The sequence below is a fragment of the Bartonella sp. W8151 genome (assembly GCF_016100385.1).
Lineage (GTDB): Bacteria > Pseudomonadota > Alphaproteobacteria > Rhizobiales > Rhizobiaceae > Bartonella > Bartonella apis.
The window spans coordinates 57,672-288,357 of record NZ_JACFSO010000002.1; the positions used below are offsets into that span (position 1 = coordinate 57,672).

155 protein-coding genes, 4 tRNA genes, 2 pseudogenes and 6 CRISPR repeat arrays (1 of these 167 running past the window's edge) are annotated in these 230,686 nt (G+C 45.6%); of the genes and pseudogenes, 82 read left to right on the forward strand and 79 right to left on the reverse strand.

Annotated elements, in window-relative coordinates:
* Positions 1-176 carry the 3' portion of a hypothetical protein gene (locus H3V14_RS10800; RefSeq protein ID WP_246784976.1) on the forward strand. The gene continues 22 nt to the left of window position 1, outside the view, so 176 of the gene's 198 nt are visible here — the last part of the coding sequence; its start codon lies off the left edge, out of view; its stop codon occupies positions 174-176.
* 391 nt (positions 177-567) lie between these two features.
* On the opposite strand, the gene H3V14_RS03390 is transcribed toward H3V14_RS10800, so the two are convergent.
* From H3V14_RS03390 to H3V14_RS03430, 9 genes are all read right to left on the reverse strand, one after another.
* Complete coding sequence (locus tag H3V14_RS03390; RefSeq protein WP_198226619.1) at positions 568-4,419, reverse strand: SIR2 family protein; 3,852 nt, start codon at positions 4,417-4,419, stop codon at positions 568-570.
* Positions 4,420-4,978: 559 nt separating this feature from the next.
* Entirely contained in the window at positions 4,979-5,929 is a 951-nt protein-coding gene (locus H3V14_RS03395; protein ID WP_198226621.1) for a PLP-dependent cysteine synthase family protein, read from the reverse strand.
* A gap of 15 nt (positions 5,930-5,944) precedes the next feature.
* Entirely contained in the window at positions 5,945-6,886 is a 942-nt protein-coding gene (locus H3V14_RS03400) for an ABC transporter substrate-binding protein (protein WP_198226623.1), read from the reverse strand.
* Between the two features lie 97 nt (positions 6,887-6,983).
* A complete protein-coding gene (locus H3V14_RS03405) occupies positions 6,984-7,934 on the reverse strand; it encodes an ABC transporter substrate-binding protein (RefSeq protein ID WP_198226625.1) in 951 nt (316 codons plus the stop codon).
* A 49-nt stretch (positions 7,935-7,983) separates the two neighbouring features.
* Positions 7,984-9,837, reverse strand: coding sequence for an amino acid ABC transporter permease/ATP-binding protein (locus tag H3V14_RS10950; RefSeq protein WP_075869099.1), 1,854 nt, complete (start codon positions 9,835-9,837; stop codon positions 7,984-7,986).
* A gap of 12 nt (positions 9,838-9,849) precedes the next feature.
* Positions 9,850-10,422: a GNAT family N-acetyltransferase gene (locus H3V14_RS03415; RefSeq protein WP_075869098.1), complete on the reverse strand. Its 573-nt coding sequence runs from the start codon at positions 10,420-10,422 to the stop codon at positions 9,850-9,852.
* A gap of 14 nt (positions 10,423-10,436) precedes the next feature.
* Complete coding sequence (msuE, locus tag H3V14_RS03420; protein ID WP_075869097.1) at positions 10,437-11,051, reverse strand: FMN reductase; 615 nt, start codon at positions 11,049-11,051, stop codon at positions 10,437-10,439.
* Positions 11,052-11,069: 18 nt separating this feature from the next.
* The gene (locus H3V14_RS03425) at positions 11,070-12,401 is read right to left on the reverse strand and encodes an LLM class flavin-dependent oxidoreductase (protein WP_198226627.1); all 1,332 of its coding nucleotides are present in this window, start codon (positions 12,399-12,401) and stop codon (positions 11,070-11,072) included.
* A gap of 21 nt (positions 12,402-12,422) precedes the next feature.
* On the reverse strand, positions 12,423-13,427 hold the full coding sequence (locus H3V14_RS03430; RefSeq protein ID WP_198226629.1) for an MsnO8 family LLM class oxidoreductase: 1,005 nt from the start codon (positions 13,425-13,427) through the stop codon (positions 12,423-12,425).
* A gap of 231 nt (positions 13,428-13,658) precedes the next feature.
* Between H3V14_RS03430 and H3V14_RS03435 the strand changes: the two genes are divergently transcribed.
* From H3V14_RS03435 to H3V14_RS03535, 21 genes are all read left to right on the forward strand, one after another.
* Positions 13,659-14,003, forward strand: a complete 345-nt coding sequence (locus tag H3V14_RS03435; protein ID WP_198226631.1) for a DUF3088 domain-containing protein — start codon at positions 13,659-13,661, stop codon at positions 14,001-14,003.
* Between the two features lie 1,083 nt (positions 14,004-15,086).
* The gene (locus H3V14_RS03440) at positions 15,087-15,860 is read left to right on the forward strand and encodes an acetoin reductase (RefSeq protein WP_246784978.1); all 774 of its coding nucleotides are present in this window, start codon (positions 15,087-15,089) and stop codon (positions 15,858-15,860) included.
* 668 nt (positions 15,861-16,528) lie between these two features.
* A complete protein-coding gene (locus tag H3V14_RS03445; protein WP_198226633.1) occupies positions 16,529-34,747 on the forward strand; it encodes an Ig-like domain-containing protein in 18,219 nt (6,072 codons plus the stop codon).
* Positions 34,748-34,845: 98 nt separating this feature from the next.
* Positions 34,846-36,528, forward strand: coding sequence for a tryptophan 7-halogenase (locus H3V14_RS03450; RefSeq protein ID WP_198226635.1), 1,683 nt, complete (start codon positions 34,846-34,848; stop codon positions 36,526-36,528).
* Positions 36,512-38,077, forward strand: coding sequence for a TolC family protein (locus H3V14_RS03455; protein WP_369522671.1), 1,566 nt, complete (start codon positions 36,512-36,514; stop codon positions 38,075-38,077). Before H3V14_RS03450 ends, H3V14_RS03455 begins: the two co-directional genes overlap by 17 nt.
* A gap of 10 nt (positions 38,078-38,087) precedes the next feature.
* Positions 38,088-40,508, forward strand: a complete 2,421-nt coding sequence (locus H3V14_RS03460; RefSeq protein ID WP_198226639.1) for a type I secretion system permease/ATPase — start codon at positions 38,088-38,090, stop codon at positions 40,506-40,508.
* Positions 40,509-40,510: 2 nt separating this feature from the next.
* The gene (locus tag H3V14_RS03465) at positions 40,511-41,680 is read left to right on the forward strand and encodes an HlyD family efflux transporter periplasmic adaptor subunit (RefSeq protein WP_075869089.1); all 1,170 of its coding nucleotides are present in this window, start codon (positions 40,511-40,513) and stop codon (positions 41,678-41,680) included.
* A 278-nt stretch (positions 41,681-41,958) separates the two neighbouring features.
* Positions 41,959-45,168, forward strand: a complete 3,210-nt coding sequence (locus H3V14_RS03470) for a hypothetical protein (RefSeq protein WP_198226641.1) — start codon at positions 41,959-41,961, stop codon at positions 45,166-45,168.
* Between the two features lie 1,031 nt (positions 45,169-46,199).
* On the forward strand, positions 46,200-47,717 hold the full coding sequence (locus H3V14_RS03475) for a hypothetical protein (RefSeq protein ID WP_075916368.1): 1,518 nt from the start codon (positions 46,200-46,202) through the stop codon (positions 47,715-47,717).
* Positions 47,718-47,720: 3 nt separating this feature from the next.
* Positions 47,721-49,193 (forward strand): TolC family protein, encoded by a 1,473-nt coding sequence (locus H3V14_RS03480; RefSeq protein WP_198211826.1) that lies wholly within the window; start codon positions 47,721-47,723, stop codon positions 49,191-49,193.
* A 2-nt stretch (positions 49,194-49,195) separates the two neighbouring features.
* Positions 49,196-49,867: a hypothetical protein gene (locus H3V14_RS03485; protein WP_198226643.1), complete on the forward strand. Its 672-nt coding sequence runs from the start codon at positions 49,196-49,198 to the stop codon at positions 49,865-49,867.
* The gene (locus H3V14_RS03490; protein WP_198226645.1) at positions 49,842-51,131 is read left to right on the forward strand and encodes an HlyD family type I secretion periplasmic adaptor subunit; all 1,290 of its coding nucleotides are present in this window, start codon (positions 49,842-49,844) and stop codon (positions 51,129-51,131) included. Before H3V14_RS03485 ends, H3V14_RS03490 begins: the two co-directional genes overlap by 26 nt.
* A gap of 115 nt (positions 51,132-51,246) precedes the next feature.
* On the forward strand, positions 51,247-58,329 hold the full coding sequence (locus tag H3V14_RS03495; RefSeq protein ID WP_198226647.1) for a hypothetical protein: 7,083 nt from the start codon (positions 51,247-51,249) through the stop codon (positions 58,327-58,329).
* Between the two features lie 63 nt (positions 58,330-58,392).
* On the forward strand, positions 58,393-60,663 hold the full coding sequence (locus tag H3V14_RS03500) for an ATP-binding cassette domain-containing protein (RefSeq protein WP_198226649.1): 2,271 nt from the start codon (positions 58,393-58,395) through the stop codon (positions 60,661-60,663).
* A 614-nt stretch (positions 60,664-61,277) separates the two neighbouring features.
* Positions 61,278-64,049 (forward strand): DEAD/DEAH box helicase, encoded by a 2,772-nt coding sequence (locus tag H3V14_RS03505; RefSeq protein WP_198226651.1) that lies wholly within the window; start codon positions 61,278-61,280, stop codon positions 64,047-64,049.
* Between the two features lies 1 nt (position 64,050).
* A complete protein-coding gene (locus H3V14_RS03510) occupies positions 64,051-64,539 on the forward strand; it encodes a hypothetical protein (RefSeq protein WP_198226653.1) in 489 nt (162 codons plus the stop codon).
* Positions 64,540-65,357: 818 nt separating this feature from the next.
* On the forward strand, positions 65,358-65,576 hold the full coding sequence (locus H3V14_RS03515) for a hypothetical protein (protein WP_198226655.1): 219 nt from the start codon (positions 65,358-65,360) through the stop codon (positions 65,574-65,576).
* Between the two features lies 1 nt (position 65,577).
* Positions 65,578-65,925, forward strand: a complete 348-nt coding sequence (locus H3V14_RS03520; RefSeq protein ID WP_198226657.1) for a type II toxin-antitoxin system RelE/ParE family toxin — start codon at positions 65,578-65,580, stop codon at positions 65,923-65,925.
* Between the two features lie 204 nt (positions 65,926-66,129).
* Entirely contained in the window at positions 66,130-66,408 is a 279-nt protein-coding gene (locus H3V14_RS03525; protein WP_246784980.1) for a hypothetical protein, read from the forward strand.
* 645 nt (positions 66,409-67,053) lie between these two features.
* Entirely contained in the window at positions 67,054-71,931 is a 4,878-nt protein-coding gene (locus tag H3V14_RS03530; protein WP_198226659.1) for a type ISP restriction/modification enzyme, read from the forward strand.
* A 2-nt stretch (positions 71,932-71,933) separates the two neighbouring features.
* On the forward strand, positions 71,934-72,839 hold the full coding sequence (locus H3V14_RS03535; RefSeq protein WP_198226661.1) for a hypothetical protein: 906 nt from the start codon (positions 71,934-71,936) through the stop codon (positions 72,837-72,839).
* Positions 72,840-73,172: 333 nt separating this feature from the next.
* On the opposite strand, the gene H3V14_RS03540 is transcribed toward H3V14_RS03535, so the two are convergent.
* The 3 genes from H3V14_RS03540 to dapB form a co-directional block, all read right to left on the reverse strand.
* Positions 73,173-73,257, reverse strand: a tRNA-Leu gene (locus tag H3V14_RS03540).
* Between the two features lie 382 nt (positions 73,258-73,639).
* Positions 73,640-74,257 carry a 2,3-bisphosphoglycerate-dependent phosphoglycerate mutase gene (locus tag H3V14_RS03545; protein WP_198226663.1) on the reverse strand — a complete coding sequence of 206 codons (618 nt, stop codon included), beginning with the start codon at positions 74,255-74,257 and terminating at the stop codon, positions 73,640-73,642.
* A gap of 34 nt (positions 74,258-74,291) precedes the next feature.
* Positions 74,292-75,098, reverse strand: coding sequence for a 4-hydroxy-tetrahydrodipicolinate reductase (gene dapB / locus H3V14_RS03550; RefSeq protein ID WP_198226665.1), 807 nt, complete (start codon positions 75,096-75,098; stop codon positions 74,292-74,294).
* Between the two features lie 706 nt (positions 75,099-75,804).
* Here dapB and H3V14_RS03555 point away from each other — a divergent pair.
* Positions 75,805-76,437: a hypothetical protein gene (locus H3V14_RS03555; protein ID WP_198226667.1), complete on the forward strand. Its 633-nt coding sequence runs from the start codon at positions 75,805-75,807 to the stop codon at positions 76,435-76,437.
* 544 nt (positions 76,438-76,981) lie between these two features.
* Here H3V14_RS03555 and H3V14_RS03560 read toward each other — a convergent pair.
* A complete protein-coding gene (locus H3V14_RS03560) occupies positions 76,982-81,298 on the reverse strand; it encodes an autotransporter outer membrane beta-barrel domain-containing protein (protein ID WP_198226669.1) in 4,317 nt (1,438 codons plus the stop codon).
* A 616-nt stretch (positions 81,299-81,914) separates the two neighbouring features.
* On the opposite strand from H3V14_RS03560, the gene H3V14_RS03565 reads away from it, so the two are divergent.
* On the forward strand, positions 81,915-82,187 hold the full coding sequence (locus H3V14_RS03565; protein WP_198226671.1) for a hypothetical protein: 273 nt from the start codon (positions 81,915-81,917) through the stop codon (positions 82,185-82,187).
* Between the two features lie 5 nt (positions 82,188-82,192).
* On the opposite strand, the gene H3V14_RS03570 is transcribed toward H3V14_RS03565, so the two are convergent.
* The 10 genes from H3V14_RS03570 to H3V14_RS03615 all read right to left on the reverse strand — a co-directional run bounded on the left by H3V14_RS03570 (position 82,193) and on the right by H3V14_RS03615 (position 92,228).
* The gene (locus tag H3V14_RS03570) at positions 82,193-83,227 is read right to left on the reverse strand and encodes an ROK family protein (protein ID WP_198226673.1); all 1,035 of its coding nucleotides are present in this window, start codon (positions 83,225-83,227) and stop codon (positions 82,193-82,195) included.
* Positions 83,228-83,331: 104 nt separating this feature from the next.
* Complete coding sequence (gene mepA / locus H3V14_RS03575) at positions 83,332-84,240, reverse strand: penicillin-insensitive murein endopeptidase (RefSeq protein ID WP_198226675.1); 909 nt, start codon at positions 84,238-84,240, stop codon at positions 83,332-83,334.
* 106 nt (positions 84,241-84,346) lie between these two features.
* Positions 84,347-85,285: an NAD-dependent epimerase/dehydratase family protein gene (locus H3V14_RS03580; RefSeq protein WP_369522670.1), complete on the reverse strand. Its 939-nt coding sequence runs from the start codon at positions 85,283-85,285 to the stop codon at positions 84,347-84,349.
* Entirely contained in the window at positions 85,282-86,430 is a 1,149-nt protein-coding gene (queG, locus tag H3V14_RS03585) for a tRNA epoxyqueuosine(34) reductase QueG (RefSeq protein ID WP_198226679.1), read from the reverse strand. Before queG ends, H3V14_RS03580 begins: the two co-directional genes overlap by 4 nt.
* Positions 86,411-87,103, reverse strand: coding sequence for a glutathione S-transferase family protein (locus H3V14_RS03590; protein WP_075869061.1), 693 nt, complete (start codon positions 87,101-87,103; stop codon positions 86,411-86,413). The genes queG and H3V14_RS03590 overlap by 20 nt, the downstream gene beginning before the upstream one ends.
* A 700-nt stretch (positions 87,104-87,803) precedes the next feature.
* Positions 87,804-88,460: a ribosome biogenesis GTP-binding protein YihA/YsxC gene (gene yihA / locus H3V14_RS03595; RefSeq protein ID WP_198226681.1), complete on the reverse strand. Its 657-nt coding sequence runs from the start codon at positions 88,458-88,460 to the stop codon at positions 87,804-87,806.
* Complete coding sequence (yidC, locus tag H3V14_RS03600) at positions 88,461-90,308, reverse strand: membrane protein insertase YidC (protein WP_198226683.1); 1,848 nt, start codon at positions 90,306-90,308, stop codon at positions 88,461-88,463.
* Between the two features lie 14 nt (positions 90,309-90,322).
* Positions 90,323-90,691 carry a ribonuclease P protein component gene (rnpA, locus tag H3V14_RS03605; RefSeq protein WP_198226685.1) on the reverse strand — a complete coding sequence of 123 codons (369 nt, stop codon included), beginning with the start codon at positions 90,689-90,691 and terminating at the stop codon, positions 90,323-90,325.
* Positions 90,692-90,878: 187 nt separating this feature from the next.
* Positions 90,879-91,013 (reverse strand): 50S ribosomal protein L34, encoded by a 135-nt coding sequence (rpmH, locus tag H3V14_RS03610; protein WP_075869057.1) that lies wholly within the window; start codon positions 91,011-91,013, stop codon positions 90,879-90,881.
* Between the two features lie 165 nt (positions 91,014-91,178).
* Complete coding sequence (locus H3V14_RS03615; RefSeq protein WP_198226687.1) at positions 91,179-92,228, reverse strand: DUF4105 domain-containing protein; 1,050 nt, start codon at positions 92,226-92,228, stop codon at positions 91,179-91,181.
* Positions 92,229-92,478: 250 nt separating this feature from the next.
* Here H3V14_RS03615 and H3V14_RS03620 point away from each other — a divergent pair, with 250 nt between their 5' ends.
* The 12 genes from H3V14_RS03620 (at position 92,479) to H3V14_RS03675 (ending at position 108,047) form a co-directional block, all read left to right on the forward strand.
* Positions 92,479-92,736, forward strand: a complete 258-nt coding sequence (locus tag H3V14_RS03620; protein WP_143238813.1) for a hypothetical protein — start codon at positions 92,479-92,481, stop codon at positions 92,734-92,736.
* A 1,504-nt stretch (positions 92,737-94,240) separates the two neighbouring features.
* Positions 94,241-94,519: a hypothetical protein gene (locus H3V14_RS03625; protein WP_198226689.1), complete on the forward strand. Its 279-nt coding sequence runs from the start codon at positions 94,241-94,243 to the stop codon at positions 94,517-94,519.
* A gap of 18 nt (positions 94,520-94,537) precedes the next feature.
* Complete coding sequence (locus H3V14_RS03630; RefSeq protein WP_198226691.1) at positions 94,538-95,785, forward strand: alpha/beta hydrolase; 1,248 nt, start codon at positions 94,538-94,540, stop codon at positions 95,783-95,785.
* An 81-nt stretch (positions 95,786-95,866) separates the two neighbouring features.
* Positions 95,867-97,018, forward strand: coding sequence for an Mrp/NBP35 family ATP-binding protein (locus H3V14_RS03635; protein WP_075869052.1), 1,152 nt, complete (start codon positions 95,867-95,869; stop codon positions 97,016-97,018).
* Between the two features lie 335 nt (positions 97,019-97,353).
* Positions 97,354-98,151 carry a lytic transglycosylase domain-containing protein gene (locus H3V14_RS10980; protein ID WP_083639727.1) on the forward strand — a complete coding sequence of 266 codons (798 nt, stop codon included), beginning with the start codon at positions 97,354-97,356 and terminating at the stop codon, positions 98,149-98,151.
* Positions 98,152-98,787: 636 nt separating this feature from the next.
* Entirely contained in the window at positions 98,788-99,483 is a 696-nt protein-coding gene (gene pyrF / locus H3V14_RS03645) for an orotidine-5'-phosphate decarboxylase (RefSeq protein WP_198226693.1), read from the forward strand.
* 87 nt (positions 99,484-99,570) lie between these two features.
* The gene (locus tag H3V14_RS03650; RefSeq protein ID WP_198226695.1) at positions 99,571-101,064 is read left to right on the forward strand and encodes an acetyl-CoA hydrolase/transferase family protein; all 1,494 of its coding nucleotides are present in this window, start codon (positions 99,571-99,573) and stop codon (positions 101,062-101,064) included.
* A gap of 4 nt (positions 101,065-101,068) precedes the next feature.
* On the forward strand, positions 101,069-101,953 hold the full coding sequence (gene rsmI, locus H3V14_RS03655; protein WP_198226697.1) for a 16S rRNA (cytidine(1402)-2'-O)-methyltransferase: 885 nt from the start codon (positions 101,069-101,071) through the stop codon (positions 101,951-101,953).
* 467 nt (positions 101,954-102,420) lie between these two features.
* Positions 102,421-102,789, forward strand: a complete 369-nt coding sequence (locus tag H3V14_RS03660; protein ID WP_198226699.1) for a YraN family protein — start codon at positions 102,421-102,423, stop codon at positions 102,787-102,789.
* Positions 102,790-103,091: 302 nt separating this feature from the next.
* Positions 103,092-103,337, forward strand: a complete 246-nt coding sequence (locus H3V14_RS03665) for a hypothetical protein (RefSeq protein WP_075869046.1) — start codon at positions 103,092-103,094, stop codon at positions 103,335-103,337.
* A 130-nt stretch (positions 103,338-103,467) separates the two neighbouring features.
* Positions 103,468-107,286 (forward strand): methionine synthase, encoded by a 3,819-nt coding sequence (gene metH, locus H3V14_RS03670; protein ID WP_198226701.1) that lies wholly within the window; start codon positions 103,468-103,470, stop codon positions 107,284-107,286.
* Entirely contained in the window at positions 107,283-108,047 is a 765-nt protein-coding gene (locus tag H3V14_RS03675; RefSeq protein ID WP_198226703.1) for a pyrroline-5-carboxylate reductase, read from the forward strand. The genes metH and H3V14_RS03675 overlap by 4 nt, the downstream gene beginning before the upstream one ends.
* Positions 108,048-108,221: 174 nt before the next feature.
* Here the strand turns inward: H3V14_RS03675 and H3V14_RS03680 are convergent, their stop codons facing one another.
* On the reverse strand, positions 108,222-108,557 hold the full coding sequence (locus H3V14_RS03680) for a hypothetical protein (RefSeq protein WP_198226705.1): 336 nt from the start codon (positions 108,555-108,557) through the stop codon (positions 108,222-108,224).
* 693 nt (positions 108,558-109,250) lie between these two features.
* On the opposite strand from H3V14_RS03680, the gene H3V14_RS03685 reads away from it, so the two are divergent.
* Entirely contained in the window at positions 109,251-109,538 is a 288-nt protein-coding gene (locus tag H3V14_RS03685) for a hypothetical protein (RefSeq protein ID WP_198226707.1), read from the forward strand.
* Between the two features lie 240 nt (positions 109,539-109,778).
* On the opposite strand, the gene H3V14_RS03690 is transcribed toward H3V14_RS03685, so the two are convergent.
* A complete protein-coding gene (locus H3V14_RS03690) occupies positions 109,779-112,040 on the reverse strand; it encodes an AGE family epimerase/isomerase (RefSeq protein ID WP_198226709.1) in 2,262 nt (753 codons plus the stop codon).
* A gap of 587 nt (positions 112,041-112,627) precedes the next feature.
* On the opposite strand from H3V14_RS03690, the gene H3V14_RS03695 reads away from it, so the two are divergent.
* Positions 112,628-112,704, forward strand: a tRNA-Pro gene (locus H3V14_RS03695).
* 1,153 nt (positions 112,705-113,857) lie between these two features.
* Here the strand turns inward: H3V14_RS03695 and H3V14_RS03700 are convergent.
* Positions 113,858-114,004: a hypothetical protein gene (locus tag H3V14_RS03700; protein WP_198226711.1), complete on the reverse strand. Its 147-nt coding sequence runs from the start codon at positions 114,002-114,004 to the stop codon at positions 113,858-113,860.
* Positions 114,005-114,567: 563 nt separating this feature from the next.
* Between H3V14_RS03700 and H3V14_RS03705 the strand changes: the two genes are divergently transcribed.
* On the forward strand, positions 114,568-114,780 hold the full coding sequence (locus tag H3V14_RS03705) for a hypothetical protein (RefSeq protein WP_198226713.1): 213 nt from the start codon (positions 114,568-114,570) through the stop codon (positions 114,778-114,780).
* 108 nt (positions 114,781-114,888) lie between these two features.
* Here the strand turns inward: H3V14_RS03705 and H3V14_RS03710 are convergent, their stop codons facing one another.
* The 3 genes from H3V14_RS03710 to H3V14_RS03720 form a co-directional block, all read right to left on the reverse strand.
* Positions 114,889-115,233 (reverse strand): hypothetical protein, encoded by a 345-nt coding sequence (locus tag H3V14_RS03710; protein WP_198226715.1) that lies wholly within the window; start codon positions 115,231-115,233, stop codon positions 114,889-114,891.
* A gap of 504 nt (positions 115,234-115,737) precedes the next feature.
* Positions 115,738-115,992 carry a hypothetical protein gene (locus H3V14_RS03715; protein ID WP_198226717.1) on the reverse strand — a complete coding sequence of 85 codons (255 nt, stop codon included), beginning with the start codon at positions 115,990-115,992 and terminating at the stop codon, positions 115,738-115,740.
* Positions 115,989-116,654 carry a lysozyme gene (locus tag H3V14_RS03720; protein ID WP_198226719.1) on the reverse strand — a complete coding sequence of 222 codons (666 nt, stop codon included), beginning with the start codon at positions 116,652-116,654 and terminating at the stop codon, positions 115,989-115,991. Before H3V14_RS03720 ends, H3V14_RS03715 begins: the two co-directional genes overlap by 4 nt.
* A gap of 284 nt (positions 116,655-116,938) precedes the next feature.
* On the opposite strand from H3V14_RS03720, the gene H3V14_RS03725 reads away from it, so the two are divergent.
* Positions 116,939-117,232 carry a hypothetical protein gene (locus tag H3V14_RS03725; RefSeq protein ID WP_075869035.1) on the forward strand — a complete coding sequence of 98 codons (294 nt, stop codon included), beginning with the start codon at positions 116,939-116,941 and terminating at the stop codon, positions 117,230-117,232.
* A gap of 77 nt (positions 117,233-117,309) precedes the next feature.
* On the opposite strand, the gene H3V14_RS03730 is transcribed toward H3V14_RS03725, so the two are convergent.
* From H3V14_RS03730 to H3V14_RS03800, 15 genes are all read right to left on the reverse strand, one after another.
* Positions 117,310-117,927 carry a hypothetical protein gene (locus H3V14_RS03730; protein WP_198226721.1) on the reverse strand — a complete coding sequence of 206 codons (618 nt, stop codon included), beginning with the start codon at positions 117,925-117,927 and terminating at the stop codon, positions 117,310-117,312.
* A gap of 4 nt (positions 117,928-117,931) precedes the next feature.
* The gene (locus H3V14_RS03735; protein ID WP_198226723.1) at positions 117,932-118,918 is read right to left on the reverse strand and encodes a hypothetical protein; all 987 of its coding nucleotides are present in this window, start codon (positions 118,916-118,918) and stop codon (positions 117,932-117,934) included.
* Complete coding sequence (locus tag H3V14_RS03740; RefSeq protein ID WP_178391754.1) at positions 118,919-119,086, reverse strand: hypothetical protein; 168 nt, start codon at positions 119,084-119,086, stop codon at positions 118,919-118,921.
* A 3-nt stretch (positions 119,087-119,089) separates the two neighbouring features.
* On the reverse strand, positions 119,090-120,031 hold the full coding sequence (locus tag H3V14_RS03745; protein ID WP_198226726.1) for a tail fiber protein: 942 nt from the start codon (positions 120,029-120,031) through the stop codon (positions 119,090-119,092).
* Positions 120,028-120,423 (reverse strand): hypothetical protein, encoded by a 396-nt coding sequence (locus H3V14_RS03750; RefSeq protein WP_198226727.1) that lies wholly within the window; start codon positions 120,421-120,423, stop codon positions 120,028-120,030. The genes H3V14_RS03745 and H3V14_RS03750 overlap by 4 nt, the downstream gene beginning before the upstream one ends.
* A gap of 185 nt (positions 120,424-120,608) precedes the next feature.
* A complete protein-coding gene (locus H3V14_RS03755) occupies positions 120,609-121,658 on the reverse strand; it encodes a tail fiber domain-containing protein (protein ID WP_198226729.1) in 1,050 nt (349 codons plus the stop codon).
* Positions 121,645-122,088, reverse strand: a complete 444-nt coding sequence (locus H3V14_RS03760; RefSeq protein WP_198226731.1) for a hypothetical protein — start codon at positions 122,086-122,088, stop codon at positions 121,645-121,647. Before H3V14_RS03760 ends, H3V14_RS03755 begins: the two co-directional genes overlap by 14 nt.
* Positions 122,085-123,551, reverse strand: coding sequence for a hypothetical protein (locus tag H3V14_RS03765; RefSeq protein ID WP_198226733.1), 1,467 nt, complete (start codon positions 123,549-123,551; stop codon positions 122,085-122,087). The genes H3V14_RS03760 and H3V14_RS03765 overlap by 4 nt, the downstream gene beginning before the upstream one ends.
* Positions 123,552-124,247 (reverse strand): hypothetical protein, encoded by a 696-nt coding sequence (locus tag H3V14_RS03770; RefSeq protein WP_246784982.1) that lies wholly within the window; start codon positions 124,245-124,247, stop codon positions 123,552-123,554.
* A gap of 4 nt (positions 124,248-124,251) precedes the next feature.
* Positions 124,252-124,599 carry a hypothetical protein gene (locus H3V14_RS03775; RefSeq protein WP_198226735.1) on the reverse strand — a complete coding sequence of 116 codons (348 nt, stop codon included), beginning with the start codon at positions 124,597-124,599 and terminating at the stop codon, positions 124,252-124,254.
* A gap of 132 nt (positions 124,600-124,731) precedes the next feature.
* The gene (locus tag H3V14_RS03780) at positions 124,732-125,850 is read right to left on the reverse strand and encodes a N4-gp56 family major capsid protein (protein WP_075914047.1); all 1,119 of its coding nucleotides are present in this window, start codon (positions 125,848-125,850) and stop codon (positions 124,732-124,734) included.
* A 294-nt stretch (positions 125,851-126,144) separates the two neighbouring features.
* The gene (locus H3V14_RS03785) at positions 126,145-127,137 is read right to left on the reverse strand and encodes a hypothetical protein (RefSeq protein ID WP_198226737.1); all 993 of its coding nucleotides are present in this window, start codon (positions 127,135-127,137) and stop codon (positions 126,145-126,147) included.
* Between the two features lie 196 nt (positions 127,138-127,333).
* Positions 127,334-129,457 (reverse strand): portal protein, encoded by a 2,124-nt coding sequence (locus tag H3V14_RS03790; RefSeq protein ID WP_371809441.1) that lies wholly within the window; start codon positions 129,455-129,457, stop codon positions 127,334-127,336.
* Between the two features lie 228 nt (positions 129,458-129,685).
* Positions 129,686-131,011: a phage terminase large subunit gene (locus tag H3V14_RS03795; protein ID WP_198226755.1), complete on the reverse strand. Its 1,326-nt coding sequence runs from the start codon at positions 131,009-131,011 to the stop codon at positions 129,686-129,688.
* 421 nt (positions 131,012-131,432) lie between these two features.
* The gene (locus H3V14_RS03800) at positions 131,433-132,299 is read right to left on the reverse strand and encodes a hypothetical protein (RefSeq protein ID WP_198226757.1); all 867 of its coding nucleotides are present in this window, start codon (positions 132,297-132,299) and stop codon (positions 131,433-131,435) included.
* A 699-nt stretch (positions 132,300-132,998) separates the two neighbouring features.
* On the opposite strand from H3V14_RS03800, the gene H3V14_RS03805 reads away from it, so the two are divergent.
* Positions 132,999-133,169: a DUF1508 domain-containing protein gene (locus tag H3V14_RS03805; RefSeq protein ID WP_198226758.1), complete on the forward strand. Its 171-nt coding sequence runs from the start codon at positions 132,999-133,001 to the stop codon at positions 133,167-133,169.
* A gap of 326 nt (positions 133,170-133,495) precedes the next feature.
* Here the strand turns inward: H3V14_RS03805 and H3V14_RS03810 are convergent, their stop codons facing one another.
* Complete coding sequence (locus H3V14_RS03810; RefSeq protein WP_198226760.1) at positions 133,496-134,641, reverse strand: AbiJ-NTD4 domain-containing protein; 1,146 nt, start codon at positions 134,639-134,641, stop codon at positions 133,496-133,498.
* A 172-nt stretch (positions 134,642-134,813) separates the two neighbouring features.
* Here H3V14_RS03810 and H3V14_RS03815 point away from each other — a divergent pair, with 172 nt between their 5' ends.
* Complete coding sequence (locus H3V14_RS03815; RefSeq protein ID WP_198226762.1) at positions 134,814-136,523, forward strand: hypothetical protein; 1,710 nt, start codon at positions 134,814-134,816, stop codon at positions 136,521-136,523.
* Positions 136,524-136,937: 414 nt separating this feature from the next.
* Here H3V14_RS03815 and H3V14_RS03820 read toward each other — a convergent pair whose 3' ends face one another.
* The 3 genes from H3V14_RS03820 to H3V14_RS03830 form a co-directional block, all read right to left on the reverse strand.
* Positions 136,938-137,543, reverse strand: a complete 606-nt coding sequence (locus H3V14_RS03820; RefSeq protein ID WP_077972416.1) for a hypothetical protein — start codon at positions 137,541-137,543, stop codon at positions 136,938-136,940.
* Between the two features lie 266 nt (positions 137,544-137,809).
* Positions 137,810-138,340, reverse strand: coding sequence for a hypothetical protein (locus H3V14_RS03825; protein WP_210326540.1), 531 nt, complete (start codon positions 138,338-138,340; stop codon positions 137,810-137,812).
* Positions 138,303-139,421, reverse strand: coding sequence for a hypothetical protein (locus tag H3V14_RS03830; protein ID WP_198226764.1), 1,119 nt, complete (start codon positions 139,419-139,421; stop codon positions 138,303-138,305). The genes H3V14_RS03825 and H3V14_RS03830 overlap by 38 nt, the downstream gene beginning before the upstream one ends.
* 280 nt (positions 139,422-139,701) lie before the next feature.
* Here H3V14_RS03830 and H3V14_RS03835 point away from each other — a divergent pair, with 280 nt between their 5' ends.
* The 6 genes from H3V14_RS03835 (at position 139,702) to H3V14_RS03860 (ending at position 144,821) form a co-directional block, all read left to right on the forward strand.
* A complete protein-coding gene (locus H3V14_RS03835) occupies positions 139,702-139,992 on the forward strand; it encodes a hypothetical protein (RefSeq protein ID WP_198226766.1) in 291 nt (96 codons plus the stop codon).
* Positions 139,993-140,582: 590 nt separating this feature from the next.
* Complete coding sequence (locus H3V14_RS03840; protein WP_246784984.1) at positions 140,583-141,317, forward strand: S24 family peptidase; 735 nt, start codon at positions 140,583-140,585, stop codon at positions 141,315-141,317.
* Positions 141,318-141,944: 627 nt separating this feature from the next.
* Positions 141,945-142,505 carry a hypothetical protein gene (locus H3V14_RS03845; RefSeq protein ID WP_198226770.1) on the forward strand — a complete coding sequence of 187 codons (561 nt, stop codon included), beginning with the start codon at positions 141,945-141,947 and terminating at the stop codon, positions 142,503-142,505.
* 370 nt (positions 142,506-142,875) lie between these two features.
* Positions 142,876-143,517: a helix-turn-helix transcriptional regulator gene (locus H3V14_RS03850; protein ID WP_246784986.1), complete on the forward strand. Its 642-nt coding sequence runs from the start codon at positions 142,876-142,878 to the stop codon at positions 143,515-143,517.
* A 38-nt stretch (positions 143,518-143,555) separates the two neighbouring features.
* Entirely contained in the window at positions 143,556-144,437 is an 882-nt protein-coding gene (locus tag H3V14_RS03855; protein ID WP_198226772.1) for an XRE family transcriptional regulator, read from the forward strand.
* A gap of 60 nt (positions 144,438-144,497) precedes the next feature.
* Positions 144,498-144,821, forward strand: a complete 324-nt coding sequence (locus tag H3V14_RS03860; protein ID WP_246784988.1) for an XRE family transcriptional regulator — start codon at positions 144,498-144,500, stop codon at positions 144,819-144,821.
* A gap of 71 nt (positions 144,822-144,892) precedes the next feature.
* On the opposite strand, the gene H3V14_RS03865 is transcribed toward H3V14_RS03860, so the two are convergent.
* Both H3V14_RS03865 and H3V14_RS03870 read right to left on the reverse strand, forming a co-directional pair.
* On the reverse strand, positions 144,893-145,258 hold the full coding sequence (locus H3V14_RS03865) for a hypothetical protein (protein ID WP_198226774.1): 366 nt from the start codon (positions 145,256-145,258) through the stop codon (positions 144,893-144,895).
* 600 nt (positions 145,259-145,858) lie between these two features.
* Positions 145,859-146,578 carry a hypothetical protein gene (locus tag H3V14_RS03870; RefSeq protein WP_198226776.1) on the reverse strand — a complete coding sequence of 240 codons (720 nt, stop codon included), beginning with the start codon at positions 146,576-146,578 and terminating at the stop codon, positions 145,859-145,861.
* Positions 146,579-147,603: 1,025 nt separating this feature from the next.
* On the opposite strand from H3V14_RS03870, the gene H3V14_RS03875 reads away from it, so the two are divergent.
* Entirely contained in the window at positions 147,604-149,244 is a 1,641-nt protein-coding gene (locus H3V14_RS03875) for a Na+/H+ antiporter (protein WP_198226778.1), read from the forward strand.
* A 120-nt stretch (positions 149,245-149,364) separates the two neighbouring features.
* Here H3V14_RS03875 and H3V14_RS03880 read toward each other — a convergent pair whose 3' ends face one another.
* From H3V14_RS03880 to H3V14_RS03925, 10 genes are all read right to left on the reverse strand, one after another.
* Complete coding sequence (locus H3V14_RS03880) at positions 149,365-150,729, reverse strand: MFS transporter (protein ID WP_198226780.1); 1,365 nt, start codon at positions 150,727-150,729, stop codon at positions 149,365-149,367.
* Positions 150,730-151,071: 342 nt separating this feature from the next.
* Positions 151,072-151,830 carry an ABC transporter ATP-binding protein gene (locus H3V14_RS03885; RefSeq protein WP_075868999.1) on the reverse strand — a complete coding sequence of 253 codons (759 nt, stop codon included), beginning with the start codon at positions 151,828-151,830 and terminating at the stop codon, positions 151,072-151,074.
* Positions 151,827-152,777 carry an iron chelate uptake ABC transporter family permease subunit gene (locus H3V14_RS03890; protein ID WP_198227137.1) on the reverse strand — a complete coding sequence of 317 codons (951 nt, stop codon included), beginning with the start codon at positions 152,775-152,777 and terminating at the stop codon, positions 151,827-151,829. The genes H3V14_RS03885 and H3V14_RS03890 overlap by 4 nt, the downstream gene beginning before the upstream one ends.
* 580 nt (positions 152,778-153,357) lie before the next feature.
* Positions 153,358-154,341 carry an ABC transporter permease gene (locus H3V14_RS03895; protein WP_210326541.1) on the reverse strand — a complete coding sequence of 328 codons (984 nt, stop codon included), beginning with the start codon at positions 154,339-154,341 and terminating at the stop codon, positions 153,358-153,360.
* Between the two features lie 102 nt (positions 154,342-154,443).
* On the reverse strand, positions 154,444-155,373 hold the full coding sequence (locus tag H3V14_RS03900; protein WP_198211997.1) for a siderophore ABC transporter substrate-binding protein: 930 nt from the start codon (positions 155,371-155,373) through the stop codon (positions 154,444-154,446).
* 2 nt (positions 155,374-155,375) lie between these two features.
* Positions 155,376-156,998, reverse strand: coding sequence for an alpha/beta hydrolase (locus tag H3V14_RS03905; protein WP_198226782.1), 1,623 nt, complete (start codon positions 156,996-156,998; stop codon positions 155,376-155,378).
* 63 nt (positions 156,999-157,061) lie between these two features.
* The gene (locus H3V14_RS03910) at positions 157,062-159,605 is read right to left on the reverse strand and encodes a TonB-dependent receptor domain-containing protein (RefSeq protein ID WP_246784990.1); all 2,544 of its coding nucleotides are present in this window, start codon (positions 159,603-159,605) and stop codon (positions 157,062-157,064) included.
* 917 nt (positions 159,606-160,522) lie between these two features.
* Entirely contained in the window at positions 160,523-160,921 is a 399-nt protein-coding gene (locus H3V14_RS03915; RefSeq protein ID WP_198226784.1) for a cupin domain-containing protein, read from the reverse strand.
* A 308-nt stretch (positions 160,922-161,229) separates the two neighbouring features.
* A complete protein-coding gene (locus H3V14_RS03920; RefSeq protein ID WP_198223945.1) occupies positions 161,230-162,279 on the reverse strand; it encodes an NAD(P)-dependent alcohol dehydrogenase in 1,050 nt (349 codons plus the stop codon).
* A gap of 255 nt (positions 162,280-162,534) precedes the next feature.
* Positions 162,535-162,672 carry a hypothetical protein gene (locus tag H3V14_RS03925; protein ID WP_198226786.1) on the reverse strand — a complete coding sequence of 46 codons (138 nt, stop codon included), beginning with the start codon at positions 162,670-162,672 and terminating at the stop codon, positions 162,535-162,537.
* 50 nt (positions 162,673-162,722) lie between these two features.
* On the opposite strand from H3V14_RS03925, the gene H3V14_RS03930 reads away from it, so the two are divergent.
* The gene (locus H3V14_RS03930) at positions 162,723-163,589 is read left to right on the forward strand and encodes an NAD(P)-dependent oxidoreductase (protein ID WP_198226788.1); all 867 of its coding nucleotides are present in this window, start codon (positions 162,723-162,725) and stop codon (positions 163,587-163,589) included.
* Positions 163,590-163,919: 330 nt separating this feature from the next.
* On the opposite strand, the gene H3V14_RS03935 is transcribed toward H3V14_RS03930, so the two are convergent.
* Positions 163,920-164,936, reverse strand: a complete 1,017-nt coding sequence (locus H3V14_RS03935; RefSeq protein ID WP_198226790.1) for a LacI family DNA-binding transcriptional regulator — start codon at positions 164,934-164,936, stop codon at positions 163,920-163,922.
* Between the two features lie 167 nt (positions 164,937-165,103).
* Here H3V14_RS03935 and ptsP point away from each other — a divergent pair, with 167 nt between their 5' ends.
* The 4 genes from ptsP to H3V14_RS03955 all read left to right on the forward strand — a co-directional run bounded on the left by ptsP (position 165,104) and on the right by H3V14_RS03955 (position 171,768).
* A complete protein-coding gene (gene ptsP / locus H3V14_RS03940) occupies positions 165,104-167,605 on the forward strand; it encodes a phosphoenolpyruvate--protein phosphotransferase (RefSeq protein ID WP_198226792.1) in 2,502 nt (833 codons plus the stop codon).
* Positions 167,602-168,534 (forward strand): 1-phosphofructokinase, encoded by a 933-nt coding sequence (gene pfkB / locus H3V14_RS03945; RefSeq protein ID WP_198226794.1) that lies wholly within the window; start codon positions 167,602-167,604, stop codon positions 168,532-168,534. Before ptsP ends, pfkB begins: the two co-directional genes overlap by 4 nt.
* Before the next feature lie 27 nt (positions 168,535-168,561).
* A complete protein-coding gene (locus tag H3V14_RS03950; protein WP_198226796.1) occupies positions 168,562-170,322 on the forward strand; it encodes a PTS fructose transporter subunit IIC in 1,761 nt (586 codons plus the stop codon).
* A gap of 564 nt (positions 170,323-170,886) precedes the next feature.
* Positions 170,887-171,768 (forward strand): HAD family hydrolase, encoded by an 882-nt coding sequence (locus H3V14_RS03955; RefSeq protein ID WP_198226798.1) that lies wholly within the window; start codon positions 170,887-170,889, stop codon positions 171,766-171,768.
* Positions 171,769-172,063: 295 nt separating this feature from the next.
* Here H3V14_RS03955 and H3V14_RS03960 read toward each other — a convergent pair whose 3' ends face one another.
* Positions 172,064-173,554, reverse strand: a complete 1,491-nt coding sequence (locus tag H3V14_RS03960; RefSeq protein WP_198226800.1) for a histidine-type phosphatase — start codon at positions 173,552-173,554, stop codon at positions 172,064-172,066.
* Between the two features lie 481 nt (positions 173,555-174,035).
* Between H3V14_RS03960 and cas9 the strand changes: the two genes are divergently transcribed.
* From cas9 to H3V14_RS03985, 6 genes and pseudogenes are all read left to right on the forward strand, one after another.
* The gene (gene cas9, locus H3V14_RS03965; protein ID WP_210326542.1) at positions 174,036-177,314 is read left to right on the forward strand and encodes a type II CRISPR RNA-guided endonuclease Cas9; all 3,279 of its coding nucleotides are present in this window, start codon (positions 174,036-174,038) and stop codon (positions 177,312-177,314) included.
* 340 nt (positions 177,315-177,654) lie between these two features.
* Positions 177,655-177,840 (forward strand): hypothetical protein, encoded by a 186-nt coding sequence (locus H3V14_RS10825; RefSeq protein WP_246784992.1) that lies wholly within the window; start codon positions 177,655-177,657, stop codon positions 177,838-177,840.
* A 134-nt stretch (positions 177,841-177,974) separates the two neighbouring features.
* A complete protein-coding gene (locus tag H3V14_RS10830; protein WP_246784994.1) occupies positions 177,975-178,082 on the forward strand; it encodes a CRISPR-associated endonuclease Cas1 in 108 nt (35 codons plus the stop codon).
* Complete coding sequence (locus tag H3V14_RS03975) at positions 178,048-178,338, forward strand: hypothetical protein (RefSeq protein ID WP_198227170.1); 291 nt, start codon at positions 178,048-178,050, stop codon at positions 178,336-178,338. The genes H3V14_RS10830 and H3V14_RS03975 overlap by 35 nt, the downstream gene beginning before the upstream one ends.
* A gap of 67 nt (positions 178,339-178,405) precedes the next feature.
* Positions 178,406-178,687, forward strand: a pseudogene (gene cas2 / locus H3V14_RS03980) (CRISPR-associated endonuclease Cas2); the annotation flags it as partial.
* A gap of 70 nt (positions 178,688-178,757) precedes the next feature.
* Positions 178,758-178,926: direct repeats of the CRISPR family, unit length 36 nt; unit sequence GTTGTAACAGATTAGAAAATGCGGTCAAGCCGCAAC.
* Positions 178,927-178,978: 52 nt separating this feature from the next.
* Positions 178,979-179,431, forward strand: coding sequence for a WYL domain-containing protein (locus H3V14_RS03985; protein ID WP_078039854.1), 453 nt, complete (start codon positions 178,979-178,981; stop codon positions 179,429-179,431).
* A 258-nt stretch (positions 179,432-179,689) separates the two neighbouring features.
* Positions 179,690-180,056: direct repeats of the CRISPR family, unit length 36 nt; unit sequence GTTGTAACAGATTAGAAAATGCGGTCAAGCCGCAAC.
* A gap of 771 nt (positions 180,057-180,827) precedes the next feature.
* On the opposite strand, the gene H3V14_RS03990 is transcribed toward H3V14_RS03985, so the two are convergent.
* Positions 180,828-180,917 (reverse strand) — tRNA-Ser (locus H3V14_RS03990).
* 538 nt (positions 180,918-181,455) lie between these two features.
* Between H3V14_RS03990 and rplU the strand changes: the two genes are divergently transcribed.
* From rplU to H3V14_RS04005, 3 genes are all read left to right on the forward strand, one after another.
* On the forward strand, positions 181,456-181,941 hold the full coding sequence (gene rplU, locus H3V14_RS03995; RefSeq protein ID WP_198226802.1) for a 50S ribosomal protein L21: 486 nt from the start codon (positions 181,456-181,458) through the stop codon (positions 181,939-181,941).
* A gap of 22 nt (positions 181,942-181,963) precedes the next feature.
* Complete coding sequence (gene rpmA / locus H3V14_RS04000) at positions 181,964-182,233, forward strand: 50S ribosomal protein L27 (protein ID WP_075868982.1); 270 nt, start codon at positions 181,964-181,966, stop codon at positions 182,231-182,233.
* A gap of 116 nt (positions 182,234-182,349) precedes the next feature.
* A complete protein-coding gene (locus H3V14_RS04005) occupies positions 182,350-182,949 on the forward strand; it encodes a GNAT family N-acetyltransferase (RefSeq protein ID WP_246784995.1) in 600 nt (199 codons plus the stop codon).
* 635 nt (positions 182,950-183,584) lie between these two features.
* Positions 183,585-183,753: direct repeats of the CRISPR family, unit length 34 nt; unit sequence TTGTAACAGATTAGAAAATGCGGTCAAGCCGCAA.
* A 92-nt stretch (positions 183,754-183,845) separates the two neighbouring features.
* Here the strand turns inward: H3V14_RS04005 and H3V14_RS04010 are convergent.
* Together H3V14_RS04010 and H3V14_RS04015 are read right to left on the reverse strand one after the other, a co-directional pair.
* Positions 183,846-184,181: a hypothetical protein gene (locus H3V14_RS04010; RefSeq protein WP_198226806.1), complete on the reverse strand. Its 336-nt coding sequence runs from the start codon at positions 184,179-184,181 to the stop codon at positions 183,846-183,848.
* Positions 184,182-184,935: 754 nt separating this feature from the next.
* Positions 184,936-185,237: direct repeats of the CRISPR family, unit length 36 nt; unit sequence GTTGTAACAGATTAGAAAATGCGGTCAAGCCGCAAC.
* 618 nt (positions 185,238-185,855) lie between these two features.
* Positions 185,856-186,421: direct repeats of the CRISPR family, unit length 36 nt; unit sequence GTTGTAACAGATTAGAAAATGCGGTCAAGCCGCAAC.
* A 619-nt stretch (positions 186,422-187,040) separates the two neighbouring features.
* A CRISPR array of direct repeats spans positions 187,041-187,669; the repeat unit is 36 nt; unit sequence GTTGTAACAGATTAGAAAATGCGGTCAAGCCGCAAC.
* Between the two features lie 19 nt (positions 187,670-187,688).
* Entirely contained in the window at positions 187,689-189,080 is a 1,392-nt protein-coding gene (locus H3V14_RS04015) for a DHA2 family efflux MFS transporter permease subunit (protein ID WP_198226808.1), read from the reverse strand.
* Between the two features lie 436 nt (positions 189,081-189,516).
* Between H3V14_RS04015 and H3V14_RS04020 the strand changes: the two genes are divergently transcribed.
* Positions 189,517-190,893 carry an MATE family efflux transporter gene (locus tag H3V14_RS04020; protein ID WP_198226810.1) on the forward strand — a complete coding sequence of 459 codons (1,377 nt, stop codon included), beginning with the start codon at positions 189,517-189,519 and terminating at the stop codon, positions 190,891-190,893.
* A gap of 237 nt (positions 190,894-191,130) precedes the next feature.
* Here the strand turns inward: H3V14_RS04020 and H3V14_RS04025 are convergent, their stop codons facing one another.
* From H3V14_RS04025 to H3V14_RS04060, 8 genes are all read right to left on the reverse strand, one after another.
* The gene (locus tag H3V14_RS04025; protein WP_198226813.1) at positions 191,131-192,342 is read right to left on the reverse strand and encodes an MFS transporter; all 1,212 of its coding nucleotides are present in this window, start codon (positions 192,340-192,342) and stop codon (positions 191,131-191,133) included.
* Positions 192,343-193,056: 714 nt separating this feature from the next.
* Positions 193,057-194,091, reverse strand: a complete 1,035-nt coding sequence (locus H3V14_RS04030; protein WP_075869849.1) for a dipeptidase — start codon at positions 194,089-194,091, stop codon at positions 193,057-193,059.
* A 448-nt stretch (positions 194,092-194,539) separates the two neighbouring features.
* Positions 194,540-195,361, reverse strand: a complete 822-nt coding sequence (locus H3V14_RS04035) for a bifunctional allantoicase/(S)-ureidoglycine aminohydrolase (RefSeq protein ID WP_075868976.1) — start codon at positions 195,359-195,361, stop codon at positions 194,540-194,542.
* 189 nt (positions 195,362-195,550) lie between these two features.
* Complete coding sequence (locus tag H3V14_RS04040) at positions 195,551-196,495, reverse strand: LysR family transcriptional regulator (protein WP_198226815.1); 945 nt, start codon at positions 196,493-196,495, stop codon at positions 195,551-195,553.
* 51 nt (positions 196,496-196,546) lie between these two features.
* Positions 196,547-197,383: an ABC transporter permease gene (locus H3V14_RS04045; RefSeq protein ID WP_075868974.1), complete on the reverse strand. Its 837-nt coding sequence runs from the start codon at positions 197,381-197,383 to the stop codon at positions 196,547-196,549.
* Positions 197,331-198,104 carry an ABC transporter ATP-binding protein gene (locus H3V14_RS04050; protein ID WP_075869848.1) on the reverse strand — a complete coding sequence of 258 codons (774 nt, stop codon included), beginning with the start codon at positions 198,102-198,104 and terminating at the stop codon, positions 197,331-197,333. The genes H3V14_RS04045 and H3V14_RS04050 overlap by 53 nt, the downstream gene beginning before the upstream one ends.
* A 44-nt stretch (positions 198,105-198,148) precedes the next feature.
* On the reverse strand, positions 198,149-199,456 hold the full coding sequence (locus H3V14_RS04055; protein ID WP_246784999.1) for an ABC transporter substrate-binding protein: 1,308 nt from the start codon (positions 199,454-199,456) through the stop codon (positions 198,149-198,151).
* A gap of 715 nt (positions 199,457-200,171) precedes the next feature.
* Positions 200,172-201,614 (reverse strand): FAD-dependent oxidoreductase, encoded by a 1,443-nt coding sequence (locus H3V14_RS04060; protein WP_198226817.1) that lies wholly within the window; start codon positions 201,612-201,614, stop codon positions 200,172-200,174.
* Positions 201,615-202,228: 614 nt separating this feature from the next.
* Here H3V14_RS04060 and puuE point away from each other — a divergent pair.
* From puuE to H3V14_RS04100, 8 genes are all read left to right on the forward strand, one after another.
* On the forward strand, positions 202,229-203,149 hold the full coding sequence (puuE, locus tag H3V14_RS04065) for an allantoinase PuuE (protein ID WP_198226819.1): 921 nt from the start codon (positions 202,229-202,231) through the stop codon (positions 203,147-203,149).
* 39 nt (positions 203,150-203,188) lie between these two features.
* Positions 203,189-203,791: an ureidoglycolate lyase gene (locus H3V14_RS04070; RefSeq protein ID WP_198226821.1), complete on the forward strand. Its 603-nt coding sequence runs from the start codon at positions 203,189-203,191 to the stop codon at positions 203,789-203,791.
* Positions 203,792-203,889: 98 nt separating this feature from the next.
* Positions 203,890-204,417 (forward strand): 2-oxo-4-hydroxy-4-carboxy-5-ureidoimidazoline decarboxylase, encoded by a 528-nt coding sequence (gene uraD, locus H3V14_RS04075; RefSeq protein WP_198226823.1) that lies wholly within the window; start codon positions 203,890-203,892, stop codon positions 204,415-204,417.
* A gap of 3 nt (positions 204,418-204,420) precedes the next feature.
* On the forward strand, positions 204,421-204,867 hold the full coding sequence (gene uraH / locus H3V14_RS04080; protein WP_198226825.1) for a hydroxyisourate hydrolase: 447 nt from the start codon (positions 204,421-204,423) through the stop codon (positions 204,865-204,867).
* Between the two features lie 584 nt (positions 204,868-205,451).
* Positions 205,452-206,738: a DNA (cytosine-5-)-methyltransferase gene (gene dcm / locus H3V14_RS04085; RefSeq protein ID WP_198226827.1), complete on the forward strand. Its 1,287-nt coding sequence runs from the start codon at positions 205,452-205,454 to the stop codon at positions 206,736-206,738.
* Positions 206,731-207,186, forward strand: coding sequence for a very short patch repair endonuclease (locus tag H3V14_RS04090; protein ID WP_198226829.1), 456 nt, complete (start codon positions 206,731-206,733; stop codon positions 207,184-207,186). The genes dcm and H3V14_RS04090 overlap by 8 nt, the downstream gene beginning before the upstream one ends.
* 38 nt (positions 207,187-207,224) lie before the next feature.
* On the forward strand, positions 207,225-209,060 hold the full coding sequence (locus H3V14_RS04095; RefSeq protein WP_198226831.1) for an McrB family protein: 1,836 nt from the start codon (positions 207,225-207,227) through the stop codon (positions 209,058-209,060).
* Positions 209,057-210,322: an LlaJI family restriction endonuclease gene (locus tag H3V14_RS04100; RefSeq protein WP_198226833.1), complete on the forward strand. Its 1,266-nt coding sequence runs from the start codon at positions 209,057-209,059 to the stop codon at positions 210,320-210,322. The genes H3V14_RS04095 and H3V14_RS04100 overlap by 4 nt, the downstream gene beginning before the upstream one ends.
* A 204-nt stretch (positions 210,323-210,526) precedes the next feature.
* Here the strand turns inward: H3V14_RS04100 and H3V14_RS04105 are convergent, their stop codons facing one another.
* Genes H3V14_RS04105 through H3V14_RS04115 form a run of 3 tightly spaced genes read right to left on the reverse strand, consistent with a single transcriptional unit; the run spans position 210,527 to position 213,593 of the window.
* Complete coding sequence (locus H3V14_RS04105; protein ID WP_198226835.1) at positions 210,527-211,819, reverse strand: NTP/NDP exchange transporter; 1,293 nt, start codon at positions 211,817-211,819, stop codon at positions 210,527-210,529.
* Positions 211,819-212,628, reverse strand: coding sequence for an NADPH-dependent F420 reductase (locus H3V14_RS04110; protein ID WP_198226837.1), 810 nt, complete (start codon positions 212,626-212,628; stop codon positions 211,819-211,821). The genes H3V14_RS04105 and H3V14_RS04110 overlap by 1 nt, the downstream gene beginning before the upstream one ends.
* Positions 212,629-212,681: 53 nt before the next feature.
* Complete coding sequence (locus H3V14_RS04115) at positions 212,682-213,593, reverse strand: aldo/keto reductase (protein WP_198226839.1); 912 nt, start codon at positions 213,591-213,593, stop codon at positions 212,682-212,684.
* Between the two features lie 544 nt (positions 213,594-214,137).
* On the opposite strand from H3V14_RS04115, the gene H3V14_RS04120 reads away from it, so the two are divergent.
* On the forward strand, positions 214,138-214,995 hold the full coding sequence (locus H3V14_RS04120) for a hypothetical protein (RefSeq protein ID WP_198226841.1): 858 nt from the start codon (positions 214,138-214,140) through the stop codon (positions 214,993-214,995).
* A 328-nt stretch (positions 214,996-215,323) separates the two neighbouring features.
* Here H3V14_RS04120 and H3V14_RS04125 read toward each other — a convergent pair whose 3' ends face one another.
* Positions 215,324-216,787 (reverse strand): PLP-dependent aminotransferase family protein, encoded by a 1,464-nt coding sequence (locus H3V14_RS04125; protein WP_198226843.1) that lies wholly within the window; start codon positions 216,785-216,787, stop codon positions 215,324-215,326.
* An 825-nt stretch (positions 216,788-217,612) separates the two neighbouring features.
* On the opposite strand from H3V14_RS04125, the gene H3V14_RS04130 reads away from it, so the two are divergent.
* The 6 genes and pseudogenes from H3V14_RS04130 to H3V14_RS04155 all read left to right on the forward strand — a co-directional run.
* A complete protein-coding gene (locus H3V14_RS04130; protein WP_198226845.1) occupies positions 217,613-218,056 on the forward strand; it encodes a hypothetical protein in 444 nt (147 codons plus the stop codon).
* Positions 218,053-218,484: a carboxymuconolactone decarboxylase family protein gene (locus tag H3V14_RS04135; RefSeq protein WP_246785006.1), complete on the forward strand. Its 432-nt coding sequence runs from the start codon at positions 218,053-218,055 to the stop codon at positions 218,482-218,484. The genes H3V14_RS04130 and H3V14_RS04135 overlap by 4 nt, the downstream gene beginning before the upstream one ends.
* 563 nt (positions 218,485-219,047) lie before the next feature.
* Positions 219,048-219,203 (forward strand): hypothetical protein, encoded by a 156-nt coding sequence (locus H3V14_RS04140; protein WP_198226847.1) that lies wholly within the window; start codon positions 219,048-219,050, stop codon positions 219,201-219,203.
* Positions 219,196-219,855 (forward strand): hypothetical protein, encoded by a 660-nt coding sequence (locus H3V14_RS04145; RefSeq protein ID WP_198226849.1) that lies wholly within the window; start codon positions 219,196-219,198, stop codon positions 219,853-219,855. Before H3V14_RS04140 ends, H3V14_RS04145 begins: the two co-directional genes overlap by 8 nt.
* 357 nt (positions 219,856-220,212) lie before the next feature.
* Positions 220,213-220,545, forward strand: a complete 333-nt coding sequence (locus H3V14_RS04150; protein ID WP_198226851.1) for a hypothetical protein — start codon at positions 220,213-220,215, stop codon at positions 220,543-220,545.
* 350 nt (positions 220,546-220,895) lie between these two features.
* Positions 220,896-221,283 (forward strand): annotated as a pseudogene (locus H3V14_RS04155) (DDE-type integrase/transposase/recombinase); the annotation flags it as partial.
* A gap of 358 nt (positions 221,284-221,641) precedes the next feature.
* Here H3V14_RS04155 and H3V14_RS04160 read toward each other — a convergent pair.
* Positions 221,642-221,718, reverse strand: a tRNA-Arg gene (locus H3V14_RS04160).
* 673 nt (positions 221,719-222,391) lie between these two features.
* A complete protein-coding gene (locus H3V14_RS04165) occupies positions 222,392-223,900 on the reverse strand; it encodes a HAMP domain-containing sensor histidine kinase (RefSeq protein WP_198226853.1) in 1,509 nt (502 codons plus the stop codon).
* Between the two features lie 397 nt (positions 223,901-224,297).
* Here H3V14_RS04165 and H3V14_RS04170 point away from each other — a divergent pair, with 397 nt between their 5' ends.
* The 3 genes from H3V14_RS04170 (at position 224,298) to pgi (ending at position 230,684) form a co-directional block, all read left to right on the forward strand.
* On the forward strand, positions 224,298-225,545 hold the full coding sequence (locus tag H3V14_RS04170; RefSeq protein ID WP_198226855.1) for an efflux RND transporter periplasmic adaptor subunit: 1,248 nt from the start codon (positions 224,298-224,300) through the stop codon (positions 225,543-225,545).
* Positions 225,545-228,787, forward strand: coding sequence for an efflux RND transporter permease subunit (locus tag H3V14_RS04175; RefSeq protein ID WP_198226857.1), 3,243 nt, complete (start codon positions 225,545-225,547; stop codon positions 228,785-228,787). Before H3V14_RS04170 ends, H3V14_RS04175 begins: the two co-directional genes overlap by 1 nt.
* Positions 228,788-229,034: 247 nt before the next feature.
* Positions 229,035-230,684, forward strand: a complete 1,650-nt coding sequence (gene pgi / locus H3V14_RS04180; protein ID WP_198226859.1) for a glucose-6-phosphate isomerase — start codon at positions 229,035-229,037, stop codon at positions 230,682-230,684.
* Positions 230,685-230,686 lie beyond the last annotated feature (2 nt).

A 230,686-nucleotide genomic window follows, 5' to 3' on the forward strand; every position in this document is an offset into this window, starting at 1 on the left:
TGCTTTCCGGTAAAACACGCAATGATCTTAATGGTATCGGAAGCTGGCTCGGCGCTATGGCGCAGTCTGATAATGCGTCACCCGATGTCACACGAAAAATAGAAGATTTAAACACAGCCAAATATCTCGGACATCATGTGGCAGAAATTACCAAACAATTTCGTAACGGCAAGTAAACAGTTCATTGTATAGACGTGCTTGAAACCACGCGAAAAGCTTGACACTTTTTAAACCAGCTTACTCGTGCTTTCGGCTGGCATTTGTTTGTTCAAACTTGACGGGCAGGCGTTTCAGTTTAAAAAGCCAATGCGCGTTTGAGCTGGCAAACGGGTCTAGCAGGAAAATGTGTGGCTTAAAATGCCAATTCATATTTCAAACTTTCTGCCGTTTGATCAATCGTTCTGATCTCTGACCAGAGCGAAGCGGTAATTATTCGCTTTTCTTCGACTTGTACAATCAAGCCCAGCGAAATAAACGGCAAGACGAAAAATTGTGCTGGATTAAGCTCTGTTTTCAACAAACCGAAGCTTTAAAAACATTCCTCCGATCACTCATGGCTTGCAAAGGTTAGATGGAATAACGTCGTTTTAATTCTATGTAACGAGCATCCCTTTTAAGGCTGCTATCGGCATCGACCATATTTTTCAGAATTTTATCTATTCTATAAGGCTGTGGACTAGTGTTATCTGGCAAAACGGTAAATAGTAATTCCAATAATTCTTTCGGGTAATCCTGAATTATTTTGTTGTTGGGATCCATTATGGTTGGCGTATAAAAATCGACAGAGTAAGAGTTATTTATTTTACTCAACCTATTGACGACAAGTTTCGATAACTTAGGAAACTGCTCGCCACTTTCTAGCGATAATTTACAAAAGTTAGCGGCGACTTTAGCCGACCAGGCTTTCATTTGCTTTGGCCAGATTGAAAAAAGCTCAGGTAAACGTGATTTCCATTCATCGGAGGAATTGTCAATATTTGGGCCTCTAATCCAGCTCCCAACTTGTTTCAAAATTTCAGTTCGTAATTCATCTCCGGATTGTAGTAATAATTCATGAAATTCCTCATCTTTAATATACCTTTCTGCTGTAAAATCATCCGTATTACTCCATAATACCAGAATAATCTCGGCAAAATGAGCAATATATTTTAAATAAAAATACGGACGAGTTTTGTTAATTGTGAGCAGATCATCTTTAATATTTTTAAATATATCCAAGCATGGAAGCACGTGACCTTCTAAAAAACCCGACCATGCAGCGTCGCGGGCAATAGAGTTGCTGCTATGGAAAATTGGTAGCAAATATTTTTTGGTCCAATCCTTATCGGTTTGAAAAAACCAATTAATTTCCCAGAATAACATAACCAGAACATATTGGCGGGAGATATCTGGTAGCTTCAACAGAGATTCGATCAAGGCAAAGCATTCTTTGTGAAAAGCTTTATCACCAAGGTTCTGTTTAAAAACTTCGGTTAAAAGTAGCCACGTTATCATTCCTGCAGGCGCATTGATTGCTTCTGTAAACTTGTCAATACTTTGATTGATCTTTGGTTTGCCTTTATCAGGCTGCACTTGCAATATTTCCACGAGTTTTCTCGCAAGACGAAAAAAAACGGGTAGACAATTTTTTTCGAGTTTAGCGGCATTATCATAGAGCCAATAACCAACAGATTTAATAATTATAGCGATCTGTTCATCCGGATAATTAAGAAGACGATTGGCAATTAAAAGCTTGAAGCGGTTTTGATCGGCTTTGCGAGCTTTTGAATAAAAGAATGTTTGCCATGCTCCTTCCCGAAAAATTCTTTTTTTGGCTTCGAAGCATAATGCAGAAAAAGCACGTACCGGTTTATCTTTTACCAATCCCTCGAATGGCCTATTAACAATGAGAAAATCATCCGGACTTTGTTGAATTCTTTCTGCTTCAGGCAACAGCTTTGAAAGTGGAATGTGCAATAAAGCAGCATAATCCGTATTGATGTGGGGAAATCCGCTAGCTACGAATTGACCCGAATTACGGGCTTGTTTTTCAGTCCATTCAGGCACAATGCAACGCAGTTTTTGAACTTTTTTCCGAGTCGCTGCCGTTAATTCGCATCCCTCATCTATCAAGCGCTGCAAACGATTTAAGCTTCGCCTAGCCCAACGTTGTTTTCGGTTGAGGTGATCTTTCCCAGTAACATGAGGAGTATTTTCAAGTAACCTTGTTTCAATCATAGAGCGGGTGAAACTATCCATTTTTACCCAGCGTTTTGTCAAAATCGACAACAAGTCGTCTTTATATTGGCAATTCTTAAATGTTTCGTCTGAAAGTGACATGATAAACTGGACGAATTCATCGTCGGCAACGATTTCCGGCTTTCCCGCTGCCCATATTCTTAAATGGGCAAAGGCCATATCGTCATCTCGCGGCCAGGATAAGAATTCAAATTTTGCAGCAGAAAGATCAATCTTACATAATTGGTCAAAAAGTTCTGAAAAATATATAATCATGCGAGAAAGATCAGATATATATATAATCATACCGTAAGGACGATGTGTTCCTTCAATGCCATTATGTTCTTTGTTGTAAATGATCGGTTGGAGAGAAAAGTGACCATATCTGCCGATTTCCTTCTCGAACGAGATTGCAATTTCCAAATTTCTCCGGAGTGCCTTCAGTGACGCATAACACCACTTATCAGGAATATTGAATGGTTGATCGAAATGCGGATATATAATGTTAACCTGTGCGAGTTGGTTGATATTTTCCCTGTTAATCTTGAGCTTTTGTGGGATCGTTTGCCGGTATCTAAAAGGCCTGACGGAAAGATAAGGCTGTGTTAGTTTTTCAAATTGTTCTACAACTGTCGCATTCCAATCCCTATCTTTTTTAAGAAGAAACAATTGATCACTGGTAAAATAGGCTCGATTTTTCCACACATCTATTAGTATTTTCCATCGCCGACGAATAAGGGGATGGATAGGTTGCGAATAATTTAGTAATTTGTCTGAAATTATACTTATAACGAAACGGTTGAGCGACGACTGTCGAGCAGCCCAACATAAAGCAGGTGGCTGATCAAGGACTTTCGTTAACCATATTGCTAGTTGCGCGAGACGACCGATTGGCCGCAAAGCAATATCTTTGAGCGTAGCGATATTCATTTCATCTACAGACGCTTGATCACGTTGATTAATATAAAAAGCATCCCATGCGTTCGAAGGAATTCCCCGCTCTAGGTTGTAGCCCCTAGGGTCGAAGGGCATGGGCAACCTATCTGAATCAAGACCATATAGAGAAAACGGATCAATTAAATCCTCATCCGAGGAGAATGGATGAGATCGATAAGGTGCCGCATAGCGCCAAAACTCATCAAAGACATAAAGCCATTCAGCCGAAGGAACCGGTTTTGCTTCTGCAAATTTTTTTGCTCCCTCGCTTGATGAAACAATATGTGCAATTTGTCCGCGTTCAAAAGGTTGGAGTGCGCGAGGGTTGCTCGCAAATTTTTTTATGACCTGTTCATACCACTTGTCGGGATTGCGCGCTCTTTGTGCCCAGGCTTCAAGCGTTTTCCATAAAATATTATAACCGCCTGCAGGAAAACAAATCGGCATAACTCCTTTGTCTTTCCAGCGATTGATGACATCTTCTCCATCATTCGACTGGAAAGCATAAATTTTATTATGCGTTGCCTTCATTTTGAATAAAGCTTCAAGCAAATATTGCACCGGCGGGTCGTCAGCACTGTAGCCGACAAAGACGATTGTGTAATTATCGAGAAGTTGACGAATGAACTGGGTTGCCCAACCTTCGGCAAGATAAGCTTTCCCGAACTGGGATGTAGAAAGAATAAATCCGTCGCCTTCCGCAGCTTTATAATCTTTTGTTGCTAGGCCGTGGAGATAAACAATTCCATCCATCTCGTCGACGCGTGAAGGATCAGGCAAGTTCGGCGGCTGCCAGATTTTGGGCTTTTTCCGGCATTGTTCAAATAGGCGGTCAAAATTCGTCGTAACCAACCTGACTTTCCCATCTACACCGGTTGCGAGATCCAATAAAATTTGATGCGCTTCCAAGTAATTAGGCTTTTTGGGAGAATATTGTTTTTCGGGATCCAGTGCTGAAGCAACAGCCTCTTCAATATCTTTTTGAAAAAAATCTCTCTCCAACAGGCCAAAAATATAGTCAGCCGATACAGATCCACCGACAACATTATTTTTTTCTTTTCCATCGTGCTGGTGGATTAACTGATAGGCCGCACTGTCTTTCTCGGCTTCAAGATATTCAGCCACTTTATTTGCAAGGCCAAAAAAATCGGGCAAGCCTGCATATGCCCTTGATACGCCGGCACCACAAAAAAAGACCACTTTGCCTTCATCTCTCTCCCACAATAATTCATCGGGAATAGATGGTCCGTCGGCAAAGAATCGCAAAGCAAGGTCTCCATTTTGTTTTTTTATATATTACTATAGACACCTTAAAGTCGTAAAGGAAAACGGAATTTCCTTAAAGTAGTAGTTTGTTTTTTACTCTTTTAAAGGGGGTATGGAGACATGAGCTACTAAAGCCAAGAAGCGCAAAACAAAATAGCGGTGACGCATTTCAGCTTATGTTTTTAAACTTTTAATATTCAACTTCGGCAAGCTTGCATGTGCGCCCTGATGATGAGTACTTAAAAACACCCGTCAATTTTGCGAAAAAATTTCCCCCGAAATTTTACAAAAAAATTTAAATACATGGCAATAATACCTTGAAAAGGCCGATCTTCGTTGAGTTGAAGAAGGGAGGAAGCTGTTCAGCGTCATTCATACCAGCGACATTCATAAAAACCGGCAATCCAACCCCTTTTTCCGACTTAGGACCATATGTTTTCGACTTTAGAAAAATGTGGTGAACAAATAAAATGGGGCGGGGAAGAAAAGTTGAGGTCGCTAAAATGTTCTTAAAAAAATTGCGGGCAGAAGCTCATCTGCCCGCAAATATGCAATTGTTTTAATTCCTTGTTGCAGCGCTCAAATAACGTTCGCCACTATCAGGGAAAATTGCCACAATCATTTTGCCTTTATTTTCTTCCCGTTCGGCAAGGCGGGTTGCTGTCCATAAAATGGCAGCGGCCGAAACACCGGGGAATATTCCCTCTGTGGTTAAGAGATCACGCTGAACATTGAGTGCATCTGCAGTGTCGAGTGAAAAAATTTCATCAACCACTTCTGCCGCATAGTTCTTTGGTAGAGACTCTGGGGGTACTTCACTTACCTTGTGCACCCCGTCAATTTCATCAGGATAGGGATTTTCTTCACTTGGAAGCGAGGTTTCTGCCGGTTCTGCAATAACAACTTTGATTTTGGGATTTTTCGATTTCAAATATTTTCCGGTTCCCGAAACTGTTCCGCCTGTTCCCATTGCACACACCAGGATATCCACCTGACCATCTGTATCTTCCCAGATTTCAGGACCGGTCGAGACAATATGAACCTTCGGATTATCGGGATTGGCCAATTGGTCGATAAAAAAGGCGTCCGGATTTTCCGAAACGATGCGGGCAGCCATTTTTTCCAATGCTTCCGGATCCATGAAAAAAGCATTTTCAACCGCAACCACTTCCGCACCATAAAGCTTGAGAAGTTTTATTTTGTCGGTGCTGATATTATCACTTACATAGAATTTGGTTGCATAGCCTTTGGCTGCCGCCACAGCGGCAAGAGCAATGCCTGTATTGCCGCTTGTAACGTCGACAATGGTATCGCCCTTTTTCAGCTTGCCGGATTTTTCTGCTTCATTAATCATATTCAAAGCGGCACGGTCTTTTATACTGCCTGCCGGATTGAGATATTCCAGTTTGGCAATAATACGCGATTTCAAATGATGTTTTTTACCGTAATGATGAAGCTCGACAAGCGGGGTCTTGCCGATGAGTTCGGTGATATTATGATGAATTTTCATGGGGATAATTCTCCGCTATTCTTCTGCCATGCCTTCGGGATTGGTTTCTGAAACGTTGAGTGCCTCATCTTCCAGATGCCATCTGGCGAAGATTTTTCCGTAAGCGCCCGACTTTATAAGTCCGTTGATGGCAATAGTTACCGGTTCTGCAAGGCCACTTGATTTTCTGGTCACAACCGAAACATCCGACCGATTTGGCCAACCGGCAATAAGGGTTCCGACTTTGCGCAAATTATTGTCACGCAATGCCATATAAACGAGTTGCGCATGCGGGCCCACAATCACATCTGCCCGCCCTGACTGGAGAGCAAGAAGTTTTGCTGCACTATCGTCATAGTCCTGAAGCTCGATTGGTTTAAGTTTTTCACGGATAACGATTTCATTCCAGTGTAACATGATACGTTCCTGATTGGTGCCGCCACCAACGATAACCCGATATCCGGCGAGATCTTCAGGCTTTTCAATTTTTTTAATCGGGCTATCGCTTTTTACATAAAAGCCGTGAATGCCTTGACGGTAAGTCGAGAAATCGAACTTTTTCTTGCGCGCTTCGGTGACACCGATATTTGCAAGAACGGCGTCATATTTCCCCGATGACAGGCCAAGTGACCAATCAATCCACGGGATGGGAACGAGCTCGAGTTGTTTTCCCAAACTTTCAGCTATTGCCGAAGCAAAGTCCGCTTCCGAACCGATGGGCGTTATTGCGTCACTTGCATAAAATGATAGAGGCGGGTCACTCGGGGCAACAGCAATGGTCAGTTTGTCTTGATTGACGAAATGATAATCTTTCGGAATTGCTTTGATTGCATCGTCGTTTTTTTCGACGTGAATACGCCCCTTCTGTTCGGCAGAAGTGTCAAAAAAAGGCTTCTGGTCAAGCGCTGAAGCGTTGAGCACCGTTTCGGCGAGGAAGACGATGAAAAATAACGGAACGAAAATTTTACTCTTCTTCATGGGAGGCCTCACGGTTAGGATGAAAACTTTATCTCTTTTGACCAGAGTTCGACTTGCGCCGAACTCTCTTTGGCCGGACTTTCATTTTGCCTAGCTTTTATTTGGCTTGCGGTTTCGGCAAACCGGGAGGATTGATTTGCGATTGCGAAATGCCTTCTTCCCAGAGGTTCCAACGTTTCAGGATTTTTTCATAGGTACCGTCGGCGATAAGGTCGTTGATGCAATCTGCAACCGGTTTGGTAAGTGCGCTGTTTTTAGGTAGACCGACGGCGATATCGGCGGTTAATGGCCAGCCACCATTGATAGTACCGACGAGCCTTGTTTTACCGGTTGTGGCAGCTACGAGTGATTGCATGGCGTTGACACTGAAAATGGCATCGGCGCGGTTGCTGTCGAGAGCCAGTGTTTGTAGGGCACGGTCGTCATAATATTGTACTTCAACCGGTTTTAAGCCGGCTTTCACATTTTGATCGTTCCATTGCAAGAGCAGTTTTTCCTGATTTGTACCGGCATCGGTAATTACCCGCGAACCGGCAATATCTTTTGCTTCCTTGACTTCTTTTATGGGGCTCGATTTCTTGACATAGATGCCGATGACGTCGTGGCGGTAGGTAGCAAAATCGAATTTTTCTTTGCGCTCTTCGGTCACTGTCAGATTGGCAATAACACCATCATATTTGCCGCTTGATAGACCCAAAGGCCAATCGGCCCAATTGATATTGATGATTTCGAGTTTTTTGCCCATACGTTCAGCGATGGCTGAAATAATATCGGCATCCGATCCTATCCATGTTTTTGCGTCGCTTGCATAGTCATGCAAGGGAAGGCTGCTGTTTGTGCTGAATGCGATTGTCAATGTATCCTTTTTCACAAAAGGCACATTGGCAACTTCATTGGCGCGTTCCTGACTAAAAGTCGTATGCGGGCGACCGGTCTGTTCCACGGATAGATCAAGTGGCACAGTTTCCGACCAAGAAGCTTGCGAAAATGTCAAACTGGCCACAATAAGTATGGCTCTGACGCCGAAATTATTACCGAATAAACTCATAAAAAACCTCATGATATTTGGCAAATTGCCGATTTTTCAAATTGTCGTATTATTTCAAAACCTTGTTTAAAAAGGCTTTTGTTCTTGCCTGTTTTGTGTGGTTGAAGACCTCGTCGGGTGTTCCGATTTCGTTTATTTTTCCATGTTCCATGAAAACAATTGTATCTGCGACATCACGGGCAAAGCCAATTTCATGAGTGACAACAATGAGCGTCGAACCGGAGCGAGCCAATTCTTTGATAACATCGAGAACCTCTCCGACAAGCTCGGGATCAAGCGCAGATGTCGGTTCATCAAAAAGCAGAACTTTAGGGCGAAGCGCCAATGCACGGGCAATGGCGACACGTTGCTGTTGCCCACCTGAAAGCTGCCGCGGATAGACACCGGCTTTGTCTTTCAAGCCTACCCGTTCCAGAAGATCGAGCGCTTCCTGAACAGCGATTTTATAGGGAGTGTGTTTGACTTGTGTCGGCGCCTCAATAATGTTTTCAAGAACAGTCAAATGCGGAAACAAATTGAAATTCTGGAACACCATGGCGATCTCTGCGCGCTGTTTCAGAATATCTTTTTCTTTCAGTTCATAAAGCGTATTTTGTTCTCTGCGATAGCCGATCAATTCGCCATCAACATCGATAAAACCGCTATCAACACGTTCAAGGTGATTGATCGTTCTAAGGAGTGTGGATTTGCCCGAGCCTGAGGGCCCCAGAATAACAGTTACACTCCCTGCCGGCACGCTAAGACTGACATTGTCCAACACTTTGTTGGAGCCGAAATATTTCGACACATTGTGAACATTGACTTCTGCACCTTCACCCGAATAAAGATTGCCGAAAGCAGTATGCTGGCACTCGTCAAGCGAGGGAGCTTCGCCCTCTGCCAAGTCTTCAATTTGATCGCTTAACGTCAATTTGTCTTTCGCTGCCGACGGGGTTTTGAAAAACGGAAAATGACGGGCAAGGTTACCGAGACTACGTTCAATCCGTGAAAAAGCAAGTTCTGACGGATTGCGCACGGCACCTTTGGCGTAAATGCTTTCAATATAATATTGAACAATTGAAAGCACGGTCATAATGACAAGGTACCAGACGGTTGCAACCATCAAAAGCGGTATGACTTCGAGATTGCGCCGATAGATAACCTGAACAGTGTAAAACAATTCCGGCAAAGCCAAAACATAAACCATAGAGGTTCCTTTGGCCAAACCGATAATTTCGTTAAAGCCGGTCGGCAAAATCGTGCGCATGGCTTGCGGCAATACAATGCGCAAGACTTGGCGTTTTTTTGATAAGCCGAGGGAAGCGGCGGCTTCGTGCTGTCCGTTATCGACCGACAAAATGCCGCCGCGAACGATTTCAGCAAAAAATGCCGACTGGTTAAGCGTCAATCCGATGAAAGCGGCAAGAAAAGGCGTCAATAGTGACACCATCGGGTAATTGACGAGTACTTCACCATTCAACGGATTGGTAAGGCGGACGCTTTCGTAAAGATAACCCAGATTGTTGAGAATAAGCAAAAGCACGATGAGCGGAATAGAACGCAACAACCAGATATAGCTCCATGATAGGCCGGAAAGCAGTGGCGATTTTGAAACACGTGCCAGTGCTAGACAGGTTCCGAGTATCGAGCCGGATATCGTCGCAAGAATGGTCAGCAAAATCGTCCGCCCGAGACCGGCAAGAACCGGTTCGGATAAAAACCATGTCGCGAAAACAGACCAGCCCCATTTTTCATTCGTGAAAACCGAATATAGAATGGCCCCGATAACGAGAACAGAAAACACCGTACCCAGCATTCGCAACGGATAACGTGCGGGAACAACCTTGCAATCCGAATATTGCTTTTCTTCAAAGTTGAAATTGGCAGATAGATCGGGGGTGTGAATATCTGTTGTTGATGACATGGTTACTCCTTTTCAAAGGCTTTTTGGCGACAATGCGCTTTGCGCTTTGACAGGCGAAAATGAACGAAGCCGGTTATCGCGTTCGTTGTTGTTTTCGGGGTGTTTATTGCTAATGTCTTTTTCAAACGGCAAATGCCGGTAGGCTTCCCAATCGCCATTCAAATCGAACAGATTGGTATAGCCGTTTTTCAAATAGAGATTGACAGCTTCCGGCTGGCGGAAACCCGTGGTGAGATAAAGTCGGCGATAGCCTTGCCGGCGCGCTTGCAATTCAAGTTGTTCGAGAATAAGCGCGGCAAGCCCTTGGCGGCGATAACCGTTATCAATCCAGATACGCTTGAGTTCGGCAGTCGTTTCATCGTAAAATTTGAAAGCACCGCCACCGATTGTCTCTTCTCCGTCAATCAAGAGAAGGAAATTTCCCCTTGGCGGAGCAAAATCTTCGGGCGGATAACGATCAAGCTCGGCTTTTGCACCTTCTTCATCATAAAAATTGCCGTAACGGCTGTCATATTCTTCTATCAGGGCGGCGCGCAGCCGCGCTGCTCGCGGATCCTTAAGGCTGGTAAAGATAAATTGTTTCATTTTCTTTTCCCCCCTCAGGAATTGGCCGCAAGGGGAAGAACATCGTTATTTTCCCTTGCCAGTTGAATGGTTGTTTTTTGACTAGCACTATCGGCTGGTTGTTTTTTGATGAAGGGCGTGAATTGGTTGACGGCTTTTTCAATACGGGCAATAAGATCCTGCGAGCGGATTTCATTATCCGGCCCGAAATCACGTGCTGAGGCATAAATTGCTGTCGGCAGACTATGAGCCATGAAGAAACCGAAAAGCGGACGCAATTGATGTTCAACCATCAACGCATGACGGTCGCCGCCACCGGTTGCAGAAAGCAGTACAGGTTTTCCATAAAGTCTTTCAGGCTCGATAAGATCGATGAAATGTTTGAACAATCCCGGATAACTGCCTTTATAGACGGGACTGCCGATAACAAGTGCGTCTGCCAATGTCAGTTCTTCGATAATTTGCTGGCCTTTCGGCTCAAGCTTATCGGCGCGTTGGGCAAGACCGAGTGTGTTTCCGACATCAAGAAGGTCGTATGTTACAACCTCTGTGCCGAATTTTTTAGCAACTTCTTTGCCAATATAATTGACAAGAGCGGTGGTTTTTGATGGCCGGTTGAAACTGCCGGAAAAAACAATCACTTTACCCATTTTCTTATCCTTCCGGCTTCAAGCCGCAACAATTTGCTGTTTTTCGGCATAACGGTTCGAGGGAATGGCAAGGCCGAGATTTTCACGCAATGTGTTGTGATGGAGCTTGCGATCGAAATAGCCGCGTTCTTCAAGACGAGGCAGAATTTCGGTAGAAAAGTCATCAAAGCCTTGGCCGCTTACCTGCATGGTCAGAATGAAACCGTCGGCCGCGCCTTTATCGAACCATTCGATGATGCGGTTGGTGACCTCGTCATAACTACCGATAAAATCACCGTGCTGGGTGGTTTCATTAAGTGCCACTTCGCGTAAAGTCAGGCCTTTTTCTTTTGCCTCTTGCTTGATGCGATCGCTCGTTGAACGGAAGCTGTTTTTACCTATGTCACCAAGTTCGGGGAAAGGTTTGTCAAGGTCATATTGGGCGAAATCATGATGGTCGAAATAACGGCCAAGATAGGCAAGCGCATCTTCAATGTTGACGAGATTGCGTATCGCACGGAACTTTTCTTCCGCTTCATCTTTGGTGCGCCCGACAATCGGGTTGATGCCGGGGAAAATTTTCACATCATTGAGTGAGCGGCCATGTGCAACCGCGCCATCTTTGACATGTTTGGCATAGTTTTTTGCCCCTTCAATATCTTGAATGTGGGTAAAGACTGCCTCGGCATATCTGGAGGCAAAATGGATGCCGGATTCGGAAGCACCCGCCTGGAAAATGACCGGTTCACCTTGTGGAGAACGCTGGATATTGAGCGGTCCTTCAACCGAAAAAAACTTGCCGTGGTGATTGACGCGGTGCATTTTTTTCGGGTCGAAAAACTGGCCGGTTTCACGGTTGCGAACAAATGCATCTTCTTCCCATGAAGACCATAACCCTTTGACAACATCAATATATTCACTGGCAATTTCATAACGCAATGTATGATCGGGGTGAGGGCGGCCATAGTTTTTGGCTGTGCCTTCAAGCGGAGTTGTTACAATGTTCCATGCAGCCCGCCCGCCACTTAAAAGGTCAAGGGAAGCAAATTGGCGAGCAACCGTGAACGGGTCGCTGTAAGAGGTTGAAACAGTGCCACCAAGACCGATTTTTGATGTATGTGCGGCAAGAAACGACAGCAGAGTGAGCGGTTCGAAACGGTTTAAAAAATGCGGGATCGATTTTTCATTGATATAAAGCCCGTCAGCAACAAAAACGAAGGCTAGCCCTTCGGCTTCGGCGCGTTTTGCAAGATTGACATTGTAAGCAATATTGACACTTGCATCTGCCGGAACGGAAGGATGGCGCCATGAATTCATATGGCCGCCTGCACCATGAAGCATGATGCCGAAATTGATTTTATTATGCGTCATCTTATATCTCCTCGATAGGGTTCAGGCTGCAATTTTTTCTTGCTCGAAAGCAAGTGCGCCTATTGCATCAATTCGTTCTTCAACACTGCTTGCAGGCAACTCCAACATGAATTCTCCGATACCGAATTGATGATGAAGGGCTTGAAGCTCTTTGTTTACTGTAGCTGCTGTGCCGGCGATAATTTGTGTATGGTGTTCTTCGATCGTGTAATCGGAACGGCCGGACAAACGCCCGAAATCTTCTGCCGCTTCCAAAGTGGTGAGGGAGAACACTTTGCCATCGGAAAAATGGATTTTATAAATAGAAATGGCATTGGCACGCTCTTTCGCGCGCTTGTCGGACTGGTCGATAACAGCTGCAAGTGCCAATTGTGGCACGCCCCCCGACGTCGCACGACGAAAAGTGGAAACAGTATTTTTCAACTTTTCTTCGCTGCCATTCAAATGTCCGGCATAGCTGAATTGCCAGCCGAGACGTGCAGCCAATTTTGCACTTTCTGCACTTGCTCCAAGCAGAAATGTGCTTGCACGGACTTCAGGTTTGGGCGTTGCGGCCAACCCTTTGAAGCGGCCTTCCTTTATTTCTTCCCCGCCAAGGAGTCTATCCAGAAGTTCCAACTTCTCTTCGAAACCGATACGTTTGTCATCGGAAAATTCGGCTTGCAAAGCTGCGGTTGTGTGTGGCAAGCCCCCCGGTGTTTTGCCGATGCCGATGTCGACGCGCCCCGGTTCGATCGTTGAAAGCACATTGAAAACTTCCGCTATTTTGTAGGGGCTATAATGCTGTAGCATGACGCCCCCCGAACCGATACGGATTTTCCGTGTCGCTGCCAAGAGATAGGCAACAAGTATTTCCGGTGCACTTGACGCGAATTCTTTGGAATGATGATGTTCGGCAACCCAGAAGCGGCGAAAGCCTGCGGCTTCTGCAGCACGAGCTGTTTCAACAGCGTTTCTTAAAGCTTGACCGGCATTGCGGTTGACATCAAGCGGGCATTTATCCAAAAGGCTTAAATCATAGACCATTATATAATCTCCTGCCGGTTAAACTGTGTTTGAAGTCCTTTTTCTTCCGGACATCGTGTCGACATTTATAATCGGCGGAGATTTTTGATTTTGGTAGCCTAACTATTCTATAGATTCTGATAATGTTGAAAAACATTTCCCGCTTTTATTGATTATTTAAATTCGGATAATCATGAAGAGGTCAAACAAAGTCGTATAACTCTCTCACCCGAAATTTTATGTGAGGTCATCATGTCAAAAGACATTCTTTTTCTATTGCCAAAAGCGTTCAAAGACGCAAAACAGCCCGACAAACTTTTTTATTGCCCGCATTGCCTACCGATAGAAGGCGCGCTTTCCTCTTATAAAAATAAGCTTCACGAGCTTGATGTGCGTTATGCAGATTTTCCGCGCCCGCGTGAAGAAGTTATTGCCATTGCCGGTGAAGATAACCAGTCCCTACCACTTCTGGTTCTGGGAAAAGGTCGCACAACCAGCCATAAGACAGGTGAATATAACGGCCACCAGCTTGTTGCCGGATCTGCCCCGATATTGGCGGCTTTAGCGGAGCTTTACAGCATTCCGATCAGCCATTGAGGTTGGCTCGCCAAGATTTAATAGCCGCATGACCTGATGTTTATGCCCCGGAATAGATATTCTAATAGAAATTAAAAATGACGGGACAGTAAAATTTGTCGAAGATAAAAAGTGGTGGCAACAAGAAGTTTTGAATTGCCACCATATTCCGTTAATAAATCGCCCAATCCGATTTTTATGGTATGTTATTCTTGCAGCATGTTTCTGGTCTTACGTGGTCGCCCTTTTTAATTTTTTCGTTGCGACTTTGTTATCCAAGAAATGATGATGTTTGAACAACGGGCAGAGGAAACGGGCAATATTTCTTGCATCATTTATAAAACCCGAACGCTTTTTCAGGATGATCGGCCGGAAAATGACGAATGTGTTTTTCACGCTTTCTACCTCTTTATTCGAATAAATTTTTTGAAGCAGAGTGCCGGTTCATCATGATGATAAGATGGTTTTCAAGATCACGCTCGTAAAAATATATCAAATGGTTGGCCTTTTTTTTAAGCTTTCAAAACAGAATAAATGCACTGTTGCTTTCCATGGATTTATCAGCCATTTTGATAGAATAACAACGATCATTATCGTTTCGGTTTTGCCATAACACATATGTTTTAACCGGTAGCGATAAAAGCTGAAGTGCGACAATAAATGGTGAACGGACAATGGCAAACTGTGAGTTGTAAACGGGACATTGTGCACGAGGATGCGGTTGCGACCATAAACGGGTGGCGGATAATTTATCATTCCTTACGGGCTTGTGAAAATGATTTGCTTCCGGAACCCGCATTTTGAAATTTTCTATATTATTGCGGACAAGTTGAAAAATAAACATTCGGTAAAATAAAACGCTTTTCTGCCAAGCTTTGGTCTGCTATTATGATAAACGATTTCCGTTTTCGTTGCAGCGGATAGATATTGAAATATTGTTTTGAATTTACAGAAGGTATTTCTTTTGTAAATAATGTAAAGTTGTTATTATAATTGTTTTAAATAAAAATATACTAATTTTTTACTGCGTCATTTTTTCATCTTGTTTTGTTTCCTTCTAAACACTAACTGAAAAAGAAATCTCGAATGAAAGGGAGAATTTTCATGACGAATAAAGTAGCTGTAGTCACAGGTTCCGGACAGGGGATTGGTCGGGCAATTGCTTTGCATTTGGCAAAAGACGGCTTCAATATCGGCCTCGTTGATGTCAAGAAAGACAAGATTGCGGCTGTTAAAAAAGAAATCGAAGCTTTGGGGCAAAAGGCCACCACAATCACTGGCGATATTTCCGTGCGTGAAGAGGTTTATGGCGCGATCGAACAAGCTGAAAAAGACCTCGGCGGCTTCGATGTAATGGTTAACAATGCCGGTATTGCACAGGTCAATGCTTTGGCCGATGTAACGCCTGAAGAAGTCGAGAAAATTTTCAAAGTCAATGTTCAGGGAGCCCTGTGGGGCATTCAGGCGGCAGCCAAAAAATTCATTGCGCGTAAACAAAAAGGCAAAATCATCAGTGCTTCTTCTATCGCCGGTCATGAAGGCTATGCAATGTTGGGTATCTATTCGGCAACGAAATTTGCTGTGCGTGCTTTGACGCAGGCGGCTGCTAAGGAATATGCTTCCCATGGCATCACAGTTAACGCTTATTGCCCGGGGGTTGTCGGCACAGATATGTGGGTTGAAATTGACAAACGTTTCCATGAAACGACGGGTGTGCCGCTTGGAGAAACCTATAAGAAATTTGTTGGCGGTATTGCGCTTGGTCGCGCAGAAACACCGGACGATGTGGCAAACCTCGTTTCATTCCTCGCAAGTCCTGCTTCCGACTATATTACAGGTCAGGCTATCTTGACCGATGGTGGTATGGTTTACCGCTAAGAAACTGAAACATGTGTGTTTTTGAATAATTTTTAATAGGGGCCGTGAATATTTCACGGCCTTTTCTTTTTTAAAAGGCTGTTTTTGAATATTCGGTCAATAAAAATAACGAATTTTATTAGCACAATAAGTAATTATTTTAAGTAAAATTTAAATTAAACATTATTTGTAATTAAAATATATAATTTAATATTACTATATTTGATATGTTTATCAATGTGAATATATAAATAAAAAATAAATAATTAAATAATTGATACTTATATTTATTTTTAAAAAACTGAATCCAATTGATAAATGTCTAATAAAGTATGGCAATAAGAAAATAAAACTAATAATAAGCAATATAAAAATTTATAGTAACGTAATTTTGTAATTTTTTATAAAAATTTTCTCTTACTTTTTTAAATATAGAAATTTGATTTCAGATCATAGCTGATCAACCGATAATTGCAATCTTGAAAACACAGTTAGAAGTTGTATATTATAAAATTCAACTGAAAGTATAAAAGCCTATTGGAAACTTGGTAGGTGACAGACGGAATTTGTCTTTTCGGCGGCAGGTTCCTTAAAGTGTTTTCTGCGGGGGAAATCACAAAATATTGGGTGCTGAACGCGTGGCGCATCAATGCCACAGCATATCAATTTAGTGATGTAGGAAACAGAATATGACAAAGTCGGATATCATCAAGCAGCATCCAGTCGTCAAGTTGACCGAGGGAAGCGGGTCTGTTGATAGTGGTGGCAAGCCGCACAATTTTGTTCTCACAGCAGACAAGGAAAGCATCACCAATTATACCCGTGCAGGCAATGATCTGGTTATTGATTTTGCAGACGGAAAGACTGTCCGGATCAACAACTTTTTCAGTGCGGGGCATCCCGTATGCAATCTGATTTTCATTGATGATGGCACGACATGGCTCACCGACTTCAGCCAGGCACTCACAGATAATGGCGACGGCATTCTTGATACCAATGTTTTTTATGAAGAAATAAAAGACAAAAGCGGCTTTTCACAGAATGTTCTATTGGGGATCTTAGGGGCGGCTGCCGGAGCGGGCGGTATTGCAGCAGCCGCTTCAAGTGGCGGTGATGATAATGATTATGACGAACCGGTTGTGAACAGAAAGCCTCCGGCAGCACCGACCTATTTGGTTATAAACAATAATGACCCGAAAAATTTGCTTGCAGTTAAAAATGGCGGTTATCTGAATGATACAACGCCATTGTTGTCGGGTAAGGGAGTTCCGGGCAATACAATCAGGATCCATCTTGACGGTTATCCCGACATGACCACGAAGGTCAATTCGGACGGCACGTGGAGTTACGAGTTGCCGAAGTTGAGTGACGGCAAATACACAGCAAAAGTCACCCAGATTGACGCGAATGGCAAAGTAAGTGCGGAATCGAAATATGATTTCAATGTTGATACGAAAGCACCGGATGCACCTAATGTTTCTCGCGGGGTTGATAATGTTTCCCCTGATCCGGTGGGCTCTGACGGGACGTTGAAAGATGGTGATTATACCAATGACAAAACCCCGACTTTGACTGGTAAAGGGGAGCCTGGAAGCACGGTCAAAATTTATGATACCGATGACAAAGGCAACAAAACGCTTGTGGGACAGGGGACTGTCGATAAAGATGGCAACTGGTCGGTTGAAACAAACAAAGCTTTAAGTGAAGGTCACCATAAACTCACCACGACGTTGACCGATGCTGCCGGCAATGAAAGTGCGGGAACCGATTTCAATGTCAATATTGACTCGAGCAGGCCGGTTGGCATTGAAGATTTCCGTGTTGAAGACAATTATCCGGAAGTGACCGGACCATTGCCGTTAACCGGCGGTATGACTGATGATGATACGCCGGTTTTTGCAGGCAAGATCGGCAAGGATGCAACCCATCTTATCATTAAACTCAATGGCCATGAATTTGTCATTGACCGGAATACATTAAATGAAGCGGGGCCCCAAAGAGGGGCGGGAGAAAAAGTCATTCATGATGATGGCACATTCGCCTTCCGTTTGCCTCAAGCCTATAAGCTTACCAAAGGCAATTATAATTACGAGGTTTATGCCAAGAACAAAGTTGGTAATGAAAGCGATCATATTAACGGCAATTTTGCTTTTGACCGGACGCTTCCTCCAGCGATGAGCGACCAAAATCTTGATGTTATTGATAGTGTCGGGGCTGTTACCGGATCCTACAAAAATTGGGCACAACGTGACAGCGACCATAAGAAAGTGACCGACGATAGTCATGCGGTTTTCAAAGGCAGGATTCCGAATGGTTATGATGTTACAAAGGTCGATCACATTAACATTTATGACAATGGAAAGAAGATTGGCGAAGCCAAGGTCAGGAATGACGGGAGTTGGGAATATAGTCAGGAATGGTTGCAAGGTGACCATCGTTTAAGTGCAGCTGTTGTCAATAAATTCGGCACGACTGGTGAACAGTCAAATCCTGATGATTATGATTTCTGGGTTGATTTGAACCGTGCGGGGCCGCCATCTATCCAGCAGGTACAGGATGATCAGGGGCATTATCATGAATCCGGTTACCCGACCAATTCCAACAGCTTCTTTGTAACAGGTGGCGGGCCATCTTCAGGAAAAGTAACGCTGAGGCTTTATGACAAGGATGGCAATCCGGTCAAGAATTTCAAAGGCGAGCCATTGGAATGGACGGCTGACGTTTCGAAAGACGGGTCATGGTCGGTCAATACAGGAGATCTATCGCACCTTAATCCGCCTTTAAAGGACGGGGAATATAGTTTCAAAGCAAGTGCCGTAGACAGTAAAGGTGCTTCCACCGATGCATCGGGCTCGCATTGGCTGGAACGCGATACGACAGCGCCTGATACGCCGGATGCGCCGAAGGCGATGGATAATGTTGGCGAAAAGCAGGGTGAAATCACTACCGGAGCGACGACAGATGATGACACGCCGACTTTATCGGGCAAGGGTAAAAAGGGCGAAGTTGTCAAGATTTATGACAATGACGGGAAAACGCCGATTGGCGAGACTGTTGTCGGTGATGATGGAACATGGAGTTTTACGCCCAATCCGCCGCTAAAAGGTGGCGACCACAGTTTGACAACGACATTGACGGATTCTGCCGGCAATGAAAGTGAACGGAGCGGTGCTGTCAAAGTAACGGTCGACAAATCGGGTGTGAACATCTTTCTCGATGGTGCTCATGATAATGAAGGGTCTATCCGTAAGGATGTCACGGATAATGGTGTAACGGATGATCGTACGCCGACCCTTTACGGGCGTGGTACGCCCAATGGGACAGTCGTCATCACCGACGAGAATGGCAAGGAAATTGGCAAAACCAAAGTCGATGGCGCGGGAAATTGGAAGTTCGAGCTTCCAAGTCAGGCAGGTGATAATCAGGAAGTCACCCATACCTATCACGCAAAAATCACCAATGCGGCAGGCAATACCCAGTCTGTCGATTTCCATTTGACGATTGATACCAAAGCACCGGATGCACCGGCTATTGATAAAGTCATCGACAATGTTGGCAATAAAGACAATGCCACCAACCATACGAATGGTGACAAAGAACTTCATAGTGGTGATACGACTGATGATACAACGCCGACATTTTCCGGTAAAGGCACGGCTGGAGATATCATCAAATTATACGATGGTGACAAGCTTGTTGGCCAATCGGTTGTAAAAGACGATGGCACATGGAGTGTTTCGCCGACAAGCCCGATTAGCAATACAAAAGGAATGCATGAATTTACCACGACGGCAACCGATCCGGCGGGTAACGAAAGCAACCATTCGGACAAGTTCGTTTTAGGTTTCGATACCGAGCCGGTTCCGGCGATGGGAAACAGCAAGGATGAAGTCGATCTTATTGACGATGCCGGTTCGATTGTCGGCTCCTATCGTGATGGTCAGTGGGCGACGCGGCAAGGTCAACATGGCGAGAAAGTTGTTATCACCGACGATACAACGCCGACACTTAAAGGGCATTTGCCTACAGATTTGTTGAATTCCGGCCGGATTTCGACAGTCAACATATATGATAACGGCAAATTATTGACAAAAATTCCGGTGAAAGGAGACGGGAGTTGGGATTATACGCCGACACTCAACGCCGGCAATAATCATAATTTCGAAGTTGCTTATGAAAACAAGGCAGGTGTCGAGGGAGCACGTACATCCTTCCCGTTTATTCTTGATATGGCAACCGTTGGCCAGACTTCGATTGATTCAGCCACAACGGGTACAAATAATGCACCCTATACATGGGATAATCCGACGAAGGAAAACGTATTCCATCTTCAGGGAAGTGCGCCGGCCAATTCTATCATTACTGTTTATCTGAAAGACAGTAGCGGCAATGTCATTCATACGTTTGAAACCACGACAAGCGATGGCTCCGGTAGCTGGTCGCAGACAGTGGATTTGAACACTGTTTCAGTGGAGACACGCAAAGCCATTGCAGACGGGCGTTATAGTTTTGTAGCTGATGCCAGAAATGACGCGGGAACGGTTGGTGCCAAATCCGGCGATAGCTGGGTCAATCGTGATACGACAGCACCGGCAAAGCCCGATATTGTCAAAGCGGAAGATAATTCCGGCGATCAGCATGGAAGCATTGAAGAAGGCAAGACCTATGACGAGGATATGCCACTCTTTTCCGGAAAAGGTGAAAAGAATTCCATTGTCACCATTTATGACAACGGCAAGGTTATAGGAGAGACGACCGTCCATGAAAATGGAACATGGTCATGGACGCCCACCACGCCGCTTAAAGCCGGTTCACATAGTATAACAACCACTTTGACCGATGCGGCTGGCAATATGAGTGATAAAAGTGACCCGTTAGGGTTCAATCTTGATTTGACACCACCGGAAGTCAAAATTGATCACGCTGTTGATGACTATAACAAAGAGGCGAAAGATATTGTCAATGGCGGTGCCACCAATGATGCAACGCCGAAGCTTGTCGGGCGTGGCACACCCGGACAAAGGGTGACGATTCTTGATAAGACAACCGGTTCAACCTATGAAACGACGGTCAATGGGGATGGCACATGGGAATACCAGTTGCCGGCCCAACAAAATGCCGGTGAAGACAAGACACACGAATATATTGCCTCTTTGATAAATAATGCCGGCAATAAAGTCGAACATCATTTCAGCCTGCATATTGATACAAAGGCTCCGGCAACACCCGAACTTGTCGAGGTTATCGACAATGTCGGCAACGATCCGGAAAAATATCCGAATGGCAACCGTTCATTGAGCGACAATGATATTACCGACGACACCACGCCGACTTTTAATGGTAAAGGTGTCGCGGGCGACATTATCAAGCTTTATACGGTTAACGATAAAGGCGAGCGCACGCTTATCGGCCAGACAACAGTGAATGATGATGGCACATGGTCTGTGACGCCGACGGTTGCTTTGACCGATGATCCAAATCATAGTCCGACAAAATATACATTTATTGTGACAGAGACAGATAGTGTCGGCAATGAAAGCGATCCGACAGACGGCCGTAATCTTTTTATTGATCGCACACCGCCGGTTCTAGACGACAAGACCATCAAGCTTGTTGATGACAAGGAAACGAATGTCGGTGACTTCCCGAACTGGAACGAGAAGGATGACGGTAAGGGTGGAAAGATCAAGCTTACCAATGATGATACGCCGACGATGAGCGGACGCGCGATTTCAAGCGACACCCAATCGGTCAATATTTATGACAATGGCAAGCTGATCGGTTCTGCCAAAGTTGACGAAAATGGTGACTGGAGTTTCACACCGCCAACGGGACACGGGCTTGGCGATGGCGTGCACGAATGGATAGCGCGTCCGGTTGACAAAGCCGGTAATGAAGGTCAGCCAACGCCGGCCTATAAATTCGAAGTTGATACCAAGGGACCAACCGGAACACTCGGAAGTGACATTGGCTTGTGGGATGATGAGGGACCACAGACTGGCGAATTTGACGGCGCCAATGGTACCACAGCATGGAATACCAATGATCAGAACCATAAAGTAACCGACGATAAAACACCTGAGATCAAAGGCAAACTTCCGGCAGGAAGCGATGTCACAAAAGTACATATCTATATTGATGGCACGCTTGCCAGTATTGTCAATGTTGCAGCTGATGGCACGTGGTCCTATACGCCGCATTTGAGCTCGGGCACACATAAAATCGAAGCCCGTCCGTCCGATGATGCGGGCAATGAAGGTGAGGCCAAGACCTGGGATTTTGACATTGCCGGAGCAGCTCCGGGAATGCCGGCCATTACCGGCATTTACAACAATGAAGAAAAAGAGATTGATGCATCCCATCCGGATGGCAAGTTCATTGATAAAAACCAGTTTACCAATGATGCCACACCGCTCATAAAAGGAACCGGTGATGCCGGTTCGTTTATCAATATCTATATTGGCGATAAACTTGTCGCCAAGGGTGTTAAGGTCGGGGGTGACGGCCATTGGGCAGTCGCGATTGATCCTTCATTGGCCGGTATTTTGCCGAATGGTGAGAGCTGGCAAATCCGTGCTTCTGCAAGTGACAGTGCCGGACAGGAATCCGACAAGACAGGGTTCTGGCCGATCAATGTCGATACATTAAAACCGACAACACCGGATCTGCCGAAGTTGGACGACCATGTCGGTGATAAACAGGGAGATGTAGCTGAAAACAGCACGATTGATGACAAAGCACCAACTATTCACGGAAAAGCTGGTGAGGGTAATGTTGTTGTCGATATTTATGATACTGTTGATGGCAAGACAAAACATGTTCAGACTGTTATGTCCGATGGCGAAGGAAACTGGAGTTATACGCCAACCGACCTCGGACAGGGCAAACATTCGATTACCACGACTTACACCGATAAGGCTGGCAATATCAGTGATAAGAGCCCGGCATTCGACTTTAACATTGATAGTTCGGCAATTCTCGTTTCGATCAATTATGCTGCAGATAATGCAGGCCATATTGTCAAAGATCTTGCAAATGGCGCAACAACGGATGACACGACACCGACGCTTTTTGGTACAACCACTTCCAACACAGTTGTAACCATAAAAGAAGGTGAAAAGGTTATTGGCACGGTTACCTCCGACGGGCATGGTAACTGGTCGTTCGAACTTCCTAAACAAACAAACGGGCACCATGTTTATACCGCTTCTGTGACAGCTCAAAACGGCAACAATGCCCATTCTGACTTTGCCCTTGATATTAATAATACGCCGCCGCAAGCACCGGACATTACGCGTGTTCAGGATGACGTGCCGCTCAACACCGATGATCTTGTTTCGGGTGGCAAAACCAATGATACCAAGCCGACATTTTATGGCGAGGGTAATCCCGGCGATACCGTGACCATTTATGACGAGATTGATGGCAAACTGGTCAAGATCGGCACGGCCAATATTGGTAATGATCATAAATGGGTATGCACGGTTGACGAACTTGCCCCGGGTGCCCATCATTTCAAGCTCCAGACAACCAACAAGCTTGGCGTCGATAGCGAAAAATATACTGAATATGATCTGACGGTGAAGACAGATGCACCGACGCAAACGACGAGCCTGGTTTCGATTACGGAAGATCGCGGTTTGAGCGACAGCGATTTCAAGACCGGCGATGACAGTCTTGTTTTCAAATTCGGTGTTAATGAAAAATTGCCGGCCGGTTACAAGGTTCAGGTCAATGTTGACGGCAAATGGTATGATGCCACCTATGACGAGACTGACGGTTACTGGTATTATGACCATTCCAACACTCATCTTGCTGAAGGCGTCCATAAAATTTACGGGCGCGTTGTCGACGATGCAGGCAATGTCAAAGACGGTCCGGCACAGGACGTCACTATCGACAAGACTGCGCCAATCGGTGGCGACTATCAGATTGTGATTGACAGCTTTATTGATGATGTCAATGAGGAAGGTGGATCGAAGAGCCGTTCCAATGGTGAAGCAACCAATGATAATACGCCGACTTTGATTGGTCATACATCGGGTATGAAGCCTGGCGACTATGTCACTGTGCAGGTCAAAATCGGTGACGATTGGGTAACAATCGGCACAGCAAAAGTTGACGGGTCAGGCAATTGGAAGTTCGACGTCAAAGGAATACCCGGAGGCATAGCAAAAGACCATCTTGATGACGGCTATCACGAATTCAGAGGCGTTATTACCGATGAAGCAGGAAATCTTGGACAAGCCTCTTCCGGTTTTGGCCTGGATGTTACGACAACACCGCCACCTGTAATCAACGAAAGCGGCCTTGATCTTTTTGATGACCAGTTGCCGATAACCGGCACAATTGCAAAGGGTACAACCACCGATGACAGCCGTCCGACATTAAAAGGGGCTGCCAATTCGGTTGACCCGACAAAAGTGGAAAAAATCAATCTTTATGACAATGGCAAACTGATCGGAACCGGTAAAGTCAATAGCGACGGGTCATGGAGTGTCGAGCCGACAGTACCACTGCGTCAAGGCAATCACAGTTTTGTTGCCAAACCGGTTGATCATGCCGGAAACGAGCAATCGCAGGGAACAACGGCATGGGATTTCAACTTTGTCGGCCATGCACCGGCTACTCCTTCTATCGTCAATGTCGTTGATGATAGGGGTGATACTATCCAGAAAAATGCTGTTACAAACGATTCCACACCGCTTATCAAAGGGACAGGCACAACCGGTTCGATTGTTCATATTTATGTTGACGATGTGGAAGTGGCGACAACCAAAGTGAAGGATGATGGAACCTGGGAAACCACACTTCCGACGCTTGCCAATCCGGCAACAGACCGTAATGGTACCAGTCACAACATTAAAGCCCAAGCAGTGGATCCGGCCGGTAACTGGAGCCATGAAACGGGCGAGTATCCGATCATTGTCGACAGACAAGCGCCGGATGCACCCGATGCACCGACGGCCAAAGATGATCAGGGCAATACAATTACCGGAACAACGGCCGATTCAACACCAACTTTGAGTGGCAAGGTCAACGGAAATCAATCCGGTGACAAGGTCAACATCTATCAGGATGATGTGAAAGTCGGTGAGGCAAAGGTTAACGACCAGGGAGAGTGGTCGTGGACACCGAAGGATCCGTTAGGAAAAGGCAATCACCAGTTCCAGACGTCTTTAAGTGATGCAGCCGGTAATGAAAGCGGCAAGGGGACGGCGACCAATATCACGGTTGACACAAGTACGGTCAAGGTGAGCATTGACTATCTTGTTGATGATCAGGCACCGCTTGAATCACACATCACAAACAATAGTAAGACCGATGACAGAACACCGCTTATTGTCGGTAAAGCAACACCGAACTCTACTGTTGTTCTGACATATACCGACTCCAATAATCAGGTTCATGAGCTTGCAAAGGTTACGGCCGATGGTGAAGGCAACTGGTCTTATCAGGTCAAGGACAGTGAAAAACTTGGCGAAGGCCATTATGTCATTCATGCTGAAACCACAAATGCTTCGGGAGGCAAATCGACAGCCGATTTCAATTTTGATGTTGATATAACGAACAATCAAAAGCCGTCGATTGATAGAGTAACCGATGATGTCGGCGCTGTTCAGAATGATGTTGGAAGTGGTGACAGTACCGATGATACAACCCCGACAATTATCGGAAGTGGTGCAAAGCCATATCAGCAGATCAATATCTATGACCAGGAAGAAAATAGTAAGGGCGAAAAAGGCGAAAGCAAGCTGATCGGTTCGGCCATAGCCGATGGTCAAGGAAAATGGAGTTTCACACCACCTTCTCCGCTTGGAGGAGACACAACACATCATTTAAGCGCGACCACTGTCGACGAGGTTGGCAACGAAAGTGAGCATTCTAATGACTATAATGTGATTGTCGATATTAAGTCACCCGAACCGATCGCCAATGATACAGTTTCGGTGACCGATGATGTCAAAAACGATGCCAATGATTTTACCGGTCAACTTCAAAAAGGCCAGTATACCAATGACAATCAACCCGAATATTCCGGAAAAGCACCGTCGGACGCAAAAACTGTCAATATTTATGACAATGGCAAGCTGATCGGTTCAACAAAAGTCAAGGAAGACGGGACATGGTCGTTTACACCTGACGAAACTCACAAGCTTTCTGAAGGTCAACATACATTGACTGCCCGTCCGGTGGACGCTGCCGGTAATGAAGGCACAGATTGTCGGGGGTCCCAATTTATTGTCGACACAATTGCACCAACTGTAACACCGAGAATCGTCGGCGTGTTGACCGATTCCGGTACATTAAACGATGACTTTATCACGCAGGACAAAAATCCGACGATTCTTGTGGGCGTGGATAACCCGCCACTTGCCGATAACGAACATGTCGAGATTTCGCTTGATGACGGGCAGACATGGATAAGAGCCGACTACAATCCTAATACCCAACAGTATTATTATTCCGTCCAAAAGGGGCATGAACTGACCGATCAGGTCTATCATATCAAGGCTCGTGTGGTCGATGCCGCAGGCAATGTTGGTCCAGTGGTCGGACATGATATGACGATTGATACTACCCCGCCTGTCGACGGTTATACGGTCACGATTGACAAATTCCATGACGATGTCGAAAACAATGTTGGCGATTATCCGTCAGGAACGGCAACCAATGACAAGACGCCACTTCTTAAAGGCACGGTAAGAGGTGCACATGTCGGCGATGTTGTTCATCTCTATTATCGTGATTCCCAAGGCAATCTCCATAGTGTTGCCGACAATATTCACCTCACATCAAACGGCGATGGCACTTATAGCTGGCAGTACCAGCTTCCCGAACTTGCAGAAGGCAATTACCAATATGTTGCAGTGGTCAAGGATGCTGCCGGAAATGAAGGCGCTTCAAGCAACGACTTCCTTTTGACTGTCGATGTGACAGGTCCTCTATGGGGCGATACCAATTCTATAAAACTGGTGGACGACCAGCAACCGGATACCGGCGAGATACCGCATTCGGGTGGCGTCACCGATGACAATTATCCGGAGCTTCAGGCGGGAGCCGGAACTGTTACGGGGGCAGCCGGTGGAATCGTAGAACTCTATGACGGAAACACCAAAATCGGCGAGGGTATCATTCAGTCGGATGGCTCGTTTAAAATCGTTCCGAATAAAGCCATTACTCCCGGCCAACACCGTTTCCATCTGGTTGCTGTTGATCCGGCCGGTAACCGCACGCCGCTTGATGATGTCAAATGGGACTTCAATTTTGCCGGACATGCTCCGGGTACGCCATCCATCACCAATATTATTGATGAGTATAACAATCCGGAAGGCAAATCCGTTTACCTGCAAAAAGGCCAGTCGACAGACGATGCGACGCCGACCCTTCATGGTATGGGAACCAAAGGCACACGCATTCACATTTATAAAAACGACCAGGAAATCAATACCGATGACAATCCGGTTATTGTCGGCGAGGATGGCACATGGACTTTCAAGCTTCCGGCCGGTTATGCCTTGAAAGATACCTCGACAAACGGTCTTGGAACGGAATATAGGTTTGCCGTTCAAGCGGTTGACCAGACGGGTGTGCCGAGTTCAAAAACCGGCGAATATCCGATTGTTTATGATAATCAAGCGCCAAACAAACCGGATGTTCCGGATATTCAATCCGATCAGAACCCCAAGATCGGTTCGATTTCGAATAATGACACAACACCCGACCAAACCCCGACATTCAGCGGTACTGTTCAAAACCCGCAAGTGGGAGACAAGGTTACCATTTACAACAAAGTCGACGGTTCCTATGTCAAAATTGGCGAGGCAACGGTCGACCCGTCCTCGGGCAAATGGTCATGGACACCGGAAAATCCGCTTGATAAAGGTTCTTACGAATTTGTAACATCGGTCACCGATGCGGCAGGAAATGAAAGTGTAAAAAGCGATTCGACTTCAGTCACTGTTGATCCGACAAGTGTCGAAGTCAGCATCCTTTATGCTGTTGATGACCAAAAGAATCCCACCGGAGGGATTTCCGACGGTGGTCTCACCAATGACGCAACGCCGGAATTGCATGGACGTGCAACGGCCAATTCGACTGTCACTATCTATACTGATATTGATGGAGTGAGAACAGAAATCGGCAAAGTCAATGCCGATTCCAATGGCGACTGGACATTTGCGTGGCCGAAAGACAAGCCGGCCCTTACTGATGGTAGTCATACAATTGTTGCGGAGGCATTACTTCCCAATAATTCGACGAAGTCTGACAGTTTCGACCTTGTTGTCGACACACAAAATAACAATGTTCCAGTGATTGACAGTGCCGGCGATGATGTCGGTGGCAAACAGGAGGATCTTACCTCCGGTAAGGCAAGTGATGATACAACGCCGACTTTGAAAGGCCATGGCGCCGAGCCGAACGGCATGGTCAATATTTATGATACGGTTAACGGCGAGACACATCTCGTTGATAGCGTGAAAGCCGATTCCGAAGGCAACTGGGAATATTCTGTTCAGAGCCCATTACCGGAAGGGGAACATCATTTTCAGGCAACATCTGTTGATGCGGCCGGCAATGAAAGTGCCAAATCACCCGTTTTCGATTATACGATCGATTTGACTGCGCCGGATGCTTTGAAGTCTGTCGACTTGACTGACGACGTAGCAGAAACCACCGGTACGATCAGCAATAATGGCATGACGAATGACGACAGGCCGACCTATAGCGGTTCGGCCACGGCGGACATCGACAAGGTCTTTATTTATGACCATGGCGTCAAAATCGGGGAAGCCAAGGTTGTCAACAATAACGGGCAATATACATGGAGCTATACACCCGATACTGCCTTGGCAAATGGCGACCATTCGTTTCAGGCAAGGCCGGTTGATGCTGTTGGCAATATCGGTATTCCGACCGGTGCATGGAATTTTAAGGTTCTCACCGGAACGATTGCCACCAAACCGACAATTGTCGGTATTTCACAGGATACCGGTTTTGATACCAACGACTATGTTACCAGTGATACACAACCGACAATCTACATTGCGACTTCGCAAGAGCTCGATGCCGCAAACGGTGAAAAAGTCCAGATCAATATTGGCGGGCAGTGGTACGACACAGAATATGATGCAGCAAGTCATCGTTATTTCTTCCGTCCGGTAACAGCTTTGCCGGCGAGTGCCAATGGCACAAATTATATCATCCAGACCCGCATTATCGACAATGCCGGCCGGACATCGGATATCGACGAAAAAACGATGACACTTGATAATCAAGGTCCGGATGGCACGGTAACGCTTGATAAATTCGTTGATAATGTCGGTGTTGGAGGTGACTTCACCAGCCATACCGATAAAAATTATACCGATGATCGCACCCCCGAATTGCACGGAACAGTTACGGGAGCGAAGCCGGGTGATTATGTTGTCATTTATCTCTCGGATAAAAATGGCAATATTCTAAAAGACGAGAATGGCAATCCGATCAAGCTTGGTTCTGTCCATCCTGATGGCACCAATTGGAAATTTACCCCTAATCTTGATGCTGCCCATTATCCGGATAATGATTATTATTTTGTTGCTGTGCTTGAGGATAAGGCCGGTAATCAGGGACCGAAATCGCCACCTTTGGGCATGTCTCTGACAACTGAAGGACCGGATTGGTCCGGCTCGAAGGATTATGATGTCTATGACGATCAGGCTCCCGATATCGGCATTATCGGGGAAAATAATAAACCGCACGTCACCGATGACAATCGGCCGACAGTGAAAGGCAAAGCCGGTTCCCTTGACCCTGCCAAGGTTGCTTCTGTGCTTCTTTATGATAGCGACCCTTCAGACCCGAACGCCAAGCCGATTGGCAAGAAGACTATCAATAGTGACGGTTCGTGGGAGGTTGAACCGGATAGTCCGTTGATGCCGGGACATCATCGTTTCTGGGTGGTTCCGGTCAACCATGCCGGCGTGGTTGGCAAAACAAAATCCGATGTTTTCGAGTTCGATCTTATCGGTCACGCGCCCGGTACTCCGTCGGTTACCCAGATTGGCCATGATGATGATCCGAATGTTGTTTTTCCGGACAACCAGATTCAGCAAAACGGGATCACGCGCGACAATACGCCGTTTATCAAAGGAACCGGTACAAAAGGCTCTTATGTTAAAATTTACGACCAGTTCAATGGCGAAGACAGGTTGCTCGACACCGTAAAAGTCGATAACGACGGCCATTGGGAAACGAGTTTGCAGGGACTTGAAGACGGGACCCATAAAATCTGGGTTCAGGCAACAGATGCCGGCGGCAACAAGAGTGCGGCAACCGCACCTTATCCGTTCGTGGTGGATACAACTGCACCGGCTAGTCCCGGACGTCCGACAATTACAAGCGATATTGCCCCCAATAAGGCCGTGATTACCGATGACCACACCGATCACGGAACAACAAACGACACAACGCCCACCTTCTCGGGAAAGATAGATAAATCGCAACCGGGTGATGTTGTGACCATTTATGATGGTGACAAAGCAATCGGCGAGACGAAAGTTAATCCGGATGGTTCGTGGTCGTTCACACCGACAACGCCGCTTGATAAAGGCGAACATCATTTTACCACCTCGGTAAAAGATGCGGCCGGCAATGAAAGCAATCGCGGCTTTGGAACCGATATTACAATAGCCGATATTGGAAATACCGTAACGGTTGATTATGCCGTTGACAATGTGGATCCGATTAAAGGCCCGATTGCCAATGGCGGTCATACTGATGATACAACGCCCGAACTTCACGGCACGGCACCGGCAGGCTCGACTGTCACCGTTTATACTGACTCTTCAAAACAAACGAAAGTTGGCGACCCGGTCACTGTGGGTTCGGATGGCACATGGTCTATCGGTTTGACGGAACAGACAGCCGGCGAACATAAATATTATGTCGAGGCAACAGGCACCGATGGCACTGTTATTGCCGGACAGGATTTCAAACTGAATATTGATAATGGTGAACCTGATCGGCCGACAATTACCGGGGTTACTGATGATGTCGGCCTTATTCAGGGTGTAGTTGCAAATGGTGGCGACCGTGTAGACAATGGCACTACCGACGATACCAATCCGACGATTAAAGGCACAGCACTGAAGAACAGCCTTGTTATCATCTATGATAATGGCAAGGAAATTGGCCGCGTTTATGCCGATGGCGACGGCAACTGGTCTTATACAACCGGAGCGATGCTTACCGAAGATAACCACAATTTTACGGCCGTTTCGCAAAATGCCGAGGGAAAAACCAGCGGCGTTTCAAACGAATATCTTGTTAAGGTCGACATTACCGCACCCGAGCAGATAACCGGCGAGACTGTTCAGGATAATGTTTTGCCGAATAGTGCCAATGGTGAAGAAGGCCCGGCCATTATTACTGTCAACCAAAATGATCACACCAATGATGATAGCCCGATCTTTAGCGGAACGGCACCAAGCGACGCCAAGAAAGTGCGCATTTATGACAATAATAAATTAATTGCCGAAGTTGATGTCAATGCGGATCATACATGGTTCTGGGAAGCGGGTAACAGAAACTCCGATGCCAAGCTTGCCAATGGTTCACACTCGCTGACAGCCCGTCCGGTGGATGCTGCCGGCAATGAAGGACCGGCATCTCAAGCGCATTCATTTATTGTTGATAAAACGGTTCCCGGCGCCAAGGCCACACTCGACAGTATTACCGACGATACGGGGTTCGAGAGCAGCGACTTCACGACACAGGATAATACACTCCTCTTCAGCTTCAAAGTGGATGGAACGCTAAAGGATACCGACAAGGTTCAAGCCCTCATCAATAATCAATGGTACGATCTTACCTATAATTCAGCCAATGGAAAATGGGAACTTGACTGGCGAAACAAGCCTGCCCTTGCTGACGGAAGTTATGTCATCAAGACGCGCGTTATTTCGAGTACCGGAATTTATGATGATGATGCAACCCAAAAGTCGGCAAAAACTGTTGTTATTGATAGTGATGGCTCGGCGCAACATTCGGAATTTACGGGCTTTACCGGTAAAGGCGATAAAGTCTTCCAGAATGGTGAATATGTCGATGTTACAAACCCTGTTCTGAAGGGTAAAATCAGTGGCAATCTTGCCGACCTTGAAGATGGCTCGAAAATCGGCATTTACCGCGATCACGTGCTGTTAGGCTATGTCGACAAAAGCCAGATCAATGCCGATGGCACATTCAGTTTCAAGCTGCCTGATGGCAGCTTGACCGACCGTCACAGTTATATCTTTACGACTGCGATTGTGTCGAAATCCGGCTATGTCGGCGAAGCGCATGATGTCGAAGTGCGCGTTGACACAACCGGCGCTGCAAATGTTCCTGATTACGGAATTTCAAACAACAATACTCAAAGAGGTAGTGGAGATTTAAGTTATACGCAGGCTGTCGCACTCAACAATAATGGCGAGTGGCAGGTTATTTCCAATTCGAATGTTTGGGTTTTCAACAGTAACGGCAAGGCCGAAGCCCACTATTTGAATTATCAGACAGGAATTAATAATGGGACGGTTGATGTTTGGGGGTGGGGGCCGGAAAATGTTTTGTTCGGTTCCTATACTATGGCCGATTATAACCATGATGGTTACATTGATGTATGGTCAACAAAAACTTCCTATTCCTGGTTTACGACCGCCGCTTATGTCGGCACGGGTGATAATCAATGGAATTATGTCGATGTGAAATATGGCGACATGTTCAATGGTGCCTCTATTGAAAACCACCTCGGCGGCATTGCCACTTTCGATATGAATGGTGACGGGTATCTCGATGTCATTCAGGGTGATTCCGGCGCGGATTCCGGCTCTATCTTCTTGAACAAGGGAGCGACTTCGTCAAACCTGAACGGTAACCAGTTCATTGCGATGGGCAGGCAATTTGGTGGTAACCAATCCCCGCTCACGAGCAATTTTATGACCGATCACCATGTGTCGGCGATCGACCTTGACAATAACGGGACGATTGATTTTGCCGGTAACGGCGAGATTAATGACATGAATGGCGTTTCCGGCTATGCGAACAATTGGTACCAGTTGATGACACTCCTGAACAGCGGCAAGTCTGCCCCTGTTAACGGTGTTTATGGCACCAACTGGTCAGTCAACCAGCATTTTGACGATTCATTGCCGAGTTTCGGCAATGGCACTGATGAGTCAATTGGTCCTGACAACTATAAAAATACCATTTCCATGACATGGGCCGATTATAATGGTGATGGTTATATGGATCTGTTCCTTGCCAAAAATCATCACAATTGGCATGGCGATCGGGAAAGTCAGATCTTTTATAATAAAGCTGACGGAACCGGGCAATTGCGTAATGCTGTTGGCTTGGGCGACGACCTTGACGGTCGCTGGTCGGTTGCTATCGACTGGGATCACGATGGCAAAATGGATATTCTGGAGGTTCCAGGCTTCGGCGGGAGTGCCTCTGGTACGAAGCTCTGGCATAATGGCGGCGTTGGTCTTGATGGTTCGGTCAAATGGGATAATTGGGATATCTTCGGTGCGCAGGGTGGCCGTCTTGCCAGTGTCAATGGTGATGTTGATCCGAGGACAATTGATGGCAGTGGTATTAACTTCATTTATGGTATTGGTGTTGTCGACTATGACTGGGATGGCGCGCTTGATGTCACCATGCAGCGTGACAACTTGCATTCATCGCTCATTTTGTCGAACAAAAACAAGGTCGGTTATGGAACGTCGTTGCATCTTCGCATTACCGACAAGGATGGTGCCAATGTATTCTATAACAATACCGTTCAGCTTTTTGACTCTGCCGGAAAACTGGTGGCTGTACAGGTTATCAATGCGCAAGGTGGCATTGGTGCTTCCGATAATACCGGCCTTGTCCATTTCTATGGCTTGAAAGAAAATGAAACCTATTCGGTTGTTGTCTTGCGCAACACCGAAGGGCAGTCGAATGATATTGGCGGTATTGCCCACACCCATACGACAGATGCAAACGGTTACGGCAAAGACAATGCGATAGAAAATGTCAACACCTCTTGGACAGGTCTTAAAGCTGTAGAAGCAGACCATGCCTATATCCTGAATGCCAATAAAGATGGCGACACGGTTACAACCGGTGCGGGAAACAATGATCCGGCTACCCGGGGCTACCGTCCGGGACTTGTCGGCACCGGTTATAATGACCTCTTTACAGCTGAAGCCGGTAGCCAAAGCTATTCGGGTGGCGGCGGTTGGCGCAACGATGCCGGCGAGAAATATTGGCAGGCAAGCGGTGGTGAAGACATTGTCGATTTTGGCAAGGCAACCAACGGTATTACAGTCGATTTGAGTAATACCGGCTATCAATCGACAGGTTTCAACAACGCCAAATTCAATGACATTGAAGGTATTTACGGAAGCAAATTCAACGATACTTTCACCGGTAACTCAGGCGACAATTTCTTCGATGGCCGTGGTGGTAACGACACCTATCACCTTGAATCCGGTGGTCATGATCTTCTGCTTTATCGCCTCATCCAGCAGGATGATGCAACCGGTGGCAACGGTCATGACACAGCCTATGGCTTCAAGGTTGGTGATTATATCGACGCCGACAAAACCAAGATTGATGCCGATGCCGACCGCATTGATGTCAAGGATCTGTTGCAAGGCTACCGTGCTGATGCCGATGGTGCTGCCCATTTCGACGATAAAGGCAAAACCCAGATCGACTGGGGTGATAATATCAAGGACTTTCTTTCGACCCGCGTTGAAAACGGCAATACCATTTTGAGTGTTGACCGTGATGGCAAGGGGAATGCCTTCCAGTCGACCGACCTTCTGACTTTGAACAATGTCCAAACCGATTTGGAAACATTGTTGGCAAACCATCAGATCATCATCGGTTAATCTTCTCTATGGCGGGCATTTTCCCCGCCATAGATATTTTTTCGGGCAGGTAGGGTTCCTGTCTTTTGCAGTTTTAAAATCGCAGGTGGAGATAAAAATTGCTGGATCTCGGGCAAGCAAAGAAAATAGCGGTTATCGGTGGGGGATTGACCGGCTGGTTTGCGGCATTGATGTTGCGTCGGGTGTTCAGCCCGAAAGTGGACATTGTGGTTTTCGAGGACCCGAAGCGCCCACATTATTCCGGCGGGGAAGGCGGCCTTGCCAATTTCGTCGTCAATCTACAACGCGCTTCTATCGATATTGACGAGTTTGTGCATAATACTGACGCCACATTCAAAATGGGAAACGTCTATCGCGGCTGGCGCAATGGCGGGCAGAACGATATCTATTACCAGCTTTTCCCTTCCCCCGACGACCATGTTGAAGAAATCGATTTTTCCTATCGTGGCGTTTGGCCTTATCTTGCCACACGTATTGCTACAAAAACGCCGCTTCATACGCTGTTTCCCGGTTTTTCACTGATTGAAGCAGGATCATCGCAAGTCGAGGCCAATGCAGTTTTCAAGTTGCGGCGAAGCGGTATTCAACCGACATTCCATTTTTCTGTCGGCAAACTCGTAACATTGTTAAAAAATGCCGGTGTGTCACGGCAGATTTCTTTCCGCAATCAGAGGGTGGCCGATCTTGTCATCGCTTCAAACGGCGATGTTACGTCGTTGAAGCTTGATAGTGGCGAGGAAGTTCCAGTAGATTTCGTCATTGATGCTTCCGGTTTCGAGCGTATCAGCGCCGGCAAAAAATATAAATCCGAATGGCGGTCTTTTTCCGGAAGTTTGCTTGAAAACAGCATTTTGTCATTTTCAGTGCCGAATGGACGAAAAAATCCATCCTTTGTGAGTGAGGCAGCCGCACTTGGCGCAGGCTATTTATGGCAGGTTCCGCTTGCTGGTCACGTTTCGGCACAATATGTTTTTTCAAGCCAATATATCACCGCAACGCGTGTTAGAGACGAGCTGCAATCCTATCTCGGTTCAGCAATTTCGCCGACCGCCATCACGACTTTTAACCCTGGAAATTTTAAAAAAATCTGGGCAAACAATGTTGTTGCATTGGGGGTTGCTTCGGGTTTTATAAGCCCGCTCGAGACGCCATCGCTCGGGTTTATGTTGCAACAACTTGGCGAACTGGAACGGACTTTTCTTGCTTGTCGCGGGATTATCGGCGAACAGACGATTGAGGCGTTCAATCAGGCAAATGATAAAAGTTTCAGAGAGATAGCGGATTTTTTACGGCTGCATTACGATGGCGGCCGGAGTGACTATACGTTCTGGCGCGATGCCGGACTGGCTAAACGATCGGCAAGTCTGGAAGCCATGGAAGCCTGTTTTCATAAGCGGTTGCCGCGCATTATCGATATTGACGGCTATAACACAGGCTGGCCGCCGCTTTATCACTTGATGAACTGGATATTTGTCGCTGCTCCTCTAGCTATTGTGAGTGTCGAGGGTGCAATGAGCGAACTTAATAATATGCCACCGCAAATACGCCAGAGAATGGAACAATATGCTCGAGAATTGATGCGGATGCGTACGCCGGTTACGCAATCACAACAAAGACAAGGACTAAAAAGAGAAGGGGCGAGCGGGCAAGGTTTTTCACTTGACCAGAATTCGTCGTCCCGCGGTGCATCCTATGGCACAGGGAAAAACAACGGGCAGGTTTCGGACAAACCGGATAGTTTTCAGGAGGAGGAAGGAAGCTTACGTGCCACACACCGTTAACTCGAGCCTTTTGATAAAAATTCTGGTGCTTGGCGCGAGCCTTTTTGCATTCGGTTTCGGTGTTACCGGTTGTAACAAGACTGCATCGCAAAGCCCGCGGGTGGTGCGCCATCATCCTGCAAAGCCGCTTATTAAAAATGGTGAACCGTTGTCGCCGAAAACTGCACTATCAACTGCCAACGGGCACAATAACGGCAGCGCAAAAGTTAATACCGGTGACGTTCAAAATCAACAAGCGGCAACTGGCGAAGCTGTTACAACTTCCGGAAATGCCGACAATGCAGCAATCGCAAAATTACAAAGCGCAAGCGGTAAAGATGGACCTATCAAAACGATCGGTTTGACTGGCATCGGTATTAATGATGCAGTCGGGGTTGCGCTTGCACGCCACCCCGATATCGGGCGCGCCAATGCGGTTGTAGCCCAAGGCAAGGCACAAATAGCTATCGAAAAATCGGCTTGGTATCCGACGCTTCAATATAGTGTTAATCCCGGTTATAACCGTTATTACAGCTCTTCCAACAACAAAAATGACCCCGGAAATGTGCGCGGCACAGTGGGCGCGTCGCAACTTATTTACGACTTTGGCCGCACCTCAAGCCGCATCGGTGCGGCACAGGCTACCAACGAAAAACAGGTGCATCAGCTTGCCGGCACGATGGAAGATGTTGCCCAGAATATGGCCAATACTTTTATCGAGCTTTCGGCTGCCCAGGATCTCATCAGTGCTGCAGAGCGTGAAACCGGTTTGTTGCGTGATACACATGATAAAATTTCCCAGCGCGTCAAAGCCGGTCTTTCCGACGCTTCCGATCTCAATCAGGCAGAAGTGGCAATGGAGCGGGCAAAATCCGATCTATTGCAGGCGACAACACGTTTTGATGTGGCAGCAGGAAAGTTTGCCCAGATTAGCGGCTTTCGTCCGACGAAAGTGGCAACACTTGCAGAGACGACCCGTTTCATGGATAGTTTGAGCAAAGGCAAGGATGATATTGACAAAACACCGGCAGTTCTTGCCGCAGAAGCTGAAGTGAGAGCTTCCCAACAAAGAGTGCGGCTTGCAAAAGCCGATCGTTTTCCCTCTGTCAGTCTTGGTGTCAGTCAATCGGGGGCAACAGGCCAGCGCAACGCAACCAATGACAGCACATTTGTCGGTTTGCAATTGAGTGGACAATTTTCAACGGGAAAACGCGAAAAATATCAGATCGAGGCAGCCGAAGCAGAATTGCGTGCGGCAAGGCAGGCGCGCGACAATGAACAGCTTGTCTCGCGCACTACCAAAGGGTCGGCCGAAACGGAAGAAAGAGGCGCGAGTGCCCGTATGGATAACGCCAAACAATTGATGAATTTGTCGTTATCTTCGCGTGACCTATATTGGCAACAATATACGTTGAACAAACGCCCGCTCACTGACGTCATTAACGCCGAGAGGGATACATTTTCGGCTGAAAGCGACCAGATCACAGCCATTTCTGATCGGCTCTATGCAAAAATCAAAGCCTATTACGCGGTGGGGCAGTTGGTCACCCGTTTGCGCGAGCGCAGTTGAAAGTTCCAAAATGTCCGGTTCGCAAACTATTTCCAATTGGTTATCTTTTCCGCTGAGGAAAAAAACAAACAAGACAAACGTCGAGCCGCCGCTTCAAAACCGGCGCACCGAGGATGCTTCGACGTTTCAAAAAAATGCACGCGAAGAAGAAAAAAAACCGTTGAAGCAATCCGCTACAAGGCCTGAAAATAACGCCTCTCGCAAGCCTGAAAACCAATCCCCCCGCAAGCCGGAAAAAGGTCGTGACTCGTCTCACAAATCTTCCGGCCGTTTTGAACAGGCTGATGCCTCTTCATTGATTTCCAAATGGGTGGATATTTTGTTATTGGCTGCCCGCCAGCTTGATATTCCGATATCCGACGAACTGGTAAGAAATGCTGCCAAATGGAGTGGAAAGAAGGCAACCGAACAATCGATTATCGATGTTGCGCTGGCATCCGGACTTGCGGCAACGTTTGTCGAAGTGAGTGCCAGCGAAATATCGTCAGTAATGTTACCCGCCGTTATACAGGTTGATAGCGCGCTAGGGCTTTTGACCGGTCGTGACAGAAACACAGCCATTGTGCATTTTGTGGCTGATAAAACCGCTTTTGAAAAGCGGATTCCATTTGCCGATATTGTCAAAACCGAAAAAATCAAACTTCTTCTTCTCGAGCGTCATCTTGCGGTTCACGATGACCGGCTTGACGAATATCTGCAAAAAAAACCGAAATCATGGTTCAAAGGGCTTTTTGTTACCAATTGGCCGATATTTCTGCAATTGGGATTGGGATCGCTTGTGGGCAATATGCTGGCCATCGGCACATCGCTTTTTGCCATGCAAGTGTGGGATCGTGTCGTCCCGGGGCGCTCGACAAATACGTTATGGGTTCTCGCTTCCGGCGTTGCGCTTGCCCTTCTTCTCGAATTTGTTTTGAAAACCACACGCGTGGCAGTCACCGATCATTTTGGCAAACAGGCCGACCTCAAATTGTCAGCCATGTTTTTTGCCCGCGTCTTGAATATCCGCAATGATGCGAGGCCAAGGTCACCAGGAACATTGATTTCGCAATTGCGTGATCTTGACCAGATGCGTGAATTGTTGACCTCAAGCACCCTCGGTGTTTTGATCGACTTGCCGTTTGTCGTTTCTTTCCTTTTTATCATCTGGATCATTGGCGGGCCGGTTGTTCTGGTTCCAATTGCTGCCATTCCGTTTATTGTCCTTCCCGGTGTTATTGCGCAATATCCCTTGGCCAAGCTTTCCAACGAGGGGCTTGAAGAGTCAGCCATGCGCAATGCCATTTTGATGGAGTCGATATATCGGGCAGAAGATATCAAATTGTTGCAGGCCGAACCCCGGTTTCGCCGTATGTGGGATGAAGTCAACAAGGTCAGCAGCAAGATCAGTTTGAAGCAGCGTGAAATTGCTTCAATGCTCATGAATTTTTCTCAAACGATGCAGCAGATCGCCTATGTCGGCGTGGTGATTGCCGGCGTTTACGGTATTCTTGATGCCAAGCTTTCTTTCGGTGCTGTTCTTGCCTGCTCGATTCTTACAAGCCGCACCATTGCCCCGCTTGCACAAATTCCGGCTATTTTAAGCAAATTACAAAATGCAAGGGTGGGGAAAAGAGGGCTTGACGGACTGCTGACTTTGCCTGTCGATCATGATACCGACAAGGATTATTACCATAAGCCGGTTTTAAAAGGTCAGTACCAGATGCAGGACCTTGTTTATCTTTATGGTCCGCAGGAAAAACCGGCTTTGATTGTTCCAAGACTTAATGTCCGTGCCGGTGAAAAAATTGCGATTCTCGGCCGTGTCGGCGCCGGTAAATCGACCTTGCTTCGTCTGTTTGCCGGTCTTTCTGCACCGGTTCAGGGCAGGGTGTTTCTGGATGATACGCCGATCAGCATGATCGATATTGCAGATATCCGTCGCGATATCGGTGCAATGTTTCAGGAATCAAGTTTGTTTTACGGCACATTGCGTGACAATCTTCTGGCCGCCAATCCTTTGGCAACCGACGAACAACTTCTCGAAGCAATGCGGTTATCCTCGGCCGATCAACTTCTTCTCAACCAGCCACACGGGCTTGACCTGAAACTGCGTGAAAGCGGTGTCGGCCTTTCGGGCGGGCAAAAACAAACATTGATGTTGGCACGCCTTTTCTTGCGTTCCCCCCATATTGTGCTTCTTGATGAGCCGACGGCATCGCTTGATGAAGCAACAGAGATGGCAGTGCTTGATAGGATGCAATCATGGCTTGGCAACAGGACATTTATTGTCGCCACCCATCGTTATCCGGTTTTGCGGCTCGTTGACCGTATCATTGTTGTTGATAACGGACGGATTGTCCGCGACGGACCGAAAGACGAGATTTTAGGTATCCATCCGATAAACACCGTAACACCCGAAGGCTCGTCGCGGCCAAAACAGGGGGCATGACGATGAATGTCGATTCACTTGTGAAAATTCACGGCATCAACCAGCGTGCCCATGTCATTTTATGGATCATCATTGCAATGATCCTGATATTCATTGTCTGGTCCTATTTTGCAGTGCTGAACGAAGTGGCAATAGGCGAAGGCAAAGTGATGCCGGCTTCAAAAGGCCAGATTATCCAGAACCTCGAAGGTGGAATTCTTGCCGAACTGATGGTGAGAGAAGGCGACGAAGTCAAAGAGGGGCAAATTCTTGCTTCTCTTGATCCGGCAAAAGCCAAGTCCAATGTTGATGAAACGCTTGCCAAAATTGTTGCGCTTAAAGCGCGTGCCGCACGCCTTAGCGCTGAAATGAACAATCAGGAAAAAATCAATTATCCGCAAGACATACGCGACCAGAAGGAAGTGATTGATCGCGAGACCGAGCTTTTTTACACCAACAGACAGGCTTTCAAGGAAAATGTCCTCAACCTCACAGAACAAGTAAAACTTGCAGAAAATCAGGTTGAAATTGCCAAACCGCTTCTTAAAACCGGTGCGGCAAGCGAAGTCGAGGTTTTAAAACTTCAACAAAATGCTGCCGAACTTTCCGCGCGCCTTGCTGCTACAAAAAACGAATATTACGTCGCATTGCGTGGTGATTTTACCAAAACCATGGCTGATCTCGAACCATTGTTAAAAGCTCGGGAAGGGTTGGCCGACCAATTAACCCGCACGGTTATTCGTGCCCCCACAAGAGGCATTGTCAAAGATATCCGTGTGACCACTATTGGTGGCGTTGTTGCACCGGGTGGCACGCTCATGGAAATTGTGCCGCTTGGTGACCAGCTTCTTATCGAAGCCAAATTAAATCCGCGTGACATTGCTTTTATCCATAAGGATCAAAAGGCGAATGTGAAAATCACCGCTTATGATTCAGCAATTTATGGTTCGTTGCCCGGGCATGTGCAAATGGTTTCACCGGATTCCATCGAGGACGATGTCGACAAGCGTGTCTATTATTATCGCGCCTATATTTTGACCGACCACAGCTATCTTGAAACCAAAGACGGCAAAAAACACCAGATTATTCCGGGAATGGTAGCAACTGCCGAAATCAGCACCGGTGAAAAAACCGTACTTGATTATCTTATCAAACCGCTCAATCGGGCGAAGGAGGCGCTACGCGAACGTTAGGAAAACGGGATAATTTCAGGGTGATAGACCAAACCCTTCCTTCACCCGTTTTATCCCGGGCCCGCTCTTCAGGCCCCAACAATAGAAGAGTGGGCCACCTCTCTTTATCAATGTGTATTCGGGAACACTTTTTTTGCAATGTATTTATTTGTTCAAAATAAAGTAAAATATAATTACATCGTGAATTTTATTGATAATATCGCATTTAACAATAAACATTATTTTTATAAGAAACGATACAGGAACGGGATTTGTTTCAGAGGAATTGAGACTATACTATGGTCAATTTTGCCGAACTGCTCAGGAAGTCGATAGAAAGGCAGGCGTTAGAGCCGACATTGCAGGTACGGCAACGTGTTTATGAAGAGGCACGTTCCAAAATCAAATCCAGACTTGCCGAAATGGGTGCTCCGGAATTGGTTCGTCGTTCCTATTTGCTTCAGCTCGAGGGCGCAATCTGTGAAGTCGAGGCTTCTTATGTTATGGCGCCCGAATTTTTCGACCATAAAAACGACAGTGCCAATGCGCGATTTTCTTACAATGCCCGTCTTCCGGATTATCTTGGAGGGGATAGCGATAGTGGCAGCACTGTGAAGAAATTTCACGCTTTTTCGGAAAAACCGGCGCGCTTAATGGAGGATCAAAGCAAAGTTGAACAAAGGCAGACATTTCCGTTTGAAGAAGAAAATAAAGTTTTTGCGCTAGACAACGGGAGGAGGAGACGTTCTCGGGTTCGGTCCGGTGAGCCTTTCGATCTCGACATTGCAGATTTACTTTTTAATGATGATAAAGCTCGTCAACCGGACGGGAACAATCAAATTAATCGCGCCAAGCCTGTTCATTCCGGTTTTGATTTTGATGACGGCTATACCAATCCGTTGATTGAAAGGCGTGGGGAAGCGCTCGACGGGATTTCAAACAATATTGTTCATGAACCTGTCAAAACGGAATTTGTGAATCGAACCGACTTTGTGGATCAAAACGACAGGGAGAAAAAACGGGTCAATGAAATCCGTTCGGAAATCGTGCCACTCGACATATTAAGGCAAGAGCGGAAAAATCGCATTAAACGAATGGCGGCAGAAAGTGTTTTTGTGGGCGACGTAAAAAATCGGACAAGAGCAGAAAACAGTCAATCAATAAAGCCGCAGGCAGTTTTTGTCGGAAGTGGGAGAACAGAATTAGAAGCGACATCAATCAATACCCGTCAATCGGAAGCTTCATGGCCAAAACAGAATAGCTTTGTTCCGGCAAGCACAGATGCCCAACATATGACAGTTGTTCGCGAAAAAGATATGAGCGAAAAAGATAGTGTCGGGAAAAGTATGACAGCCAGAAATTCTGAAAGCCTCAACGAAGTGGCTGGAATCTTCGGTTATGTTGGAGCCGAACGAGGGCTATCCCGTGCCTCGGGTATTGATGATTATCCACTCTATATTGATACACCAGTCTCACCGGTTTCAGCAGGAATCCTTTCCGGCAAGATTGCTTTTGACACAATTGGTGTACAGACAGCCCGCATGGAAAGGCAGCCCTTCGGCACTTTCAACAGAGAGGCTCTCAATAATAAAACCGATAATAAAACCGGTGATCGCGAGCATGATAAAATAGCCGGTTTCAAAACAGAAACAGTCGTTATGGCGTCAACAACGCCCTTTTCCAAAAACGGCCTAAAACGGAGAAGTTTTTCCGGAACCCGGAATGGTCAAACTGGTTCAAACGGCTTTGAAGCGGTTGGGATTCCTGACAAAGTTGGTTCCACCGATATGCTCGTATATGAAGGGAATAAAGTGGGTGTGAACGGCGTTATTTTGGCAGAAAACGCTGTTCATAAAGTGTCTACGGCGCAAGCTTTCGGTTGTGATGAGCGGGGTGAAACACAAAAAGCAGATATAAGCCTCAAATCACAAACGGATTTTCTGTCGCAGAAGACTTTTCCGGCCGGAACACCCACTCCTGTTGATGAGATTTCAGCCGAAGAAAAAACACGAAACAGCAATTTCTCTTTTCCTTCAGGACAGCAAAACGAACAGAGAAAAGGCGAGAGTGTTGCAGAAAAAAACACGAACATTTCCGGTGATAGCGCTACCACCTTTATTGATGAAGAGCGGGAAGTTGTTACGGCTTCCGTTCCGGATATTCCGGAAGAAGGCGGGATTGGGCAAAAAAAAGAATGTCTCAATGGGTTATCGGATAAAGGTTCAGAAAAAGCGGGTGCAGGTGATATCGTAGACACGTTCGAGCAGAAGCGAACCGAATTTTTCAAGCGGCTTGATCATATCGATAACAATCGACTGGAGCAGGATCTTTTTCCGCCAATGTCTTTTTTTGACGGGAAGGATAAGGGGAAAGCAACAAATCGTCCACACCCGCGCGGATATTATCCAAGCCGTCTATTGAAGATGTTAACCGGCCGCTCTGTTGCTGCCGGAGTATTTTTTATTCTTGCGCTGGTTTTTTATGCTTATTTTCACGGTCGTTCGGGACCGTCGGTACCGCTTGGCGGGAAACAGTCGCAAAACATCGTGACAGGAGATGAGAAAGCCCGCAATAATCCTGACCCGGTACAAAAGAACGCTGCGAATATTAAAAAGCCGAATGATAACGCGAAAAACCCGTCGCGGAAAAATGACAATGCAGGGGGAAATCAGAGAAGCAATACGAACAATCCCGCTAAAAAAATTGCAAACGAAAAACTTCCTCAACCACAGAGATCATCCGCTCAACAAGTGAAGCCGGACCAGATGCAGACAAATCTAACGGAAAATTCGCATGATGCATTGTCCCTGACTAATAAAAATCCGGTTGTGAGACTTGCTTCTCTTCCGGCATCGGTGATGCGGCCAGTTGTAGAAGAAACGTCAAGTGAAAATGTTACGGATGACCCGGCCGCGGGTGTCAAAAATAAGTCGGAAAATCCAACGCCCGAAACGCAAAGTGCTCATACGGAAAAAACCGAGCTGGGTCTTTTGCTTATTAATGATAAAAAAGGTAATCAGCTTAAAATGCAATCGACTGTCACCTGGTCGTTAAAGCCACCGCATTCGGCAGAAAATCCGTTGGATGAAACGGCCTTGGTCGCCGATTTTAAAACCGGTGATGGTAAACTCGGTGCGCGCATGAACATCCGCAAAAATTATCGCGACAATCTCGGTGCAACCCATTTGATCGACCTTTCGTTTTCGCAAGCAGACGGCTTCGATAGTGGAGTCGTTGTTGATGTTAAGGGAGTTTATTACGGCGACAAAATCAATGTCTTGAACAAGCAGGCTTCAACAATTGTCGCTGACCTTTATGAAAATAATTTTGTGGCTTCATTGCGCGATGATAAAGATAACAAAGAAAACAACAGAAACTTTTTAACCCGCTCTGCTGTTATCGGTTTCCAGACCGTTTTCACCGATGGAAAAACTGCTTTGTTTATGTTGAACAAAGGCGCAGCTGAAAATCAACTCTTTGATAGGTTTAACGACCCTACGACGCATTAAGCCCTTTTTTGGGCGGGAGACCTTTAAAAAAACGCGGAATTGTAAAGTTCTGTTTTATTAAAGCGTTTAATGCGACAAAATGTCACGAAAATAAGTCGGCTTATATTTTTCGACGAGCAGAGTTTACCGAATTATCAAACGACCATGTTTTATCGATTTTGCCGGCGAATGCAGAAATGACCGGCCATAGCGGAATAGTATGGTCATCGGGATTGGCGCGGAGCGCGCGGAAATACAGTCAATTGAAATTGAAATGGGTGAAATTGAAACGGGCAATCATAAGTTTGATTTACCGATTTTTGAAGAGTCATCGAGGTGCTCATATAAAATCGTTCGGCAGGAAAAAGGATTCAACGTTATCCACAAATTTTTATTTGATTTAAATTTGAATAAAATAATCAAATTGAAGTAGATTTTTTTATCATTCATAGTTTAAAAAAATAATTTACATTAAATATAACGAAAATAAAAATAACAACTTTAAATTTAAATAAATATATTTATTTTAAAAATTTTTGAATTTAAAAATTATAAAATATATAATTTTTTCATTAAAAAATATGACTCATGAAATGAAAATTATAACGTTTTTCTTTTCGTAAATTACGATTATAAAATAGTCTTACGGATATCGAAAACATTTTTTTAAAAAAATGGACTCTCTATCGCAAATGATTAGATGACGAATTGCCAACCAAGGGTTTATTATCTATTTGTTAAACAGTGTTAATCGTCGTGGTAACCGGGATTGTCTCTGGATATTTCGGTTTTCTGATATATTTGTTTGGAATCAATGTGATGCTCTTACACCATGGTGATTTTATAAAATTCGTTAACCGTAAATTAACCATAGCTTGAAAAGATTTGCCAAACCGTTAAAAGACTATACTGATTCTTAGCTGGCAGGTGCGTCGGGGCGGTAAAATTAACTGTCTAGGCCGGTTTCGGGCAAAAGGGGTTGTCGGCAAGTTGCCGCGGTGAAGATAAGGCAGAAGTTGGGCCATGCTTTTTTTTATACATAAGGGGGTCGTATGAGATCTACACGTTCTGTGCTCTATTTGTCATTGCTGTTGACAGTGCTGTCGCTGTTTGCCTTGTTCTACACCCTGGTTTTTCATGGCGATTTTGTAGCGCACAATATTGTTTTCAACTCGATTATTGCCTGTTTTGATGTAATCGTTTTGCTCTATGCTCTCTACGCGAACTTTTTTGTCGGGCGCGGCATTACACAATGGGAACAGTTCAAGCGTCATTTTCCGCGCGACGAAGAGCCGAAGCTTAAAGGTGGCATGCGGTTGCTTCGCGGTCGCCTTCACGATCTTATCAGTTTTAATGAAGATGAAAGAAACTCGGCAGTTGCATTGGTGGCAAAGGCACTCGATTGGCGTGTCGACTTTCTGTTTTATGCAGCCGGTGCGGTTATTTCTATGGGCTTGCTCGGCACCTTCTTCGGTTTGACGTTTACCATGGAAGGTATTCGCGGTTCGATTGACGTTCTTTCGTCTGCCGATGAAATCCAGGCGAAATCCCTTATCAATTCGTTGGCCGCCCCTCTTGGTGGTATGGCAACGGCGTTCTCATCTTCCATGTTCGGTTTGGGCTCGTCCATTTGTACCGGTCTCGTTGCGCACTTTATGGGGCGCGCGACAGAAGGCTGGGTCTATGACATTGAAAAATGGTCTTTCGTTGCAAGTGGTGAAGAAGCATCGAAAGTGGCGGGCGAGACCGGCACGATCGACGCAACGACACGCGCGATTAACCGTCTGGCAGCAGTTTTATCCCGCCATGTCGAGTTTTCGCATGAAGACACCGGCAAATTTCTGGATATCTCTGGCAATTTTGTTCAAGGACAGGCGATACAACAGGAAACGATGGATAAAATGTTGACTGTTATTTCCGAACAATCGGAAAATAATAAACAGTCGATTGAAACTATCCTGAACACAGTTACGGCCAATGGAGAGGCAACGAGGCAAATTGTCGAGATTCTTCAGAATAGTTCGGTTGTATTGGCAGGTCTTGGTGATATTGTAAAATCGAATAGCGCTTATATCGCTCGCAGCATCGAAGCACAGGAAAGCAACAGCCAGACAATCGGTCAGGCTATTGCCGGTTTGAACCAGATGCGCATAGAATTTATGGGTAGCCTTGATACGATTTCGAACAAGCTTAAAGGAATTCAGGACAATACCGGTGCTCTTGAAGCAATCTCGGATGAACTTAAAGGGGTTCATGCCAATACCAGTGCGTTAGAGGCAATTTCCAATGACCTCAAGGGAGTTCAGGCGAATACCGGTGCGTTAGAGGCGATTTCCGGTAATCTTAAAGAACTTCAGGCAAGTGCCGGTTCCATTCAACAATCAACCAATCAATTGCTGGGCTACAGTGTCAATCAGGCGGAAGCATTACAAAACGCAAATCAGGTTATGCAGGTTCAGCAAAAAGCAATTATGGAAGGGATGCGGGATTTGACCGAAGCCCGCGTTTCGATTGTGTCAGCAATACGTGCTGTCCAAAAGGTTAGCGACGTTCCACCCACGAAAGGCTAATTCATGATGAATTGCTCAGAAAATATCAAACGTGTGGTGTCGATCCTATTGGTGAGCTGCAGTATTGTTTCGACAGGATGTGCGTCGAATAGAAACCCTGCTGCTCGTGCAGATGTTGATACGATGACAACTCAGGCTGTTAACGAAAATCATCAGCCTGCGATCAGCAAGGATCCCAGAGTTGCGAATACTAACAATCCGGCAACGGCAAGAGCCAAGGAAGCTCTAAAGCGCGAAAAACAGAGATTGACGCTTGACGAAGCGTTGAAGAAAGCTGCCGATTATTCGTGGACGATTAAAGTTGCAAAGAGCCAGCTTGATATTGCCGAGAGTCGTCTTGATCAGGCAAAAGCCAAATATTATCCCACGGTCGGTGCGGAAATAACGGCTCCGAACCTTCGCTATGACGGTGGCATCACCAGCCGTGACCGTGATTTCGACGATACCGCTTTTGCCGGCCTCGATGTTCGTTATAGTATTTATGATTTTGGCCGTCGCGATGCCGACAAGGAAGCAGCAAGCTATAATTTACGAGCCAGTGGGCATGCCAAACATGCTCAGGATTTGACGGTTATGTATGATACGGCCAACGCCTATATGGCGGTTCAGGCCTATACCGAGCAATTGCAATCGTCTATCGGATATGTTGACAAGATTACAGCATTGAACAAGACAATCGGTGAAAGTGTTTCCGGTGGAATTTCGCCACAGTCGGATGCCGTTCGCGGGCGTCTGGCCTTGAGCAATGCAATCAACCGGCGCAAGGATATCGAACTCAAATTATCACGTGCCCATCAGAAATTGAATGCTCTGGTCGGTATAGACGTTGAAGTTTTGCCTGCCAAGCGCATGGTATTGCCACATATCGGAGACCTTGATAGCGTTGCAGTCAATGCAGCGGATCAGAACCCGGCGGTTCTTGCCAGAGGTGCAGCTCTTGAAGGTAGCCGTAAGAGTGTGGTTGGCGCAAAAGCAAGTCTGAAGCCGCGGCTTGATCTTACGATTGATTATAAGCGTACTTTGGAAAACGTTGATAATCTTTACAATGTGTCGGATACAGATGGCGGTGTCCAGCTCAAATTGACGTTCGACATTTTTGATCTTTCCAAAAAGGCGAAGATTCGTGAAGCCTATGCACAGGTCAATGTCAATGAAGCACAATTGGGTAAAGAGCGTTCAACGGTGAATGATGAAGTCCGCGCACTTCTCGGCGATATCGATATCACATCGCAGCAATGGACAATCAGTGAAGAGGCAAGCAAGGAAGCGGATAAGACCCGTGGCCTTTATCTGGAAGAATTCCGTCTGGGCGACCGTAAATTGTCTGATCTTATTACTGCGGAAACCGAGTATTTTACCTCGCGCACAGATGCGATTGATGCCCGTTATGGTTTCATGCGTGCAGTGTTCAGTATTTATTACCTGGCTGGGAAGCCTCGTGAAGGACTTCAGGCACTTCAGCTGGTGGAGCGTTAATAATGGCAGAAAAACGTGGTGGTGAAAATATCTGGATTGCTTATGCAGATATGCTGACCGTTCTTCTGATGGTTTTTCTTTTGCTGGCTATGTTGTTTCAGGTTATTGTTGCAACATCGAAAATTGCCGGCCCGGAAGATCAGGCAGGAAACCAGAACGCCGAAAGTGAACAGACGTCGAAGAAGGCGCCGACAGTTATCGACGATCAGTCAAAATTTTCGATGGCCAATGAAAACAAGCCGAATAAGAATGGCGGCATTGACGATACAACGGGTAGCAGCGAACAGGTTGCTGCCAATCTGCCACTTGTCATGGTCGATACAGGGGCTTTGAAACCGCGCGATGGTGATTTGCGTCTCAATGTCGAACTGAATAGAACCTATTTGACATCTATCCAGCAAAATGAAGTCCGTGCCTGGGCCTTAAGAAACAAGACTGCCCTTACAACGGAAAAATTGAGGATTTATTCGGTCGGGCGGAGTGTGAATGTTTCAACCGGTGACACCTTGCTGATGCAGGTCAACCGCGCTGTTGCGACAATGGCGGTTCTGCAGAAAGAAGGTGCCATTATTAAAAACATCAGATTTGATAATCTGATTGTGCCGGATAATACCGAAGACTATATCATACTACGTACTGAAGATAGCAATGCAAATAACAGTAAAACGCAGTAAGTGGGGAAAAATCATCGACGGGCTTAAGGCTATTTCGTTGGGAAAATGGCTGCTTGCCCTTTGTGTGCTTGCTGCGTTTTTATGGGCTGCTTTCTGGCCTTTCGATGTTCTGGTTCGCGGACACGGAATTATTCGTGTCGAAGGCCACAATATTGAAATACAACATCCGGAAGGCGGAGTGTTGAAGCAACTGCTCGTAACCAATGGTGAAACTGTCAAAGCCGGGCAGGTTCTGGCAAACGTTGAAAACCTGACAGTTGCCGAAGATAATGAAAGCAATTTTATTGCCCTTCGTGCCTATGAATTGCGCGAACAGCGGTTGCGTGCGGAACTTACCGGCAACGATTTCAATCCGCCGAAGCCCAATAACCCGAAACTTGCCGAAATTTATCAAAACGAAACGGATTTATATAATGCGCGCCGACGCGCATTGGATGAATCGGTCGCAATTGCCAAAACCCAGTACGAGCAAAAAGAAGCCCAACTCGCGTCGAATGCAATAGCAATTGAAAATCTCGGAGCCGAAATGCAGCTTTCGAACGAGCACATCAAGCTGCTCGAACCGTTGGTGGCAAGGGGCGCAGCACCGGAAGCAACGCTCGTCCAGCGGCGCCTTGAATATCAAAAGGTTTTAAGCACACTTGCCGATGCACGTTCAAAGGTTCCCGGAATGACAGCAGCACGTGATGAGGCCAAGCTTAAAATTTCGATGTATAGAACCGAATTCAACGAGGATGCCAATAAACAGCTTGCCGAGGTTCAGGTAAAGCTCGAAACTGCCAAGGCGCAGTGGGAAGCAAGCCGCCAGCGGGCAAAGAATTCGGAAATTGTCTCGCCGGTGGATGGCGTTATCCAACAGGTTGTCATGCCCCACGTCGGGGCGGTGCTTAGAGCCGGTGAAAAAATGTTCGAAATTGCGCCAAGCGAGGTGCCACTGGTTGCGGATGTGAAGGTTAACCCGCAAGACCGCGACCGTTTGTGGGTGGGGCAGGATGTGCGCGTTCGTGTACTGGCGATATCCAACTACAATAGTCCGACACTGAAAGGTAAAGTTTCTGTGATCAGTGCCGACGCTGTCGGGGAAGAAGATAAAGGGGGGCGCTATTATGAAGTTACCGTCACAATGGATGCAGACCAACACAAGAAATTGAAAATATTTCCCGGAATGACTGTGGAGACTTTTGCATTGGCGGGGCAGAGGACATTTCTTCAATATTTGTTCAAACCGTTCCTCGATGGAATGTCGGTGGTCTTCAGCGAATGAGACGGGGCACTGTGTCGCAATTGAGCTTGTTAAAGAAGCAGGCTATAACTATATTTTAGTCGGGTGGAGTTTATACTGATTTCGGGGCTTTGGAGTCTATAGGGGTTATATCGAGATGAAACTACCTTTTCCACAGAAGGACGGAGTATCTGTTCTTGTTGATACGTATTCGGATAACGATGTACCGCTAGCGATTTCCCAGGTTGAAATCATTATTCGCGGAAGTGATGTTGTCATTCGTATGCAGGATGGCTCTGAACTGACGCTGGTTCAGGCTGCGCAAATGTCGTCCATGCACGAAAATTTGTTCAACCTGAGGTTTATGGATGGCACAGTTGTTTCATCGAACGAATTGTTCCAGCGTGCCGATCTCATAGAACCGGGTCCGGAATTAAGTGAAATTCGCGAAAAGAACGCAAAAGTCGATGCCAGTGCCGATCCGCTCGTTGCTGTTGTCCAGAATGCTCCGGTAAGCGAAACAACCGATCTTAATGCCGATGAAGATGTTGTCGGTGGACAAAGTGGCGGAAGAGGCGATGATCGTCTTTCAGTTGCCGACTTTTTAGGAACACCGCCTTCGATACTTGATGACACAGTAAGTTTTGTTCCGTCGACCTCGGCCGGCGGCGGGGCTCCGTTGTCCAATCAGTCTCCTTCGGAACCGATGCCCAATCCTATGTTGCCGCCAACTCCCTCGGAACCGTCCACGCCATCTGAACCGTCCACGCCGGTAAATCCTGATAATGGTGGTGGTAGCCATAACCATAACGAAGGGAATGGCGGAAACAATAATAATAACGATAACAATAATGATCACAATGGTGGTAATAACGATAACAACAATGATCATACCGGTGGTGATGGCGATAACACCGGTAATGCGGGATTGCCTTTTGTCGACAAGGCCAATCTTTATCAGGTAAACAGCACCAGAACGACTGTCCAGAATGAGGATGGAACACAATCGACCGTCTGGCATCTGGGTGGCGGTTCGCCTGCTGCACGTACGAATCCTGATCTTGGTGTCCAATATGGCGAACCTGCTATTCTTGATTTACGTCATGAGGCCGGTCAGGAAAACGGATTTGTTGTCCATGCCGATAATGGTGCTTTCAAATATGGTCAGGTCAATACAGAAAACAATCCGAACAATCTGGATCGTCGTTTGGGACGTATTGTGTCTTTCGACCAGCTGGTCGGCGGGGAATCTGTTGCCGGCAAGCATATCAAGGATGTCAGCCAAATTCCGGATGGTATGACTATTATCTGGAAGGGGAGCCCGCAATACGCTGATTTCGTTGCCAAATACGGTATCGAACTTAAAGATAACGAAATATTCGTCAGTTATAAGGGCAATGTCGATTATAACGGCAATAACGTCAACATTACCTGGGTTGATGACCAGGGCAAGGAAACCAGAGCAAAGTCCGAATTTACCAACCAGTATGTGGGTGATCATCCGGATACTGTTATCAATGGAAACCACGCGATTGTATTGCCGCAAACGCCGAATGCCCGTGAAATCTATGGTGGCAGCGGAAACGACACGATCTATGCTTCCCAGTTCAATAACCATATCAAATATGATGGCGAGGGTGGCACAAACCGCCTGATCTATGGCGATGATTATCCTGTTACCTCACAGCAGGGATCAAATGTATTGCCTGGTCTGACATTCGATATTGCCAATAACAAAGTTACCGATAATGGCAATAATGATGTTGCCGAAATGCACAATTTTACCGAGATTGTCGGTACCAAAGGCGATGACAAGTTTTTGATCGGTGATGCAGCGACCTCTTATTATTTCGACGGGCGCGATGGCAATAACATCTTCAACATGCAGATGACCGATCCGAACAACGGTGCCACTACAGGCTCGAGCGGTAATAACCGGTTATATGCCGGCGCAGGAGAAGATACGTATAATCTCGTTAATTCTTCGGGTAATAACACTATTGTCGATAGTGGTAAAGGAGACTCGAACGATAGCTATAATTTTGAATCCTCAACAGGCGTGAACAAGATTGCAGATTCGGGCGGAAGTGATTTCTACCACTTCAACAAGGCTATCAATCGCGTAGAGATCATTGATTCCGCAGCCGGTAACGATCATTATCAGTTTCATGATATCAAAGACAATCATGTTACGATCAATGATCTTAATGATGGTGACAGTTTAAGCGGCAGCGATGTCTATGATTTTGCTACTTTGGCTTCAGCCGGTAGCACCGCAATAGATCATGTCGAGAATTCCATTGTTACTATTCTTGATGAAAATGGCAGCGATAAATATCAATTTGACCGCACAAAAGGTGGTTCTGTTACGATTGACGACGAAGGTGTGATCAGCGCAAAAGATCAAGCTCAGGATGAGTACCATTTTTCAGGCGCTGACACAAAAATCGATATTACCGATAAGGATGGTGCTGATAAATATTCCTTTGATCATGCAAAGACGAGTGCGGATAACACAATCAAGATCAAGGATTATGGTACCGCCAACGACATTTATAATTTCAATGATGTAACATCGGCTAGCATGGCAGAAGGCGATGCCGCGAATATTTCGATCACGGATAATGGCGGCAAGGACGCATATCACTTTGACAGGGTTCAAAGCAAAGTCCACATTGATGATATTGGCTCGGGCGATAACTACTTTACGTTCCACAACGCCGATAAATCCGATATTACGATTAACAATAAAAACGATGGCATCTATCTTGGTGGCAACGACATTTATGACTTTGCAACGCTAAAGGATAATAATGAATCCGCCACTGATCATATTAAAGATACGACCGTTGCTATCGCCGATGAGCATGGCAATGATCTTTATAACTTCGATCGCACGACCGGTGGATCTGTAACCATCAAGGACACCGGTGTTGGAAGTCCAAGCGACAGAACACTGGCAGCTGACGAATATCATTTTTCGGCTGCCGACACGAAAGTCGATATTACCGATAAGGATGGTGCTGATAAATATGATTTCAGCGATTCTACAACATCAGCTGATAATACAATTAAAATTACCGATAACAGCGATAGCAATTATACGGACGATTATAATTTCAACGGAACCAAAGCAACAGATTTTGCTGCGGATGCAAATATCGTTATTTATGACGCGGGTGGAGCAGACAATTATAAGTTCAATAACATCACCAGTAAGGTGAAGATTGACGATCATGGAGCGGGTAACGACAATTATACGTTCCATGAGGCAATTGACTCGGATATTACCATTCACGATTACTTCGATAATCGTTACACATCGCAATATCTTGACAATGTTTACGATTTTGCTACCCATGGTACGGGTAGTCAGAACCCGACCGATCATATCACCAATACGACTGTCAATATCACCGACGAAAGCGGTCAAGACCAGTATTATTTTGAACGCACGCAAGGTGGCTCGGTCAAAATTGTGGATTCTGCATACACTAACAATAGTTATTCCAATGATAGGGATAGTTACTTCTTCAATGACTCCCATACAAAGGTTTCAATAACCGATGGTGGTGGCTCCGATTACTATTACTTCAACCGTATAACGGTTGATCAGGACAACACTGTTACTATCAACGATCAGGGTGGCAGTAATTCGGGAAATGACAACTATTACTTCAATGATGTGAAAGCGACAGCTGCCGCTGCTTCCGGTGCGGCTCATATTACTATTTCTGATCAGTGGGGTTCGGACAACTATAATTTCAACAATTTTGGCGATGCCAACAGTTCGGTTGTCTCGACAGTAAAAATCGAAGACAGAGGCAACTCTCAAGATACGTACCTGTTCCACAATGCGGTGAACGCGAAAGTCGATATTCATGAATATCAAGGGAATTCCGTAGACGATACTTACGATTTTGCTACCAATAATGATACGGCTACCGACCATATTTCGAATGTCACTGTCAATATTCAGGATGAGGATGGACGGGACAATTATTTGTTCAACCGGACAGACAGTTCAACAATCACGATTATCGACAATTCTACTTGGAATGATAATTATTATTTCAACAATATCAATAATTCTACAGTCACAATTAGTGACGGTGGCAGCACTTCAAATTATAATAACACCCCTGATAATTTCAACTTCAATAACGCCAAGGGCGGTAGTGTGACGATAACGGAAGGTAGCGGAACCACTAGATATTACTTCCAAAAGGTAGAAACAAAAGTCGATATTACCGATCAGACGGGTGATGACAGCTATTCTTTTCAGAATTCGCTAACGAGCGATTCGAATACAATTACAATACGTGACAACTCTGGTTTTAATAGTTATTATTTTAGTGGAACGGATTCGACTAATTTTGCTAGTGGGGACAACTACAATATTAGTATAACGAATGCTGGAGCAGGGCGGAACTCTTATGATTTTACTTCTGCTCACTCGAAAGTCTATATTTATGACGCGGGGCGTTATGACGATTCATATAACTTTACCAAAGTTCACGATTCTATTGTGACAATTGTTGACACCAGTTTTGATAATGGTTCCGGCGACTCTTATCGCTTTGGCGATGGAACGTTTGCTGGCCGTATAACAAACACTGTGGTCAACATCACCGATGGCGGCGAGGCCGACACCTATTCGTTCCAATATTCGGATTCCGGCCAGGCAGATGGTGAGCGGGGTACAGTGACCATTAACGATAAAGGGACCGCTACTAGTTATTCTGTTGATGACAAGTACCTCTTTTCCAATAGCCATTTGAAAACTGTTGATATTACCGAAGCGAGAGGTTCCGATACTTATAACTTTACGAATTCGACAATCGACAAAGTAACCATTAACGATAATGGCGACAATTTAACCAAGGATGAAATATCGCGGACTGATAGTTATGATTTTACCGGTTCGGCAAACAAAGAAACGATCATCAAGGATACAACGGGTCAAAGCAAATACACGTTTACGAATGCCGGATTTGTTAATAAGGACGGTGAAAATGTGACAGCATCGTCGACTGTCAAGATTATTGATGGCGACAGCACGGATGTCTATACATTTGACCACAGCAAAGGCGTGGTCAATATTATTGACGGTGGTGCGAACCTCACGACGACGCAAAGGCGTATCCAGTATGATGATAACGGCCACATCAAATACACACAAACAGAAACCGACGACGGTTCTGTCAATGTTCCGACGACAACAGACAATTTTAGTGCTCAAGCAGCCGATGAATTCAATTTCAGATATTCTTCTGCAAAGGTGAATATACAGGATGGTATTTTTGCTAACGATGGTTCGGGATTAGGCACTGATGATGGTAATTCCGATGGCAACTATTATTTCCAATATTCGACCGGCGATGCAACAATCACCAATAAAGGTGGCATGGATAAATATTACCTCGGAGGTTCTACCGGTAAATTTATTGTCAATGGCGGAACCGGTACGGATATTCTTTATGTCGGTAAGGGGTATCTTGTATATGATGGTGGCACACGAACCGATGGCGGCAAGGAAAATGACTGGATTTCGTTTCAGGATGTTCTGGAAAGCACAGATGCCAACGGTAATCCGGTCACTAATAAAGTAGATCCGAATGGCCGCACTGAAGGTGTTTACATCAATCTTGGTGCAAATGACCTAGGCTATGCTGACTATAGTTCTGTGTTGAGCCATGACGAACATGGTGCAGTACTTGCCGATGGTGGCGATAAAGGTCATGTAACCAATGTTGAAAATGTTATTGGCACCAAGTTCCGTGATCTGATTTACGGCAATGACAAAGACAATTATTTTCTGGCAACCCAGGGTAATGATGAATATTACGGCGGTGAAGGTTCGGATACATATTATGTCGGTGCCCCCGACATTGGAGGACGTATTGATGGATTGTTCCTGAGACCGGATGGGACGCTTGACGATGCGGCAGCAGATTATGCACAGATGGCGGCATGGGCAGATCCGTCAAATCTTATTGTTACCAGAGATAAAGTTATTATTGATCTCGACCACGGATATGCGAAAACTTTGTGGAAAGATGAAAATAACGTCCAGTCTCAGGATACATTGCATGACTTTGAAAATGCCTATGGCGCTTTATTCTTTAGAAACGACATCACCGGCAGATGGGGGACAGACGGCAGGTTTGTGGGCGGTTATAAAGGGGATACTTTTTATTCTGTTCAAAATTCGAGCAAGGACGGCATTAGTTATTTTGATGGTAATGATACTCGTACCGTACGAGGGCCGAAGGGCGGAACTTTACTGACAAGCGATATCTTGCGTTATGACTATGTAAACGATCATGGTGAGTATATCCACGGTGTCTATGTAAAAATGGATACAGATGCGTCCTATTCGGGAACAACGGTAAAGGGCTTTACCGGTTTTGGTGAAGACAATGTTGCCCAGGGCACCCAAGGCAAGGATATCTTCAAAAGTATCGGAACCATTTTTGGTACAAAAGGTGACGATATATTCGAGGGAAGTAACGCTGGTGGCCATTCTTTTGACGGTGTTTCTGGCAATGACAGGTTTATCAGTCATGGCGGGGTGGCGAGCCAATATGCCAACGGTGCTATTCTTGACTATAGCAAGCTTACCAAAAGAGAGTTTCTGGATATCTTAATGAGCGATGACCAACATGGCCTGATTACTCGTGGCGGCGGAAACGAAGCGGATAAAATAAGTAATGTTAATTCCATTATCGGTACGGCCGGTGATGATCTCATCCATTTCACAACCAATAAACAACTTTCTGAATCGGCTTTTATTGGTTTTGACGGTGGTGGCGGTGTCAACTATATGACAAAAAGGCAGGATACTATCGGTAGCATTCATGACCAGATTTATAACATTGGCGGCGGCTTTAAAAATGTTCAAGGTTTCAGCTTTATCGATTCATATAAAGATACATTGAACATCGACCTTGACGCTTTCTTCAAGGATTTCAAAACAGGCACTGCCGATAGTGATGGTCATTATCATGCGAAGTTCTTCTTGAATGGAGATCCCAATAGCGGTGACCCGAATGCCGACATCTTTAACGGGATTGATAAAGACGGCGGTTGGAGCTGGCATAAGACCGCAGATGACGGTCATGGTAACGAAACCTGGAGTGCATTTGAAAATGATGTCAATACGGGCGATACAATCGAAGTTACAAGAGGAAGACAGGGCGATAACCACCTGCAGGATTCTCACCCTTCAATTCCGTAACTGTAACGTTGAATTCAAGGCAGAGTGCCTTTAAAACCTAATGCCCGTTTTGGAAAGAACCGAATGACTCCTTTGATCGACGCTCTGGAAACCGCGTGTAACAAAATACGCGGTTCTCTTCCTTTTCACTGGCAGCGTCTGCGTACTTTGCCGATGTCGGGCGACGAAACTTTGATCAAGCTGGTCGAGCGCCAACTCGGCGTTCACATCGTTCGCGTCAACAAACAATCGGCTTTGCAAATCGGCGGCATTTATATTGTGCTCACCCCTGCCGGTAATTACCGCGCGGTGGAAGTGGCAAATGATGGTACCTTTGTTTTTCTGGACGAAGACAAACAGAAAAGCCACGAAGAGGAAGCTGATAATATCCCTTCTGCTCCTGATGTGGTGACAGTCGAAAGCAAAATCGAGCCTTCTCTTGAACTTAAAAAACAGCCTCATGAAAATGACGTAAAGCCGCAGGCTCTCAAAAAAGCTGTGCATCCGGCCGAGGTTGTGAAACTTGATGCACTCGCCAAAACGGATGACAAGCGTGAGATCACGCAAGCCGGCAACACCGAAACCGCCGGCTCAAAAACTGCTCAAGAAAAAGCTCAAAAATTTACTGATCAATGCATTCCGCAATATCAGGTTTTCAAAGCAAGCCTTCTTGATAATTTCGATTTGCGCCGCCTCATTTCATCGGATCCGGTGGCGGTTTCTATTCTCTGGAAATTGCTTTTCGGCTCGATTTTCATCAACCTGATGATTGTGGTCACACCACTTTATTTGAATGCAATTTATAGCCGTATTTTACCAGCCTATGCATCAGCCTCGCTATGGGCCTTTTCAGTCGGTGTCGCATTGGCGCTGCTTGCCGAATATCTGCTTCGTCGTGACCGACAGAAGCTCAATATTTCGCTCGTCCAGCGCATTCACACAACAATTGAACCCAATATTGTGAGGCGGCTTTTGCGCGTCAATGCCAGCCAGTCGAATGAATGGGGCGCTGCCCAGTTCCGCGCGCTGGATGATTGGAAAATGGTGCGTAATTTCGCGTTTCTGGCATTGAATCTCAATGTTGTGGATGTTCCCTTCATTCTGCTCTTTCTTTTGGTCATTGCCATACTCGGGCAATGGATTGTCGTTGTTCCGATATTCATCATCGGCGTTATTTTTTGCGTCATGTATTACTATTGGCGGCAGGCAGAGTTGCAGTTTAACGAACGGCCACTTCATCGCGACCCTCCGACACCGGTCGATATGATGGTCGCCTCCATTATCGGGCGGCCGGATGTTGTCAGCGATCGCTATATGTCCGACTCCGAGACCGATATTGAAGCCTGGAAAAAGCGTTATCAACGCAGCGCCGCTTTCCAGCGTTTAAATTACGCTATTAATGGCGTTCAGCTCGTGCTCATTGTCATTATGGCCTATTATCTGGTTCTCGCCGGCTCGCTCAATCAGGGCGCTATTTTCGCGGTTATCCTGCTTGCCGGTCGTATGCTTATGCCACTTTTCAGCACGTCAAGTATTGTCTATGAGGCTTATGGAGCGCACCGCTCCTACAAGCGGTTGAAAAAACTCATTACCGAAAGTTCCGACAATCAGGATCAACCGATCCATCTTGAAAAATACGAAAATCTCAAATCGCCATTATGGATGATTGAACATGGAACTTTTGCCTATAACAATGAAAAGGTTATTCTCGATGATCTTGATCTTGTTATACCGAAGGGACAGAAAGTCGCACTGTTCGGGCGCAACGGGAGCGGCAAAAGCACTTTGTTAAAATTGCTGGCCGGATATCTTTCACTTGAAAAAGGCACGCTCTCGTTTTCAAAACGTCCGCTCCATGCCGGTGATGAATCGATCAAACATCTCATTCATTATGCCTGGCAAGAGCATGTGATGTTGACAAGCTCGGTATATGAATTTCTTTGTCTGGAAGGCCGCTTGACGCGCGAAGAATGTGAAAACATTCTTCATCAGCTTGATCTTGTAAGTGGCGAAATGCAAATTGCCGACAAACTGGAAGTGACATGGCGCGATGCCGGTTTTTATCCCAATCCTGCACATCGGCAGATGCTTGCCTCGGCACGCCTTGCGCTAACAAAACGCAAGATTTTGCTTCTCGACGAGCCGACCTCGCAATTGTCGCAAAAACAGGAGTCACGCGTTGCCAATGTGCTTAAAAATATATTGCAACCGGATACCACAATGGTCGTTTCGACAGACCGTTTTGATATTCTGAGTTTAACAGAACGTGTTATCGTTCTCGATCAGGGGCATATCCAGTTTGACGGGTCAACGCGCGAATTTCTGCGCCGTTCTGTTCGCCCGCAAAATGGCTAAGTCAAAACCCGACGAAAATGCCAGACTGGCCGGAACATCTGACTATTCAATGCAGTGTATCTAGCCGGAAATCCGGATTTGTAATCATAGTATTGCAATATAGAAGTTGTGCGAACAAAGTTGGAAATATAGTTCTTTTAGTCTTTTTCAGCTGATTATTGAACGGATATGAATGAAGCCGTCACATAAGTTTTGCCTTGCCCTCCATCTATATTGACTCGCTTGTAACCGCGACATCAGTTCCAAAAACTAGCTATGAATCCAATGGCTCTATTGAAAAACAAGCAATCTGCGAACGACCGGATAGTTTTTGCTACAAAATATCTACAAGAGTTAAGCATGCACTGCGTCCAATGGTTTGCACCAAACCGATAATAAGTGATCCCGTCTATCTGCTTGAGCTATGCCAAAAGTTGATTGCTGTTTTATCAATACGGTGAAAGGTTGCTCACAATTTGCTAAATTGGATGTTGACTGCCGATATGATATAAAGCGGCGGGTCACCTGATGTGTTCAGGAAAGCATCTCGAGCTGCATTCCGGTTCATTTATGCCGGTTTTCAGCGATCAAAAGCCTTGCAACATAAAAAACGGGGATGAGATAAGTTGCATTTCTTGGAAAACACAAAGCCGGCGGCGAAGTTTGCCAGTGCCCGTTTTTGGCAGGAACGGGCAAGTGATATAGCAAAGATAGTACAAAGTGACATCAGGCAAATTGCGGAACGTCTTAAAAATGCCAACAAAGCGGATATAGGTGCTGTTTTCGACGAGTTTTCAGAGTTTCTCGGCAAAGACATTGAAAGCCCTCCTGACAAGGATGATATTGTTGAACTGCTGGCACAATATCTCGTTAGCAAGCCCGTTTTCGATATTTTATTTTCAAGTTCCAGTACTGCTGAACATAACCCGCTGTCACGAAAAGCACTGCGCAAAATTTTCAATAATTTCGACGATATTCGCAAGAGTTCGCACAAGGAAAGCCTCGAACAATTCTATCAAGCTGTTGCAGAACGCGCAAAAGGATTGGAACAAAAACCGGAAGCACGTCAAAAATTTATTGCCGAACTTTATGACCGCTTTTTCAGCAGAGCCTTTCCGAAGATGACCGATCGTTTAGGGATTGTTTATACGCCTGTGGAAGTTGTGGACTTCATTCTTCACAGCGTCGATGACATTTTGCGAACAGAATTCAACTGTTCTTGGGGAAGTCATGGCGTGCATATTCTTGATCCATTTACCGGAACAGGCATTTTTATTGCCCGTCTGATCGAATGCGGGTTGATCAAAGAAGAAGATTTAGAACGCGTTTATAAAAACGAGCTTCGCGCCAATGAGGTCGTTTTACTTGCTTATTTTATCGCCAAGATCAATATCGAAACAGCCTATCAAGTGAAAAACGGCACGCCCTATCGGGCTTTTTCCGGTGTCCATTTTTGCGATACATTCGTGACCAGTGAAAAAGACAAATCCCGTTTGGTGAAACCTGCCGACAGCCACGACCGCCAACAGGAGCATAAGCAGCTGAATTATGAGAACAGGAGTGATGTGACTGATATCCGGGTTATTATTGGCAATCCGCCTTATTCGACAGGGCAGGAGAGCGCCAATGATGATGCCGCCAATCAGAAATATCCGGAAATTGACCGGAGGATTGCCGAAACCTATCTTGCTTCGACACTGACAAAAGGTGGCAAGCGCTCTTCTTATGACAGCTACATTCGTGCCATTCGTTGGGCGTCCGATTATATCGGCAATTGTGGCATTATCGGCTTTGTCACCAATGCCGGTTTTATTCAATCCGCTTCAGCCGATGGCATGCGCAAATGTCTTGCCGAAGAATTTTCCAATATCTACATTTTTCATTTGCGGGGCAATGCGCGCACATCCGGCACATTGCGACAAAAAGAGGGAGGCAATATATTTGGCGTCGGTTCACGTGCTCCCGTTGCCATTTCGCTTCTTGTCAAAAATCCTTTTGCCAAACAAAAGGGGCAGATTTTTTTCTACGATATTGGCGATTATCTCGACATTACTCAAAAGCTTGGAAAAATTAAAAAGCTCAAAAGCATTGCCGGTCTAAAAGATAAATGGAAAAAAATTGTTCCCGACAGCTATCACGATTGGCTTAATCAACGCAATGGGTGTTTCAGGAATTTTCCTGCAATGGGTGACAAAAAGAATATACAGCGCCTTACCATTTTCAAACTCTATTCAAGCGGCGTTGTTTCGGGGCGGGATGCATGGGTCTATAACGCGTCAAGAACGAAGCTCTTGCAAAATGTCCAGCGGATGACAGAGTTTTATAATCAGGAAATTGACCGATATTCCCGTTACAGGCAACGCTTTCCCAACAAAGCTGTCAATGTGAAAGATTTCGTCAAAAAAGACGTAAAAAAATTTAGTTGGGGTGGTGGTAACTGGCAGGCAAGTTTCAAAAAACAGATCAAAGAAACATTTTCGGAAGATTTGACCGAAATTTCCAACGTCCGACCGTTTACAAAGTCATGGCACTATACCGCCCCGCGGTTCAATCACAGTTCCTATTCGATGAAAGAAATATTTCCGACGGGGGCTTCGGAAAACCTTGCTATTTGTGTGTCCGGTAATGGCAAGCGCGGTGGTTTTTCAGTTATCATGTCAAACAGGATTACAGATTTCCAGTTCGAAGATAATGGCCAATGTTTCCCGCTATATTTTTATGAAAAAAAATATGCGCGTGAAGGGGAAGAAGAGGGCGCCAAACAGAGTGGCCTCAAGCGTTCTGATGCCATCACCGATGAGGCTTTAAAATATTATCAAACCGCCTATTCAGATAATCACATCACGAAAGAAGATCTGTTCTATTATATTTACGGGATTTTGCATTCACCGGACTATCGAGCCCGTTTTTCCGACAATCTCGTTAAAGAATTGCCGCATATCCCCGCTGTCAAAACACTTGAAGACTTCAAGGCTTTTGCAAGCGCCGGTCGCGCATTAGGGCATTTGCATGTGAACTATGAAAGCGTTGAAAAATATCCGGTCAAACTTGTAACAAAAAAGAAAAAACTTGGCGCGGCCGATTTTTATGTAACCAGAATGTGCTATGGCGGGAGGGGCAAAAACAAAGACCGCTCGATCATTCATTACAATGACAAAATTACCCTTACCGGAATACCACTTGCCGCTTATGACTACATCGTCAACAATAAAACCGCGATCGACTGGGTGATGGAAAGGCAAAGTATACGCATTGATAAAACTAGTGGAATTGTCAATGATGCCAATGACTTTGCACGCGAGACAATGCATAATCCTGCCTATCCACTGGAATTATTATTAAGAACTATTACTGTTTCTCTGGAAACGATGAAAATTATTCGCAACTTTCCGGAATTGGAGATTTGATATGGCATCTTCGCCAACGATATTAAAACAATCTATCGCAGAGTTGTTGGCAATCTGTGATAAATTACGAGAGGCTTATCCTGCAAGATCTTTCGCATTGGATGGTGTTCTTTTAGGGGATATTGGTAAAACACTTGCAGAAGCTGATTATTTTTTAAAAATATTAAGCCCCAAACAACAACAGCATAATGCCATTTCAACGCATCCTGATAATCATGGAGCAAAAATAGAACTTCGTGTAACTATGCAAGAGAGTATCTTTTATATGGGGGTGACGGAGGAAAGAGTACCGGATTATTATTTAGGCTTAAAGATAAAGCATAATGGCGATCTTGAAGAAATTTATAATGGTCCAGGCTGGTTAATTAACGAGTATTTTGGTTTTAAAAACAAGCAAATAAAAACGACCAGTCGTACGCTGGATATTAAACGACTAAAGCGACTGAATAAAGATCCGCGAGCCAATCTTAAAATACGGAAACGCCCATAAGTCCAAGAAAGACTATATTGGCCAAAACAGCTTTTACAAATGTGAGTTATGAGCATGTGGGGGGGGCTAAATCACATTAAAATCGCTTGTAATTTGTCTAAATTGGACATTTGAAGGGAAGTACAGGGATGGCTAAAGAGGATAAGAAGCTAAGAGAAATTGGAAGTGTATCCGATCTAGGCCCATAAAATTGAAAGTGGCACACTCGGCCCTTCCGGTGATGGGACAATGCCTAATACCTATAACAGTCATGTTGTGATCTATTCACCACTCAGTGTTCATCCACCGGTCAATCACGTTTACGGAAGCATAGATCATGGCTCACCGACAAATCAAAAAAGATAATTTCTGGCCAGCTAGATTAGCTGGCCTTTTCCTAATCAAATTTTCAAGGATCTAGCAAACGAAGTGATCAGTTTAAGAAACTCGAAGGACGTCGTTGACGATAAGAACCGCTTAAGTCCAGACGATGCTGATCATATCAAGTCAGAAGACAAGGCACAAAAAACGTTTGTGATATTCATATTGCAGAAAGAGAAAGAAACGGAAAATTAAAATACTTATCGAAAATATCCCTATCATTATATCAATCGTTCTCATTGGCGTTACCTTTATTGTAAGGGCACAGGCAGACGGTAACTGTTATATGATTGATGACCCCGACGAGCGCGCATCGTGCGAAGGTAACTGTTACATGATTGATGATCCGGATCTTCGCGAGATTTGTCTTAGCTCTAAATGATAACCCGATGACAACCATTTGACACGTTATTGCATGTTCATATATGTTAAGATGAATTCACTTAGAAAGATAATCGATGTCTCACGCTAGCGTTAAAACACCTGACTTAGAACTTGACTTAGAAGAAGTCACTCAACGAGGTTGGACCGAAGCTGAGATGGACATTGACACGCTCAAGGCACTGGAAGAAATGGAAAAACCTGGTGCCAAAAGGTATAGGCATGAAGATGTTCGGCGCTTCATCTTGAGCAAATTCACAGATAAACCTCTTCCTTGGCCAGATCCCATTTCTTAATATGCATGTTATCAAAGCGATTCAATGGGAAAGGTATGCTCTTCACCAACTTGATACGATTACCGATTTTATAAAATACACTGATAAATCAGCGTCCGGTTCAGGTCCAAAAAGGGCGGAGCAACTGGTTGACGCGCTTGTTAATGCGGTTGAAGGCTTAAAGAATTTCCCCGAAAGCAATCCGGTTGATAAAGGGCTTCAAACTAAAATACCTGTAAGGCGAATGCTCGTCAGCAAAAGGTACGAAATACGCTATCTGATTGACGGCAACCAAATCATTCACATCGTTGCCGTCTATCACGTAAAACAAGCAAGACCGTCTATATCAATCAATAAGTCGCGCCGCTAAGCCTGATCTGTGCTCACTGACATTATAATAACGTGCTGCCTGCTGCACTGATTCATGGCCTGATTGCTGCATGGCTTCGGGAAGTGATATTCCTTTTCGAGTAGTTTCTTTGAGATAACCTGCCCGTAAAGCATGAGCTGGAAAATCGTCAGGATCCAAATCCGGCTTTTTTGACGCGCGATTTAATCATAGAGCCTTACTCTATTGAAGAATGTCGAGACCTTCAACAGACCTAAACAGCCATTGCCTTATCTTGAAACTCTTTATGACGGTATTGCCAAGCCGGATGACGATGAGACCTATCTCAAAGCTCTTCAGCTTCATGGTGCCATGTCATATGGGATGGCTATGCGTGTGTTGGGCTGGGGTGGTACTCGTGCAGCCAAGGCAGAAGATCGATTGCGTAAATCGGGACGCATTGCATACGGCAAGCATGGTAGGGCGGTGGTGGTAAGTAGTGATGCCAGTGGCAAAGAGCTGTAGCATGAGAAGTTTTTTAATTTGTGTTTGATTTTCACGGTCTTCAAATAAACAGACGAAAGTACACAATCCGTGCCTTTTTATAGTTTGTAAAATTATAACGACCAGTGCGCTGGTTTTGCAATCTTTTTCAGGAATTAACTTGACAAAAAGTCCGTTAAGTAACGTTAAGTTTGTTAAAAATACATGAGGGCAAGAATCTCAAAAACCTGAAGCCGAAACCTGTTGGGACAGGTAGCCCGCAAGCAGCCATTTATTAAAAAATGGTCATATGTAAGGCTTTGGTTTTGATGATTATTTTTTCAAAAGCCGGTAAAAAATAAAGAGTTGTGGGGGGAGGGCTAAAGTCGTGAACCTTATGGAAGCCTAAACCGGCATGGGGTTCATGCGTATCTTTTTTATTGGTGTTTGATTATTTTGATTTTCTATCTGTCTTCTGGTGGTAGCGTGCCAAAGGCACTGGCTTTTACCAGCTAAAACGGGTGCGGAGCAATACCGTAAAAATTTCAATTTAATGATGGCCCCATAGCTTTCGCACACTAAAAAACATCATTTTAATGAAAGTGCCTTTTCATTTCTGATGATTAAGGTATGACTTTTGTACATAAATCAGTCAAAGGCTGCGTACGTTATAGCGGAGGCAATAGCATGAGCGAGGTACTAGAACAGACATCCCTTGAAAAGGTCTTAAACCGTTTTCGCAATGCTGCGGCGTCCGAGCGTGAAAAAGGCACCTATTTTGAAGAGTTGATCGTAGCTTATCTGAAACACGAACCTTTTTATGCTGATCTTTATTCACAGGTATGGACGTTTAGAGATTGGGCGGTGTCACATGGCAAAGATGGGACAGACAAGGGGATTGATCTTGTAGCCCAAACCAAAAAGGGTGAACTTCATGCTATACAGTGCAAATTTTATGCCCCGGACCATAGAATTGAGAAAAAAGATATAGACAGCTTTATGGCGGCATCCGGTCAAAGACCTTTTGTAAACCGCTTTATCATCTGCACAACCAATCATTGGGGTAATAACGCCGAGGCGATGCTGGAAAACCAGCAAATTCCCGTCAGCAAAATTGATCTCGCAGCTCTTGAACAAAGTGTTATCGATTGGGAAAAATATGCACGGGATAAAGCACTTGTCATTCACGACAAGAAAAAGTTAAGGCCGCATCAAGAAACAGCTGTAAAAAATGTGCTGAAAGGTTTTGAGACGGCCGATCGTGGCAAGCTTTTTATGGCTTGTGGTACAGGTAAAACTTTCACCAGTCTTAAAATTGCAGAGGCACAGGCAGGCAAAGGCAAACGGGTCTTGTTTCTTGTGCCAAGCCTTGCCTTATTAAGCCAGACATTGACGGAATGGACACAACAGAGCGAAACCAAATTGCATAGCTTTGCTGTTTGTTCGGATGCAGAGGTCGGTAAAAAACGCGATAGAAACGACGATGACAGTGTGCAGACCTTTGTGCACGAGCTGCAATATCCTGCCACGACCGATGCCAAGAGACTGGCCGAGGAGATGATTGCTTGGCACGAAGAAAACGCCATGAGTGTGATTTTCTCGACCTATCAATCTATTGATGTCATTTCGCAAGCGCAAAAAAAATATGACTTGCCTGCTTTTGATCTTGTCATCTGTGACGAGGCGCACCGCACAACTGGCCAAACCTATGGAGGTGAGGAAGAAAGTGCTTTTGTTCGCGTTCATTTTAACGATTTTATTAAAGCAGCAAAACGTCTTTATATGACCGCTACGCCTATCATCTATCGGGATGATGACAAACTTAAAGCCGAGGATCGTGATCTTAAGGTCTATTCTATGGATGATCCGGACTTTTATGGCAAAGACCTATATGTTTTGACTTTTTCGGAAGCAGTAGAGCGCGGCCTTTTGGTAGATTACAAGGTGATTTTGTTGTCAGTTGAAGAACGCCTGATCAACCGCCGTTTGCAAAATCTTCTCAAAGACGAGAATAACGAATTGCGAGTGGATGATGCGACCAAGATTATCGGCTGTTGGAAGGCGCTGTCGAAACAGGATTCGAGTGAGAGTCTTCACGGTGATGTCAGCCCGATGCAACGCGCTGTTGCCTTTTGTCAGGTGATTGACCGGAAAAAAAGCAATAAGGTTGGCTCCCTCCAGATTGCGAGCATGTTTCAGGCGGTGGTGGAAGAATACCAGCGCACCGCAACTGATGAGGAAGAAACGTCCGTTAAGCTGCATTGCGAGGCGCGCCATGTTGATGGCGGCATGAACGCCAGTGAAAAGGAAGAAAAAATCCAGTGGCTTAGATCACCGGCTCCCAAAGACACGTGCCGCATTTTGTCAAATGTGCGCTGTCTGTCTGAAGGCGTGGATGTGCCAGCCCTGGATGCGGTTTTGTTTTTAACTGCACGCAATAGTCAGGTTGATGTGGTGCAATCGGTCGGGCGTGTTATGCGCAATGCGCCAGGTAAAACCCGTGGTTATATCGTCCTGCCGGTGGTTATCCCTTCGGGTGTAGAACCGCATGAAGCCCTGAATGATAACAAAACCTACAAGGTCGTCTGGCAGGTTTTGCAGGCACTACGTTCGCATGACGATCAATTCGATGCGATGATCAATAAAATAGCTTTAAACGGTGTTGATCCGCAAAAAATGGAAGTCATTGCTGTTACCGATCTTGGTAAGAGACGTAAAAAAGTAATGAAAGAAGCAACAGGTCTTGCAAAGCGCCAATATAATTTAGGTAAAGCCCAACCCGCTTCAGGTGCGGCAGTGGAACATCAAGGCGAATTTGTTTTTGAGGTAACAGAGTTTGAAAGGGCTATCATAGCTAAAGTAGTTGAAAAGGTCGGTAATCGACACCAATGGGAAGAGTTCACCGATGAGATTGCCAAGATAGCCCGCACTCACATCGACCGCATCAAGGCCATTTTAGAAAATACTGAAAACACCAAGGCCATTGCAACATTCAAGGAATTTTCCGCCGAATTGAAAGATGATTTGAATGATGCTCTTACCGATGACGAGATCATCGAAATGTTGGCACAACATCTCATCACCAAACCGGTTTTTGATGCCTTGTTTTCTGACTATAGTTTCGCAGCTCATAACCCGATTTCGCAAGCGATCCAGAAAGTTTTGGATGTGCTTAATGAATTCAACATTAATAAAGAATCGGAAAGCCTGAATAAATTCTATCACAGGGTCGCCATGCGTGCCGGGGGTATCAACTCGGCAGAAGGCCGCCAGAAATTGGTTGTTGAACTTTATGACAAGTTTTTCCGTAACGCGTTCCCAAAAATGACCGAGCGACTGGGTATTGTCTATACGCCGGTCGAGGTGGTGGACTTTATCCTGCACAGCGTCAATGATGTGCTAAAAGCTGAATTCAACCAGAGCTTGGGTAGCGAGGGCGTGCATATTCTGGACCCTTTCACTGGCACAGGCACCTTTATTACAAGGTTGATGCAAAGCGGGTTGATTACAAAGAAAGATTTGCCGCGCGTTTATAAACACCAACTTCATGCCAATGAACTGGTGCTGCTTGCTTATTATATTGCTGCCGTCAATATTGAATCGGCCTACCATGCTCTTGTAGGGGGAGACTATGAGCCTTTCCCCGGTATTTTGCTCACCGACACATTCCAGATGAGCGAAAAAGATGACTTGATTGACAACATTTTGGTTGATAACAGCCAGCGTCGCAAAGACCAGATGGCCTTGGATATCAAAGTTATTGTCGGCAACCCGCCTTATTCGGTAGGGCAAAAAAGTGAGAATGATAATAATCAAAACTTATCATATTTGAAATTAGATCAGCGCATTGCCGACACTTATGAGAAATTTTCAAATGCTAAATTAAGAACGTCGTTATATGACAGCTATATTCGTGCAATTCGTTGGGCTTCAGACCGGATTGGCGAAGCTGGCGTCATCGGTTTTGTCACAAATGCCGGTTATGTCGAATCTTCATCGGCAGACGGCTTGCGAAAATGTTTGGCAGAAGAGTTTTCCAATATTTATATTTTCCATTTACGTGGTAACCAGCGTACGTCCGGTGAGCGTTCCCGCAAAGAAGGTGGGAAAATCTTTGGTTCAGGTTCCCGCGCGCCGATTGCCATTTCTATATTAGTGAAAAACCCTGCTTCCAAGCAGCATGGAAAGATTTTCTTTCATGATATCGGCGACTATCTCACCACCGAGCAAAAGCTTGAAAAACTCGCCGATCTTACATCCATCTCAGGTTTAAAAGGCCAATGGCAACTCATCATCCCCGATGCTCATAATGACTGGGTTAACCAACGTGATGATAGCTTTAATGAATTTATCGCTATTGGCGATAAAAAAGTCAAAACAAGCATTACCATTTTTGATAATTATTCTTCCGGTGTGAAAACGAACCGAGATGCTTGGGCTTATAATTTTTCTAAAAGCAAACTGTCAAATAACATGCAAAGCATGATTGATTTTTATAATTCTGAAATTAACCGTTTCAATAATTCAAATATTAAAGAATTGAAAATAGATGATTTTATTAATCTCGACACAACAAAAATAAGCTGGTCAGGTGATTTAAAAGATGCATTTAGGAAACAAGTTAAGGGGATTTATTCAGTAGATAAAATTAAATCTAGCCTGTATAGGCCATTTACTAAAGAATTTTTATATTTTGATAAATTGTTTAATAACAGTATATACAAAATTCCTCTTATTTTTCCTAATGCGGAATCAGAAAATACCGTTATTTGTGTTTCAGGCATCGGTGCTATAAGTGCTTTTTCGTCTTTTATATCTAATAAAATTACATGTCTGGATGCTATAGAGAAAGGTCAATGCTTTCCGATGTATCTTTATGAGCAAGAGTCGGCGGGAGAAGGCTTGTTTGCCGATGATGATAAGCCAAAATTAAAGCGCCGCGATGCGATAACAGATGCGGGCTTGCAACATTTCCAAAAGGCTTATCAAGACAATACCATCAGCAAGGAAGACCTTTTTTATTATATTTATGGGTTGTTGCATTCTGAGGATTACCGCACCCGCTTTGCTGATAATCTGATGAAAGAATTGCCGCGCATACCGGCGGTTAAAAAGTTTGATGACTTCAAGGCATTTTCACAGGCTGGCCGTGCTTTGGCAGATTTACATTTGAATTATGAAACAGTTGAGAAATACCCTGCCAATATCATCACCAAAAATAAAAATTTGCAAGATTCCGACTATTATGTTCAAAAAATGAAATATGGTCGCAATGGTAAGGATAAAGATCTTTCAACAATTATCTATAATGACAAGATCACCATCAAAGATATTCCTTTGGAAGCTTATGATTATATCGTCAATGGCAAATCTGCCATTGATTGGGTGGTAGAGCGTCAGGGAGTCAAGACAGATAAACCCAGCGGTATTGTTAATGATGCCAATGACTGGGCAATAGAGACCATGCATAACCCTGCCTATCCGCTGGAGCTATTATTAAGAGTTATCACAGTTTCATTGGAAACGATGAAAATTGTTCACAATTTGCCAAAGCTGGATATTTAAATATGAGCAACCGAAGAGACGATTTTTCAGCACAAGTGAAGCGTACTCTTGCAGAGCGAGTTGGTTATTTATGTTCAAATCCTTCTTGTGCTCGGCCAACTATTGGCCCGGAAGAACGCACGAAAGATAAAAGTCGATCCGTTGGTATAGCTGCGCATATAGCTGCGGCCTCTCCTAGAGGACCGCGATACGATAGTAAACAAACGCCTGAAGAAAGATCTTCGATTGATAACGGTATTTGGCTATGCCAAGATTGTGCACGTAAAATCGATGAAAATGATAGCGTTTATACACGAGAAGAATTACATTACTGGAAGAAAACTGCGGAGCAGCGCGCCGCAAATGCGCTGGAAAAAAGTAATATCCATAGGGAGACGCCCAGTTTTTTTAAAAAAATGGCCTATGTTCAGTATGTGAACTTAGACCGGTTGCGCGCATATGTAAAAAAAGACAAAGATGATGAATATCTTAATAATCTTAATAAACATCCTCTAGACGATAGATCATTTGAAGAAGATGATGGTATTTATAAAATAATAAAAAGTTTAGATATTGTTTCTGCTCCGTATAATAAATCTATAATATTTTCAGATTACTTAATTGGAACAACGTTTTCTATAAATGAAATGTTTTATACAAAAAATGGAGCTAAAGACCGGCACAATTTCGATCGATCTTTGATCGAAAGGTTTGATATCAATAAAAGCCCTTATATCTATATAAAACACGGAGAATTTAAGATCATTTGTCCTTACGATCCGAGATTTATTTGTTCATGCACCGCAAATCAAGATTTCCATGGGGGACGAAGAAAATTTGCGGGACTTTTTTTTATGAAGGATTATGACGCTGACAAAAAAATCATCATCATGTCGCCTGTCATAATGGTGATCCCACCTCCAGAATAGATAGAGGGGTGTTAAAAGGATTTGAAAAATGAATATAATTAGCAATTATACTGGCGTTGATCTTTTGCTAAAAGTTTTTATAAGAATTGATCGTAATAAGAGGGGAAGGTGACGAGAAAGACATTTGATACAACCAAAGTGCATAATATCTATTCAAAATGTCATGTTAAAGAACCAATCTTATCCAACTCACGGCATAAAAAATTTTTTCAATGGGGCTAATTTACTTATTCAATATCTTATAAGCAACGGCCGAAAAGTGGGCTGTAGGGTGGACGGAAATAAAATATATTTTCTTAACTTATCGTTTTTATTATATTTTTCGGAATATTTTGGTGCCCAGAAGAGGACTCGAACCTCCACGCCTTGCAGCACAGATACCTGAAACCTGCGCGTCTACCAATTCCGCCATCTGGGCATTGCGTTCCATCTAAGCTGGCAATCTTTAACTGTCAACCCGAATTTTGTTTAGCCCACAAGCCAACATAAAATTTATCTCGAAGACACTTTCGTCGATTGATGAAAATTCAGCCGGAACGGAAATGACGTAGTTTTTCAGTTCGCAATGTGGGACAGTTTAATGTCGTGTAGTATCATGTCGGGCGGTGCTGTCTTGACCTTTTCAACGCCGTATTGTCTTTAATATTGCGCGTTGCATTTTTGCGTGCCTCAGCTTCAAAATTTATGGCTTCAGGTTTTACCTACCAATTTTCACAATACTGGCTGATAGAAAGCAGCGATCATAAAAAATGCCGGAGCAGATTTGTTCCGGCATGGCTTAAGTTTAAATTGAGGTCGATCTATTCCAGCACTTTTTTGGAAGCGATGGTTGAATCGGCATTGAGTTCGTAAATCATCGGAACACCTGTTGCGAGCTCGCGTTTGACGATTTCTTCGCCGCTCAAGCCTTCCAATGCCATGATGAGTGCGCGCAATGAATTGCCGTGGGCTGCAACGAGAACCGTTTCTTCCCGCAATACATGCGGCAGGATGTTGTGAAGGTAATAGGGCCAAACGCGTGCACCTGTATCGCGCAAGCTTTCGCCGCCCGGAGGTGGAACATCGTAAGAACGGCGCCAGATGTGAACCTGCTCTTCGCCCCATTTCTTGCGGGCGTCATCTTTGTTGAGGCCGGAAAGGTCGCCATAGTCACGCTCGTTCAAAGCCAGATTTTTGATTGTTTCAAGCTTTGGCTGCCCCATTTCATCCAGAATGTGCTGGCAGGTATGTTGTGCACGTTGCAGAGCGGATGTGAAGGCAATGTCGAACTTCAATCCTGCTGCCTTCAACTTTTTTCCGGCAGAGATTGCTTCTTCCAATCCTTTTTCAGAAAGATCGGGATCTTTCCATCCGGTAAAGAGATTTTTCAGGTTCCACTCGCTTTGTCCGTGTCGAACCAAAACCAATATTCGCGACATTCTTTCCTCCTTGATAGGGGTTTACTCAAGTCAATTAATCATTAAGGCCCAAAACATCGGACATGGAATAAAGTCCATGCTTTTGTTTGTGCGCCCAGAGTGCAGCTTTCACTGCACCATCGGCGAAAATCGAACGGTCCTGTGCAAGATGCGAAAGAACAATGCGCTCGTTATCGCCGGCAAAAATCACCGAATGGTCGCCGACCACAGTGCCACCGCGCAAAGACGAAAAGCCGATTGTGCCGGTTTTTCTTTCGCCAGTATGCCCGTCACGCCCGCGCACACTCACTTCTGCCAAATTCTGATTGCGGGCCTCTGCGGCTGCCTTGCCTAAAAGCAGCGCTGTGCCGGAAGGGGCATCAACCTTTTTGCGGTGGTGCATTTCGGCAATTTCAATATCGTAATCTTCCATATCCAAGGCCTTGGCGGCTCTTTTGACCAGACCTGCGAGCAGGTTTACGCCAAGGCTCATATTGCCCGATTTGACAATTGTTGCATGGGCGGCAGCCGCTTTGATTTTCTTTTCATCATCTTCGGAAAAACCGGTTGTGCCGATAACATGGACAATGCGTGCCTGCGCGGCATAGCCTGCATAAAGCACACTTGCGACCGGACTGGTAAAATCAAGCACACCTTCGACTTTTGCAAAAACCGGCAAAGGATCATCGGTAATGGTGACGCCAAGATTTGCCTGACCGATAAGAAGGCCGGCATCCTTACCGATGAACGGAGAGTCCGATTTGACAATGGCACCTTGAAGCTCGACACCGTCAATCCGCCCGATTGCTGAAAGAAGCTCTCTTCCCATTCTACCATCGGCACCAACCACAGCCAAACGCATCGTTTTCTCCTGTCTATCATCATCGGGAAATCATTTTCTAACGTTTTATCTGATCGGCAGGAAAATGAGAAGAGCTTTAACCGGTGAATAAAGCGGCATCACGCTTTTTAAAAAATAGCCTGCTGCAAATTTCTGATCACGAATCCTGTCTTCTATGTCTTTCCGTTATGTGCATCTATAGTGCTTTCAATTCCGGTTTTCTCACTTTCTGTTTTTTTAGGAAGTGACGTTCGGGGATTAGGAAAACTTGGCAGAATAGTGTTTTTGTAAAGCTTGCAAGCACGGCTCGCCGGTTTTTTATTCATGAGAAATCGTGCGGAAATTTTTTAGCTATGTGCGAAAGATCGTTAAGTTCAATCAGAAATAATATTTCTGTTTCTGTAAAAAATAAAAAACGGTATTAGGCTTTCGAAAGCGTAAAGCGTTCAATCAGACGAATAAAATTGACGAATTTGTTGAACATTTATGCTAGTAATATCACAATCTGGTTATAGAGGTTTACAGTTTTAAATAGATAATATCATCAATAATATATATGATAACATAACGATATTCTTTTATTATTTGAATTTATATGTGAAATATAATATATTTCAAAATGGCATTAATGAATAATGTCAATCGGGTCCATAAAGGCAGACATGATGGCTGTCATTTCCCCCTTTATTTATGCATCAGGTGGGGTGGTGCATAAGAGGTGAGTAAAATGATAAACACATCCTATTCCGCTTATGGCATTAATCAATTTTCCAATCAGAATACGACTACAACGTCCACAGGTAAGGGAACAGATGCAGCAAACTCGGTTACGGCCGAAAAGTTTCAACCTGCCCGTATTAACGTGACAGATGATGCCGAGAGTTTTAAAGGGCTTTCGCGCAATCAACTTGCTGAAATCATGGCCAATAAAGATGGACTTTACACGGAAGACCAGCAGGACACAGCAGAGTTCTTCATTTATGAGATGGGCATGGATGAATATACGAGGGTTTATCAGGCGACTGGTAGTCATAGAGCTGGTTTCGAGGCGTTGATAAAGTTTGAAGATCAAGCTGGTCCTTTAGAAAAGCAGACGTTTCAATGGGCAAAAAGGCGCGCGAATGCGGTTGTCATTTACGAGAACTATGCTCGAAGCGATGGTGTTATTGCCAAGGATTATGACATCGGAAACAGTCTCTATAAAAAGTTGAAAGCTTTCTATATTCGCATGTCTAACGAAAGTTCTATTGCTTTTCTCGCTGGTCGGGAAATGCCTGATCTTTACGGTGATCCGGAATATAAAAAGATAAAATCGGATTTTTATGCGGAAAACAGAATGGGCTTCAAATTTACCGTGTGAGCCGGTTTCATGTCTTCATTAGCAGAAGTTGTAATTGTTTTGATTGTCTCATGCTCTGTTGTGTATTTTCCGGTTTAATTGTCGGGTAGAGGCGGGATGTTATCAAGCAATCGAAAGGTCAGGATAAGTATAAAAAAGCGGTGGTTCATTGGCGTGATCTCCTTCGTCTTTTAACCGGATAATTCCGCCTTGACGTTCAAACGAAACGACCCTGTCCGGATAATTGAACGGAACGGTTTTACGTTCCGAGTTTTAAGATGCAATCCGAGAGAAGCTTCATTGGTCTAGCATAGGCTTTGAATAGCTCAAAGCTTTATGCATCCATCGGTTTTCGTGTTTTCCACGTTTGCCGCCGTTTGTGTTGATTTTGTTTCAAACATAAAAGGCCTTGCGGAGTGTTTTTTCGTAAGGCCTTAATTCGTTACCGGTCAAAATCTATAAGACAAGAATTTGCTGTCTGTTAAAATCAATTTGGCAAAGCCTGTCTTTTTGAGATTGAAGCGCATTCAAAGCAGAATGCACGGCTCTGCCAAAGCGTGTTTTATCAGAACTCGTATTTGAGTTTGACGCCGCCACCGCCACCTTGGCGGGCGCCGACATAACCCTGACCATCAACATTGATTGTCAAGGCCTTGTTGTCTCTCAACGGGTTCAACTTGAAGCCGGCTTCAAAAATGCCGGTCGAGCCTTCAAGTGACGGTTTGTTCAAATCGAATTCATAAGCTTTTGCACCGACATCGCCGTCAAACTCGTAATCATAGGTTGCGCCAATATAAGGCTTGAACCAGTCATTATATTGATAGGAGTAACGTGTGCCGAGCTCCATGCGTGAACTAATGGACCTGTCAAAATGCAATTGTTCAGCGTCGATCTTGACCGTGTCGCTTTCCATGCGTGTCCATAAATAGCGGCCATAGATATCAAGGGCACGTTTATCATCAAAGTTGAACACATAGCCGCCTGTGACATGGCCACCGAAATAGTCGACCGTGCTGTCATAAGAACCGTGATAGTTGACCACCTGTTCTTCAAGACCGAATTTTCGACCGGCAGTAAACTTTCCATCCGACTGGCCAAAACGCAAGGATGCATCAAGATAAAGCCCGTCAGTCTCGTCGGGTCTCAAGTTTTTGACCAACCCAAGGCCGGTGCCGGCAAATTCGATACGGGCAAGAATGCCACCGCCCTTATAATCGCTATCGCCATCACCATGAACGGAAGCGAAACGGTCGAAGCTGTTATAGGTGTCATAAGTGCCGCGGCCATATTCAAAAAATGCGCCGGTCGTGACTTTATGACCACTTTCAAGGTTAAAGCCGAAAGCGAGACCGGCAATCATATTGAAACCGTCAACGCTGACATGACTTCCGGTTTGATAACGGGATGAAGAACCGCCGGTGATGATAAAGGGAACATAAAGCGGATGATCGAAGCGGGCATCCGTCCTTTCTGCGAGGCCGGCGATTGTGCCCATGCTGTTTGCAATAACATCGGAGCCTTGCGAAACAAAGGCGAGGTTTGCTGCACGCCCTTCCGCATAGGTTTTTGACTGCGGGTTTAATTGTGCCGCCGACTGATCCGGATTGTTGTTTCCTGTGCCTTGATTATTTCCGCCGTTACTCTCGGCGCCATTGCCTCCGGTATTATTGCTGCCACCGTTATTATCTCCACCACCGGTGTTGCCGCCGTTATTATCTCCACCACTGCCGGTATTGCCACCGTTGTGATCGCCGCCACCGGTATTGTCCCCGTTATGATCATTGCCACCGGTATGATCATGACCGGGAGTATTGTCGGTTTTCTGGCTAAATTGCAGAACGAAAGCGGTGTTATCGCCAGCCTGCTTTTGCTTGAGTGTGGTATCGTAAAAGATAAATTGCCCTTGTTTGAGTGTATAGGCTGTCGGTGTCCAGTTGCCGCCGGATTTATCGATCATGGTCACCATATCGCCAGCCATAAATCGCGGACCATTCGGGTCAAGACCGGCAATAGTGTGTTTGGTATTGGTTAAATCAACCGGTGTACCGCCATCGGCAATTTTTATCAGCGTATCGCCATTTTTTACATCCGCCGGCAAAGTCCAGTTATAATTTTCAAAATTATGGATACCGGCAACGGTTCCGCGGTAACCGTTGAGATTGAGAGTGTTGCCGGAAAAAACATCGGCTGTAAGGCTGTCTTGACCATCACCATTAAGGCTGCGACCACCCCAGATCGAGCCATATTCGGTGACGTTTCCTCTCTCATCGCGTTCGCCAATGACAATCTGGTCGCCGTTAAGGGTTACACTATTGTGGTTGGCATTGCCGCCGAACCCGACCTCGCTGTTGATGAGCTGATTTTTGTCGTTAAAGTGCGTACCGGCTTTTCCACCTTGTGAAAGACCGCCATAAATATCTTTATTGATTGCGGATTTTCCGGAAAGCTCAATTCTATTGCCACTGACATCGCCGGCATCGCCACCCTTGCCACCGTTTTTGTCAACGCTCTGGCTAATGTCGCCAAAGCCGCCGTCTCCGCCAATGCTGACGCCGCCATAAACCCCGGATTTATTTTCGCCATTAGGGGTTGTTTTCGTGCCATAAAGTGTCACGTCGGTCAAACTGATACGGTTATTGGTGACATTGCCACCTTTGCCACCATTCCCATTGGTTTGTGTTGCGTCATATCCTATTCCGCCAGCGCCACCGACACTTGCACCACCATAGATACTTCCGCCGTCCGAACCGCGAATGCCGGACCCTTCATTGCTATTGTTTTCGCCTTCGATTTTTCCGGCAGCGCCGCCAGCACCACCGTGAAGTTCTACCCGTTCAAGGATAATGATATTGCCACTCACAGTACCGGCATTGCCACCAACGCCATTTATCAATCCCCCTTGCGAACCATAGCCACCGGCGCCACCAAGGCTGATCCCGCCAAAAACGCTGCCGCCGCCAGTTCCGCCGGCACCGCTTCCCCCCATACTGACGCTCTTGTCGCCTTCTTCGTCCAAGATTGTAATCGTATGGGAGATTGACCCACCGGTACCACCCGCATTGCCATTCAATGTGGAATCGACAATCTTTATCCGGTTATTGATGACATCGCCGCTATTGCCGCCATTGCCATTATATTTTTTTGAATTCGAACCGTTGCCACCGCCGCCACCGGTACTTAAACCGCCAATAACACTGCCGCCGCCTATGCCGCCAATGCCACCACCCTGACCGCCTGTGCCGCCAATACCACCATTCAGTGTTGTGTGATCGAGAGAAATAATATTGTTGCTGACAACTCCGCTCGCGCCGCCATTACCGCCTCTACTCTCGCTATTTTCTGTGTTTAATGCTGCGTCACCGACACCACCGGCCCCCCCCATGGAAAGACCGCCAAAGACCGTACCGCCGCCAGCGCCGCCGGCACCACCACCACTTGTTGTGCTCGAGCCGCCAGCGCCGCCAGTGCCTCCGTCAATTGTTACATCAACCAATGTAATGCTATTGGATTTTACATAATCGGCAATGCCTCCATTACCGCTCGACGTTTCAGCCGCATAGCCGGAGCCACCGGCACCACCGATGGTCATGCCGCCAAAAATCAGACCACCGCCCATGCCGCCAACGCCACCGCCACTATTGGGTGCGCCATCACCGCCTTTACCGGCATTTCCGCCTGTGATTGTTACATGGGTCAGGATGAGTTCGTTGTCATGGATGGCGCCACTATGACCGCCATCAGAATTCAAGGCGCCGCTACCTCCGGCAAAACCACCCCCGCCGGCAATTGCCAGACCGCCTCCGATTATACCGCCGCCGAAACCAGCCGTTCCGCCACTCCCGTTATCGCTAATGGTCGAGCCGCCATTACCGCCATCGGCTCCGGTCAAAGTTACATCTGTTAAAATAACGTGGTTATCGGAGATGACACCCGTTGAACCACCCTGACTATTATGTTGGGTTCCGTTATAACTGATGCCGCCGGCCCCGCCGATAGAAACACCGCCCAACACACTTGCACCGCCAAAGCCGGCGACACTTCCACCGGCTTTCGAACCACCATTGCCGCCTTTGCCACCATAAAGGTCGGTTTTTTTCAAAGTAACATAATTGCCGCTTATGTCGCCTCCGCTGCCACCATTTGAACCATCGGCGGTTGAACGTGTTGACCAGGCTCCGGCACCACCGACACTGATAGCGCCAAAAACCGAACCACCCCCCATGCCGCCAACAGTGCTTCCACGATGGATGTCCCCGGATGAACTATTTCCCTCACCCGCATCGGCTCCATGAATGGCGACATTATCAAGGCTAACATGAACGCCCTTGATGTAGCCGCCATTTCCTCCCAAGGCCACATTTGTACCATCATAGGCGGTACTCCCCGGGGCGCCTGCACTGAGGCCACCAAAAATCGAGCCGCCTCCCATGCCACCAAGTCGACCGGCTTGTTCGGCATTTGTTGCTTTGTTTCCGGCACCGCTCCAGTCATATTCGACATCTTTGACCGACACGGTCGCCCCTGTGTTAGAGGCGCCGTCAATGCCATTATTGCCTGTGACATTATCTTGCACAGAAGCAAAGCCGTAGACATTATAAGGAGAAACAGTGTTTTGCCAAAACGTTCTTTGCCCTGCGACTGCCCCTTTAACGGTCATTATATTGGTTTCATCACCCGTGCGCGGGAGAAGGCTCATGCGGGAAGCGTTTATATCGGTCGGATCCGCGGTTAAAACGCTAGGGTCAGTGCCGTCATAGGTAAGCTCTTCAGCTATCACCGCTTGCATTGTCATACCCGAAAGAGCCACACTTATAAGCACAATGCGCGAAGTCGCATTCAACAAAGCCTTTGGCAGGCGGATGTGTTTAGTAGAAGAGCGCATTACAATTCCTTGTCTTTTCATGGGCCAAGACCCGCATCCCCGACGGTAGAGAAAGCGCTTTTATCTGCCGAAAGTGGATAGATGTTTGGCGCATGAATCAGACAAAAATTTACCGAAAATTAACAAAAATTAAAAGTCAAAAATGGACAGGGGATTTTTTGGGTAAATATTTGAATATAAAAATAAAGCTGAAAAATAGTACAATATTATGAAGGATATCCGAAAAATAAACCTGAGGTTAAAGAATTCACGTCGGTTTTTTTAGACAAAAACGGTTGATGTGGATTATTTTATAAAAAATTCGAGCTGCCAAAATAATTGAAAATATCAAGAATTATATGAATTTAAACAGCTATAAAATAAAAAAAGTTTCTGTCGAACAGGTTGATAGAGTTGATCCCGATTGGAAAAACAACTTACAATATATATATTAAATAAATGCAATTATAAATTGTATAAAACTTGATATAGCTTGTCGGAAATGGAAATATTACGGAATAAATAATATAGAGTCCAACGATATCAATATCACGTGACAAGGGGCAGATGATTTAAAAACAGATATTACCCCGACCTTGACAATATTTTAGCCAAAGAAAACGATCACCTTCAAGCAGTGGAAAACAAATCGGTACGATATTACAAGCCGCTCACCACCCATCAGGTAAAGTTATCTTTGAATGAAGGTCGTCCGGAAGCGCAATTCGCCCGGGATACAAAATCCGTTGATACAAAATCCGCTTATATTTTGAAGCTTGCCCTCCGATATGGGGCAATACTTGTCGTTTATCAAAGCACACGCCAAACGGTGAAAATTGTTTTATATTATGTTCAACGCCTGCATGTGTTTGCCGGTTTCCCCGTCGGGTCGAAAGGGCTTTCCGGATAAAAACGTTATTTGGTGGTTTTCACAAAAAAGCGGCCTTCCATATCAAGCATGAAACGTTCCGGATGGCGGACATAGGATTCCATCCCCACAAGAGCAGCACGCGGATGGGTTAAGACAAAAGTGGGAATGTTTTCCAGAAGCTTTTCATGGGGTTGTTTATGGATAAAATTCCGGCGGAACAGGTTTTCATCAATAAGTGACAGCATTTCCGGCAGAATGCCGCCGCCGATATAAACGCCACCTTCGGCTTTGAAAACCAGGGCGAAATCACCGGCCAATCGCGCCAGATAATTGATGAAAAATTGCACTGCTTCGTAAGCCTGATTTTCGATGGCGCGATGGGGGTGGACGAGACGTGCTTCGGCTGTAATTTCTTCAGGCAATTCGATAGGTGCTTTCACATTGCGCATAGCGCAAATTGCGCGATAGATGTTTAAAAGTCCGCGCCCGCTTAATAATTCCTCGGCGCTAACCCGACCGATGATTTTTTTTAAAAACGGGTAGAGGGCGAGGTCTTCGTCGCTTTGCGGGGCAAAGTCGATATGCCCGCCTTCACCTTCAATCGGGATATAACGGCCGTTCAAATAGATAAGTCCGGCAATGCCGAGCCCCGAACCGGCTCCGATGACAACTTTCGTCTGATCTGTCGCGGTGGTTATTTTGCCGATCGGTTCAAGATATTTTTCGGGCAGAACAATAGTCGAAAGTGCCTGTGCCTCGAAATCGTTGATTAAGAAAACTTCATTGAAACCAAATTGTTCGATGAGTTTTGCCGGCGAAATGACCCAGTTACAATTGGTGAGCTTTATTTCTTTGCCGGTAACAGGACCGGCAATAGCGAGAAACAGCGACTTCGGTTGTGTTTTGATGAGCGGCAGAATAGCCGAACCGATAGCGTCCTCGATTGTTGGAAAATCATTAACTTTGCCGGTTGCAATTGCCATTTGTTCTCCGGCCTGATTGAGGATCAGCGAAAACCGCATATTGGTGCCACCAATATCGCCGATAAGAACAGGAAATTCCAGATTTTGATTTTGCATGAACCTTTCCCCGTTTTGGTGGTTGCCGTTTTTGTGGTTGACGTCGTAATGGTGGTGTCGACGGTTATAATTTTTTTAACCGGAACAAAATTGCAAAGCAGGTTTTATTTAGCCGGTTTTTCCGGTGCGTCCAAAACCGCCGTGCATTCCTTCGGCAATTCCGAAACCATCATGATATGCGGCTTCGGCGGTGTGGTGGTTACGGGTTTCTTCGGCTTTTTATCGGCCCAAGGCTCATCGGTAAACCACCAGGCAAGCGATTTGCCGCAACCGTCACCGGCTGTCACTTTGGGTTGCGGCTTGCAATTTTCAGAACCCGCCTGACATTTCAACCGGACATGGAAGTGCCAGAAATGTCCCCAATAGGGGCGCACCTTCTGTAGCCACGAACGGTCGCCGGTCACCGTGTCGCATAATTGTTTTTTGATGCCCGGATGCACAAAGATGCGTTCGACTTCAGGGTTTTCTGCTGCGTCACGAATAAGAGCGGTGCGTTCGGGAGTCCATTTTTTCGGGTCGGCATAAAGCGAATCTTTTTTAAGCATAGATACGCCTTGCATATTTTCTCTTTCTTCCCGACTTAAACGGTGGTCGGGCATGGGGGTGAGCCAGATATCCGCATCAAGCCCGATCTGGTGGGATGCGTGCCCGTTTAGCATCGGGCCGCCGCGCGGTTGCGAAATGTCGCCGATGAGGAGGCCCGACCAGCCATCTTTGGCTGCCTGTCGCGACAATTGCTCGATAAAGCGTATGGTTGCCGGATGCCCCCAGTTGCGGTTGCGTGAAAGCCGCATGACTTGCCAGTTGGGACCGTCGATCGGCAGCGCTACCGCGCCATTAAGACAACCCTTGGAATAAAACCCGATGGATTGTGCTTGACCGGTCGAGGGCAATTTGACATCGCCAAAAGCCTGTTTTGCCGGTTCGTCACTATGGGCAGCCGCGATAGGCAGAAAAACCGCTGCCAATGTTGTTGCCAAAATCCGGTTGAATGACTTGAACTTTGAAGACATCCCTAACGCCTTTCGAACGCGCAAAATCTTTTTAAAAAGCACAATAATTTAAAAACGTGTCACCCACCTCAAGCGCCTAGCCGCCTTTTTTAAAAGGCGTGCTAGACTAGAGCTTTTTATCCCAAAGATTATCCTTCCACATTGCTTCCAACGCGGTTCGATAATCGGGATATTTCAGATTATATCCTGTTTTTAAAAGTTTATGATTCAATATTCTTTTATTATCACCATAAAAAGAACGAGCCATGGGCGACATATCGGCTTTTTCAAAGGGAACTTCTTCAAGGTCGGTTACACCCATTAATTTTGCCGCATAATGCATGACGGCTTCAGGCGCTGCCGGTTCATTATCGACAATGTTAAAAATGCCTTCACGTTTTGCCGAAGAAAATGCCTTGATAATACCGGCAATATCATCGACATGGATGCGGTTGAAAAACTGCCCCTTTTTAATGACAAGCGTTTTGTTGCCCTGACTCAATTTTATAAAAGGATTGCGCGACGGGCCATAAATGCCGCCAAGGCGCAAAATGGCAACGGGGATATTGTGCTTGTTCCCGAAGGCTTGCCATTTCTTTTCCACTTCAAGGCGGGAAATGTTGCGTTTAAGCGAGGGGTGACAGGGGGCTTCCTCGTCAATCCACCGGCCATCATGATTGCCATAAACGCCAATCGTTGAAAGATAGCCTATCCATTTTAATTCCGGCATAGATCCAAGAATGTCGGGCCGGTTCAAAACTGCATCGCTCATTGTCTCGTCTGGTGAAACCGAAATAACAAGATGTGTTGTTGTTTCAAGCCGTTCAAAAAAAGTCGGGGTCGGCTCGTCAAAAAGAAATGGTTCGATATTGGCGCTTTCGAGAGTGGCGAAGTTTTGTTTTGTGCGTGTGGTGCCGCAAATCCGGCTTTTTGTGGCAGAAGGCGCGGTGTCTGGTGTGTTGGCAACAGGGGCGCCATAAAGAGAGGCGAAGGCGCGAGCAGAGAAGCCCGCTCCAAGCATCATGAATTGTTCCGGTGCTTTTTCGTTTTTCGTTATCCGTTTCACTCTTCCCATTCCTTTAACACATCGGGGTCTGAAGAGAATGTTATAGAAAGCTTTGCCAATTCATCAAATTCCGCTTTGGTGAGGAGTTGTTTCAAGGCCCAGACGGCCATACCGGCAACAAGCGGGTCGGGATCTTTCAAATGCGGCTTCACCACACTGACAAGCGAGCGGTCGGCGCTGTTTCCCGCAGCAATCAGACAATTGCGGATGAAGCGGTTGCGCCCGATGCGTTTGACCGGCGAAGCGGTAAAAAACGAGCGGAAGGCCGCATCATCAAGTTTCAAAAGAAAATCGAGCTTCGGGGCAATCAAGTCTTCTCGTGCTTTAAGTTTGATTTCACGTGTCGTTCGGGCAAACTTGTTCCACGGGCAGGCGGAAAGGCAATCATCACAGCCATAAATGCGGTTGCCGATGGCTTTACGGAATGAAAGCGGGATTTGCTCTTTGAGTTCAATGGTCAGATAGGAGATGCAGCGGCGTGCATCGAGCTGATAAGGGGCGGGAAAGGCATGGGTGGGGCAGGCGGAAAGACAGGCGTGGCAGGAACCGCAATGGTCGACTTCAGGCTGATTAAAAGGGAGTTCGACATTGGTGAAAATGGAACCGAGAAAAAGCCATGAGCCGAATTCGCGGCTCACAAGATTTGTGTGCTTTCCCTGCCAGCCAAGTCCGGCAAGTTGGGCAAGCGGCTTTTCCATAACGGGTGCGGTATCGACAAACACTTTGACATCACCCCCGAAACGCGAAACAAAGCGCGAGGCTATCTGCTTGAGACGCCCTTTTATCAATTCATGATAATCGCGATGGCGGGCATAATAGGAAATATTTCCCGAGCTTTTGTCGGGTCTCTGGTGGAATTCATGTGCATCCGGCCCGTAATTCATTGCAAGCATAATGACCGATTTGACGTCCGGCCATAAATTCACAGGTTCCATACGCCGTTCGGCCGTCTCGAGCATCCATTCCATGGTGCCGTGATAGCCGTGGTGCAGGGCTTCAACAAGGTGATGGGCTGCTTTTTGATTGTTGGAACCGGTGATCGCAATGGCATCAAAACCAAGGGCTGCGGCTTCTTTGAGGAGAAAATCCTTGAGGACCAGAATATCCTTGAGTTTTGCTTTGTCGCTAGAAGTCGAGATCGGCATAATGCGTGCTCGGAGCAATGCCTCTTATGCGATCATTCAAAAGCGGACGGAACGAGGGTCTCGATTTGATGCGCATATACCAGTCGCGCGAGGCAGGAAAAGATTTCCAGTCGATTTCTCCCATAAAATCAAGGACGGAAAGTGAAGCGGCGGCCGCAAGATCGGCATAGGAAATGGAATTTCCGGCGAGCCAATCACGCGAGGCGGAAAGCCATTCCAGATATTTCATATGCGGACGGATATTGGCACGGGCATTGCGCAAGGTTTGTGAATCGGGTGCGCCACCTCCCTGTGCCAGCGGAATTTCACGTTTATAAATACGCTCGCGTACAATGTGACGTGTGACTTCACTTTCAAGTTTCGTTAAAAACCATTCGGTCAGGCGGCGCACCTCTGCGCGTTCGAGCGGGTTTTCGGGAAAGAAGCGCTGGTCACGACGCAAGCCGCCACGCGTTTCATCAAGATATTCATAAATGACATAGGCACCACAAAGCGGCACTTCCCGCTCGGCTAACAATACCGGTACGCTGCCTGCCGGATTAAGCACAAGAAACTCGCGCCGGCGCGCCCATTCATGCTCTTCGATAAGGTTGGTGGCAACATCATATTCGTTAAGGATGAGCCGCACAAAACGGGAAGAAGAGGACATCGGATGATGAAAAAGCGTTAGCATGACAACTCTGGGTTTTTAACAAACTTCAAAAGACCTTATAGAACCCATTCGCACGAAGAACAAGAAAGGGAAGCACGAAGCTGACCTGTTGCAATAGTCATGCTTAATCAATTGTAAAATACGCCAAAAAATTGTTTCTCAACGTTAATAATTTGAAAACGGAATGAAAAACCGGTGAAGCTGAAAAGATGTATTCATGCATTGTCTTGCCGTTCGGGGTGTTTCATCTTCCCCCTTCAAAATTTCCTTGAGAGTTCACTTGAGAGTTCAATTGTAAACCGATGGCTTTCCCGTGAAGACGTTTTTCGGAGAAGTACCAGAGCCTGTTTTTAAAAAGATAGCTCTCGAAAAGGGAGAATTCTTAAAAATGCAACCAGGATTTTTTAAAAAACAGGAAGTGATTTTCCAAGAGCCGGTCTTTACCAACGGTGTTTCAATGATGAGGCTTTGAGTGCAAATAATTTCACGCTTGCCAAAAAGGTTTTGTTTGTTCGTTGTGGCGCGCATTTTCAGCCGCCAGTTTTGAAAACGAAATCGGGCACAACTTGAAAGGGTCAAAACTTGAAATGGTCAAAACTTGGAGGGGCGTAACTTGGAAGGGCGTAACTTGGAAGGGGCGAAACTTGAAAGGGGCAAAACTTCAACCGCGTAAAATTTGACGGGGCAAAACTTGCGTCGTGCAAAATCTAAAGAGCAAAACTTATCGGACGAGCGGATTGGCGGCCTCTAAAATGGTTTCTCTCAAATCATCAAGGCCTATTCCTTTTTCGGAAGAGGTGGCAATGATATGGGGAAAAGCGGCGGGGCGTTTGACGATTACCTTGTGGGTGTTATCAATCAATTTTTGAAGTTCGGCCGGTTTGATTTTGTCGATTTTTGTAAGAACAATCTGATAGGAAACGGCTGCTTTATCAAGAAGGGTGAGCACATCCTGATCGTTCTTTTTAATGCCATGGCGGGAATCAATCAGCACATAAACGCGTTTTAAAGTGGTGCGGCCGCGCAGATAGTCGAAAATGAGCTTTGTCCATTGGTCGACCTGCGCTTTCGGCGCTTCGGCAAAGCCATAGCCCGGCATATCGACAAGTGCAAGCGGTGGCAAATCGTCCACAGTGCCGGCAAAGCCATCCGGCACAAAATAGTTGAGCTCCTGTGTGCGACCGGGGGTGTTTGACGTGCGGGCAAGCCCTTTATGGCCGACAAGCGCATTGATGAGCGAGGATTTGCCGACATTGGAACGGCCGGCAAAGGCAATCTCGGCGGGCCCTTCGGGCGGCAGAAACTTCATTGCCGGTACACCGCGGATAAAAATCCAGTTACGGGCAAAAAGTCCCGCCAATGCAGGACTATCTGTCACTTATTTGGTCTCTTTCTTCGGTTTCTTTTTGAAGATGGCTTTGAGATTGTCCCAAAGTTCGATCTTTGCACCCTGACTTTTCATGATGATTGCCTGCTGGCAGATCGACAGCGTGTTGTTCCATGCCCAGTAAATAACAAGGCCGGCAGGAAACGAGGCAAGCATGAAGGTAAAGACAATCGGCATCCATGTGAAAATCATGGCCTGTGTCGGGTCGGGCGGTGTCGGGTTCATGCGCATTTGCAAGAACATGGTGATACCCATAATGACAGGCCACGCGCCGATCATCAAAAATGCCGGAACATTATAGGGGAGCCAACCGAACAGATTGAAAAGCGAGGTCGGGTCGGGGGCTGCAAGGTCCTGAATCCAGCCAAAGAACGGCGCATGGCGCATTTCAATGGTGATATAGAGCACCTTATAAAGGGCAAAGAAAATCGGGAATTGCACCAGTAGCGGCCAGCAACCGGCAAGCGGATTGATTTTCTCGGTTCTATAAAGCTCCATAATGGCCTGTTGTTGCTTGACCTTGTCATCGGCATATTTGGTGCGGATTTCCATCATTGCCGGCTGTACAACCTTCATGCGAGCCATGGACTTGTACGACTTGTTGGCAAGCGGGAACAAAACCGCCTTCAGGATGACAGTGACAAGCAGAATGGCAACACCGAAATTGTTGGTGAGCTTATAGAGAATGTCGATCAAAGCAAACATCGGCTTGGTAATGATCGAGAACCAGCCCCAGTCAATCAGCAATTCGAATTTTAAAATCTTCAGATTATCCTGATAGGCATTGATGGTTTCAACGCGTTTTGCACCGGCAAACAAATGATTGGTAATGGTTTCGGTTGCACCGGACGCAACGGTGATGGCCTTGCCGGTCAAATCCGACTGGTAATGGGTGGAAAGACGATCGAAATAGACAAAACGGCTCGTATATTCCTCATCCTGCGGAGGAATAGCAGCAACAGCCCAATATTTGTCGGTAATGCCGATAAAGCCGCCTTTGACCTTGTCGAAAACCATTTTCTTTTCATTTGCCGCATCGGGTTTCAAATCTTTCAATGCGGAATATTTTTCTTCCTTGAGGCCATCATCACCGGCAACGCCGATCATGCCTTCATGAAGAAGATAGGTGGCACTTGCGTGTTCGGGAGGAGCAGCGCGGGCAACGCGCGCATAAGGCAGAAGGCTTACAACCGAAGAGGCATTGTTGGTGACACTGTCGGAAATGGTGAACATATAATTTTCGTCAACCGAGATCACACGGTGGAAGACCTGCCCCTGACCGTTATCATAAACAAGATGGACAGGTGTCTTGGGTGTCAAGGTTGTGTTTTCGCCATCCACCTTCCATTCAGTGTTGAATTGCGGCAGGCTTCCGGCAGGCAATCCCTTGCCGGTAAAACCGAATTCGGCAATATAGGTTGTGTTGAACCCGTTCGGATTAAGAAGGGCAATTTCCGGCGAATTCTTGTCAACTGTCAAACGGTAATTTTTCAAAAACAGGTCATCGAACTGGGCGCCAACAAGATTGATTGACCCTTGAAGCTCGGGCGTGTCGATTGCAACACGATTGGATTTTTTAAGTGCCGCGTCGCGTGCGTCCGGTGTCATTTCGAAACCGGCAGGGTTTGTTTCGTCTTTAATTTGGGGCGGTGTTACAGTGCCATTTTCGGCAGTCGGAACGGCCTGATTTTGCGCGTTTTCATCTTTCTCGATCTGGCGGGCAATTTCCTGAGCCTTTTGCTGGTCGGCATTTTTCGGCGCAACATAAAAATACTGCCATGCAAGAATGATAAGGAGCGACAATCCAATAGCAATGAAAAAATTACGATTATATTCCATGAGCGATTGTCCTGTTACCGTTTCGAGTTTTGTAATTTTTGCCTGAACCGGCGTTCCATTTCTCCGGTCAGGCGGTCAAATGATGCTTCAAGCGCATCGGGCCGCGCAATAATGACATAATCTGTCCCGGCGGCAATGTCACGCTTTAATGAAAGCCGGAAAGCTTCGCGCAAACGCCGCTTGATGCGATTGCGCTTGACTGCATTACCATTTTTGCGCGTGACAGTAAAACCGACACGCGGCAAAGTTGTGGATTTGATTTCTTCCGGTAAATCCCGGCTTTTCGATTCGAGAAGAAAAAACGGTCCACGCCGTTTTTCACCGTTTCTTAATGCCAAAAAATCCGCCCTTTTACGAAGGCGGAGGAAGGATTTCTCACTCATCGGAAAAACCTCTAACAAAACTCTGCCTTGAAAGAGCGGGTTTTAACGGGTGTCTCAACACTGGCCTATTGCAACGGAAAAGGGAAAAATAGCTAGTCAAAAAGCCCATCTTTCCCGCCGTTGTAAAATCCCTGAAAAACCGGAAAATTGAAACCGGAAGAATTGAAAAAACCTGAAAAATTGAAAATCAGGCTGAAAGGCGCTTGCGACCGCGGTTGCGGCGAGCGGCGACAACTTTACGGCCACCAAGGGTTGCCATGCGCGCACGGAAGCCGTGGCGGCGTTTACGGACAAGTTTGGACGGTTGATATGTACGTTTCATTTATTTAACATACCGCGGCGTGCGGCCCTTCTTGGTTCTATGTGCGGTTTCCCGCCGGTTGAACAGTTTTCAAACCTTGTGCTTCTAAACAAAGTGCTCTGAATAAAGTACTTCGAATAAAGGACAGGGCAATTTTTGCGCTTATACGGTTTAGTTTTCGCCGAGTCAATTGCCGTTCGTGTTTTGCACCCGTCTGATATCAACAGAATATTGGTCACGACGGCCATTTATCTGGGGCTCTATATGGGCTTCGTCAACAAGCTCTTTTAATGATTTTTCTGTATTGACCACTTTGAGGTCATAAAGATAGGAGGGGAGCTGTCCTGAAAAGAGAATGCGCCAGTCAAGCGGAATACCGGGGTCGAGAATGCGCGCCATGTCGAAAACGACTGTCGTGCAATTGGCCGTAACCGTGTTATAAAAGCGCGCCTGATGGGCAAGTTTGTCGGCTGTTTCAAGATAGTTCAAAAACAGGTCTTTTATCTTTTCTTTGCCCACATTGATCGGGTAGCGATAAACATTTTCATGACGGATATCGGTGCGCAGTTTTATGATATCTTCTTCGGGAGCGGCAATCATAATCAATTCAAATTCTTTGAAAAAACCGCCAATGGCAGAAAAGCTCTGCTCTTTTGTGCGCCGGATTTCGGCAGAAAACACCAGATGGCGTCCGTCCTTGAATGTAAAGCCCACAAGCGTATGGGCAATATAGGGCCCCATCCAATAGGATAAATAGACATCAAGACCGACGAGATCATCGACATTATAAGTCCCGTTTTCCCAGTTTTCCTTTCCCTCGTAAGGCGCAATCCAGTCGAAATTGCGAATGTTTTGAAGATGGACAATATCGGGATTGATGGGGTCGAATGTGGCTTCCACACTGCGCGCAAGCTCGGGTGCCCAATCACGGTGCAGTGTCGGCCTGATTGTCGACCACCAAATGATCACGCCGATAAACATGAGCGCTAAAAGAATGCGCGATTTCCATGGGGTTTTGAATTCGAGGACGAGCGCATAAATGCCGACAACCAGCCATAAAACAGCAACAAGAACAAAGCCCGCCATATTGAATGGCAACTGGTAGAAAAAAGCAAACAGGCTCCAAACCAGCATAAAAAAGGCAAAGATAAGCCAGATTGCACGCGCAATCTGCCCGAAAAAGCGTGTCAGAATATGTTTTGATGTGTGCCCGTTAGTGGAATGAAGTTTTTGCATAAAATATCCGACTGGTTATCTGGTTGTGCACCCGCTTGGTCGCCCCGATTTTTTAAAAAATCAACTCTCCATTTTCAATCTATAGCAGAATGTTTCAAGTAGAACTTTCACGGTTTTTTCAGGTTTCAGGTAGACGTTTTAAAAAAAACAATGCATCCGGAACTTTTCAAGCGAAAAATTTCGAGAAAGAAGAATTTGGTTGTGTTCATCATTAAAACAACCTATGATTGCCGAAGGCAGTTTTTGGGGAGTGAGTGTAGCGAGTTTCAGGATGACCGACCATTGCAACAATATGCAACGACTGATCTTTATGATTCGTCAATATCTTTCATCGGAAAGTTACGTTATGGAGTGTTCGTCCAATGGTGTTTTCGAGGTCGAGCGGGCGGTTAGAGAATTTCATCTTTATGATCCCGAATGCGATGTGAATGATGAATTTTTGCGCGAGATGTTGTGTGTGGAAGCCTTGCGCAAGGGCATGGCTTTGCATTTCGGTAAAGAAATTTAACTCTTTGGAAAATTTAATTTTTTAATGACCTGTTGGATTTTCGCCTTATATTCGAGGGGGTAAAAATTCACCTTTCTGTGAGAAATGGCTTTTTCTCTGTAAGGGGCTTTTGTGTCAGCGTCATTTCAAAACCCGTTGCCGGATGATCGACAAAAATGTCAGAGCAAATTTTGAAATAAAATTTTATTGGCGATTGTTGGGAGGTGCGACAGGATGAGACGCCTTCAAGCTTGAAAAAGGCTGTCATCTGTCAGTCCATTAATTTATTTGGCTAACCATCAATCAGTCTGCTTTGTTGCAATGCTTTTTCCAAATATTTTATCTAGCGTTCAGGGAAAAACTGTGTGGATGTGGGGCAAAGATTTTAAAAAAATACAACCTATGCGAGAAAAATAGACAAAAAGTCCGGTTTGCCTGACATGGTTCGTCTCATTTTTTCGTCTGGCTTTTCGTTGGGCTTTTCGTCTGGCCGTCAAGTCTGGCAGTGCGTGAGAAAGTTCTATGCGAAAAGGCGGTGAAAGATAACCTGACTTGAAAATAGCAATGTTTCATAAAGTGGCGAGCAGCAAAATAGCGAAAGGGGTGTTGAAAAAAAGAAAGGCAATAAAGAGGAAGAAGAAGCCGGAGAGGTGGCGAAAGGAATAGAGGGCTCCGGAGTTTTCAGGAAAAAATCCGCTGATATTTAAAATCCGGAAAACATAAAGGTGCTGGAAATATGAGAAATGAGAGAGGTGAATGAGGAGGGCGAGAAAAATTCAAAACGAAGCGCAGGGAAAAAAGCGGCAAGAAAAGGGCGGAAAATTAAAAAAATCACCATGGCAACGGGAGCGGCGAGGAAAAAAGGAAGGTCGGGTGAAACGGGAAAAGAGGAGAGACAAAAACAAAGGTAAAAAAAATGATAGGTGGCAAAAGGGTAAGGGAGAAAGCCGGAAAGAAGAAGGAACCGGAAAAGAAGTTGCCCACCCCTAGGAGCATGCCACCCGTAAAAAGACAATAGCGCAAAGGAAACTTGCGTCAACGCTTGTCGATTGTTTTGTAAATAAATTACACGGGAAAGTTGTGGAAAAGTGTTTCGAAATTGCATGAGCAAGGTCAACAGAAGATCAAGACCATAGCAAAAAAAGAACACACGGAAGATATGGCAATAAAAATAAGGAAACTGAAAAGCGGGGGCGAACAATAAAAAAGAAAGGCCAATCGAGAATGGAAAACAGGGGAATAGAGCAAAAACAAGCGGAGGTAAAAAGTAAAAGCAAGGGGGGGGAGCAAAACAGGCGGGAGCAGCAGTGGGCGGGGAGGTGGCAACGTTCACGCGTGCTTGATGATTACCAAATCTTGCAATGCGGTTGCAGGGATTAGACGACGATGAGGATGCCGGAAGGTGAGGAAAGACAGAAAAGAGGGAAAATAGAAAAGATGTGAGGAATGAAGAATATGAGCGGCCAGTAGAACGTGGGAGGAAAAGGTGAAAGCGGCAACACGATAAGGAAAAGATAGAGACGCAATGGAGGAGAAAAGAAGGACATGGGAGGGAAGGAAAAAAACGGAAAACAGAAAGTTAAGGGGTGGGGAAAGAGTTTCAGAAAATATAGGAAGCAAGCGGGAAAAGTTGGTCAATCATTGGTCGAAAAAGAAACAGTTACTTCAAGAAAGCATGACGATTGCCGCCCGAATGCGTGATGATTGCCCTCTTGGGGCGGATGGAACCTTACCCGTGAACGAGGTTATCACTGCCAATTGTTTTGCCGAAATCGTGAGAAATACCTATATTGATAAAGTCTGATAACGTGTTTTTTAAATTATGTTTATGAAAAAGGGATCAGGTTTTATTCTTGCATTTCTGCTGCTGGTTTTAACAAATTTTATTTGTGACAGCGCATTTTCGGCCGCGGCCGTAGAGCCGCAGGCGACAATTCAACAAAATGGAACATCCGGACTTATTGTACCAGACAATAAATTTTTGAAAAACAGCACTGCCCTTGCTGCCAAAATGTCCGAAGAGATTAATTTCAGGCAAATGGGCTTGCCCCCAAGGAACATGAAAACTTCAGCTGTTCAATCTGCTAAAAGGCAAACGCCTGCAAATTTACATGTTGTCTCGAAGAAGGGCTTGCCGGTTAAAAATGCGGCAATGGGGACTATTGGAAATGCGCCTGACAGTAAAAGAAAAGCACCTTTCATTATGATCAATGCAACGCTGCCCGAAGCGGTGAACACAAAGGTTCCGCGGCCGCTCGAATCCGGCCTTTTTAAAATGCCACAAATGCAAAAACAGGAAGGAAGAGCCGCTTCAAGAGGAAATGAAGACGACGCTTCAAAAGGAAAAACCCCACCATCAGGAAAAGCCGTGCCATCAGGAGAGACTGTCATGCAGGAAAACAGCGAAGGCCGAATGAACCTTGTTCATTTGCCGGATTTTACTTATCGCATCGACCGTAGCGATCATCCTTCGGGGGAGGTTGTTATTCTGCTTCATGGTTCGGGTGGCGATGAAACGACGCTTTTTCCTTTTGCCCGCCCGATATGGCCGAAGGCAACGCTCATCGGCATTCGCGGGCGCATTGTGCAGAATGGTGAAACGCGCTGGTTCAAAAAGATAACGCCGACAAAATTCGACGAGAAAGACGCAAGTAGTGAAGCCGATGCTTTTGTAAAATTTATGGGAAACCTTGCCGAAGAGCATCATTTCGATTTGTCGCGGGTAACTTTTGTGGGCTATTCCAATGGCGCGAATTTGCTGGCTGTGATTATGATGCGCCATCCCGGTTTTGCCCGCCGCGCCATTCTTATGCGTTCCATGCCGGTCATGGACAATAGAGACAAAGAGGATTTGTCGAAAAATCGGATTTTGATTATTTCGGGTAAAAAAGATGCGCTTTATTCGCCTTTCGCGCCGGCTTTATTGTCGGTTTTCAAGAAAAATGGTGCAAAGGTTGATGCAGCGATGGTCGATAGTGACCATATGATAGGCGAAGCTGATCGGGATGTTATTGTCAAATGGATCAAAGAACAGAATCCGGATCGTATTTCGGCCAATACAAAAGTTTAAAAAACTGCTCGTTAGCCGGTTGACCAAAGGCTTTCCGTCGCGATAGGAAAGACAAAAATCCAGCAGATTTGCAGGAAGGAAATGCGCGTGTCCAATATCACAAGCGATGCTGTTATCGACGAATTGAGAAAAGTAAAAGGGCCCGATTTTGAAAGCGATATCGTCTCGCTCGGGCTGGTTTCGGAAATATTCATTTCCGATGGAAAAGTGTTCTTTTCGATAACTGTGCCGGATGAAAGGGCACAAGAACTGGAGCCGTTGCGGCAGGCTGCCCAGAAGGTGGTCGAGGCAATGGATGGCGTCAAAGCCGCAATTGTCACATTGACCGCCGAGAAAAAGGGTTCGGCCAATGCCGGTAAAACAACAACTAGCGATGAGCCCCATAAAGCACCGGCAAAAAGAATTGTTGTCGAACCGGGGCACGCTAGCCCGAAGATTGCGCGTGCGAGCCACGGCATTGGTGAAAAAAAGCCGATCGAAGGGGTCAAACATATTATCGCTGTGGCTTCCGGCAAGGGTGGCGTTGGCAAATCGACAACAGCAATCAATCTGGCATTGGCACTTGCCGACAGGGGCTTTAAAACAGGGCTTCTTGATGCCGATATTTACGGGCCGTCATTGCCAAGATTGACCGGCCTTATCAACCAGCGTCCGCGTGCAGTTGAAGGCAACAAGCTTGAAACACTTGAAAAATTCGGCCTGAAATTGATGTCGATGGGCTTTCTCGTGGATGAAGACCGCCCGATGGTTTGGCGGGGGCCGATGGTGATGTCGGCTGTTACACAATTTTTGCGTGATGTTTTGTGGGGACCGCTTGATGTGCTGGTTGTCGATATGCCCCCCGGCACCGGCGACGCACAATTGACACTTGCCCAGCAAGTGCCGATGACCGGTGCAGTGATTGTTTCCACTCCGCAAGATCTCGCACTTGTCGATGCCCGCAAGGGAATCGAAATGTTTACCAAGGTCGGCGTGCCGATTTTGGGTGTGATCGAGAATATGAGCTATTTTATCGCTCCCGATACCGGCAAACGCTATGACATATTCGGCCATGGCGGGGCGCGCAACGAAGCCCATCACCGGCAGGTGCCCTTTTTGGGCGAAATCCCGCTTGATCCGGACGTTCGTGCTTTGTCGGATGCGGGCACGCCTGTCTTCATTGAAAAGCCGCAAAGCGTTTTTGCCAAACTTTATCGGGAGATTGCAGAAAAGCTCGCAAATAACCTTTCGTAAACCATGTTTTGCCAAGTCGAACAAGTTGTGCTAGGTTGACTTTGCAACCGACGTGCCTAGATGTCGTTTCGGGAAGCTTGAAGATATTGTCTCAACAGTTTGAAACAATATTTCAAGGTGTCATTAAAAACGGGATTATCCCCTGTTTGAATTAAGTTTTTAAGGGGTTATCCACTTTGATGACAAGAAAATGACGCTTTGGTCACAGGATTGCCATGAAATCGGCAAATAAAGGCCGGAACGCACTTTTTGTACTGTGTATGTGCGTTTTGACAGCCGTGATTTTGGCTTTCTTTAAAAAGTTTGCATAAGTTTGAATAAAAAACGGGTGGTGCATGACTAAACGACGTTTGATTGTCAGCGGTAGTATTATCGTATTAACGGGGTTTTTGGGTGCCTGTACACAGCAGAACAAACCGAAGACCGAACTCACCGATGCGACCACGTCTATAGCGCGTGTCGGAACAATGACGACACCTCTATCGTATGGCTATCTGATCGATAAAAAAATTCCGGTGCCGGTGTTCAAGGAACTTTCCTATACCGGCAAGGAAGCAAATCCGGCAGCACTTGCCAAAGCAAATGCACTAAATTCCAATGCGGCCAATCCCAATGCATTGAAAAGCCAATCCGGTCCTGTTGAACTTGCCCATGCAAGTCCGGAAGTCGAACAACTCATTTCCAAATATTCAATGGCCTATAATGTGCCGGAAAGTCTTGTAAGACGCGTTGTCAAACGCGAAAGCAACGGCAATCCCAATATTCGTAATGGCCCATATCTCGGATTGATGCAAATCAGCCATCCGACGGCCAAAGGCATGGGTTATCAGGGCGACCCGAAGGGGTTGCTTGACGCAGAAACCAATTTGCGTTTCGCGGTAAAATATCTGGCCGGTGCCTATAAGGTTGCCGATGGTAACGAAGCGCAGGCAGTGCGCCTTTATGCCCGTGGTTATTATTATGACGCCAAGGCCAAAGGTCTGCTTGACGAGACGGGGCTTGGTGACAATTCCGGCATTTCCGATGATGCCAAAGCCGCCGTTGAATCGGTTACCAGACAAAAGACCGATGCAAGTACAGGTAACGGCACTGTCAATATTCCGATCCCTCAGCTCAAAAACAGCGGTACATGAGTTTTTTAAAAACAGACGAAACGCTGTTTGATTGCCATTTTCATTGTAACACGTGCTTTTGTTGAAGAGCAAAAGCATGAAGGTTGCTCATGATGCAATTCTTTTGATATTTCATTTGCCAATGATTTGATATCGGTTTTACGGCAATAGATATCGTTTTGAGGGAAATGATGTCGATTTTAAAAAGATTGACCACTGTTTACCCGAGTGTTCGGGGTGGAATTGCCGGATAAAACATACGGCATTCTTTTGAACGCCGGTCCATGTGAGCAACTGGAGATAATAGTAAACGATGGTTGATTGTCGGGTTTTGAAGTTTTGAAGCAATGAAAACAGTGAATATTATAGAAAAACGGAAGCACAATTGCTTGATTGGAAAGACGGGCAAGTTGTGCTTTTTGTTTATGCCTGATAATGAGCTTTAAAGGGAACCTTATCCGTTCACCGGTCGTTTGCTTTTAAAACAAGCAACCAAGACAGAAGCTGAACGGGAAGTTTATGGCTTCTCAAGTCGTAACAGTGGGTTCGGTGATTGCAGGTTTTTAAACATGCAATCAGGTTTTTAAAAAAAGTCGCCCGAAAAAGGGGACTTAAAAAAAGATTGTCCGAAAAGGGCATTGCAATGGAGTTTGATTGATGGCGAATATTATGCGGGATCGGTTGATTGTCGGGTTGGACGTCGCTGATATTCGGCAGGCAGAAAAGCTGGTTCAAGAGTTGGGTGATACCATCAGCTTTTATAAAATAGGCTATCAATTATCGTTTGCAGGCGGGCTTGAATTTGTCCGCGAGCTCAAAGCGGCAAACAAAAAAGTTTTCCTTGATATGAAACTTCTGGATATTGACAATACGATAAAAAGTGCGGTTGAAAATATCGTCAAGGTCGGTGTCGATATGCTGACGGTTCATGCTTATCCGAAAGCAATGCGGGCAGCTGTGAGCGCGGCCAAAGGAAGCAATCTTTGTCTTCTTGGTGTGACAGTGCTCACCTCGATGGATGACGATGATCTTAAAGCGGCAGGCTATTTTGACGATGCAAAAACATTGGTGTTGAAGCGGGCAAAAGACGCCCGTTCAGCAGGAATGGGAGGCATTGTTGCCTCTGCCGCAGAAGCACGCGCTTTGCGGGAAGTGATTGGCCCTGACATGGCTTTGGTTACCCCCGGTATCCGCCCGAAAGGGGCCGATAAAGGTGACCAGAAACGTGTTATGACCCCGAAAGAAGCAATTGAGGCCGGTGCAAGCCATCTTGTGGTAGCCCGGCCTATTATCAAAGCCGATAATCCGTTGGAAGCGGCAAGAAAAATCTTGGATGAAATGAAAGAGGCTTGATAGCATAAGTTCGATAGTCTTCACTTGAATTTTTCAAAATTGGCGGGAGAGGTTGGCCTTGTTGCTATCGAGAGATGGGAGTAAAAAATGTTTGAAGACCGTATTCAGAGCGAGGAATTAAGAGCAAAGATCGTCTCGGCAGACGAGGCGGCAAACCTTGTCAAAGACGGAATGGTCGTTGGTATGAGCGGCTTTACCCGCGCGGGCGACGCCAAACTTGTTCCTCATGCAATGGCAAAACGGGCGAAAAAACACCCTTTTAAAATCAGCCTGTTGACGGGCGCTTCCCTTGGTCATGACACCGACAAGATATTGAGCGAGACAGGCGTGCTTGCCCGTCGTATGCCGTTTCAGGTTGACACCGCTTTAAGAGCGGCAATCAATCGCGGCGAGGTTATGTTTATTGACGAACATTTGTCGGAAATGGTCGAGCAATTGCGCGCCCACCAGTTACCGCCGGTCAATATTGCCATTATCGAAGCGATGATGATTCATGAAGATGGTTCGATTGTGCCGACAACATCTGTCGGCAATTCGGCAAGCTTTGCCTTGGGGGCGGATAAAATTATTATCGAGCTCAATACCAGTCTCAATCCGGATTTTGAAGGCATACACGACATCTATATTCCTTCTCCACGGCCAAACCGGAAGCCCGTCGGGGTTTTGAAACCTGATACACGCATCGGCACCACAGCAATCAAGGTTGATAAAAACAAGATTGCGGCCATTGTCATTTCGGATGTGCCGGATAGCCCGTCATTGATTTCGCCAGCCGATGATGCAACCAATGCCATTGCCCGCCATTTGACCGAATTTTTCTTAAAAGAGGTCGATCAAGGGCGCATGGATATGACTTTGAGCCCCATTCAGGCAGGTATCGGCACCATTGCCAATGCGGTTTTGACAGGCTTTGTGAATAGCCCGTTCCATAATTTGCAGATGTATAGCGAAGTGTTGCAGGATTCCACCTTCGAACTTTTCGATGCCGGCAAGCTCGATTTTGCATCGGCCTCGTCCATTACTTTGAGTGAAGCCTGTGCCGCGCGTGTTTTTCCGAATATCGGACGCTATAAGGACCGGTTGATCCTGCGGCCGCAAGAAATATCGAATTTGCCGGAAATTATTCGCAGGCTCGGTATTATCGCGATCAATACTGCGCTTGAATTCGACATTTACGGCAATGTGAACTCGACCCATGTCGGTGGCACCCATATGATGAACGGCATTGGCGGTTCTGGCGATTTTGCGAGGAATGCCTATATTTCGGTTTTCGTAACAAAATCGGTTGCCAAAGGTGGCAAGATTTCCTCCGTTGTGCCGATGGTTGCCCATGTCGATCATACAGAACATGATGTCGATGTTCTGGTGACAGAATTGGGTTATGCCGATTTGCGCGGCCTTGCACCACGTGAACGCGCGCCGCTTATCATCGAAAAATGTGCCCATCCCGACTATCGGGATGTATTGCGCGATTATTTCGACCGTGCTTGCAAAACGGCCGGAGGCCAGACCCCGCATATTCTTGAAGAAGCCTTTTCGTTTCACGAAAAGTTCAAGAGAACGGGTTCAATGTTAGGATGAGTTTTTGACAGACAGGAAATACATCATCGGGGCGAATGCTTATGTAGCACCGGCACTTGAACCGGCGCTCTACCTTGTGGCCACACCGATAGGAAATCTTGGCGATATCACCTTGCGGGCAATAGAAACAATTGCCGCTGCCGATGAACTTGCCTGCGAAGACACCAGAGTGACACGCATATTGCTTGAGCGTTATGGTATCCATCAAAAGCCGGTTGTTTATCAGGAACATAATGTCGAGGAAGCCGGCAGAAAGCTTCTTGGTGTTCTTGAAGATAATCGCTCGGTGGCATTGGTGAGTGACGCCGGTATGCCGCTTATTTCCGACCCCGGTTTCCGGCTTGTTGCCGAGGCGCGCGAAAAAAACATCAAAATTGTGCCGGTGCCAGGTGCTTCTGCTGCCTTGACAGCATTGATTGCAACAGGCCTGCCAACCGACAGTTTTTTCTTTTCCGGCTTTCTTCCAACAAAGTCCATGCAAAGAAAAGCCCGCCTTGAAGAACTTGGGCTCATTCCCGCTTCATTGATTTTTTACGAATCCCCGCACCGCGTTTCCTCAACTTTGTCCGATATGGTTGAAATTTTCGGGAAAGATCGGCGTGGCGCGATCTGTCGCGAAATGACCAAAAAGTTCGAGACGGTTGATGTTGCGCCACTTTCGGAATTGAAGGAACGCTATAGCGACGGCGAAAAGATACGAGGGGAAATTGTTATCATTGTCGAACCACCGTCAAAACAGGAAGAAAAATTCGACACGGAAGAAATCGACAAGCTTCTGATTGAACTTGCAAAAGATTATCCGGCAGCAAAAGCCGCCGCAGAAGCGGCGAAAATGACCGGACACAAAAAAGCCGATCTCTATAAGCGCCTGTTATCGCTGAAGGATTAAGCTTTTAAAACAAGATTAAGGCTTGAAAAAGCTTAAGGTGGCTCGAAAAGCTCAAGTAACTGAAAAAGATGAGGGGCTCAAGAAGGCCAGAGGATAAGAAGTCCTCCTAACCGAAAAAGACAAGGGCGATGAAAAAGCTTAAGGTGGCTAAAAAAGCTCAAGTAACTGAAAGAGATGAGGGGCTCAAGAAGGCCAGAGGATAAGAAGCCCGCCTAACCGAAAAAGACAAGGGCGATGAAAAAGCTTAAGGTGGCTCGAAAAGCTCAAGTAACTGAAAGAGATGAGGGGCTCAACAAATCCGTTAAATTTTTTTTCCGTCAATTTTTAAATTTTCGGCCCTCTCGCCTTTGAAATAGTTAAGGGAACGATCTAAGCACGGTGTTTTTTAAAAAATATTTCTGTATAAATCTTTATTCTTATGAGTAGATAGATGTGTCATTTGTCTTCCCCTTTCATGAAGAGAGATCATGAACAAAAAACGCAAGCAGAAAACCTATTTACGCGGAATTTATGCTGAAAGGCTTGCGGGTTTATGGCTGCAAATGAAGGGCTATCATATTGCGGCACGCCGGTTTGAAACCCGTTTTGGCGAAATTGATATTATAGCGCGGCGTGGGCATGTCATTGCCATTGTTGAAGTGAAAGCCCGCCCCACCATTAAAGAGGCGATGGAAGCGGTTAAAACAGCAAGTGAAAAACGTTTTGACAATGCAGCCAATATATTTCTCGCGCGTCAGCCCGACCGCAAAAAATTGCGGCTGCGCTATGATTTGATTGCGATCAGCCCGTGGAAATTTCCCCGTCATATAGAGTCGTTCTTTCAACCGGAAAATTGAAAAACAACAAGCGGGGAAAAATAACCGGCAATTCCGGTTTGGCAAGTTCAGTTTGTTCAGCATAAACGGTGTTGTTCATAAAAGCTTCTGCAATAAATAGAGTGTAATAGCTTTAACGACGAAGAGTTCGGGAGAGGAAAAACGGTTCCATGAAAGAAACTTCGCGAGCAGACGCATTGTTGAAGAGGCACGAACGAAAAAAACATTTTGTTTTTCTCTTTCATGCGTTAGAAGGAAAGAAACATCGAGTAGCCGGACTTTGATTTAAGAAGAATTGCAAGCCCGCTTGAAGAGGATTGATTATGGACGATTATGAGAAGTTCGCAACCGGTCTTATAATAGTTTTTGGTGCGTTGATTATCGGTGGCCTGATGGCTGCCCATCTTGTTGCCTTGAACCGCGCCGGTTTTATGTTTGCATTAAGCGCCGGTATTATGGGCTGGTTTTCTGCTTTCGCAATTCTGTTCGACAAGAAAAAAGCCTATCTTATTTTGATAATTCTGTCAGTTTTGTGTGTCGCTTGCTCTATCGGTATTTTTGTCCGGTGACGATCACAAAAAGTTTTATTAAAAAGGCGCCGGTTTTTACCGGCGTTTTTTATTTCTATTCTTGCAATTTATTGACATAAAGAAATCTTTATGTCACTCATGACCGGCTGATATGAAAGGTTCCCCCGCTATGTCGCATATTGTCGAAAAGTCATCTTCCGGCGAAGAGAAAGCCTCGGGCAAGACATCAAATCCCGATAAATCAAATCCCCTAGAAAAATTGTTCGGTCAAACGGAAAAGCCGAAAAACCGTTCGGAAGAATTGCGCCAATTGGCGCGCGAGCGCATTCTTATTCTTGATGGCGCGATGGGAACGCAAATCCAGTCTTTCCATTTTGACGAAGAACATTTCCGTGGCGAGCGGTTTGTGGCTTGTAGCTGCGCTCTTCAAGGCAATAACGACCTTTTGACATTGACCCAGCCGAAAGCCATTGAAGACATCCATTTGCGCTATGCTTTGGCCGGTGCCGACATTCTGGAAACCAACACATTTTCCTCAACCACCATTGCGCAGGCCGATTATGGCATGGAAAATATGGTCTACGAGCTTAACCGTGACGGCGCCCGTCTTGCGCGCCGCGCGGCTTTACGGGCAGAAGAGAAAGATGGCAAGCCACGCTTTGTTGCCGGCTCCATTGGCCCGACCAATAAGACCGCGTCGATTTCGCCAGATGTCAACAATCCCGGTTTTCGTGCCATTACCTTTGATGAATTGCGCATTGCTTATGGCGAGCAGATCAATGCACTGATTGATGGCGGTGTTGACCTGCTTCTCATTGAAACGATCTTTGACACGCTCAATGCCAAAGCGGCTATTTTTGCTGCCAAAGAAGTTTTTGCCAAAAAAAATATCGAATTGCCGATCATGATTTCCGGCACGATTACCGATATGTCAGGGCGCACACTTTCCGGACAAACGCCGACAGCCTTTCTTTATTCGGTTGCCCATGCCAAGCCGTTTTCTGTCGGGCTTAATTGTGCTTTGGGCGCAAAGGCCATGCTGCCGCTTGTGAAGGAAATGGCCGCCAATACCGAAGAACTGATTTGTGTTTATCCCAATGCCGGTTTGCCCAATGCCTTTGGCGGTTATGATGAAACGCCTGAAATTATGGCAAAAGAGCTTGGAGAATATGCGCGTGAAGGTGTCATCAACATTGTCGGCGGTTGCTGCGGGACCACGCCTGATCATATTCGCGCTATTGCCGAAGCGGTCAAACCCTTCAAACCGAGGAAACCCGAACCACAGGAAAAGCTTTTGCATTTGTCAGGTCTCGAACCGTTTACACTCACCCACGACATTCCCTTCGTCAATATTGGCGAGCGCACAAATGTTACGGGTTCGGCACGGTTTCGCAAACTCATAACCAATAATGATTATACGGCTGCTCTTGATGTTGCGCGCAATCAGGTGGAAAACGGCGCACAGGTCATCGACATCAATATGGATGAAGGCTTGATTGATTCCGTTGCGGCCATGCGCAAATTTTTAAATCTTCTTGCCGCCGAGCCTGATATTTCCCGTGTTCCCGTCATGATTGATTCATCAAAATGGGAAGTTATTGAAGCCGGCCTTCAATGTGTGCAGGGAAAATCCATCGTCAATTCCATTTCCTTGAAAGAGGGTGAGGAAAAGTTTATCGAACACGCAAAACTTGCTTCCCGTTACGGGGCGGCGGTTGTGGTGATGGCTTTTGACGAAAAAGGTCAGGCCGACACCGAACAACGCAAGGTTTCTATCTGCGAACGCGCTTATAGAATTCTGGTCGACAAGGTCGGTTTCCCGCCTGAAGATATTATTTTTGACCCCAATATTTTCGCCATTGCAACCGGCATTGACGAGCACAACAATTACGCCGTCGATTTTATCGAAGCGACCAAGGAAATTCGCAAAAAATTGCCTTATTGCCATATTTCCGGCGGGGTCTCCAATCTGTCATTCTCGTTCCGTGGCAATGAACCGGTTCGCGAGGCGATGCATTCGGTCTTCCTTTATCGGGCAATTGCCGCCGGCATGGATATGGGCATTGTCAATGCCGGACAATTGGCCGTTTACGATACAATCGAACCCAAGCTTAAAAAAGCCTGTGAAGATGTGATCCTGAATAAAGACGCTGGCGCAACCGAACGCCTGCTTGCTCTAGCGGAAGAATATCGCGGTAAGGCCGGTGGCGGCGTCAAGAAGGAAAAAGACTTGAGCTGGCGACAATTGCCGGTGGAAAAGCGCCTTGAACATGCTCTCGTCAACGGAATTACCGAATATATCGACGCTGATACGGAAGAAGCACGCCAAAAAGCCGAACGCCCGCTTGATGTCATTGAAGGGCCGCTTATGGCCGGCATGAATGTGGTGGGCGACCTTTTCGGGTCCGGCAAAATGTTTTTGCCGCAGGTGGTGAAATCCGCCCGCGTGATGAAGCAGGCTGTGGCCATTCTTCTTCCCTATATGGAAGAGGAAAAGCGTAAAAACGGTGGCGAAGGCCACCAGAGTGCGGGCAAAATTATTCTGGCAACAGTCAAGGGCGATGTGCACGATATTGGCAAAAACATTGTCGGCGTTGTGCTTGCCTGCAATAATTACGAGATTATCGATCTTGGTGTAATGGTTCCGGCACAAACCATTCTCGATGCGGCACGGCGTGAAAAAGCCGATGCAATCGGCCTTTCCGGCCTCATTACACCTTCACTTGATGAAATGGTCAATGTTGCCCACGAAATGGAAAGTCAGGGCTTCGACATTCCCTTGTTGATCGGCGGGGCAACGACAAGCCGCGTTCACACGGCCGTCAAGATCAACCCGCAATATCACCGCGGGCAGAGTGTTTATGTGCTTGATGCAAGTCGGGCGGTGGGGGTTGTTTCATCACTCCTTTCCCCGCAAACAAAAACCGAAACAATCAAAAAAATCCGTCAGGAATATGCAAAGCTTGCCGCCGCCCATGAAAGGGGCGAACAACAAAAGACCCGCGTTTCCTTAAGCGAGGCGCGCGCCAATGCGTTGAAACTCGATTTCAAAAATTATAAACCGGTCAAGCCGACATTTCTTGGTGTCAAAAAATTCGATGATTGGGATCTTGCCGAGCTTTCGACCTATTTCGACTGGACACCGTTTTTCCAGAGCTGGGAATTGCGCGGGCGTTTTCCGGCAATTCTTGATGATGAAAAGCAGGGGACAATTGCCCGCCAGCTTTATGACGACGCGCAAAAAATGCTTAAAAAAATCATTGCCGAAAAATGGTTCCATCCGAAGGCGGTGATCGGCTTTTGGCCTGCAAACCGCGTTGGTGATGACATCCGCATTTACACTGATGAAACAAGAAAACACGAGCGGGCAACCTTCTTCACTTTGCGCCAGCAATTGCAGCGGCGCGAGGGAAAGCCCAATCTTGCTCTGGCCGATTTTGTTGCTCCTGTCGGCACGCCCGATTATCTTGGCGGTTTTGTGGTGACAAGTGGCTTTGGAGAGGAAAAAATTGCCGAACGTTTCAAACGCGAAAACGACGATTATTCTTCCATTCTGGTCAAAGCGCTGGCCGACCGTTTTGCCGAAGCTTTTGCCGAATGTTTGCATGAACGCGTTCGCAAAGTCTATTGGGGTTATGCGGCCGATGAAAATTCGACAAAAGAAGATCTGATTGTTGAACATTATCGCGGCATACGTCCGGCTCCGGGCTATCCCGCACAGCCCGATCATACCGAAAAAGGCACATTGTTCGAGCTTCTTGATGCGACAAAAAATACCGGTGTGAAACTTACCGAAAGTTACGCCATGTGGCCCGGCTCGTCGGTTGCCGGACTTTATTTTTCCCATCCCGACAGCTATTATTTCGGCGTTGCCAAGGTCGAACGCGATCAGGTTGAAGATTATGCCGAAAGAAAAGCAATGCCGGTGAGCGAAGTCGAACGCTGGCTTGGCCCGATCTTGAATTACGAGGTTAAAAGAGACAAATGAAACTAGGTTTTATCGGTACGGGAACCATTGCCTCGGCTATGGTGGAAGGCTTGATGAAGAGCAATCTTCCGGTGGAACAAATTACGGTTTCACCCCGAAATGCCGACCGCGCGGCAGAGCTTTCCAAACGCTTTGACAAGGTGAAAATCGGCAAAGACAATCAGGATGTAATCGACCAAAGCGATGATGTTTTCATTTGTTTAAGAAGCCAGATTGCCGAGGAAGAATTAAAAAAGCTCGATTTTTCCAGAGCAAAAACAGTTATTTCGGTTATTGCCATGGCAACGGCAAGTGAAACTGAAAAATGGATTGGCAAAAAGGTTTTTCGCGCCGTGCCGCTTCCCTTTGTTGCCGAAGCCAAAGGTATGACAGCAATTTATCCCGACAATCCCGAATTGAAGGAAATTTTCAATGCGATGGGTGGGGCAATTGCTGTCAAGGATGAAAGCCAGTTTGCCTTGATGATGACGGCCGGTTCTCTGATGGGTGTCTATTTCAATTTCATCGAAACAGCAAACCGTTGGCTTGAAAAAAACGGGCTTGATGAAAGCCAGTCGGCACCGTTTCTTGCCTCTATGTTTGGCAATCTTGCCGACGAGGCGCGTAAAGTAGGGAAGCCCGATTTTACTAAATTGGAAGCCGAATATTCGACCAAAAAAGGCACGAACGAGCTGGTCTCCCAATATTTTACCAATCATGGTGGCAGAGAAGCGCTTACCGGCGGCCTTGATGAAGCATTCAAACGTATCAAGGGCGAGTAAGGCGCTTGAAAGCAATCAAGCTCTGTTTCAGTGCGAAAGCAGGTTGATAACAATGCCCGTGTGTTAAAGCCCCGCGGGCATAGTTACGGCCTATTTAAAAAGCTGTTGGTTCAGGCCTTTCAGCAATTTTTGCGGCCGGTTTTCGAGATTCATTGCATTTTTCAAGAACTGCCTTCAATGGGGAAGGTAGTTTTTCCGCCCGCTATCGGAATAGCAATAATGTCCGCCTCTGGGGCCAACGCAATAGGTTCCCGATCGGCAAGAACAATTTCCCGATGATGGTTCCATAAGAGACGGGCTACTTTCGAGAGATTGGCTGTTTGTTGAACTGCCGCCCATATAGGCCGAACAATCTTTGGTCGATGCGCTGGTTGAACCGTCATTACAGATAAAGGTTCTGCCAACACAATGGGAAATGCCGCCTTTCTGGCCTGAACAAGGTGTATTTGCTGCAGCAAGTTCCGGAAGTGAAACTGTGATAAAAATGAAGATCAGCAAAATATATTTCATAGTCTATTCCCCCGTGGGGATATCGTAATACTCGAAATAATTCTTTTGCAATCAATTTCGATTTTGACGGGAGAAAAGCGGGACTATCGCCAAAGTTGCATCAATAATGCGGTCGCTATTTCCGGCAATCCTCCAGCTTCACCCCCCTGAAACGTTTTTCAAAGTGGATTTTCAGCAAACATTTTTTCTTGTCTCTGCCAGATCTCAAAGCGGGCAAGTTGTTGAAACATTTTTGTTAAAAATCCGTCTCTTAGTCTGTGGCGGAGCCTCACAAAAAATCGTAGTCTTTTCACTCTCGCGGCTCTTTACCGAAAACCGTACTTCTTTATTACAAGCTTCTTGACCGAAAACCGTTTCACACTTTTCGGGAAGCATGTGTCGCTTTTTGGGGCAGCCGCTTGAACCACTTTTCGGGAAGCATGTGTCGCTTTTCGGGGCAACCGCTTGAGCCGCTTTTCGGGAAGTATGTGTGCCTTTTCGAGATGGCCGCTTGAACCACTTTTCGGCAAGCATGTGCAGCTTTTCAGGAAATGTGTTTTGCTTGATAAGCACGGCTTTGAATGTTGACGGTAGCGTGGCGAAGATTAGCTTTTCGAGGCTCGAAGATGAACAGAAGATTAACAAAAAGTTCAGGATAAGTTCAGCTAACAAAGCGTAAGGTGTTTCTCAAGAATCGTTAAAAGGATATCTCGCATGAGAAAACTGATTGTTCTTCTTTTAAGCCTTGCAATGACAGTGCCGCTTTTTGGTGCACTTTCTGCAAAGGCCGATGTTTATCCTGTCATCATCATCGATAACGGCCATCGTCATCATTATGACCGCTATCATCACCACTATCAGCCGCATCGGCGCTATTTCGAGCACCGGCACTTCTATCCGGCACCGCCTCCGCCCCCACCGCCCTATTATGGCCCGCATTTCGGCCCGCATGGTCCCCATTATGGTCCGCGGCCTTGGCATCCACGCCCCGATTGGCGCTGATAGGTCTTTTAAAAATTTTCAAACACCAGACCACCGATAAAAGCCCGTTCGGTTACTGAAGCCGGACGGGTTTTTTATTGTTTTCTTGAATTTTGCGTCTCACACTTTTCCGCCTGAAGTCGGATCGTCCGGTTTTAAACGTGGCAATTCTTGTCCCCGTTTTGACGACGAACATGAAAATCATGAGCGGCGTTGAATGGGACGGGCAGATTTAAATAAAATGAAAGGTGAATACCGTTTTCAAGCCAGTTTCCAATGTTGGGCAAATTTCCGATATTGCGTTAACGCCGTTATCATATGATAGAAAATGGAAGCCGGAACATCTTCGGCAATGGCACGGCCGTTTTCCGATATGAGGTCAATCCATAAACCTTTGGGGGCGGCATCGATATGCCACCGGAAAAGCCTTCCCACACGCGCTTCGATTTCAGGTTTCAGATCCGGCCCGTCATTACCATCAAGCGCAAGCGCTGCTTTGATCGCCTCGGTTTGCGGCCAGCTTCTCGAATTGGTGTCAATTGGCATTCCGTGGCGCGAAATCGTGTTATAGGCAAGCCCCGTCTTGCGGTTCAAACCATTGGCAATGGCCGAGGCATAGAGCTTTTTGGCAAGTTTTATAACACTGCGGTCATTGGTTTTTTTGGAAAAATCGACAAGCAACGACGACCATTCAAAATGGTGACCGGGTTCGCAAATGTCACCATCGGGAGCGGGAGCTCTCTGCCAGTCCTTGTCGTAATATTCGGCAAGGGTCCAGCTATCCTCATCAAAGAAATGTTCCTTGAACAGGTCGACAATGCGCTCTGCCCGTTCAAGATAATCTCTGTCACCTGTCACATCATACCAGGCCATGAAACTTTCAAACAAATGCATATGCGGGTTGGAACGGCGAAATGTTTTCTCTCCGTCGGTTTTGGCATTTTCAAAAAAGCCTTTGCCATTTTTATCGGCAAGATGAAGGTCGATGAAAGAAAAGGTTTCCATAGCAAGCGGCAATGCTTTTTTATTGCCGACACGATGGGCATGGGCAAGCGCCAGTAACACACAAGCCTGATCGTAACTGTCTTCGGTTGCGTTGAGAACCTTGCCATCTTGTGAAAGCTGCAAAACCCAACCGCCACGGTCTGTTCTGCCATTTTTGCCGATAAATTCGAGGCCGTGGTCGATCAGCTCTTTATAAGGGCCGTCCCACCCCATTTCACCAGCCATGGCAAAAGCATAAATCTGGCGTGCCATTGTGCGCATGCGTTTGGCGCGCAATACCGGCATGGTATCAAAGCCCAAGGCTTCATAAAAGCCGCCTTTTTCATCAACCCCGCGGGTTGACCAAAGCGGCAGCGCCTCATCAAAAAGCCAATGCTCGACACGGGTGAGATAGGCGCCGCTTTGCGGTATTTTATCGGCAGCGGGAGTGAATTTGGTTTCAAGCCTTCCGGCTTTTTCGAGTGTTGCTACCACGTCGCGCACATTCTGGCTTTCTTTAACGGGAGCCACAAAAGTTGCGTCCGTTGTCGCGACAACCGCCATATTGTGAAGCCCGACAGCCGATAGTAACCCCGCTTCCGAGCGCAAATAGCTGCCATGGCAATTGATCGCCACAACATCGCCCATAATCACATTGCCGTTCTCATCTGGCGGTGTGGGGCTTGATTGCTGGTTCAAAAGCGATTGCCACGAGCCGAGATCATTCCAGTGAAAACGGGCAGGCACAAGCGCAATGTCTTTGACATGCTCCATAATGGCATAATCGACTGAATCGGAAGGAATAGCCGCATAATGCTCGTAATTTAGCCATGTGCCCGATATGTCTGTATGGGCGGTTTCCAGTGCCGCGACTGTCTTCTTCCAGATTTCCGGCTGGAACTCGAGAAAGGCTTTTTTCATAGTTTCCGCAGAAAAGAGGAATATTCCCGAATTCCATAAAAAATTGCCCGACTGCAAATATTTTTTGGCCGTTTCAATATCCGGCTTTTCAACAAAGCGGATAACGTCATAAACGCCGTTTTTTTCTTGTCCTGTTTCGACATAGCCATAGCCGGTTTCCGGTTTATCCGGATGAATTCCGAAAACTACAATGCGGCCGCCTCTGGCGGCTTCTTCCCCTTCATGAATGGTTTTCCAAAAATCGTCATCGGTTGAAATTTCATGGTCAGACGGGGCAACGAGAATGAGCCTGTCACCATATTCGGCAAGGGTGATGGCTGTTGCCAGAGCAACAGCCGCCGCCGTGTTTCGTCCCAAAGGTTCAAAAATCGGGCGCCCACCATTTAATGGCAAACCGGCAATATCATGGCGCAAACGGTATTCATGAGCTTCCGAGGCAATGAGAAAAATCGGCCCGTGGCCGCTTGTCCGTGCATTCATGCGCTTGACTGTGCCGGACACCATCGAGCCTTTGCCGGAAAGGTCATGAAACTGTTTTGGAAAATCTTCGCGTGATAATGGCCAAAGGCGGGTGCCAACGCCGCCACTCATAATGAAACTAATGATTTTTTCGGCCATTTTTTCTTTTCCGGCTTGAACTTAAAAAGCATATTCTTGCTATCGCTTTTCAAGGGTTTAGGTCAAGTGAATGCCGCCCGCCGCATAAAAAATAATAAAACCAATAGAACGATCGATGATAGTCGAACGCTTCTCCAAGCGAGAGGTTTATAGCTGTGAAAACCGGCAGATATTTTTTAAGCCGGTCTTCGGTGGCGCCCGTCGGCGTGATCTTTGCCCGATCGGATTAACGGGAAGCCGAATTCGTCACAAAACGGGGAAAAGAAATATCAGTCAAAGTTGCAACATCAGTCAAACTTGCAACAGAAGTTTCCAGAGGTGGGAAGAAAGCATTTTAAAGCCACGAACCCCCGCACCACCGGAAAAATTTCATGCTTTTGCGGAAAAGTTACTAGCTCAAGATATTAAAACGCTGTCGCGCGAGGGGGCGAAAGCTGAAAAGGCAAAAAACAGATCGGGAAAAGGCGATTGCGAGCCAAGGAGGAAGGGGAAACAGACACGAAATGAATAATTGTTGAGCGGGTTTTTTTAAAAAACACTTGCGAGAAAGCTGTCATAACGGTATAAGCCCGCCAACACCAGTTAGTCGGAGTGTAGCGCAGACTGGTAGCGCACCTCGTTCGGGACGAGGGGGTCGGAGGTTCAAATCCTCTCACTCCGACCATTTTTCATCAAAATTTGTTATTTAAGCGGCAAACCGCCTAATTTCCAAGCTTCAAAATATTGAAAAAGCAATGTTGTTTTGCGCCTGATTTTATTGTGTTTTGTGCGTGATTTTATCAACTATTATCGTTTTAAAAGTTAGGCTGCATAAGTCTCAACTGCGTCAATGCGAATGCCCGCGCGTGAATGGAATGCTCCGCTCGAATAAAATACCCGCGCTCGTATAAAATGCTCACCAGAACAACCGGATATTTTATTAATATTTTAATGGAAGACATAAGCTGAAGTTGACATGCGGAGCTTATAATAAAATGTTCGTGGTTAGTACCAGTTGCAGCTGAAATGACAGGTGATTCGGTGAAAATATGGGGCTCACTCGGCACTTCTCCGTGTAAATCGAAGAATTTCAAAAATTCAGCAAAAAATACGCTTATATTTAAGAAAAGAAATCCTTTCCTGATTTTGTTTGAAAACCGTTTTTTTATAGGCTTTTCAGATATTTAATGATATATTGAGACGGAAAAAAGTTAATTTTATCGACGTTACTTTAAAAGACATACAAATCAGCTTCCACACCCAGCTTCCACTCATTGACACATTTGTCTTCTTAATTTATTTTGGGAAGGCTATTGGTAATTAAGCCAATAGCAATAAAGCTTTGGCGCCAACCAAAGCTTTATTATAAATTATAATATTAACACAACTGCCGCAAACGGTTATTCCACGATTGCTTTTAGTTTGAATGACTACCGTCAAATGAATAATAATTTTTATTCTAACGAATAGTAATTTTTATTCTAACGAATAATTTTTATTATTAACTTTTGAGGATGTCAACCCAAAAAATAAAAATGATTGTATATGACCATCCCTTGCGGCAGTTTTCTCAAAAGGAGAAACTCCATGATTATACCGTATCTTATTACGGAAGTGATCATCGGTTTTTTTCGGTCGAAATGTTTTTTCATTTCGGCTGATCTAAAAATCAAATTAGGTTGTGGTGTCCACAGACCTAAAGAGAAAATTGGAATGGAAGAAGGGAAGAAAAAAACACTTCCATCTGATTATTTGGAAAAACATTAAAAGATTGGAAGCGCCTCTTTTTTCGGAGGCGCTTCCAAACCTCTGTCTCTAAAACACGGCTAATCTGTTAATTAAAAACGTTTATTGCGCTCTGGTAAAACCAAAGAGGCCCACGCGCCTGATGAAATTCCGGTAGCAGTTCTTCTCACGCATGGCGGTTGATAGAAATCACCAAGGTAAGGGGCTGCGCTTTTGCGCAATGCCCTTCTTTTGGTCATCTCCTCGTTCCGGCTTGTTACTTTCCGTGCCGTTGTCGTTAAGGCAGCTGATGAAAAAGCCAAGAGGTTTTATAAACATTCCGGATTTATTCAAATAAAAGGAATGGACATGAAACTTGTTCTGTCTACAGCCGATAGTCTTGAAATCATCCTTCAAAGCTTGTGATGGCAGGTCTTGTGGATAGGAAATTGCGTCATGTTTTTCGGGACGGACGATGGTTTCAATTATTTTCCTTTTTCATCACAAGATTATCGGCAAATTAGGGAAAATAAAGCGGTTTCAAGCAAACGGGAACCCAAGCGTGAGCCTGTATCATGTTTTTGGTCCGCGTTGATTTGCATTTTATCAACTCATTGAAAAATAAGTTGAAAAACTCATTGATAATGAAAATTTAATTCTCATGAAAAAGTGGATTTTGTTCTTGAATTGAAAAGGAAGTGTGGCTTGAAACCCACGTTCATCAATCGCATATAATTTATATAATAGGTGCGTTCGGACTATTCGTTTGAACGATTTTTTCATTGACTCTTTTTAGAAAAATAAGAACAATACGAGAACAAAAATGGAGTCGCGTAAAGTGAGCAAAGCTGTTTCAAACGATAGTTGTGAAGACGATATTGATGGCCTCATTGCAGCCTATGACGGGGATGCAAAAGCCCTCATTAGAGCTTTGCTTGAAGAACGGAAAATGCTTATCCACCAAATCGAAGTTGCCGCTTCCGCTATGTCTGTCGGCTATGGTCGGGGGTGGAAACCAAAATTGCCGATTGATTAGATCGGCTGTTTTTGTCTCTATGCCGTGTGGGGTATGCGTTAGAGTTTTGCTTTTACTTTTTTCAGCGTTGGTTTAGCGGGTGCATGAGGATTGGTTACGAAGACTTGGTTATGAACTGAACTTTCTTCTCAAGAGGCCTATGACGCTATCGATCATTGCGACACCTAAAGCCCCGCATAAAAAACCGGCAAGGCCAAGAAATTTTTCCGGCACAACATAGGAACCGTCGATCAGGTCAAATTTATCAAGCAGATGAGAAAGGGCATTGGCGGCAAGCTCTGCCCCGTAAATAGCGCATAAAGCGCCGCCAACCCATTCCATTACGCGTTGTGGCCATTTTTTTGGCGCGCCGTTAAGCTGGCTTAGAAAGCTGCCACAAGCACCGGCAAGAGCAAGAAGCCCGAACCGGACAAGATAGGCAAGCCAATCGGGTGGGGGATTGTTTTCTGACATTTGATTATTCCATGATAAGCGCGAGCCGCTATTAAAATATTATTTGCTCTCATAAGTTAGTCGGCTAATGTTGAGATAAGCGGGTGCGAGCTGTGTCGACGGGAAGCGAAGAAGAACTTTAATAAGTCGAAAATGTTTGTAATTCTCCGCTAGATAGAATGCCGGCGGAATTTTTCATCAATGATATTTATTGGAAGAGCACCACATTTCATATGTTATAAAACAAGCGATCGGGCTTCTCATATGTTATAAAACAAGCGATCGGGCTTTGGTCGGAAAACGGCATTCGGTTTTCTGTCACAGTGTTTCTTTCCGATTGTTCAGATAAACAGTATAAAAACATTGGCATCAACTCGCTGCCCAATTTATCGACTTTTAATGAATGCCACTTGGCATAAGGATAATGAGTTTTTTCATTTCCAACATCTCTGTTTTTGGCCGAAACGGTCGGTCGAGATGATCCACTTGGTGATTGCCGGTTCGTTTTCAACAAGGCGTGCGGCATCATTTGCCTTGGGTGGTTTTGTCCAACCCGCGCAAGAGAACCCTGCAGTCGTATGGCACCCCGCCAACAGCAAGGCAGCGCTGATAAGGAGTAAGAGCTTCAACTTCATTTTCAACCTCGTGAGAATTTTCGAAGGCTGTGATCGAAGCCTTTAGCGACTTTTGTTTTTCCGTCTCTTGCCCGATACAAAAAGCAACAACAATTAGGGCAATGATGACGGCAATGGTCATAGTCAGGCGTTCGAATGTGATCATAATTCCGCCTCTCTAAACCGTTTGAGAAAATAGAAACTGCCGATTGCAACGCCGATCACCATGATGGCTGCTAACGCCCATTGGAACGGTCCCGAACCGGTGGCAAAACCGGTCAAGCCGGAAGCAGCACTGATAACCGGCCCGAGGACTTCCGGTTTCAACACCGGATGAACAGTTTTTTGTTCAGGCACCACATCTTTGGAAGTCACAAAAGCGCCTTCCATCCACAGATACCCTTCTGCCCGCCGCCGGTTGACAAGGCCTTGAAGCTTTTTGCCACCCGCTTTTGTCCATTTCATCAATTCGGTCGGAACCGCATTAAAATCGCCTTGATTCAATTTCTTAAGCAATGTCGAATTTTTGAAAGCACCAATGCCGACATTGAAAGCAAAGGATACCAGAGCAGCAAACTGGTTGTCGTTGAGTTTGACATTGACGTTGTTCTCGATAGCCGCTTCATACTGAACAAGATCTTTCAAGAGAATGTTTTCCGCTTCGGAAGCGGTTATAACCATTCCTTGATGTGGTCCGGGCGTTCCAGCGGCTGCCGTGTGCCCATAGCCGATAGTCCAGACACCGCCTGCATCCTTATAGGCTTTGGTTTTGAGGCCTTCCCATTGTTTCAGTTTTTCAAGGCCGTGGGGGCTTATTTGTCGTGTCATGGTGTTTCCTTATCAATGATAAATGAAGGCAATAAAAAACCCCGCAAAAAGCGGGGCGGTGGTTCAATATTCAATTCACTAATTTTGCTTTTGTTAAAAAACCGGATGAGGTGGGCGCGACTCATGCGCCGCTACCTTAAATTCATTTCGAAGCGTGTTCTCATTTGCTTTAAACCGCGATCGCTTGTGCAAAACATGAAAATTGTTCACGTTTTCCTTTTAAAAAAGGTGGCAACTTATGGTATTTTAAACCTCGGTCCAGTTTCATTCGGGAGGGAAATTTAATGGCAAGTCTGGAAGATGAATTTCATAAAGAAATGCTGGCTATTTATGATAAAACTCGTGATGAACTCGGAATAAGACTTCCCAGATTCAAACAAATGGTTGAACGGAATGGCGGCGTTAAAGCTGCTAAAAAATTGCTACATTCCAATTCGGTTTCGACAGGTTTTTCCAAATTATTCGAGAAGGGGCGGCTCGATTTGACTGTTGAATCACTTGTTGCAAACAACGAAAAATGGCATCCGCTTTTTACCGAGGAAGAAATAAAAAAAGCCAAAGCAATTTTTCGGCAGTAAAACATACCCGCTTATTTTTAAGAGGCCATAAAACCGCAGCAAAAGATGCGGGGTTTCCAGTTGGTTTTACGGCGTGATTATTGGATGTTGGTAGCCCAAGTCCATAAAGTATCAAGCTGCGCGTCCGGAATTTTGTTGACTTTTGCCATTTTTTCCAAAAGCGGAAAATCACGGGCAAAGCTTGTCGCTTTTTTGATGTCGATTAACACGCTTTCACGTTCTTCTTCATCTGCAATGTAAAAAGGGCTATCCTTATTGGCTATATCAGCAATCAGGTCTTCTTCCTTTACGCCAATGGCTAAAGCCGCCTGCCAGAATTGCCGTGCAGTTAAAGGCGGAAATACCGGAGGAGCTGCAACAATCTTTTCGCCGTCCCATAGTTTGCCATAGACACTCCCGCCCTGACCGAATGTTTCGCCATAATCATCGTCAATGCCGATAATATCAAATCCGGCAATTTGCGACTGTTCGGGGTCATCCGTCATGGAAATAATGTGTTTTGTGTCGTCAACCGCGATATAGAATTTATGCGGATATTGCTTGAAAAGATCGTGCCACTCGATGCCGTCTTTATCTTTCAATATATTGAGGATGACCGTTCCGGCTTTCTGAACGCTATCGCCTTTGTCATCCTTGATATCTTCACCTAATGTGATTTCCTCTTTTGAAGCTCTAAGTTTACCAAAATTTTTCATTCTTTTACCACGTCCCTAAAGGAAACCAGCCACGATTTGTGATGAAAAGTTGCGGTTGACGCCCGCCCATACGAGATCGTCCATTATCCTCTTTGAGGATGGTTGTAACAACATATCCGGATGGCATATTAGTTACGGTACCTACTTGAATTGGGACATCTGCCCACCCCACAACCCGGCTATCTTTTACACAATCATTTTGATATGCAACGCAGCGGCTTTCAATATGGCTGGCGAGATTTCCGTTTATCCAGGTTTGACCGGTAATATTACCATCGGATTGAAAGTATGTTTTTCCCTGAATATTTATTTCATTAGCAAAATACGTTGTCCCGTTGGTGTAGAATTTGGCAACATCGCCAAATTTATGGACATGGATGTTCAGCGATTCTCCAACAAAGGCCAAATCCGAATAGTTTTCGTTTTCCGCCGTGTAACCAAGACGCAGCATCGGGTATATTGTGCCTGGGGGAAACTGAACAAAAGTAGTTTCTGCACTATTTTTTACCGTTAGATTGCCATTAACAGTTCCGCCGGATTTTGAGAGATAGTGATCATCAAGATTTGCTATTTTTTCGCGTTCGTCGGCCGTCATAATTTTGGCATTCGACGCCTCTTTCATATTGCCCATATCGAACGCGTCAGTTCGCTTACCCGACGGGTCATAGATTGCGACGGTCATGTCGCCGCCACCGGTAAGGGTCTGCCAACCATTGCCGGATAGAAAAGTGGTGTTTGAAGGCGCACCACTTGTTTCAATTTCAGTTAAAACGACTTTGTCTTTTCTGGCCAAAGTGCCGAGCGTTTCAGGTTGAACGGCACTATCAGCTTTTTTCCCCTGTTCGGCGGTTGCAAATTCGCTTCTATCGGCTGTTGCAGCCGTACCCAGAACCGAAGGCGTTACGGCTTTGTCATTGGAAGCACGTGCTGCCATATCCTGTGGCGTTGCCGTCGGAATTTCGAAAGTGTGTGTATGATAGGGTACAGCCATTTAAACCCCCAGTTTCTTCAAACGGTTGTCGAGTTCGGTAATCTTGTTTTGTAACGGCATAAGAAGTGCGGAAAGGGCAACATGCGCCATTTGATTATTCGCGTAAATCAATATGCGAATTTTCTCCGGCTCTTTTATGCCGGATATTGCAAAAGGGTGTTCATCCATTGTTCAAGCCTTGATAATATATTGAATGGCAATATTGACCGGGCGCGCTTCATTGCCGCCATCGGCATTGATGTTGAGACTATGGCTGTGTCTTCCGGATATCGCCGTGTTTTCGGTTATCTGTGAATACCAATCCCAGCCATTTTTGCCGTCTGGTCCTCCGTTGTTGCGCTTCCATGTCGTATAGCTGTGGTTATGTTCGCCAGCTTCACCGACCGAGCCTGAATGGCTGTGCGATTTGTTCTGGCTATCCTGAAAAGAGGCAAAAGCACGGTTGGGGTCGATATTCTTACCGGCATCGGCACCGCGTAGAAACACACCGCGCAAATCCGGCACGGCAAAGGTTGTTTGCCCGTCGCCTTTTCCCCACCATTCGCCGATAGCCGAAAAAAGTGCGCCATATTGTGTTCTTGATAATAAGCGTCCGTCGCAGGGTATCCATCCGGCGGGTGCGGTCGGCGCACCGAACATTGAAATAACACCGGGCGGTGTTGATTGTTGAGGTGTCGGCGAAGACAAAAACCAGCCGCCGCTCCCGTTGTTCAATAAACTGCAAAAGACGATTTCATAGAGAGCGCCAGCCTGAATGTCCCCGCTTTCCAAGGGTTTTACCCCCTGATACGTTGCTTTGAAAACCGGCTTATATTCAATATTGTTGAGGCTTATCATCGGTTGCTCGACATTCACCCCGAGAGCGCGAAACCGCAATGTTATGCCGTTGATATAAGCAGTTACCGGTGTTTTCGACTGAATGGCAATGCGTGAAGAGGACCCTTCGACGGTAACATCGCCGCCAATATCGCACATATATTCGCGCACACGCTGCATCATCGAACGGGCGGAATTGTTGACGGTGCTTGGCGGCTGCCCCTCTGTCCAGTTGATGATATTGTCGGCATTGGCATTGCTTGCCGCCGAAAGTGACCAATCATAAATAGAACTCATAATGTGCCCCCGTTATTGGTTTTCGACTGCATGTTTTCTAAAAGCCGCAAAAGTGCCTGCGATTGCTCGGCCGAGGGGCCGCGCACCGGTTTTAGTTGCATCGAGCTTGTCTGTGGTGCATCAACATTGCCGAGGGCAATCAATGCATTGGCAAGTGAAGCGGCGCCTTTTTCAAGGCCTTTTTGCGTTTGCCCGTCTTCCAGCAAACCGTAAGCCGTGGTGGGTGTGGGAGGATTATCTCTATTGTTATCGCCCGCTTCACGGGAAGGGGCGGATAGGCCGGTTTTAAAGTTTTGGCGGCCATATCCCAGTGGGCCAATCGGGCCGAACACAGGCGCATTGTTATTGGACGGGTAGTTTTTCCAAAAATTAAAAAAAGAATGTGAATTCATGAATTAGCCTCCATTCGGGTGCAATTTTTCCTTCGTGCCTCCGGTCGGTTCCGGAATGCTCACGCAATGTCTCTTGATTGATTTGTCGTTAAATTTATGGGGCTCATGCTCAAGCATCGGGTGTAGACAAGCCTCTTGTATGAAGTGTCACTGAGGGGCATTTGAAACGCCCGAATGGCTTTTCTTCACAGAAGCCTTTCCATAGGAAATCCGAGTTTGTTGTAATTGACCATTAACAATCCGCTTTCGGGGTGGGTCATCACTTTATCGGGGTCGGTTTTAAGGATTTCTTGCGCGATAACACCGCGATAGCGCTCAGTCCTTCCGATATAGTTGAAATCATAGACATTGTAGCCGTTGCGTTTGCCCGCATAGCGGATATTTTCTTTTGTGCGTTGGTCCGAGAGACCAAAAAGCGATGACAGCGCACCCAAACCGTTTCCTATTGTGGTGAGCGCACCATTCTGTTGCCTTGTTGTTTGCGTTCCGCTTGACGTTCCGTAATTTCCGGCTGCACCTTGAGCCGCACTTAAAAGCATGGCAAGCCGGTTCCAGCCACGATTATCTTCTTCATTCCATTGGTCACGCGCTGCATCAAGTTTTTGCTGGTTGTTCTGGTCAAGGATTGTACCGCCTTTCAAAGCATTAAGAAGATTATTGCCTTGCCCTTGAAAATAATTGCTTGCGGCCGAAAGCTGGTTATTGTTTGCCCTGTCGATAAGTTCATTGGCATTGAGCATATTTCCAACATCCTGATTATACTGGTTGGAAAGGGCAGTTGTTGCAGCCTGTCCCAATCCACGCGACAAAACACCGCTATGGGCGCCCGAACCATAACGACCAGCCCCGCTCATTTGACTGTTGATGGCGGTGGCGGTGTTATCAAGTGTGTTTTGTAAAGCCTGATTATAGGCTGTGTTTGCCCCCACCATTTTTCCCGAAGCCATATCGGCAAGGTTCTGGCCGCTTGCATTTTTGCCGCCTGCAAGGCCTTGCAAATAGCTGTTGCCATAATTGGTGGTGGTGTTTCCAAGCCCGCTAATGGCATTTTTTGTTGTGTCACTTAAATCGGCCACCCGCGAGGCTTGATAAACATTGCCACCCTGACCGGAATTATAAAGGTCCATGGCATCTTTGGCCGAGCGCTTGAAGAGTGGTGCTGCCCATTCCGGCGGGGCTGATGTCTCGGTCTTGGTTTGCTTTGTTTTTCCGCCTTTTCCGCTACTTCCGCCCATTGTTCAATTCCTTTCGATATTTGACCACGCTTGGCCGATAGCCATGTGCGCGCATGATTTTTGACCAGCCGATGCGACCGATCGGGCAAATTTCGGATGCACCGATGGTTTTTGCCCATTCTTCTATCGGTTCGATCATATCGGCTATTTTTTCGCCCCCGTGACCGGCAAGTTCGAGGAGTTCGACACGTTTTTTCCCGCTCGCCAGAATTTCGATATGCGAGGTGACGAAGGCGACAAAGTTCTCTTTCTCGTCAACAATGATCCATAATTGCCGCTCGCCATTTGCAATTTCTTCAGCCATTGTTTGAAACGATATGTCATCGGGAAAACGACGGGCGATTTTTTTCATCGCCTCTGTAAGATCGCCGCTATAGCGTTTTATCCTCTCATAAGGCCAATTTTCGGTGAGATAGATTTGATAGCTCATCTTTTTCCGGCTCCTGTAAAATCGACATTGAAGCCTGCAATATGCGACCATTTCGCGCCTGCCGGAACACGCAGGCGGAATTTGTGAAAACGCGCCCGTGAGCGGCCATGGTAACGGCCTGTATTATAAGAGGGGCTTTTTTCACCTGACCATTTTACCGGTTCTTGCGGGTTTCTTCGCATTCTTGCACCGATTGAAAGCAAGGCTTCATTCGTGTCTATTTGTGCAATAACATTTTCCAGCCGGTTTATATCACCATTGGTGGCAGCAATTTCCTGCGAGGAAACAATTGCTTCCATTGCTTCTCCCGAAAAGGAGCCCAAACGGTAATCAACGGAAAAAGCGCCAAGAATGGGCGCGCCACCTTGCCAAATTTTGCTATCCAGCGAAAACGGCAAATTTTCCAGAATAGTGGAAATATTATCAAGCCCGTCCAGCGTGTAACCGCTCGTATAAATCGGCATAATACTGCTTGCCGCAATGCTGATAACCGTCCATTTTTGCAGGCCCCAGTCATAAACCATCAATTCGTTCATCACGCCCGAACCGTTATAATCCATCGCCCAATAAACGCGGTTATAGAAAGGGTCGATTGCACAGAACATTTCGGCAAGGTTATTGGCATTCATGCGGGTAAAGACCGAGCGGTCGATTTTTTCAAAGCCGATAGGTGTCACCGCGCCATCGCTGGTAATCTGGAAAAATCCCCCTTCATCGGCATAAAAGGAAAATTCACCGCGACTGCTGATCGAATTGGATGATTTGGCTCCGCGTTTGTCATGAATTTTCTGGAAAGAAAATATAATGTCGGAACCGGGAATGAATGTGCCACGATAAATCGCCGATTGCAGAAAAATAATCGGGTTCGTCGCTTCACTCGAGCCTTGAACACTGCCGCCATCCGGAAAATCCTGATAGTCGCAGGACTTTTCTCCAACCGTCCAGAATTCCGCATCATTAAGGCCCGACCAGTAAACGCGGTTGGGATTATCCGGCAATTGCATGAGACAAACAAAATCGCCCCACACTTTGACAGTTCCCGCCCGTGGGGGATTGCCGCCAAGATTGCGGAATTTTGCCGAACGGTTGAGCTCGAAAACTTGTGGCGGGTCGTTTTTGTTGACGGCGATAATATAATTGCCGAAAGAAGCAAAAGACCAACGTGCCTCATCGGAAGCGGAATAGATTTTTCCCGTTTGCGTGATGTCACGCCAGGAAAGATCGGTATTGTCGAGGACAAAAAGTTTGGTTGCAGTTCCCGCAAAAACCGAGGTTGTTCCGTCAAGCGACCGTGCAGCATAGGCTCCATAAGGCTTTTCCGGAAACGGTTTGGAAAAGGCTTTGAAACCGGGCATGGGAATATAACTGCCGTCTGCCGGCAAAACATTCAATATATCATCGCTATAGTCGCTATTGATGTCGGCAATGTCGGGGCGATATTCGGCTATCGATAAAAATGTCATTTAAAACACCGTTGCTTTGATTTTGCCGCTACCATTGCGCCGCGAGGTTTCCACTTTTAACGCTGAAAGCTGCTCGTTAAAATCGTTAAAGGCTGTTCGAGCGCTTTCGGCATCTTTCAAAATATCTTTATAAAGCTCGTATTTTGCCCGCGCTTTGATGAGGTCGAACGCATCAAGGAACCAAGGGGATTCCTCATCGGCTTTCAAAACTTCTTCAAGCCGGTAGGGGTCAATCATCAGGCGTATTTTGTAAACCTTGTCAGGGCAGGGAAAGAGCCGCAGTTTTTTTCCAAAATAACAATAGGCATAAGGTTCGCCATGGGCTGAACCCGCGCTTTCAAGTTCCTGCGGGGAATTGAGATGAAGCCTTTTTGCGTTGCCATTAGATTTTTCAAGAAAGACAAAGCGGATACCGGCCGCACTTGCAATCGCCTTTTCGGTTGTTGCGCCATACCATTCCTGATTTTTAGTCGTCAAAAAGGTAATATCGCGCGTTTCATTGAAATAAAGCGGCTCACGTGCTGAAAAGCGGATGGCCGAATAGATTGCTTCCTGAATCTGGCTGATATATTCATTTGTCGTATCGTCAATTTCATCCTGAATAACGGCAATCATATCCGAAAAGTTTTTGTTTTTCGGCTGGAGAGGCGTGGGAAGACTTGTCATCGGCCCTGTCGTGGTAATGATAATGGCCATAATATTAAACCTTTGTTTTCCGGTTTTGCTTTGAGTTCAGGTTGCGTGTTCTCCGCCGTTTTTTGCCGCTTGCGGTCTTCAAATTGGCGGCTGTTGATTGCGTTGTTGTTGCTTGCGCCGGTATGGAAGGCGCGGCTTTCAGTTTTCTGGCTTTTTCCGCAGTGTTTCGAGATGTGCTTCCGGTTTCCGCTTGCGGTTTTTTCACTTTCGCTTTTTTCACCGGTTTTCGGGAAAGGGGCGTGGCCCTTATATCTCGCTCATTCCGACTTTTTGCCGCGGGCTTATCAAAATCCATCAATATCCAGTCGGTATCATCGCTTGAAGGCATGTCTATAGAATAAGCATGGGTCATTTTTTTCGTCTCCGGCAAAATCACCGGTTTTTTAAAAAATCGGGAAGAGGGGAAAATTGCGCCTTAGACAGCTCGTCGCATAAAAAGAAAAAGGAGCACTTGCCCCTTTTTCTGTTGTTTCAAATGCCGTTCTTAAAGCGGCTCGGCATAAGTCGAAATGACGATGGTTGCGAAATCCTGTTCGCCGATCGTGCTGTCTTTCAGTTTGAAGTTTGTTTTCTTCATACCGATCAGGGTTTTTGCCGCAACACCGAGTTCGCGTTCATAGTCGAAGAATTCTTCAACCAGTTTGTAGCGCGTTGGTCCGCGGTCCTTGCCGAAAGCGACGATGGAAGCCTGTGCACCCAAAAGCACCGCACGGCGGGTGTTTGAAACAGGCGTGGTCGGGTCGGCAGAATTGACACCTTCGGTAATATGTTCGGCTTCACGCAGAACCACCCCGTTATACATGCCGAGCGAGCCGTCAAAAATCGGGTTTTTGGCGCGCGAACCCTGATAGGCTGCTTTTTGAATATCAAGCCATTGGCCGGTTGCCGTGTTGGTGCGCAGTGCCGTCACCTGTGTCGGGTGCAGGTAAAGCACATAAACACTGTCCCCCTCGACACGCACAGGGCGCAAACGCGGATTGGCGAGTTTTGCCCGCTCCACCGCTTTATCAACCAGCGAAAGATTGAACACATCTTTTTCGTCAAGGCTTTCGTCAGTGGTTTTGCCATTCGGGCGAATAATGCGCTTGTCGGTCGGGGCTGTCGGCTGATTAAAACCGTAATGCACCGGCGACAATGAAATGGTGCGCCCTTCAAAGTTCATTTGTGTAGCGGTATAGCCGCAAACATGGGTAAAAAACATAAGCGACAAACGGTCGGCATACCAGTCGGTCAAACCGTCTTTGGCTTCGCTGCGCAAATCGAAAAGCACGCGCTGCTGGTCGATTGTGCCCTCGTTTTTTACCCTCACAGCATGGGCAAGTTCATTGATGATAACAGCATCATTCAAGGTTGAAAGGGCTTCTTCATTGCCCTCCAGTTTAACCCCTTCCGAAACGCCTTCGCCCGTCAGCTGGGTGCGCAAGCCGAAACGGACAGTATCACCCGCGCCTTTCTGGGTTTCGTCCTTAAGCTGGATAATGCTGTTGGTGTCGGTTCCGATCAAAGGCGCAATCTCGGTAGCTTTCGATACTTCGACGGCAAGTTTCTTCGACCAGGCACGAACAGCCAGAGGGTCGTTCACCCCGATGGATGTAATAGCCATGATGGCCTCCTAAAATTCAATTGATTTTCAAGCTTTTTGTCGCTTTAACGCGAGCGAACCAACGAAACCGGAAAACCTCCGGTGGGTGAAAATGATAACGTCCATTTCAAACGAAAATCCGCAAAAGAAAAAGGTGAAAGTTTTAAAACGAACCTACACGAACCTACTTCAAAGTTTTAGAAGCCCCATCTTTTGCAAGCGGTGGTTTTTAAAGCTCAAGCTTCTGAAACAGAAGTCTCTCAAATCAGCTTTAAAAAACAGGCTCCCTTTAAAAAACTTATTTTGCTAAAAGCCTTATTCCCCCTTCATCAGAATGTTGAAGGCTCTTTCATTTCGCGGATTGGAAATCCACTCGGCAAATTGCCGGTCGCTCATGGCATCTATGGCTTCAAGGCTAATAGGGTCGGCAATAGCGCGCCCGTTCGATGCGGTGAGTGTGCGTGCAGCGTTTTTTTTGGCGCGCATTGCGGCAATGTCACCCCCCGCTATAGATTTCGCCTTGAAGCCGATATTTTTTGCATAATTATAAATTGTTTGCGCAGGATTGGTGCCGCTTTCCAAAGCACCTTTGACAATGGCCGCAAGCTCGTTGCCAATCTGCGCATTGATCGCATCGGCATTTTTAAAAGCAGGGTAAGCATCGGCGAGCGCCATCAACTGGTTCACCCGTGCTTCATAAAGAAAATCGGCCGCCTCGTCGAAATCCGGCAGTTCCGCTTTAAGTGCGGTTACAGACGTGGCAAAATAATCTTTGACCGCTTCCTGTTCTCTTGCGGCTTTGATAGATTGCCGCTCTTCGGCTTCTCTCTTTTGTCTTTCGGTTTCCTCGTTTTGCAATCTGGAGCCAATCCATTTGACATAGCCGACAAAATCTTTTTCGGGGTCGGGCGCTTCTGGTCGTGGCTGTTTTAACAGTGAAAAGCTTTCGTTTCCGGCATTATTTTCCGTGAATTCGCGCGCAATTTTGAAACGTTCTTCAATGCGGGCAAGTTTGGCTTTTGCCTCCGCTGCCTCGGCTTGCGCTTTTTTGCGCTCTTCCCTTTCAGCGTGAAGGGCGCCATGCGGAACCATATGGTTTCGCGCTTTTGCGGTTCTTTCCTCTTCCTCTTCCTCTTCCTCTACCGGTTTTTCATGTTCCCCTTCCTGACTTTCGGAAGACCCAGTCATCGCATCCATGTCGGAAAAATTTTCCGATAAAGCGGTCTCATCATCAAATCCGTCATTGTCGGTATTCGGGTGGCCAAGAACATCCTGTTCTTCCGGTGAAAATTCGGGTGCAATATCCATAAATTTATCCTTTAAACATGCCCTTTGAAAAAAACGGGCAGCAGAGCATCAAAACGCCGATGCTTGAGGCGAAGCCGGTTCATCCGGCAGGAAAAACAAAAGTTGCAATTGCGGGCGGTAAAAAGCGGCGACAATCTGAATTGCCGCTTTGCCAAATTTAAAAAACCATTTTATCCAAGCTTTCGGGTCGCTTGTTTCAGGAATTGGCGCGCCCCGTTTGCGATTGTTCAATTTTCAATTGTTCAATGAGCGCGCGGTTTTTGGCTGTTTCGGTCTCAAGCCTTGCTTTCTGATTTTTTAAAAAAAGATCGGCCGCTTTGGCATTAAGGTCGAGTTCACGGGCTTTGGCTTTTATATCAAGCTCGTTTGCCAAAGCTTGCAACTTCAATCGGTCGGCCTGTTGCCCGATAGACTGTTCCGGCAATGCATTTCTTTCCATTGCCGCTTCTTGGCTCCTCATCTGTTCTCTTGCCATCTGTTCTCTTGCCATCTGTTCTCTGGCCATCTGTTCTCTGGCCATTTCCTGTTCTGCTTTTTGTTGAGCCGCTTCTTGTGCCTTGGCTGTCCATTTTTCAACAAGCGAGGCAGGAAGTGGCGAATAGCGCAGAATTTCCAGTCCGATTTCCGGTGTGAGATAATCTTTCAACATCGGCAACATCTGTTGAATAATTGCAAATGTCCGTTCTTTTTCATTGGGGCTTGTTGGTGCATCATCAACAATAATGTCATATTTGCGGTTGGCGACTGCCTCATGTGTCAAAGGCACATATTTTTTGTTGTCATCCCCCACAATGCGGATAAGCCTTCCATCGGAAAGATAGTTCTGTATGAGGTAAAGCATAATTTGCCCCTGTCTTTTCCGATAACGGCGCAGCGCATCAAAAAGCGAGGCAAGCAAATTCAAAGAAGATTGCCGGCGCTGGCTTTCCAAAACACCGGGCTGGTTTACTTCTCTCGTGCCGATAAATTCTGAAGACAAGCCCGTCACATCGGAAATTGCTTCTTTGGCTTCATTGAAAAGCTGAAAAAAACCAACAGGAAATTGTGCCACGGGTTTGGGTTGAATGCGGGCATTTTGTCCGCCAAGCGCATTCTGTTTTGTCCAGGTAATGGCATCGGCGCGCGCCCAGCTTTCTTCTGCCTGCCTGTCATCATCGAAAGCACCGCGTTCGGCAAGAATGCCACCCTTCGATTGGCTGTTTAAAAGATACATCACCTGGCTGAAAAATTTGTTCGCCCAACGCTGCGGGTCTTTTGTGGGGCGCACAATGCCATAATAATGCTTTTTCATCTTGTCGAAATAGCCGGTAATGCATTCCCAGCCAAGTTGCCCGTTCGGCACCATCGGCTGATCGGGTTCGGCAAGCAAAACCTCGCCCAGAAAAGCCCTTTTCACAATCTTTCTTGTAAGCCTTACCGATTGTATTTCAGGCGAAATTTTCTTTTTCTCTTCATAGTCGCGAAGCGAATAATCCTGTGTTTCACCTGTCAGCGGGTCAAAAACCTTGTAAAAAGCCTCACGCTCGAACCAGCGGCATTCGACAAGTGTCACCAAAGAGCTGGAAGCGGAAGAAAGCCCCAAGCCTTGCCTCTCCGAAATACCCGTCAGGTCTTCACCATAGAATGTGTCAGAATTCACATGGGAAAGAGGTTCGTCACTGTCAAAAACACCATTTTTTGCCCAGCGTGCATCAAGCAATGACGGGTCAATATCGGGAAACATGCGGCGCGCTTCGGCAAGCGGCTTTTCGTCGATATACCAGAGGCGCTCCGCATCCACCAGATTGGCTTTCACCGCCGAGGCATCCCACACCATTTTCAACGGGTCAAGGCGGCAAACAACCGGTTTACCCGTTTCATCATCGTCAAAGTCAAGGCGTGTATCTGTCCACCCCATGCCGCAAATGACAGTATCGGTAAAAGCTTCCGAATCCTCATATTCCGCTTCGGCCTGATCGCGAAACCATTCTGCCGCACCGGTCAATATTTCATTGGCTCTCGCATCTCCGATTTCACGCGGAATAAATTGCACTTCGCGTTTGTTGTTGCGCTCCGAGCCGATAACAGCATTGACAAGCGGCGCAATGCGGTTGAACGTCATGACAGGGCGTTTTTGCTCGAAAAGCGCTGCCTTGTCTTGGGCTTCCCACTGTTCGCCATTATAAAAGGCATAATCTTCGCGGGCATTTTTGCGCCATTCGGCAACATGCGCCATATCCTGCCGGAAAAGCTTCAGCAATGACTGGAAAAGAATATCTCTTTTTGCACTGTCAAACTGCGTGGAAGAACCATGTTCTAAAGTCTCGTTTTCTAGCATCATCATCAGCCCGTAAAATTATTGGTTAAAATTGGTCGCGCGCCGCCCGCACAACTTGAAAGTTCAATCTTGAAAAAGCCGAAAAGCCCGAAAAATAAAAAGGGAAACCGCGCAAGCGGGCAGGCGGGCAAGCACAAGGCAACCATCATAAAGAAAGCAAAGACGGTTGGTAGAAAACCAAAAGCCGACACATTGCGCATCCGGTTCAACAGTCGACAATTTTGCTTTTTGTTATCCCGCCATCCATGACGTATTGAAATCATGTCTCATGAAATTGCGTTGCCGGTTTTTAGAAATTTTTGGTGCTTCATAGGCTATACACATCAGGCCGAATGCATCAGCCCCGTGGCTTGCCCAGTCATGTTCCGGCCCCAGTCCTATATCGCGTTTGTCGTCACGCTTTTCGTGATACCAACCCAAAGCATCACGTCCTGCTTCTGTGGTTTTTTCATTAAACCAGATAGAGGGGAAAAGCCGTCTTGCCGCTTCAATGCGGGCGCGTGCTGCACCTTTTCCCTGATTGGGAATAATGTCCACCTCGAAACCGGCTTGTTGAAGCGCACTTTCAAAACTCACATCCCGCACGCGATCTTTGGTTGCGCCGTCATGCGGCAATGTAATTCTTGCCTGCCCGTAACCTTTTTCCCGCAGCCAGTTGATATGGGCGCTCAAAGGCTGCCCTTGCGCTTCGTAATAATCAAGAACGCGGATTTCTTTTCCGATAAATTGCGCAATCCAGATAGCGGTTGCATCGGCTCTGGCACCTGTTCCCCCAATGTCGAAAAAAGCTTGAAATGTCATTAACGGGTCGGCCGGAACGTTGGAAATGCGCCCTTCTTCTTTGGCAATTGCAAGACCGGTTGCAAAATAGGCTCCCTCCATCCGGGAAAGAAATCCCCCTTCCCATATATGGTCATAACTTTCCGGCCGGTTCTTCAAGTCATCAAGGCGGGCGCGGTTTAACAGATCGGGAAATCTCGGATTATCACGCCAATTCAGTTGAACAGATTTGATACGCGCATTTTTACTGTTGCGAAAACGCTTTTCAACAGCTGCCTCTTTTCTCAGCGGGTTCCATGTTACCCAGAGCTCCGTGTTCCAATCCTCACCTTCCTCACGCAAAGTCGGTATCAATGTGTTCCATGCGTGAGAGGTCACAGGTTCGGCTTCATCCACCCAACAAAGAAGCAACCGCCCCTTCGATTTGATACTGGCAATATTCCGGTCAAGTCCGGAAAAGGCATAAGTAATGCGCCCGTCTTTCGAGCGTATATAGGTTTCACCAATGGTGTAATAATTTTGTAAAAACGGGTAATCGGCAATAGCCCTTTTGATTTCCTCCAAAGAGCTGTCAGCCAAAGAATTCTGGAACTGGCGGGCACAAAGAATAATGCCGCGAATTCCTCTTTTTCCCAAACAATAGCCGACCACTGCGCTCATTGTGGCAAAAGAGCGGGTTTTTCCCGAACCGCGCCCGCCATAGGCCGCCCTGATATCGGCAGGCCCATCGAAAAGCGTAATGAGCTTTTCCGGCAATTCTATTTTTTCTGTTGTCATGAACCACCACAAAACCACCGAAACAAAACGACCAAACAAAAAATTTGCGACGTTCCAAACCAAATCCGGAAGCCGAAAAAAGGCTTGAAAAACTATTCTGAAAACCGCTCTCACCACCTTGACGGATATGCAAGGAAAACACTTTTTTAAACAAGCATCGCCACCCGCAAAGAACTATGTTGTCGGAAAATAATATATCCCATCGTAATAAGGCCAAAGCCCGAGAGGCAGCACGTTAAGCTTTTTAAAAAGCGCGCCATTTCAAAACGGCCACTATTTCAAAACGGCACGACGTTTTTTGAAAAATTTTTAAGACACGAAAAACATTCAAACTCTCTCTTCATTTCGCATGGCAAGCAAATTCGTTGAACAATTGCAAAACCGGTTCACTTCTTTGGAAACCTTTTTCATCGGAGGTTCTTCAATCGTCTTTTTTAAGGATTTCCGAAAGTTCCTGATTTATTTCAGGTTTCTGATGTCCAGCAGGGCGCTTTTTACAAGCCGTTCGCTTTTTTCCGGCTGGTTCATTTGCAACTGTCAAATCTTTCGGTGAGGGTGATAATGCAACCAGTTCGATTTTTGTCACGGTTTTTAATTCTTGTCCGTCTGAATTAAGTTCGGCAGGCAATACTTTGCCGAGTAGTGTCAAAAAGGAAGAAGCATTTTTTAAAGCCTGTGCTTCAAGATAGGAAACAAGCCCGTCTTCTCCCAATTGGTTACCGGCTTTTATTGCAGCTTTTAAAATAGCCTCTTTCAAAATTCCGGAAGCTTTCTTTTCTCGCACAGCTTCCCGCTTTTTTTGCGCGGCCTTCTTTGTCGCTTTTGCTACAGTCGGCATTGTTTTCAAAACATCACGGCTCTCTGGCGACAATTTTCCCTTTCCATCATCCTCATCCTGCACAGTTTTTGTTTCAACTGCTCCGCTTGAACGTGCGGCCATTTTCTCATTGCCAAGCACTTTTTGCAGCATCTGCTTTCGAATTCGCGTGGTTAGAGTTATCTCTTTTTCCTTGCTTCCAGACACATTTTCCAGCGTTTCTTTTTTCAACTCTATGTTTGAGTGCGCAGCCATCCCCTCATTGCCCAGCACTTGCCGCTCAATTTCCTTTTCAAGTCTCACTTTTGAACGTGCAGCCTTTTCCTTGCAACCATCCTCATCCTGCAAAGTTTCCTCTTCATTTTCTTCCGTTAAAGGCGCGGCTTTTTTCTGTTGGTTCACTTTTTTAGCGGTGGTTTTTTTGGCGGATTTTTCTGTTTCAGGGGGTGTTCGCTTTTTGGTTCCGGCCACGTCCCTTTTCCTTTTCAAGGATAAAATTTTTAACTGCCAAATGCGCTTTGCTTGAAAGCATCTGCCACACTTTTTGTAGCTCAAACAATTTCATCCGGTTTTTTAAAAGCATTCAGAAACCGCTACGAACAGCAAATGGAAATATTCATGAATAAAATTCAGTATTTTCAAATAATATTGTTTTAAAAGGTATTTAAATTCAACAAAAAATAGAATATTTAAAACATAAAAGATCATAAAACGTTTTTATATTTATAAACGTCAACCAAACGATAGATACAATTCTTGTTGTGCCGTATTTGTCAGTTAATATTTAGTGACATATTTTTGCAAGAAAAAAATAATCGAAAATTTTAAAAAATTATTTTTGTAAAAACCGGCGCAGTTGGCAAACATGCGAATTTTCATCGTTCGCTCCTGTTCAAAACCAATCGACACGTGTTTTTCAATTGCCGAACGCGAACATTTTCATTTTGAACAATGCAGAAGCCTTTAAAATAAAAAAAGAATTCGGAATGAAAGGGGGGGAAGTTCTCTTTTAGTGTAAAAGAGTTTTACTCGTCAAAATAAAATTCATAAATAAAGATGATTATATCTACTAATTATCTTGAAATGATGAAATAAAAAACCCACTTTCCTTAAAGTGTTTGGCGTAATGTTTCTGAATTATCACTAATCCATTAAAAACAGGAAAAAGTCATGAAATACGAAATTTATAAAGATAAAAACGGCGAATGGCGTTGGCATTTGAAAGCAGCGAACCACGAAAAGATCGCAACTAGCGGCGAAGGCTATAAAGACAAGGCTGATGCTTTTCATGCAATTGATCTGGTGAAATCCTCATCTCACGCACCGGTTGAGGAAATCTGAAGCCTGAATATTCGCCTGCCATTTCTCAGGTCTATTTATCAACTTCCCTAATCTGGTGGTTCAAAGTTCAAAAGCTGGCGGCATCGCGCTACGCCAGCTTTTTAAATAACCATCGTTCCGAATTTTCCTAGGCCTTCTCCCTTCAACTGGAAAGCGTAACGCTTTTTTCACATTTTCTATCACTCTTGAAAATGAACGCACGTTGCCGGATTTTTTTGGTAAGTCGACAAGGAATTGCCATCTTACGTGCGGGCACTTCTTTGTCGTTGCAAAGTGTTTTGAATTTATGAAGGCTCGAAGGTTTATCTCAACCATTTTGAACAAATTTATTTATCGTCTTTCGACCTTGTTCGGGAAAGCAAGTAAGAAACAAAGGATGCGCAAGCCCCCAACATGAAAAGCGCGTCGGCCTCGTCAACGGCTGCACTCGACTTGTCCAAAAGTGAATGTCGAATTCCGTTTTCATCAGAGGTAAAGCCATAAAGTGCGCTCAACGCTTTCTTAAATGCCGGATGCAGAGGATAGTTCTTTTCAATCTTATTCAACGCCGAGCCGAGAGTTGCATTTTCTCCGACAATTTGGCGGCAAATCGCTTCCACCGCGCTGATACTTTCCCGAACGCTATCTGCCCATTTTTGGTGATTTATCTGTTCTCCGGCTTTAATCAAATGACTATGGGCACCAAGCTGCCCTTTATCCTTGGTCTCATCAAGTGCAGCAACATAGGTCTTGCCCTCAAATTCATTACTGATAGGTTCAATTTTCCCGTTGTAAATTGTGTAGGCTAAGTGATGCTTTTTAAAAAGTTCGTTTAAAACATCTCCAAATATTCGATTATTACCATTATAATTATGTGCGTATAAGTTTAATTGTTTTTGATTGTAAATAATTTTTTCTAATAAATCGAATAGCTTAAAAAATTCACAATTATCTATAAATCGACATAAAAAATTCATAATAAAGCTTTTTGGTATTGAAGTTACGTCACTAATTTCCATGTATTCAAAATCATATTTTGTATTAACCTCTTTATGTTCAGAAAATTGCTGATAGGTTCCTCCGCAAATATTTATGAAAATATCGCAAAAAATGTATATTGTGGAGATAGGAATACATTTATTATCATCTTCGGGAATAACTTCGTCGAGAAGTGCTTTTATCTCTTCTCTGAATGCGGTTGTTATTTCTCCCAAAGCAAGCTGTTGAACAACCGGCGCATAGCCGTAGCGCTGGGAAAACGGAAGATCGTCAGTAGAATTGCTCATAATTAAAAGGTCATACGTTCTTTTGAATTGTGAAAATATAATGCCGAAGAAATCTTCAAATACTAACAGATTCTGTGGTTCAAAAATAGCTTCGCCTTTTATCACTTCACGAAATTGACCGCTTTTTTTGCGCTTAAACGACATTCTAAACGGAAACGACAATTCCGGCTTTGACCATAAAAAGCTCATGCCACGAGATAATGCCATAAATAGCCGTTAGTTATTCCCTTCGTCTTTCTTGATGAACCTTGAAACAATAGACAAGCAAACACATCACACAAATAGCGGTTGTAAAAAGGGGAAAATCACATCCTAACATTGCTTTTGTCTGAACTTTTGGCATAAATCGCTATGGTGAGAGAAGGGGAAAAAGCGAAAAATGCCTTTAACTACAAACGCCGATAAACAGAACGATAAGCCACAACAGGCGAGTGAATCAGATGAAGAATTGATTGATTTTAAAAAGTTCTATTTGTACTTTGGTATCGGCGTTTTATTTGTATCCGTAATGTTGTCCGTCACGAATTATTTTTTCTTTGAAAAAGAAAAAATCTGTCTTTGGGGGGTGACTTTTTTTCTTGTTGTATCGGCAGACATACTGATTTTGCTTCCAGCAATCATTACGAAAGAAACAAACTGGTTTGCGCTTCTCGGCTCGACTATTTTATGTATTGTTTTCCTCTGTCTATCGGTTTTTTATCCGTTTCAGGACTTTCAATATAGATTGAAAGTTATTTCCCTTGTCGCGACAATCGCAACACTTTTATTTGTGCTTTTGAATGGCTGGATTAATGCAGCCTTTTTCCCGTCGAAAAATGCCAATATTCGCCACAGTGTCGATTTTGTCAGCAACCGTTTTGCTGTTGATGTTTTAAACGTCACTTTAATTCTTGGCACTTTGTTCGGGACAATTGCTTTTCTCTATTTTAATCCGGGTGGCGACAATTCAACTTTTTTCGGTGGCATTGACATAAAAAATGTAGCCCTCGCCACCGCCGGTCTTGTTACCTTTTTCTGGGCTGCCAAAGCGACAAAAAACAAATCAATCGACCTTGAGCAAAAAAAAAGAGAGTTTGCGCAAAGAAAGCAAGAGTTTGAACAAAAGAAGCTCGAATTTGAAGAAAAGAAGCAGGATGGCAAACGCCACGACAATGAAATCGCAATGGCAAAACGGCGTGATACCGCCCAGCTTATCGCAGAAGCATCAAAACTTCTAAGCAGTGAAAACGATGTGCAAAAATATGCTGGCCTTTCCTTTTTGAATAGAGTTGCCAGCGATAGTGAAGGGACTTTCAGAAAGGAAGCATTTGATATTTTAACGGATTTTATCATGGATGCCAGCGATGTCACAACGGCGAATGAAGTGCGAATGCGAGCGATTCATTATGCTGCTGATCTGGTCGGAAATAATCCTGATAATTTCGAAATTAATGAGCAGATAATAATATCATGTTCAGCCGATTTTAAGTCGGAACAAACTTTAAAGAAATTACGTTCTCTAGAAATTGCAAATCTTTATATTATATTCATCGGATTTAACTTTACAGGCGAATTTCTTTTCAAAGCGAATCAGTGGGAAAACAATTTTAGATTTAAATTCGTTGACTGCGTTTTGGATGGACGGCGCAGCGATCAACCGATCGTAGAGATACGGGAAATTTCAGCGTATAATTGTGAATTTAAATATTGTAAAATTTTTATGCTTTATACAATAAGAGATAGTACGTTTGATGTTTTTTTAATGGAAAATATGAAATATTTTACTTCACATAAAGAAATATCTAATAATAATGAACATTATATGAATAGATTTATTGGATGTGATTTTTCTGATAGCTTGGATTTTGTTATAACTAATGAATTGTTATCAAAATCAATTGGAGAACCACCAATTATTCTGAATAAGCTAGAAGATTGCTTTTATTATGGAGGTCACAGGCCATTCCTTTTAAGAAAGGACCCTCGTCCAATCCGTTTTCTGACTAATATTACTTCAAAACAACAGTTTGATAGTTTATTTAAAAATGTATTATGGATGAATTATTCTCCGCCAAAAACGAACTTTGCACAAATGGACTCATGTAAATAATGATAATTGATTGTTCATCAAAGTTTAAATTTGCGCTATCTCTATCACCGCAAGGCAGGCGGTTAGCTTGCCTGTTTTCGCTTTCCCATTATTGCAGGCTGATAAATTGTGCAAGGTGTAAAAGAAAAGGCAGGGGAGTGCCTGCCTTTTAGAAATAGTGTTGCAGGTCGGAATGAATGCGGCGGGTTGGACTTCCTCGCTGTGGGGGCAATGCACCACATAAGTTGCAAGCCAAGTTTGCTCTTTCAGCCTATAGTTCTAGCTAAAAATAGACCTTGTTAAAAAGTTTTTCCCGCCGCATAACGAAATTGCAACAAATCATAAAATTTCGTTTGCAATATAAATTTCTCGCCACTCAAAGAAATTCCGTTTGCAAAATAGAATTCTCCTTGCGCCGTCAGGGTCATTAAAAATTTAATGACCTTTATTGGCAAGGAAAAAATGCCGGTTTAGCGCATTGAGCACAAGCCTTGTTGCGCCGACAAGGTGCGGCAATTCGAGATCTTCCAGCACAATATATTGCAAGGCGGCATAAAGGTTATCAATTCTGTTATCGAATTGCGCTTCCTGAATGGCTTCCCTTGCCGCAAGATATTGCTTTTTTGCACGCTTGCAAAACGCTTCATAAAGTTCGGGATTTGGCGTGCTGTTAAAATCGTCGTAATAGGCGGCAGGCGAAAGCAATGCCTTTTTATAATTATTATCAACCTCGATAAATTTCAGCGCGGCATTGTACTGGTCTTCGCTAATGCCGCCGCATTCAGGACCTGCCAAAAAAAGCCTGCCGATATAGGTGGAAGCGCGCGGGTCTTTTGCCTGTTTTTCCGAAAGGCCGGTGTGCTTTGCACGCATCAAAATGGCCAGGCGGTCAATCGCCTCGCGCGGTTTTTTTGCTCGGCTGCGCCTGCCATTCGGTTCGCGCGCAATACCTTCAATACGTGGCCTTCCGCGCCCGCGCTTGAGCCGGAGTTTGCCTGCTTTTGAACGGGCTTTCAATCTGATAATTTCAACTTCCTGCATGGTTAAAGCCTTTCATGTTCGCTTTTTGTCGGGTTGTTGTTTGAAGTGTTGAATTTGAAGTGTTGCTGTTTGAAATCTTGTGGTTCGCGTTTTGCCGCCCAAAAAACATTGGGCTTTTCATAGATGTTCGATGTCGTCTCTTATCGTCCCACACTGTCTCACATCGTCCTATCTCGTCCCATCTCGTCCCATGTCGTCCCATTCCGTTTCATTCAGCTTCATCGAGCGCGCATTTCTTTTGCGGGCGGGAAACGTGCTGCCCTGTTTCATGTTCTGTTGTTTTGTTTTCCGCTTGCGGTGGTGGTTTGGTGGTGAAAGGTCAGTTTTTCTTCCCGCGCTTCCGGAATTAAAACGTCGTTTGGATCTTCTTCACCGGCTCTTAAAAGCCGTTCCACATGGTCGATTTTCAACCATTCGGTTTTTTCGATATGTTCGCAAAAAGCGGCAAGTTCCGGCGCTGTCGGCATGAAGGTTTTGTTGAAGCCTTCCGCTTTGCCGCGAATAATCAAAAGCACCGATTGCATAATGGCAAAGCTTGAAAAGCCGGAAAGCGCAATCATATAGGATTTGGCAGCACTTTCCCCGTCTAAATCACGGGGCAGCCGCATACCGCCCGAAAGTAGCAAAAACTGGTCCATGATTTCGTCGCTTCGCGCCTTTTTTAAAAGTGTGTTTTTTGCTTCCTCAAGCGTGTGCCTGATTGTTGCAATTTGAGCGTTTGTCGGTTTCTTTCCGGCCTTGAAGCGGGGTGGAAAGCCTTCACCTGTCGTGAGGGAAACGAGTTTGGTAAGCGTCAAATCGAGGTGCGAGGCGGGCCATCGCATCGGTAACTTTTCTGGCAGTTGATCTTTTATCATATTTAAATTTTGCATTTTTTCGCTCCAGAACGGGGGCAGGTTGGTCATTCCAGCGTTCCTGATTGAGAAACGTTGTCGGGTTAAGCCAGGGGCGGTCGGGCGGCTTGTCGGCGATATAGCGTTGAAGCCCCGCCATAATCGCGGCAAGACTGTCTTTTTTGCGCGCTTTCAAAAACGCCGTTAGCGCTTTCGGCTTACCGCATTTGTTCGGGAAAGAAGGCCAGAAAATTTCATGAAATTCGGCTTCAAAACTCAGTTTTTCAGGGCGGCTCGTTGCAAGCTCTGGAACTTCGTTTTTTCCAAAATTCCGGCTTCCAAAAATTCCCGAAGGTGAAGGCAAAAGCGGCACGTCCGCGCTTTCGCTGGAAGCTGACATTGCGCTTGAAACTTCCTCCTTTTCAGCCGCAGACACCGTTCCCGTGATTGCTGAAAGTGGTGCACTTTCCGCTTGCGGAAAAGTGGAACTTTCAGAAAAGGAACAAGCCTTGTCTTTAGGCCAACTCACGGCAAAAGAACAAGCTTTGTCCGGCTCGCACCCCGTAGGGATTTCCGGTAAATTTTTAATCCCGCAAGGGGGGAAACCGTGCCCGCTTTTTTTCTCTGTTGGTTCTTCGACAAGCGCATCCGAAGATGTTTCAGAGAAAGCGGGAAAGGGGTTATTTTCTTTAAGGGGGTGTGGGGGAACCTTTCTTTTAGGGGAAAGGGGTAATGTTTCCTCGCTGTTACAATTTTCCTCTTGTAACGTTACATTGTTTTTCCGTGTCAGCCTGAAACGGCGCACACGCTCGCGTGTACGGGCACGGCGTAAGTCTTCCCGCTCGTCTATATCGGCAAGAAGTTCCAGAATGGCCGACATTTGTTCGGTAGAAAGGTTCAAACCGGCAAGGCGGCGTAATGTTGACGAATCCATTTTATAAAACTCTCTTCTCTGCCTTGAAAAAGGTTGGTCGGCCGCACAATTGACGCGCAAAAAATTCTGATAATTCTGGAGAAAAAACGGCTTCAAAAACGCTTCCACCATGAAGTGTCAAAGCCTTGCTTTTTCGGGTCACATCTCTGATTTTTCCGGTTACGCTTTTTGCGGACAAGCAGACTTTTGCTGCGCTTAAAACAATGCTTTTAAAAATTCGGTGTGATTTTTGTTGTCCTGCACGGGCAAAAATTGGCGCGTTGAAACAAAGCCTTTTGACAAAAATGGAAAGGCTCACCGGTTTTAAAATGGCGATTGCTATTGCCTTGATAAAAACAACAAGTTGTTTAACTATTTCATCAAGTGATTGATGAAAGACAAAGGAAAGAGAATGCCCGTTATTAACCCGATAAGATCTGCAACTGTCAATGCAGCAGCCACACCGGAAGAAGTCGCGTTCCGTTTGTTCAGTATTATTGCCGGTGCTTCCGAAAATACGATTGATAGCAAGAATATTCTGCCGCTTTTTGCCAAATGTATGATTGCTGTCGGCAAACCGGAAAATATCCTTGCCGAGCCGCAGAAATATGATGTGACACTCGAAAACACCAATGCCAGAAAAACGCCCGCAGAAGGTGCAGGCTCGCCAGACAGTGTTTCCGGGAGTGACAAAGCCGAATAAGCATAATTTGCTTTTTTTAAGAAAAAATCGGGATAAAGAAGAAGTGCGGGGAAAAAACGTTCGGGTTAATAAACGGGGCGCAAGCACCGTCAGCCTGCAACAGGCGCTTCCACCGGCGGTTTCAAATAGGTTTTGAAGTTTAAATATGCTTTGAAGCTTGCCAGAAGAAGGCGCAACGCAAAAGCCGCACGTCAAGGCCTCTTCGCTTTTTAAAACATTTTCCCCTGCGGCTTCATTGTCTACTGCTTTATTCTCGGTTGAAGCTTCTAAAGGCCAAGTCAACAGTGTGGGCTTGCGGCTAAAGCAGTTCACCAGCTGTTTTTCATGCAAAACATAAGTGTCGATGGATTGCGACACGCAAATATCTGATTTGTCCATTTGTTCCACCCCGAAACATGGCAAATACGCCGTCTAAAAAACTCACAGGAAAGCGCACACTGCACCTTCCCTCTCTTACCCGCCACTTTTAAACACTAATAATGTTATAATACACCTAAAAGTAGCGAATAGTTGTATAACAACATCATTTATAGCAGATTGTCAACATGATTTATGTTTATTATTCTGACATAATGTATGTTATGGACACGATGGGACAAAGATTGCGCGAAGCACGGCTGAAAGCGGGCTTTTCATCTGCGACGAAAGCTGCGGATGCAATTGGCGTGAGCCATTCGACCTATCGGGCGCACGAAAACGGGCAGAATGATTTTAGCCCTGAAGACGCGGCAATTTATGGCCGCAAATTCGGCGTAAGCGCATCTTATCTTTTGACAGGTGAGAATGCCGCAAAACACAAGATTGTATCGAGTTTTGACCCTGATATTCCTGACCGGATTGATAGTGATGTCAAAACAAGGTTGCAGTTGAAAGATGGTGAAATTCCCGAAATTGATGTCAAGGCGGGCATGGGGGCCGGCGGGGACATTATGATCGTCAACGGTGCAAGCAACGCCGTCCAGATTTCGACAGAAGTAATAAAGGATTTTTGGCGTTTACCCGAAAGCCTGTTGGCAAAACTTAATGTTGTCGCGTCCAATGTTGCAGTTCTTCCCGCTTATGGGGATAGCATGTCGCCCACCATTCATGATGGTGATGCGGTGTTTATCGACATATCGCACCGTGTTCCGTCGCCTCCCGGAATTTATGCACTGGCAGACGAGCTTGGCGGGGTTATCATCAAACGGCTGGAAGTTGTTTCCCGTCCCGGTGCGGATGAAATCGAGGTCGAGGTGATATCGGATAATCCCCACCACAAACCGCGCATTCTGAATTTAAGCGAAATCACTATTCTTGGCCGCTATATCGGCCGTTTTACGCGCTAAAAATTGGCGTGAAACAGGTGTCGACAGCATTAGCATGTCAAATGCTTATCTCTGTTCAAGGCAGTCTCCATGGTCGAATAATCAAGGGAATGTCATCAAAGCTGAATATCCAAGACCAACAATTTTCCCGCGCCCGATTTGACTGTGTAATAATCGACGGGCTGGTCTGATGAACCGAAGTTTAGTCTTCAAAAATGCATTGTTGACCGCTATTTTCACTACTCTTCACGGGCTTTTCATTTTTAGTTAATCGCCCAAGCAACATAGCCTATAAGACTTTTTTGTTGTTCTGATTGGCTTGTTGTTCCAATAGGAAGTAAAATTCATTTAAGAATCTATTATTTCGATGGAAATTCCGAAAGTATTTTTCGTCTTTTCTAATTAATTGTCCGGTTCAAGTTTGATGTCTTGCGGCAACCATCCGGTTTTTTAAAACAATATAAAAGTTTAAAGCAAAACCATCAAAACAACCAAGTCTTCATGGTTAAACGATTCGTTTGTTGATGAAGTCCAGTAAAATTTCAACATAAAATATGTTGACATTATTCATGTCATTTTTTTACGATTCCCCCGTTAAGCGTGTTGAAGCTTATGGTTTTTTGTCAAAACTGGCGAGGGGCGGGCGGAATGAAAAAGCCTAAAAATCTTGGAAAAACTTTAAAGTCACGAGCCGGATTTCTTCGCCCCCTTGATGAAGAAAAAGGCTCGCCGGACAATGGTTCAAGCACTGACGAAGAAATACAACCGCCGTTCAATAAAACTGACCTTTCTTGCAAAGAAACAGGTCACGCAGAAATAGATCAAGGGCAAAGCAAACGTGCCGATGTAACAAGTAAAACTTTGGATAGTCGAAAACCCCAAGAGACATATCATAAAAAGCCGGTTAACCAAGCCGACAATGCAGGAAAAAAGCATGATGAAAAAGAACGCTTCTCGTGGAGCGATATAAAGCCTTATCTGAAAAGCCTGAAGACCCATTCGCGGGCAGAAAAAGTCATGGCGCTTGCTTGGAAACTTTATCGTTCAAGCCCGATGACGGACGAGACATTCGATCTTTCAAGGTTTACCCTTTTCATGCGCACGGCGCAGGCAGAAGTAGACCACGAAAACGACCCGCCAATTACCATGAGCCGTGAAGAAATCCTCTTTATCGGCTCTGATTGCGCCACCAGACCGGACGAACATTAAAGGATAGCGCCTCTCGTTTTTCCATGCAGATGAGACAAAATCGCGTTAAATAGACTTTTCTAAAGAGATTGCATTGTTTCATGACATAATAGTTCACGATAAAGCCAAACAGACCGGCTTAAAAATGAACGAAGATTGCGCTAGTGTTCCCAACTTTTATCATAGGTTTATTATGCGTTCCGCCGGTATCTTAATCACCTAACGCTTCGTTACTCGCGAAGGGGTTACCGATTTCATCGGATAATGACCAACAATGTCATTTTTGCTATTGATTGCTAAAACCGTTTTTCTTTATTCAATAAAAAATCTTGATGTTTTTCTTTTTATGATATTCTGAACTCGAATATTCCAGGCTAAAAAAGGAACTATTATGAGCCTCGATACCCGCATTTTTGAAGCGAGGAAAAAAGCTCACCTAACGCAAAATAAGCTTGCCTCTCTTGTTCATGTAACAAAGGCTGCTGTTTCTTCTTGGGAACACGGTATGTCACCGCGCCGTGATAAGTTGGAAGCTATAGCAAAAGCTACAAATGTCTCGCTAGAATGGCTTCTGCTTGGAAATAAAAATGCGGGTGAATACGATAGCCAGCAGATATCTGACAGACCAGCAATAAAGCTCATTCCGGTTTATGGGCAAGCTGTAGCAGGAATAAACGGCGAGTTTGCTTTTGACGGTAAAAAGTTGTTTGAGGTGCCTTGCCCGCCCCAATTATTGAATGTGGAAAACGCTTATGGCGTGGAGGTTGCAGGTGACACAATGTCCCCACGCTATGAAGATGGCGAAATTGTTTATGTCGATACAGCGCGAAGAATAAAAAAGGGCGATTATGTCGTTGCGCAAATAATGATGAAGGAAGAGGATAGTTTTCCAACGGCATTCATCAAGCGCGTTATTCGCCATAATGAAAAAGAGCTGGTGCTTACACAATTAAATCCGGCGAAAGAACTGGTTTTTCCGCATCAACACGTTCTTTCAGTTCATTATATAGCCTTGGCAGGCGAAGGGCTTTAGTGGCGGTCTATCCATAGTTTTTGGTGCAGGAGTGGGGCATGGAAGAAGAGAAGAACAAAGAAATCGGCAATAGACTAAAAGCAGCGAGAAAAGCCGCCGGTTTTCTCTCTGCTACCGAAGCAGCTACGGCTTTAGGCATGAATTATCGTACTTATGCTGGCCATGAAAATGGTAATCGAGGGATTAGCCGCAATACGTTAGAGCTATATGCAAAGCGGTTTGGTGTTACAACAGATTGGTTGTTAAGCGGAAGAAAAGATGCGGTCGGCAATCGCTATAAAAGAAAAATCGACGAAAAATTAAGCTTTATTATGAAAGCAACCGGCTGGAGGCAAGCTGATCTTGCAGAAAAGCTTTCAGTGACGCAAGCATGTGTCAGCCGGTGGTTTTCAGGAGCAGACCCACGTGGGGAGCACCGCGATAAAATAACTGAAATTTATAACGCTATCACTGGAAAAAGCGAGATTACCCGAAACACGGAAAGCCTGTCTAAAAGCTATGTTCCCTTGATGGGATATGTCGGAGCAGGGGCAAAAATTAAGCCGGATTTTGGGGAGATGCCACCCGACGGATTAGGTGTCATCGAGATCCCCTTTCCAATGCCTGCTGATATGGTGGCTTTTCGGGTTCGCGGGGATTTGATGCTGCCGGTTTATCGGGAAGGCCATATCATCATCGTATACCGAGACCAGACGAAGCCACTTGAAGCTTTTTATGGTGAAGAAGCTGTTGTTCAAACAAGTGATCGTCGCCGTTTCATTAAGACGATTATGCGCGGTGCAGAAGGCGTCAATCTTATTTCGTGGAATGCCAGACCGATAGAAAACGTTACGTTGGAATGGATAGGCGAGATATTTGCAGTTTTACCACGTCAAACACTGCGCCATGTTGATAAAAATGTAGGCTACAGGGCGAGTTAAAGAATGGGTGTAGAGCACAACCCTTGCCGACACTCTGTTATGAATGTGTAGGAGGAAATTTTGTCACAACCACAAACTTTGGACGACTGGCGTGCGCGTTTGTCACAAAAAATCGAAGAGAGCGGCAAATCGATGCGCGCGATTTCTCTCGCTTGCGGCAAAGCTCCCGGCTATGTTTTTTCAATTATGAAAGAAAAGAAAAACCCACGCGCTGAAGCGCTCGCGGAAATATGTGCAGAAGTGGGTACAAGCGTTTCTTATGTTTTATACGGTATTGATATTTCTGCTGAAGGAGAAAAATTTCTCAAGCTTTTCTCGCAGGCCTCACCTGACATGCGAGCTGCAATCTTGACGCTTTTGCGCGCAATAACCGGCGCAAAATGAATAAAATATCTGGCCGCTCTTTGGCACTTTTCTGTAAAAAACGGTCGAAGAATGAACGAGGCGGGGTGTGGTCAGTTCTCAGGGCTTTTGTGGCTCTGGACTAACGCCTCAACCATCGCAATGATCGCTTGCTGCCATTCGGGCGAAACAGAGTCAAACATAGCTAATAGGTGTTGTTTCCTGCTATCAGGGAAAATCGGCGACGTTAAATTGTCTGGCCATTTACCAAAAAATTCGACTATCTTCAAAAACTCTTCCACCCGCATTGAGCGGGGTTCTTTACCAGCCTCTAGGTTCAACAAGCGCGTTAATTGGGTAGGGGTTATCTTTAAATAATCTGCCAGCTTTTTCTTGGCGCCTCGGGGCATAGTAACTAATTGGTCTTTCACCCACGATTTTATTTTATTTTCCAAATCCATTTTATTTTGAGTATCCAATCCATTTCCCTGTCATCAAAATACAACCGTCGCCGCATTGTAAGAGCTATCCTACAAGAAAAAATATCCGAAAAATAATTTTTGCTTTTAATTGATGAACAGTTTGACTGTGCACATAGTTTACATGAAATCGATTGAGTGGACGAAGAAGCGATAGCCGATCGGACGTTACATGAGTGATGGGCATATTATGTGAAGAACCGACATAATCGGTTGTTTATCGGCGCCACAAAAAACTTCGTAAAATCTGCCAATATTTCCGGAAATCGCTTTTTTTGAGGTAATAACAAGCCTTATCTGAAAAGCTTGAAGAACCATTCGCGGGTAGAAAAAATTACCGAGCTTGCATAAAAACTCTATCGTTAAAGCCCGAACAGCATTTCCCTAATGCCGGTGTTTTGCTGCTTTTTACGGCTCGTTTTTCAGTTTTAAAAGGTCAGTCCCACCGGTTTCCGGTTTTACCGGTTCCGGATGTTCCGCTTTGTCTTGAATGAAGAGCTGCTGCCATTCCTCACGCCGATTTTTCATCCGAAAGCACAAACGTTCGGAAAATGCCGTTTTTTAAAAAACAAGCGGTCGTCCGGTCTATGCCAAAAGCAGTTATTTACGTGCTGGCGGGAAGCTTTTCGGCATATAAGTGCCGGTCGGCTGGTCGGTCAAAATCTCGTTTGGCCCGGAAGCATTGGATTGAGCACTGACAAGTTGTTCGGCCGCTTGTCTGGTTGTGGAAGTGCCGCCGTTCCGGTTCAGAACTTCTTTGATATCGTTGAGTTCACTGTCAATCTCAGAAGAGGCTTCACCATCTTTCCCGAAATAGACATCAAGCATTTGGTCAACTTCTTCCGCCTTTTGTGAAGATGGGTCAGCCATTGCCTCGACAACGTCTTCCGCCTTCAAGCCTAATTTATCAAGGCCGAGCCTTTTAGTGATGCCTTCCATAAATTCTTCATAACCTACCGGGTCTTGAGATTTCATGTAAGCCAATTTGCCGCGGATAAACTTGGCCAGACGTTTAAGATCTGCTCCACCTTTATCAAGATCAATGCCGAGGCTGCTTGCTATTTCTTTCAGTATTTTTGCTTTGAATTCGGTTTTGCTCATGCGGCTATTATCAAATACCGTAGCGCCTGCAATCTTGCTCCGTATTTTGTCATAAGTCGACTTTTCTTCCGCTTTCAAAGGAGAGCCTGTTTCTTTGGCTTTAAAAATCTGTTCTGTCGTCGTGGGAGCGCGTTTGGCCTGTTGTTCGTTCTGATCAATCCTCTCCTGCAAGATTTGGACAGAAGCGAATTTCAAATTCTGAACCGGTGTCATCGCCATCACTGTTTCTCCCGTATTGTTACCCGAATTTACATGCTACACAATATTGTTAAACCTCTAAGCATCTGATAAATACTATCATATTTTAATTTTATAACAAATTATAAAATATAAAATACGTTTTTAATAAAATTAACACTTGAACAAACATGCCGAAATTATGAAATGAATTTCTTTATTACTGTTCACTCAAAGCTATTGTGCGGATAATAAGACCGGAATTTCTATAAAAAAGCCTTAAACACGCTAATCTGTTTTGTTTTGAAGGTGAAAAATTGCGGTAAATAAAAAAGAAATGGAAAAGTGAAAATAGCCTCCATTCCCTGTAAAAACCGGTCTTTTCCCCACGCATCAAGGACGATAAAACCTCTTGATGACGGGGAAGGGGAAGACCGATTAACGGGCTTCCTATTTTATCGGTCTTTTTAAAAAGTTTGAACAGGGTGTCGGCAAGAGGGGAAATATTACGATTTCGTTTTTTAAAATCCGTCATGGCTTTGACCCGCAAGCCGCGAACTCAGCCGTTTTTTTGTGTTCCATTCTTTTGATTGAAGGGAGGGCAGACTTATTCAAAATATAAAAGCCCAAGATGATAAAAGCCTTTTCCAATTATGCGTTTTTTAAACATCCGCAACATTGCACAGCAAGCCAACAATATGGAACATGGCGCATTGCTTTTAAAAAGTCGGGCAAACTCTTCTCAACATAAAAACATCATGATTAAGCATTTTTTGAAAAGTCTGAAAAAGCCGCAACTGACGGCGCGTTTCTTTGAGTGGATGTTTTTTCGGGTAACAGTCAGATTTCAAAGAGTTACAGAATTTTGATGAAGTACCATTATTTTTCATTGAATAGAAGAAAGACTGCCTACAATTTACCATTATTGCCGCTCATGACATGGATCCGGATCAAGCAGAAGAATTTTTTCAGGCTTCTTTCATGAGTTCCGGTTTTTTGTTTATCTTATTGAAACTGTTCATTGCCTAAATTGCATCGAAACGTTTTGTCTGTGAAAGGGTTCAAGGGTGGAATCGGTTGTTGTGATATTGATATTGCTTGTTGCTGTTGTTTTCAGCGGCGCAATATCGCGCGCACTTCCTTTGCCCATTCCGTTACCACTTATCCAGATTGCTGTCGGTGTACTGGTTTCACTTGCTGGCGACATGGGCGTAAAATTGCGGCCCGAAATGTTTTTCCTTCTGTTTTTGCCGCCACTTTTATTTCTTGACGGCTGGCGCATTCCCAAAGACGGTTTGAGACGCGACCGCTGGACAGTGCTTGAAATGGCTTTGGGGCTTGTTGTTTTTACAGTTCTTGGCGTCGGCTTTTTCACCTATTGGATGATTCCGGCCATGCCGCTTTCGGTGGCGTTTGCGCTTGCTGCCATTGTTTCGCCAACCGATCCTGTGGCCGTTACAGCAATTGCCAAACGTTCGCCTATCCCGAAGCGCCTGATGCATATTCTGGAAGGTGAATCGCTGTTGAACGATGCATCGGGTCTGGTCAGTATGCGCTTTGCTGTTGCTGCTGCCATGACGGGCTCGTTTTCGCTCCTTGCCGCTTTCGGAACCTTTTTATGGACAGCTGTTGCCGGTCTTATTATCGGGGCAGCAACGACCTTTTGTGTCACTTGGGTCAGCACTTTCTGGAACAATAAATTCGGTGAAGAAACCGGTTCCCACATTGTCGTAAGCCTGCTTACACCTTTTGCTGCTTATCTTGCCGCCGAACAGGTGGATGCATCGGGAATCCTTGCCGCAGTTGCTGCCGGTATTTCCATGAGCTTTACCGAAGACAGTTTGCGCAACCTTGCTTTAACGCGCATTCGCAGGCTTGCCGTTTGGGACACAGTGCAATTTGTTGCCAATGGTGTCATCTTCGTCATTTTGGGTGAACAACTTCCCCATATTGTGAGCGGCGCGGCAATTGTGGTTCAGGAAACCGGCCATCATGAACCGGTCTGGCTTGTGGTTTATGTCATAGCGATCAATCTGGCATTGGCTTTGCTCAGATTTATCTGGGTATGGGTATCATTGCGTTTTACGCTTGCACGTGCCTATCGGCACGGTTTCAAACCGTTTGTGCCAAGCTGGCGGCTCGTTGCTGTGACATCGCTTGCCGGTGTTCGTGGCACAGTCACTCTTGCCGGTGTTTTGACATTGCCGCTTTTCTTGCCCGATGGCTCGCCATTTCCTGCACGCGACCTTGCAATATTTCTGGCAACCGGTGTCATCCTGATTTCGCTTGTCATGGCAAGCGTTTCGCTTCCCTATCTCCTTAAAGGTTTGGAATTGCCGCCCGAACCTTCCCACCAGAAGGAAGAAGAACGTGCCCATATTGCCGCTGCCGAGGCGGCCATCAAAGCGGTTGAACAGGCGGTGCACAATTGGGGCGAAGGCCGCAGCGATGCCGACCTTTATACGACAGCCGGCGCGCGCGTCATGTCGAACTATCGTGAAAGACTGGCTGACCAGAATGTTTCGGATGCCGATGCGATCAATACGCAGAAGGTTGCCGAAATCGAGCGGCGTTTGCGCCTTGAAGCTTTGAAAGCCGAACGCCAGACCTATTTTGCTTTCGGCCGTCGTCACCAGCTTTCGGAAGAAACAACCGCAAAATTGATCCGTGAAGTCGATCTTCTGGAAACCCGCTTTTCAAACGGTTGAGGGTAGAATTTTGAAACGGCTTTATTGCCCGGGCGGTTCAAACCGTGAGGCCTGCAGGGTGTTGCCTAAATGGTAGAAAAGACTGGCCTAAAAAGAACAGCCAAAAACAGTAAGCAGGCTTTATGATTTTTTGGCTTTTCCGCTTGTTAGCCGCAAGCCGCCGGTCAATACAGCAAGTAAAAAACAGGACGTGCCGCACCACAAAGCATAGCGCGAGCCGTAATGGGAAGAGACAATCAGGAAGAATGCAACAAGTGTGCTTCCCACCGATTGGCCGATAAGCCTTGCTATGCCCATAATACCACCGGCTGCGCCACTTCTGTCAGAAGGTGCTGAAAGCATGATAACGCGCTGGTTGGGGGCATTGAAAAACCCCATGCCGCAACCACACACCATCATGCAGATCACAATCACAAGAACCGGCGTTCCCTCACCAAGAAGGCTTAACGAAAACATTCCGCTTGCACATAAAAGCATACCAATAGCCACAAGCAGAACCGGTGAAAAATGGTCGGAAAGCCTGCCGGTAAAGGTTGAGGTGAGTGCTGCGCAAGCAGGCCACGGCGCAATGAGAAAGCCGGTGGCAAACTGGCTTTTATGCATCAACATCTGGAACGAAAAGGGAAGCGCCACAAAAGCAATCCCTTGCGCGATAAAGGCAAAAAGGACTGCAAGAATGGAAAGAGTAAAAATCCGCGAGGAAAAAAGATCAAAGGCCAGAAACGGGGCAGGGTGGTTTTTCTGGCGAATGACAAGGGCAAAAATGGCAACAAATGAAATGACAAAGGTCGGAATAATCATGGAAAGCGGCTGGCGGTGCGCACATTCACCAATGCCGAAAATAAGCGCGGCAAAACCGATGCCGCAAAAACAGGCGGCAAGATTGTCAAAACGATAGTGGCTCAAAGGCGTTTTCGGCAGTGAATGGAAGGATATGGCAAGTGCCACAAGGCCAAGTGGAACATTCATCAAAAACAACCAGTGCCAGGTGGTAAACCACAAAATAAGCGAGGCGAGTGTTGGCCCTAAAGAAAAGCCCACTCCCATGCAAATGGCATTGATACCAAGCCCGACACCCAGTTTTTGCGGCGGAAAAGTAAAGCGGATAAGGGGAAGGTTCGTACTTAATATTCCGGCCGCACCAATACCTTGCAAAATGCGTGCGCCAACCAGTGTTGGAAGCGACCATGAAAGCCCGCAAAGAAGCGAAGCGAGGGTGAAAACCATGAGCCCGACAATGAAAATAATGCGAAAACCGATCACCTCGCCAAGGCTGGCGAAGGGAAGAGTCATTGCAACCATGGCGAGAAGATAGGCTGTCACCGCCCAAACGGTTGAAGCTTCGCTGGTTTTGAATTCCTGTGCAATTGTGGGAAGGGCGGTATTGGTAATACCGGTGTCGATCATTGCCATGATAACGCCGAGGCAAATCGCAAAAATAGCGGCCAATTTATAGGATTTTGTTACTTCAGCATTTCTATTCACGTGCGATGTCTCTTTAACAATGCGAACTTCAACCTTGTGTCAGCCGTCTTTCCGGCCAAGCTTTTTGCCCCATGACTATAAACATGAATAGGCTCTAAAAGCACAAGAATATTTTTGTGAAGAAAATCATTCCAACACATTTTTCGGGCAATTGTTTTTTGCCCTTATTTTCTTACGTTTTATTGTTCTTCCCGCGTTTTATTGATTTTTCCCTATTTATTCTTTTTTACCCGTCTTTTCGCCTTGATGGTTTTGATTTTCTTTGACCGGTCGCTTTTTAAAGACTTTTATCTTTCTCACCTTTAAAAGTTTAAGGGTGGCAGAGTTTTTTTTGAGGTCGATCTAGCGGTAATAAACGGCAATTTTCTGCCCGTCTATATCTTTGACCTTGATGTCGATATCATAAATTGCCGAAAGGATTTCATCTTTCATGACATTTTCGGGGGCACCGGAATAGACGAGTTTTCCTTCTTTCAAAGCAATGATGAGATCGGAATAACAAGAAGCAAAATTGAGGTCATGCATCACCATAATAATGGTTTTGCCCAATTCGTCGGCCGCATTGCGAAGCCGCTTCATCATTGAAACGGCATGGCGCATATCAAGATTGTTCAATGGCTCGTCGAGCAGGATGTAGTCGGTGTTTTGAGAAATCACCATGGCAACGAAAGCGCGTTGTCTTTGCCCGCCCGACAATTCATCAAGAAAACGTTTGCGATAAGGGTCCAGCCCCAGATAGCTTATGGCATTATCGACAAATGTCTTGTCTTCTTTGGTCAAGACACCGTGCGAATAGGGGTAGCGGCCGAAGCTTACAAGATCTTCCACAGTGATGCGCGCTGTGAGCGTGTTTTCCTGTCGCAAAATAGAAAGCCGTTTGGCAAAATCGGCCCCTTTGGCCTTTGTCACATCAATTCCGTCAACCGTAATTCTACCCTTTGTGATCGGCAGCAGGCGGCTTATCATGGTTAGAAGTGTGGATTTACCCGCACCATTCGGGCCGATAATCGAAACCATTCCGCCTTTCGGGATTTGAAGCGACAAATCCTCGATAATGCTATTGTCGTCATAGCTTTTGGATACATGGCTAATTTCAATCATCTCAATTTCCCCTTGATGAGCAGGGTCAAAAACACAATGCCGCCAACAAATTCGATAATAAAGCTCAACCGGCTTGCCATATTGAAAAGCTGTTCAAGAATGAATTGGCCGCCGACAAGGAAAATAATCGAAAGCAGAATGGCAACCGGTAACACGCTCATATGTTTGGCTGTCGGCGTAAACTGGTAGGCAAGGCTTGCAACCAGAAGACCGAAAAAGGTGACCGGCCCCACAAGTGCGGTTGAAACAGCAACCATAATCGAAACCAGCACAAGAATGCGCGTAACGGCCTGTTTATAATCGACACCGAGATTGATTGCCATATCGCGCCCCAGTATCAGCACATCGAAAAGATAGCGCATGCGCCAGCCGATCAGGGAAACAATCACAACAATAATCACTGCAATGCCGATGAGATTGGTGTTGAAGCGGTTGAAATTGGCAAACATCACATCGGTGAGGTTGACCGCCTCATCGGGGTTCAGTTGCAATTGCAACAACATGCGCAAGCTGAAGAACAAGCCGCCAAACACAACCCCGATCAAAAGTGTCATATGGAGCCCCTTGATGGTTCCGGAAAAGAGCCATGTGAAAAGGCTTGTCGAAAACAGTGTCAGAATAAGCGCCACAGCGATGAAACGCACTTCGTCGCTCACCCCGTAAATAACGGTCGAGCCGACAAAATAAACCACCACCGTCTGGATGAGGATATAAAGCTGGTCAAACCCCATAATTGAGGGGGTAAGAATGCGGTTGTTGGAAACCGTCTGGAAAAGCACCGTCGAGACAGCAATGGTATAGGCAATCAGAATAAGCGAAACGAGTTTTCCCAAACGAAACGGCCAGATCACAACCGACATATTCCATGAAAGATAAAGCGCAATAAAAATGGCAGCAACAACACCAAGGCCGATCACAAGCGGCAGTGTCGAGCGGATTTCTTTCATGTGTTCAGGCTTGCTGATGCTCAAACGTGCAGCACCCGTGCCGGTAATCGCCGTTTTGAAAGAATCCGCTTCTTTGGTGCTGATAAAGCCGGATTGAACGGCTGCATTTTCCCTATTTGCTTTCTTTCTTTTTTGCCCGTCTGTTTCCTTGCCCGCGTCTTTTTCTAAATTCTTGCCTAAATCCCTGTCGGTTTCCTTGTCTAAATCCTCGGTCGGGATTTTGACTTCGGCTTTTTTGTTCAGGATTTCGACTTCGGCTTTCTTGTTCAGGATGTTGACTTCGTCAAGGCCTGCCTCGCCAATTCCGGCTTCGCCAATATCTTTTTCGTCAATTTCTGCTTCGACAATATCCGCTTTAACAGAAGCATTTCTTTGACCATTCGGCGTGCTGGCATCCGTTTCGATAATTTCTGTTTTCGTGAAATTATTCTCGCCAATTGCAGTTTCGATTTGATCGGTTTCAAGAAGGCCGGGCGTGGCAATGCCGGACTCGACCGTACTTGTTTCGGTAACGTTATTGCCGGCCGCATTTTGTGGCTTTTCACCTTTGAGAGCGGGCTTTTTATTGTCCGGTGTTTTTCTAGCCAAGGCGCTTTCTCCATTTCAAGAGAAGTGCGATGAAAAGCACACTGCCAAGAACCCCCATAATGGTTCCAACCGGTATTTCTGCCGATTTGCTCATCAACCGGCCGAGAATGTCGCAGGTAAGTACCAGTCCCGCACCAGTCATCATAACAAAAGGTGCTGTGCGGCGCATATTGTCGCCCATGACAATGGAAACGATATTGGGCACAACAAGGCCGATAAAGGGAATCCGCCCGACAGTGCAAATGACGGTTGCCGTTATCATGGAAATAATCACAAGGCCGAAAAGCATAACTTTTTTATAATCAAGGCCGAGATTACTTGAAAAATCCTCGCCAAAACCGGCAACGGTAAAACGGTCGGCCGCAAGATAGGCAACAAGGCAAAGTGGCAGCGATAGCCACAGTAATTCATATTTGCCTTCAACCACCATGGAAAAGCTGCCGAAAAGGTAGGATTGCAGCGAAGGCAACAACATTTCCTGATCGGCAATGCCATTTGTGAGCGCGCCAATCACATAGCCGAGCATGATACCTGTTAGCGGCACAATCAGCACGGATTTAAGCGGTATTTGCCGCAATAAAAACATGAAAATGAGCGAGCCGAAAAGCGCAAACAGGGCTGCCACCAGCATTTTTAAAATCACATCAAGACCGGGGGCAAATATCATCACCACAAGGATGCCGAGCGAGGCCGATTCAACAGTTCCGGCTGTTGAAGGTTCGACAAAACGGTTCCTTGTCAGCATTTGCATAATCATGCCGGCAAGGGCAAGAGAAGCGCCCGAAAGAATAAGTGCAATGGTGCGCGGAACACGGGTTTGGAAAAATACAAGGAAGCTGTGCTCGTCACCGGCAAGAAGGCCGGAGAGGGTAACACTGGAAAACCCCAGAAACATACTGATAATCGACAGGACGATAATAACCGTTATGCCAATAATAAGAGCGCGCACTTCAATCTTTACCCGATTAAAAAACATCAGAAGCCGGCAGACCAATCTGCTGCTTCCGATGTTTAAGCGTTAAAGCTTGAAACAATCAACCCGTTTCATGACTTTTTCAGTCAACAACAGGCTAAATGCTTATTTTGCTTTTGAAAATACGTCATCAAGTTGATCGGCTGTCTCATGAAGACCCGAAAGTCCACCACCGATAAGATACCAGTTTTGCGGGTCGAGATAAACGATATGCTTGTTCTTGGCCGCGTTGGTTTTGTTGATAAGGGCATTATCAAGCAATTTTGCAGCCGATTCCCCCTCGCGGCCAATGGCTGCATCACGGTCAATCACAAAGAGCCAGTCGGGATTGGTTTCCAAAATGAATTCGGGTGAAATCATCTGCCCGTGATTTCCTACTTCCAGTTTGTCGTTCGCCGGTTTGACACCAAAACCGGAGTGCAACAGGCCGAAACGCGATCCCGGCCCGAAGGCCGAAATTTTGCCACCGGTGGTCAGAACAAGAAGGCCTGTTCCTTTGTCAGCCGCAAGTTTTTTCACCTCTTCAAGCTTTTTGTTAAGGCTGTCGATTTCGTCTTTTGCTTCTTTCTGCTTGTTAAAAATCTGGCCCAAAATTGTCACATTGCGGTCAACATCGGCAAGATATTGTTTATTGTTGACGGACAAATCGATTGTCGGGGCAATTTTTGCAAGATCGTTGAATTTCGGTGCCGAACGGTCGGCAATAATAATAAGATCAGGCTTCAGGCTTGCCACTGTCTCATAATTGGGTTCAAACAAGGTTCCGACCTTGGTGTATTTTGCATCATTATACTGCTCGAGATATTTCGGCTTTATCCCTTCCGGCACACCCACAATATTATCAATTTTTAACCGGTTCATATTGTCGAGCGTGGCAAGGTCGAACACCACAACCCGTTTCGGATTATCGGGAATAGAGGTTTCACCGGCGGCATGTTTGATGACAACATCGGCACTTGCCGGTGATTGAAATGACAAAACGGAAGCCAGTGCACCAAAAAGCAGTGCGGCGAGAGTATTACGTCTATTAATCATTTTTACCTCATTTCTTTTCGACTGGTTGAAGGGAGTTTGTAGGGATATTTTTGTTGTTTGAAATTTTTCGCATTCAACGCGAAGTGCAGACAGTCTTTGATCGCAGGCGAAAGCATTGTGCCGTGGTTTTTATCGGAAAAGCTGTAAAACGTGTTGTCAACTGCCTTTGCCTTTCTCAAAATCTCTGAAACATCTTTGCCATTCGGACCGGAATGTAAATCCTTAACCGGCTTTTTATTCGATTCAGTCACATTCTTATGATGGGTTTTAATGCCCGATGTTTCAATCAATAGTCGTGATTTTAACCCTTCCGGCTTGTTATAGGCGGCAAGTTTTTCCATAAATTCATGCCCGTTCCACCAGATAGACGGGTCGGCAGCGCAATAGGTGGAAAAACCTTGACTTTCGGCTGATAAAAAACTCTTCATCACAAAAAGCCCGCCCAGCGAATGGCCAAAGAGCGTGACATTGGCGCGATTGACCGGCAATTCCATCAGTATTTCCGGTAAAATCTTTTTTTCGATAAGGCTGCGAAATTCTTCTTCACCGCCGGTTTTCGGCGCTTCCATGCCTTCTCGAAGCGGAATTTTATCGGCCGGTGCATAAGAGGTGAGGTCATAAAAGCGGCGTTTTACAATCTCTTTTTTCTCGTCGGTGGAATAGCCGATTGCCACAATTACGGCATCGGGTGCTTGCTTGATTGCGGGCTTGAATGTCGTGTTGCCATCAAGGAGCAAAACAAGCGGAAAGCCCTCTCTTGGTGCCGGCTTTTCCGGCACAGCGATAAACAGGCGATAGCGCCTTATCTCGCTGTTTTCGTGCCTCTTTCCGGCCTTGATTGTTTCTTCGCTTGTTGCCTGTGCGGTGTTTATCCCTTGATCACTTTTTTCATCAGCATTTTCAAGCACGGCGCTCTCAGAACCGTTATTTTCGGCGCCATGAAACCCGACGCTTGGATTCATTTTACCCGAATTTTCCCCGCCGGTTTTTGTCTGGCTTTCTGCTTTGTTTTTCTTTTCATCTTCTTGGTTGCCAGCCGGATTTTGCGCTTCTTCAGTTGGTAACAAAGCAATATTTCCATCCATCAAGGCAATTTCTATATCTTTGGTGAGGATGCGCATTTTTCCTGTGTTTTTGTTTGTCACATTCGCAAAACTACAGGAAAGGCCGAAAAAAAGGCCGGCAATAACAAGAGCAGACATCTTCAAGCAGGAAAATGAAAAGCAAAAAAATGGCAAGGCTTGCAAGCGGCAAACGCCCGCCCGTTGTGCGCGAATATCTCCTGCCTTTTCAGCCGGAACAATTCCCGCTCTTTCTCCCGTAACAATTCCCATTCTTTCTACCCGAACATTTACCCCCTGTTTTTCCCTCACAAAGCGGGGGCTTGAAATAAACCGGCGTGTTCCGGAGAAGCAGCTTTCCAAACTTCGGGCTTCCGCCAAATTTTCAAGTTTTGCCAAAGCCAAAGATTTTTCACGAACAAAAACAATTGCCTGAAAAAGAGCGTTTTCCAGAGTTAAAGAATTTGTCGGAGCAAAAACATTCTTTGTAAAAAGACCATTTGCCGGAAACAGGGAAGGCCGGTTTTTAAAAAACCGGCACATGATGTTTTTGATGTTTTTCATCAAACGCGAACTTTCAAAATTGATCCTGTCCTTCAAGAGTTCATCACTCTGTTCATCCGGGCTTTAAAATTGCGAGTTCATGCTCAACCAGAGGCGTCGGCCTTCCACCACATCATTGAACTGGTCAACACCCACACGCTTGTCAAACAGGTTGTAGATTGCGGCATTCAGTTTGACATTTTCGGAAAAAGCGTAAGAACCGCCAATATCGAAGGTGACATAATCATCATATTCACGGCCGACAATTTTGCCGTCTTTGTAAACCGCCTTACCGGCACTACCGGTTCTAAAACCCGCATTGGTTTCCTTACCATGATAGGTTGCAGCCGCAAAACTTTCGAGCTTTTCAATCGGTGTTTGCCATTCGGCACGCAGATTGGCCATGTGTTTTGGCGTTCTTGCCAAAGGCAGCCCCTCATAATCGCCGCTCTTTTGTTCGGAATGGGTATAGGTGTAATTGGAACGGATAGTCAAAACATCAATCGGTTTCCATGAACCGGTAAGCTCCACCCCTTGCATCACAGCATCGTCGATATTGAGGTTTTCATAAAGCACATAATTCGGGTCAACCGACCATTCAACCGGATTGCCTTTGCTATCCAGAACCTGCCGGTTGGTGATTTTGTCTTTGAAATCGGTGTAGAAATAGGTTGCCCCCAATTCGAGATTATCAAGATTATCCCAAATGGTAGAAAATTCATAAGAGGTACTTTTTTCCGCTTCCAGATTGTCGGCACCGACAATCACACCGCAGCGGTTGCGCCCTTTCGGGGGATTGCGCCCGTAAAAGCAATTACCACCTCCGGTTGTATAAGCATATCCGGGTGCAATTTCACGAATTTCCGGTGCTTTGAAGCCGGTTGAAACACCGCCTTTGAAAACCAGATTGTCGGTGGCATGCCAAACAGCATAACCGCGCGGGCTCCAATGTTCGCCATAAATCTGGTGGTGGTCCATACGCACCCCGCCGGTTAGCGAGAATGTATCTGTGAGCCACCATTCATCTTCGGCAAAGCCTGCCCATTGTTCAATGGTAAATTCTTCATCAAGTCCGGTGCGCATACCGGGGTTCTGGTCGGTCAATGCCCCTCGGTTGAATTGCCCGCCGGTTACCAATGTGTGGCGGCCGAAAATGTCGAACGGGGTGGTAAATTTACCATCGACAACGGTGTTTCGTATTTCCGGCGAACGCAAATTGGCAACATAATCATGGGTCGGGCTGTCCCATGTGTAATTGGTGCGGCTTGCGGTTTCCTGCAACACGGAAAAATCGGCAGTGGTAAAGCCGTAACGGCCGGTATAGCCGACAACCCAATGGTCACGATCATTCTTGTTATAAGTGTCAACAGGTGCGCGGCTGATATTTTCGGTTCGCTCGATATTGTGGCCCACCGAACTATAGCGGCGCAATCTCGTGTGACCGGCCTCAAAGGTGAGGTCATTGTTTTCGTCCGGTGTTACGGTAACCTTGCCGGTAATGTCGATTTCCTTTTTCTTCGGTGTACCGGAAATAATATCGTCTTCCTCGCGCCCCAAGCCTCTTCCCCAAAGCTGCAACCCTACAACATCGGGCGCCACAGGGCCGCCGACATAATAGCTTCCTTGAGCGGTATTGCCGAATTTGCTGTACTGGTTTGCCGTGCCATCAATGGTAAAGGAACCGGTCCATTTATGCGGCACTTTGCGGGTGATAATATTGATAACCCCGCCCATTGCATCCGAGCCGTAAAGCGACGACATCGGCCCGCGCACAACTTCAATCCGTTCGATTGCGGCAGCCGGCGGAATGAAACTCTGCTCGAAACCGGAATTGCCATTGGTGCGTGCTTCACGCGTGCTCTGACGTTTGCCGTCAACCAGAATAAGCGTATAGGCACCGGGAAGCCCGCGAATGAAGATATCCTGTTCGGCCGCTGTCCCCGTCACAGCAACACCTTGAACATTCCTCAAGGCATCGGTCAAATCACGGAACGAACCTTTTTCGATTTCCTCGCGCGGGATCACCGAAATACTGGCCGGTGCATCTTTCACATTCTGCTCGAAGCCGGTCGCACTCACCACCACTTGGCGCAACATTGTACCTTCATCGGCAAGTGGCGCCTGATTATCAGCTGAAGCCGAAGCAGCGGAATTCGAAGCGGCTTCACTGTTTTCACTTTCCGCCTTTTCCCCTTTCGCGTTTTGCTTTTTTTTCGCAAGAGAGGGTTTGCTTTGTTTACCATTTTTGGCAATTTTTACTTCGTTATTGACGGTCTCGGCAAAGGCTGCGCCATCAAAAAACAGGCTCGTTGAAAAAAAACTGCTGCAAGCAAGTGCAACCAACATTTTCCGGCTTGCTCTGAAACTCTTTGCCCCCGAGAGGCTTTCACCCGCACTGAATTCTTTCCCCCGACCGTTTTCGTTTTCCGCTCTGAAACTCTTTGCCTCACCGAAGCTTTCACCCGCACTGAATTCTTTTCCCCGACCGCTTTCGTTTTCCGCTCTGAAGCTTTGGGCAGCCATGTTTCGGTGGCTTTTCAAAATTTTCTTTTCCGTCATCACATTCTGATAAGCCGAAAATCCCTGATCGTCTGAAAAATGTTCTCCTTCACCGTACCCGATCGACATACGCAATCCCTCGAATTTTAAAGTTGATAAAAAAGGTATAGATTAAGAAACAGTTAAAAAATATTTAAACCTAATGTCAACACTCAAGTTTTAGAATAGTTCGAATATACTGTAAAAAACATTTAATAATATGGGCTTAGACCCGGAAAAAAATAAATCGTTAAAGGATAGAACACAACTTCCGGCATGTGGAAAGTTTTTCATTTATCGTTATACTATTTATTTATAGGGGTGAAATAAAATATATTTTCGAATCGCTAAGGGAACGATCGTTATATTTTTGATCAGACACGAAATTCACTCGACAGAATAACTGTTATCTTGTTGAAATATTATGAACGACAATCAGAAAAAATAGCAAAAAACGGCGAAAATCGGAGATAAATTTAAAGAAAGTCCATGAAAAGAGCCGAAGAACTTAAACCTCTATAATCCGGCATTAAACCGGCATGATCCGTTCTTTCCCGTTCTCGTCAGCCAAAAATCAGGGCTTTGCTTGCCGCAAGTGTGCAACACGACAATTGATTGAACCGGTTACGATTTGGCTTTTAAAAAACAGGCGGGCAGAACAGAAAAATGGAGAGCGGCTTTTCGAAGTGTTGAATTTCCAGAAAAGCCAATTTTCAAAAAGCCCGAATTTTTAAAAAAACCGGTTTTAAACAACGACTTTGGTTTTATGCACGCCACGTTGAAGGCAATAGGCTCTCGATGGGTGATTTTCATTTCCGGCAAGAAACTTTGTAACAGTTTCCAAGGAAAACAAGAAACTTTGTCACACTTTTTAAGAAAATTTGCGCACCATTTGCTCAAAGGGAGCAATCAAGTTTCTTGCCGGTCTTTTTAGCATTTTATAATTTCAGCATTTTATGAAATGCAGAGGTGTGATGAAGTGCAAGGTTTAAAAATTTCAGCTTTCTTTATTTTCCCTTATATTGCTCATCGGTCACTTCTTCCATCCAGTCGGCACTTTTGCCATCCACTGTTTCCTGTATGGCATAATGTGACATTGCCGTGTCAGGGCAAGCACCATGCCAATGTTTTTCACCCGGTTCAAACCAGACAATATCACCGGCAAAAACTTCCTTGACTTCTCCATTTTCGCGGCCGATAAACCCGCGCCCGAATGTGATAATCAGAGCTTGCCCCTTCGGGTGCGTGTGCCAATGCGTGCGTGCTCCGGGCTCGAAGGTAACATGACCGGCAAGAAGGTTTGACCCTTGATGCGGGTCGATTGCCGGATCAAGTCTCACCCGACCGGTAAAAAACTCGTCCGGAACCTTGCCGGAAGGGCGGCTGCCACTTCTTTTAATTTCCATTGTTTTTCTTCCCTGAAATGTAGTTTGGTTATGTTTTCCGGCTTTGCTTTGGATTTCAATATTTAAGCGCTGCCAACAAAAACATTCTCCCAAACATTTTTCCCGAACGCTCTTTGAAAGCGTATGAACAGTATTAGTTGGAAACGCATGGGGCTTTGCCGGTTAGCGCTTTTGCTCGCTCGGTCAAGCCAAGCGCCAACAAGGCTTGTTGTGAAAAGGGGTTTGTTGTGAACGGGGCTAATATCAAGCCCCGCTTTCTCGACTTAAAACCGTTTTCCGGAATAAAATTTTTAGAACACAAGCGTTTTTCAGAATGAGGCCATGTCGATGACAAAGCGGTATTTCACATCGCTTTTGAGCATGCGTTCATAAGCCTTGTCGATTTCCTGAGCTTTGATGAGCTCGATATCGGCGGTAATGTTATGTTTGCCACAAAAATCCAGCATTTCCTGTGTTTCGGCAATGCCGCCAATGCACGAACCGGCAAACGAACGACGTGCCATAATGAGGTTAAAAACGCCAACCGGCAAAGGTTCGGCCGGTGCACCGACCTGCACCAATGTGCCATTGACTTTAAGAAGGTCAAGATAAGCGTCGATATTGTGCTTGGCCGCAATGGTGTCGATAATCAAATCAAGCGTTTTTGCCGCTTTTGCTAGGTTTTCGCTGTCGCGTGTCAAAACCACATGATGGGCACCAAGACGACGCGCATCGGCTTCTTTGGAAGGCGAGGTGGTGAGCATCGTCACGTCAGCCCCCATAGCGTGGGCAAGTTTCACCGCCATATGCCCCAAACCGCCAAGACCCGCAACACCCACTTTCATGCCTTTTCCCGCTTTCCAGTGGCGCAATGGCGAATAGGTGGTAATGCCTGCGCAAAGGAGCGGTGCTGCTCCTGCAAGATCAAGATTTTCCGGTACCGACAAAACAAAATTGTCATTTACCACAATGCGTTTGGAATAGCCGCCGAAAGTATAACGGTCTTTTCCGGTTTCAGGGTCGGGGCTGTTATAGGTAAGGGTGTTGCCTTTTTCGCAATATTGTTCAAGTCCCGCACGGCAGCAATCGCACGTCCCGCAGGAATTGACCATGCAGCCCACGCCCACCGTGTCGCCTTCTTTGAAACGGGTTACTTTTTTGCCCACGCGGCGCACCTTACCGACAATTTCATGACCTGGCACACAAGGATAAAGTGTGCCCGCCCAGTCACTGCGCGCGGTGTGAAGGTCGGAGTGGCAAACGCCGCAATAGAGAATTTCAATATCTACATCATGGTCAAGCGGGTCACGCCGCTCGAATGTGAAAGGATGGAATGTCTTATCAGGGCCGTCAACGGCAAATGCATCACATGTAAACATATAGGGAATTTCCTTTTGAATAGTTGTTTTACTATCGGTTTTTCTTCATTTTGCTTTTTTGTTTTTTTACTTTTTTATTTTCCGGTTTTGAATACCGTTTTTACTTCTCCGGCTTTTTAAAAGGGCAATATTTCATTCGCAATTGCACTCGTCCGCTTGCATTTTCTTAACCTTCTACAAGCAGTTATTCTCTTTTTTACCGGTTTTAAAAACGCAATTTTTTCAAATAAAATTTCCGGTCAAAATCCAAGTGTTTCAACCGGAAATAGCAATCAACAATTCTATTTCGGGTTGTTTCGGGCTCAATTCTTTTTCCGGTTGATAACAACTATATTCTTCAAGACGATTTTGATAAGCTCTATCAAGATCATTGGGCTTATGAATTTTTTTCATAAAAGCCGACAAGTAGAAAATAATCGTGCGGCAAAACAGAAAGTGGCAAAATGGCAAAAGTGGCTTTTATCGGTTTGGGTGTGATGGGTTATCCTATGGCAGGGCATTTGAAAAAAGCCGGCCATGATGTGACGGTTTATAACCGCACGGCAAAAAAGGCGGAAAAATGGGTAGAGGAGTTTCACGGCAAAAAAGCCGATACACCGGCAGAAGCGGCAAAGGGTCAGGATATTGTTTTTGCCTGTGTCGGCAATGACAATGATATAAGAGAAGTCACAACCGGCAAGGATGGCGCATTCAAGACAATGGCAAAGGGGAGCGTTTTTGTCGACCATACGACAGATTCGGCAAAGGTTGCCCGCGAGCTTGAAGGGGAAGCCGGAAAATGCGGCATCGGTTTTATCGACGCGCCGGTTTCGGGTGGTCAGGCCGGTGCAGAGAACGGCAAACTCACCATTATGTGCGGTGGCAAGAACGACATATTTGAAAAAACCGCCGATGTCATGAAAGCCTATGGCATTTCGGTAAAGCGGCTGGGAAAAAGCGGTAGCGGGCAATTGTGCAAAATGGTCAATCAGATTTGCCTTGCCGGTGCTGTTCAGGGGCTTGCCGAAGGGCTTGCTTTCGGTAAAAAAGCCGGCCTTGATATGAACGAGGTTCTTGATGTCATTTCCAAGGGGGCGGCCGGTTCATGGCAAATGTCGAACCGCGGCACCACTATGGTTGAAGGCAAATTCGATTTCGGCTTTGCTGTCGACTGGATGAGAAAAGATCTCGGCATCTGCCTTGATGAAGCGCGGGGTATTGGCGCGGTTTTGCCCGTCACTGCTCTGATCGACCAGTTTTATGCCGATATTCAGGCAGAAAATGGCGGCCGGCTTGATACGTCAAGCCTTATCAAACGGCTCCCGCAATAATCTTGATACATCAAGCCTCATCAAGCGGCTCCCGCAATAATCCTGTAGCAGTCATCATCTGTTAAAGGTGTTTTCGTGGCATTCGGGTGGTTGCGCTGCGCTTTCATTGCCGGTCAAATAACAAGCCGCCTGCTTTGCCTGAAGCATTCTTGCAAGCAGCGGCTTTATTCGCCGTTTGAACCCGCGCAGCAAAATCGGCCGGTTCAACACTCACGCGTATTTCATTGAAAGCGTGGGTCGACGTGAAGCATCAGGGGCGTGAACCAAATTCCGGAAGCTCCAAATGTGCCAAAACAAGAAAACCCGTGCCTTATTTCCCCGTGCCTTATTTCATTGAGTGGGCGTGCGGGCTTTCAAAGTTGAACCGCGAACAATCAATTTGCTTTTCAAAACGGTTTGCCGCACCGGTTTTAGCGGGTTTTCAAGCCTTTCCATCAAACAATGATAGGCTTCGCGGGCAATGTCGCCAACCGGCTGGGCAATGGTTGTAATGCCGTTAAAGACGAGTTCCATCCACGGTTCGTCATCAAAGGCGGCAAAAGCCAGTTGATCGGGCACAACAAGACCGGCTTTTTTTAAAAATGCCGCTGCTTTTAAAGCGAGAACCCCGTTGGTGACAATGAGCGCATCGCTATCGGGATTTTTTGCAAGCGCATTTTTTAAAGATTTCGCCAAATTATCTTTTACGTGTTTTATGGCTACACTTTCACCTGAAAGGTGAAGCGCCCTGATTGCTTCATCAAAGCCTTTTTGCCTTTCAAAACCGGTGCGGCTATCAGCTCCGTAAAGGCAAAGAATGTGTTTTCTGCCATTTTCATAAAGGTGGTGCACAAGTTTTTTGGCGGCAGCATGATTATCGATAAGCACGGAATCATAAATCATTTCATCGGGCGTGCGATCAACAAGAACAAGCGGGCGTTGGAGTTTTGCCGGCCTCGTTTTGCGGCTTGTTATGTGTTTGCGGCTTGTTAAAAGCGTGGGAGAAAGAATGATACCGGCAACATTTTCTTCCTCCATCAAGTCGAGATAGGCCTTTTCCTGCTCGAAATTTTCATCCGTATTGCATAAGATCACATGCTGGTTTTTCGTTTTTGCTATGTCGTCAATCGCACGGGCAAAGCGGGTAAAAAACGGGTTTCTGATGTCGGCAATGATAAGGCCTATCATATCATTGCTATGCCCGCGCAAACGGCGGGCGGCAAGGTTCGGCCGGTAACCGGTGGCAAGGATTGCCTTTTCCACTTTGCTTTTCAATTCATGGCTCACAACTTTACCGGAAACAGCACGCGAAACGGTGGCAACCGAAACACCGGCAAGTTTTGCAACATCCTTAATTGTGGCAGCCATTCGATTTTTCTTTCTTTCTTGGTGCCTGAACACGATAAATAGGCGTTTTTTCCTTGAAAACGTTTCCAGAATTTGCTGTAAAATTATATGATAGAATTAAACAGTTGCTTGATATTTTTCAAGAAAACGTTTTCAATTCATTTTGAAAAGCCCAAGGGAGGAAACCCGTGGCAGCAGCATCTGAAAAGACAGCAATTCTTTCCGAAAATGCAATTTTGTTGAATGCGGATTTTCCCGACAAGGAGTCGGCCATTCTTGCCGCCGCTCAACTTCTTGTTGATGAAGGCGCAATTGAACCGGCTTATGGAAAAAGCATGTTGGCGCGTGAAAAGGTTGCCAATACGTGGCTTGGTTCGGGCGTTGTCATTCCCCATGGCATGGTGGAAGACCGCAACCTTGTCAACCGTGATGCGATTTCGGTTATTCAGGTTCCAAACGGGGTGGATTGGCAAAATGGCGAAAAGGCAAAACTGATTTTTGCTATCGCCGCCAATTCCGACGGCCATATTGAAATTTTAAAAAGATTGACCCGCCTTCTTAGTCATTCCGATGCTTTGCAAAAACTTGAAACGACGGGCGACAAATCGGCCATTATGGCAGCCCTTGTCGAAAATGACGAAGCACCAGAAAGTGAGGCCGCCGATCTTGGTATTAGCAAGGAATGGGTGCTTGATTATCCGTCGGGTCTTCATGCGCGTCCGGCGTCGATCTGGGTGGAATTTGCCAAAAAAAGCGGGCAAAAAATTCTCGTCCGCAATGGAAAAAGTCAGGCCGATATGACAAGCCTTGCCGGCCTCTTGCAACTGGGCGGGAAAAATGGTGACACGCTCGTTTTTTCAACCGATGCGGAAAATGGTGAACAGCTTCTGGGCGATGCGGTTTTAATGGCAAGAAAAATCACCTTGAGCGAGCGGGAAGCAGCCGAAAAAGCGGACGTAAAACCGAAGAAAATTTATGGCTTCCGGCCACCTTCAGGAAAAGCGGGAATTGACGGCCTCTCGGCAAGCCCCGGTCTTTCAATTGGTACAATTTTCATTCTGGAAAACAGGGCGGGTGAAGTCGAAGATAAGCCGGAGAAACTTTCTGAAGATGCCGCACGGCTTGAAAACGCTTTGGGGCGCACCAAAGACAAGATGAAAGCGATTGTTGATGATGTAACCCGTCGTATCGGCGCGTCGGATGCTGCCATTTTCAAGGCACAGGCCACCCTTCTTGATGATGACAATCTTATCTCTTCTGCCTGCCATTTGATGGCGGAAGGCCATGGCGTGGCATGGAGCTGGAACAAGGCGGTGGAAGAGGCGGCCAATGCCCTTCAACATATGGATAATCCTTTGCTTGCCGCCCGCGCGGTGGATTTGCGCGATGTCGGCGGGCGTGTCCTTGCCGAAATCGACCCGCTTTATGCCAAAGGTTCGTTCGAGAATATCGGTAACGGGGCAATTATCGTTGCGGAAGATTTAACACCCTCCGACACGGCCAATCTGGATCCTGAAAAAGTCCATGGTCTCATCACCGCATCGGGCGGGCCAACCTCCCACACCGCCATTCTTGCGCGCACTTTGGGAATTCCTGCGCTGGTTGCAGCGGGAAACAAGGTTTTTGAAGCAAAGAATGGCGAAAGCGCGATTGTCGACGGCTATAACGGCATTTTATATCTTTCGCCCACAAAGGAAGATGTCGAGGCTGCACAAAAGCAAATCGTCAAATTGGCAGAAGAGCGTGAAAAAGAAGTTGCCGAACGCGCCAAGCCCGCAAAAACCACCGACGGCCATGTAATCGACATTGCCGCCAATATCAACCGCCCCGATCAGGTTGCCTTTGCATTGGATGAAGGGGGTGAAGGTGTGGGGCTGATGCGCACGGAATTTTTGTTTCTGGAAAGCACAGAAACGCCCGACGAGGAGACGCAATATAAGGTCTATCGCGATATGCTTTCGGCATTAAATGGCAAATCGCTCATTATCAGGGCACTTGACATTGGTGGTGATAAACAGGTTGCCCATCTTGATTTACCGAAAGAAGATAATCCGTTTTTGGGGGTGAGAGGCGCGCGGCTCCTATTACGCAGAAAAGACCTGCTGGTGCCGCAATTGCGCGCAATTTATCGCGCCGCCAAAGAAGGCGGGGATCCGTGGATTATGTTTCCGATGATTATGTCGGTGAACGAAATTAGAGAGTTGAAAACGCTTGCCGAAGAAATCCGCAAAGATCTTGCCGCGCCGGTTTTAAAAATCGGCATTATGATCGAAGTACCGGCGGCTGCCATTATGGCCGATATTTTTGCCCCCCATGTCGATTTCTTTTCAATCGGCACCAATGATCTCACCCAATATACCATGGCGGTTGACCGGCAAAATCCCGATCTTGCGGCCGAGGCTGACAGCCTCGATCCGGCGGTTTTACGCATGGTGGAAAGAACGGTTGCAGGGGCAGAAAAAGCAGGCAAATGGGTGGGGGTTTGCGGCGGCATTGCCGGTGACCCGTTTGGCGCGATGTTGCTTTCCGGCCTTGGTGTCAACGAATTGTCGATGACCCCGCGCGATATTGCAACCGTCAAGGCAAGGCTCAGGGCAAAAAGCCTTGCCGATATGCGCAAGCTTGCCAACAAGGCTTTGCAATGTGAAACCGCCGAAGAGGTTCGCGCTCTTGACGAGGCCAAGTCATGAAAATTGCAACACTCACCGTCAATCCGGCAATTGATGAAACAATCCATTTGAAAAAACTTGAACGCGGGCATGTCCACCGTGCCGAAGAGGCGCGTTTCAATGCTGGCGGCAAGGGGATTAATGTGGCAGCCTGCCTTGCCGATTTTTCTGTCAAAACGGCGGTCACCGGTTTTCTCGGAAATGCCAATAGCCGGCTTTTTGAAGAGCTTTTTCAAAGCCATCATATTGAAGACCGCTTTATTCGCTATGAGGGGGAAACGCGCACCAATATCAAAATCGTTGACGAGGGCGAAACCACCGACATCAATTTGCAAGGGGTCAGCCCGACGGTGGAAGAAATCGCAAAATTGCAAAATATTGTCGATGATTTTCTTGCCGAAGGCGCGCTTATTGTCATGAGCGGCAGTCTTCCCCCGAAAATGGATCCGCGTTTTTATAGAAACGAGGTTGAAAGGGCAGGAAAAGGCGCAAAAATCATTGTCGATTGCAGCGGAAAAGCGCTTCAGGAATTGTTGAAAGCGGAAAAACTTCCCCTTGCTATCAAACCCAATATTGACGAGCTTTCGGCCTTTTCAGGTCAACAGCTTGAAAATGAAGGAGAGGTTTTAAACATTGCCCGTTCTTTGATTGACCGTGGAATGGCACTTGTTGCCGTCTCTATGGGCGAAAAAGGCGGGCTTTTTGTTTCGCGTGAAGGGGCAATCCACGCGCAATATTTGCTTTCGGGCGTCAAAAGCACAGTCGGGGCGGGCGATGCCATGGTTGCAGGCATTGCAAAAAGCATTTCCGACAATGCAAAACTTGAAGATATTGCACGCCTTGGCACAGCCTTTGCGGTTGGCAAACTTCAAAAATTCGGACCGGCTTTGCCGGAAAAGACGATAATCGAAAATTTGGCTCAAAAGGTAGAATGTCGGCGGGTCGGTTGATCGCCGCATTTGAACGAGGAGAAGAACATGACTTTGATAGCCTTGATAGATGGTGCGGGCGGCGGTGTGCATAGTTTGCTTGCTCGCGAAGTTCTTCAAAAAGCCGCAAGCGAAAGGGGCGTACTTTTAAGCCTTGAAATCGTCGAGACCGGAACCTTGCCTCGCATTCCCAAAGATGCCGGTGCCGACAGTTTGCTGCTTGTCAGCAACAATCATGATTGGCAAAGCGATCATGTGAAAAGCTTCAAAGGGCAATTGCAAAGGGTCACATTTGAAGAGCTTCTCAAAAACCCTTCTGCCATTATTTTTTCGGGAGATGGCGAAAATATTCCGGCAAAAAACGGGACAGAAAAAACGGTAGCTTCTGATCAACTTCATCAGGATGTCAATGATGCCAATCGCAGTCTTAAAATTGTCGGCGTGACATCCTGCCCGACAGGTATTGCCCACACATTCATGGCGGCCGAGGGGCTGACAGAAGCGGCCAAAGCTTTAGGCTATGAAATCAGGGTTGAAACGCAAGGGTCGGTTGGTGCCGGCACACCTTTGACGTCAGCCGAAATAGCCGCAGCCGATCTTGTTATTATTGCCGCCGACCGCGAAGTTGACCGCACCCGTTTTGCAGGAAAGCGCGTTTATTCCTGCCCGACAAAACCGGCCATCAATAATGGCGAAGCTTTGATAAAGAAAGCCATTGAAAGCGCTGAAGTGCAAAAGCAGAAAGCGGTTCAGGACGGGGAAAGTGCTGAAATGAGCGAAACGGCTGGCGGTGTCTACAAGCATTTGATGACCGGTGTCTCCTTCATGCTTCCCTTTGTTGTTGCGGGCGGGCTTTTGATTGCGTTGTCCTTTGCCATTGGCGGCGTTGGTGTCACCAGTCAAGAAGGCACATTTGCCAATGCACTTTTTGTCATCGGTTCCAAAGGCGGTTTTGCGCTGATGGTGCCCGCACTTGCGGGCTTTATTGCCTATTCGATCGCCGACCGGCCGGGCATTGCGCCGGGGATGATCGGCGGGTTATTGTCGCAAAATATCGGTGCCGGTTTCATTGGTGGCATTTTTGCCGGTTTCATTGCCGGTTACTCGGTTCGCCTTGCCATCAAATGGATAAAATTGCCGAAAAGCTTGCAAGGCTTGATGCCGGTTCTGGTCTTGCCACTCATTGCCACATTGATAACCGGCCTGTTGATGATGTTTGCCATCGGAACGCCGGTTGCAGCACTTCTTAATTTCCTCACCGAATGGCTCAAAGGCTTGCAAGGCACCAATGCCTATCTCCTTGGTGCCATTATCGGCGGCATGATGGCGGTTGATATGGGCGGGCCGGTCAACAAGGCCGCCTATGCAACTTCGGTTGCACTCATTTCATCTGGCGTTTATGGGCCGATTGCTGCAACTATGATTGCCGGTATGACACCGCCTATGGCCTTGGCACTTGCCGCATGGCTTTTCCCCAACCGCTTTACAACCGACGAACGCTCCTCGAAAGTATCAACCTTCATTCTGGGGCTTGCTTTCATCAGCGAAGGGTCCATTCCTTTTGCCGCACGCGATCCGTTCCGGGTCATTCCCGCGCTTGTTGTGGGGTCTGCTGTTGCCGGTTCCATTGCTATGGGGCTCGGCACGGGCCTCCGCGCTCCCCATGGCGGCATATTCCTTGCCTTTATTCCGGGTGTTGTTATCAATTATATCGGTTATTTTGCAGCCCTTATTATTGGTACCATTGTCACCACCATTGTGCTCGGGCTTTTGAAACAACCGCTTGTTGCGGTAGAAAAAAAGGCCTGAACGGCACACATTCCTTTCCGCCATAGGGTTTTATGGCGGAAAGTGGTTTCATGCGGAAAATGTTTTCATGCAGAAAGCGGTTTCATGCGAAAAGTGATTGACTAAAACGAGCTTTGCAAAATTTTGCTTGGAGGTTGAGGTCACAAAACCGGAACAGCTTTGTTGGAAAAAACGCCTTGACGGTGCGACGCTCATTGCCCTTGCTCCCTTCAAACTTGCTTTCAATTGGCCACAATGAAATCTGGCATTTCGGCGATAATCAAGTAGAACAGCTTATCAGAAAAATGTTTCAAAACTTTCATTTGGTAAGCCAAAAATACGCGCTCCCCCCAATTCATTTTGCCTTTAAAAACCGGAGGCGAAAGTTTACGACCTGTACTAAAAATATTCCTTTTAAAACCTTAAGTTGTGGAAACGTTGTTGAATAAAGAAATACAATGAAAACATCGCCTTTATTTGTTTTTTTCCCGGTGAGAGATTTTATTAATTGGCGCACACCGTGGCAGGCTTTTGAAACAGCTTCTCGAAACGCAAGCCAGTAAGGCAATCTGAAAGGCAAAGTTGATGACAAATAGCAAACCGGAAATGGCAATCGCCTATGACTTTGATGGCACATTGGCCGACGGTAACATGCAAGAAGCGCAGTTTTTGCCCAATATCGGTATGAAACCAAAGGATTTCTGGAAAGAGGTCAATCAATTGGCAAAGGAAAATCAGGCCGACAATGTGCTCATCTATATGAGCCGGATGCTCCGCAAAGCCGATGCCGCCGACATTTCCGTGCGGCGGGAAGATTTCAAGAAACTGGGCCAAACGGTCAAATTGTTCAAAGGCGTGGAAAGTTGGTTTCAGCGCATCAACGTTTACGGAAAATCAAAAGGGGTAGAGGTCAAACATTACCTGCTCTCGGCCGGTAATTATGAAATTATTGTCGGAACGCCGATTGCAAAAGAGTTTGCTGACATTTATGCCTCCAAATTTTTGTTCAACGCAAATGGTGTTGCTTTTTCACCGGCACTCGCCGTCAATTACACAACCAAAACACAATATCTTTTCCGCATCAATAAAGGGGTGTTCGATCTGAGCGACGATGTCAAGGTCAATCAATATGTGAACAAGGCAGACCGTCCGGTCCCCTTTGAAAATATGGTCTATATTGGCGACGGGACAACAGATGTTCCCTGTTTTCGTCTTGTCAAAGATCAGGGCGGGCTTTCTATTGCGGTTTATAAAGCCAATAAAAATGGCGCACACGAAACGGCTTCGAAATATATTGATGATGGCCGTGTCCAATGTGTTTTACCGGCAAATTATTCCGAAGGCAGCAAACTTGAAGAGGTGATCAAAGCCAATATTGATGTTGTTGCCGCACGCTCTGCCCTTAAAAATCTGCTCTATCATAAAAAACAGCCGCGAAAAACCCGCGCAAAAAAGAGCGATCAATAGTTACCTCTTTTCAAGAGCCCGCAATTCTGCCAACCCCGCCAATTTTGAAAGCGGGAAATGTTAGTCAGAACAATCCAATCTTTTTGATTGGGGGGCAAAATCTTTCCGGAAAAGCCACTTGAAAATTGCGCTGCAAAAGTCTTTCAAACACTGTCAATTGTTTTGCGATTGTTTTGATTGATTTAATCTTGAAAATGCGAAACCAAAATGACCGTGAGCAAAATCCGCTTCTTTTTGCCAAACGTGCAACGCCTCTTTAAAAAAATTGTAAAACCATCTTCAAACCGATAAAACCTCATTTGAATAGCGGAAGATTATCGGGAATATCGTCAAGTTTATCACGATAGAGGCTTATAAAAGTTTCAAGATCACAAAGCGTCCCAAGATCAGAAGCACCATTTTTCGCGCTTTCGTTTTTTTGCGGTGTTTTGGCGCTCTCCTGTTTTTCCGGTGCTTTAACACCCTTTGCTTTTTCCGGCGTTTTATCCCCTTTCTCGTCCATTCTGCCGGTTTCATCTTTTCCGGATAAACTGCATTCCGGATTGGTATAAATTTCGCGGGCAATCGGGTTTTTCTCTGAAAGTGGCGTTAAAAACCGCCATTCGTCAAGTGTTCGCGCAGCAAATGACAATTGCACGGCCAAGCGGCCGGTTTTGTTATTTTTATAACGCTTGAATATCAGCATACCACCGGGGGGAATATCGTCTGCCGGATAGGAAGCAAGTTTCCAATGAAAATCCAATATGGTTTTGATTTGTGAAATATTGGTGTCATGGCCAACAAATATAACAAGGGACGCTCCCAGTTCCGGATAGTTCGGTTCGGTGCCCGACGTTCTATCAGCAGTAAGGCTATCGGTTATTTCATGCATTAAAATATTGCCGCCGGTTCTTGCAATTTCCATTGTATTGTCGAGAAGATCATATTTTGCTGCATGAAGGCTCATAAGTTTCAACACATCGTCCGCATTTTTTACGTGCCCGAATGCCACATCCTGAAGGGGCAATCCCTCACTATATTGCAAGCGGATTGTTTCCGAAATTGCACTGGCAGAAGAAACAGGGCCGGTCAATTTGTATTTTCCGGATTTTGTTTTTTTGAAGCCCCATTTTTCGTCCAGAAATTGGCAATCTTTCGGGGCTTTGCCACACACGGTTTGGCGCAATAGCGCCACATCACCGGCATATTTTTGTGCCGCTTTTTCGGGCGAGCCGCCCATGGCTTCCATCACTTCATTGTCAACCTTTTTCGGGTCGGGGTGCGCCAGCCCCATTTCCACAGATTGAAAAAGCGGGTCTTTTTTTTGAAGCGGCAAATGGCTTGGCGTTATATCGCATCCGGGAAACATACCGTCGGTTAAAGCTTGCGCTGTTGCAACAGTCCGCTCGATAGGGCTTGCCCAGATGAAGACTTCATTTTTCTTCGGACAAGGGGAGGAGAGTGCAAGGCCTTCGCTTTTCCAGTTTTCAAACATATAGCGGGATTGGTCAACAATTCCCGCATAGCCATGGCCGCTCAGATTGCCGTCGGGGACACTCCATCGCGGCCAATTCTTGCCGGTTGCTTGATCGAGTTTTGCGGTGTCGTTTTGCGGGCGTACACCATGGCGCATCAAAACCACCACCTTGTCCAATGTGTAATCGGAAAAATCCTCACCGGCTATCGCCTCCGGCTTCAATATAGACAAACTCAACAATAGAACGACAATGAAAACCGCCATCAAGCGGCATATTTGAACCCACAAGAAACGGATTGTCGCAATAGGCATGTCGGTTGATTTTTTCATGTGCTAATCGCCTTCAAGCTCCGGCTTTAAAAAAATCGTCGTTCCACTCGAAAGAATGTCGTCAATTTCACAAATAGTCATTACGCGCTTTTTTGACAGGAAAAACGCAAAAACAAGCCGAATATTTCCCGCCGCTATTTTTGGGCAAAAGCTATTCCGCCTTCAAAAGATAGCATTCTTTTTTTCCACCATGCACAAAATGGCCGGAATGATGACAAGTCTTCTAAACGAATAATACATCAATAAGCACGCAGTCCGTGCGAGAAAAAATCCAAGAAAATAAATGAAAGTACAATAAAAAACAGCTCCCGCAGGAGCTGTCTTATTTGGTGCATATCTAGCTTGTTAACAGCCAGACCGCATTTTCTAATCTGTGAACATTAAATTATATGAAAATAACCAGTTGTCAATAGTTTTTTATTCTTGCTTATTTTTTCCTCTTGTTTAAATTTTTCAAGAATTTTGCGTGAGGGGAGCGGTTATGACTGCAGAAAATTATTCCAATGTTCGTTTTTCTTTCGATATTGGCACGAATTCTATCGGCTGGGCGGTTTTTCAATTAAATAACAAGCAGGAAGCGGTAAAAATTCTCAATGCCGGCGCACGTATTTTTAGCGATGGTCGGGATCCGCAAAGTGGTGACCCGTTAGCGGTAAGGCGGCGTACCGTTCGTTCGGCTTCCCGCATGCGCGACCGCTATCTCCGTCGCAGGAAAAGAACATTGGATAAATTGATAGGCTATGGCCTTTTGCCTGAAGATAAAGCCGAGCGTGATAAAATACTTCTTGAAACAAATGACAAACCCTCCGGTTCTAGAGATAAAAAGACCGACCCCTATTCGTTAAGAGCACGGGCACTTGAAGAAAAATTACCTTTGGCCTATGTGGCGCGCGCGCTTTTCCATATCGGGCAAAGGCGCGGCTTCAAATCCAACCGTAAAGCCGATCGTAAAAGCAATGAAAAAGGCAAAATTGCTGTCGGTATTGAAGAATTGTCAGGCTTGATGCACCAAAGCCACGCACCGACTTTGGGCGCTTATCTTGCCAAACGGCGTGAAGAGGGGCATGTCGTGCGCCTTCGGGCCAATTCCGAAGCGTTAACGGATAAGGCTTATGCCTTTTATCCCGAACGTTCCATGCTAGAAGACGAGTTCCGCAAAATCTGGCAATCGCAGGCAGAATATTATCCCGATGTTTTAACAAAAGAGCGGGAAGAAGAATTGTTCCATGTCATGTTCTTCCAGCGCCCGCTTAAAGAACAGAAAGTGGGTTTTTGTACCTTGGTTGAAGGCGAAACAAGGCTTGCCAAAGACGACCCGCTTTTTCAACAATTCCGCCTCTATAAAGAAATCAATGAATTGGCGATTATCCTTCCCGATCTGTCGCAACGCAAATTGACCATGGAAGAGCGCGATACGCTCATCACATTGATGCGTCCGGCCAAAACAAAAACATTTGCGGCACTTCGCAAAGCGTTGAAAATTCCGGCAGGCGGGCGCTTTAATAAAGAAACCGAAAATCGCAAGCAGTTAACCGGCGACGAAGTCTATTCGGTCTTTTCAAAACCGGAACTTTTCGGGGCCGATTGGGGCAAATTTTCAACAGTGCAACAGCGCGAAATTATTGACCAACTGAATAATGAAGAAAATCCCGATAAACTCGAAGAATGGTTGAAGGGCAAATTCCCGAAACTGTCGGATGAACAGCGGGCTGAAATCATCAATGCCAATCTGCCTGACGGTTATGGGCGTTTTGGCATTACAGCAACATCGAAAATTCTGGAACAATTGAAGAAGGATGTGATTAGCGAAGCCGAAGCCGCCCATCGTAGCGGTTTCGATCATTCATTGGCAAATCGCAATTGGAAGGGATTGGACGAGTTGCCACGCTATCAGGAGGTTCTGGAACGCCATATTGTTCCGGGAACCGGCGACAAGAATGATATTTATGACATTTATAAGGGTAGGCTCACCAATCCCACAGTTCATATCGGGCTCAATCAGGTTCGTCGCCTCACCAACAGGCTCATCAAGGCTTATGGCAAGCCGTGGCAAATTGTGGTTGAACTTGCGCGCGATTTGCCATGGTCGCAAGAGCAAAAACGCAAACATAATAAAACCAATAAAGATAACACTGATGCGGCCAAAAGACGTTCCGAACAACTTGGGGAAATCGGCAAAAGAGACAATGGTTATAACCGTCAATTGCTGAAACTCTGGGAAGAACTGGGGGATGACCCGAACGATAGAAAGTCCATCTATTCAGGAATACCTATAACCGAACCGATGCTGTTTTCTGGCGAAGTGGAAATTGATCATATATTGCCTTTTTCACGCACGCTTGATGATAGTAACGCCAATAAAATTCTTTGTCTGCGCGAAGAAAACAGAGTGAAACGCAATCGCGCACCGGATGAAGTTTCAGAATGGCAAGGCCGTTATGACGAACTTATCGAACGGGCAAAAATATTGCCAAAAAACAAGCAATGGCGTTTTACACGCGGTGCAATGAAAAAAGCCGAAGAAAATCGGGACTTTCTTGCCCGTCAATTGACCGATACCCAATATCTGGCAAAGCTTGCCCGCGAATATTTTGATAGCCTTTATCCGGGGGAAGAGGTGAACGAGGATGGCGAGTTCAAAAAAGTTCAACATGTATGGGCAATTCCCGGCAAGTTAACAGAATTGCTTCGTCGCAATTGGGGGTTAAATTCTCTGCTTGCAGCTGAAGGTGATGAAAACGCAAATCATCCTAAAAACCGTAAAGATCATCGCCATCATGCCATTGATGCCATGGTGATCGGCGTCACAACGCGCTCGCTTTTGAAACGGATTGCAACGGCTGCCGGAAGGTTCGAGGGCGAAGATTTCGAGAATTTTGTCAAAAAGGCAGTTTCCGAAATTTTGCCGTGGGAGAATTTCAGAAACGACGCGAAAGACGTTGTCGATAAAATCATCATCAGCCATAAGCAGGACCATGGCACAATAAGCCGTGCCGGTTACGCTCAAGGCAAGGGTAAAACCGCCGGACAGTTGCACAATGAAACAGCCTACGGCCTAACCGGTGGAACGGATGAAAAGGGCAATAAAGTTGTTGTCACGAGAGAGAATTTCTTGTCGCTCGAAAGTAAAGATATTCCAACAATTCGTGACCCGAATTTACAAGCCGAGCTTTATAGTGCAACGCAAGGTTTGGACAAAAAGGAATATCAGGAAGCTTTGCTCCGTTTTGCACGTGACCATAAGCGTTATAAAGGTATTCGCCATGTCAGGGTTCTCCTGCCTCGTAATGTCATTGAAATAAAAGACAAAAATGGCAAAGCTTATAAAGGCTATATGGGAAATTCAAACTATCGCTATGATGTTTGGGAAACTTTGGATGGCAAATGGAATAGCGAAGTCGTTTCAATGTTTGATGCGCACCAACCAAAATGGAGTTCGCAATTCCATAAAAATAACCCCACAGCGCGCAAAGTGTTGAGCCTGCAACAAAATGATATGGTCGCTTATAATGATCCAGAAAAAGGGCATGTGATTGCCCGCATTGTCAAATTCGGTCAAAACGGTCAGATATTTTTTGCTCCCCATAATGAAGCGGATGTATCGGCGAGGGATTCCAACAAAAACGACCCCTTTAAATTGACTGTTAAAACAGCAACGGGGTTGAAAAAAATGCAATTCCGGCAAATTCGTGTGGATGAAATGGGGCGCGTTTTCGACCCCGGTGCGCAGGACAGAGAGTCCAAACAGGCAAGATCATAGGAAATGAACCCTGTTTATAAAAAACTGTTGAGAACATGCCGTTTTGCGGCATGCTCTTTTCATGGAAAGAATAGTTGACATACCTGCTGATGGCTTACACCTTGCCATAAAAAGCACCTTGCCATAAAAAGAGGTTTTTTAACCATTTCCAGTCGAGAAGCGGAAGTGGGGCGGGTTGCGCTTGATGATATTGGAGCCTTAATTACTCATTCTTATGGTTTAAGTTGGACAAATCACGTCTTTATCGAATTGTCCGAACGCTCTATTCCAATCGTTTAATAACCACCGTCCGGTTGCTATCGTTTGGCCAGTAGAAGGCCATTCTGTTCAAGCTGTGCGGATGAAAGCGCAGGCTTCGGCACCAAAGCCGATACAAAAACAGATTTGGGCAGAAATCGTTCGTTGTAAAATCAGGCTACAAGGCGCAGTGCTCAAAGCTTGTGGCAAAGAGGGGACGGCTTTTGTCTCCATTGCCCGTCAGGTGCGTAGCGGTGACCCGGAAAATAAGGAAGCACAGGCCGCCTGAAAATATTGGAAATCATTATTCGGAACCGCCTTCAAGCGTGACATAGCACATGAAGGCACCAACAGCCTTTTAAATTATGGTTACATCGTTCTACGTGCACTTGTTTCACGCGCTATTTGTGCTGTCATCCAACATTGGGCGTTTTTCATTCACATCGTGCCAACGCCTTCGCGCTTGCTGATGATTTGATGGAACCTTATCGTCCTTTTGTTGATCGCCTGGTCTTCCGCCTGCTTACTTAAAGGAAAAACAAAAGTTGATGCCGAGGTAAAAACTTATCTTGCTTCACTTTCAACACTTGATTTGAAAAGTCATGTGGGAACGTCGCCTGTCAGCCAGCAAGTTCAATACTTTGTACATTCGGTTGCGGAAAGTTTTGAAACGGGAAAGGTCAAGTTGGCTTTACCCGATGAACGTTCAATTTTTTCTTTGCAAAACGATCCGGTCCAAATTGATGACGCATGGGGAGAAAATGACAATTATGACAGCCTATCTTGAGCGTGCAACATCGGGTCCTAAACATTTAAGCGGGTATCGATTAATGTGGATATGAGTTACTTTCGACTTACCGGTAGAGACAAGAAAACAGCACCACGACGCAACGAAATTCAGACAATTTTTGTTGGATATTGGCTTCGAGATGAGCCAGTTCTCGAATTATCTGCGTTTCTGTAACGGAAAAGAACAATTCGAATCTTATGTCAGGAAGATCGAATCCTCCTTGCCTGAACGAGGGAACATCTATATTTTCCAATTTACCGACAAGCAATATGAAAATATCGTAAGATTTTCCGATCAGGCACGTAGGAAACGTCAAAAAAATCCCGCCCAACTGGTGTTATTTTAATGAAAAACGGCATTTTTTTTGAAAAAATATCCACTTAATCCTTATAAAACAAAGGGTTAAGTGGATATCGGTTGTAACAGATTAGAAAATGCGGTCAAGCCGCAACCACTTTGTCGGCATGAGCAATGCATTCTCATGTTGTAACAGATTAGAAAATGCGGTCAAGCCGCAACAAACCAATAAACGGGTACGTTTGGGCACCCGTTGTAACAGATTAGAAAATGCGGTCAAGCCGCAACGCTATTGTGTGTAAATGTTTAAACGGTGTAGCATTGCAGGGGGAGGAACAAAATGGATGTAATAGTGAGCATATGGCTTCTGGTTGGCTTTATACTGTGCTGCTTCGCTGCAATAGGAAAGCTTGGGCACGTGATAAGACGGCGCACCGAGCACCCCATCAATCCTGAACCACGGCAGAATTATCAGACTAATCTACTTGATACTTCCATCCGTCCTGACAATCTAGAATTTGTCACACCGGGCGAGGCAACGAACCATCGCATCACCGATAATATTCAGTTTATGATTGAATATGTTGACAGGGACGGCGTGATAACCGAGCGTGTAATAGAGCCTCTGAATATCTATCGGATAGCCGGCAAAGCAACAATCTATATTGATGCTTTTTGCACTGTCCGCAATGCCATGCGCAGCTTTCGCAACGATCGCATTCTGTCGGCACGTGACATGCAAAACAATCAGGAAATTGCTAACCTTGGACGCTATTTGTGGGAGCGATACTGAACTTACTCTCTTCATGTGTTCGCTTCACAGCCTGCGGGTTGGACAAACTCCGACTTGACGCGAATGCCTTTACAAATAGTCGTGCCCTTTTTACTTTCCAAAATCGCTGCGTGTTGTTGTTTGGCGAAGTATGGCCAACGTTTTCATTTTTTGGGGCTCGGATTTCCAAAGGCACGAAAAACACGCGTCGCTAAATACCATCTGACGTGTTGTCAATGCGCGGCTAGTGGTTGCCTGACAGGATGATTTTGGATTGTGCTGGCAACAGATTAGAAAATGCGGTCAAGCCGCAACTTGCCTCTTCGTCGTCAACCGGATAGCCAAGTTGTAACAGATTAGAAAATGGGGTCAAGCCGCAACAAAGACTGCCTGTGCTTCTTCCGCCGTTTTTGTTGTAACAGATTAGAAAATGCGGTCAAGCCGCAACCCGATTGGCCGCGCGCCGATCTTGACCGCCGTTGTAACAGATTAGAAAATGCGGTCAAGCCGCAACTTTCTATGCTTAAAGTTGGAACTTTTAAAGGTTGTAACAGATTAGAAAATGCGGTCAAGCCGCAACAGTGACATAATCAACTTGTTGCACGTCACTGTTGTAACAGATTAGAAAATGCGGTCAAGCCGCAACAGAACGGTAGCCAAATCTTGTTATACTCAATCTTTACTTCCCTCATGATGCTGTTTGTTGATTTTATTTGCCAATTCCAGTATATTTTCCTAGGACGCAGAGCCATCCGGAGCGCCACCTTTTTGGTGTCGGGGGTTTCCGACCCAACGGTGTCGTCAATTTTTTCTTTTTCCGCCTTCTCAAAATTTCTGGCATCGTTTGAAGTAAAGTCGTTATAAATATTACTTCCGAGCGTGTCTTTTGCAGGTCGCTTAGCCAATGTTTACTGCCATAATAATTGAATGTGGAAATATAGCCATTTTGATTTTTAAAAAGTCGGCATCCGGAATTGCGTGTTCAGTGATTGACGAATAAATATCCGATGACGCTTTGATAGGATGCTCACGTTTGCGGATTAAAAATACTTTGCCTGAACGATGAAAGTTCGATATTTTTTTACCTTACAGATAAGCAAATTGATTGTTCACTTAAGTGAAAATATAGTCAGATTTTTAGGAAAAACGTGAAAGACACGTCAAAAAAATCGAAATTTACCGGTGTTATTTTAATGAAAAACAGCATTTTTTTTAAAAAATATCCACTTAAACCTTATAAAACAAAGGGTTAAGTGGACATCGGTTGTAACAGATTAGAAAATGCGGTCAAGCCGCAACGATATGAATAAGTTTATTGAATACGCGTGCGTTGTAACAGATTAGAAAATGCGGTCAAGCGCGGCCATTCCGAACGGGCGCATAACTAAATAAGTCGTTTCAAAGAAAAGGAGAATCATGGCGGAGAGGGAGGGATTTGAACCCCCGATAGAGTTGCCCCTATGCCGCATTTCGAGTGCGGTGCTTTCAACCACTCAGCCACCTCTCCACAAAAGGCGAACCTTATTTGTTAAACAAACATCCGAGCGCGTTAGCGGCTAAATAGCTGGCAATTGGCTTTGACACAAGCCCCTTTTTTTAATTTTTGGAAAATTCCGTTCGCCATTTAAACTTTGTTTTGTTCATTTTTGCGCGGGGCCATAGGCGCATTTTTAAAACGCATCAGAGTTTTTCCGGCCTGTTGCTGTTTGCCCGACAAAAAATGGTTTGTTGTCAAATGCATCCGGTTTTTCGCCATGATTGCCGGTTAATTCACAAAAAGCTTTCCGGTTTTTTAAAGCTGGTCGATTGACAAGTGAAGAAAACTTCTGCATAAATCGGTGAAAGGCGTAGTGTGTCTACATTTATGTGAAAAAGTGTATCTGCACTTGTCTAAAATTATGCCGGTCAGTTTTTTACGGCTGGCAAATTTTAAAGACTGATAGTTTTAACGACTGATAAGATAGTTTTAACGACTGATAAAAAGACGGGCTGTCTCATCGCTTTGAAGTGTTGGACAAGATCCGGATGGAACGAAAGGGTAAAAAATGTTCGCAGTCATCAAGACGGGTGGTAAACAATACCGTGTTTCCCCCAGCCAACTTGTGAAAGTTGAAAAGGTCGCTGGCAATGTCGGTGATATTGTGGAGTTCAATCAGGTTCTCGTTGTTGGCGAAGGTGAAACAGCAACAATCGGAACTCCTGTGGTTGCCGATGCGTTGGTAACAGCAGAGGTTGTTGAACAGGCACGTGCACGCAAAGTTATTGCTTTCAAAAAGCGCCGTCGCCAGAATTCGAAGCGCATTCGTGGTCATCGTCAGGAATTCACCACAATTCGCATTTCCGAAATTCTTACAGGTGGTGCAAAGCCTTCCAAGGCTGCAACAAAGCCGGCTGAAAAAGCAGCAAAACCGGTAGCCGCCAAAGAGGCAGCACCAAAGGCTGAAAAACCGGCTGCAAAGAAAGCCAAAACAGAAACAACCGAAAAAAAAGCAGCGCCGAAAAAGGCAGCCGCTAAAAAGTCGGAAAAGTAAGAGAGATTAAAGGAGAACAACCATGGCACACAAAAAAGCTGGTGGTTCCTCGCGTAACGGTCGCGATTCAGAATCAAAACGCCTAGGCGTTAAAAAATTTGGTGGTGAAGCAGTTATTCCGGGTAACATCATTATCCGGCAACGCGGCACACAATGGCACCCTGGCGAAAATGTCGGCATGGGTAAAGACCATACATTATTTGCCCTTAAAGCGGGCAAAGTATCTTTCTGCGTCAAAGCGAATGACCGCTCCTATGTGTCGGTGATTCCGATGGCGGAGGCAGCAGAGTAAGCCGGAGCTCTTAAATAAAACCGGCGTCCCGTTGGACCCCGGTTAGCTTCCAAAGCAAATTAAAGGGAAAGATGGGACACCATCCTTCCCTTTTTCTTTTGCTCCAGGAGGTAACTATGAGCACTGAATTATTAGAAGAAATAAGAAAGAGGCCGCCCAGAACCTTGGATTGCCCGGTTCTGGTAACTGAAAGGCTTGTTTTACGCGCACCCAATGTAGAAGACATGGACGCCATTGCCGATCTCGCCAACAACCGGAATGTATCTGCCATGCTTCAATCTGTGCCTTTTCCATTCACACGAAAACATGCAGCAGAATACATTCTTCGTTCGGTGGCGGGCGAGATGGGCTATTGCGCCTATGCCATTACAAAAGCCGAAGATGGCGCATTTATCGGCGCCTGTCATATCAAGGACCGCGAAGAGGGCGAAGGCCTGAGCCTGCGTTACTGGATTGGCAAACCCTATTGGAATAAAGGCTATGCAACAGAAGCGGTTGGCAGCCTGATTGATGCCGCTTTCCGTGCGACCGATATTGATGCGCTTTATGTTTCGAATTTTGCGGCCAATAAAGCGTCCCGCCGCGTTATCGAAAAACAGGGCTTTGAATATATCGGAACATCCGAACGAAACTCGCTGGTTTCCGGTCTGGTTATCGCCGACAATTATGTCCTCGAACGCGAAAAATGGATCGGCCAGTTGAGCAAATGCGCCTGAGCAAGCCCGCTTCAATAAAGAGGCCTGAAAAGCTCGTTTGAACTGGCAGGCCTTGAAAGCTTGATCGAACAATCAGGCCTTTTATAAAAAAGGCCTGATGAGGCCGTTTCAATCGGGACGATTTGGTGAAACTGGCCGAGTGGGGCAGGCGTGTTCGGCTTTAGCCACGCTCGAATTGAAAAAAGCAAACCGGATGTGCCAAACCGGTTTAACTCGCTGTCTTACGGTTTATCACGCTATCTTAAAGTCTGCTTTATCAAAGCGGACTTCTTGTTAAGTAGCACGACGCATTCACCAGCATTTTAACAACGGAAAGCTTTCCTAAAAAATGGAAACAGCGGTTCACAAAATTGCTTGAGGTCTTTCTAAAAAAAAGCCCGAACATGCCGGCTTATCCTGTTTTAGGAAGATCGTAACAACCTTGCCCGAACGATGAAATATCTATACTTTTTGCAACTTGCAGGTCAACAAATTGATCGTGCACTTATGAGAAAATCTTGTTAGATTTTTAGAGAAAACGTGGATGACACGTCAAAAAAATCGAAATTTACCGGTGTTATTTTAATGAAAAACAGCATTTTTTTTAAAAAAAATATCCACTTAAACCTTATAAAACAAAGGGTTAAGTGGGTATCGATTGTAACAGATTAGAAAATGCGGTCAAGCCGCAACATATACGTCCGCGTCCATCATTAATGACAGGTTGTAACAGATTAGAAAATGCGGTCAAGCCGCAACCAAGGCGACGAACTCCGGTCTATTCGTGAGATTGTAACAGATTAGAAAATGCGGTCAAGCCGCAAGTGAGTGGACGAGCCAAGCGAGAGCTGTTCAGTTGGTATCGAAACAGAAAAAATAACAAGACGCAAATTAAGCGTGATTTTCATAATGATCATCTACCTTTCGGTTTCGGGAGCGCCCGAAAGATTATATAAAAACTGACTATACGGCAGACGCAACAATATCTCGCCTTTATCGACCACTCCAGCTATAACGCCTGCTCTGCAAAGTAAATTGACGGTGCCAATACGTTCACAAACGGCATCGGGGCTGTCGATAGCATGTAATTTACTTACGCCACTTACAATTAATGTTCTCCCCTCCGGAACGGCGCCTATAGGCTGCACAACAAAAACACGGACTCCGGATAAATAAGCGATAAAAAGCAGGACGATAGAAAAAATGATTGCGATAGCAAAGATACCGGAAATAAGTTTTGCTCGTTTAGTCATTTCAGATTACTCTTTAACCAATTGAATTCAATTTTATTGGAAGACACTATTCAATTTTAAAAAAATATCAATGTTATTATGGATAATATTTATCTGTAATCAATTAGTAAATTATAATTAAAAATGATTCATGAATAACAAAAATAATATTATAAATATTACATTGAATATTTGTAATAAAATATCAATATAAGTAAAAACTGTAATAATAAAATATTGTAACAGCTTAGAAAATGCGGTCAAGCCGCAACTGCAAGCTGTCACAGGTGAAAACCGCCTGAGTTGTAACAGATTAGAAAATGCGGTCAAGCCGCAACGCACACAGTTATTAACTTAATTATGTCAACTGGTTTTACTTTAAAAATTTCCGCCGCTGTAAGTATCTTTTTCCCAAAGCATAGACAACTAACCAAAAAGTAAGAGAAACGGGCGCTGTATAAACATGAAATGGAACAAATGCGAAAAACGGATTAAGCAAATATAATCCCCACATAAAAACCGCGAACATGTTCAAGATTAAGAATAATGGATCAAGCAAACGAAATAGTAACATTTTTAGAAGCTCGTGCTTGGATCGTGGCGTGGTTGAACTGATAAAAATGCTTTTGCAGCATCTTCTTGCTTTTGTTTTTCTGACTTTCCGCAACCGGTAATGACAACGGAATATGTCGTTAGAAGAGAAATTGTTAAAAAAGATGTTATAAGCTTTTTCATTTCTACCCCGATTTAAAGCCAATATTACTATGACGCTTAAGTTATATTAGATTAGGAAATGTGGTCAAGCCGCAACAAAATCTTATTTCCTTAAATGAATTTCTTTGTTGTAACAGATTAGAAAATGCGGTCAAGCCGCAACAGACCGGCATAGGAGCTGGTTCATAATCGCGTTGTAACAGATTAGAAAATGCGGTCAAGCCGCAACACTTGGTAGCATCGAGTTGTCCAGTCAGTATGTTGTAACAGATTAGAAAATGCGGTCAAGCCGCAACGGTGCACGTTTGAGCCCCATGACGCGGCAGATTGTAACAGATTAGAAAATGCGGTCAAGCCGCAATAGAACGCTGGCAAATTTCGTTATACTCAATCTTTACTTCCATAATTAGGTTGTTCGTTGATTATACTTTTCAATCCCATTATATTTTCCTTGGACACCGAGCCATCCGGAGTGCCACCTTTTTGGTGTTGGGGGTTTCCGACCCAACGGTGTCGTCAAATTTTGCTTTTTCCGCTTTCTCAAAATTTCCGGCATCGTTTGAAGTAAAGTCGTTATAAATATTACTTCCGAGCGTGTCTTTTGCAGATCGCTTAGCCAATGTTTACTGCCATAATAATTGAATGCGGAAATATAGCCATTTTGATTTTTAAAAAGTCGGCATCCGGAATTGCGTGTTCAGTGATTGATGAATAAATTTCCGACGACGCTTTGATAGGATGCTTACGTTTGCGGATTAAAAATACTTTGCCTGAACGATGAAAGTTCGATATTTTTTTGCCTTAAGGGACAAGCAAATTGATCGTGTGCTTATGTGAAAATCTTGTTAGATTTCCAGGAAAAACGTGAAAGGCACGTCAAAAAAATCGAAATTTACCGGTGTTATTTTAATGAAAAACAGCATTTTTTTTAAAAAAAATATCCACTTAAACCTTATAAAACAAAGGGTTAAGTGGACATCGGTTGTAACAGATTAGAAAATGCGGTCAAGCCGCAACATCTCGCCCAATCTCAAGCCGCGTAAAAACGTTGTAACAGATTAGAAAATGCGGTCAAGCCGCAACATGATCTAACTAAAATACATTGCTTGGTAAGTTGTAACAGATTAGAAAATGCGGTCAAGCCGCAACCAAAAGCGGGGAAGCACATATCGTCTATAAAGTTGTAACAGATTAGAAAATGCGGTCAAGCCGCAACACGTTAAACGCCGTATATTGTTTCATATATGTTGTAACAGATTAGAAAATGCGGTCAAGCCGCAACAAAAGAAGTTCGTCGGTCATGCAGCGAACTGTTGTAACAGTTTAGAAAATGCGGTCAAGCCGCAACACCGCCGCTTTCTCTGCGTTTTCAGCTTCGGTTGTAACAGATTAGAAAATGCGGTCAAGCCGCAACGTCACCAAAGATTATGAAATATGTATTTTAAGTTGTAACAGATTAGAAAATGCGGTCAAGCCGCAACAGCCGTTGATCATTGCCATCATGAGCGGACGTTGTAACAGAGTAGAAAACGCGGTCAAGTTGCGACGGAACGCCGGTAAAACTTCGTCATAATCTATCTTTACTTACTTCTTGATACTGTTTGTTGAATTTATTTTTCAATTACATTATATTTTTCTTGGACACCGAGCCATCCGGAGCGCCACCTTTTTGGTGTTGGGGGTTTCCGACCCAACGGTGTCGTCAAATTTTTCTTTTTCCGCTTTCTCAAAAATTCCGGCATCGTTTGAAGTAAAGTCGTTATAAATATTACTTCCGAGCGTGTCTTTTGCAGATCGCTTAGCCAATGTTTACTGCCATAATAATTGAATGCGGAAACATAGCTATTTTGACTTTTTAAAATTCGTTTTCCAAAATTTCGTGTTCGGTGATTGAGAAATAAATTTCCGATGTCGCTTTGATATGATGCTTACGTTTACGGATTAAAACACCTTTGCCCGAACGATGAAATTACGATATTTTTTTGCCTTAAGGGACAAGCAAATTGATCGTGCACTTATGAGAAAATATTGTTAGATTTTTAGAGAAAACGTGAAAGACACGTCAAAAAAATCGAAATTTACCAGTGTTATTTTAATGAAAAACGGCATTTTTTTTAAAAAAATATCCACTTAAACCTTATAAAACAAAGGGTTAAGTGGACATCGGTTGTAACAGATTAGAAAATGCGGTCAAGCCGCAACATGCCGTCACTTTCGGCGAAACGTTGGCCGGTTGTAACAGATTAGAAAATGCGGTCAAGCCGCAACTGATTTGCTGATTCAATTGTGAAAATCATGGTTGTAACAGATTAGAAAATGCGGTCAAGCCGCAACTCAAAAATCACAAAAGGGCCTGCATCGACAGTTGTAACAGATTAGAAAATGCGGTCAAGCCGCAACGAATTTCGCTTTGTTGCAACAGGCAACACAAGTTGTAACAGATTAGAAAATGCGGTCAAGCCGCAACAGAGATGTCGAATTTAATGGAACTTATGGGTTGTAACAGATTAGAAAATGCGGTCAAGCCGCAACACACGGGCTTTTAACGCTTCTTTTGTGTCGGTTGTAACAGATTAGAAAATGCGGTCAAGCCGCAACACAAATGAGACAAGCTTAAATTTTATTAAGTTGTAACAGATTAGAAAATGCGGTCAAGCCGCAACAAAGCTCATCACGGTTGTTTTTTGTCTCTGGTTGTAACAGATTAGAAAATGCGGTCAAGCCGCAACATTCGTTTTCATAAAAGAAAGCTGCCGCTCGTTGTAACAGATTAGAAAATGTGGTCAAGCGACTGTAGAATATGTTTTGGTTTAATCAGTGTTGTGCCGTATTTTGTATGCTTTTTTCGTTCAAAGCATGGCCTGCATCACGTGGCAATGTCCGGAAGATGAAGAAAGCAAGTGCCGAGATAAAGCCGACGACGAAAAAGCCCGTATGAAAATCTTCAAGTTTCAATATATTGTCGTGAAAGGAGCTCGCAATTTCCAGAACCGCGCCGGCAATTGCAATGCCGAGTGCCATTGAAGCCTGTTGGGCAACGGCGGCAATCGGCGTTGCCTGACTAATGTCTTCTTTGGCAATATCGGAAAAGGCAAGGGCATTGACACCGGAGAAGAAAAGAGAGCGCAAAAAGCCGCCGAACAAAAGCACGATAATCATCAACAAATAGGGTGTGGTGGGGTAAAACAAGCCATTGGAAGCGGTAAACATTGCCGAGACGAGGGAACCCGCCATCAATACTTTGCGGAAGCCGAAACGGGCATAAACTTCCTTGGCGCCGAACTTCATGCCGAGCGAGCCGATGGCCGCGGCAAGAACCATAAGGCCGGATTCAATCGGCGAAAGGCCAAAGGCAAGTTGCAGCATCATGGGAAGCAGGAAAGGCACGGCGCCAATGCCAAGCCGGAAAACGCTGCCGCCGATAATGGCACGTGCAAAAACCGGATCGGAAAAAAGCTTAAGGTCGAGAAGCGGTGCGGTGCGGTTTTTGGCGTGTTTGATGTAGATGGCGCCGAAAATTACACCCAAAATGGTGACACTGATGCCGACACTTTGCGGCAAGGCGGGAAGGCTTACAATCGAAAGGCCGAAAATGAAGCCGGAAAGGCTGATTGCGGAAAGGAAAAAGCCTGTCCAATCAAGCGGGCGGATATATCTCTTTTCATTTTTTGGCAGATAGATAGACGAAAGTACAAGGCCGATAAAACCGATCGGGATGTTGATGAGAAAAATCCAGTGCCAGGTAAAAAAGGTGGTGATGAAGCCGCCAAGCGGCGGGCCTACAAGCGGGCCGACAAGGGCGGGAATGGAAAACCATTGAAAGGCAATGACAAGCTGGTTTTTCGGCGTGGATTTAACAAGAAGTAGCCGGCCGACAGGTGTCATCATTGCGCCGCCAATGCCTTGTAAAAAGCGCGATAAAACAAAGGAATGGAGCGAAAAGGAAAAAGCGCAGCAAACAGAGCCTGCAAGAAAAACCACAATGGCAACACGGAAGATAATGCGCGCGGTAAAACGGTCGGAGATCCACCCGCTTATGGGAATGAAAACCGAAAGTGCCACGAGATAGGATGTCATGGCGAGTTTGAGCGCGATAGGGCTTGTGTTCAAATCGGCGGCAATGGCGGGAAGGGATGTGGAAATCACATTGGAATCCACATGTTCCATAAACAAAGCGACAGCCAGAACCATAGGAAGAATGCGCATTAAATACCCCGAACCCGACTTTTGAACGATGGAACCTTTATAACCAGTGTGCCTATATAGACTGAAAAACCTTTATGACTCTAAAACCTTATACATGAAAAACTGATATGGCCTAAACCGATAGAACTTGAAAGGTGTTTGTGACAGAAAATCGCGACGATCCCGATACCATCATTTAGGCCGACATTATCTTGACCGGTTTCAACTGTGAAGAACAGTGAGAGCGACAAAAACCGGCTTCACTTTATCGTGGTTTTTCATTTCATTCTTGACCTTGAGAGAAAAATAAATTCTTCATCGTTAATGTTCATGGAACGTCCGGAAGGGCTACACATAACATTTACGACACCTATATGTTTTATATCATTATTTAAAAAACGAAGTTATATCCGCTTCGGGTCAATCATTTTAAAAAAAGCGCTGATGGAGCGTCCACTTGCCGCATAAAAAAACAATTGTTCTCACTAATCTGACTGAAGGCCCGATCACCAGAACGTTGCTTCTCTTTGCCATTCCGACATTGCTGTCCAATGTTTTGCAATCGCTCAACGGTTCGATCAACACAATCTGGGTGGGGCGGTTTTTGGGCGAAAGTGCACTTGCGGCAACCGCCAATGCCAATATCATCACCTTTCTTTTGTTTGCCCTTGTTTTCGGTTTCGGTATGGCGGCAACCATTATGGTTGGCCAATCCATAGGGCGCAAAGATTTGCACCGTGCGCGACAGGCTTTTGGCGCATCTATCGGCTTTTGTCTGTTTCTCTCGGTGGTTCTTGCGGTTTTGGGCTGGTTTTTTTCGCCTGAAATCCTGCACTTTCTTGAAACACCGGCTGATGCTTTTACGCTGGCTGAAGATTATTTGCGTGTTATCTTCCTTGCTGCACCCCCCGATCTTTTGATGGTCATGATTATGATGGGGCTTCGCGGGGCGGGCGATTCCATGACGCCGCTCATTTTTATGTGCGTCAATGTTGTGCTTGATATCATTTTCAACCCCGTGCTCATCTTGGGCTTGTGGATTTTTCCGGAAATGGGCATTGCGGGGGCTGCCGCCTCGACATCGGTTTCGGGCTATCTCGCGCTTTTTGCCATGATTATTTATATCTATGTGAAGAAATTGCCTTTGCGGCTTAAAGGGCGGGAACTCACCTATATCTGGCCGGATTTTAGCCTGATGCGCTTCATCGTGCTGAAAGGCTTTCCGATGAGCCTGCAAATGGTCATCATTGCGACATCCGGCCTTGTCATGATCGGTCTTGTCAATCAGGAAGGTGTGACCACCATTGCCGCCTATAACATCATGCAGCAATTATGGACCTATCTGCAAATGCCTTCCATGGCGGTGGGGGCGGCGGTTAGCGCAATGGTTGCGCAAAATATCGGCGCCGGTCGCTGGAACAGAATTTCCAAAACCACATTGATCGGCTGCGCGGCAACATTTGTCATGACAGCTATTCTGCTTGGCCTATTGCTCATCTTTGATCGTCCGGTCATTATCCTGTTTTTGGGCAATGATAGCGCAGCCGTGCCAATGGCGCAGCATATTCAGGCGATTGCAAGCTGGAGCTTTCTGTTTTTCGGCCTCGCAATGGTGCTCTTTTCAACAGTTCGTGCCAATGGTGCGGTTCTTGTGCCGCTCATTTGCCTGTTCATTGCCGTCTATCCGGTGCGCCTTGGCTTCTATTACATGTTTTATGGTTCCATGAAGGCTGATGCCATCTGGTGGAGCTTCACCGTTGGTGCTTTTGCCTCGCTCATTCTGGCGCTTTGCTATTATCTTTCGGGCACATGGAAAAAGCAAAAAGTGCTCTAGCTTTCTATAAGGTGTGAAGCAGCAACAGCTTGATCGCGCTTGGCTCTTCAAGCAAATTTAACAGGAAAAGCTTGGTTCAAAAGAGAGCCAAAAGGGGTGAGAAAAGCTCTTTTGTGGCAAGGGATAAAAAGCCGCTTGAGGGGGGCTCAAGAATAAGCGGCTTAAGGCAGAATCTGCCAAAGCTGGTGGGCGTTGAACAGAGTGACGAAACAGCGAAAGGCCGGAAGCGCGCTCTAGTCAGGAATTTTCAAGAATGGTTTTCGGCTTTGGTGTTTTGGGTTTGAGATATTTTTGCCCGAAAATCGTTAAAATTAGTGCAAGAAAGCCGCCGACAATGGAAACATAAAAGCCGCTTTCGGGGTTAAAAGCATCAATCAGTTTTCCGGAAATGGCAGCTCCTGCAGCGACCCCCATTGCCATTCCGGTTATTCCCCACGACATGCCTTCGGTGAGTTTTTCGGGCGGTACAATTGTGTCAATCAACGACATCGCAATGATGATTGTGGGTGAACAGGCGGCACCGGCAATGAGAAGCACAATGCTCAAATTCCATAAGTTTGTGACGAGCAAAAGCGGCAATGTTGTAACCGCAGCAATGGCAGTGGCAACAAGAAGTTGTTTTGACAATGTCATGCGCGCAGGCAGTGCACCATAAACAATGCCGGCAATGAAAGAGCCGGCCGCATAAAGCACAAGTGGCAGAGCGGTGTAATTTGTCTGTTGTAGCGATTTGCCGATTGCCACGGCCGAAATTTCCGCAGTGCCGAAAATGGTGCCGACGCAAAACATAATAACTGTGAGTAGCGCGATAGAAAAAAGCCGGATAACCGAAGTCGAGCCTTTTTGCCGTTTGCCATGGGCGACCGGCTCGGTCGATTTTTGCAAGGTAAAGATCAAGCCTGCAACGAGCATGATAAGACCGGCAGCAAGCGGCCCCGCAGCCGGAAACAGATGGTTTGTAAGCTCGATCGCAATAATGGGGCCAACCATGAAGATCAATTCATCGACAATCGATTCATAGGCAAAGGCCGAACGCAAAAGCGGCGAACCATGATAGAGTTGCGACCAGCGTGTACGCACGAAAGAACCGAAACTCGGCATAAAACCGACGAGAATTGCGGCAATAATCAAGATGAAAAGTGGCGCTTTATATTGTGCGGCAATCAACAAGCCACAGAGCGACAAAAAAGAAACCAGAATTGCCGGACGCGCCACGCGGGCTTGCCCGTATTCATCGGCAAGTTTCGATATTTGCGGCGTAATAATGGCATTGGAAAGGACATAACTTGCCGAAACGAGACCGGCGGTAGCATAGTCCAAACCTTCAATGGCAAACATTGTCATAATGCCGATTGAAATCATTGATATCGGAATACGTGCCAACAACCCCGTTACCGAAAAGGCAACAGTGCCGGGTTTTCTGAATAATTCACGATATATATTGGCCATGACAAATGTCCTTAAGCGCCCTTCAAAGGCGTTTCCTTCATCTATTGACATCGCGTGCTTATGTCAATTTCTGCAGCCTTTAAATGAATGCCGTTTATTGTGGGATGAATAGCTGCTTGAAAAACTGTTTATCCATTCTGCCTGATTGGCAGGGGAAAAGCAAAATTATCTCAAAAAATATGAGTGCAAGCCAAGCGCGTATCATTCAAATGAAGCGCGTCATCAATTCCGCTTGAAACATCCGGATTGATTTTAAGAACCCGATTGATGGCTTAAAATCCTGACCATTTTGCCAAGACTATCTGCGGGAAGAAAAAAGAAGCGCGACAGTCCCATTCGATTTATTGGAAAGATGTAAATATAATGCACTTATTCGGTCGTGTTGCATAGGGATAAAGGGCACGTTGAATTCATCCGGAAAGATTTGCCACAATGGGCTTTGAAAGCTATGCTGGAAAAATTCTTTTCCTGAACGGGGCGAGTGTTGTGAGCCTCAAGATTGCTAAAGGAAAATGTATCTTCGCCGGAACTTTGGTGAGACAAAAATATTCCCGTTAAAACGGTAGCTTTTTCATGCGCGTTGGTTTTTCAATGCAGGCAAAGCCGGTTCACGTACCAGTGTTGTCTTTTGTCTTTTTCTTTATGCCGTAAATAGCAAAAACATATTTAGCCAATGCTATTAACTGGCCGAATGCATTGGCATTTTAAAAAGCTTTATTCGCCCCATGTCCTTTCCAGAACCGAGATCCAGTTTTTCGAGGTGATTTTCTCGATCTCGTCATGGTTGAAACCGGATTTTTCCATTTCGGCGACGAGCTTCGGCAATTGTGAACAATCATGCAATTCATTCGGAATTGTTGTGCCATCGAAATCCGAACCGAGGCCGACATGTTCCACGCCGACAATATCGACAATATAGCGCATGTGGTTGATAATGGTTTTAAGCGGTGTATCGCGGTTGCGTTCGCCATCTTCGCGCAGGAATTTGACACCGAAATTAATGCCGACCAGCCCCTTGCTTTTTCCGATAGCGCGCAATTGCTCATCGGTGAGGTTACGGCTTTGATGGCTCAAGTGATAGGCGTTGGAATGGGAAGCAACAAGCGGTGCGTCGCTCAATTTTGCAATGTCCCAGAAGCCTTTTTCGTTCATATGCGAAAGATCAACCATAATGCCGAGCTTGTTACATTCGCGAACGAGTTTTTTGCCGGTTTCTGTCAAGCCCGGTCCGATATCGCCGGTCGAGTTATATTTAAAGGGAACACCGAAACCGAATATATTGGGTCTGCTCCAGACAGGACCGAGGCTGCGCAATCCATCCTGATAAAGGCGGGCAAGCTCTTCCAGATTTTCGCCAATGGCTTCCGCACCTTCAATATGAAAAACCGCAGCAAATTGGTGCTCCTTGATTGCGTCTTTAATATCGCGCGCGGTTTTGCAAATTTTGAAACGGTCGGGTTTCAGCTTTTCAATATCATGGAGAAGCTTTGCCATTTCCATGGTCGGCTTTGTTGCATCTTTTAACAATAATTCGGGATAGACACCGTTTTCATCCGGCTGAAGATCAACCGATGGCGGATAAACCGCACAAAGCCCGCCAATAAGGCCGCCTTTTTCAGCCTTTGGCAGGTCAAGTTCTGCACTTTCAAAACCGTTGATAAAAGCCGAAGGGTCAAGGTTTTTCTCGTCGCGGATTTTGGAGAGAATGTCATTGTGCCCGTCAAAACATTGGATGAGTGTTTCAGCCATAAAAATTGCCTTATCAGAATGTGTTTTCAGATCATTATTCTTATACGCCACTATAGAGATTTAAAACAGCAACTGACAAAAGTTTGATTATCGTGGAATTTTCGTGTCTATTTTCTGCTCACTCCAAACATAGTTTTCCTTGTGTCGGGAGAGGCGGGTTTAACAATAGGGAAAACGCAAAAGAAACATGAATAGAGCGGGCTTGGTTCTGGCGCGAGAAGGGCGGCAGAATGCCGCCAAAAGCTTGACGAACAAATGCGACAAAATCCTCACGACGATGAGGAGCATTTTTAAAGCATGGATGGCTTTAACGGTTATTTTCTATTCAAAACTCGCAATTTCAAAACATGAGTAGAGTTTTGGCTTCGAAAATTTTCGCTTTACTAAAGTTTTGCCCGCCGAAATTTTGCCTTCGCAAAGTCTCGCCTCGACAACCCAGAGTTTCGCCTTACCAGAGTTTTGCGTGCCGGTTTATATCTTTATAGAGGAGATAACGGAATGGTTCGGGGCCGCCCGCATAGCAGGCTTGCGGGCAAAATGCGCGCAACCACATAAAATCGCCTTTTTCGACTTCCACCCAATCATCATTCAGCCGATAAACGCCTTTGCCTTGCAAGACATAAAGCCCGTGTTCCATAACGTGGGTTTCCATGAAAGGAATATGGGCACCCGGCATAAAGGTGACAATGGCAACATTCATGTCATGGCGCATGTCGTTCATATCCATGAAACGGCTTGTCATCCATACACCCTCATGGCCTTTCATTTCGGCAGGCGTTATTTGCTGGTCGGAAGAAAAGATTGCATCAGGTTTATCAAGCCCTTCCACTTTTTCATAAGCCTTGCGGATCCAGTGAAAGCGCGCGGTGGTTTTTGCTTCATTGAATAATTGATAATCGTGACCGGCAGGAAGATAGGCAAAGCCACCTTTGTGAAGAACATGTTTTTCGCCTTCAAGGACGATGGTGAGTGCACCATCAGTCACAAAGAAAACGGCTTCCGCACGCTTGTCATTTTCTGGACGTTCTGACCCGCCCGAAGGTTCGATTTCGCCTATATATTGGGAAAATGTTTCTGAAAAACCTGTCATCGGGCGCGCCAAAACCCAGAAGCGGGATTTTATAAAAAACGGCAATTGGCTTGTTACAATATCGGACATGACAGAAGCGGGCATCACCATATAAGCGTCTTTGAAGGTGGCTTTGCTGCTTAAAAGTTCGGAACGTGGTTGTAATCCGCCAAGCGGAAAATAATAGTCTTTCTCATTCATGGAATTGTTGTCTCCTCTTTTGTGAAAGCTTTTTCAAAAAATTTTTCTCGTCAAAAAGCTTTTAAAACCGCTTGGATGTTTTATTCCGATTTATCGTTGTTTTGCCTGTCTCGTCTGCCAGAGTTTTTAAAAATTTATCAGATGATCTTTTAACTTCTTTTAGGCGATGGCAAAGAGAGTCCATAATATTCAATCTGCCTCTTTTTCTTCTCCGGAAAAGTTTTGATTACGTCGGCTAAGACGTTCTTTCATTTGTTCCATCAATACATGTTGAAACTGTTGTTCAACCGGTTTTAACACGCGGTTTATCTGGTGGAACAATGTCAAAATGTGGTAGGCCGGATGGGTAATAACGGGGATGAAGAGAAATTCATTATCAAACCCTTCCGGCAATTCTGTGCGGCTTAAAATGGAAACATAGTTTCCGGTTGCAACGAGTTGAACAATCAATGGGATGGATGATGTTTCGACAATCGGAACGGCGGTCACAAGCGGAGGCCCAAGCGTTTCGATGAGCGATTTCAATTTTGTGCCTTTTTCGGGAAGCACCAAAGCTTCGCCAATCATTTCGGCAAGATTGACTTTGTTTTTTCCTTGCAAGCGTTTTTCGAGACTATGACCTTTACGAAGAAAAAGCCCAAGCGGGCATTTCACCTCTTTATCAATGGCAAAACGGGGCTGCTTTTCAATGTCATAAGCCAAAGCAAGATCGGCTTTGCCATCAAGAAGCACATTTTGCACATCTTCATTTTGCGCGGTCAACACGTTGATTTTGGTGGATTTGTGGTTTTTCTGGAAGTCGACAATTGCCGAAAAAAGAAGGGTGCTAGCGAGATTTTCTTCGCAAACAATTGTCAAATTCTGGCGGATAACGCCGTTCAGAGCCTTTATCTCGCTCAACATCCGCTCTTCATTGCGCATTGTTTCGCGGATATGGCCAAGCACCAGTTCGCCGGTGGCCGTGAGTTCGAGCCCCTTATGGCTGCGGGAAAAAACCGGTGTGCCGATTTCTTCTTCAAAGAGCTTTATTTGCCGCTGGATGGCAGAAGCGGCAACATGAAGCTTTTGTGCGGCACTCCGTATCGAGCCGGAACGCGCTACCTCGTCAAGATATTTCATCAAACGGTGTTGCAAAATGTTGAAGTCCCCCTTGTCCGTTTTTTAAGTTTTGGAGCTTTTTTATTTTCAACCCTTTTTGATACTCCACGGGAAGAGAAGCTTCTGGGTAAGAATAACAAGTTGGAACAAGATAAGCGACATGGCTGCCAACACAAAAAGCCCCGCCCAGGCTTGCGGTATTTTATAAATTGAAGTGGAAAGCTGGAGGAAGAAACCTATGCCCTTATCGGCCGAAACAAATTCGGCAACAACCGCACCGATGACGCATAAAGTAATGGAAATTTTCAAGGCCGAGAAAATATAGGGCACGGCATAAGGTAGGCGGATTTGCAATATTTCACGGCGAACCGGTGCGCGGAGTGATTTTGACAGCTCGATAAGTTCGGGCGGTGTAGAAAGAAGCCCTGTCGAAGTGGCAATGACGAGCGGAAAAAACGAAATAAGAAAGGTGATGAGAATACGCGGAAAGTCACCCGAACCGAAGGCGACAATGACAATCGGCGCAATGGCGACAACCGGTGTCGACTGGATAATGACCAATAACGGATAAACCGTTTTCGATAAAAGCGGCGAGCGGATAAGACAGACAGCAAGCGGTAAAGCAATCAGAATGGATACGAAGAAGCCGAGTAGTGCTACCCGCAAGGTTGCAAATATATGAACAGCCCAACGCGATCCATCAATCACATGGAAAGCTTTGAAAATTTCAACCGGCGCCGGTAAAATGAAAGAAGGAATGGCAAAAAACACCGCCGCCAATTGCCAGATCACAAGAATAGCCACAATCAGCAACACTGCCGGTAAGCCAGAGAGCAGCGAGGAGAGGTGAAACAGCTTTATCTTCTTCCTCTTAAGCGAGCTTTGGCTTGATGAGGAGGTTTCTGAGGGTGTGAGCGAAGTCATGGACCACCTTTTGGTTTGCAGTTTCGGCATTGCGCGGCCGTCCGAGCGGCACGTCGAGTTCGGTTAAAACAGTTCCCGGCCGGCCGGCGAGAACCAGCACACGGTCGGCAAGAATGGCAGCTTCATTGACAGAATGGGTAATGAACATCACGGTTTTCGGCCGGTCGGCAAAAATTCTTAAAAGTTCAAAACCCATTTCATCGCGGGTTAGCGCATCAAGGGCGGAAAACGGTTCGTCCATCAACAAAATATCGGGGTCGAGATGAAGCGCGCGGGCAATGCCGACACGCTGCTGCATACCGCCCGACAATTCTTCCGGCATACGTTTTTCAAAACCGGTAAGGCCGATCATACGCACAAGTTCGTGGGCTTTATCAATATCGGCGGAATTGACCTTGCCGAATTTGTGTTTGATCGGAAAAGTAATATTGTCCACAATATTGAGCCATGGCAGCAATGTCGGGCGCTGGAAAACAATGCCGACATCTTCGCGCGGCTCCTTGACCGGCATACCGAAAACTTCCACCTTGCCCTGTGTCGGTTTCAAGAGTCCGGCAATCAACCGCAAAAGCGTGGATTTGCCACAACCGGAAGGCCCCAATACCGCAAGAAATTCGTGATAGCGAACATCGAAACTAATATTGTGGAGGGCTTGTGTTCGCCCTGTCGATGTCGTGAAAAACTGGCTTAGTCCTTCAAAGCGGATAGAGGGGGGAGAAATCGCATTGCTTGATTTCATTTCTATGGGTTGCAATTGGCTTGTTGTCATTTGAAGCCCTCCAGATTTTCGGAAAAACCGGTTTTAACGGCACTTTCAGCGGTCACCGCATTCGGGTCGAGGTTTAAAGCTTCGGCAGTTTTTTGCCATGTACGTTGAAGTTTGTCGCGACGGAAAGTGCCAAGGCCGTATTGATCTGTTTCGTCATTGTAAATGAGCTTCAATGTATCCTGAAGCGACCCTTTAACGCTCTGGCGATCAAGTTCGGGAACACTTTCCATCACCGCATCGACCGCTTCATCGGGATGTTCATGCATGAATATGATTGATTGGCGATAGGCATTGATAAAGCGGGTCAGAACTTCGGGCCGTTCGGAAATGAATTTGTCTGAGGCAATCAGCGAACTGCCATAAAGATCAAGTCCGCTTTCCACCCACGGAAAGGCTCTGATTTCTTTATGCGCAATTCTCGCCTGTTCTTCGTAACGCGTGTAGTCGGTGAGCCACGCAATAATTACATCGGTCTTTCCGGTTATCAACATTGGCCCCAAAGCACCGGAGTCGACCCTTGTAAGCGCAATATCATCCATGGATAAATTCTGCGTTTTCAGAAAAGGCGGCAGGAAAAGATTGGAAGCGGTAAAAGGCGAGGTGGCAACGGCTTTGCCCTTTATGTCGGCGATTGAGTGAATGGGGCTATCGGAAAGCACATAAAACGCATGTGGCGTTTTGTTGAAGATTGCCATAACCGCGCTCACCTTCACATTTGCGCTTACACGCGCAGCCATGAGCGCAGTGATGTCGGCTGCCCCCACATCGCTCACTCCGGCAGCAATGCGGGTAATGGCGTCATTGCCGCCACGCCCGGGTTCAATCGCAACATCAAGCCCTTCGGATTTGCAAAACCCTTTATTTACACAAACATAAATGGCGGTTTTATCGCCACCGGGTAACCAGTCGAGTTGAAAACGCACTTTGTCAGGGGCTTTTTGAACCTCTTTGGCCTCAAGCGTTTGCGGACATAACAGAAGTGCTAAACTCCCACAAAGAAGATTAGCCGAAAGAAGGCTTGATGAAAGAAAACTGGCCGAAAGAAGTCTTCTTAGAAAAAGACTTTTAAAAGCAACTTTGGCGGCCGAAAAAGTCGCAATCGGAAAAGCTTGTTTAAAAGTAGAAAATGCTTGTTTGAATTGCTTGCGAATAAAGTTTTTTATTTCCGCCCTTTCGAAGCGCAGTATTTTTGAAGTTGCAATTTTCATTTTGCCTTTGAGGTAAGAAGTCCGGTCACTTGAAGAACCGTTGCGAGGGAGAGAATAAAAAGCACTGTCGCTATTGTTTCGACATTTGGCCTGCATGAACTTTTCCTCTCCCGCTTAAAAAAGCATTCCGGTTTTTTTGAAAAACCCGAAAAACCGAACGGGCATTATGAACAATTTTGAGTTATGCCATTTGTGCTGTCGGGTATTATCCGTTTTCAAAAAGCCGGATAATCAGCACAAGAAAGGCGGCGTATAGATATTCAACTTATGAAACCAAGCGTATTTTTTAACCTATAGTGTCATCCTGTATTTGCCGGAAAACCTTATTCTCTTTCTTTGAAGATGTTTCTTTTCTTCTTTTAAGAAAGAAAACCGGTTTTATTTCCGACACCTCAAGATTTACACGAACAACAAGTGAAAACAAGAGAAAAAACCTAAAAAATAGGCGTTTTTATTTATTGATTAAATTTTATGCAATTTTACAAATAAGAAAATGAAAGAATAAAAAGATCAAATAAAATCAATTACTTGAAAAAACACTATTGACCGGCTCCGGTGCAACCTCTGCGCTTTTATTAAGCGTTCTTAAAATTCGCACGGGTTGCTCTAAATTCTCTTAATACTGCTTTCGACTTTCCAACGGGGGGAAGAGTGAATTCAGGGCTTAAAAAACCAAACATAAAAACAACAAAAATCGCGCCACAACGGGCGCGATTCTCGATGACATTGAAAGAAAAATGAAAAATTCAGTTGCTTTTCAGGCAAAACCAGCTTTGGCAACAGCCAATTTATCCGTTCACCCGAAGGGCTTTTAACCTGCTTTCCCCATGGCTACCGGTTGGGGTGCTGTGAGCTCCTTCTCGTCAAATGCTCTCAGAAGGTCGTAATGATAATCGGCATCTTCGCAGAACAGTTCACTGCTCACCCCATAGGCAAGTCTTCTCACGCCGAATTTCAAAGCCGAAATTCCGGCCGATGCGGCAAGGCTTGGCATACCGGCAAAAGTATAAGTGAAAATGCGTTTGAGATAAGGCGCTTCACCTTTCACCTTTTCCTGAAATTGGAAGTTTTTCCCAAGATAAGGACAGCTTGCAATCACCGCATGTTCTTCACCCGCTGGCGGGGTAAAATGGTCGCCCCAGGTTTCGATTTTATCGGCAAAACGGGCAATTTCCGGCCGCGTTTTGAGGTCGATAATCAAGCCTGTGCCGACAATCAGAAAATCGAATTCATCACTTTCATGGGGCGTGACAAGAACAAGCTTTTCTCCATCCATCCGGCAGCTTTTTATGGGGCTTGCAAGTTTCAGTTCATAGTTGTCGAATTTTGTGCACCGTAAATAGGAATCCTGTGTTGGCGGCTGGTTGACATCGAAGAGATATTTCATGAACTGCCATTTCTTGTCGTCATCAAGATCGGCAAAATGGCGCAAAAACCCGCTATATTCCATAAAACGGTAAGGGTTGACTGTTGGCAAAATGGAACGTCTGACAAAATGCGTTACCGATTTTGCACCGTGTTCCAAAGCTGTGGCACTATTGTCGAAAGAAGACGAGCCGCCACCGACAACGGCAACACGCTTGCCGGCAAGCTTGTCAAAATTGATTGCTTCGGCCGTATGGGCATAAACTTTCTTGTCAAGAGCATCCTTGAACATATCCGGCACAACCCATTGGCCGCTGCCCTCGATACCGGTCGCTAAAACCACAAGGCGCGTGTAGATCATATCGGGTTTGCCGTTTCTTTCGATATGAACTGCAAAAACATCATCTTGCAGCGGCTCGATATCGGTGACAATTGTCCGGTTTGTGACCTCTATATGGGTGACTTTTTTCAACCAGTCGAGATATTCTGCCCAAAGATTGGTCGGGATTTTATAAAGCTCTTCCCAGGATTTATGCCCGAAACGCGCTTCCCACCAGGCACGCACAGTCAAACTGCCAATGTCGAGATCGGGCCCCGTCACATATTTCGGTGTGCGCAATGTATGCATGCGGGCGTAAGTGCGCCATGGCCCTTCAAAGCCGGCTTCATTTTTATCCAGAATGGCAATGTTTGTAACGCTTTCCCGCCGCAATTGTAGCGCCAATGTCAAACCGCTTTGTCCGCCGCCAATAATCACAACATCCTTCACCGGATTGCCGCGATAAGTCTTCGGCTTTACCCATTGACGGGCAGGATAGTTCAAACATTCAAGATCGTATTTTGCCTGCCGCTCAAGCTTGGCAAGATTTATTTCGCTATTTTCTAGCATGTCTATTCCCCATTAAAGACAGTCCAAGGAACAAGCTCCGGCTTTTAAAAGAACCTTGTCTGCCGGTTTAAAAGCGGGAATGACACTTTTTGTCCGGATCGACCCGATCGACCCGCAATACGCTTTATGCCGGTGGTTGAAAGGCTAAATATAAGGCAGAAACTTGTCAAGATTAAAAAATAGGCAAAATCAAATATAATTTGCTGTTATTTCAAGCATAACCCACTGATCAGCACGTATAAATAGGTTTTTATTTGGCTTGTTTTTTATTTTGATTTTTCTTTTTTTGATAGTTTATCGCTTGTTCAATATTATTCATTTTACTTGTGGGTAAATAAAAGAACAGAAACAACCGGTGCGGTCTGCTGCGCCGCAATTAAGAGAGGCTCCGATAATCAGGTGAAACACCGGAAAGGCCAAAACTCCTCATAAAGAGCAATTCCGGAAAGGGTAAAAGCGCACAAAAACTTTTCCTGAAATATCGGCGCGATTATGCCCCGAAAGTTAAGTGGCATGGCTCTTGCTTTTCATATTTTCAGCAACTGTTCAGATGCGGAAATTCCATTCGACTTCCGGACAGTGTTTTCAATTTTGTTCTTTAAGGAAGAAGAACCATGCAATCACTAAAAGACTATCGCGCCCGTGAATTTTATGGCTATGGGCCGAACCCGCCAGACCCCGAATGGCCGGACGGGGCAAAAATAGCGGTACAATTTGTCATCAATTATGAAGAGGGCGGAGAGAGCAATATCCTTCATGGCGACAAAGCCTCCGAGCATTTATTATCCGAAATTGTCGGTGCAATTCCTTGGGAAGGGCAGCGTAACCTCAATATTGAATCCTTGTATGAATATGGCGCGCGTGTTGGCTTCTGGCGGCTTTACAGGCTTTTTACCGAAAGAAATATGAAGCTTACAGTATTTGCCGTAGCCAAAGCTTTGGAGCTCAATCCGGCTGTTGCAAAAGCCATGGTCGAGGCTGATTGGGAAATTGCCACCCATGGCTTTCGTTGGCTTGAATATAAGGATGTTGACGAAGAGGAAGAGCGTTTTCACATTCGCGAAGCCGTACGCATCCAGAAAGAACTAACGGGTGAGCGCCCATATGGAATCTATCAGGGAAAACCGTCGATCAACACGTTGCGTCTTACCATGGAAGAAGGCGGCTTTATCTATTCGTCAGATAGTTATGCCGATGAACTTCCCTATTGGGTGGAAGGCATTGATAAGCCGTTTCTCATGATTCCTTATACATTGGATGTCAATGACATGCGCTTTGCAACCGCGCAAGGTTTCAACAGTGGCGAACAATTTTTCAATTATCTGAAAGACAGTTTCGATGTTCTTTATGAAGAGGGTGAAAAAGGCGCGCCGAAAATGCTTTCCATCGGTTTGCATTGCCGCCTGGTCGGCCATCCGGGGCGGGCAAAAGCGCTTGAAAAATTTCTCGATTATGTGGCAGTCAAAAAGTCGGTTTATATTGCGCGGCGAATAGATATTGCCCGCCATTGGCAAAAAGTGCATCCGGCCAATTAGCCTGAAACAGAATAAAGAAAAACCGGAGAACAGGAAACAATGGTCGAGCAGGAAAATCATAAAAAACAATTGCACGAGCTTGCCGTTTTAAAAATCGGAAAAGCCGAATTTTCTCCTTTTGGTGATTTAATCGATGTGAGGGAAGAAACGATTTCGCCCGACCAAATGGGTAAAGAAAATAATAGAGGCTCAACTCCCAAGAAAAATCCGGTTATGATCCCGATCAATCAGGGGCGCGCAACCCGTTTCCATGATCTTGCAAAGGTTGAAGCGGAGGGGGAAAAGCCGCGCGTCCTCATCAATGTCTTCCGGTCTCTCCCGATCGACTTTCCTATTCAGATTGATATGATGGAGCGCCACCCTTATGGCTCGCAGGCATTTTTGCCGGCGGGCGAAAATCCGTTTCTCGTTGTTGTGGCAAAGGATGAAGGGGGTAAACCTTCCACCCCGCAAGCCTTTTATTGCCCTTCAGGTGTCGGCGTTAATTATCATAAAAATGTCTGGCATTTTCCGCTTCTTGCACTTTTCAAGACGTGCGATTTCTATGTGGTTGATCGCGGTGGTGTCGAAAACAATCTGGAAGAATATTTTTATAAAAACGAAGCTTGGCAAATAAGCCGGTTGCCGGATTTTGGCAAATGACGGAAAGGCTTAGCAAACTTGCGTTTTAAAGAACTTTAATAAGTGGAATATCAGAAGACATAAAAATACAGGCAAACAAATAGAGGAAAATAGGCCCCGTGAAAATTGAACAATTGAACACTCTTAGAGCCGCCGCTTTTATTGATTGTTTAAGCGGCATTTTCGAGCATTCCCCTTGGGTGGGGGAGAGTGTTGCGAAAAAACGGCCATTTGAAAATCTCGATGCGCTTTATGAGGCCATGGTCGAAGCGGTCAGACAAGCTCCGGAAGAGTTAAAAGACAGGTTGATTTTGGCTCACCCCGATCTTGCGGGTAAACTTGCCCGTTCATCAAAATTGACGGCGCAATCGGAAAAAGAACAAAAAGGGGCAGGGCTTGATCGTTTAAGTGAAGATGAATTCGATCAATTTCAGAAATTGAATGAAGCCTATCGGGCAAAATTTTCCTTTCCCTTTATCATTGCAGTGCGGGGGCATGGCGGAAAAGCCCATGACAAATATTCCATTCTCGCCAATATGAAAAAGCGCTTGAACAATGATAGGGATGAAGAAAAAGCAACAGCATTAACGGAAATCTTCCGCATTGCGCGCTTGCGGCTTGAAGATCTCATCAACAGCGAGGGATAAAACATGACCGGTTTGACAACCCATATTCTTGATACGGCATCCGGCAAACCGGCTTCCGGCGTCAAAATTCAACTCTACAAGCTTTGCGCGAAAAATGTTCCGGAAAACGAAAATAACGGGACAATAAATAAACCTCATGAAATGGACGAAAAAACGCATTTCGCGGGCGAAGAAACGCAATCCGTCGTCAAAAAATTGCTTGTTGAAACAAAGAGTAATCAGGACGGGCGAACGGAAAAACCGCTTCTTGATGAAAAGGCAATGGAAAAAGGGCAATATGAATTGCATTTTTTCACGGCTGCCTATTTTTTAAACCAAGGCGCAAAACTTGATAACCCGCCTTTTCTTGATGAAATCATCATCCGCTTTTCAATAGCCGATAACATCGCCCATTATCATGTGCCGCTTCTTGTAAGCCCGTGGAGCTATTCAACCTATCGTGGCAGTTGAAAAATGAGGCCGGATATGGAGTAAAAATCCGGCTGGATATTATGAATCGCGTATATTGTTTTCCGAGCCACTTTCAGGCATAAGATTTGCAGGAACTCTTCAGTCTTGTGCTTACCTTCAATTCGACATTTTATGCCTCTTAGTGAAAGTTGTTTTTACTTCTTCGAAAGACTTCTCATTCAGAGAAAAAAATAACGATATATTAGGCGCAACCCCATAGGAAACGGAGGAAAAGAAAACCGACGAACCTGTTTCGTTACTAACAGCAAATGGAGCGGCAAACCGGATGACATGCAACAAAGTTTTTCCTGTCACGGTAACGGACCCTGTAATTTAAATGTCGCAAAGTCTGCGAATGTCAATCATCCGGTATGAAGCACGGTGCGCATAAAAGCCCGGGTTCTATAATTGTGACATTTGTAATCAATCTTGCCGTGTACAATTGAAATTCTTCCAAACGGCATATAATCAAACATGGTGTTGAGCAAATCCTGTTTACTCCATTCCAAAATTGTGTATCCTGTAAAATACCCGGTTGCAGGCATAATGTGCCGCGGCTATAAAGGACAAAACCAGGTTTCAAAATGATGAGAAATAAAGCCGATTATGTCAGAACAAAACGCGAAAGGATGGGGCTTACGCAAAGGGCGTTTGCTGCTCTTCTTTCAATGGGGGCTTCAGGTGAAAGAACCGTAAGAGGTTGGGAGAGCGGAGAACATATTCCGTCGGATGAATACATGAAACAAATGGACGAACTTGACGAAAAAATCCCTTTCAAATTCCGAAGGACAACCGGGGCATTTACATTTATCGATCTTTTTGCAGGTATAGGCGGTATTCGCCTTCCCTTCCAGGAACTCGGTGGCAAGTGTGTATTTACATCGGAATGGGACAAATTTGCCCAAAAAACCTATACCGCCAATTTTGCAGAATTGCCTGAAGGCGACATTACAGCAATTGCCGCTTCGGACATACCTCATCACGATGTGCTTCTGGCAGGTTTTCCCTGTCAGGCGTTTTCCGGTGCGGGATTGAGACGAGGCTTTCTGGATACCCGGGGAACGATGTTTTTCCAGATACAGAGAATTCTAGCTTATCACCGCCCCAAGGCTTTTCTTCTCGAAAATGTCAAACAGTTGAAAAGTCACGATAACGGCCGGACTTTGAAAACAATTCTTGCAATATTGAGGGGAGATTATGACGGAACTATACCTGATGATATACCATTGTCTGACGAACTTCGGAAAAGTCTCGAAACAAAGCTCGATTATTCTGTAGACTATCGCGTGCTGACTGCCACAGATTTCGGTGTGCCACAAAAAAGAGAACGTATATATATAGTAGGTTTTGACCGGAGCATTTGTGGCGAGCTCGATATCACGAGGATGTTCGACAATTTGAAAAAATGTGCGAAGAAAACGCTCGGGCAGATACTGGAAGACAATTCTTCCGTTTCTCCGAAATATACGATTTCCGACCGGCTGCTGGCCGGACACAAACGACGGAGAAAAGAACAGAAGGAAAAAGGTAACGGTTTCGGCTACAGTCTGTTCGGTCGCAACAGTCTTTATTGCAATACACTCAGCGCACGTTATTACAAGGATGGGTCGGAAATTCTCATAGACCAGAGTGATATCGGTAAAAATCCGAGAAAACTTACACCGCGTGAATGTGCAAGGATACAGGGCTTTCCGGAAGAATTCAGGCTGAATGCAGTTTCGGATGTCCAGCTTTACAGGCAGTTCGGAAATTCTGTTTCCGTACCGGTTATCAGAGCGATTGCTGAAGGAATGGCCGGAATTTTGTTAGGTAAAGAAAATAATATTGGAAAAAGGGTCCAGAAAGAGGTTCGCAAGGCGACAGTTGGTTGACATTGTTTCACCGGCAAAACGCAGTATTATGATGTCCGGTATACGCGGAAAGAATACAAAACCGGAAATTATCGTACGTAAATTGCTGTTTTCTGCCGGATACAGATATCGGCTATACAGAAAAGATCTTCCCGGTACTCCGGATATTGTGCTTCCGAAATATCGATGTGCAATTTTTGTCAATGGATGTTTCTGGCATGGTCATGATAATTGCCCGCTTTTCCGTTTACCCAAAAGCAATACAGATTTCTGGCGAACAAAGATTGGCGGCAATATATCAAGGGATCATGAAAAATATAATTCGCTTCTGGTAAATGGCTGGCGTATAGTTATTGTGTGGGAATGTGCACTGAAAGGCGCACGCCGCCTGCCGGAGGAAGATTTTCAAAATTTGCTGTATGATGCTGTGTCGGGGCAAAAGAAGTTTGTCACAATCCGGGGTAGTTGATCCAAAGCTGTTTAGAACTGGAACGTGGAATTGTTGTTATGATACCAGATATCGGAAAGCTCATTGACAAAACCGAAAAGGAACTGAAAGTCCTTCCCAAGAACAGGGCCGTAATTGTAACGCCATTGCAGTGGGATAGTATACTAAGCACATTTAACAGCTTGGAAACAAAGCCAAAAGCAAACTCAAAAAGAAAGTCGAACAAAACAGTTACTGCTCGCCAGGTTGGCGGGCATACCCTGATAATTGAAAACGAAAATCCGGAAGTCGGTCACGCCAAATATATCAGTTGTCAGGAATTTCCGATATGGTCGTGTATGATTGACCTCCACAACGCTCTTGTCAAAGTGGATGAGGGATTGGATGAGATAAGCCGACGAGCAGGCTTGAAAAGAGAAGGGCCTGAACCGAATATCTTCAGACATCTTCCTGTATATTGGGAAATCGATCCTGCCGGGTTTTTTAAAACTGTGAAAATTAAAGCTAGATCTGGAGATTCGCTTGATAAGTATCATCAGAAATTTGTTGAACAGTATAATAGGTTGAACAAAGTTCTCGAAGGAAAAACAGATGAAAAGCCGGAGGTAGGCAAAAGTGCATCATTATCTCAAGAAGATCTGGATAACCTTTACAAATTTTTATTCAAATTGAAGTGGCTCCAAAATGTTTCCTCCACAAAGTCAAAAAATAAAAATTCGCAGGGAGATGAAAAAAGCGATACGGATACAGGAAAAGTTAAAGGGCTGAATAGAATATCAGATTGGAAAGAATCCATACTCTTCAAAGTTTCCGGTTTTGCGGCCACAGCTTCATCCGGACGTGTCAAGTTGTTAGAGGTTTTTGCAGCTATCAATCTCACATACGATAAGCTGCATTTTGGTCCGGAAGAGGAGAGGCCGGAGACATCCGGTGGAAAATCTGTTATCGAGCGTAAGACGGGTGGCGAGAACCTGATTTTTTATGGTGCACCTGGAACCGGAAAATCCTATGCGGTCCGGGAACGCGCAAAAGAAGCCGGATCGGAGTTCTGCACTGTTACTGTGTTCCATCCGGACGTACAGAATAGTGATTTTGTGGGGTGTCTGAAACCCGTGAAAACAGACGACAAAGCGATCACTTACCAATTTGCGCCCGGGCCCTTTGCCATTGCTTTGAAAAATGCCTGGCTTGATCCCGAACACATGCATTATCTGGTTATAGAAGAAATGAATCGTGCGCCGGCTGCTTCGGTATTCGGAGAATTGTTTCTCCTGCTCGACCGTGATGAAAAAGGATACAGCATTTACGAAACGGATTTTCCGTCACCGGAATTCTGCTCATGGTGGAAAAACGAAATAGTCGAGAAGGGCGCCGGTAAAGTACCGGGATTACCTTCCCGATTGAAACTTCCTTCGAACCTCTCGATATTTGCAACGCTGAATAGTGCGGATCAGGGAGTGTTCCCGCTTGACACGGCTTTTCGTCGTCGGTGGGAATATAAATACATTCAGATCGATTATAGCAAAGCTCCCGGGGGAGCCATTGAACTGTTTGTGAAAGACACTCCTTCCGGACCGGTGAAAGTAGAATGGAAAGATTTCGTTCAGAAACTCAATAATTTTCTTGTCAACAACGTCGCCGGCATATCGGAAGATCGGCTTATAGGTACCTATTTTTTATCCAAACGCGATTTTGCTAACAGTGAAAATTTGCTGCCGGAAAAGCTGCTTGTTTATATTTGGGACGACCTGTTACGACACAACGGTAGACAGGAATTGTTTGACAGCTCCGTCAGAACATTCGGGGATTTATCGTCGAGACAAAAAGACAAGAAAGTGATTTTTTCGGAATCTTTTCTGGAACTGTTCGGAAGTCACGATGGCGACGACCAATGACACCGATATTTTTGTATGATGGATATCCGATATCGAAGTTGAAGACAGAACAGCGCGGTATATTCGACATATTGTGCAAGAATTATCCGGAAGCTGTCAAAAATGGAAAAACAACGAGGTTTTGCGGCGTCGTGTGCGAAGCCGGAATTTCTCCTGTTGTATTCCTCCCGTACGGAATTGATCTGCCAAAATCAAACATAGACGGGCAGAATTACACCGCAGGGCAGCTGCTTATGTTATCTATTGCACGTTATGGAACCGATAATCCGGCGCGCAGCGGATACACGCTTTCCGATAAAGATCGTGACGGAGCTATGTTTATTGCAATTGTCAGGGAACTTGCCGAGGACTTTCTCCATAACGGTCTCTATTCGAGGCGGGTGAGAAAACGGCGCAAACAGTTTGGCAAACCGGACTGGCGTAGAACAATTGCAAGGCAGATACCTTTTTTTTCTCCCGAAAATGTACCGGTTTATGCTGTTATCGAGACCAACGCATTTTCTGATTCTACGTCAAATATTCTGGCCAGTATCCAGGCGGACACCATATGTGATATTGCGGAAAAACATGGCTGGTGGACAGGTCTGACAAAAGACCGGACAGAGCAATTGAAAAACATTCCGTTGCTGGTTGAAGACCGGAAACAATATCCATTATCCATAAGTAATTTCATGTATTATCTTTATGACGACAGCTCGATAAGGTTGGCGAAATTACTCGAAGCTTATTGGAGTACACAGACACCAACCGACACCGGCAATTTTATATGTGGCATATCCGACTTCTCTACTCTTTGGGAGCAGATGCTCAAGAGTCTTGTCAGGGATCGGTCGGGAGAATGGAATTCACGACTGCCTGTGCCGTTTTATAGAATAAATGGCAAGAGAGAAAAGTATGAAAAAAATCGGGGACGAATGGATATAGTCGTTGTGAAAGACGCCCATATTATCGTTGCCGATGCGAAATATTACAAAGCTTCGTCGGCAGATACGGCACCGGGAATTTCCGATCTTTTGAAGCAGTCATATTACGCTAGATCGGTTCAAGAGCTTCAACCGGAAAAGACAGTTGCGAACTATTTTGTCTTTCCGTCGAAAGACGGTAATGGACCATTGGAATATGCATCTTTCGCTTATGATGATACCAGAATTCCCGATTGGCTTGAAAAAGTGGAGTGCCTCTACGTGGACATGTATGAGGTCATGCAAAAATATGTTTCGAGATCGAGGTTCGACTGGATTCCTGAGGCAGGCTGCAAATGATAATTCTCCGCGCACGGAATAATCCCGGTTACATGAATATCCGGTTTCAAAGCGATTTCCGGGAATTGTTTCGCTAATTGTTTGTTTGTCCCGGAATTTGTTAAACACAGGACGCGGATAAAAACTTTCCGAAGCTTCCTGATGCGGGAGAGGAAAATACAAATTCCGGTTTTTCAAATATGGTATTTTTTAGCGCTCTTAGTTTTAAAGTTCATCGTAACGCTTGCCGATTTTCTTTCCTGAAATTGCCCAGAGGCAGGATAAAACAAGTGCAAGCAGCATAATCACCGGCGGGTAGACAACGTTGTTCATAAGCGTATCAACCCAGCCCCAGAATGCATCCGACCCGCGATAGACAAAAGTATCAATAGCGTTTTTTGCACTGAAACGCGAATTTTCATCAACTGCCGAAAAGAGCATTTCACGGGCAGGGCGGGCAAGTGCATATTCTCCCACACGCCGCAATATCATCGCGATTGCCAAAATCGGAAAACAATAGAATATGCCAAGCAGTCCGAACAGGATCACCATCATGAGAGGCAAGCTTACAAGCAAGAATGTCACGCCGAATTTTTTTGCAATGCGAGCGGTGACGAACATCTGGATAAGAATGGATGAGGTTTGCACAACCGTATCCATAATGGAAAAAAACTGTGTCTGTTCAGCAGGATTGGTAAAGGTCGCCTGAACAAGGCGCGCCTGCGCGTAATAAAGAAAAGTGGTTCCGGCCGAGGTGAAAATGGCATAAACGGCAATTTGGCGGAGATAAGGCGATTTTACGATAAGTTTCAAGCCAATCCATATGCCGGAATAGGTTTCACTATTTTCTTTTTCCGTTTCGGTTCCCGTGTGCAGGTTTTGTTTCATGTCTTTGCCGCGGCCAAAATCGTTTCGCCAGTGCACGAGAAAAAGCCAGAGAAAAAGTGTTGATAAAAACAGCGCTGTCGAAATTAAAAGAAGCCCCGCATAGCCCACTTTTTCAACCAGAAATGCGCTTATCAGCGGGCCGGTTATGCCGCCAAGGCTTGCGCCTGCCGATAGGGGACCAAACAGGCGCTGTGCCTGTTCTTTGGTAAAAACCTCGGCCAAAAAGCTCCATGTCAGCGAAATAACAAACAGGTTATAAACCGACACCCAGACAAAGAATGCGCGCCCCACCCAAACATTGCCGCTATTATAATAAAGGCTTATCGTAAAGCCGAGCATCACAAGGCTACAAAGAAGCGTCGAATAGATAAAGAGATTGGTCTTTTTAATTTTCTGGCTGATAAAGCCGAAAATGGGCACAACGAGAAACATGGCGCAAAAAGTGGCGGTAAAAAGCCATGAGAGGTGATCAACACCACCGGCAATGCCGAATGTTTCCCGCACCGGCCGCAACATGAAATAGCTGCAAAAGACGAGAAAAAGCGTGAAAAAGCCGCCCAAAAAGGCAACCGTTTCATGCGCTTTTAGCGCGAACAGACGTTCAAATATATGTTGCAGCTTGTTTATCATTATAGGCCAAGGCGTTTTCGCAATTTATCTGCCGGAAGGTGGGCACGAAACCCCGGCTCGCCGGGGGCAAAAATATGCGCTGTTTCAAGTTTTCCGGTCATGACAGGTTCGCAACCGGTTTCGCGCACAAGCTCTGCCACAACTTGCAACGCTTTTTCATCGTCACTAGCGATCGGCATACCAACAGCTTCTATCCTTTTATTGAAACAATCTTCAATGACTGTGGCGTCAACCGCCGAAAACGCACGGACAAGGCGCACATCCGGCACATATTTTTTTACTGTTTCGGCAACGCCGTTTTTCTTTGCTTCAATTGAAAGAGGCTCTAAAGTTCCTCCCCACAAAGGCGGGTTTGTCGCGTCAATAACAATTTTCCCCTTCATTTCGGCGGCAAAATCTTTGCCGATTTGAGGCCAGGCTGAAAACGGCACTGCAACAAGGATAACATCACCAAATTGTGCCGCCTGGCGCGGTGTGCCGACTGAAGCTTTGTCTCCAAGCGGGTTTGTCAAGCGCCGCAACTCATCCGGATGGCGCGAAGAAAACATCACCGAATGGCCGGATTTCACAAGGAGGGTTGCAACGGTTCCGCCAAGTGAGCCGGCGCCAATAACCCCGATTTTAAGATTTTTGACATCAGCTTCCGTTTTTGTTGCGGCGCTATCGTTGACTGTTTCCGCTTTGGATGAATTTGAAGTCTTCCCCGCCGAATTTTCAGTATTTTGTGAAAAAACTTTTGAAAGCGAAAAAATTTCGGCAAGAGACAGAGCCAAAGCCGATTTCAATATAAAACGACGATCAAGAGACATGTTGAACCTTCCTGCCTCGAATCTTCTCGTCCAGAACGGGAAAACTTTCTTGCTCAAATCGGGAAAGCCTTATCAAGTCGGGCAAGATCGTCTTCATCAAGATGAAGAGAAAGTGCGGCACTGTTTTCACGGCAATGTGCAGGCGAACCTGATTGGGGAATGGAAATGGTAAAATTGTTTCTGATTGTCCAGCCGATTGCGATGGCCGCAGCAGTCATTTGATGTTTTTGCGCAATGTCTTTTAACACCGCGTTTTGCAAAAGCGGGGTTTTGCCCGAACCAAGTGGTGAATAGGCCATAATCGGCATAGCATTATTTTTTGACCAATCGAGAAGGCCTCCTTCAATAGTGCGGTCAACAAGTGAATATTCCACCTGATTGGTTGCGCATTGGTCACCTTTCTCAAGGCTGAAAAGATCATTCATGTCATTAATGGAAAAATTCGAAACGCCCCAATCGACAATGGCACCTTCGCTTTTTAATTCTTCAAATGTATCAACCACGGTTTTGAGGTTTGAAATTCCGCCACGCCAATGCAAGAGATAAAGATCCATCTGCTTTAATCCCAAGCGTTGAAGGCTGTTTTTGCAGGCATTGCGAATGTCTTCGGCTTTTGTTGCGTGCGAAGGCATGACTTTTGAAACCACGTAAGGTTTTGTTTTGGCCTTTTTTATAACACGGCCAACCATTTCTTCAGCTTTACCGGAGCTATAAAGTTCGGCAGTGTCAATGAGGTTCAAGCCAAGATCAAGACCGGTTGCAAGCGCTTCCTCTTCTTGTTTAAGAGGTCTTTGGCCTGCTGCAAGTGTCCATGTTCCCATGCCAAGCGTCGGGATCATCCGGCCGGTTTTAAGACGGATTGGAGGGTTTTTTATTGCTGTGGCTTGTGTATTTGCCGAAATTGTCGGGCTAACCATTAAAGTTGCACCACAGGCGATAGCAAATTGTCGACGTGTTATGTCCATTCTAGCGCCTTTCCTGTTTTTGTTGAGTGCAAGTATAATCGAGCTTTCAAAAACGAAAAAGGCATAATTGTTCATTTGAGCGATGAATGAAAGTCATGAATGAACTTGCCCGTTGGATTTATTAACGATTGGAAGTTGAATGCGATTACCTCGCTTCCGACAATAGTGTTGATAAAACACTGTTCGCCAATGCTTACCTTTTTACTCACGAAGGCAGGCAGTTTAAAGGGCACCAACGTTGTCGGGATAACAGGCGACATATTTAGCTTCATAAAAATCGTAAAAGAAACGCATAACGGAGCAGCGTTTATTTACATTCTTGCTTGCGGTGGTCATTATCCGGTTTGTTTTGGTCAACCTCTTTATTGAAACTGAAAAACTAGAAAAACCCGTTGACAGGTGGTTTTATTTTTCAGGTTCAGGAGCCCACAGTTAAAGAGTGGAAACTTTTTAAAAAACCATGCACAGTCTTTATTAAAACTTTGGAATCTTATTAAGTAAAGAGGCTATGAAAATATTCTTGAAATAAGGTGTGTGCCTTTAAATGCGGGAATTCGAGAAGTCAATATACTTACTCATTGGTTGTGCCGTTGGAATAATATTACTTATACCATTGGCATGGATTTTGCGATTGCTTCCAGACGATTGGATGAATGGCTTTGCCGGTAACATTATAGGCGGGTTAATGACGTTGGTTGCTGCTGTGGTGGCTTGGCGATCCGTTATGAAGCAAATACGCTCAAATGAAAAATTGGCTAAAGAACAGGTTGACCGAGAGGCTACGCTAGCAGAGGAAGCACGGGATAATGCTTTAAGGGCAGTAAAACCATGCCTATTAAGATGTTTGGTTGAACTGATGGATATTGCAAAGCGCAACATTAATCTACACTTCATCTGTGAAACTAAGCCTCCCGTCATAAAAAATGGAAAACAGTTGGACTTTTCGGATATTCCTGAATCGAATGTTGAGATAATAGCTAAAGCGATCGAGTTAAGCAGTGGTACTGTTTCAAAGCGTTTAACTGACATTATACAGAGTTTTCAGGTTGTTATGGCGCGAGAACAACACGTTGATGAAAAATTGTGGGTTAAATTATCTAGAAATGGTTGCGTAGAGAGTAAAACAAGTGAATGCAAAAAATCAGTAATGAAATATAATTATCAAATGATGTGTTATCGTGTAATCGAATGGTCCTTAATATATGCTACAGTAGCTTCTGCCTTGGATTTTGCAAGGAATATGAAAAGCGATATACCGACGACTATTGATAAAGCAACTATCATAAATAGTCTGAGATCAATTCATAAATTCTATATTTTATCTGATGAGTTTGACAAGGTTCTATATAATTACGGTAGTCATGGCAGCTTCGAGGAGTGGTATAGGAGTTACAGCCAATAAATTAAAAATGATTAATCCAATCCAGCTACAGACGAGTTTGTGCTTAGATTTTTAATCAGCAATACACTGACGGATCAACAGTAGCCGTCGTTGGGTAGCTGCCAAGGGCTACCATTGGTTCTCCATTTCTTTCATAACCCTCACAATCATCCAACAGGGCACAATTTTCTCTTGCAATCTCGAACCAGATGAAGAATATAAAACTATAAGTGTAAATTCATGTCATAAATGATACATAATTCACTTTCCAAAGCCATTTCAAAGAGGGGGATGCTATGGAAATAAAGCGTGAATTTGATGTTTTTTTTAATTTTAAATATAAAAATATTTATTTTGAAGAAACATATGGTCTGATGACCTGATTAAAATCCGAGATAATTTTATATGCCTCTTCTTGGTTTTTTAAATTTGAAAAGGATAATATTAACCCTCCCAAATCTCTTCTTTCTATTTGCCGGTTTGAAATGCATCCAATTCCAAAATTTTCTTTTTGTGCAATTGTCATTAATTCCAGATCATTACATTTAATGCAATTCTTTAATAGCAATAATGTATTAAGTCCGTGATTGAAATTTTTTACATGGAATATATCTGAAACATATCTATTCAAGGCATTTTGCAAAAATATTTTTCTTTTTTTATAATTCATCCTCATTTTGTTCAAATGTTTGGCAAAATTACCGGAATCCATAAATTCGGATAATACAGATTGGTTTAATATTGGAAATCCATCTATCAATCTTTGATAAAAATCGGTTATTTTCGGAACCATATACTTTGGAACAATAAAATAGCCTAATCGTAAGTCGGGATTAATTAATTTACTGAAACTACCAATATAGATCATATTGGCGTTTCTATGATTATTGAGACTAGCGAGAGTCGGCAGCGGTTTATTATCATATCTGAATTCGCTATCGTAATCGTCTTCTATGATAAATGTACCGTTTTTCTCCGACCAATCTAATAATGTATTTCGATTATCATCTCCAAGGACGTAGCCCAGAGGGCTTTGATGATTGGCTGTGACGATAATAAATTTAACGTAGGGATGGTTTTTTAAAGCATCAGAAATTTGCATCCCGTTATGATCGACAGGAACAGCAACAATATGTGCACTTGAGCTTTTGACAATATCCAAAGCAGGCGGAAAACACGGGTCTTCTAAAAATACTGTGTCTTCCGGTTCACCAAGCGCTTGCATGAGCAAATTTAAGGCACCGCGAAAGCCGCTGCTGATGAAGATCTGATCGGGTTCGCAAACGATTCCACGGGACAGCCCAACGTAACGGGTGATGCTTTCTTTTAACTTTTTAAGCCCCGTTGAATGAGGATAAAACAACGCATTATGCGTTTCAGCAATCTTGCGCTTTGAAAGGCCACTCCAATATTTTGCGGGAAATAAATCAATGGCCGGTAAACCGATCTGGAGCTTTTTAAACGTCGTTCCTTCGGCATAAATGGACCGATGTTTAAAAGAATTGGTCGCGGTCTTCGTTCGTACGCTTGCATGGGCGAGGGAATGGCTTGCAACATATGTGCCGGAAGGCCCTCTGGAAACGAGATAACCATCTCCGATGAGGCGGCTATATACGCTTTCTACGGTATTTTTACCAACTCCCATTTCAAGCGAAAGAGCCCGGATCGAGGGAACGCGCTTTCCTATTTGAAAAGTACCACTGTCGATTAATGCAATGATCTGTTGGTAGAGGCTATCACCAATTCCTGTACGAGACGATTTAGGCGAATAGCTTGTGCCGATCGCGTCTATGTTTATAAGCTCGTTTGACATTCGTTTCCTAACCGTCAGAAATCATCATTCATAACAATTGATGAAAGAAATCAATAGTTATTGACATAGGATAGTCAGACCGACGACAGAAGAGCGAAAAAACTTGAGGCATTCATGAGAGTGAATTTTCTGCGTGACTTTGGTTTTTATGCCTTGAATAAAAGATAATCATGACAAGGAGACCCACGGCTCATCACAATCCTGTTTATCGGCATCGCTTGGAGGAATAGGCATTCTTTTAGAGGCCGTTGTCACTATTTGATAGGATGGAAAAAACAGCGGAACAATATCTTTTTCGAGTGACTTTGACGATCCGTCAATTCTTTAGTGTTTTGTCAAATATAAGGAGGTTCATCTTCATGCGGGCAAAGCCGTGGCTTTAGGTCATGCCGGTTTTATCCGATGGTTGAATTTTTATAAAAGCCGATGCCCACCTTCAATCCTTAACCACAATCCCTGAACAAGTTTTACGTTGATACGACCACAGATAATAATGCTGCATAAACGCGTCACGAATACTGCTAAAAACATACCAAATTGTTCAACCAGCCGGAGCCACTTCTCTCTATGTTATTTTGCGATGCCAAGTGTTGATAAATATCCTGATCGGCGGCATGTGGATTTACAATTTCCATGACAGCGCTCCAAACTAGAAACCATAAGAAACACATTTTACGTTTGTTTTGATGAACGCCCCATAGAAATGCATTCTTTGTATTTGAAAACGAAATGCACATGTCATTATCAAATTATCGGAATATGTCCCTATCGCAGTAAGCGCCTTTGCGACATTGTTTCGTTTCTGGAATTTTATAATGGTGAAGCATGTTTGACTTTTGCAAATCGTCGACGCAAAGGCGGGGCATATATTTTGCTAAAGTCGGTTTGGCTATCAGCTATCTTTCGGCTGTATTCGACCGTTTTGGTTTTTGGGGTCATCTTGGTGAAACAGGTGTTTCATGGGGTTCGATGACCCAATTTTTTAAACATGTCTCGACTCTGTGTCCTTGGGCTCCGGAAAACATGACTCCCGTTATTGGCTGGATGGTCACAGTTTTAGAGGCATTAATCGCTTTAGCCTATATTATTAACGCAAAGAACAAAATAATTAATTACGCAAATATATTTTTATTAATATTATTTATTATTAGTATGTCACTTTTTCAAAGCATAAAAATGATGATTAATTTTAATGTTATAGTTTGTTTATCGGCTGCGTTATTAATATATTTTGCAGACAATAATGAGAATAAGGAGAAGAGAATATGAAAAATCTCAGACTGAAATATTTTGACTTGTCACCAGAGCTGATGAGCGGTTTTAGAGCCGTGAAAGTCGCCCTTGAGAAAAGCGTAGTCGAACAAAAATTGATTGAATTGGTCTATCTCAGAGTTTCTCAAATCAATGGATGCGCATATTGCCTCAATCTCCATACAAATTCCCTGCTAAAAGATGGCGAAACGCAGCGCCGCATAGCGGAAGTGGCGGGATGGCGTGTGAGTGACCAATTTTCTGAAAAAGAACGGGCAGCACTGAACTGGGCAGAGCAGTTAACAAACATATCGACAAGCCACGCCGATGACGAGTCCTACGAGGCATTAAAAAAGGTCTTTAGTGACAAAGAAATATCCGACCTTACATTTGCCATATCGCTGATGAATGGAATGAACAGACTTGCCATTTCTATGCGGCAGTGAGGCGCATTACGTTCAATATTGAACAATTGATTGAAAGAAGGCGCAAGTTATTCACGGCTTGGAGATGAGGTGCAGGTCATTTCTTCTTCAAGCACTTTAAGTGCTTGTCCGGATAGGGATAGCGTCGAGGTCTATCTTAGGAAAGAAATGACCAGTGCGTAAGCGCAAGGTCTATAAAAGCTTGTCTTTCATTCTTTCTATGAAATTTATGAAGTCGTAAAAAACGTTGCGGCTCGGTATCAAGACGATCATATTTCTACAAAATCATTTGTTTATCTTTTGTTGATGTTTGTTCCGCAACCTTTATCCATTTTTCGGGTCTCGATAGCTGATGAACGAGATCTTTTCTCATTCATGGAAAATGCATGCCAGTGTGCTTGGTTAATCGCAAAGAAGTGGGAGTTTTCTTGAATTAACACCTATAGTCAGACTTGGTCTCAAAAACATTGCAAACTTGAAAATAGAGAAAATATCAATGCAACCTTCGCGGCTGATGTGGAAATGGAAGTTAGCCGAGTGAGCGCATTGCCGCCTTCAAAGTCGGTAACGGTTTTAGAGAGAATGTGACGATCAGACCGCTCATTACAGATAAAGCGCTGGAAAAGGTGGAAGAGCATCTAAAGGATGCTATGGAAAAAGCAGCACTTGATAAACGTGGAGAGACAGGCGTTTTATCCAATACTGATGTTCATTATTATGGGCCTGCTGCCAATGCGTGAAAAAACAGCAGATCTATTAAATAAATTAAGTAATGGAAACAAATATAGTGTTGAGCTGCAACGTCATAAGTATGATTTTGTCGGTGGGCTCATTGGTGGCAATCCTGCAACAATGTATAACGCACCCGAAGGTTATAACCAATTAAAAGCAATTGGCGGTATATTTGGTCTTGATGGAAAAGACTTCTCTGTTCATAGTTGTTATGGTCTTGGGAAGTCTGGTTGTGAGGTTAGTTATGGTTCTGCAAAATCTAAAATTATCAAAGCTCAAGGACGCTCGTTTAAAAATGTGGAAACAAATATGAAGAATAAAATTATTACATTACTATGCTTGTCGTCATTAAGTGTTTTTAGTGGTTGTGGTGTGTTTAAGCCTGGTTATATAGATCACGGCCCACCATCTCGTGCTGCATGGTTTCAAAAGCCAGGCGCAACACCGGAAGAAATATCTGAAGCAAGTGACAAATGTGAAGAACGCTATCCAGATGATCCAAAACTTGACCAAAATGTTAGACAGAATAACATTTTTAAACAAAGGTTTTGTATGGAAGATCAAGGATATTTTCCAAAGAGTGGAACCAGAGCGATAGATGCGTGTAAAAACTTTCATAATCCAAAAGTTCCCATTTGTGAGGCAAGGGGCGCTTATTAAAAAAGTATAAATTGTATTTTACAATTCGTATATTTTTTGAGGAAATTGAAATGAAAAACAAAACAACCGCTGACCATTCAGTTAGGGATAAAGGTTGGCGGTTGTTTGGCATTGAGCGTTAATTACTATTTTGAGGCTTATGACGCCAATTGAAAAGAAATAACAAGTAGAATTCAATATTCTGTCCACGGTTATGGTATTTGTCGAGTGCGCAATGCGTTTGTTCGAGCCTTAAAAGTGAGGCTTTGCGCATTACTGATGCCGATAAGGGCAATGAGATAATAAGCGAAAGTTCTTACAAGTGTCGTTCATGCATGAAAATGATATTATCAAAAAATAATCCAAGGTGAAGATTCAATGAGAAAATTTTTATCTCTTTTATGTGTCGTCCTTATGCTGAGTGGCTGTTGGCTTTCTCTCAACTTTAGTCAGGAAATTCAAGATAAATGGCGTGGGCAACCTATCGAAAATATCATTAAACGGTTAGGTCCATTCCATGTTGCACAAAATAAAAAGGGAGAAAAATATGTATACTGGGAACGATCTTTTCAAAAAAGTACACCTACAGGATATGAGTTAGCTTATTGTGAAGCCCGCGCGTTTTATGACGAGCACGGCAAAATCACAAGGCTGGATACTTATTCAAGAGGAGCTAATTGCGCTTTTGGTTTTAAAGACGCGCTAAAGTAGAACAGTTGTTATCGGTTGGTTTTTAATTTATTCAGCATGTAGAAAAATTGTCTTTATTAGGGCTGTTGTTAAAATGAAAAAACGTGCAATAACTATATTTGTTTTCATCGTTTCAGGTCTCTTCCTCACTGCTTGTCAACAAACCACTGCGACGTCGTCTCAAGAAAAACCGGCTATGGTAAAAAAAAGCGAAAAGCTTTGTGAACGACTAGGGTGTCATGTGACATATCACCCATAACCCTGAATTATTTTTATGGCCTTTACAGGCGTTGTCAGAATAAAGTTGTACTTCGGCAAAGACTTAACCCCTTAAAGACGAGATACATTTATGTTGGTGATTTTAGCGCGAAGAAGTCGAGCGACTGCATATTGCCAAACTTATGAAGAAAAAGGCTATAGAAGCAATATGACGGCGGCCTAACACCTTGAAGCCGGCAACCGGTCACCAAGTTTATCCCTATCTGCTGTGGCATCTGGCAGTAACACGCGCTAATCGGGTCTGGGCGAGGAGCATGAGCTATATTCCGATGGCGCGTGGTTTTGTTTATCCGCGTGGTTTTGTGGACTGGTTTAGCCGAAGGGTTTTATCATCAAGACTATCAATCACAATGGAAAATGCTTTCTCAATAGATGCAGTCGAAGAGGCTCTTACGTTAGGGTAAACCCGACATATCCAACACCGACAAAGGCTCGCAATTTACGTCGATGGACTGCACGGCAGCACTCAAGATCGCGCAAAGCGAAAGTTATAGCACGACGTCAGTCGGTTCTTCCATTTCGATCAGGAGCTTCATAAAAAGGAAGACTCTGTCTAAAGGCACTCGTGATCAGTGCAATTGATCTCTCCCATTTGCTTTTAAATACAATAAACAAAATGCTGTTTTTCCACTCTGGCTTGGAAAGACAACAGGATTTCGGACGACAATCCTTTCGAAGGAAATAGGGAGGATAGTTTCAAATCATGATTGATTGAAAGCATTATCAATCAAAAGCAATTCCCCTCACATTTTTTTAAAAATTGCAGGGATTGGTGTTTGTTTTTAAAAAATGGAAAAGTTTGGTGTTTGGAAAGTGTGGTGAAATGCCAAATTTAAAATGGCGCACCCGAAGAGATTCGAACTCCTGACCCCCAGATTCGTAGTCTGGTGCTCTATCCAGCTGAGCTACGGGTGCATTTTTGAAAAACACCAAATTGATGTTTCCAGCCAGTCTCATCGCTGACATCCAGTTTCGAATATCTTCAATCGACTGACAAGCGGTTTCCTAATTGGTTCGCGAAAGAAATGCAAGAGAAGATTTTATTTTTTTGTTCATTTGTGTCGCGAATTTTGCAGCTAAGCGCTTTGAAACCGGAAAATCTCTGTCGGAAAATTTTATGTACAAAATAAAGGGAGCTAAAAAACAACGGTTGAGGAGAAGCAAGAAGTTTTAAAAAAACTGCTTTAATAACAAAACCGCATTTTTAGAAAATTTTATAAAGCCGAATTAATTTTTTTAAAAAACCGGTATCGACCCAAAAACCGTGAATTTTCAAAAAAGACGCTCCGAAAAGCTTGAAAGGCGGAAACTCCGCTCAAAACGGCGGATCTATGTTCCCTCAATGTCTACGGCAAATACCGGCTGAAACAGCCTGCCGAGATGTCGACTGAAAGGCATTATAAAAAGGCCAGCTGAAAATTTTTTACACGCGAAACTTTGCCAACTTGTTTGGCTTTATGGCATCAATTGATATTCGTTAATTGGAATTCGTTCTGGTGGAAAAAACTTTCAGGAAAACGTCTCGTGAATACGCGTGAATAATTGAAAGAACTCGTGCGTTAAGCGTCACTCTTATCCGACAGCTTGATCAGGCGGTTTTTTCATTCTTTTGTCGATCTTCGCCATGCGAGGGCAGATCGGGAATGCGGATTTCAAAATGCGCGCCGCCGCGCTCTTCGTCAATCAATGTAATTTTACCGCCATGGGCGTTGACGAGCTCTTCACATATGGTCAATCCCAAGCCCGAACCGTTGCGGCTGGTTGAACCCTGAAATGGTGAAAACAGGTGTTCCTTGGCCTTTGCCGGCAGACCCGGGCCAGTATCTACAACATCGATAACTGCTACATTGTCAATACGGTGTCCGCTGATGGTGAGCTTGTTTTGAAGTTTTGCACTGTCTTCCCGTTCCAGCATTGCCTGAACAGCATTGCGGCATAAATTGGTGATAACCCGGTGGAGCTGTTCTTCATCCGCGTCGATCGTCATATCAACCGGTACTTCATTAACAAATTCAACCTGATCGGAACCGGGAAGGGTGAGCGATTCAAGGAGATCGGCCACTAGGTCATGAAGAAGAAGTTTTTTACGCTTTGGCGCTTCTTCCTGCGTGCGCCCGTAAGTGATAACGGTCTGGCTATAAATGACCGCCCGGTCGATAGCGCGGATAAGTTTCGGAGCAATTTTCTTCACCATCGGGTCTTTTGCGTCGGCAAGGTGATCCGACATCAATTGTGCGGAAGCGAGAATATTCCTCATATCATGATTGATTTTGGAAACCGCGAGCCCGAGATTGGCAAGGTGTTTCTGGTGGGCATAGCTTTTTTGCAATTCGCTTTCGATAACCGAAATACGTTTTTGCGTCATACCGAGTTCATCCCTGCGGGGTTCGGGCACCAGAATTTTGCTGGGATTATGCGGTTCTATCACAAAATCGAGCATATTGGTGTAGATATTCTGCAACGGGCGCACCAGCAGTTCGTGCACGATAAGGTAAATCGTCGTTGCTGCGACAATTGCAATGGTGAGAGAAATTACGACAAAATGCCACGAAAAATCGATCATCGCCTGCCGCAATTTCCTGTCGGCAACGGTGACTTCAAGCGTGATGTCTGTTCCTTCGATAGGACCGCGAAGGAGCAAAATATTGCTGCCTCCGAAATAGAGCGTTGTGAGAGAATCAAGCAAAGCTTTGGTTTCGCTATAATCAGGAAGATCAATGGTTTCATTGACCTTTTTCAAGTCCGGCGAAGTGGCAAGGTTCATTCTCTCGTCATTTCTGATAATGCTTATAGCCAAGGCATCAGTGGCGGTTAGAACATTTTTTTGCAAATTCGGGCTTAGGGTGATTTCGGGGCTTGAAGCCAGAATCATGCTGATGGCTTTGGCCGACTGGTGGTGGTCTTCAAGCCAGCTTTGTTGCATGCTGGCAATAGAGGGCATGAAAACCATAATTTCCGTGATGAAAACCGAAAGCGTAATGAGCAATAACAGCCGGACACGCATACGCCGATAGAAGGGTATTTTCTCATGTTCGCGATCAAGCGACATACCCGTTGTTATAGGCGCCGGTTCGCCGGTTATTCCTTCGTTAGTCATTCAACCTCTTCAGACGAGCGGCATTTTTAGCGAAATGTCGCGTCAGTTTTTGACCGATAACGAGTCAGTGCTGCCTTATAAAACCCGCATTTTAAATCCAGTCTATAAAAATCATTGATTAAGAACAAATTGTTTTTTGCGCTTATCCAATTGGTTATTTTCCGGTTGGAATTATTACCGAAATTTAACTGGACGAAAAAACGCAAATTTTGCATGAAATACAATGAAAAATCGTCAAAGACTTTTGGGAAAAATCGTCATTAAAGACTTTTGTAACCCGTTTGATGCGGCTTTGATGAACGTTTAAAATTGTAGAAGACTTTAAAAACAGAGTGACAAAAAACAGTATCGGATAATAATCTGTCCGGTTTTCTCATCCTTTGATGAAAGCAGCGCGATGAAACGCCCGTCTAAAATTACCATCGTTGTCATTATTGGTCTCGTTATTGTCGGCCTGTTTGTCTGGCAGGGCTTAAAGAACGGGAAAAATGTCGGGCACACCTCCGCATCGACCCCGAAAACAAACGAGGTGGTTGTAAAACCGGTAAGCCAAAAGCTGATCAATGACCGGTTAAGTGCCATCGGCACGGGAAGGGCACTTGCAACGGTTGCCGTCACCCCCTGGTCTAGCGGCGTGATGGACAAGATCTATGTAAGTGCGGGAATGCACGTCAATATTGGCGATCCGGTTGCAAAGCTTGATTCCGATAATGAAGAAATCGCCGTCGAGCGCGCCAAAGTGGAAGTCAATGATGCGGAATTGACCATGGCAAGAACGGTCAAGTTGCGTGCCTCCAATACAGCAACCGAAGTGCAGGAATTGTCGGCAAAACTTGCACTCGACAAGGCAAGGCTCACCCTGCGCGATGCCGAGCTTGCAGCTGATCGGCGCACAATCCGCGCGCCGGTAAGCGGGATTGTGGGTATTTTACCGGTTGACGCGGGAAATTACGTGACATCCGATACAACAATCGCCCGCATAGATAATCGCGACCATATTCTGATCGATGTCTGGGTGCCGGAACGTTTTGCACCACTCATTAAAATCGGCCAACAAGTGAAAGCCACATCTATTGCCCGCCCTGGTGAAGAATTTGTCGGCCGCATCAGCGCCATTGACAATATGATTGACGAGCAAAGCCGTACTTTGCGCATTCGTGCGGAAGTCGATAATGCTTCCGGTGTGCTTCAATCGGGCATGTCTTTTTCTGTGTCGCTTGCTTTTCCGGGTGACCCTTATCCGGCGGTGGACCCGCTTGCAATCCAGTGGAACGCCGAGGGTGCCTATGTCTGGCGGGTAAAAAATGGAGTTGTGGAGCATGTGCGTGTCGGCATTGTCCAGCGCAATGCGGATTCAGTGCTGGTCACCGGTGCACTTTATCAAGGAGATCTTGTTGTCACCAAGGGTGTGCAAAATCTGCAAGATAAAAGTGCTGTCGATATTATGCCGGATGAGGGCGTAAAAGAGGCCGGAAAAGACGTTTCTCTTGGCAATGAAAATAGTCATTCGGGTCAATCTGCTGGCAATAGCGAAGCCCGTGAAAAAGCAGTGGAAGAAAATTCGGAAAACGCCAAGAAAGCAGTTGCTGAACCTCATGAGGTGAAGGGGAACGAAAAGAAAACTCTTGACGGAGCAAGCCGGTAATGGCGGGCGCTTTTCAGAAATCCGGTGAACGCGAAAGGAATCGCGAAAAGGATAAAGGCGGGCTGGTTGCGCTTTTTATCCGCCGGCCGGTTTCGGCTTTCGTGCTCAATGTGCTCATCATGGTGGCGGGACTTGCAGCACTTCAGGGCATTGATGTGCGCGAATTGCCCGATGTCGACCGTCCGGTGGTAACAGTTTCAACCGATTTTGATGGTGCGGCGGCTGAAACCATCGACCGTGAGATCACCCAGAAGCTTGAAGATGCGGTGGCACGTGTTTCAGGTGTCAAAACCATATCCTCGCGCTCTTCTTTTGCCCGTTCGCGGGTAACGGTCGAATTTAATGACGGTGTCGATCTTAATGTGGCGGCAGCCGATATTCGTGATGCCATTTCGCGTGTTACCAATGATTTACCCGATGATGCCGATGCCTCCCGCATCATCAAGGCCGATTCCAATGCCGACGCGGTGATGCGCCTTGCCGTGACGTCAACAACAATGAGTGTCGATGATTTGACGGTTTTGACCGAAGACCAGATTGTCGACACACTTTCGGCCGTTTCCGGTGTTGCGGATGTGCAAGTCAATGGCGACCGTGACAAGATTTTCAGGATTGATATCAATCCGGCAAAACTTGCAAGTTATGGCCTGACCATTGCCGATGTCACGCGAACACTTTCCGATATGGCACTTGATGCGCCGGCCGGTTCGCTCAGAAGTTCCAATCAGGCGCTGGTGGTGAGAGCAACCGCCAATATTTCTACGCCGGAAGAATTCGAGAATGTTTATCTCAATAATCGTGTGCGTATCGGTGATATTGCCAATGTCACTCTGGGGCCGGATGTGGAAACCTCGATTGTGCGTGTGAATGGTAAACCCGGTGTCGGGCTTGGTATTGTGCGGCAGGCCCAATCAAACACACTCGATATTTCCGAAGGGATCAGATCGGCGGTTGACAATCTCAACAAAACGCTTCCCGAAGGCGTGCATATTACCATAACAAGTGATGATGCAAGCTTTATCAAAGGCGCTATTCACGAAGTCGAGGTGGCGCTTATTGTTGCGGTTTTAAGCGTTGTGGTGATCATTTTTCTGTTTTTGTGGGATTTGCGCGCCACTTTCATTCCCGCACTTTCTATTCCCGTCGCCTTGATCGGCACATTTGCCGCCATTTATCTTGCCGGTTTTTCGGTCAATATTCTAACCCTCCTTGCGCTTGTTCTTGCAACCGGTCTGGTCGTTGACGATGCGATTGTTGTTCTGGAAAATATTGTGCGTCACCGCAATCTCGGTGCCGGGCCGCGGGCTGCGGCTGTTATCGGCACAAGAGAAGTGTTTTTTGCCGTGATTGCCACAACGCTCACCCTTGTTGCGGTTTTCGTGCCGATTTCCTTTTTGCCGGGTCAGGCGGGCGGGCTTTTCCGTGAATTCGGTTTTGTGCTGGCAATTGCCATTCTGCTTTCGGCAATTGTGGCTTTGACACTTTGCCCGATGCTTGCTTCAAGATTTCTGAAAGATGTCAAAAAGCCTGCCGGAGCTGTTGCTGATAATGAGGGAAATTTAAACGGTGAGGAAAACCGGCGCGTTCAGGAAAATAACGGGCAGGAGGCCTTAAGCAACAGGCATTCCAAACCGCCATTGCTTTTGAAAATTGCCCATGCATTACAGAATTTTTATGCCCGCAGCTTGCACCGTGCTCTTGACCATCCGTGGATTGTGGTTTTGCTTTCAATCGGCTTTGTTATCCTAAGTGCAGGTGGATATATGACCTTGCGGCAGGAATTGACCCCGTCGGAAGACCGCGCACAAATATTTTTGCGCATCAACGGGCCACAAGGAATTTCTGTCGATTATCTCAATGATGAAATGCGCAAGATCGAGGATGCGCTTTTGCCGTTCAAAGAGAGGGGCGAAATCATCAATACCTATTCGGTATCAGGCACTTTCGGCTCGTCCAATAACGGTTTTCTCATGCTCAATCTTGCTCCCTGGGGCGAGCGTCACCGCAGCCAGCAGGAAATTGTTCAGGATATCAATCAAATAATGAAGGGTTTTCCGGCTGTGCGTGTCATTGCGGCGGAAGGTAATTCGCTCGGTATCAGAGGAGCAGGACAGGGCTTGCAATTTGCAATTCTCGGCACGGATTACGCCAAACTCCAGCCGGTTGCCGATGCACTGGTCAGAAAAATGCAGGAAGACCCGCGTTTTGTCCAGCCGCGCTTGAGTGTTGAAGCAACGCAGCCGCAATTGTTCATCGACATTAATCGCGAAAGGGCAACCGATCTCGGTATTGACATTACCGGCCTTGCCAATGCCGTGCAATCCATGCTTGACGGGCGCAAAATCGGCTCGGTCTATATTGGCGACCGCTCCTATGATGTGAAGCTTGTGTCGAATAGCACACCGGTCAATGACCCGACCGATCTTGAAAATATTTTCATGAAAACGGCAGACGACCGTTTCGTGCCGATGTCGGTGGTGACAACAGTTAAAGAAAAGCCGGTACCGCCGGAACTCGGGCGGGAATCGCGCATGCGCTCGATTGCCTTGACGGCAAGTCTTGCACCGGGTTTTGCACTCGGTGAAGCTTTTGAGCAGGCGCTTGACCTTGCAAAACCCATATTGCCTGCGGGAAGCTATATTATCCCGCTTGCCGAGGCTGCCACATTGAGTGAAACCTCTTCCGGCCTCATTATCGTCTTTGGCTTTGCCTTGGTCATTATTCTTCTTGTTCTTGCTGCACAGTTTGAAAGTTTCATTTCCGGCCTCATTGTCATGGCAACAGTTCCGCTTGGCCTTGGCAGTGCCGTTTTTGCCATGATGGTGAGCGGGGTAAGCCTTAATGTCTATAGCGAGATCGGGCTTGTGCTGCTTGTCGGCATTATGGCCAAAAACGGCATTCTGATTGTCGAATTTGCCGACCAGCTCAGAAACCGCAACCAGACTTTGCGCGAGGCGGTGGAAAATGCTGCCAATATACGTTTGCGGCCGGTATCAATGACAATGATCTGCGCCATTCTTGGCGGTGTACCGCTGATCCTTGCAAGCGGTGCGGGTGCGGAAGCCAGAATTTCTTTAGGCTTTGTGATTGTAGGCGGGCTTGGCCTTGCAACCATTGCAACGCTCTATGTCACACCCGTTACCTATCTCTTGCTTGGCCGCTTTATCCGCCCGAAAGCCGAAGAGGATTTCGAGCTTGAGGAAGAACTCGATGCCGCACAAAATGCCAAAACAACCGGATGACATATGAGCGTCATACGAAAAAACAAAATTTGCGCGGTCAAGAGAATAGCCGCAAGTGATAAGCCATTTTGCTAATCTATTGGCGGCATGCGATTTCTCACAAGCCTCAAGAAAAGCCGATAATAATGCCGTGATATAAGGCCTCGTTTAACTTTCTTATGAGCGAAATGGATAAAGGCAATTTTACCTCTTTCACTTCAATGTGTTTCATCTTAAATTCTATTTACACAATGGAGGGTAGCTTGCCATGTTCCGCAACGAAGAAAAATTCCGCGCCGCTTTTAACGCATTGAAAACCCATGCAAAAGATCCGGAGCTTGGCGATATTCGCTCACTTTTTAAAAATGACCCGCAGCGTTTCGAGCACTTTTCATTGCGGCTAGATGATTTGCTGTTCGACTTTTCCAAATGCGGGGTTACGGCGAAAACCTTGGAGCTTCTTGATAATCTTGCCGATGCTGCCGGTTTGAAGGAGCGGCGAGAGGCGATGTTTTCCGGCGAGCCGATCAATTTGACCGAAAATCGTGCGGTTCTTCATGTTGCTTTGCGGGCGCCGAAGGGGAGCACAATCATGCTTGGCGACAAAAATGTTGTCGAGGATGTGCAGTCGGTTCTCTCGCATATGGAAAAATTCTGTGAAGGAGTGCGCTCCGGTGCCTTCAAAGGCGAACATGGTGGTAAAATTACCGATGTTGTCAATATTGGCATTGGCGGTTCCGATCTTGGGCCCAAAATGGCAACGCTTGCTTTGAAGCCCTATCACGACGGGCCGGATAGCCATTTTGTTTCCAATGTGGATGGCGCCGATATTGCCGATACATTGTCGCGGCTTAACCCCGCAACAACACTGATTATCGTTTCTTCAAAAACCTTTACCACAGCCGAAACCATGACCAATGCGCATATTGCGCGCCAGTGGATTGCTGAAAAACTGGGCGAGATGGCCGTTTCAAAACATTTTGCCGCAGTTTCGACTGCGCTTGATAAGGTGGCTGATTTCGGCATTGACCCGTCGCGTGTTTTCGGCTTCTGGAACTGGGTTGGCGGGCGTTATTCCGTCTGGTCGGCAATCGGCCTTTCGGTGATGATGGCAATCGGGCCGGAAAATTTCAGAAAGTTTCTCGCTGGCGGCCATGCAATGGATGAACATTTCCGCACAGCACCTTATTCTGAAAACCTTGCCGTCCGGCTGGGGCTTATCGGTTTTTATAATCGCGTCATCTGCGGTTGTCCCACACGTGCTGTCATTCCCTATGAGGATCGTTTGTCGCGTCTACCCGCCTATCTCCAGCAACTCGACATGGAATCGAACGGCAAACATGTGACCATTGACGGCAAACCGGTTACAATGCCGACCGGCCCTGTTGTCTGGGGAGAGCCCGGAACCAATGGGCAACATGCTTTCTTCCAGCTTTTGCATCAGGGGACCGATATTATTCCGGTCGAATTCATTGTTGCTGTGAACGGGCACGAAGAAAACTTGCGCCACCAGCATGATATGCTTCTTGCCAACTGCTTTGCCCAATCGGAAGCACTGATGCGTGGTCGCAGCAAAGAAGCAGCAAAAGCAATGTTAATGAAAGGCGGTATGAGTGAAGCGGAAGCCGAAAGGCTAGCCCCGCACAAAAGCTTTGTCGGTAACCGTCCGACACTGACGCTCGTCCATGACAAGCTCACCCCCTTCACATTGGGGCGGTTGATTGCACTTTATGAACACAGGGTTTTTGTTGAAGGCACACTCATGAACATCAATTCCTTCGACCAATGGGGTGTGGAATTGGGTAAGGAACTCGCAAATGAATTGTTACCCATGGTTTCCGGACATGAAAGTGCCGACGGCCACGATAGTTCGACAAGCGGTTTGATTGCTTATGTCAAAGAGCGTCGCACGCGCTGAAA

What these genes read in the sequence shown, in the direction of transcription:
- H3V14_RS03395 (WP_198226621.1), bottom strand. Translation starts at nt 5,929, where the DNA reads ATGAAAATTCATCATAATATCACCGAACTCATCGGCAAGACCCCGCTT.
- H3V14_RS03400 (WP_198226623.1), bottom strand. Translation starts at nt 6,886, where the DNA reads ATGAAGAAGAGTAAAATTTTCGTTCCGTTATTTTTCATCGTCTTCCTC.
- H3V14_RS03405 (WP_198226625.1), bottom strand. Translation starts at nt 7,934, where the DNA reads ATGAGTTTATTCGGTAATAATTTCGGCGTCAGAGCCATACTTATTGTG.
- H3V14_RS10950 (WP_075869099.1), bottom strand. Translation starts at nt 9,837, where the DNA reads ATGTCATCAACAACAGATATTCACACCCCCGATCTATCTGCCAATTTC.
- H3V14_RS03415 (WP_075869098.1), bottom strand. Translation starts at nt 10,422, where the DNA reads ATGAAACAATTTATCTTTACCAGCCTTAAGGATCCGCGAGCAGCGCGG.
- msuE (WP_075869097.1), bottom strand. Translation starts at nt 11,051, where the DNA reads ATGGGTAAAGTGATTGTTTTTTCCGGCAGTTTCAACCGGCCATCAAAA.
- H3V14_RS03425 (WP_198226627.1), bottom strand. Translation starts at nt 12,401, where the DNA reads ATGACGCATAATAAAATCAATTTCGGCATCATGCTTCATGGTGCAGGC.
- H3V14_RS03430 (WP_198226629.1), bottom strand. Translation starts at nt 13,427, where the DNA reads ATGGTCTATGATTTAAGCCTTTTGGATAAATGCCCGCTTGATGTCAAC.
- H3V14_RS03435 (WP_198226631.1), top strand. Translation starts at nt 13,659, where the DNA reads ATGTCAAAAGACATTCTTTTTCTATTGCCAAAAGCGTTCAAAGACGCA.
- H3V14_RS03440 (WP_246784978.1), top strand. Translation starts at nt 15,087, where the DNA reads ATGACGAATAAAGTAGCTGTAGTCACAGGTTCCGGACAGGGGATTGGT.
- H3V14_RS03445 (WP_198226633.1), top strand. Translation starts at nt 16,529, where the DNA reads ATGACAAAGTCGGATATCATCAAGCAGCATCCAGTCGTCAAGTTGACC.
- H3V14_RS03460 (WP_198226639.1), top strand. Translation starts at nt 38,088, where the DNA reads ATGTCCGGTTCGCAAACTATTTCCAATTGGTTATCTTTTCCGCTGAGG.
- H3V14_RS03465 (WP_075869089.1), top strand. Translation starts at nt 40,511, where the DNA reads ATGAATGTCGATTCACTTGTGAAAATTCACGGCATCAACCAGCGTGCC.
- H3V14_RS03470 (WP_198226641.1), top strand. Translation starts at nt 41,959, where the DNA reads ATGGTCAATTTTGCCGAACTGCTCAGGAAGTCGATAGAAAGGCAGGCG.
- H3V14_RS03475 (WP_075916368.1), top strand. Translation starts at nt 46,200, where the DNA reads ATGAGATCTACACGTTCTGTGCTCTATTTGTCATTGCTGTTGACAGTG.
- H3V14_RS03480 (WP_198211826.1), top strand. Translation starts at nt 47,721, where the DNA reads ATGATGAATTGCTCAGAAAATATCAAACGTGTGGTGTCGATCCTATTG.
- H3V14_RS03485 (WP_198226643.1), top strand. Translation starts at nt 49,196, where the DNA reads ATGGCAGAAAAACGTGGTGGTGAAAATATCTGGATTGCTTATGCAGAT.
- H3V14_RS03490 (WP_198226645.1), top strand. Translation starts at nt 49,842, where the DNA reads ATGCAAATAACAGTAAAACGCAGTAAGTGGGGAAAAATCATCGACGGG.
- H3V14_RS03495 (WP_198226647.1), top strand. Translation starts at nt 51,247, where the DNA reads ATGAAACTACCTTTTCCACAGAAGGACGGAGTATCTGTTCTTGTTGAT.
- H3V14_RS03500 (WP_198226649.1), top strand. Translation starts at nt 58,393, where the DNA reads ATGACTCCTTTGATCGACGCTCTGGAAACCGCGTGTAACAAAATACGC.
- H3V14_RS03510 (WP_198226653.1), top strand. Translation starts at nt 64,051, where the DNA reads ATGGCATCTTCGCCAACGATATTAAAACAATCTATCGCAGAGTTGTTG.
- H3V14_RS03515 (WP_198226655.1), top strand. Translation starts at nt 65,358, where the DNA reads ATGTCTCACGCTAGCGTTAAAACACCTGACTTAGAACTTGACTTAGAA.
- H3V14_RS03520 (WP_198226657.1), top strand. Translation starts at nt 65,578, where the DNA reads ATGCATGTTATCAAAGCGATTCAATGGGAAAGGTATGCTCTTCACCAA.
- H3V14_RS03530 (WP_198226659.1), top strand. Translation starts at nt 67,054, where the DNA reads ATGAGCGAGGTACTAGAACAGACATCCCTTGAAAAGGTCTTAAACCGT.
- H3V14_RS03535 (WP_198226661.1), top strand. Translation starts at nt 71,934, where the DNA reads ATGAGCAACCGAAGAGACGATTTTTCAGCACAAGTGAAGCGTACTCTT.
- H3V14_RS03545 (WP_198226663.1), bottom strand. Translation starts at nt 74,257, where the DNA reads ATGTCGCGAATATTGGTTTTGGTTCGACACGGACAAAGCGAGTGGAAC.
- dapB (WP_198226665.1), bottom strand. Translation starts at nt 75,098, where the DNA reads ATGCGTTTGGCTGTGGTTGGTGCCGATGGTAGAATGGGAAGAGAGCTT.
- H3V14_RS03555 (WP_198226667.1), top strand. Translation starts at nt 75,805, where the DNA reads ATGATAAACACATCCTATTCCGCTTATGGCATTAATCAATTTTCCAAT.
- H3V14_RS03560 (WP_198226669.1), bottom strand. Translation starts at nt 81,298, where the DNA reads ATGCGCTCTTCTACTAAACACATCCGCCTGCCAAAGGCTTTGTTGAAT.
- H3V14_RS03570 (WP_198226673.1), bottom strand. Translation starts at nt 83,227, where the DNA reads ATGCAAAATCAAAATCTGGAATTTCCTGTTCTTATCGGCGATATTGGT.
- mepA (WP_198226675.1), bottom strand. Translation starts at nt 84,240, where the DNA reads ATGTCTTCAAAGTTCAAGTCATTCAACCGGATTTTGGCAACAACATTG.
- queG (WP_198226679.1), bottom strand. Translation starts at nt 86,430, where the DNA reads ATGCCGATCTCGACTTCTAGCGACAAAGCAAAACTCAAGGATATTCTG.
- H3V14_RS03590 (WP_075869061.1), bottom strand. Translation starts at nt 87,103, where the DNA reads ATGCTAACGCTTTTTCATCATCCGATGTCCTCTTCTTCCCGTTTTGTG.
- yidC (WP_198226683.1), bottom strand. Translation starts at nt 90,308, where the DNA reads ATGGAATATAATCGTAATTTTTTCATTGCTATTGGATTGTCGCTCCTT.
- rnpA (WP_198226685.1), bottom strand. Translation starts at nt 90,691, where the DNA reads ATGAGTGAGAAATCCTTCCTCCGCCTTCGTAAAAGGGCGGATTTTTTG.
- rpmH (WP_075869057.1), bottom strand. Translation starts at nt 91,013, where the DNA reads ATGAAACGTACATATCAACCGTCCAAACTTGTCCGTAAACGCCGCCAC.
- H3V14_RS03615 (WP_198226687.1), bottom strand. Translation starts at nt 92,228, where the DNA reads ATGCAAAAACTTCATTCCACTAACGGGCACACATCAAAACATATTCTG.
- H3V14_RS03625 (WP_198226689.1), top strand. Translation starts at nt 94,241, where the DNA reads ATGGAGGAGAAAAGAAGGACATGGGAGGGAAGGAAAAAAACGGAAAAC.
- H3V14_RS03630 (WP_198226691.1), top strand. Translation starts at nt 94,538, where the DNA reads ATGTTTATGAAAAAGGGATCAGGTTTTATTCTTGCATTTCTGCTGCTG.
- H3V14_RS03635 (WP_075869052.1), top strand. Translation starts at nt 95,867, where the DNA reads ATGCGCGTGTCCAATATCACAAGCGATGCTGTTATCGACGAATTGAGA.
- H3V14_RS10980 (WP_083639727.1), top strand. Translation starts at nt 97,354, where the DNA reads ATGACTAAACGACGTTTGATTGTCAGCGGTAGTATTATCGTATTAACG.
- pyrF (WP_198226693.1), top strand. Translation starts at nt 98,788, where the DNA reads ATGGCGAATATTATGCGGGATCGGTTGATTGTCGGGTTGGACGTCGCT.
- H3V14_RS03650 (WP_198226695.1), top strand. Translation starts at nt 99,571, where the DNA reads ATGTTTGAAGACCGTATTCAGAGCGAGGAATTAAGAGCAAAGATCGTC.
- H3V14_RS03660 (WP_198226699.1), top strand. Translation starts at nt 102,421, where the DNA reads ATGAACAAAAAACGCAAGCAGAAAACCTATTTACGCGGAATTTATGCT.
- H3V14_RS03665 (WP_075869046.1), top strand. Translation starts at nt 103,092, where the DNA reads ATGGACGATTATGAGAAGTTCGCAACCGGTCTTATAATAGTTTTTGGT.
- metH (WP_198226701.1), top strand. Translation starts at nt 103,468, where the DNA reads ATGTCGCATATTGTCGAAAAGTCATCTTCCGGCGAAGAGAAAGCCTCG.
- H3V14_RS03675 (WP_198226703.1), top strand. Translation starts at nt 107,283, where the DNA reads ATGAAACTAGGTTTTATCGGTACGGGAACCATTGCCTCGGCTATGGTG.
- H3V14_RS03680 (WP_198226705.1), bottom strand. Translation starts at nt 108,557, where the DNA reads ATGAAATATATTTTGCTGATCTTCATTTTTATCACAGTTTCACTTCCG.
- H3V14_RS03685 (WP_198226707.1), top strand. Translation starts at nt 109,251, where the DNA reads ATGAGAAAACTGATTGTTCTTCTTTTAAGCCTTGCAATGACAGTGCCG.
- H3V14_RS03690 (WP_198226709.1), bottom strand. Translation starts at nt 112,040, where the DNA reads ATGGCCGAAAAAATCATTAGTTTCATTATGAGTGGCGGCGTTGGCACC.
- H3V14_RS03700 (WP_198226711.1), bottom strand. Translation starts at nt 114,004, where the DNA reads ATGACCAAAAGAAGGGCATTGCGCAAAAGCGCAGCCCCTTACCTTGGT.
- H3V14_RS03705 (WP_198226713.1), top strand. Translation starts at nt 114,568, where the DNA reads ATGGAGTCGCGTAAAGTGAGCAAAGCTGTTTCAAACGATAGTTGTGAA.
- H3V14_RS03710 (WP_198226715.1), bottom strand. Translation starts at nt 115,233, where the DNA reads ATGTCAGAAAACAATCCCCCACCCGATTGGCTTGCCTATCTTGTCCGG.
- H3V14_RS03715 (WP_198226717.1), bottom strand. Translation starts at nt 115,992, where the DNA reads ATGATCACATTCGAACGCCTGACTATGACCATTGCCGTCATCATTGCC.
- H3V14_RS03720 (WP_198226719.1), bottom strand. Translation starts at nt 116,654, where the DNA reads ATGACACGACAAATAAGCCCCCACGGCCTTGAAAAACTGAAACAATGG.
- H3V14_RS03725 (WP_075869035.1), top strand. Translation starts at nt 116,939, where the DNA reads ATGGCAAGTCTGGAAGATGAATTTCATAAAGAAATGCTGGCTATTTAT.
- H3V14_RS03730 (WP_198226721.1), bottom strand. Translation starts at nt 117,927, where the DNA reads ATGAAAAATTTTGGTAAACTTAGAGCTTCAAAAGAGGAAATCACATTA.
- H3V14_RS03735 (WP_198226723.1), bottom strand. Translation starts at nt 118,918, where the DNA reads ATGGCTGTACCCTATCATACACACACTTTCGAAATTCCGACGGCAACG.
- H3V14_RS03740 (WP_178391754.1), bottom strand. Translation starts at nt 119,086, where the DNA reads ATGGATGAACACCCTTTTGCAATATCCGGCATAAAAGAGCCGGAGAAA.
- H3V14_RS03745 (WP_198226726.1), bottom strand. Translation starts at nt 120,031, where the DNA reads ATGAGTTCTATTTATGATTGGTCACTTTCGGCGGCAAGCAATGCCAAT.
- H3V14_RS03750 (WP_198226727.1), bottom strand. Translation starts at nt 120,423, where the DNA reads ATGAATTCACATTCTTTTTTTAATTTTTGGAAAAACTACCCGTCCAAT.
- H3V14_RS03755 (WP_198226729.1), bottom strand. Translation starts at nt 121,658, where the DNA reads ATGGGCGGAAGTAGCGGAAAAGGCGGAAAAACAAAGCAAACCAAGACC.
- H3V14_RS03760 (WP_198226731.1), bottom strand. Translation starts at nt 122,088, where the DNA reads ATGAGCTATCAAATCTATCTCACCGAAAATTGGCCTTATGAGAGGATA.
- H3V14_RS03765 (WP_198226733.1), bottom strand. Translation starts at nt 123,551, where the DNA reads ATGACATTTTTATCGATAGCCGAATATCGCCCCGACATTGCCGACATC.
- H3V14_RS03770 (WP_246784982.1), bottom strand. Translation starts at nt 124,247, where the DNA reads ATGGCCATTATCATTACCACGACAGGGCCGATGACAAGTCTTCCCACG.
- H3V14_RS03775 (WP_198226735.1), bottom strand. Translation starts at nt 124,599, where the DNA reads ATGACCCATGCTTATTCTATAGACATGCCTTCAAGCGATGATACCGAC.
- H3V14_RS03780 (WP_075914047.1), bottom strand. Translation starts at nt 125,850, where the DNA reads ATGGCTATTACATCCATCGGGGTGAACGACCCTCTGGCTGTTCGTGCC.
- H3V14_RS03785 (WP_198226737.1), bottom strand. Translation starts at nt 127,137, where the DNA reads ATGGATATTGCACCCGAATTTTCACCGGAAGAACAGGATGTTCTTGGC.
- H3V14_RS03790 (WP_371809441.1), bottom strand. Translation starts at nt 129,457, where the DNA reads ATGATGCTAGAAAACGAGACTTTAGAACATGGTTCTTCCACGCAGTTT.
- H3V14_RS03795 (WP_198226755.1), bottom strand. Translation starts at nt 131,011, where the DNA reads ATGACAACAGAAAAAATAGAATTGCCGGAAAAGCTCATTACGCTTTTC.
- H3V14_RS03805 (WP_198226758.1), top strand. Translation starts at nt 132,999, where the DNA reads ATGAAATACGAAATTTATAAAGATAAAAACGGCGAATGGCGTTGGCAT.
- H3V14_RS03810 (WP_198226760.1), bottom strand. Translation starts at nt 134,641, where the DNA reads ATGGCATTATCTCGTGGCATGAGCTTTTTATGGTCAAAGCCGGAATTG.
- H3V14_RS03815 (WP_198226762.1), top strand. Translation starts at nt 134,814, where the DNA reads ATGCCTTTAACTACAAACGCCGATAAACAGAACGATAAGCCACAACAG.
- H3V14_RS03820 (WP_077972416.1), bottom strand. Translation starts at nt 137,543, where the DNA reads ATGCAGGAAGTTGAAATTATCAGATTGAAAGCCCGTTCAAAAGCAGGC.
- H3V14_RS03830 (WP_198226764.1), bottom strand. Translation starts at nt 139,421, where the DNA reads ATGGTGGAAGCGTTTTTGAAGCCGTTTTTTCTCCAGAATTATCAGAAT.
- H3V14_RS03835 (WP_198226766.1), top strand. Translation starts at nt 139,702, where the DNA reads ATGCCCGTTATTAACCCGATAAGATCTGCAACTGTCAATGCAGCAGCC.
- H3V14_RS03840 (WP_246784984.1), top strand. Translation starts at nt 140,583, where the DNA reads ATGGGACAAAGATTGCGCGAAGCACGGCTGAAAGCGGGCTTTTCATCT.
- H3V14_RS03845 (WP_198226770.1), top strand. Translation starts at nt 141,945, where the DNA reads ATGAAAAAGCCTAAAAATCTTGGAAAAACTTTAAAGTCACGAGCCGGA.
- H3V14_RS03850 (WP_246784986.1), top strand. Translation starts at nt 142,876, where the DNA reads ATGAGCCTCGATACCCGCATTTTTGAAGCGAGGAAAAAAGCTCACCTA.
- H3V14_RS03855 (WP_198226772.1), top strand. Translation starts at nt 143,556, where the DNA reads ATGGAAGAAGAGAAGAACAAAGAAATCGGCAATAGACTAAAAGCAGCG.
- H3V14_RS03870 (WP_198226776.1), bottom strand. Translation starts at nt 146,578, where the DNA reads ATGGCGATGACACCGGTTCAGAATTTGAAATTCGCTTCTGTCCAAATC.
- H3V14_RS03885 (WP_075868999.1), bottom strand. Translation starts at nt 151,830, where the DNA reads ATGATTGAAATTAGCCATGTATCCAAAAGCTATGACGACAATAGCATT.
- H3V14_RS03890 (WP_198227137.1), bottom strand. Translation starts at nt 152,777, where the DNA reads ATGAAAGAAATCCGCTCGACACTGCCGCTTGTGATCGGCCTTGGTGTT.
- H3V14_RS03895 (WP_210326541.1), bottom strand. Translation starts at nt 154,341, where the DNA reads ATGTTTTTTAATCGGGTAAAGATTGAAGTGCGCGCTCTTATTATTGGC.
- H3V14_RS03900 (WP_198211997.1), bottom strand. Translation starts at nt 155,373, where the DNA reads ATGATTAATAGACGTAATACTCTCGCCGCACTGCTTTTTGGTGCACTG.
- H3V14_RS03905 (WP_198226782.1), bottom strand. Translation starts at nt 156,998, where the DNA reads ATGAAAAACATCAAAAACATCATGTGCCGGTTTTTTAAAAACCGGCCT.
- H3V14_RS03910 (WP_246784990.1), bottom strand. Translation starts at nt 159,605, where the DNA reads ATGTCGATCGGGTACGGTGAAGGAGAACATTTTTCAGACGATCAGGGA.
- H3V14_RS03915 (WP_198226784.1), bottom strand. Translation starts at nt 160,921, where the DNA reads ATGGAAATTAAAAGAAGTGGCAGCCGCCCTTCCGGCAAGGTTCCGGAC.
- H3V14_RS03920 (WP_198223945.1), bottom strand. Translation starts at nt 162,279, where the DNA reads ATGTTTACATGTGATGCATTTGCCGTTGACGGCCCTGATAAGACATTC.
- H3V14_RS03925 (WP_198226786.1), bottom strand. Translation starts at nt 162,672, where the DNA reads ATGAAAAAAATTCATAAGCCCAATGATCTTGATAGAGCTTATCAAAAT.
- H3V14_RS03930 (WP_198226788.1), top strand. Translation starts at nt 162,723, where the DNA reads ATGGCAAAAGTGGCTTTTATCGGTTTGGGTGTGATGGGTTATCCTATG.
- H3V14_RS03935 (WP_198226790.1), bottom strand. Translation starts at nt 164,936, where the DNA reads ATGGCTGCCACAATTAAGGATGTTGCAAAACTTGCCGGTGTTTCGGTT.
- pfkB (WP_198226794.1), top strand. Translation starts at nt 167,602, where the DNA reads ATGAAAATTGCAACACTCACCGTCAATCCGGCAATTGATGAAACAATC.
- H3V14_RS03950 (WP_198226796.1), top strand. Translation starts at nt 168,562, where the DNA reads ATGACTTTGATAGCCTTGATAGATGGTGCGGGCGGCGGTGTGCATAGT.
- H3V14_RS03955 (WP_198226798.1), top strand. Translation starts at nt 170,887, where the DNA reads ATGACAAATAGCAAACCGGAAATGGCAATCGCCTATGACTTTGATGGC.
- H3V14_RS03960 (WP_198226800.1), bottom strand. Translation starts at nt 173,554, where the DNA reads ATGAAAAAATCAACCGACATGCCTATTGCGACAATCCGTTTCTTGTGG.
- cas9 (WP_210326542.1), top strand. Translation starts at nt 174,036, where the DNA reads ATGACTGCAGAAAATTATTCCAATGTTCGTTTTTCTTTCGATATTGGC.
- H3V14_RS10825 (WP_246784992.1), top strand. Translation starts at nt 177,655, where the DNA reads ATGAAAGCGCAGGCTTCGGCACCAAAGCCGATACAAAAACAGATTTGG.
- H3V14_RS03985 (WP_078039854.1), top strand. Translation starts at nt 178,979, where the DNA reads ATGGATGTAATAGTGAGCATATGGCTTCTGGTTGGCTTTATACTGTGC.
- rplU (WP_198226802.1), top strand. Translation starts at nt 181,456, where the DNA reads ATGTTCGCAGTCATCAAGACGGGTGGTAAACAATACCGTGTTTCCCCC.
- rpmA (WP_075868982.1), top strand. Translation starts at nt 181,964, where the DNA reads ATGGCACACAAAAAAGCTGGTGGTTCCTCGCGTAACGGTCGCGATTCA.
- H3V14_RS04005 (WP_246784995.1), top strand. Translation starts at nt 182,350, where the DNA reads ATGAGCACTGAATTATTAGAAGAAATAAGAAAGAGGCCGCCCAGAACC.
- H3V14_RS04010 (WP_198226806.1), bottom strand. Translation starts at nt 184,181, where the DNA reads ATGACTAAACGAGCAAAACTTATTTCCGGTATCTTTGCTATCGCAATC.
- H3V14_RS04015 (WP_198226808.1), bottom strand. Translation starts at nt 189,080, where the DNA reads ATGCGCATTCTTCCTATGGTTCTGGCTGTCGCTTTGTTTATGGAACAT.
- H3V14_RS04025 (WP_198226813.1), bottom strand. Translation starts at nt 192,342, where the DNA reads ATGGCCAATATATATCGTGAATTATTCAGAAAACCCGGCACTGTTGCC.
- H3V14_RS04030 (WP_075869849.1), bottom strand. Translation starts at nt 194,091, where the DNA reads ATGGCTGAAACACTCATCCAATGTTTTGACGGGCACAATGACATTCTC.
- H3V14_RS04035 (WP_075868976.1), bottom strand. Translation starts at nt 195,361, where the DNA reads ATGAATGAGAAAGACTATTATTTTCCGCTTGGCGGATTACAACCACGT.
- H3V14_RS04045 (WP_075868974.1), bottom strand. Translation starts at nt 197,383, where the DNA reads ATGACTTCGCTCACACCCTCAGAAACCTCCTCATCAAGCCAAAGCTCG.
- H3V14_RS04055 (WP_246784999.1), bottom strand. Translation starts at nt 199,456, where the DNA reads ATGCAGGCCAAATGTCGAAACAATAGCGACAGTGCTTTTTATTCTCTC.
- H3V14_RS04060 (WP_198226817.1), bottom strand. Translation starts at nt 201,614, where the DNA reads ATGCTAGAAAATAGCGAAATAAATCTTGCCAAGCTTGAGCGGCAGGCA.
- puuE (WP_198226819.1), top strand. Translation starts at nt 202,229, where the DNA reads ATGCAATCACTAAAAGACTATCGCGCCCGTGAATTTTATGGCTATGGG.
- H3V14_RS04070 (WP_198226821.1), top strand. Translation starts at nt 203,189, where the DNA reads ATGGTCGAGCAGGAAAATCATAAAAAACAATTGCACGAGCTTGCCGTT.
- uraH (WP_198226825.1), top strand. Translation starts at nt 204,421, where the DNA reads ATGACCGGTTTGACAACCCATATTCTTGATACGGCATCCGGCAAACCG.
- dcm (WP_198226827.1), top strand. Translation starts at nt 205,452, where the DNA reads ATGATGAGAAATAAAGCCGATTATGTCAGAACAAAACGCGAAAGGATG.
- H3V14_RS04095 (WP_198226831.1), top strand. Translation starts at nt 207,225, where the DNA reads ATGATACCAGATATCGGAAAGCTCATTGACAAAACCGAAAAGGAACTG.
- H3V14_RS04100 (WP_198226833.1), top strand. Translation starts at nt 209,057, where the DNA reads ATGACACCGATATTTTTGTATGATGGATATCCGATATCGAAGTTGAAG.
- H3V14_RS04105 (WP_198226835.1), bottom strand. Translation starts at nt 211,819, where the DNA reads ATGATAAACAAGCTGCAACATATATTTGAACGTCTGTTCGCGCTAAAA.
- H3V14_RS04110 (WP_198226837.1), bottom strand. Translation starts at nt 212,628, where the DNA reads ATGTCTCTTGATCGTCGTTTTATATTGAAATCGGCTTTGGCTCTGTCT.
- H3V14_RS04115 (WP_198226839.1), bottom strand. Translation starts at nt 213,593, where the DNA reads ATGGACATAACACGTCGACAATTTGCTATCGCCTGTGGTGCAACTTTA.
- H3V14_RS04120 (WP_198226841.1), top strand. Translation starts at nt 214,138, where the DNA reads ATGCGGGAATTCGAGAAGTCAATATACTTACTCATTGGTTGTGCCGTT.
- H3V14_RS04125 (WP_198226843.1), bottom strand. Translation starts at nt 216,787, where the DNA reads ATGTCAAACGAGCTTATAAACATAGACGCGATCGGCACAAGCTATTCG.
- H3V14_RS04130 (WP_198226845.1), top strand. Translation starts at nt 217,613, where the DNA reads ATGTTTGACTTTTGCAAATCGTCGACGCAAAGGCGGGGCATATATTTT.
- H3V14_RS04135 (WP_246785006.1), top strand. Translation starts at nt 218,053, where the DNA reads ATGAAAAATCTCAGACTGAAATATTTTGACTTGTCACCAGAGCTGATG.
- H3V14_RS04145 (WP_198226849.1), top strand. Translation starts at nt 219,196, where the DNA reads ATGCGTGAAAAAACAGCAGATCTATTAAATAAATTAAGTAATGGAAAC.
- H3V14_RS04150 (WP_198226851.1), top strand. Translation starts at nt 220,213, where the DNA reads ATGAGAAAATTTTTATCTCTTTTATGTGTCGTCCTTATGCTGAGTGGC.
- H3V14_RS04165 (WP_198226853.1), bottom strand. Translation starts at nt 223,900, where the DNA reads ATGACTAACGAAGGAATAACCGGCGAACCGGCGCCTATAACAACGGGT.
- H3V14_RS04170 (WP_198226855.1), top strand. Translation starts at nt 224,298, where the DNA reads ATGAAACGCCCGTCTAAAATTACCATCGTTGTCATTATTGGTCTCGTT.
- H3V14_RS04175 (WP_198226857.1), top strand. Translation starts at nt 225,545, where the DNA reads ATGGCGGGCGCTTTTCAGAAATCCGGTGAACGCGAAAGGAATCGCGAA.
- pgi (WP_198226859.1), top strand. Translation starts at nt 229,035, where the DNA reads ATGTTCCGCAACGAAGAAAAATTCCGCGCCGCTTTTAACGCATTGAAA.